The sequence below is a fragment of the Dysosmobacter welbionis genome (assembly GCF_005121165.3).
Classification (GTDB): domain Bacteria; phylum Bacillota; class Clostridia; order Oscillospirales; family Oscillospiraceae; genus Oscillibacter; species Oscillibacter welbionis.
The window spans coordinates 1574875-1799861 of record NZ_CP034413.3 but is presented as its reverse complement, the minus strand read 5'-3'; the positions used below and the strand labels follow the sequence as shown (position 1 = coordinate 1799861).

At 58.0% G+C, this 224987-nt stretch carries 224 protein-coding genes, 12 tRNA genes, 3 rRNA genes and 13 pseudogenes (2 of these 252 only partly in view); 119 read left to right on the top strand and 133 right to left on the bottom strand.

Annotation, left to right across the window (positions count from 1 at the left end):
• From EIO64_RS09800 to EIO64_RS09785, 4 genes are all read left to right on the top strand, one after another.
• A protein-coding gene (locus EIO64_RS09800; RefSeq protein ID WP_021748978.1) for an ABC transporter permease crosses the window boundary here: on the top strand, positions 1–538 show its 3' portion. It extends 473 nt beyond the left edge of the window; the window shows 538 of its 1011 coding nt (coding positions 474–1011); its start codon lies off the left edge, out of view; it ends in the stop codon at positions 536–538.
• A 171-nt stretch (positions 539–709) separates the two neighbouring features.
• A complete protein-coding gene (locus EIO64_RS09795; RefSeq protein ID WP_136891272.1) occupies positions 710–1867 on the top strand; it encodes a DUF4317 domain-containing protein in 1158 nt (385 codons plus the stop codon).
• 16 nt (positions 1868–1883) lie between these two features.
• Entirely contained in the window at positions 1884–2834 is a 951-nt protein-coding gene (locus EIO64_RS09790) for a nucleoside hydrolase (RefSeq protein WP_021748980.1), read from the top strand.
• Positions 2831–3730: a ribokinase gene (locus EIO64_RS09785; protein ID WP_249390643.1), complete on the top strand. Its 900-nt coding sequence runs from the start codon at positions 2831–2833 to the stop codon at positions 3728–3730. Before EIO64_RS09790 ends, EIO64_RS09785 begins: the two co-directional genes overlap by 4 nt.
• A gap of 84 nt (positions 3731–3814) precedes the next feature.
• On the opposite strand, the gene rpoN is transcribed toward EIO64_RS09785, so the two are convergent.
• Genes rpoN through EIO64_RS09770 form a run of 3 tightly spaced genes read right to left on the bottom strand, consistent with a single transcriptional unit; the run spans position 3815 to position 6586 of the window.
• Positions 3815–5146 (bottom strand): RNA polymerase factor sigma-54, encoded by a 1332-nt coding sequence (rpoN, locus tag EIO64_RS09780; protein ID WP_136891270.1) that lies wholly within the window; start codon positions 5144–5146, stop codon positions 3815–3817.
• Between the two features lie 16 nt (positions 5147–5162).
• Positions 5163–5534: an AAA-type ATPase lid domain-containing protein gene (locus tag EIO64_RS09775; protein ID WP_488174989.1), complete on the bottom strand. Its 372-nt coding sequence runs from the start codon at positions 5532–5534 to the stop codon at positions 5163–5165.
• Positions 5423–6586 (bottom strand): sigma-54 interaction domain-containing protein, encoded by a 1164-nt coding sequence (locus EIO64_RS09770; protein ID WP_136891268.1) that lies wholly within the window; start codon positions 6584–6586, stop codon positions 5423–5425. The genes EIO64_RS09775 and EIO64_RS09770 overlap by 112 nt, the downstream gene beginning before the upstream one ends.
• Positions 6587–6993: 407 nt before the next feature.
• Here EIO64_RS09770 and EIO64_RS09765 point away from each other — a divergent pair, with 407 nt between their 5' ends.
• The 7 genes from EIO64_RS09765 (at position 6994) to fabZ (ending at position 15089) form a co-directional block, all read left to right on the top strand.
• Entirely contained in the window at positions 6994–7794 is an 801-nt protein-coding gene (locus EIO64_RS09765; protein ID WP_021748985.1) for an enoyl-CoA hydratase-related protein, read from the top strand.
• Positions 7795–7849: 55 nt separating this feature from the next.
• Positions 7850–9406: an acyl CoA:acetate/3-ketoacid CoA transferase gene (locus EIO64_RS09760; protein ID WP_021748986.1), complete on the top strand. Its 1557-nt coding sequence runs from the start codon at positions 7850–7852 to the stop codon at positions 9404–9406.
• Between the two features lie 240 nt (positions 9407–9646).
• Positions 9647–11125 (top strand): 4-hydroxyphenylacetate 3-hydroxylase family protein, encoded by a 1479-nt coding sequence (locus EIO64_RS09755; RefSeq protein WP_021748987.1) that lies wholly within the window; start codon positions 9647–9649, stop codon positions 11123–11125.
• 263 nt (positions 11126–11388) lie between these two features.
• Positions 11389–12528 (top strand): acyl-CoA dehydrogenase, encoded by a 1140-nt coding sequence (locus EIO64_RS09750; RefSeq protein WP_119311803.1) that lies wholly within the window; start codon positions 11389–11391, stop codon positions 12526–12528.
• Positions 12529–12546: 18 nt separating this feature from the next.
• Positions 12547–13347 (top strand): acryloyl-CoA reductase electron transfer subunit gamma, encoded by an 801-nt coding sequence (gene acrB / locus EIO64_RS09745; protein WP_136891267.1) that lies wholly within the window; start codon positions 12547–12549, stop codon positions 13345–13347.
• An 18-nt stretch (positions 13348–13365) separates the two neighbouring features.
• A complete protein-coding gene (gene acrA / locus EIO64_RS09740) occupies positions 13366–14475 on the top strand; it encodes an acryloyl-CoA reductase electron transfer subunit beta (protein ID WP_119311801.1) in 1110 nt (369 codons plus the stop codon).
• Between the two features lie 182 nt (positions 14476–14657).
• Positions 14658–15089 (top strand): 3-hydroxyacyl-ACP dehydratase FabZ, encoded by a 432-nt coding sequence (fabZ, locus tag EIO64_RS09735; RefSeq protein WP_021748708.1) that lies wholly within the window; start codon positions 14658–14660, stop codon positions 15087–15089.
• A 50-nt stretch (positions 15090–15139) separates the two neighbouring features.
• Here the strand turns inward: fabZ and tsaA are convergent, their stop codons facing one another.
• The 4 genes from tsaA to EIO64_RS09715 all read right to left on the bottom strand — a co-directional run bounded on the left by tsaA (position 15140) and on the right by EIO64_RS09715 (position 17922).
• Positions 15140–15823 (bottom strand): tRNA (N6-threonylcarbamoyladenosine(37)-N6)-methyltransferase TrmO, encoded by a 684-nt coding sequence (tsaA, locus tag EIO64_RS09730; RefSeq protein WP_119311800.1) that lies wholly within the window; start codon positions 15821–15823, stop codon positions 15140–15142.
• A 116-nt stretch (positions 15824–15939) separates the two neighbouring features.
• Entirely contained in the window at positions 15940–16932 is a 993-nt protein-coding gene (locus tag EIO64_RS09725; RefSeq protein WP_136891266.1) for a hypothetical protein, read from the bottom strand.
• Complete coding sequence (locus tag EIO64_RS09720; RefSeq protein ID WP_136891265.1) at positions 16929–17414, bottom strand: hypothetical protein; 486 nt, start codon at positions 17412–17414, stop codon at positions 16929–16931. Before EIO64_RS09720 ends, EIO64_RS09725 begins: the two co-directional genes overlap by 4 nt.
• Positions 17395–17922, bottom strand: a complete 528-nt coding sequence (locus tag EIO64_RS09715; protein ID WP_309452237.1) for an RNA polymerase sigma factor — start codon at positions 17920–17922, stop codon at positions 17395–17397. The genes EIO64_RS09720 and EIO64_RS09715 overlap by 20 nt, the downstream gene beginning before the upstream one ends.
• 245 nt (positions 17923–18167) lie before the next feature.
• Between EIO64_RS09715 and EIO64_RS09710 the strand changes: the two genes are divergently transcribed.
• From EIO64_RS09710 to rd, 6 genes and pseudogenes are all read left to right on the top strand, one after another.
• On the top strand, positions 18168–18605 hold the full coding sequence (locus tag EIO64_RS09710; protein WP_083491002.1) for a DUF3842 family protein: 438 nt from the start codon (positions 18168–18170) through the stop codon (positions 18603–18605).
• Between the two features lie 50 nt (positions 18606–18655).
• A complete protein-coding gene (locus tag EIO64_RS09705; protein ID WP_119311798.1) occupies positions 18656–19987 on the top strand; it encodes a sodium-dependent transporter in 1332 nt (443 codons plus the stop codon).
• A 1-nt stretch (position 19988) separates the two neighbouring features.
• Positions 19989–21014: an XdhC family protein gene (locus EIO64_RS09700; RefSeq protein WP_021748717.1), complete on the top strand. Its 1026-nt coding sequence runs from the start codon at positions 19989–19991 to the stop codon at positions 21012–21014.
• Between the two features lie 97 nt (positions 21015–21111).
• A pseudogene (locus EIO64_RS09695) lies at positions 21112–21617 on the top strand (deoxycytidylate deaminase).
• Between the two features lie 43 nt (positions 21618–21660).
• Positions 21661–23961 (top strand): polysaccharide pyruvyl transferase family protein, encoded by a 2301-nt coding sequence (locus EIO64_RS09690; RefSeq protein ID WP_036629976.1) that lies wholly within the window; start codon positions 21661–21663, stop codon positions 23959–23961.
• Positions 23962–24024: 63 nt separating this feature from the next.
• Positions 24025–24183, top strand: a complete 159-nt coding sequence (gene rd / locus EIO64_RS09685; RefSeq protein ID WP_021748720.1) for a rubredoxin — start codon at positions 24025–24027, stop codon at positions 24181–24183.
• A gap of 53 nt (positions 24184–24236) precedes the next feature.
• Here the strand turns inward: rd and EIO64_RS09680 are convergent, their stop codons facing one another.
• From EIO64_RS09680 to dusB, 5 genes are all read right to left on the bottom strand, one after another.
• Positions 24237–24752, bottom strand: coding sequence for a QueT transporter family protein (locus tag EIO64_RS09680; protein WP_119311797.1), 516 nt, complete (start codon positions 24750–24752; stop codon positions 24237–24239).
• Between the two features lie 249 nt (positions 24753–25001).
• Positions 25002–25589 (bottom strand): hypothetical protein, encoded by a 588-nt coding sequence (locus EIO64_RS09675; protein ID WP_136891264.1) that lies wholly within the window; start codon positions 25587–25589, stop codon positions 25002–25004.
• Complete coding sequence (locus EIO64_RS09670; RefSeq protein ID WP_136891263.1) at positions 25520–25861, bottom strand: anti-sigma factor family protein; 342 nt, start codon at positions 25859–25861, stop codon at positions 25520–25522. The genes EIO64_RS09675 and EIO64_RS09670 overlap by 70 nt, the downstream gene beginning before the upstream one ends.
• 2 nt (positions 25862–25863) lie before the next feature.
• Positions 25864–26475, bottom strand: coding sequence for an RNA polymerase sigma factor (locus tag EIO64_RS09665; protein WP_021748724.1), 612 nt, complete (start codon positions 26473–26475; stop codon positions 25864–25866).
• On the bottom strand, positions 26472–27440 hold the full coding sequence (dusB, locus tag EIO64_RS09660) for a tRNA dihydrouridine synthase DusB (RefSeq protein ID WP_021751918.1): 969 nt from the start codon (positions 27438–27440) through the stop codon (positions 26472–26474). Before dusB ends, EIO64_RS09665 begins: the two co-directional genes overlap by 4 nt.
• A 195-nt stretch (positions 27441–27635) precedes the next feature.
• Here dusB and EIO64_RS09655 point away from each other — a divergent pair, with 195 nt between their 5' ends.
• From EIO64_RS09655 to EIO64_RS09645, 3 genes are all read left to right on the top strand, one after another.
• A complete protein-coding gene (locus EIO64_RS09655) occupies positions 27636–28055 on the top strand; it encodes a hypothetical protein (protein WP_249390883.1) in 420 nt (139 codons plus the stop codon).
• Between the two features lie 101 nt (positions 28056–28156).
• Positions 28157–29671 carry a PP2C family serine/threonine-protein phosphatase gene (locus EIO64_RS09650; RefSeq protein WP_249390882.1) on the top strand — a complete coding sequence of 505 codons (1515 nt, stop codon included), beginning with the start codon at positions 28157–28159 and terminating at the stop codon, positions 29669–29671.
• A 77-nt stretch (positions 29672–29748) separates the two neighbouring features.
• Positions 29749–30021: a hypothetical protein gene (locus EIO64_RS09645; RefSeq protein ID WP_021749096.1), complete on the top strand. Its 273-nt coding sequence runs from the start codon at positions 29749–29751 to the stop codon at positions 30019–30021.
• Between the two features lie 47 nt (positions 30022–30068).
• On the opposite strand, the gene ribF is transcribed toward EIO64_RS09645, so the two are convergent.
• The 13 genes from ribF to EIO64_RS09580 form a co-directional block, all read right to left on the bottom strand.
• Complete coding sequence (gene ribF / locus EIO64_RS09640; protein WP_119311795.1) at positions 30069–30986, bottom strand: riboflavin biosynthesis protein RibF; 918 nt, start codon at positions 30984–30986, stop codon at positions 30069–30071.
• A gap of 3 nt (positions 30987–30989) precedes the next feature.
• Complete coding sequence (gene truB / locus EIO64_RS09635; RefSeq protein ID WP_021749098.1) at positions 30990–31856, bottom strand: tRNA pseudouridine(55) synthase TruB; 867 nt, start codon at positions 31854–31856, stop codon at positions 30990–30992.
• Between the two features lie 35 nt (positions 31857–31891).
• Positions 31892–32848: a DHH family phosphoesterase gene (locus EIO64_RS09630; RefSeq protein ID WP_174233004.1), complete on the bottom strand. Its 957-nt coding sequence runs from the start codon at positions 32846–32848 to the stop codon at positions 31892–31894.
• A 2-nt stretch (positions 32849–32850) separates the two neighbouring features.
• Positions 32851–33240, bottom strand: coding sequence for a 30S ribosome-binding factor RbfA (rbfA, locus tag EIO64_RS09625; RefSeq protein WP_025545418.1), 390 nt, complete (start codon positions 33238–33240; stop codon positions 32851–32853).
• 52 nt (positions 33241–33292) lie between these two features.
• Complete coding sequence (locus EIO64_RS09620; protein ID WP_119311794.1) at positions 33293–33691, bottom strand: hypothetical protein; 399 nt, start codon at positions 33689–33691, stop codon at positions 33293–33295.
• A gap of 292 nt (positions 33692–33983) precedes the next feature.
• On the bottom strand, positions 33984–36398 hold the full coding sequence (gene infB / locus EIO64_RS09615) for a translation initiation factor IF-2 (protein ID WP_333637473.1): 2415 nt from the start codon (positions 36396–36398) through the stop codon (positions 33984–33986).
• Positions 36399–36502: 104 nt separating this feature from the next.
• Positions 36503–37102: a L7Ae/L30e/S12e/Gadd45 family ribosomal protein gene (locus EIO64_RS09610; protein WP_136891262.1), complete on the bottom strand. Its 600-nt coding sequence runs from the start codon at positions 37100–37102 to the stop codon at positions 36503–36505.
• The gene (gene rnpM / locus EIO64_RS09605) at positions 37089–37370 is read right to left on the bottom strand and encodes an RNase P modulator RnpM (RefSeq protein ID WP_021747944.1); all 282 of its coding nucleotides are present in this window, start codon (positions 37368–37370) and stop codon (positions 37089–37091) included. Before rnpM ends, EIO64_RS09610 begins: the two co-directional genes overlap by 14 nt.
• A gap of 30 nt (positions 37371–37400) precedes the next feature.
• Entirely contained in the window at positions 37401–38576 is a 1176-nt protein-coding gene (nusA, locus tag EIO64_RS09600) for a transcription termination factor NusA (RefSeq protein ID WP_025545102.1), read from the bottom strand.
• Positions 38577–38627: 51 nt separating this feature from the next.
• Positions 38628–39089 carry a ribosome maturation factor RimP gene (locus tag EIO64_RS09595; protein ID WP_119311791.1) on the bottom strand — a complete coding sequence of 154 codons (462 nt, stop codon included), beginning with the start codon at positions 39087–39089 and terminating at the stop codon, positions 38628–38630.
• A 222-nt stretch (positions 39090–39311) separates the two neighbouring features.
• Complete coding sequence (locus EIO64_RS09590) at positions 39312–40124, bottom strand: metal ABC transporter permease (RefSeq protein ID WP_119311790.1); 813 nt, start codon at positions 40122–40124, stop codon at positions 39312–39314.
• A complete protein-coding gene (locus tag EIO64_RS09585) occupies positions 40121–40834 on the bottom strand; it encodes a metal ABC transporter ATP-binding protein (protein ID WP_119311789.1) in 714 nt (237 codons plus the stop codon). Before EIO64_RS09585 ends, EIO64_RS09590 begins: the two co-directional genes overlap by 4 nt.
• Positions 40821–41240, bottom strand: a complete 420-nt coding sequence (locus tag EIO64_RS09580) for a Fur family transcriptional regulator (protein WP_119311788.1) — start codon at positions 41238–41240, stop codon at positions 40821–40823. Before EIO64_RS09580 ends, EIO64_RS09585 begins: the two co-directional genes overlap by 14 nt.
• 166 nt (positions 41241–41406) lie before the next feature.
• Between EIO64_RS09580 and EIO64_RS09575 the strand changes: the two genes are divergently transcribed.
• Positions 41407–42324: a nucleotidyltransferase family protein gene (locus EIO64_RS09575; RefSeq protein WP_136891261.1), complete on the top strand. Its 918-nt coding sequence runs from the start codon at positions 41407–41409 to the stop codon at positions 42322–42324.
• Positions 42325–42390: 66 nt separating this feature from the next.
• Complete coding sequence (locus EIO64_RS09570; RefSeq protein ID WP_136891260.1) at positions 42391–42768, top strand: double zinc ribbon domain-containing protein; 378 nt, start codon at positions 42391–42393, stop codon at positions 42766–42768.
• Between the two features lie 54 nt (positions 42769–42822).
• On the opposite strand, the gene EIO64_RS09565 is transcribed toward EIO64_RS09570, so the two are convergent.
• The 13 genes from EIO64_RS09565 to ftsH all read right to left on the bottom strand — a co-directional run bounded on the left by EIO64_RS09565 (position 42823) and on the right by ftsH (position 52800).
• A complete protein-coding gene (locus EIO64_RS09565) occupies positions 42823–43281 on the bottom strand; it encodes a hypothetical protein (RefSeq protein ID WP_136891259.1) in 459 nt (152 codons plus the stop codon).
• A complete protein-coding gene (locus tag EIO64_RS09560; protein WP_158629758.1) occupies positions 43251–43424 on the bottom strand; it encodes a hypothetical protein in 174 nt (57 codons plus the stop codon). Before EIO64_RS09560 ends, EIO64_RS09565 begins: the two co-directional genes overlap by 31 nt.
• The gene (locus tag EIO64_RS09555; RefSeq protein WP_119311786.1) at positions 43421–43840 is read right to left on the bottom strand and encodes a DUF5301 domain-containing protein; all 420 of its coding nucleotides are present in this window, start codon (positions 43838–43840) and stop codon (positions 43421–43423) included. The genes EIO64_RS09560 and EIO64_RS09555 overlap by 4 nt, the downstream gene beginning before the upstream one ends.
• A gap of 11 nt (positions 43841–43851) precedes the next feature.
• The gene (locus EIO64_RS09550) at positions 43852–45387 is read right to left on the bottom strand and encodes a DUF4153 domain-containing protein (RefSeq protein WP_136891258.1); all 1536 of its coding nucleotides are present in this window, start codon (positions 45385–45387) and stop codon (positions 43852–43854) included.
• 53 nt (positions 45388–45440) lie between these two features.
• Positions 45441–45758: a hypothetical protein gene (locus EIO64_RS09545; protein ID WP_025545056.1), complete on the bottom strand. Its 318-nt coding sequence runs from the start codon at positions 45756–45758 to the stop codon at positions 45441–45443.
• Entirely contained in the window at positions 45755–46147 is a 393-nt protein-coding gene (locus EIO64_RS09540) for a hypothetical protein (protein ID WP_119311784.1), read from the bottom strand. Before EIO64_RS09540 ends, EIO64_RS09545 begins: the two co-directional genes overlap by 4 nt.
• A gap of 397 nt (positions 46148–46544) precedes the next feature.
• On the bottom strand, positions 46545–46763 hold the full coding sequence (locus EIO64_RS09535) for a helix-turn-helix domain-containing protein (protein ID WP_021747930.1): 219 nt from the start codon (positions 46761–46763) through the stop codon (positions 46545–46547).
• A gap of 9 nt (positions 46764–46772) precedes the next feature.
• A complete protein-coding gene (locus EIO64_RS09530) occupies positions 46773–47345 on the bottom strand; it encodes a DUF2975 domain-containing protein (RefSeq protein ID WP_136891257.1) in 573 nt (190 codons plus the stop codon).
• Between the two features lie 15 nt (positions 47346–47360).
• Positions 47361–47945 (bottom strand): DUF2975 domain-containing protein, encoded by a 585-nt coding sequence (locus EIO64_RS09525; RefSeq protein WP_136891256.1) that lies wholly within the window; start codon positions 47943–47945, stop codon positions 47361–47363.
• Positions 47946–47959: 14 nt separating this feature from the next.
• Positions 47960–48268: a hypothetical protein gene (locus EIO64_RS09520; RefSeq protein ID WP_119311781.1), complete on the bottom strand. Its 309-nt coding sequence runs from the start codon at positions 48266–48268 to the stop codon at positions 47960–47962.
• Between the two features lie 344 nt (positions 48269–48612).
• Positions 48613–49869, bottom strand: a complete 1257-nt coding sequence (locus EIO64_RS09515; protein WP_119311780.1) for a helix-turn-helix domain-containing protein — start codon at positions 49867–49869, stop codon at positions 48613–48615.
• 121 nt (positions 49870–49990) lie between these two features.
• Positions 49991–50368, bottom strand: a complete 378-nt coding sequence (locus EIO64_RS09510; RefSeq protein WP_249390904.1) for a GNAT family N-acetyltransferase — start codon at positions 50366–50368, stop codon at positions 49991–49993.
• The gene (gene ftsH / locus EIO64_RS09505; protein WP_249390881.1) at positions 50311–52800 is read right to left on the bottom strand and encodes an ATP-dependent zinc metalloprotease FtsH; all 2490 of its coding nucleotides are present in this window, start codon (positions 52798–52800) and stop codon (positions 50311–50313) included. Before ftsH ends, EIO64_RS09510 begins: the two co-directional genes overlap by 58 nt.
• Positions 52801–53095: 295 nt before the next feature.
• On the opposite strand from ftsH, the pseudogene rlmB reads away from it, so the two are divergent.
• A pseudogene (gene rlmB, locus EIO64_RS09500) lies at positions 53096–53865 on the top strand (23S rRNA (guanosine(2251)-2'-O)-methyltransferase RlmB).
• Positions 53866–53900: 35 nt separating this feature from the next.
• On the top strand, positions 53901–56048 hold the full coding sequence (locus EIO64_RS09495) for a hypothetical protein (protein ID WP_021749200.1): 2148 nt from the start codon (positions 53901–53903) through the stop codon (positions 56046–56048).
• A 194-nt stretch (positions 56049–56242) separates the two neighbouring features.
• Here the strand turns inward: EIO64_RS09495 and EIO64_RS09490 are convergent, their stop codons facing one another.
• The 3 genes from EIO64_RS09490 to EIO64_RS09480 all read right to left on the bottom strand — a co-directional run bounded on the left by EIO64_RS09490 (position 56243) and on the right by EIO64_RS09480 (position 58397).
• Complete coding sequence (locus tag EIO64_RS09490; protein WP_021749198.1) at positions 56243–57058, bottom strand: mechanosensitive ion channel family protein; 816 nt, start codon at positions 57056–57058, stop codon at positions 56243–56245.
• 91 nt (positions 57059–57149) lie between these two features.
• Entirely contained in the window at positions 57150–57884 is a 735-nt protein-coding gene (locus EIO64_RS09485) for a hypothetical protein (protein ID WP_021749197.1), read from the bottom strand.
• A gap of 45 nt (positions 57885–57929) precedes the next feature.
• Complete coding sequence (locus EIO64_RS09480) at positions 57930–58397, bottom strand: RNA polymerase sigma factor (protein ID WP_021749196.1); 468 nt, start codon at positions 58395–58397, stop codon at positions 57930–57932.
• A gap of 320 nt (positions 58398–58717) precedes the next feature.
• Here EIO64_RS09480 and EIO64_RS09475 point away from each other — a divergent pair, with 320 nt between their 5' ends.
• The 4 genes from EIO64_RS09475 (at position 58718) to EIO64_RS09460 (ending at position 61872) form a co-directional block, all read left to right on the top strand.
• Positions 58718–59017, top strand: a complete 300-nt coding sequence (locus tag EIO64_RS09475) for a hypothetical protein (RefSeq protein WP_021749194.1) — start codon at positions 58718–58720, stop codon at positions 59015–59017.
• Positions 59018–59110: 93 nt separating this feature from the next.
• Positions 59111–59695 carry a sugar O-acetyltransferase gene (locus EIO64_RS09470; RefSeq protein WP_136891255.1) on the top strand — a complete coding sequence of 195 codons (585 nt, stop codon included), beginning with the start codon at positions 59111–59113 and terminating at the stop codon, positions 59693–59695.
• Between the two features lie 154 nt (positions 59696–59849).
• Positions 59850–60416: an RNA polymerase sigma factor gene (locus tag EIO64_RS09465; RefSeq protein WP_025545476.1), complete on the top strand. Its 567-nt coding sequence runs from the start codon at positions 59850–59852 to the stop codon at positions 60414–60416.
• 1 nt (position 60417) lies between these two features.
• Positions 60418–61872 (top strand): PepSY domain-containing protein, encoded by a 1455-nt coding sequence (locus EIO64_RS09460; protein ID WP_021749190.1) that lies wholly within the window; start codon positions 60418–60420, stop codon positions 61870–61872.
• Between the two features lie 96 nt (positions 61873–61968).
• On the opposite strand, the gene EIO64_RS09455 is transcribed toward EIO64_RS09460, so the two are convergent.
• The 9 genes and pseudogenes from EIO64_RS09455 to EIO64_RS09415 all read right to left on the bottom strand — a co-directional run bounded on the left by EIO64_RS09455 (position 61969) and on the right by EIO64_RS09415 (position 69462).
• Positions 61969–62889, bottom strand: coding sequence for a DUF2238 domain-containing protein (locus EIO64_RS09455; RefSeq protein WP_021750559.1), 921 nt, complete (start codon positions 62887–62889; stop codon positions 61969–61971).
• Positions 62886–63740, bottom strand: a complete 855-nt coding sequence (locus tag EIO64_RS09450; RefSeq protein ID WP_136891254.1) for a glycerophosphodiester phosphodiesterase family protein — start codon at positions 63738–63740, stop codon at positions 62886–62888. Before EIO64_RS09450 ends, EIO64_RS09455 begins: the two co-directional genes overlap by 4 nt.
• 213 nt (positions 63741–63953) lie before the next feature.
• Positions 63954–64706: a DUF3169 family protein gene (locus tag EIO64_RS09445; RefSeq protein ID WP_021750557.1), complete on the bottom strand. Its 753-nt coding sequence runs from the start codon at positions 64704–64706 to the stop codon at positions 63954–63956.
• 75 nt (positions 64707–64781) lie between these two features.
• Positions 64782–64913 carry a helix-turn-helix transcriptional regulator gene (locus tag EIO64_RS19220; RefSeq protein ID WP_429835850.1) on the bottom strand — a complete coding sequence of 44 codons (132 nt, stop codon included), beginning with the start codon at positions 64911–64913 and terminating at the stop codon, positions 64782–64784.
• Positions 64914–65087: 174 nt separating this feature from the next.
• Positions 65088–66275, bottom strand: coding sequence for an AI-2E family transporter (locus EIO64_RS09435; protein WP_021750555.1), 1188 nt, complete (start codon positions 66273–66275; stop codon positions 65088–65090).
• Between the two features lie 37 nt (positions 66276–66312).
• Positions 66313–66684 (bottom strand): DapH/DapD/GlmU-related protein, encoded by a 372-nt coding sequence (locus EIO64_RS09430; protein WP_136891253.1) that lies wholly within the window; start codon positions 66682–66684, stop codon positions 66313–66315.
• A gap of 146 nt (positions 66685–66830) precedes the next feature.
• Positions 66831–68063, bottom strand: a complete 1233-nt coding sequence (locus EIO64_RS09425) for an aminopeptidase (RefSeq protein ID WP_119311956.1) — start codon at positions 68061–68063, stop codon at positions 66831–66833.
• A gap of 106 nt (positions 68064–68169) precedes the next feature.
• Entirely contained in the window at positions 68170–69033 is an 864-nt protein-coding gene (locus EIO64_RS09420) for a YihY/virulence factor BrkB family protein (protein WP_249390880.1), read from the bottom strand.
• Positions 69034–69127: 94 nt separating this feature from the next.
• Positions 69128–69462, bottom strand: a pseudogene (locus tag EIO64_RS09415) (arsenate reductase family protein).
• 50 nt (positions 69463–69512) lie between these two features.
• On the opposite strand from EIO64_RS09415, the pseudogene EIO64_RS09410 reads away from it, so the two are divergent.
• From EIO64_RS09410 to EIO64_RS09390, 5 genes and pseudogenes are all read left to right on the top strand, one after another.
• Positions 69513–70228 (top strand): annotated as a pseudogene (locus EIO64_RS09410) (NAD-dependent protein deacylase).
• Positions 70229–70432: 204 nt separating this feature from the next.
• Positions 70433–71806 (top strand): citrate/2-methylcitrate synthase, encoded by a 1374-nt coding sequence (locus EIO64_RS09405; RefSeq protein WP_119311773.1) that lies wholly within the window; start codon positions 70433–70435, stop codon positions 71804–71806.
• A gap of 149 nt (positions 71807–71955) precedes the next feature.
• Positions 71956–72042: transfer RNA gene (locus EIO64_RS09400), tRNA-Leu, on the top strand.
• A gap of 31 nt (positions 72043–72073) precedes the next feature.
• Positions 72074–72161, top strand: a tRNA-Leu gene (locus tag EIO64_RS09395).
• Positions 72162–72233: 72 nt separating this feature from the next.
• Positions 72234–72321 (top strand) — tRNA-Leu (locus EIO64_RS09390).
• Between the two features lie 344 nt (positions 72322–72665).
• On the opposite strand, the gene EIO64_RS09385 is transcribed toward EIO64_RS09390, so the two are convergent.
• The 4 genes from EIO64_RS09385 to EIO64_RS09370 all read right to left on the bottom strand — a co-directional run bounded on the left by EIO64_RS09385 (position 72666) and on the right by EIO64_RS09370 (position 75341).
• Positions 72666–73505 (bottom strand): DUF5677 domain-containing protein, encoded by an 840-nt coding sequence (locus EIO64_RS09385; RefSeq protein WP_136891252.1) that lies wholly within the window; start codon positions 73503–73505, stop codon positions 72666–72668.
• Between the two features lie 77 nt (positions 73506–73582).
• A complete protein-coding gene (locus EIO64_RS09380) occupies positions 73583–73792 on the bottom strand; it encodes a hypothetical protein (protein WP_119311771.1) in 210 nt (69 codons plus the stop codon).
• 303 nt (positions 73793–74095) lie between these two features.
• Positions 74096–74689, bottom strand: a complete 594-nt coding sequence (locus tag EIO64_RS09375; protein ID WP_136891251.1) for a Swt1 family HEPN domain-containing protein — start codon at positions 74687–74689, stop codon at positions 74096–74098.
• 13 nt (positions 74690–74702) lie between these two features.
• Positions 74703–75341: a DUF5343 domain-containing protein gene (locus tag EIO64_RS09370; protein ID WP_249390879.1), complete on the bottom strand. Its 639-nt coding sequence runs from the start codon at positions 75339–75341 to the stop codon at positions 74703–74705.
• Between the two features lie 303 nt (positions 75342–75644).
• Between EIO64_RS09370 and EIO64_RS09365 the strand changes: the two genes are divergently transcribed.
• A complete protein-coding gene (locus tag EIO64_RS09365; protein WP_136891250.1) occupies positions 75645–75866 on the top strand; it encodes a helix-turn-helix domain-containing protein in 222 nt (73 codons plus the stop codon).
• Positions 75863–76606: a restriction endonuclease subunit M gene (locus EIO64_RS09360; RefSeq protein WP_136891249.1), complete on the top strand. Its 744-nt coding sequence runs from the start codon at positions 75863–75865 to the stop codon at positions 76604–76606. The genes EIO64_RS09365 and EIO64_RS09360 overlap by 4 nt, the downstream gene beginning before the upstream one ends.
• Here the strand turns inward: EIO64_RS09360 and EIO64_RS09355 are convergent.
• From EIO64_RS09355 to EIO64_RS19215, 7 genes and pseudogenes are all read right to left on the bottom strand, one after another.
• Entirely contained in the window at positions 76589–78757 is a 2169-nt protein-coding gene (locus tag EIO64_RS09355) for a TaqI-like C-terminal specificity domain-containing protein (RefSeq protein WP_136891248.1), read from the bottom strand. The genes EIO64_RS09360 and EIO64_RS09355 overlap by 18 nt on opposite strands.
• Before the next feature lie 119 nt (positions 78758–78876).
• On the bottom strand, positions 78877–79173 hold the full coding sequence (locus EIO64_RS09350; protein ID WP_136891247.1) for a hypothetical protein: 297 nt from the start codon (positions 79171–79173) through the stop codon (positions 78877–78879).
• A gap of 172 nt (positions 79174–79345) precedes the next feature.
• A pseudogene (locus EIO64_RS09345) lies at positions 79346–80607 on the bottom strand (plasmid recombination protein).
• A 401-nt stretch (positions 80608–81008) separates the two neighbouring features.
• On the bottom strand, positions 81009–82181 hold the full coding sequence (locus EIO64_RS09340; protein ID WP_136891246.1) for an AAA family ATPase: 1173 nt from the start codon (positions 82179–82181) through the stop codon (positions 81009–81011).
• Positions 82171–82506 (bottom strand): plasmid mobilization protein, encoded by a 336-nt coding sequence (locus EIO64_RS09335; protein ID WP_136891245.1) that lies wholly within the window; start codon positions 82504–82506, stop codon positions 82171–82173. The genes EIO64_RS09340 and EIO64_RS09335 overlap by 11 nt, the downstream gene beginning before the upstream one ends.
• A gap of 2 nt (positions 82507–82508) precedes the next feature.
• Positions 82509–83582, bottom strand: a complete 1074-nt coding sequence (locus tag EIO64_RS09330; protein WP_136891244.1) for a tyrosine-type recombinase/integrase — start codon at positions 83580–83582, stop codon at positions 82509–82511.
• Complete coding sequence (locus EIO64_RS19215; protein WP_429835843.1) at positions 83569–83973, bottom strand: hypothetical protein; 405 nt, start codon at positions 83971–83973, stop codon at positions 83569–83571. Before EIO64_RS19215 ends, EIO64_RS09330 begins: the two co-directional genes overlap by 14 nt.
• A gap of 235 nt (positions 83974–84208) precedes the next feature.
• Here EIO64_RS19215 and EIO64_RS09320 point away from each other — a divergent pair, with 235 nt between their 5' ends.
• Positions 84209–84739: a helix-turn-helix domain-containing protein gene (locus tag EIO64_RS09320; RefSeq protein ID WP_136891243.1), complete on the top strand. Its 531-nt coding sequence runs from the start codon at positions 84209–84211 to the stop codon at positions 84737–84739.
• A 223-nt stretch (positions 84740–84962) separates the two neighbouring features.
• Here EIO64_RS09320 and guaA read toward each other — a convergent pair whose 3' ends face one another.
• From guaA to EIO64_RS09295, 5 genes are all read right to left on the bottom strand, one after another.
• Complete coding sequence (guaA, locus tag EIO64_RS09315; RefSeq protein ID WP_119311770.1) at positions 84963–86504, bottom strand: glutamine-hydrolyzing GMP synthase; 1542 nt, start codon at positions 86502–86504, stop codon at positions 84963–84965.
• Between the two features lie 28 nt (positions 86505–86532).
• Positions 86533–87162, bottom strand: coding sequence for a hypothetical protein (locus EIO64_RS09310; RefSeq protein ID WP_025544726.1), 630 nt, complete (start codon positions 87160–87162; stop codon positions 86533–86535).
• A gap of 113 nt (positions 87163–87275) precedes the next feature.
• Positions 87276–87854 carry a xanthine phosphoribosyltransferase gene (locus EIO64_RS09305; protein ID WP_021750465.1) on the bottom strand — a complete coding sequence of 193 codons (579 nt, stop codon included), beginning with the start codon at positions 87852–87854 and terminating at the stop codon, positions 87276–87278.
• Positions 87855–88052: 198 nt separating this feature from the next.
• The gene (locus EIO64_RS09300; protein WP_119311769.1) at positions 88053–88874 is read right to left on the bottom strand and encodes an Mrp/NBP35 family ATP-binding protein; all 822 of its coding nucleotides are present in this window, start codon (positions 88872–88874) and stop codon (positions 88053–88055) included.
• Between the two features lie 91 nt (positions 88875–88965).
• On the bottom strand, positions 88966–91206 hold the full coding sequence (locus tag EIO64_RS09295) for an ATP-binding protein (RefSeq protein ID WP_249390878.1): 2241 nt from the start codon (positions 91204–91206) through the stop codon (positions 88966–88968).
• 587 nt (positions 91207–91793) lie between these two features.
• On the opposite strand from EIO64_RS09295, the gene EIO64_RS09290 reads away from it, so the two are divergent.
• From EIO64_RS09290 to EIO64_RS09245, 10 genes are all read left to right on the top strand, one after another.
• A 16S ribosomal RNA gene (locus tag EIO64_RS09290) occupies positions 91794–93324 on the top strand.
• Between the two features lie 105 nt (positions 93325–93429).
• Positions 93430–93505, top strand: a tRNA-Ala gene (locus EIO64_RS09285).
• A gap of 31 nt (positions 93506–93536) precedes the next feature.
• Positions 93537–93613: transfer RNA gene (locus EIO64_RS09280), tRNA-Ile, on the top strand.
• Positions 93614–93929: 316 nt separating this feature from the next.
• A 23S ribosomal RNA gene (locus tag EIO64_RS09275) occupies positions 93930–96767 on the top strand.
• 77 nt (positions 96768–96844) lie between these two features.
• Positions 96845–96920 (top strand) — tRNA-Lys (locus EIO64_RS09270).
• Position 96921: 1 nt separating this feature from the next.
• Positions 96922–96996 (top strand) — tRNA-Glu (locus EIO64_RS09265).
• 86 nt (positions 96997–97082) lie between these two features.
• Positions 97083–97198, top strand: a 5S ribosomal RNA gene (gene rrf, locus EIO64_RS09260).
• Together the 16S, 23S and 5S rRNA genes with 7 tRNA genes alongside form the textbook arrangement of a ribosomal RNA operon.
• A gap of 33 nt (positions 97199–97231) precedes the next feature.
• A tRNA-Asn gene (locus EIO64_RS09255) sits at positions 97232–97307 on the top strand.
• A 56-nt stretch (positions 97308–97363) separates the two neighbouring features.
• A tRNA-Ile gene (locus EIO64_RS09250) sits at positions 97364–97440 on the top strand.
• Positions 97441–97479: 39 nt separating this feature from the next.
• A tRNA-Trp gene (locus EIO64_RS09245) sits at positions 97480–97555 on the top strand.
• Between the two features lie 220 nt (positions 97556–97775).
• Here EIO64_RS09245 and EIO64_RS09240 read toward each other — a convergent pair.
• Positions 97776–98990 carry a tyrosine-type recombinase/integrase gene (locus EIO64_RS09240; RefSeq protein WP_119311767.1) on the bottom strand — a complete coding sequence of 405 codons (1215 nt, stop codon included), beginning with the start codon at positions 98988–98990 and terminating at the stop codon, positions 97776–97778.
• Positions 98991–99212: 222 nt separating this feature from the next.
• Here EIO64_RS09240 and EIO64_RS09235 point away from each other — a divergent pair, with 222 nt between their 5' ends.
• The gene (locus EIO64_RS09235) at positions 99213–99428 is read left to right on the top strand and encodes a hypothetical protein (protein ID WP_207754075.1); all 216 of its coding nucleotides are present in this window, start codon (positions 99213–99215) and stop codon (positions 99426–99428) included.
• Here EIO64_RS09235 and EIO64_RS09230 read toward each other — a convergent pair.
• A complete protein-coding gene (locus tag EIO64_RS09230) occupies positions 99400–100329 on the bottom strand; it encodes a LysR family transcriptional regulator (protein ID WP_025544146.1) in 930 nt (309 codons plus the stop codon). The genes EIO64_RS09235 and EIO64_RS09230 overlap by 29 nt on opposite strands.
• Positions 100330–100576: 247 nt before the next feature.
• Between EIO64_RS09230 and EIO64_RS09225 the strand changes: the two genes are divergently transcribed.
• The 6 genes and pseudogenes from EIO64_RS09225 to EIO64_RS09205 all read left to right on the top strand — a co-directional run bounded on the left by EIO64_RS09225 (position 100577) and on the right by EIO64_RS09205 (position 105603).
• Entirely contained in the window at positions 100577–101848 is a 1272-nt protein-coding gene (locus tag EIO64_RS09225) for an SLC13 family permease (protein WP_025544145.1), read from the top strand.
• Positions 101849–101872: 24 nt separating this feature from the next.
• A complete protein-coding gene (locus tag EIO64_RS09220) occupies positions 101873–102916 on the top strand; it encodes a 2-hydroxyacid dehydrogenase (RefSeq protein WP_025544144.1) in 1044 nt (347 codons plus the stop codon).
• Between the two features lie 18 nt (positions 102917–102934).
• Positions 102935–103615: an RraA family protein gene (locus tag EIO64_RS09215; protein WP_119311766.1), complete on the top strand. Its 681-nt coding sequence runs from the start codon at positions 102935–102937 to the stop codon at positions 103613–103615.
• A gap of 174 nt (positions 103616–103789) precedes the next feature.
• Complete coding sequence (locus tag EIO64_RS09210) at positions 103790–104710, top strand: AEC family transporter (RefSeq protein WP_025544141.1); 921 nt, start codon at positions 103790–103792, stop codon at positions 104708–104710.
• Between the two features lie 184 nt (positions 104711–104894).
• A pseudogene (locus EIO64_RS19360) lies at positions 104895–105161 on the top strand (metallophosphoesterase); the annotation flags it as partial.
• Positions 105162–105366: 205 nt separating this feature from the next.
• The gene (locus EIO64_RS09205; protein WP_025544140.1) at positions 105367–105603 is read left to right on the top strand and encodes a hypothetical protein; all 237 of its coding nucleotides are present in this window, start codon (positions 105367–105369) and stop codon (positions 105601–105603) included.
• Positions 105604–105687: 84 nt separating this feature from the next.
• On the opposite strand, the gene EIO64_RS09200 is transcribed toward EIO64_RS09205, so the two are convergent.
• From EIO64_RS09200 to EIO64_RS09160, 9 genes and pseudogenes are all read right to left on the bottom strand, one after another.
• A complete protein-coding gene (locus tag EIO64_RS09200) occupies positions 105688–105996 on the bottom strand; it encodes an SEL1-like repeat protein (protein WP_249390877.1) in 309 nt (102 codons plus the stop codon).
• Between the two features lie 146 nt (positions 105997–106142).
• Positions 106143–106361 (bottom strand): SEL1-like repeat protein, encoded by a 219-nt coding sequence (locus EIO64_RS09195; protein ID WP_249390876.1) that lies wholly within the window; start codon positions 106359–106361, stop codon positions 106143–106145.
• 99 nt (positions 106362–106460) lie between these two features.
• Positions 106461–107221: pseudogene (gene mobP3 / locus EIO64_RS09190) on the bottom strand (MobP3 family relaxase); the annotation flags it as partial.
• 31 nt (positions 107222–107252) lie between these two features.
• Positions 107253–107603, bottom strand: coding sequence for a relaxase MobL (mobL, locus tag EIO64_RS09185; protein WP_249390874.1), 351 nt, complete (start codon positions 107601–107603; stop codon positions 107253–107255).
• Positions 107604–107611: 8 nt separating this feature from the next.
• A complete protein-coding gene (locus tag EIO64_RS09180) occupies positions 107612–107752 on the bottom strand; it encodes a hypothetical protein (protein ID WP_249390873.1) in 141 nt (46 codons plus the stop codon).
• On the bottom strand, positions 107730–108008 hold the full coding sequence (locus EIO64_RS09175) for a hypothetical protein (protein ID WP_249390872.1): 279 nt from the start codon (positions 108006–108008) through the stop codon (positions 107730–107732). The genes EIO64_RS09180 and EIO64_RS09175 overlap by 23 nt, the downstream gene beginning before the upstream one ends.
• 495 nt (positions 108009–108503) lie before the next feature.
• Complete coding sequence (locus EIO64_RS09170; protein WP_249390871.1) at positions 108504–108719, bottom strand: helix-turn-helix domain-containing protein; 216 nt, start codon at positions 108717–108719, stop codon at positions 108504–108506.
• Positions 108716–108925: a helix-turn-helix transcriptional regulator gene (locus EIO64_RS09165; protein ID WP_025544139.1), complete on the bottom strand. Its 210-nt coding sequence runs from the start codon at positions 108923–108925 to the stop codon at positions 108716–108718. The genes EIO64_RS09170 and EIO64_RS09165 overlap by 4 nt, the downstream gene beginning before the upstream one ends.
• 969 nt (positions 108926–109894) lie before the next feature.
• Positions 109895–110278, bottom strand: coding sequence for a hypothetical protein (locus tag EIO64_RS09160; protein ID WP_025544138.1), 384 nt, complete (start codon positions 110276–110278; stop codon positions 109895–109897).
• Between the two features lie 798 nt (positions 110279–111076).
• Between EIO64_RS09160 and EIO64_RS09155 the strand changes: the two genes are divergently transcribed.
• The 5 genes from EIO64_RS09155 (at position 111077) to EIO64_RS09135 (ending at position 116720) form a co-directional block, all read left to right on the top strand.
• Positions 111077–112480 (top strand): sigma-54 interaction domain-containing protein, encoded by a 1404-nt coding sequence (locus EIO64_RS09155; RefSeq protein ID WP_051365554.1) that lies wholly within the window; start codon positions 111077–111079, stop codon positions 112478–112480.
• A 152-nt stretch (positions 112481–112632) separates the two neighbouring features.
• Entirely contained in the window at positions 112633–113568 is a 936-nt protein-coding gene (locus EIO64_RS09150) for a 3-hydroxyacyl-CoA dehydrogenase family protein (RefSeq protein ID WP_158629757.1), read from the top strand.
• 42 nt (positions 113569–113610) lie between these two features.
• On the top strand, positions 113611–114438 hold the full coding sequence (locus EIO64_RS09145) for an N-acyl homoserine lactonase family protein (protein WP_158629756.1): 828 nt from the start codon (positions 113611–113613) through the stop codon (positions 114436–114438).
• 42 nt (positions 114439–114480) lie between these two features.
• On the top strand, positions 114481–116397 hold the full coding sequence (locus tag EIO64_RS09140) for a sodium:solute symporter family transporter (protein ID WP_119311763.1): 1917 nt from the start codon (positions 114481–114483) through the stop codon (positions 116395–116397).
• Between the two features lie 47 nt (positions 116398–116444).
• Positions 116445–116720, top strand: coding sequence for a hypothetical protein (locus EIO64_RS09135; protein ID WP_119311762.1), 276 nt, complete (start codon positions 116445–116447; stop codon positions 116718–116720).
• 263 nt (positions 116721–116983) lie between these two features.
• On the opposite strand, the gene EIO64_RS09130 is transcribed toward EIO64_RS09135, so the two are convergent.
• The 7 genes and pseudogenes from EIO64_RS09130 to EIO64_RS09105 all read right to left on the bottom strand — a co-directional run bounded on the left by EIO64_RS09130 (position 116984) and on the right by EIO64_RS09105 (position 120198).
• Positions 116984–117148, bottom strand: a complete 165-nt coding sequence (locus EIO64_RS09130) for a hypothetical protein (RefSeq protein WP_181446430.1) — start codon at positions 117146–117148, stop codon at positions 116984–116986.
• Between the two features lie 513 nt (positions 117149–117661).
• Entirely contained in the window at positions 117662–117892 is a 231-nt protein-coding gene (locus EIO64_RS09125) for a hypothetical protein (protein ID WP_051365553.1), read from the bottom strand.
• A gap of 93 nt (positions 117893–117985) precedes the next feature.
• A pseudogene (locus EIO64_RS09120) lies at positions 117986–118251 on the bottom strand (helix-turn-helix transcriptional regulator).
• Positions 118252–118544: 293 nt separating this feature from the next.
• Positions 118545–118679, bottom strand: coding sequence for a hypothetical protein (locus EIO64_RS18800; RefSeq protein WP_283251959.1), 135 nt, complete (start codon positions 118677–118679; stop codon positions 118545–118547).
• 201 nt (positions 118680–118880) lie between these two features.
• Entirely contained in the window at positions 118881–119123 is a 243-nt protein-coding gene (locus tag EIO64_RS09115) for a hypothetical protein (protein WP_025544131.1), read from the bottom strand.
• A 16-nt stretch (positions 119124–119139) separates the two neighbouring features.
• Positions 119140–119448, bottom strand: a complete 309-nt coding sequence (locus EIO64_RS09110; protein WP_025544130.1) for a nitroreductase family protein — start codon at positions 119446–119448, stop codon at positions 119140–119142.
• A 423-nt stretch (positions 119449–119871) separates the two neighbouring features.
• On the bottom strand, positions 119872–120198 hold the full coding sequence (locus tag EIO64_RS09105) for an MOFRL family protein (protein ID WP_025544129.1): 327 nt from the start codon (positions 120196–120198) through the stop codon (positions 119872–119874).
• 436 nt (positions 120199–120634) lie between these two features.
• On the opposite strand from EIO64_RS09105, the gene EIO64_RS09100 reads away from it, so the two are divergent.
• From EIO64_RS09100 to EIO64_RS09070, 7 genes are all read left to right on the top strand, one after another.
• Complete coding sequence (locus tag EIO64_RS09100; protein ID WP_119311761.1) at positions 120635–121402, top strand: aspartate/glutamate racemase family protein; 768 nt, start codon at positions 120635–120637, stop codon at positions 121400–121402.
• A gap of 36 nt (positions 121403–121438) precedes the next feature.
• Positions 121439–122455 (top strand): ABC transporter permease, encoded by a 1017-nt coding sequence (locus EIO64_RS09095; protein WP_025544126.1) that lies wholly within the window; start codon positions 121439–121441, stop codon positions 122453–122455.
• Between the two features lie 2 nt (positions 122456–122457).
• A complete protein-coding gene (locus EIO64_RS09090; RefSeq protein WP_025544125.1) occupies positions 122458–123351 on the top strand; it encodes an ABC transporter permease in 894 nt (297 codons plus the stop codon).
• On the top strand, positions 123351–124370 hold the full coding sequence (locus EIO64_RS09085) for an ABC transporter ATP-binding protein (RefSeq protein ID WP_025544123.1): 1020 nt from the start codon (positions 123351–123353) through the stop codon (positions 124368–124370). The genes EIO64_RS09090 and EIO64_RS09085 overlap by 1 nt, the downstream gene beginning before the upstream one ends.
• On the top strand, positions 124360–125325 hold the full coding sequence (locus EIO64_RS09080; protein WP_025544122.1) for an ABC transporter ATP-binding protein: 966 nt from the start codon (positions 124360–124362) through the stop codon (positions 125323–125325). Before EIO64_RS09085 ends, EIO64_RS09080 begins: the two co-directional genes overlap by 11 nt.
• Before the next feature lie 75 nt (positions 125326–125400).
• Entirely contained in the window at positions 125401–127053 is a 1653-nt protein-coding gene (locus EIO64_RS09075) for an ABC transporter substrate-binding protein (RefSeq protein WP_119311759.1), read from the top strand.
• Between the two features lie 47 nt (positions 127054–127100).
• Positions 127101–128249: an S-methyl thiohydantoin desulfurase family protein gene (locus EIO64_RS09070; protein ID WP_025544120.1), complete on the top strand. Its 1149-nt coding sequence runs from the start codon at positions 127101–127103 to the stop codon at positions 128247–128249.
• Between the two features lie 60 nt (positions 128250–128309).
• On the opposite strand, the gene EIO64_RS09065 is transcribed toward EIO64_RS09070, so the two are convergent.
• Together EIO64_RS09065 and EIO64_RS09060 are read right to left on the bottom strand one after the other, a co-directional pair.
• Positions 128310–129215: a PucR family transcriptional regulator gene (locus tag EIO64_RS09065; protein WP_136891240.1), complete on the bottom strand. Its 906-nt coding sequence runs from the start codon at positions 129213–129215 to the stop codon at positions 128310–128312.
• 83 nt (positions 129216–129298) lie between these two features.
• The gene (locus tag EIO64_RS09060) at positions 129299–129964 is read right to left on the bottom strand and encodes a PucR family transcriptional regulator ligand-binding domain-containing protein (protein WP_136891239.1); all 666 of its coding nucleotides are present in this window, start codon (positions 129962–129964) and stop codon (positions 129299–129301) included.
• Positions 129965–130119: 155 nt separating this feature from the next.
• Between EIO64_RS09060 and EIO64_RS09055 the strand changes: the two genes are divergently transcribed.
• The 4 genes from EIO64_RS09055 to gdhA all read left to right on the top strand — a co-directional run bounded on the left by EIO64_RS09055 (position 130120) and on the right by gdhA (position 134730).
• Positions 130120–131214 (top strand): M20/M25/M40 family metallo-hydrolase, encoded by a 1095-nt coding sequence (locus tag EIO64_RS09055; protein WP_119311757.1) that lies wholly within the window; start codon positions 130120–130122, stop codon positions 131212–131214.
• Between the two features lie 10 nt (positions 131215–131224).
• Positions 131225–132064 (top strand): hypothetical protein, encoded by an 840-nt coding sequence (locus EIO64_RS09050; RefSeq protein WP_136891238.1) that lies wholly within the window; start codon positions 131225–131227, stop codon positions 132062–132064.
• The gene (locus EIO64_RS09045; RefSeq protein ID WP_119311756.1) at positions 132027–133262 is read left to right on the top strand and encodes a pyridoxal phosphate-dependent aminotransferase; all 1236 of its coding nucleotides are present in this window, start codon (positions 132027–132029) and stop codon (positions 133260–133262) included. Before EIO64_RS09050 ends, EIO64_RS09045 begins: the two co-directional genes overlap by 38 nt.
• A gap of 118 nt (positions 133263–133380) precedes the next feature.
• The gene (gene gdhA / locus EIO64_RS09040) at positions 133381–134730 is read left to right on the top strand and encodes an NADP-specific glutamate dehydrogenase (RefSeq protein ID WP_119311755.1); all 1350 of its coding nucleotides are present in this window, start codon (positions 133381–133383) and stop codon (positions 134728–134730) included.
• A gap of 861 nt (positions 134731–135591) precedes the next feature.
• Here the strand turns inward: gdhA and EIO64_RS09035 are convergent.
• A complete protein-coding gene (locus EIO64_RS09035) occupies positions 135592–136470 on the bottom strand; it encodes a PfkB family carbohydrate kinase (RefSeq protein ID WP_021749957.1) in 879 nt (292 codons plus the stop codon).
• On the bottom strand, positions 136467–137195 hold the full coding sequence (locus EIO64_RS09030; protein ID WP_119311754.1) for a PHP domain-containing protein: 729 nt from the start codon (positions 137193–137195) through the stop codon (positions 136467–136469). Before EIO64_RS09030 ends, EIO64_RS09035 begins: the two co-directional genes overlap by 4 nt.
• A 404-nt stretch (positions 137196–137599) precedes the next feature.
• Here EIO64_RS09030 and EIO64_RS09025 point away from each other — a divergent pair, with 404 nt between their 5' ends.
• The 6 genes from EIO64_RS09025 (at position 137600) to EIO64_RS09000 (ending at position 144368) form a co-directional block, all read left to right on the top strand.
• Complete coding sequence (locus EIO64_RS09025) at positions 137600–138334, top strand: HAD family hydrolase (protein WP_025545005.1); 735 nt, start codon at positions 137600–137602, stop codon at positions 138332–138334.
• A gap of 240 nt (positions 138335–138574) precedes the next feature.
• Positions 138575–140413: an ABC transporter permease gene (locus tag EIO64_RS09020; protein WP_021749953.1), complete on the top strand. Its 1839-nt coding sequence runs from the start codon at positions 138575–138577 to the stop codon at positions 140411–140413.
• 32 nt (positions 140414–140445) lie between these two features.
• Positions 140446–141567, top strand: a complete 1122-nt coding sequence (locus tag EIO64_RS09015) for an ABC transporter ATP-binding protein (protein WP_119311753.1) — start codon at positions 140446–140448, stop codon at positions 141565–141567.
• A gap of 104 nt (positions 141568–141671) precedes the next feature.
• Positions 141672–142862 carry an ABC transporter substrate-binding protein gene (locus tag EIO64_RS09010; protein WP_119311752.1) on the top strand — a complete coding sequence of 397 codons (1191 nt, stop codon included), beginning with the start codon at positions 141672–141674 and terminating at the stop codon, positions 142860–142862.
• 97 nt (positions 142863–142959) lie between these two features.
• Entirely contained in the window at positions 142960–143592 is a 633-nt protein-coding gene (locus EIO64_RS09005) for a hypothetical protein (RefSeq protein WP_025545008.1), read from the top strand.
• Positions 143592–144368, top strand: a complete 777-nt coding sequence (locus EIO64_RS09000) for an HAD family hydrolase (protein ID WP_021749949.1) — start codon at positions 143592–143594, stop codon at positions 144366–144368. Before EIO64_RS09005 ends, EIO64_RS09000 begins: the two co-directional genes overlap by 1 nt.
• Positions 144369–144474: 106 nt before the next feature.
• Here EIO64_RS09000 and EIO64_RS08995 read toward each other — a convergent pair whose 3' ends face one another.
• The 3 genes and pseudogenes from EIO64_RS08995 to EIO64_RS08985 all read right to left on the bottom strand — a co-directional run bounded on the left by EIO64_RS08995 (position 144475) and on the right by EIO64_RS08985 (position 149599).
• Positions 144475–146208 (bottom strand): ABC transporter ATP-binding protein, encoded by a 1734-nt coding sequence (locus tag EIO64_RS08995; RefSeq protein WP_136891237.1) that lies wholly within the window; start codon positions 146206–146208, stop codon positions 144475–144477.
• A complete protein-coding gene (locus tag EIO64_RS08990) occupies positions 146205–147914 on the bottom strand; it encodes an ABC transporter ATP-binding protein (protein WP_136891236.1) in 1710 nt (569 codons plus the stop codon). The genes EIO64_RS08995 and EIO64_RS08990 overlap by 4 nt, the downstream gene beginning before the upstream one ends.
• 117 nt (positions 147915–148031) lie before the next feature.
• A pseudogene (locus tag EIO64_RS08985) lies at positions 148032–149599 on the bottom strand (sulfatase-like hydrolase/transferase).
• A 343-nt stretch (positions 149600–149942) separates the two neighbouring features.
• On the opposite strand from EIO64_RS08985, the gene EIO64_RS08980 reads away from it, so the two are divergent.
• The 3 genes from EIO64_RS08980 (at position 149943) to EIO64_RS08970 (ending at position 152094) form a co-directional block, all read left to right on the top strand.
• On the top strand, positions 149943–150947 hold the full coding sequence (locus EIO64_RS08980) for a LacI family DNA-binding transcriptional regulator (RefSeq protein WP_025543572.1): 1005 nt from the start codon (positions 149943–149945) through the stop codon (positions 150945–150947).
• 988 nt (positions 150948–151935) lie between these two features.
• Positions 151936–152012: transfer RNA gene (locus EIO64_RS08975), tRNA-Asp, on the top strand.
• A gap of 6 nt (positions 152013–152018) precedes the next feature.
• Positions 152019–152094: transfer RNA gene (locus EIO64_RS08970), tRNA-Thr, on the top strand.
• A gap of 184 nt (positions 152095–152278) precedes the next feature.
• Here EIO64_RS08970 and EIO64_RS19355 read toward each other — a convergent pair.
• The 3 genes and pseudogenes from EIO64_RS19355 to EIO64_RS08950 form a co-directional block, all read right to left on the bottom strand.
• A pseudogene (locus EIO64_RS19355) lies at positions 152279–153433 on the bottom strand (tyrosine-type recombinase/integrase).
• 143 nt (positions 153434–153576) lie between these two features.
• Positions 153577–153933 (bottom strand): IS3 family transposase, encoded by a 357-nt coding sequence (locus tag EIO64_RS08955; protein ID WP_249390868.1) that lies wholly within the window; start codon positions 153931–153933, stop codon positions 153577–153579.
• A gap of 47 nt (positions 153934–153980) precedes the next feature.
• Positions 153981–154382 carry an IS3 family transposase gene (locus EIO64_RS08950; protein WP_249390903.1) on the bottom strand — a complete coding sequence of 134 codons (402 nt, stop codon included), beginning with the start codon at positions 154380–154382 and terminating at the stop codon, positions 153981–153983.
• A gap of 483 nt (positions 154383–154865) precedes the next feature.
• On the opposite strand from EIO64_RS08950, the gene tnpA reads away from it, so the two are divergent.
• From tnpA to EIO64_RS08920, 7 genes and pseudogenes are all read left to right on the top strand, one after another.
• On the top strand, positions 154866–155168 hold the full coding sequence (tnpA, locus tag EIO64_RS19210; protein ID WP_394802918.1) for an IS66 family insertion sequence element accessory protein TnpA: 303 nt from the start codon (positions 154866–154868) through the stop codon (positions 155166–155168).
• A pseudogene (locus EIO64_RS19350) lies at positions 155161–155220 on the top strand (hypothetical protein); the annotation flags it as partial. The gene tnpA and the pseudogene EIO64_RS19350, both read left to right, overlap by 8 nt.
• Before the next feature lie 162 nt (positions 155221–155382).
• Positions 155383–155583 carry a hypothetical protein gene (locus EIO64_RS08935; RefSeq protein WP_021751530.1) on the top strand — a complete coding sequence of 67 codons (201 nt, stop codon included), beginning with the start codon at positions 155383–155385 and terminating at the stop codon, positions 155581–155583.
• Positions 155584–155588: 5 nt separating this feature from the next.
• Entirely contained in the window at positions 155589–156560 is a 972-nt protein-coding gene (gene tnpC / locus EIO64_RS08930; protein ID WP_256264668.1) for an IS66 family transposase, read from the top strand.
• Positions 156500–156751 carry an IS66 family transposase gene (locus EIO64_RS18795; RefSeq protein WP_256264667.1) on the top strand — a complete coding sequence of 84 codons (252 nt, stop codon included), beginning with the start codon at positions 156500–156502 and terminating at the stop codon, positions 156749–156751. Before tnpC ends, EIO64_RS18795 begins: the two co-directional genes overlap by 61 nt.
• A gap of 51 nt (positions 156752–156802) precedes the next feature.
• Entirely contained in the window at positions 156803–156964 is a 162-nt protein-coding gene (locus EIO64_RS08925; protein ID WP_021751533.1) for a transposase domain-containing protein, read from the top strand.
• A 140-nt stretch (positions 156965–157104) separates the two neighbouring features.
• The gene (locus EIO64_RS08920) at positions 157105–157569 is read left to right on the top strand and encodes a sporulation initiation factor Spo0A C-terminal domain-containing protein (protein ID WP_119311745.1); all 465 of its coding nucleotides are present in this window, start codon (positions 157105–157107) and stop codon (positions 157567–157569) included.
• Between the two features lie 419 nt (positions 157570–157988).
• On the opposite strand, the gene EIO64_RS08915 is transcribed toward EIO64_RS08920, so the two are convergent.
• The 5 genes and pseudogenes from EIO64_RS08915 to EIO64_RS08890 all read right to left on the bottom strand — a co-directional run bounded on the left by EIO64_RS08915 (position 157989) and on the right by EIO64_RS08890 (position 160837).
• Positions 157989–158642, bottom strand: coding sequence for a tetratricopeptide repeat protein (locus tag EIO64_RS08915; RefSeq protein WP_249390866.1), 654 nt, complete (start codon positions 158640–158642; stop codon positions 157989–157991).
• A 72-nt stretch (positions 158643–158714) separates the two neighbouring features.
• Complete coding sequence (gene mobL, locus EIO64_RS08910) at positions 158715–158993, bottom strand: relaxase MobL (protein ID WP_249390865.1); 279 nt, start codon at positions 158991–158993, stop codon at positions 158715–158717.
• A pseudogene (mobP3, locus tag EIO64_RS19345) lies at positions 158986–159522 on the bottom strand (MobP3 family relaxase). Before mobP3 (EIO64_RS19345) ends, mobL (EIO64_RS08910) begins: the two are co-directional and overlap by 8 nt.
• A gap of 202 nt (positions 159523–159724) precedes the next feature.
• Positions 159725–160129, bottom strand: a complete 405-nt coding sequence (locus EIO64_RS08895) for a hypothetical protein (protein ID WP_119311744.1) — start codon at positions 160127–160129, stop codon at positions 159725–159727.
• 309 nt (positions 160130–160438) lie between these two features.
• Positions 160439–160837, bottom strand: a complete 399-nt coding sequence (locus tag EIO64_RS08890) for a hypothetical protein (RefSeq protein ID WP_136891234.1) — start codon at positions 160835–160837, stop codon at positions 160439–160441.
• A gap of 647 nt (positions 160838–161484) precedes the next feature.
• Here EIO64_RS08890 and EIO64_RS08885 point away from each other — a divergent pair.
• The 13 genes from EIO64_RS08885 (at position 161485) to EIO64_RS19205 (ending at position 173536) form a co-directional block, all read left to right on the top strand.
• The gene (locus EIO64_RS08885; protein WP_119311743.1) at positions 161485–161928 is read left to right on the top strand and encodes a hypothetical protein; all 444 of its coding nucleotides are present in this window, start codon (positions 161485–161487) and stop codon (positions 161926–161928) included.
• A 3-nt stretch (positions 161929–161931) separates the two neighbouring features.
• Positions 161932–162324, top strand: a complete 393-nt coding sequence (locus EIO64_RS08880) for a DUF6076 domain-containing protein (RefSeq protein ID WP_119311742.1) — start codon at positions 161932–161934, stop codon at positions 162322–162324.
• A gap of 575 nt (positions 162325–162899) precedes the next feature.
• On the top strand, positions 162900–164213 hold the full coding sequence (locus tag EIO64_RS08875) for a sigma-54 interaction domain-containing protein (RefSeq protein WP_136891232.1): 1314 nt from the start codon (positions 162900–162902) through the stop codon (positions 164211–164213).
• 459 nt (positions 164214–164672) lie between these two features.
• The gene (locus tag EIO64_RS08870) at positions 164673–165437 is read left to right on the top strand and encodes an HpcH/HpaI aldolase family protein (protein ID WP_136891231.1); all 765 of its coding nucleotides are present in this window, start codon (positions 164673–164675) and stop codon (positions 165435–165437) included.
• 18 nt (positions 165438–165455) lie between these two features.
• On the top strand, positions 165456–166409 hold the full coding sequence (locus tag EIO64_RS08865) for a hydroxyacid dehydrogenase (protein WP_136891230.1): 954 nt from the start codon (positions 165456–165458) through the stop codon (positions 166407–166409).
• Positions 166410–166444: 35 nt separating this feature from the next.
• Entirely contained in the window at positions 166445–167305 is an 861-nt protein-coding gene (locus tag EIO64_RS08860; protein WP_021752195.1) for a 5-deoxy-glucuronate isomerase, read from the top strand.
• Positions 167306–167326: 21 nt separating this feature from the next.
• Positions 167327–168127: an MBL fold metallo-hydrolase gene (locus EIO64_RS08855; RefSeq protein WP_119311737.1), complete on the top strand. Its 801-nt coding sequence runs from the start codon at positions 167327–167329 to the stop codon at positions 168125–168127.
• The gene (locus tag EIO64_RS08850; protein WP_158629754.1) at positions 168127–169164 is read left to right on the top strand and encodes a zinc-dependent alcohol dehydrogenase; all 1038 of its coding nucleotides are present in this window, start codon (positions 168127–168129) and stop codon (positions 169162–169164) included. Before EIO64_RS08855 ends, EIO64_RS08850 begins: the two co-directional genes overlap by 1 nt.
• Positions 169165–169235: 71 nt before the next feature.
• Positions 169236–170177 carry a creatininase family protein gene (locus tag EIO64_RS08845; RefSeq protein WP_119311735.1) on the top strand — a complete coding sequence of 314 codons (942 nt, stop codon included), beginning with the start codon at positions 169236–169238 and terminating at the stop codon, positions 170175–170177.
• A 45-nt stretch (positions 170178–170222) separates the two neighbouring features.
• Positions 170223–171251, top strand: a complete 1029-nt coding sequence (locus tag EIO64_RS08840) for a TRAP transporter substrate-binding protein (RefSeq protein ID WP_158629753.1) — start codon at positions 170223–170225, stop codon at positions 171249–171251.
• Between the two features lie 103 nt (positions 171252–171354).
• Entirely contained in the window at positions 171355–171855 is a 501-nt protein-coding gene (locus EIO64_RS08835; protein WP_119311733.1) for a TRAP transporter small permease, read from the top strand.
• A complete protein-coding gene (locus tag EIO64_RS08830) occupies positions 171852–173129 on the top strand; it encodes a TRAP transporter large permease (protein WP_119311732.1) in 1278 nt (425 codons plus the stop codon). The genes EIO64_RS08835 and EIO64_RS08830 overlap by 4 nt, the downstream gene beginning before the upstream one ends.
• 290 nt (positions 173130–173419) lie before the next feature.
• Complete coding sequence (locus tag EIO64_RS19205) at positions 173420–173536, top strand: hypothetical protein (RefSeq protein WP_488174988.1); 117 nt, start codon at positions 173420–173422, stop codon at positions 173534–173536.
• Positions 173537–173813: 277 nt separating this feature from the next.
• Here EIO64_RS19205 and EIO64_RS08825 read toward each other — a convergent pair whose 3' ends face one another.
• From EIO64_RS08825 to EIO64_RS08810, 4 genes are all read right to left on the bottom strand, one after another.
• Positions 173814–174263 carry a tyrosine-type recombinase/integrase gene (locus tag EIO64_RS08825; protein ID WP_249390863.1) on the bottom strand — a complete coding sequence of 150 codons (450 nt, stop codon included), beginning with the start codon at positions 174261–174263 and terminating at the stop codon, positions 173814–173816.
• A 349-nt stretch (positions 174264–174612) separates the two neighbouring features.
• Entirely contained in the window at positions 174613–174975 is a 363-nt protein-coding gene (locus EIO64_RS08820) for an N-terminal phage integrase SAM-like domain-containing protein (protein ID WP_249390862.1), read from the bottom strand.
• Between the two features lie 209 nt (positions 174976–175184).
• Entirely contained in the window at positions 175185–175481 is a 297-nt protein-coding gene (locus EIO64_RS08815) for a site-specific integrase (protein WP_145985117.1), read from the bottom strand.
• A 61-nt stretch (positions 175482–175542) separates the two neighbouring features.
• Entirely contained in the window at positions 175543–175836 is a 294-nt protein-coding gene (locus tag EIO64_RS08810) for a hypothetical protein (RefSeq protein ID WP_145985116.1), read from the bottom strand.
• Between EIO64_RS08810 and EIO64_RS08805 the strand changes: the two genes are divergently transcribed.
• The 3 genes from EIO64_RS08805 to EIO64_RS08795 all read left to right on the top strand — a co-directional run bounded on the left by EIO64_RS08805 (position 175835) and on the right by EIO64_RS08795 (position 178075).
• Positions 175835–176269: a hypothetical protein gene (locus tag EIO64_RS08805; RefSeq protein ID WP_145985115.1), complete on the top strand. Its 435-nt coding sequence runs from the start codon at positions 175835–175837 to the stop codon at positions 176267–176269. The genes EIO64_RS08810 and EIO64_RS08805 overlap by 2 nt on opposite strands.
• A 402-nt stretch (positions 176270–176671) precedes the next feature.
• Complete coding sequence (locus EIO64_RS08800; protein WP_119311728.1) at positions 176672–177436, top strand: hypothetical protein; 765 nt, start codon at positions 176672–176674, stop codon at positions 177434–177436.
• Positions 177437–177868: 432 nt separating this feature from the next.
• Positions 177869–178075, top strand: coding sequence for a hypothetical protein (locus tag EIO64_RS08795; protein ID WP_145985114.1), 207 nt, complete (start codon positions 177869–177871; stop codon positions 178073–178075).
• A gap of 494 nt (positions 178076–178569) precedes the next feature.
• Here the strand turns inward: EIO64_RS08795 and EIO64_RS08790 are convergent, their stop codons facing one another.
• From EIO64_RS08790 to EIO64_RS08760, 7 genes are all read right to left on the bottom strand, one after another.
• On the bottom strand, positions 178570–178956 hold the full coding sequence (locus tag EIO64_RS08790; RefSeq protein WP_119311727.1) for a RidA family protein: 387 nt from the start codon (positions 178954–178956) through the stop codon (positions 178570–178572).
• 27 nt (positions 178957–178983) lie between these two features.
• Positions 178984–180276 (bottom strand): TRAP transporter large permease, encoded by a 1293-nt coding sequence (locus EIO64_RS08785; protein WP_119311726.1) that lies wholly within the window; start codon positions 180274–180276, stop codon positions 178984–178986.
• Complete coding sequence (locus EIO64_RS08780) at positions 180273–180812, bottom strand: TRAP transporter small permease (protein ID WP_119311725.1); 540 nt, start codon at positions 180810–180812, stop codon at positions 180273–180275. The genes EIO64_RS08785 and EIO64_RS08780 overlap by 4 nt, the downstream gene beginning before the upstream one ends.
• A gap of 85 nt (positions 180813–180897) precedes the next feature.
• Positions 180898–181968 (bottom strand): TRAP transporter substrate-binding protein DctP, encoded by a 1071-nt coding sequence (gene dctP / locus EIO64_RS08775; RefSeq protein ID WP_119311724.1) that lies wholly within the window; start codon positions 181966–181968, stop codon positions 180898–180900.
• A 41-nt stretch (positions 181969–182009) separates the two neighbouring features.
• Positions 182010–183674, bottom strand: coding sequence for a dihydroxy-acid dehydratase (locus tag EIO64_RS08770; RefSeq protein ID WP_119311723.1), 1665 nt, complete (start codon positions 183672–183674; stop codon positions 182010–182012).
• A 36-nt stretch (positions 183675–183710) separates the two neighbouring features.
• Complete coding sequence (locus EIO64_RS08765) at positions 183711–183977, bottom strand: DUF1904 family protein (RefSeq protein WP_283251961.1); 267 nt, start codon at positions 183975–183977, stop codon at positions 183711–183713.
• An 81-nt stretch (positions 183978–184058) separates the two neighbouring features.
• On the bottom strand, positions 184059–184592 hold the full coding sequence (locus tag EIO64_RS08760) for a nitroreductase family protein (RefSeq protein WP_158629751.1): 534 nt from the start codon (positions 184590–184592) through the stop codon (positions 184059–184061).
• 381 nt (positions 184593–184973) lie between these two features.
• Between EIO64_RS08760 and EIO64_RS08755 the strand changes: the two are divergent.
• Positions 184974–185353, top strand: a pseudogene (locus EIO64_RS08755) (winged helix-turn-helix transcriptional regulator).
• Positions 185354–185472: 119 nt separating this feature from the next.
• Here EIO64_RS08755 and EIO64_RS08750 read toward each other — a convergent pair.
• Both EIO64_RS08750 and EIO64_RS19200 read right to left on the bottom strand, forming a co-directional pair.
• Positions 185473–185676, bottom strand: coding sequence for a hypothetical protein (locus EIO64_RS08750; RefSeq protein ID WP_170180079.1), 204 nt, complete (start codon positions 185674–185676; stop codon positions 185473–185475).
• Complete coding sequence (locus tag EIO64_RS19200) at positions 185610–185807, bottom strand: IS66 family transposase (protein ID WP_369522171.1); 198 nt, start codon at positions 185805–185807, stop codon at positions 185610–185612. The genes EIO64_RS08750 and EIO64_RS19200 overlap by 67 nt, the downstream gene beginning before the upstream one ends.
• 1759 nt (positions 185808–187566) lie before the next feature.
• Between EIO64_RS19200 and EIO64_RS08745 the strand changes: the two genes are divergently transcribed.
• The 7 genes from EIO64_RS08745 to EIO64_RS08715 all read left to right on the top strand — a co-directional run bounded on the left by EIO64_RS08745 (position 187567) and on the right by EIO64_RS08715 (position 196056).
• Positions 187567–188583, top strand: coding sequence for a M20 metallopeptidase family protein (locus EIO64_RS08745; protein ID WP_158629749.1), 1017 nt, complete (start codon positions 187567–187569; stop codon positions 188581–188583).
• 195 nt (positions 188584–188778) lie between these two features.
• Positions 188779–189945 carry an amidohydrolase gene (locus EIO64_RS08740; RefSeq protein ID WP_136891224.1) on the top strand — a complete coding sequence of 389 codons (1167 nt, stop codon included), beginning with the start codon at positions 188779–188781 and terminating at the stop codon, positions 189943–189945.
• A gap of 98 nt (positions 189946–190043) precedes the next feature.
• On the top strand, positions 190044–191261 hold the full coding sequence (locus EIO64_RS08735; protein ID WP_021747960.1) for a hypothetical protein: 1218 nt from the start codon (positions 190044–190046) through the stop codon (positions 191259–191261).
• A gap of 97 nt (positions 191262–191358) precedes the next feature.
• Positions 191359–192645: an L-cysteine desulfidase family protein gene (locus tag EIO64_RS08730; RefSeq protein WP_021747959.1), complete on the top strand. Its 1287-nt coding sequence runs from the start codon at positions 191359–191361 to the stop codon at positions 192643–192645.
• A 10-nt stretch (positions 192646–192655) separates the two neighbouring features.
• Positions 192656–193843: an amidohydrolase gene (locus EIO64_RS08725; protein WP_119311717.1), complete on the top strand. Its 1188-nt coding sequence runs from the start codon at positions 192656–192658 to the stop codon at positions 193841–193843.
• A gap of 268 nt (positions 193844–194111) precedes the next feature.
• The gene (locus EIO64_RS08720) at positions 194112–195506 is read left to right on the top strand and encodes a Na+/H+ antiporter NhaC family protein (RefSeq protein ID WP_021747956.1); all 1395 of its coding nucleotides are present in this window, start codon (positions 194112–194114) and stop codon (positions 195504–195506) included.
• 13 nt (positions 195507–195519) lie between these two features.
• Positions 195520–196056 (top strand): macro domain-containing protein, encoded by a 537-nt coding sequence (locus EIO64_RS08715; RefSeq protein WP_025543626.1) that lies wholly within the window; start codon positions 195520–195522, stop codon positions 196054–196056.
• Between the two features lie 217 nt (positions 196057–196273).
• Here the strand turns inward: EIO64_RS08715 and EIO64_RS08710 are convergent, their stop codons facing one another.
• From EIO64_RS08710 to EIO64_RS08700, 3 genes are all read right to left on the bottom strand, one after another.
• A complete protein-coding gene (locus EIO64_RS08710) occupies positions 196274–196798 on the bottom strand; it encodes a hypothetical protein (protein WP_136891223.1) in 525 nt (174 codons plus the stop codon).
• A 550-nt stretch (positions 196799–197348) separates the two neighbouring features.
• The gene (locus EIO64_RS08705; RefSeq protein ID WP_119311715.1) at positions 197349–198494 is read right to left on the bottom strand and encodes a sensor histidine kinase; all 1146 of its coding nucleotides are present in this window, start codon (positions 198492–198494) and stop codon (positions 197349–197351) included.
• Positions 198491–199171 carry a response regulator transcription factor gene (locus EIO64_RS08700; protein ID WP_021747951.1) on the bottom strand — a complete coding sequence of 227 codons (681 nt, stop codon included), beginning with the start codon at positions 199169–199171 and terminating at the stop codon, positions 198491–198493. Before EIO64_RS08700 ends, EIO64_RS08705 begins: the two co-directional genes overlap by 4 nt.
• Before the next feature lie 147 nt (positions 199172–199318).
• Between EIO64_RS08700 and EIO64_RS08695 the strand changes: the two genes are divergently transcribed.
• From EIO64_RS08695 to EIO64_RS08685, 4 genes are read left to right on the top strand one after another with little or no spacing between them, the layout of a single operon-like run.
• On the top strand, positions 199319–200029 hold the full coding sequence (locus tag EIO64_RS08695; protein WP_119311714.1) for a hypothetical protein: 711 nt from the start codon (positions 199319–199321) through the stop codon (positions 200027–200029).
• A gap of 1 nt (position 200030) precedes the next feature.
• Positions 200031–200162, top strand: coding sequence for a CD1871A family CXXC motif-containing protein (locus EIO64_RS18790; RefSeq protein WP_256264661.1), 132 nt, complete (start codon positions 200031–200033; stop codon positions 200160–200162).
• A complete protein-coding gene (locus EIO64_RS08690; RefSeq protein ID WP_249390861.1) occupies positions 200155–201021 on the top strand; it encodes a 4Fe-4S binding protein in 867 nt (288 codons plus the stop codon). The genes EIO64_RS18790 and EIO64_RS08690 overlap by 8 nt, the downstream gene beginning before the upstream one ends.
• On the top strand, positions 201018–201563 hold the full coding sequence (locus tag EIO64_RS08685) for a TlpA family protein disulfide reductase (RefSeq protein WP_119311713.1): 546 nt from the start codon (positions 201018–201020) through the stop codon (positions 201561–201563). Before EIO64_RS08690 ends, EIO64_RS08685 begins: the two co-directional genes overlap by 4 nt.
• Before the next feature lie 219 nt (positions 201564–201782).
• On the opposite strand, the gene EIO64_RS08680 is transcribed toward EIO64_RS08685, so the two are convergent.
• Positions 201783–202139 carry a sporulation initiation factor Spo0A C-terminal domain-containing protein gene (locus EIO64_RS08680; RefSeq protein ID WP_025543633.1) on the bottom strand — a complete coding sequence of 119 codons (357 nt, stop codon included), beginning with the start codon at positions 202137–202139 and terminating at the stop codon, positions 201783–201785.
• A gap of 134 nt (positions 202140–202273) precedes the next feature.
• Between EIO64_RS08680 and EIO64_RS08675 the strand changes: the two genes are divergently transcribed.
• The gene (locus EIO64_RS08675; protein ID WP_158629748.1) at positions 202274–202618 is read left to right on the top strand and encodes a hypothetical protein; all 345 of its coding nucleotides are present in this window, start codon (positions 202274–202276) and stop codon (positions 202616–202618) included.
• 15 nt (positions 202619–202633) lie between these two features.
• Here the strand turns inward: EIO64_RS08675 and EIO64_RS08670 are convergent, their stop codons facing one another.
• The 3 genes from EIO64_RS08670 to EIO64_RS08660 form a co-directional block, all read right to left on the bottom strand.
• The gene (locus EIO64_RS08670; protein WP_119311711.1) at positions 202634–205603 is read right to left on the bottom strand and encodes an S-layer homology domain-containing protein; all 2970 of its coding nucleotides are present in this window, start codon (positions 205601–205603) and stop codon (positions 202634–202636) included.
• 332 nt (positions 205604–205935) lie between these two features.
• Positions 205936–207207, bottom strand: coding sequence for a tyrosine-type recombinase/integrase (locus EIO64_RS08665; RefSeq protein WP_249390860.1), 1272 nt, complete (start codon positions 207205–207207; stop codon positions 205936–205938).
• A 276-nt stretch (positions 207208–207483) separates the two neighbouring features.
• Entirely contained in the window at positions 207484–207663 is a 180-nt protein-coding gene (locus EIO64_RS08660; protein WP_021750309.1) for a hypothetical protein, read from the bottom strand.
• A gap of 148 nt (positions 207664–207811) precedes the next feature.
• Between EIO64_RS08660 and EIO64_RS08655 the strand changes: the two genes are divergently transcribed.
• Entirely contained in the window at positions 207812–208009 is a 198-nt protein-coding gene (locus EIO64_RS08655) for a ribbon-helix-helix domain-containing protein (protein WP_021750310.1), read from the top strand.
• A 196-nt stretch (positions 208010–208205) separates the two neighbouring features.
• Here EIO64_RS08655 and EIO64_RS08650 read toward each other — a convergent pair whose 3' ends face one another.
• Positions 208206–208382 (bottom strand): hypothetical protein, encoded by a 177-nt coding sequence (locus tag EIO64_RS08650; protein ID WP_181446429.1) that lies wholly within the window; start codon positions 208380–208382, stop codon positions 208206–208208.
• The gene (locus tag EIO64_RS08645; protein ID WP_136891222.1) at positions 208379–209479 is read right to left on the bottom strand and encodes an aldo/keto reductase; all 1101 of its coding nucleotides are present in this window, start codon (positions 209477–209479) and stop codon (positions 208379–208381) included. The genes EIO64_RS08650 and EIO64_RS08645 overlap by 4 nt, the downstream gene beginning before the upstream one ends.
• Positions 209480–209679: 200 nt before the next feature.
• Here EIO64_RS08645 and EIO64_RS08640 point away from each other — a divergent pair, with 200 nt between their 5' ends.
• Together EIO64_RS08640 and EIO64_RS08635 are read left to right on the top strand one after the other, a co-directional pair.
• Positions 209680–210567: a LysR family transcriptional regulator gene (locus EIO64_RS08640; RefSeq protein WP_119311708.1), complete on the top strand. Its 888-nt coding sequence runs from the start codon at positions 209680–209682 to the stop codon at positions 210565–210567.
• 372 nt (positions 210568–210939) lie between these two features.
• Positions 210940–211371: a cupin domain-containing protein gene (locus EIO64_RS08635; RefSeq protein WP_025545232.1), complete on the top strand. Its 432-nt coding sequence runs from the start codon at positions 210940–210942 to the stop codon at positions 211369–211371.
• A gap of 141 nt (positions 211372–211512) precedes the next feature.
• Here the strand turns inward: EIO64_RS08635 and phnE are convergent, their stop codons facing one another.
• The 6 genes from phnE to EIO64_RS08605 all read right to left on the bottom strand — a co-directional run bounded on the left by phnE (position 211513) and on the right by EIO64_RS08605 (position 217052).
• The gene (gene phnE, locus EIO64_RS08630) at positions 211513–213045 is read right to left on the bottom strand and encodes a phosphonate ABC transporter, permease protein PhnE (protein ID WP_119311707.1); all 1533 of its coding nucleotides are present in this window, start codon (positions 213043–213045) and stop codon (positions 211513–211515) included.
• Positions 213042–213788 carry a phosphonate ABC transporter ATP-binding protein gene (locus EIO64_RS08625; protein ID WP_119311706.1) on the bottom strand — a complete coding sequence of 249 codons (747 nt, stop codon included), beginning with the start codon at positions 213786–213788 and terminating at the stop codon, positions 213042–213044. Before EIO64_RS08625 ends, phnE begins: the two co-directional genes overlap by 4 nt.
• 20 nt (positions 213789–213808) lie before the next feature.
• On the bottom strand, positions 213809–214066 hold the full coding sequence (locus EIO64_RS08620) for a substrate-binding domain-containing protein (protein ID WP_249390859.1): 258 nt from the start codon (positions 214064–214066) through the stop codon (positions 213809–213811).
• Positions 214045–214860, bottom strand: coding sequence for a PhnD/SsuA/transferrin family substrate-binding protein (locus tag EIO64_RS08615; protein ID WP_249390858.1), 816 nt, complete (start codon positions 214858–214860; stop codon positions 214045–214047). The genes EIO64_RS08620 and EIO64_RS08615 overlap by 22 nt, the downstream gene beginning before the upstream one ends.
• A 384-nt stretch (positions 214861–215244) precedes the next feature.
• Positions 215245–216108: an EamA family transporter gene (locus EIO64_RS08610; protein ID WP_025545424.1), complete on the bottom strand. Its 864-nt coding sequence runs from the start codon at positions 216106–216108 to the stop codon at positions 215245–215247.
• Positions 216109–216695: 587 nt separating this feature from the next.
• Positions 216696–217052: a response regulator transcription factor gene (locus tag EIO64_RS08605; protein WP_136891221.1), complete on the bottom strand. Its 357-nt coding sequence runs from the start codon at positions 217050–217052 to the stop codon at positions 216696–216698.
• Between the two features lie 165 nt (positions 217053–217217).
• On the opposite strand from EIO64_RS08605, the gene EIO64_RS08600 reads away from it, so the two are divergent.
• A complete protein-coding gene (locus tag EIO64_RS08600; protein ID WP_021750324.1) occupies positions 217218–217940 on the top strand; it encodes a BglII/BstYI family type II restriction endonuclease in 723 nt (240 codons plus the stop codon).
• The gene (locus EIO64_RS08595) at positions 217915–218580 is read left to right on the top strand and encodes an MT-A70 family methyltransferase (protein WP_021750325.1); all 666 of its coding nucleotides are present in this window, start codon (positions 217915–217917) and stop codon (positions 218578–218580) included. Before EIO64_RS08600 ends, EIO64_RS08595 begins: the two co-directional genes overlap by 26 nt.
• A 247-nt stretch (positions 218581–218827) precedes the next feature.
• Here the strand turns inward: EIO64_RS08595 and EIO64_RS08590 are convergent, their stop codons facing one another.
• The 6 genes from EIO64_RS08590 to EIO64_RS08565 all read right to left on the bottom strand — a co-directional run.
• Positions 218828–219883 carry a BMP family protein gene (locus EIO64_RS08590; RefSeq protein WP_021750327.1) on the bottom strand — a complete coding sequence of 352 codons (1056 nt, stop codon included), beginning with the start codon at positions 219881–219883 and terminating at the stop codon, positions 218828–218830.
• A gap of 72 nt (positions 219884–219955) precedes the next feature.
• Positions 219956–220882 (bottom strand): ABC transporter permease, encoded by a 927-nt coding sequence (locus EIO64_RS08585; protein ID WP_021750328.1) that lies wholly within the window; start codon positions 220880–220882, stop codon positions 219956–219958.
• A 1-nt stretch (position 220883) separates the two neighbouring features.
• Positions 220884–221942, bottom strand: coding sequence for an ABC transporter permease (locus EIO64_RS08580; protein ID WP_021750329.1), 1059 nt, complete (start codon positions 221940–221942; stop codon positions 220884–220886).
• Between the two features lie 15 nt (positions 221943–221957).
• Positions 221958–223466 carry an ABC transporter ATP-binding protein gene (locus EIO64_RS08575; protein WP_119311703.1) on the bottom strand — a complete coding sequence of 503 codons (1509 nt, stop codon included), beginning with the start codon at positions 223464–223466 and terminating at the stop codon, positions 221958–221960.
• A gap of 16 nt (positions 223467–223482) precedes the next feature.
• On the bottom strand, positions 223483–224295 hold the full coding sequence (locus EIO64_RS08570; protein ID WP_021750331.1) for a response regulator: 813 nt from the start codon (positions 224293–224295) through the stop codon (positions 223483–223485).
• A 63-nt stretch (positions 224296–224358) separates the two neighbouring features.
• Positions 224359–224987, bottom strand: partial view of a histidine kinase gene (locus EIO64_RS08565; RefSeq protein WP_249390900.1) — the end only. 886 nt of this gene lie beyond the right edge of the window; 629 of the gene's 1515 nt are visible here — the last part of the coding sequence; its start codon lies beyond the right edge, outside the window; it ends in the stop codon at positions 224359–224361.

Genomic DNA, 224987 nt, shown 5'->3' with positions numbered 1-224987 from the left:
GATGTGGATCGGCGGCGGCTCCCTTTTCAAGACCGAGACCTTCCCCGGCATCCCCTTCAGCTTCATCCTGGTGCTGATCGTGTTCGGCATCTTCCACGTGTTCCTGACCCGGTCCGCCCTGGGCCGCCAGATCTACTGCGTGGGCGGCAACCCCGAGGCGGCGCGCCTCTCCGGTATCCCCTCCAAGAACGTGCTGACCTTCGTCTACTCCCTGTCCGGCTTCATGGCCGGCATGGCGGGCGTGGTGTCCGTGGGTCGTCTGGCTTCTGCCAACGGCAATGCCGGCTCCACCTATGATACTGATGCCATCGCGGCCTGCATCATCGGTGGCGCCTCCTTCACCGGCGGCAAGGGCACCATCTGGGGCACCCTGATCGGCGCCCTGCTGATGGCGGTCATCCGCAACGGCCTGAACCTGATGGGCGCCTCCAACGACATTCAGTACATCGTCATCGGCGCCGTCATCATTCTGGCGGTCACCATCGACGTGTTCCGGAACAAGGCTGAGGCCAGGGCCCGGAAGATGGCTGCCCAGTAAGCGGACATCCTTTGGAGCGCATTTGAAACGTGAAACGGCGGGGACTGCGGTTCCCGCCGTTTTTCCTGTCCGCCCCTTTCGGCGTGACAAGACGGCGGAGATGTGCTAAGATAGAGACCCGGCAGGACTGCGGTCCCGCTGGGATCAATTTGAACGAGCGAGGTGTCCCCCATGAACCAAAGAGAGCTGGGTGAGCTGCGCCGCCGGTTCCGGCCGGAGAAGAGCGCCATCAGCCGTGTTTACGGCTGCTATGTGAACAGCAGCCGCGAGATCATCGCCTATATCGACCAGTCCCTAGGCCTCATGCCCCAGGAGGAGGCGGAAAAATACCTGGGCCTGCTGAAAAAGGCCCTGTCCGGCACCCTGGGCCGGAACCTGATTGACATCGTGTTTTCCACCCAGCAGGTGGCGGACAGCGAGGAGCACCGCCTGCTCTCCGCCCTGCGGACGTCCGAGCTGAAGGACGCGGAGGCCCGGGATGCCTTTTACCAGCAGGTCACCGGCTCCCTGGACATGGGGGAGAACAACTATCTGATCCTGCTGGGGGCCGACGCCTATGATGTGCCCCACCGGGGCAAGGACGGCGAGGTGGACCGGGATGCCTGCGAAGAGGTGTTCCGCTACTTCGTCTGCTGCGTCTGCCCGGTGAAGGATGGGACGCCGGAGCTGGGATACTTCCATGGGGAGAACGAGTTCCACATCTCTATGGAGAAGCAGATCGTGGGCCAGCCGGAGCTTGGCTTTTTGTTCCCGGCCTTTGATGACCGGACGGCCAACCTTTACAACGCCCTGTTTTACAGCCGGAAGCCGGACGAGCTCCATCAGGAGTTCATTGACGCAGTGTTCCGCACAGAGCCGCCCATGTCCGCCGCCGAGCAGCGGGAGACCTTTCAGTCCGCCCTGTGCGGCACTCTGGAGGGGGCGTGCAGCATGGAGGTGGTGCAGTCTGTCCACGACTACCTGCGCCAGCGGATCCAGGAACACAAGGAGAGCCGGGACCCGGAGCCGCTGGCTGTCACCGCAGGCGAGGTGAGCGGCGTGCTGCGGAACTGCGGCGTGCCGGAGGAGCGGGTGGAGGCGTTCCAAACCGCCTGCGGCCAGTCCTTTGGCGAGGGGGCGCTGACCCCGGCCAACCTGATCGACGCCAAGCACTTCGCGGTCAAGACCGCCGACGCCACTATCCAGGTGGACCCGGAGCGGAGCTATCTGGTGGAGGCCCGGATCATCGACGGACGGCGCTACCTGCTGGTCCCGGCGGACGAGAGTGTGGAGGTCAACGGTCTGGGGGTCCGGATTGCCGCCGCCAAAGACGGCGGAGAGACTACATAAACAGGGAGGAAGGAATATGCTGAAGCAGATCCTGATCGACGCCGACACCGGCATTGATGATTCCATCGCCATTCTGTTTGCCCTGAAGCGGCCGGACGTCCGGGTGATGGGCGTCACCACCGGCTTCGGCAACACCACAGCCCGGCAGGCGGCGGAAAACAGTCTGCGGCTGATCCGACTGGCCGGTGTGCCTTATGAGGTGCCGGTGGCGGTTGGAGCCACGGAGCCGCTGGCGGGGAACTGGAAGGGGCCGGATCCCCACATCCACGGGCCCAACGGCATCGGCGGGGTGGAGCTGCCGCCTTCGCCCCAGCAGCCGCTGGAGGAACCGGCCTGGGCGTTCATCGCCCGAATGGCCCGGGAGCACCCCGGCGAGCTGACCTTGGTGACGCTGGCCCGAATGACGAATCTGGCAAAGGCTCTGGAGATAGAGCCGGATCTGCCCCGGCTGTTGAAACGGGTGGTGTTCATGGGCGGCACGTTCCACGCGCCGGGAAACGTGTCCCCGGTAGCGGAGGCCAACATCGCAGGGGACCCGGAGGCGGCGGACCGGGTGTTCCAGGCGGGCTTTGACCTGACTATGGTGGGGCTGGATGTGACCCAGAAGGTGCGGCTGACCACGGACCATGTGGCGATCCTGGACAAGTACGCCGCGCCGGAGAACCGGCCCATTGTGGACTATCTGAAGCAGGCACTGCCCTTCTACTTCCGGTTCAACCGACTGCAAAACAACTGTCTGGACCACTGCCCGGTCCACGACCCGCTGGCCATGCTGGCGGCGGTGGATCCCAGTGTGGTGACGGTGCGGACCATCCCCGCCCGGGTGGAGTGCGGCGGCAGCTTCTGCCGGGGCATGGTGGTGGCGGATCTGCGGGAGCATCCCATCGAGGCTCCCGGCGTCTCCATCTGCGTGGATGTGGACAGCCGCCGCGCCCTGGAAGAGCTGCTCACCACCTTTATGGCATGAGGGAGGAGAAGGATATGCGCGTTGTCAACTTCGGGTCCCTGAATATCGACTACGTCTACCGGGTGGACCACTTCGTCCAGCCCGGAGAGACCATGAGCGCCCAGTCCCTGCAGATCCAGTGCGGCGGCAAGGGGCTGAACCAGTCCGTGGCTCTGGCTCGGGCCGGGGTGGAGACCTGGCACGCGGGCCTCATCGGGCCGGAGGGGCATTTTCTGAAGGAGACGCTGGACCGGGCAGGCGTCCACACCCGGTTTGTGGAGGAGTCCGCAGGCAGTACCGGCCACGCCATCATCCAAGTGGACAGCACCGGCCAGAACAGCATCCTGCTCCACGACGGGGCCAACGGCCGCCTGACCCCGGACTTTGTGACGGCGGTGCTGGATCAGTTCTCAGCCGGGGACACGGTGCTGCTGCAGAATGAGACCAGCTGCGTGGAGGAAATCATCCACCAGGCGGCCCGCCGGGGGATGCGGACGGCCATGAATGCGGCTCCCGCCAATGAGAAGCTGGTGGGCCTGCCGCTGGAGGCGCTGTCCTGGCTGTTGGTGAACGAGGTGGAGGGCGCCTTTCTGGCGGGAACGGAGGCGCCGGAGGCGATTCTGGACACGCTGGCGGCGCGGTACCCGGAGACCACTGTGGTGCTGACCTTGGGAGAACAGGGCGCTGCTGCAGCGCGAGGGGGCTGGCGGGCCTGGGGCCCAGCCCGGAAAACGGCGGTGGTGGACACCACTGCGGCGGGAGACACCTTCACCGGCTACTTCCTGCGCCGGGCGCTGGAGGGCGGCACACTGGAAGAGGCACTGTCCCTGGCCGCGGCGGCCAGCGCCCTGGCTGTGTCCCGGCCCGGCGCGGCGGATGCGGTGCCGGGATATGAAGAGGTCCTTCGGATCCTGTAAATCGGAAAAACACGGAAGCCCCGGACGAAACTCCGTCCGGGGCTTCCGTTTCTATCCTGCGGGCCTCTGCGGGCCAGTAGGCCCTCAGTCCCGTTTTCGGGCGGCGGCGGAGCCCAGGCGGAGCTCCGTCCGATACTTGGCCACCGTGCGGCGGGCGATGCGGATGCCCTGCTCCGCCAGCAGCTCCGCCAGCTTCTGGTCACTGAGCGGGCGGCTGTGGTCTTCCTGCCGGATCAGCTCCAGCAGCCGCAGCTTCACCGTCTGCTGGGAGGGACCCTGCTCCCCCAGAGCGCGGCTGAAGAAATAGCGGAGGGGGTACGTCCCCTGCCGGCACTGGAGGTATTTCTCCCGAGTGGCCCGGGAGACGGTGGAGGGATGGAGGTGGAGTCGCTCCGCCAGTGTCACCATGGTCATGGGGACCAGCTCTGTGGTCTGGCCGGCAAAAAAGGCCCGCTGGGTCTCCAGGATCGCCTCCGCGCACTGGCGGAGGGTGCTGCCCCGGCGCTCCAGGCTGTTCAGCAGCCACTTGGCCTGCTGCATCTTTTGCTGGAGATAGGCCCGGGTCTCCGGCTCGTCGGATTCCTTCAGAAGCCGCACATAGTACTGGCTGATGGACACCCGGGGAAGGTAGTAATCGTTCAGGATCACCTGGAGCTTTCCGTCCAGTTCCGCGATGAACAGATCCGGCCGGACATAGAGTGTGGGCTCCGCCGGCTGGAAGGAGCGGCCGGGGCAGGGATCCAGGGCAGAGATCCGCTTTTCCGCCGCCCGGACCTCCTCTGGCGTGGTATGGAGTTCCCGGGCAATGAGGCTGTAATGCTTCTTGCCCAAGTCCGGCAGGAAGCGGCGGACGATCTCCATATCCAGGGGGGAGGGAGCATCCTGCCGGGCCAGTTGCAGCAGCAGGCACTCCGACAGGGACCGGGCGCCCACGCCGGCGGGGTCCAGGCTCTGGAGGGTCTCCAGCGCTTGCTGGGTCAGGGCCTGGGGGATCTTCAGATCTGCCACGCCGTCCAGGTCCTCCTGGCTGAGGCGGCCCTCCTCGTCCACCAGCTCTGCCAGATACCGGGTCAGGGCCAGCAGGGGCTTGGGCAGGCGCCGGCGCTCCAGCTGGTCGCAAAGGAAGGCGGAGAGGCTCTCCGTCTCCCGGTCCGCGGCGCCCCGGTCCGGCATGGCGCCGTGGCCGTCCTCCGGCAGGCCGCCATTGATCCAGTGGACCTTCTGCCGCAGGGCCTCATAGGCTTTGTGGAGGGAGGACAGATCAGTCTGCTCCACCAGAGGGTTTTCTTCGCTGACCTGGTTCAGATAGTCCAGCAGCTCCTGGGAGTTCATCTGCAGAAGCTCCATGGACTGCAGGAGCTGGGGGGTGAGCTTCAGCTCCTGCCGAAGCTCTGTGCTGAGATGGATCAAACTCATGGACCGGAACCTCCTCTCACGCCCGGGCGGTCACGTATTTGGCAATCTTGCGGGCTGCTGTGGCCTGGGAGATGCCCAGCTCCCGGGCCACGGCCACTGTGGTGCCGCACCGCTGGTAGGAATCCCGGATGATTTGGGCCTCGTAGGCGTCCATCCGCTCTGCCAGCGTGCCGCCGGGAAGCAGCTCCGCAGGGGCCGACGCGTCGGCGGTGTACTCCAGCGGCAGGGCAGGAATGTCCAGAATGGGGTCCTGGGCAGTGATTACCAGCCGCTCCATCAGGTTCTCCAGCTGGCGCACGTTGCCGGGCCAATCGTACTGCTCCAGAAAAGCCAGAAAGCGGGGGCTGCAGGTGAGGGACTTGTTGTACTCCCCGCAGAAGCGGGCCAGGAACTGGTGGGCCATGGGGACGATGTCCTCCTTCCGCTGCCGCAGGGGGGGATGTGGATGCGGATGACGTTCAGCCGGTAGAAGAGATCGGACCGGAACAGACCGCGCTGCACCGCCTCCTCCAGATTGCGGTTGGTGGCAACGATCAGCCGGAAGTCCAGCTCGATCTTCTGGGTGCCGGAGAGGCGCTCAATGGTCTTCTCCTGAATCAGCTGCAGGAGCTTGGACTGGATATGGGCGGGCAGCTCACCGATCTCATCCAGGAACAGCGTGCCGTGGTTGGCCAGCTCGATCTTGCCGATCTTGCCGGAGGAGGAGGCCCCGGTGAAGGCGCCCTTCTCATAGCCGAACAGCTCTGACTCAATGAGATTTTCATGGAGCACCGCGCAGTTTACCTCGATAAAGGGCCCGTTTGCACGGTTGCTCATCTTGTGAATGGCCTTGGCGATGGCGCTTTTACCCACGCCGGTCTCTCCGGTGATGAGAATGTTGGCCCGGGTGTTGGCAGTGTTCTGCATCAGCGTCCACAGCCGCTGCATGGGGGCGCTTTTGAACAGCAGATTGGTGGAGGTGGCCCGGGTCCGCAGCTCGGCAATCTCCTGGGAGTAGTGCTGCAGGGAGTCCTGTATCCGGCGGTAGTTCCGTTGGATGGAGTTGATCTGCTCCATGGACACGGTGTTGAAGCAGACGGCGTATTTCAGCTCCCCGTTGGCGTCAAACAGGGGAATGCCCACGGTCATCACGTTTTTGTGGGTGTGGTTGATGGTCTGTGTGGCGCTGATCTTCTTCCGTCGCCGGATGACCTCCGCCGTAATGCAGGGGGTGAAGGTGCCGTCCGCCTCCAGATCAAAGGCGGACTTGCCAACGATGGAGTCATGGGCAAAACCGAAGTTTTTCTCATAGGTCTCGCTGACCCGCAGAATGATGCCGTTGCCGTCCGAGACCATCATGTCGTCCGCCAGGACCAAGTTGTTTTCCGGGCTGAGGATCTCCAGAAGTCCCTCCAGATTGATCCCCTCGTCGTGGAAAGCAGAAAAAGACGGAATCGCCATAGGCGCAGACCTCCTGTGCCGGACTGAATGCCGGTTGCTCTATTCAAAAATGAGTATAGCATATTCAAAAATGAATAGGAAGAGGCGGGAAATATTTTTGGCTCGTGAAATTTCACGAAAATTCGACAGACAGACTGCTGTATTTCACAAACAAACTGCGGAAAATGCTGGAAGACACTGATAAATTTGTTATTCAAAAATGAATAATCCCGTATGGAAACGGCTGACGGCACCGGGAAAAGCAAGCGATTTACCACTTGGATTTTAGCAACCTACACAAAAAAACGAACCGAAAATGAGAGAATTACACCTGGAAAAATGGCATGATTTTTGCTATAACTAAATTGTTGGATGATTACTCTCCAACAGTTTGCTGAGCAAAATATGATTAAGGAGGACATTCCAATATGTATCAGACCATTCGCTATGAAAAGAACGGCAATATCGGGATCGCCACCATCAACCGCCCCGAGGCGCTGAATGCGCTGAACTCCACCGTGATCTCTGAGCTGGAACAGCTCATCAGCGAGGTGGAGAAGGATGCCGAGCTGGGCGCCTTCATCATCACCGGCGAGGGCCGCTCCTTCGTGGCCGGCGCCGACATCGGCGAGCAGAGCACCATGGACGTGGCCGCCGGCCGCAAGTGGGGCCAGCGGGGCAGCGCCCTGTTCCGCCGGATCGAGAAGCTGGAGATCCCCACCATCGCCGCAGTGAACGGCTTCGCTCTGGGCGGCGGCTGTGAGCTGGCCATGTCCTGCGACATCATTCTGGCCGCCGGCCCCAACGCTGAGGGCAAGGGCGGCGCCAAGTTCGGCCAGCCCGAGGTGGGCCTGGGCATCACCCCCGGCTTCTCCGGCACCCAGCGTCTGCCCCGCCGTGTGGGCGTGGCCAAGGCCAAGGAGTTGATCTTCTCCGGCAAGCAGATCGGTGCTGAGGAGGCCAAGCGCATCGGCCTGGTGAATGAGGTCTATGCCGCCGAGGAGCTGCTGAACAAGGCTGTGGAGATGGCCAAGTCCTTCACCGCCAACGCCCCCATCGCTGTGAAGTATTCCAAGGCCTGCATCGACCGCGGGATGCAGATGGACATCGACAACGGCATCGCCCTGGAGAACGAGCTGTTCGCCATGTGCTTTGCCACCGAGGACCAGAAGGAGGGCATGGGCGCCTTCCTGGAGAAGCGCAAGGAGAAGCACTTCCAGAACAAGTGAGCGCAGACCGGCAAGAGGCCGTCCATTTCATTACATATAAAGAGGGAAGTCAGGCATGAAAAAAGTTCGCGTGCTTACCGCCGAGGAGGCGGCGCTGCTGGTGAACGACGGCGATACCATCGCCACCGGCGGCTTTGTCAGCTGCGCCTGCCCTGAGGCGCTGTCCAAGGCATTGGAGAAGCGGTTCCTGGAGACGGGCCATCCCAGAGATCTGACGCTGTTCTTCGCGGCAGGCCAGGGCCACCGGGACGGCACCGGCGGCGACCACTACGGCCACGAGGGCATGGTCAAGCGGGTCATCGGCGGCCACTGGGACCGGGCCCCCAAGCTGGGCGATCTGGCCCTGAGCAACAAGATCGAGGCGTATAACCTGCCCCAGGGCGTCATCTCCCACATGTACCGGGACATCGCGGCCCACAACATCGGCACCATCACCCACGTGGGCCTGTACACCTTTGCCGACCCCCGCAACGGCGGCGGCAAACTCAACGATGTCACCAAGGAGGACCTGGTGAAGGTCGTCGAGATCGAGGGCCAGGAGCGGTTGCTCTACAAGGCGTTCCCCATCAATGTGGTGTTCCTGCGTGCCAGCTACGCCGACGAGTACGGCAACTGCACCGTTCACCGGGAGATCGGCCCCATCGACGTCACCGCCATGGCTCAGGCCTGCAAGAACTCCGGCGGCCGGGTCATCGTCCAGGTGGAAAAAATCGTCCAAGGCGGCAGCCTGGATCCGAAACTGGTGGCAATTCCCGGTATCTATGTGGATTCTATTGTGGTAGGATCCATTGAGGATAACGAGCAGTGCCTGGGAATGCCCTATGACGGCAGCCTGACCGGCGAGTTCCGCATTCCCGTGGACGCCATCCCACCCATCCCGCTGGACGCCAAGAAGATCATCGCCCGCCGGGCCGCCATGGAGCTGCCCCAGGATGCCATTGTGAACCTGGGCACCGGCGCGCCGGAAAAAATTGCCAACGTGGCGGCGGAGGAGGGCATCTCCGACAAGATGACCCTGACTGTGGAGGCCGGCTCCATCGCCGGCGTGCCCATGGGCGGCACCCAGTTCGGCGCCGCAGCCAACTCCATGGCCATCATCCCCCACAACGTCCAGTTTGACTTCTACCAGGGCGGCGGCCTGGATGTGGCCTTCCTGGGCCTGGCGGAGACGGCACCCAACGGCGACCTGAACGTGTCCAAGTTCGGCACCCGTCTGGCTGGCGCCGGCGGCTTCATCGACATTACGCAGAATGCCAAGAAGGTGGTCTATTGCGGCACCTTCACCGCCAAGGGCCTGAAGACTGCCTGCGAGGACGGCAAGCTGGTGATCGTCCAGGAGGGCGCCAAGAAGAAGTTCGTCAACCAGGTGGAGCACATCACCTTCTCCGGCAAGTATGCCGTGCAGGTGAAGCAGCCTGTTCTGTACATCACCGAGCGGGCTGTGTTCGAGCTGCGGCCCGAGGGCGTGACTCTGATCGAGATCGCGCCGGGCATCGACCTCCAGACCCAGGTGCTGGATCAGATGGAGTTCATGCCGAAGATCGCTGAGGACCTGAAGCTTATGGACGAGCGCATCTTCAAAGATGAGCTGATGGGACTGGCGGAAGCCTGAGAATTTCCACCGTCGCAGCAATGCGATTTCCAGCCCTGACCGGGCCGCAAATCGCGCCGCTGCCTCGAAACCGGCGAAGCGCCGCCAGCGGCGGATCAAGCGAGCCGGGTTCCCCCTCTCCCTCACACGGCGAGGGAGCCGCGCCCAGTGGCGCGGGCCATGGAGTTCCGGGCAGGCGAAGCTCACCTGGAACACATTGAAATGTAAAAGACCCCCATTTTTTTGAGGAGGAAAAAAGAAATGGCATTGATGACCGCACAGGAGTATGTAGAGAGCCTGCGCAAACTGAATACCCGGGTGTATATGTTCGGGGAGAAGATTGAGAACTGGGTGGACCACCCCATGATCCGCCCGTCCATCAACTGCGTGGCCATGACCTACGCTCTGGCCCAGGACCCGCAGTATGCCGACCTGATGACGGTGAAGTCCAGCCTGACGGGCCACACCATCAACCGCTTCACCCACCTGCACCAGTCCACGGAGGACCTCATCAACAAGGTGAAGATGCAGCGCCTGCTGGGCCAGAAGACCGCTTCCTGCTTCCAGCGGTGTGTGGGTATGGATGCGTTCAACGCCGTGTTCTCCACCACCTATGAGATCGACGAGAAGTACGGCACCCGCTATCACGAAAACTTCAAGAAGTTCCTGACCTTCGTCCAGGACAACGACCTGACGGTGGACGGCGCCATGACCGACCCCAAGGGCGACCGGTCCAAGGCCCCCAGCCAGCAGGCGGACCCGGACATGTACGTGCATGTGGTGGAGCGCCGCGCTGACGGCATCGTGGTCTGCGGCGCCAAGTGCCACCAGACCGGCTCCATCAACAGCCACTGGCACATCTTCATGCCCACCATCTCCATGGGCGAGGCGGACAAGGACTGGGCGGTGAGCTTCGCCTGCCCGACAGACGCCGAGGGCATGTACATGATCTACGGCCGTCAGAGCTGCGATACCCGGAAGCTGGAGGAGGACGCGTCCATCGACGTGGGCAACGCGAAGTTCGGCGGCCAGGAGGCCCTGGTGGTGCTGGACCACGTGTTCATCCCCAACGAGTACATCTTCCTCAACGGCGAGTATGAGTTCGCCGGCATGATGGTGGAGCGGTTCGCGGGCTACCACCGGCAGAGCTACGGCGGCTGCAAGGTGGGCGTGGGCGACACGCTGATCGGTGCTGCGGCGCTGGCAGCGGAGTACAACGGCGTGGAGAAGGCCAGCGCGGTGAAGGACAAGCTGATCGAGATGATCCACCTGAACGAGACGCTGTACTGCTGCGGCATCGCCTGCTCCTCTCAGGGCTTCCGGACGAAGGCGGGCAACTATCAGATCGACCTGCTGCTGGCCAACGTGTGCAAGCAGAATGTGACTCGGTTCCCCTATGAGATCGTCCGCCTGGCGGAGGACATCGCGGGCGGCCTGGTGGTGACGATGCCGTCCCAGAAGGACTTCCACTCCGACACGGTGGTGGGCCGGAACGGCGAGACCATCGGGGAGATCTGCAACAAGTTCTTCGCCACCCGGGAGGGTGTGAGCACAGAGGACCGTCAGCGGATCCTGCGGTTCATCGAGAACCTGTGCCTGGGCGCGGCCGCCGTTGGCTACCGGACAGAGTCCATGCACGGCGCGGGCTCTCCCCAGGCCCAGCGCATCATGATCGCCCGCCAGGGCAACCTCCAGGCCAAGAAGCAGATGGCCAAGGAGATCGCCGGCATCCAGAACTAAGGTCCCACTGTTGCGGCATTGCGATCCCCGGCCCCTGACGGGCCGCCAAGCGCGCCGCTGCCTCGAAACCGGCTCGCTTGCTCTGCCGCTGGCGGCGCATCGCCGGTTTCCCCCTCACGTTCGCACAGCGAACATGTCGACCCGGCGGGCAGAGGTGTTTTGCCCGAAGTGAATTCGTGCAAAACAGAATTTCATAAGCAAACCTGCCGGAATATTTCATACATCGTTGCGTTTTCCAAATTTGAATATAAGGAGAAGACATCATGGATTTCAATCTCAGCCGTGAGCACCAGCTGGTCCGGAAGATGATGGCGGAATTCACCGAGAATGAAGTGAAGCCCATCGCTGCCGAGACCGACAAGACCAGCCAGTATCCCCGGGAGAACATCGAGAAGCTGTTCAACCTGGGCGTGATGGGCATGTGCGTCCCCAAGGAGTATGGCGGCGCTGGCGCTGACCCCCTGGCCAGTGCCATCTGCATCGAGGAGCTGTCCAAGCAGTGCGCCTCCACCGGCGACATCGTGGCCACCCACAACGGCCTGTGCTGCGATCCCATCATCACCCACGGCACCGAGGCCCAGAAGGCCAAGTACCTGCCCATGCTGACCAAGGGCCACAAGGTCGGCGCCTTCTGCCTGACCGAATCCGACGCCGGTTCCGACGCCGCCAAGGGCCAGACCGAGGCCAAGCTGGACGGCGACCACTATGTCCTCAACGGCTCCAAGATCTTCATCACCAACGGCTACGTGGCCGACGTGTTCGTGGTCTTCGCCATGACCGACAAGTCCAAGGGCACCCGCGGCATCTCCGCCTTCATCGTGGAGAGCAGCTTCCCCGGCTTCTCCGTGGGCAAGCACGAAGAGAAGATGGGCCTGCACGGCTCCCCCACCGCCGAGATCGTGTTCACCGACTGCATCGTTCCCAAGGAGAACCTGCTGGGCCAGGAGGGCAAGGGCTTCAAGATCGCCATGCAGACCCTGGACGGCGGCCGCATCGGCATCGCGGCCCAGGCTCTGGGCATTGCCGAGGGCGCCATGGAAGAGGCCATGGCCTACACCAAGGGCCGTGTCCAGTTCGGCAAGCCCATCAGCAAGTTCCAGAACACCCAGTTCACCTTCGCCGACATGGCGATGCGCTCCGAGGCGGGCCGCCTGCTGACCTATCAGGCCGCCGTGCTGAAGGGCGAGGGCAAGCGCTTCACCAAGGAGGCGGCCATGGCCAAGCTGTTCTGCTCTGAGCACGCCATGCTGACCACCACCAAGGCGCTGCAGATGTTCGGCGGCTACGGCTACACCAAGGACTATCCCCTGGAGCGCATGATGCGCGACGCCAAGATCACCGAGATCTATGAGGGCACCAGCGAAATCCAGCGTGTGGTCATCTCCGGCAATATCGGCCTGTAAGAGGAGGAAGAACGAATTATGAAGATCATTGTTTGCGTCAAGCAGGTCCCCGATACCTCCGGCAAGGTGGCGGTGAACCCGGATGGCACCCTGAACCGTGCCTCCATGCAGACCATCACCAACCCCGATGACATGAACGCCGTGGAGGCTGCCCTGAAGCTGAAGGATGCCACCGGCTGCAAGGTCATGGTCGTCACCATGGGTCCGCCCCCGGCAGCCGGCATGCTGCGGGAGCTGATGGCCATGGGCGCTGACGAGGGTGTCCTGGTATCCGCCCGCGAGTTCGGCGGCTCCGATACATACGCCACCTCCCAGATCCTGGCCGCCGCCATCTCCACCATCGGTGTGGAGGAGGACGACATCGTCATGTGCGGCCGGCAGGCCATCGACGGCGACACCGCCCAGGTGGGCCCCCAGATCGCTGAGAAGCTGCACCTGCCCCAGGTGACCTACGCCGCCGACATCACCAAGGACGGCAACACCATCACCGTCAAGCGGATGCTGGAGGACGGCTACATGACCATCAAGGTCAAGACTCCCTGCCTGCTTACCTGCATCAAGGAGCTGAACGAGCCCCGCTATATGAGCATCGACGGCATCTATGCCACCTACAACAAGCCGCTGGAGACCTTTGACTATGAGAAGCTGAAGGATCATCCCCTGATCGACGCCACCACCATCGGCCTGAAGGGCTCTCCCACCAACATCTTCAAGAGCTTCACCCCGCCCCAGAAGGGCGCCGGCAAGATGCTGGAGGGTGCCGGCAAAGAGACCTGCGAGGAGCTGGCTTCCATTCTGGCCGCCAAGCACATCATCTGAGAAGGGAGTATTTGAACAATGTCCAATTTCAATAGCGCTGATATCGCTGCTTTCAAGGATGTGTGGGTCTTCTGCGAGCAGCGCGAGGGCAAACTGATGCCCACCGACTTTGAGCTGATCTCCAAGGGCCGCGACCTGGCCGACGAGCTGGGCGTGAACCTGTGCGGCCTGCTGCTGGGCGGCGAGGGCATCGAGTCCGCTGCCAAGGAGCTGGGCGGCTACGGCGCCGACAAGGTGCTGGTGTGCGAGAGCCCCCTGCTGGCCGTCTACAACACCGATGCCTATGCCAAGGTCATCTGCGACGTGATCGAGGATCTGAAGCCCGAGGCGTTCCTGATCGGCGCCACCAACATCGGCCGTGACCTGGGGCCCCGCTGCGCGGCCCGTCTGCATACCGGCCTGTGCGCCGACTGCACCCACCTGGACGTGGATGTGGCGAACTACATCCAGTTCCTGCGTGAGTCCAGCACCCTGGACGTGGACAGCCAGAAGTGGGATATGGAGGACCGGAACCTGAAGATGACCCGTCCGGCCTTCGGCGGCCACCTGATGGCCACCATCATCTGCCCGCGGTTCCGTCCCTGCATGGCGACGGTGCGCCCCGGCGTGATGAAGAAGAACGTCTTCGACCAGGCCAAGGCGGATGCGTGCGAGATCGTGAAGCCCAGCTTCCAGCTGAGCGAGAGCGACCTGAACACCGAGGTTGTGGAGGTCGTGAAGGCCGCCAAGAAGCTGGTGGACCTGATCGGCGCGGACTACATCGTGTCTGTGGGCCGCGGCATCAGCAAGGATGTCGAGGGCGGTATCAAGCTGGCTGAGGAGCTGGCGGACGTCCTGGGCGGCGTCGTGGGCGGCTCCCGTGCCACCATCGACTCCGGCTGGCTGTCTGCCGACCATCAGGTGGGCCAGACCGGCAAGACGGTGCATCCGAAGGTGTACATCGCCCTGGGCATCTCCGGCGCCATCCAGCACAAGGCCGGTATGCAGGACTCCGAGTGCATCATCGCGGTGAACAAGAACGACACTGCGCCCATCTTCGAGATTGCCGACTACGGCATCTGCGGCGACCTGTTCAAGGTCACCCCCATGCTGATCGAGGCCATCAAGGCCGCCAAGGCTGCGAAGTAAGGCACCCCATCTGGAAAATGAGAGAGCCGCCCGGGAGGGCGGCTCTCTTTTGTGATCCGGAGCGCAAATTATCTCTTGCATTTTGCCCTGTCGGCAGTACAATAAAAAGAGGCAGAGCCGTGCCGCTGTCCCGGCGCGGCTTATATACGGAGCGTTTTGCGCGAAAGAGAGGAACCACTATCATGAAGCTTTCCAAAGAAGAGATCAAGGCCATCATCCCCCACCGGGACCCCATGCTGCTGGTGGATACCGTGGAGGAGATGGAGGCAGGCGACCACATCGTGACCACATTTTTTGTGGACCCGGCCCGCGAGATTTTCAAGGGCCACTTCCCCGGTGAGCCGGTGCTGCCCGGCGTGTACTCTGTGGAATGCATGGCCCAGACGGCGGATATCCTGCTGCTGTCCGCGGAGCGGTATGCGGGGAAGATCCCCCTGTTCTTGGGGATCAATAATGTGCGGTTTCTGAAGAAGATCCTGCCGGGAGATACCATCGAGATCCACGCCAAGATGGCTTCCGAGCGGGTGGAGAAGGCCATTGCCACCTGCTCCGCCGAGGTCTACAACCACGGCGAGCTGGCGGTGACCGGCGACGTGACGCTGGCCATGCGCTGAGTGCCCGGAAAAGACGGGCGCCCCGGGAAATATCCCGGGGTGCCTTGCGTTCATTTGATGTCCACGACCTGCAGGCGGTCTCCATCCACGGTGAATCTCACCTCCTGCCCGGCGAAGAGGAAGCCGTACACCCGGTCCGGGTCCTGCTGATACCGGGGACGGGGATCCAAGGCCAACACATCCCGCAGGGCCTCCCGCCGGTCCGGAGGCAGTTGGTCCAGCAGGGCGGGTGGGATTTCCACCTCCAGCGTGGGACGCGCCGGCTCGCTGGCAAAGCCGCCGGTGGCCTCCGGGTGGCAGTCCCCGTAAGGGAGGTAAGGCTTGATGTCCAGGATGGGGGTGCCGTCTACCAGGTCTGCGCCACGGACATGGAGCACCGGGCCCAAGGCGTCCGTGTACGCGATGTGGTCCAGCCGCACGGAGGAGAGGCCGATGGGATTGGGCCGGAAGGGGGAGCGGCTGGCAAAGACTCCCACCCGCTGATTGCCTCCCAGCCGGGGCGGCCGGACTGTGGGGGACCATTCCGGCCGCTGGGACTGGTGAAAGGCCCAGATCAGCCAGATGTGGGAGAATCCCTCCAGCCCCCGCAGGGCGTCAGGATTGCGGTAGGGCTCCTCGAACACCACGGCGGCCTCCAACGCGTCCACCAGACCGCTCTGACGAGGGACGCCGAACTTGGAGCCGAAGTCGCTGCGGATGCGGGCGATGGGGCGCATTTCAAACGAATCAGACATGAGGATTCTTCCTTTCTGCGGCAGGTATTTTCTCCATTATACCGGATTTTCCCGGGAAAACCAAGAAGAAAGGGTAAGGCCCCGGTGCAATGCACCGGGGCCTTCGCAGACCCGTATCAGTAGTGGATGACGGCCTCCGGGTGGTACACCAGGCACCAGGCGATGCCGAAGAACACCAGCGCTGCGGTGACCAGGACGAAGCAAAGCACCATGCCCACCCAGTCGTAGCGGATTTTCCCGCCGGAGCGGCTGGCCAGCAGCACCTCCACGCCCAGACAGACCAAGATCAGGGGCGAGAGCTGCAGGGCCAGGGTCAGATCCAGGGAGGGGAAGAACATGCTCACCAGCATCAGCGCACCGCAGATCACCAGCACGGCGCCGAAGGTGAAGGTGCCCACCCGGCGATCCCGGGCCGGACGGGATTCCGGCGTCTGCTCAGGGCTGTTCATCACGGTGGGCCTCCTCTCCCTCCGGGGCGTTTCCCGCAGCGGAGCGGTCTGATGCAACGTCTTCCGCCCTGGCCTCCGCCGGATCGGCGGCGCAAGCCCCGGCCGCGCTGGAGGCAGGCGGCGCAAAGGGGGGATCTCGTCGTCAATGGGCGTCTTGTCCTTGGGGCCCCGGATAAACCACAGGCCCAGCAGGATCACTAGCACGGTGATGACCAGGCGGGGCAGGCCATAGCGCAGCAGTCCGTATAGCCACTCCCCGAACCAACCGAAGAAGAGACCGCCCAGCTGGCTCAACAGTATGTCGTAGAGCATATAGACGCCAACTACCACCAGCGCCCAGCCGATGAGACTGTGACGCTTGCGCAGCAGCTCTCCCAGCCGTTTGCTGTCCATATCGGACAGGCCGAAGAGGAAGGCGTCCTCCGGCGCGGTGCCGGCGGCCAGCTGGCTCCGGAGCGCATAGCTGTCGAAAAAGGCATACAGCCAGATCACCGGCAGAAACAGCGCCAGTGCCCCCAGAAAGAAATAGGTGGAGGCAAAAAGGATCAGGCAGAAGGCCAGCAGCAGGGACAGGCCCCGCTTCATATAGCCCTGATACATCTGTCCGCAGCCGGAGAGGCAGGAAGAGATGAAGAGCAGGAATCCATTTCGATGGGTCATGGGTGTGTACCTCCTTGTGTCAGATCATTCCGCGGCGAGACGCCGAAATTGTCAAATAGGCCGGAGAAGCCGGAGAGGGCCTCCTCCCACGCCTGTGGCCAGGCGTCGGTCCACTTTGTCAGGGCAGTGCCCGCCCGCTCCAGAAGCGAGGGCGCAGTGGAATGCACCCGTCCGGACAGGTTTCCGCTGCCCCACAGCAGCGTCAGGGCCAGGGTCACTGCCGCCGCGGCCGTGGCGTACCGGCTGACGCCAAGCTGGACGGCCCGCTGCCGGATCCGGCGCCGCAGGCTCTCCCGGCAGGAGCGGGCGGGGGTCAGCATCGGTCCCTCAGACAGCAGCTCTGTGTACCGCTGGAGGCACTGGTCGCAGTAGGCCAGATGTTCCGCCAGCTCCAGGCGGTCCAGCTCCTCCAGGCAGTCCCCCCGGACAAGGGCGGTCAGGGCCGCGTCCGTCAAATGCCCGTCAGGGCGAAAGCATGTCATCGTTCCCACTCCTTTCCAATGCCTCCCGAAGCATCCGCTTGCCCCGGGACAGCTGTGTATGGATGGTCTTTACCGGCCGGCCCAGCGCCAGGGCCGCCTCCTCCGGTGTCTTTTCCTCCAGCAGGCACAGCCGGCACACCGGCTGGTAGGGCTGGCGCATATGGAGGATCAGGTCCCGGATTTCAGCTGCAGCCGACCTGCGCAGGACCGTCTCCTCCGCAGGGGGAGACAGCCCCGGCGGGATATTGTCCTCTCCCGGCAGCAGGGTGTGGCGCTGATAGGCGCTCTGTAAGTAGTCCTTGGCCTTGTTGGTGGCCACGCGGCACAGCCACTGCCGCTCATAGCCGGGAGGGATGGCGTCCCGGTGGAGGTAGGCGGACAGGAAGGTCTCCTGGGTCAGGTCCTCGGCCGCGGCGGCGTCCCGCACCAGCTGGAAGCAGACCGTGTAGACCAGCCGCTCATACTGGACTACCAGCTGGGAAAAGGACGCGTTTGTCAGTTTGTTCACGCCGTGCCGCCACCTCCTTTTGTCGTCCGACATCTATCATACGGGACTGCGGGCCGGATTTCTTCAATATCTCCAAAAATTTTTTGACACGGTGGTGCGCCTCCCATTGTAGCTGCCATGCGGGAAAAATACAAGGGTGGGCGCAGGCGCTCTGCAAGGCGCGATGGACGCTGCGGAAGAAGTTGACAAGCGGGGGCGGAATGGGTATGCTGAAAGGGAGATCTGAAAATGGAGGAATGGAGAGAATGATGCGTGGGGAACTGCTGGTGGCCGTGGTGGACGGCCAGGGCGGCGGCATGGGCCGGGGCCTGGTGGAGGCTGTGAAGAAAAAGTGGCCCAGTCTCCATGTGCGGGCGCTGGGGACCAACTCTCTGGCCACCGCCGCTATGCTGCGGGCGGGGGCGGATGACGGCGCCACCGGCGAGAACGCCGTGGCGTTCAACGCCCGGCGGGCGGATATCCTGCTGGGGCCCATCGGTGTGCTGACGCCCAACGGCTTGCTGGGGGAGGTCTCTCCCCGGATGGCGGAGGCCATTGGCGGCAGCGAGGCGGTGAAGATTCTGCTGCCCTCTCAGCGATGCAGCATCCGGCTGGCCGTGGGGGAATCCCAGCCGCTCCAATTCTATCTGGACCAGGCAGTGCGCCTGCTGGGTGAGGAGCTGCAAAAGCGGGGCGCCGGCTGACGCGCGCCGCGGCGGGCCGCCGCAGTTTTGAGAGAAGAGAGGAAAAAATCATGGAACAGACAAGACGGGACAGCTTCCGGTCCCGCTGGGGATTCAAGCTGGCCTGCATCGGCTCCGCGGTGGGGATGGGGAACATCTGGCTGTTTCCATCCCGGATGTCCGCCTACGGCGGGGCCACCTTCCTGATCCCCTATGTGATCTTTGTGGTGCTGATTGCCTCCACCGGCGTCATCGGCGAGATGGCCTTCGGCCGGGCCGCATCCGGCGGACCCGTGGCGGCCTTCGGCACGGCGGCAGAGAGGCGCACAGGCCGGCGGGGCTGGGGCGAGGCTCTGGGCCTCATCCCGGTGGCGGGCTCTCTGGCCATGGCCATCGGCTATTCCGTGGTGGTTGGTTGGATTTTGAAGTACGCCGTGGCGTCCTTTACGGGCGCTGCGCTGGAGAACCAAGGGGTGGAGGCATTCACCGCCTATTTCGACACCGCGGCGTCCTCCTGGGGCAACACCGGCTGGCAGGTGGCCGCTATGGCGGGCACGCTGCTCATCATGGCCCTTGGCATCGGCGGCGGCATCGAGCGGGCCAACAAGGTGATGATGCCCCTGTTCTTCTGCCTGTTCGTGGGGCTGGCCATCTACATTGCCACCTTGCCCGGCGCGGCGGACGGCTACCGCTACATCTTTGTCCTGAAGCCGGAGGGACTGCTGGACCCCATGGTATGGGTCTACGCTCTGGGACAGGCGTTCTTCTCTCTGTCGGTGGCAGGGAACGGCACCCTGATCTACGGGTCCTACCTCTCCAAAGAGGCGGACGTGCCGGAGTCTGCCCGGACAGTGGCGTTCTTTGACAGCATGGCCGCGATCCTCAGCGCCCTGGTCATTATCCCGGCCATGGCCACGGCGGGGGAGACCCTGACCCAGAGCGGCCCTGGCCTCATGTTCATCTACCTGCCCAACCTGTTCCGGGAGATGCCGGGAGGCCGGATCCTCATGGCGGTGTTCTTTGTGGCGGCGTTGTTCGCCGGGGTGACGTCCCTGGTGAACTTGTTCGAGGCTCCCACCGCCACCCTGCAGGAGAAGCTGCACCTCAGCCGGGGGACTGCTGTGGCGGTGATCGGCGTCGTGGGCCTGGCCGTGGGGCTGTGCATCCAGGGCATCGTCTCCGGCTGGATGGATGTCTGCTCCATCTACGCCTGTCCCATCGGCGCGCTGCTGGCGGGGGTGTTCTTCTACTGGGTGCTGAAAAAGGAGGACTGCTTGGTTCAGGTGAATCTGGCCCGGCGGCGCCCTCTGGGCCGCTGGTTTTACCCGACGGCAAAATATCTGTACTGCGGCGTGACGGTACTGGTCCTGATCCTGGGCGCTGTGAACGGAGGAATCGGCTGATATGCGGGAATTTTTCAGAGAGATCGTCCACGCTCTGGAGGAGGGGCGTCCGGTGGAGCTGGTGAGCATCGCCGCCTCCGACGGCTCCACCCCCCGAGGGGCCGGGGCCATGATGGCGGTGTTCCCCGGCGGCGGGATCACCGGAACCATCGGCGGCGGAAACGTGGAGTTCGAGTGCCAGCGCCTGGCGGCGGAGCTGCTGGAGCGGGGGGGCGACGCCCTGCGGCAGTTCCGCTTTACCCTGGGAGACGCCGCCAGCCTGGGCATGGTCTGCGGCGGGGGAGTGACGGTGCAGTTCCAGTACCTCCCCGCGGGAGAACAGAGGATCATCGCCGTTTTGCGGGATCTGATCGAGGCGGACGGCGGAAACCGGGACACCTGGCTCCTGCGGCGGATCGAGGGGGAGCAGGTGACGGCCATGGGCCTGGCAGACCGGACCGGGCCCCGTCATCTGGATATCCTGCCGGAGGAGCTGGAGCTCCTGTGCGGGAATCAGGCGGTCTTTGCCCGGAAGTGGCTGTCCATCCCGGTGGTGAAGGCCGGGCGGACCTATCTCTTCGGCGGCGGACATGTGTCTCAGGCCCTGGTGCCGGTGCTGGCTTCCCTGGGCTTCCGCCCCGTGGTGTACGACGACCGGCCGGAGTTCGCGGACCCGGCGCTGTTCCCCAAAGCAGAGAAGACCCTCTGCGGGGACTTCGCCCGGCTGTCCGAACAGGTGACGGTGACGCCGGAGGACTATGTGGTGGTGATGACCCGGGGCCATCAGGCGGACTACGAGGTGCTGACTCAGGTGCTGCGCAGCGGCGCCAAATACCTGGGCTGCATTGGCTCCAAGAGGAAGCTGGCCCTGTGCCGGGAGCGGCTGCTGGCGGCGGGGTTCACAGACGAGGAGTACGCCCGCCTTCACGCTCCCATCGGTTTGGCCATCGGCGCCCAGACGCCGGAGGAGATTGCCGTGTCCGTGGCCGCAGAGATGATCGCCGTGCGGGCGGGGCTGGAGAACGGGCTCCGGCGCCCCCTGGGGTGACTTCCAACAGAAATCCCTTCCAGAGTGGGGAGAGTTCTTGCAAACTGCGGCGGCATCATGATACAATAGAGGAACTCGATAGAAAGAGGTGTCGCCCATGGACCGGATCAGCAAAGCCAACTACTACCTGGATATCGCCCAGACCGTTCTGGAGCGGGCCACCTGCCTGCGCCGGGTCTATGGGGCCATCATCGTGAAAAACGACGAGATCATCTCCACCGGCTACAACGGTGCGCCCCGGGGCGGGCCAACTGCGTGGATCTGGGCTACTGCTCCCGAGAGGCCATGCAGGTTCCCCGGGGAGAGCGGTATGAGCTGTGCCGCAGCGTCCATGCAGAGGCGAACGCCATCATCTCCGCCTCCCGGCGGGACATGGTGGGCGGCACGCTGTACCTAGTGGGCCGGGACGCCCGGACCGGGGAACTGCTGGGAGATGCCACCTCCTGCTCCATGTGCCGGAGGCTGGTCATCAACGCCGGGCTGAAAGAGGTGGTGATCCGCCGGACCGCCACGGCGTTCGACGTGGTGGATGTGGCGGACTGGGTGGCGGAGGACGACCTTCTGGCATCCCGGGACGCCGACGCCATTCTGGACAGGCAGTGACCCGCCCGGCGGGATATCCGGACTGCGGAAAGGAAGACACTTGGTGAAAACAGGACTGCTGACCTTTTACCATATCCATCACTACGGCGCCATGCTGCAGGCTTACGCCACGGAGCGGGCGGTGGCGTCCCTGGGGAGCGAATGCGAGATCATCGACTACTACGTGAACCAGGACAATACCCTGTTCCAGCGGCCCACTGGCCTGGGAAGCGCCGCCCATGACGCCCACACCGCCCTGCACTATGGCCCGCTGAAGGCCCGATACGAGCGGTTTGAGGCATTTTCCCGGGAGAATCTGAACATTTCCGGCCGCCGCTACCAGAGCCTGGAGGAGCTGCGGCAGGCGGAGCTGCCCTACGATGTGCTGCTCTCCGGCAGTGACCAGATTTGGAACCCGAAGATCTTCCCCGACGGCCGGTTCGACCCGGTGTTCTTCGGGGCCTTCTCCCACAAGCGGAAGATCGCCTATGCCCCATCCTTCGGCATCCCCCGCATCCCGGACGGCATGGAGGAGGAGCTGCGGACCTATCTGGAGTCCTTCTCCCACTTGTCCGTCCGGGAGCGGCAGGGGCAGGGCATTGTCCGGGACATCACCGGGAAGGACGTGCCGGTGGTGCTGGATCCCACGCTGCTGCTGGAGAGAACGGATTGGGCGGCCGCAGCCAGGGACGGAGGCGCGGGCCGGGGCTATATCCTCTGCTATTGCATCAGCCGCCCCGACGCCCTGGCACCCTATATCCGCCGCCTGGCGGAGGAGACGGGGCTGCCGGTGGTGCAGCTGTGCGGCGTACGCCAGAAGGTCCACCCCAAGGCCCGCTGCATTCTCAGCGCCGGTCCGGCGGAGTTTCTGGGTCTGTTCCGGGATGCCGCCTATGTGTGCACCAACTCCTTCCACGGAACGGTGTTCTCCGTCCAGTTCCAAAAGCCCTTCTTTACGGCGGTGGCACCGGCAGAGATGGCTGCGCCGGAGAGTTCCCGGACCTTCAGCCTGTTGAGCCGCCTGGGACTGGGGGAGCGGATCATCGGCAAGGGAGATACCGCGGACCTGACGGCGCCCATCGACTGGGCGGCGGTGGGGGAGCGGCTCGGCCGGGAGCGGAAGTTGTCCCTGGACTATCTGCGCTGCGCCCTGGAGGACCGGCCCCATACACCGGAGGAGGCGCCTGTCAAGGCAGAGGAACGGCCCTTGCCCCATTTGGCGGACCACACCCACTGCACCGGCTGCACGGCCTGCGCCAGCGGCTGTCCCAAGGACGCCATCACCATGGAGCGGGACCGGGAGGGCTTTGCCTATCCGGTGATCGACGGAGCGGCCTGTGTGCGGTGCGGGCACTGCACGGCGGTGTGCCCCGTCCTGCGGGAGCGGCCTCAGAGCTCCATGCCCGCTGTATTCGCGGCCTGGAATAGAAACGATGAGATCCGAAGAGACTCCACCTCGGGCGGCGTGTTCACCCTGCTGGCGGAGTATATCCTGGAAAGCGGCGGCGTGGTCTTTGGCGCCGCCTTTGACGGCAGCCAGCATCTGCGGCACACCGCCTGCTTCCGCAAGGAGGAGCTGTGGCGCCTGCGGGGCGCCAAGTACGTCCAGAGCGATCTGGAGGGCGTCTTTCGGGAGGTGCGGCGCTGGTTGGACCAGCGACCAGTGCTGTTTTCCGGCACACCCTGCCAGGTGGACGGGCTGTACCGCTATCTGGGCGGACGGCCGGAGAATCTGACCACCTGCGACCTGGTGTGCCACGGCGTGCCCTCTCCCGGCGTGTGGGAGGACATGGCCCGGAGCCTGGAGGCGCGCCGGCAGCAGCCGCTGCAGGCGGTCCGTTTCCGCAACAAGGTCGCCGGATGGAAGGACAGCCATTTTACCGCGGTCTACGGCGACGGCACCGTGGATACCGCGCCGCTGTTCCGCACGGAATACGGCCGGGCCTTCGGCCGGGCGCTGTTCCTGCGGCCCAGCTGCTACCGCTGTCCCTACGCCTCCATGACCCGGGTGGGCGATCTGACACTGGGGGATTTCTGGGGCCTGCGGCCGGATGAGCTGCCGGACCAGCAGGAGAAGGGGATCAGCCTGCTGTTGGTGAACACCCCCCACGGCAGCCACATTTTTGACCAGCTCCCGCTGGCCAAGCAGCCCTTCCCGCCGGAACGGGCCATTGCCGGAAATCCCCGGCTGGCATCTCCCATTCCCCTGCCGCCGGAGCGGACGGCATTCTTTGCCGCCTACGCCCTGGAGCCCTTCGACCAGGTGCGCCGGGAGTTCTGCCGCCTGCCGCCGCTGCCAGTACGGGCCGCCGGCCGGCTGCTGTCGCCGGAGGTCAAGGCGGCCATCCGGAAGAAGCTGAAGTAAGCACTGTCTCCACCGGAATCCAGGCGTGTATCGCCCGTTTATAACAGAAGGAGGATCTTTCAAATGAAACAGTACGAATGCGATCTCTGCGGCTATGTGTATGACGAGGCCGCCGGCGATCCGGACAACGGCATCGCCCCCGGCACCAAGTGGGAGGACCTGCCCGCCGACTGGGTGTGCCCCCTGTGCGGCGCCGGAAAGGACGAGTTCACCGCTAAGTGAAAAGAAGTCCCGCGTCCAACGGACGCGGGACTTCTTTTTTGCGCAGAGTGGCATCAGATGCGGGAAGAGGCTATCCGGCCCTTCAGTGCGGGGACTCTGGGCAGGACCCGCAGCAGCAGGGAGCCCAGAATGAAGCAAGCGGCGGCCTCGCCGATCCCCACGGTCAGGGAGTTGAAGGCGAACGCGGGCCAGAAGGCGGCACCCTCCTGGGTGGAAAACCAGGCGATCTCCGCACCTACCAGCACCATATTGCAGATCACCGGCGGCAGGGGCGCCAGCGCCCTGTGATGGAGCTTCGATGTCCAGAGCGCAGCCAGCAGGGTGGCCGCCGTACCCACGATCCAGTCCAGAGGAATGGGAGAACCCAGGAGGTTGGCCAGGAAACAGCCGACGGTAAGACCGGGGATGGCCTCCGGGAACAGGAAGGGCAGGACCGTCATGGCCTCCGCCACCCGGAACTGGATGCCGCCATACTGGGGAATGGGCAGCAGCAGCGTCAGGGCGGCGTAAATGGCGGCGATGATACCGGCAGCGGCCATCTGCTGTGTGGTGAATCTGGGTTTGGACATAAAAGAAAGACCTCCTTGAATGATGTCGGAGGCCTTTGATACGAAAACGCAGCAAAACGCCCGTGGTAAGGTACGGGCAACCTCCATTTTTTTGTTTAGAGAACGGCGATTGACGAAGACCGCCGAACGAACGCCCAGTGTCGGACGCTTGGACAGGGAGATGGCACCTGTCGAAATAATATTATATCACAAGCTTTCAAAAAAGGGAAGAGGGACGCCGCAAAAAATTTCGGCGTCCCTTCTGCTTTTTTAACCGGGAATCACGTGGACCAGAATGGTTCCGTCGGCCTCCGCCTCCTCTGCGGTGGCGGCGCCTGCAATGGCCAGCCCCTGCTGTTCCAGCTGCTGCAGCAGAGCGGTATATTCGGCGGCGGTCAATTCGTAGACCAGAGTCCCGTCCGATTCAGAGATGAGCGTATAGCTGTCCAGCAGGCTTCCGGCCTCCTCCGCCGTCAGCGTCAGGCCGGGGGATTGGATCGCGAAGGTGGCCGGGGCCGTCTCCGGCACATCGGCAGAACTCCCTTCCCGGGGCAAAATGCTGCTTTTGGAATCGGAGGCGGGAGCAAGCTGGTCCTGTGTGCCGGGCGCAACGGTATCCGCCTCCGGCGCGATTGCCTCAGACACAGTGGAATCCGGGACGTCTGCCGTGTCCTCGTCGGACTGGGTTGCATAGGCCGTGGCGGCGGTGTCCTCCTCAACGCTGTCCACGTTGGGCACAGCGGCCTCTGCTGGGGCCGCAATCTCTGCATGGGATTCCGGATGGTCCGTCACAGCGGTGCCGCCGGGGCGGGGCAGGCCGGAGACGGCCAGCACCACGACGGCACAGCAGGCGGCCAAGGGGAGCAGCGTCTTTGCCCACCGGGGTCTCCGGCGCTTCCGGGGGCGGCGTCCGCCCGGATGGCAGCCATCACGCCTGCGGCGAAGCCATCCGGCACAGGGGTATCCTCTGCCTCGGGAAACGCGTCCCGTATGGCCAGCGCGGCCTGGACATAGGCCCGGCAGCCGTCACAGGTATGCAGATGCTCCCGCACCCGGGCGGTTTCCTCCGGGGAAAGCTCTCCGTCGATATAGGGGTCCAGCAGGGCCGAAAACTCCTTGCAGTATGTCATTGTCAGCCCTCCTTTTCTGTTCCTTTAGACGCCGGCAGCGGAGAAAAGTTCCCGCTTTTCAGCAAAAAATTCCGCAGCTGTTTCCGGGCCCGGCTGATCCGGGATTTCACGGTGCCCACATCCAGAGAGAGGGAGTCCGCGATTTCATCATAGCGCAGCTGGTGAATCTCTCGGAGGATCAGCACCTCCCGGTGCTCCGGCGAGAGGGCGGAGAGGCCCCGCTCAATCTCTTCCCGCAGCTCCTGCCGCTCCGCCGCGTCCTGGGGAGAGGGCGCCGGATCGGGCACGTCCAGATTCAGCTCCTCGTCATCCAGGGAGGGGCCGGCCGAGGCCCGGCGGCGGCCATCACGCCGCAGCAAGTCCACGCAGGCGTTGGACACCAGCCGGTACAGCCAGGTGGAGAAGCTGGCCTCTCCCCGGAAGAATGCCAGCCCCTGCCAGGCGGCGAGAAATGCCTCTTGGGCGGCCTCGGCGGCATCCTCGGGATTCCCGCACATCCGCAGCGTCAGGGCGAACACCCGTTTCTCATACAGATGGACCAGCGCCTCGAAGGCGTCCATATCCCCGTCCCGGGCGGCGGAGACCAGCTGCTGTTCCCGCGATTGCTCGTTCATCTCAAATCCCTTTTGATTCCTTTCGTCACCCGATACACGTCTTCCAGCGTGTTCATCTGCACGATCTGTTCCTTGTAGTAGCCGGAGTGGGACACGCCCTTCAGATACCAGCAGTAGTGGCGGCGGGCCTCCAGCACGGCTACCCGCTCGCCCTTGGACGCGGCGGCCAGCTCAAACTGCCGTACCGCTGTGTCGCACCGCTCCGCAAGCGGCGGCAGGGGCGGGATGGGCTTGCCCTCCAGCGCGGCTTTGGCCTGCTGGAACAGCCAGGGGTTGCCGAAGCACCCGCGACCGATCATGGCCATGTCCGCTTTGGTGTGCTGGAGAATGCGGACCGCGTCCTCCGGCTTCCAGATATCGCCGTTGGCGATCACCGGGATGGACACAGCCTCCTTCACCGCCCGAATGCAGGTCCAGTCCGCCTGACCGCTGTACACCTGGGCCCGGGTCCGGCCGTGGACCGCCACGGCGGAGGCCCCTGCCTGCTCCAGGATTCGGGCGAACTCCACGCAGTTGCAGCTGCCCATGTCCCAGCCCCGGCGGAACTTGGCGGTCACCGGCACAGAGACGGCTTTCACCACTGCCTCCATGATGCGTCCGGCCTTTTCCGGGTCCTTCATCAGGGCGGCCCCGTCGCCGTTGTTGACGATCTTGCCCATGGGGCAGCCCATGTTCAGGTCCACCACATCCGCCCCGGAATGCTCCAGGGCGATCTGGGCTGCCTCTGCCATGCAGATCGGGTCACTGCCGAAGATCTGCACTGCCGCAGGGTGCTCCCCGGGAAACTGCTGGAGCAGGGACAGGGTCTTCTTGTCGTGGTAGCACAGGGCCTTGGAGGAGATGAGCTCCGTGATGGTATATCCCGCCCCCAATTCCGCGCAGATCTGGCGGAAGGCGACGTCCGTGACCCCGGCCATGGGGGCCAGGGCCAGGGAGGAGTTGATGGTAAGCGTGCCGATGTTCAAGGCGGGCCGTCCTTTCCAATGAAAACATGATAGTTTATCATACCATATCCGGCCGTAAAAGTCCACTATGGGCATCCAGCCCGGAAATGGCGCGGCTTTCTTTTCCCGACGGGATTTTTTCCACACAGCCTGTAAAATAGTGGAAAAAACCAAAGAGGCCGTGGACTTCACGGCGGAATACAGGAGGGACAAGCTGTGGGGCACAGGGACATGATATGGAGCCGGCACCAGCCGGCACAGCTGCTGGCCTGGGGCATCCGATTTTTTTTGGCGGCGGCGCTGACCGCCACCCAGACGCCGGGGGATTACGCGCCCTTTGCCCTGGGGTGCGTGGCGGCCTGTGGGCCAGGGGCAGGAGGGATCGCCGCCCTGCTGGGCGCTGGCGTGGGGGCGGTGCTGTTTCTGGACTTTTCCGGTGCGCTGCCCTTTTTGGCCGCTGCGATTTTGATCTTTACCACCGCGGCGGCCTTTCAGGGGCTGAAGCTGCTGGAGGGACCGCTGTTTCACCCTCTGGCAGGGGCGGGACTGTTTCTGGCGGTGAGCGGCATCTACGTGCTCCAGTCCTTGTCCCCCTGCGAAACCTGGCGCCCTGCCTTGCGGCAACGGCCCTGGTAGGCATCTCCGCATGGTATTATCAGCCCCTGCTGCAGGCCGGAGGGGAGCGGCCGGAGCCAGATAGTCTGCTGTTTCTGGCAGGCTCCATTCTGCTGGCGCTGGTGGACGTAGAACTGGCCGGTGTCTCCGTGGGGCGTTCACTGTTGTGTCTGCTGCTGGCCTACACCGCCTATCAGCGGGGGGCCATGACCGGGGTAGCCGCCGGACTGGGGGCGGGCCTGGCGGCGGACTTCTGTTCCGGCCGGGGCGGCGTCCTCTTCGGGGCGGCCTATGGTCTGGCGGGCCTTCTGGCTGGGAGCCGCAGTAGCGGAAGGCGGATCTGGGCGGCGCTGGCATTCTGGGGAGCGGCGGCTCTGGCCGCCCTGCCGGCGGGCCTCTCCACGCCCCTGCTGCCGGAGGCCGCGGTGGGAGCGGTCCTGTTTTTGATGCTGCCGGGCCGAGCCTTCGGCGGCAAGCGGGTGATGCGGGGAGAGACACCGGAGTTTCCCGCCGCGCTGGAGGGGATGCGCGCCCAGCTGACCCGGATGGCCGCCGCTCTGCGGGCCCTGTACGACAGCATGGGCAGGGCGGCCCCGGTGTCCACGGAGGAGAACCCGGCGGTGGTCTTTGACCGGGCGGCAGAAAAGGTGTGCCGGGGCTGCGCCCTGTGCGAGCTCTGTTGGCAGAAGGAGTACACCGGCACCTTCAACGCCCTGAACGACGCCACGCCCTTCCTGCTGGAGCGGGGGCGCGCGCTGGCCAAGGACTTTCCCAGCTACTTCGCGGACCGGTGCATCCACCTGCCGGACTTTCTCACCGCCGTCAATGGGGAGCTCTCTGCATTCCTGCTGCGGCGGCAGTACCGGCGGCAGCTGGAGGAGACCCGCCGCAGCGCCAGGGGCCAGTACGCCCAGCTCAGTGAACTGCTGACCGCCACCGCTGCCGGTTTGGGGGAGGTCCGTGCCACAGCAGGGGAGGCGGATCTCTGCCGCATTGGCGCGGCCCTGCGGCCCAAGGAGGGGGAGACGGTCTGTGGGGATACGGTGGTCTCCTTCCGCACGGAGGGGGGCCTCCTGTGCCTGCTGCTGGCGGACGGCATGGGCAGCGGAGAGGCAGCCCGGCGGGAGTCCGCCCTCACCTGCCGTCTGTTGGAGCAGTTTTTGCAGGCGGGCATCGAGCCGGAGGCGGCCATGAAGACCCTGAACGCAGCCATGGCCCTGCGGGGCGCGGAGACCGGAAGCTTCACCACCATTGATCTCATCACCTGCAGACCGGAGACGGGGGAGGCGGCCTTCTTCAAATACGGCGCGGCCCCCAGCTATGTGAAGAAGGGGGGCACTGTCCGGCGGATCACCGGCGGGACCCTGCCGGCGGGTCTGCGGGGCGGGGCGGCGGCTCCGGATGTGACCCGTGCCACGCTGGAGCCGGGAAGCTTTGTAGTAATGGTCAGCGACGGGGTGGCAGACCCGGGCCGGGACGAATGGCTTCAAAACCTGCTGGCCGGCTGGGATGGAGAGGATCCGCAGACCCTGGCGGGACTGATCCTCAGCGAGAGCGTCCGGCGGGAGAATCTTCAGGACGACTGCGGGGTTCAGGTGCTGTATCTCAGCCGGGAGAGCGGTGTGAAAAAGGTGTGAGAGGCGGTATAAATTTTCCCGCGCTGAGACAAAATGGAACCATCTAAATTCTGTGAGAGGCAGGAGGCGTAAAGCGGATGGTGAAAGGCATTTCCAGACGGGTCGTGGTGGTGGATTCCCCGGACCAGCGTTTTTTTGAGCAGGCGATCTTCATCGTGCGGAACGATGCGGCCGGCGAGGGCGTCACCGCCCGGGAGCTGGTGGAGGAGGCCCGCCGGGTGGCGCGAAACTATGCCGGCGGAGACCATGGGCGGTTCAGCCGGATCTGGCGGGATCTTTCCCCGGCGGTCTACACCCTGATGGGCGCTGCCGGGATCGGCTTGGTGTGGCTGACGGTGTGGCTGATCTGAAAACAGCGCGGAGTCCGATTCCGGACTCCGCGCTGTTTCATGGAGGATCAAAGGGCAGGGAAGGTGGGGACCCCGTCTGCGAAATAGGTCCGGGTGGCGTCTGCATCCGACTGGATCTGGGCCCGCAGGGCGTCCAGGGAGTCGAAGCGCACCTCCTGGCGCAGATGCTCATAAAACTCCAGCCGCAGCTGTTTACCGTACAGGTCCCCCTGGAAGTCCAGGAGACAGGCCTCCACTGTGATGTCCGAGCCGTTTTGAACCGTGGGGCGGGTGCCCACGTTGGTGACAGCGGCGTAGCAGGAGCCGTCCTCCAGTGTGGCCCGGGTGGCGTATACTCCGTGGCTCGGCACCAGCACATGAGGCGGAATGACGAGGTTGGCAGTGGGGAACAGTTGGGAGGAGCCGATGCCCCGGCCGTGGCGGACTGTGCCTGTCAGGGTGTGGGGGTGGCCCAGGAAGCGGTTGGCCCGGCTGATCTGCCCCAGCTCCACCAACCGGCGGATGTAGGTGGAGCTGACGGTGATGCCTGCTACCTCCACCTTGGGGATGATGTCACAGCCCAGGCCCAGCTGGGCGCACTTCTGCGCCAGCAGCTCCGGTGTGCCCTGGTTCCTGTGGCCGAAGTGGTGATCGTGTCCCGCCACCAGATGGACCGCGTGGTAGCGGCCCACCAGGATCCGGACAATAAAGTCATCCCAGGGCGTGGTCATCATCTCGCGGTCAAAGGGGACCATCAGCACGTCCTGAATGCGGTACAGCCGCCGCACCAGGTCCCGCCGGTCCTCCGGGGAGTTGATGAGGGGACAGGGGACGCCGGTGACCACCTCCTTCGGCGGGCGGTCAAAGGTGAATACCGCGGGGGTACAGCCCCGCAGGGCGGCCTCCTCAGCGGCCCGGCGCAGCAGGGCGCCGTGCCCCAGGTGGACTCCGTCAAAAAAGCCCAGGGCAATGACTCGTTCTTTCATGGTTTACGCTCCAAAGAAATTCTTGATGGACGTCAGCGTTCCGCCCGCAGCCCGGGACAGGCACAGGAACTGCCGGTCCCGGCTGTATACGCGGTAGATGCCGTCCGGTGTGCCCGGCAGGGGGATGGGATTGCCGCAGCGGACCCGTTTCTCCAGCAGGCCGGATGTCAGAGGCAGGGCCGGGTACTCTGCGAAGAGGCTGTCCGTAGGCAGCAGGAGCGCTGTACCCTGTGCCTGGACTGCCTCCAGCGTCACTGCCTGGTCCAACCTGAAGCCGGCCGCCATGGTGCGGCGGAGGGCGTACAGCGTCCCGCCGCAGCCCAGCTGTCGGCCGATGTCATGGCAGAGGGTGCGGATGTAGGTGCCCTTGGAGCAGCGGCAGCGGAGCAGGTAGTCCGTTGCGCTCTCCTGGGCCAGTAGCTCCAGCTCGTAGATGGTGATGCGGCGGGGCTTCCGTTCCACGACCTGTCCCTTCCGGGCCAGGTCGTAGAGTTTCTGCCCGCCTACCTTGACAGCGGAGTACATAGGGGGGATCTGGTCCTGCTCTCCCAGAAAGCGGGGCAGCAGCGCTTCCAGTGCTGCCCGATCCGCCGTGACGGGACGGGTCTCCAGCGTGGTGCCGGTGACGTCCTGGGTGTCCGTCACCTGGCCGAGCCGCAGACCGGCTACATATTCCTTCTGGCCGTTCTCTGCGAACTCCACCCCGCGGGTGGCCTGCCCCACAAAGACCGGCAGCACCCCGGTGGCCATGGGGTCCAGCGTTCCGCCGTGTCCCACCCGCTTTTCGTGGAAGATGCCCCGCACCTTGGCGCAGACGTCCATGCTGGTCCAACCGGCGGGCTTGTCGATAATCAGGATACCACTGGGCATAAAAACCTCCTCAAGGGCAGCAGAACGCGGCCCGCTCAGCGCTGATAGTCCGGCGCCACCTGCGCCACGGCAGCCAGGATTCGCTCCCTGGCCTCAGCCCAGGGGGCCTCCACCGTGCAGCCTGCGGCGGCCGCGTGGCCGCCGCCGCCCAGCAGCCGGCAGGCCTCCGTGGCATTAATCCGGGGACCGGTCCGCAGGGACATCTTCCACACATCGGGCCGCAGCTCCCGCATGGTGATGGCGCAGTCCACGCCCTCAATCTGGGGACCCAGAGCGGAGAGGTCCTCCGCATCCGTTTCCGAGGCGCCGATCCGCGCCATCAGGGAGAGGGGCACGGACAGCACCGCCACCCGGTCTCGGTCGTAAAACGTACAGTCGTTGAGGATGGCGGCCTCCAGCTGCATCCGCCTGCGGCTCTTGGTGCGGAAGAACACCTTGTTGACGGTCTGATAGTCGATGCCGGTCCGCAGCAGCGCGGCCGCCACCGCATGGGTCTGGGCAGTGGTATTGGCGTAGGCAAAGCAGCCTGTGTCCGTGGAGACGGCCACATACAGCGGAAGGGCCATCTCCGGCGTGATGGGGCCCAGATCGGACAGAATGTCGTAGATTAGCTCTCCGCACGCGGCGGCTTCCGGCCGGACGATATTCTCTCGGCCAAAGGACTCAAAAGAGGGATGGTGGTCAATGGCCAGATCCACCCGTTCCGCGTATGGTCTGGCGTTCTCCGGGAACAGGCCCACCGTGGCGATGTCCGTGGACACCACCTTGTCCGGTGTGAAGCCTTCCGGCGCCTCGTAAGGGCGGAAATAGGGGGCGGTGGTGTCTGTCAGCTCCGGATTGGGCAGCAGAAACGCCGCCTTGCCCAGAGACCGCAGTCCTGCGCACAGGGCTGCGGCACAGCCCACCGTGTCCCCATCCGGGCGGACATGGGTGAGGATCAGAATATTGTCAAAGGTCCGCAGCAGCGCCGCGGTCTGGGGGACCGTCAGCATGCTCATTCCTCCGTTTCGCCGGCGTCCGGGTCGTCCCGGGCTTCATCCTGCCGCTCCACCTGGCGCAGGATCTCCAGGATGTGGGCGCCGTGCTGGATGGAGTCGTCGGCGATGAACTGCAGCTCCGGCGTGTATCGCAGCTGCAGGGCCCGTCCCAGCTCCCGCCGCAGGAAGCCGCCGGCGGATTTCAGGCCCTTCAGCACGTCTTTCTCCTGGTCCTTGTCCAGAACACTGATATAGACCCGGGCGTATCGCAGGTCGCTGGTGGTGTCCACCCGGGTGATGGATACCATACCCACCTGGGAGACACGGGGGTCCTTCAGACGGCGGAGCTGGTCCGCCAGCTCCCGCTGGATCTCCTCGTTGATCCGGCCGATTCGATTGCTTGGCATAGAGAGATACCTCCTTATGGGAGTTCATTGGAATTGCGCTTGGTTGGAGCGCTTATATGGTCAGGGTAATGCAGGTCTGCTCCCGCTCCTCCATCTGCACCAGGGCGTCGGCGTCCAGATCTGCCAGCGGGCCCGTCAGGCGAAAGGCCCGGACCCGGATATCGCTCACCCACAGGTTCCACAGCTCCACCTGTTCACCGGGAATGCAGCTCTGCCGCAGATAGTCCCGCAGCAGGGCGGCGTCCTGCTCCGTAGCACGCAGGTCCAGCTCATAGCGATGGGGTTTCATGGACAGCTCCAGGTTGTCCACCGCAGGGCGGTAGTAGACATGGGGCTGAACAGAAAATCCTTCCTCCTCATACCGCACGCCGCGGTGGAAATAGACCCGGCGGGTCTGGGCGGCATACAGCGGAAGGGGATGATCGGCGCAAAGCAGGATCACGCGGCTCATAGGCGCTCCTTCTGAAAAAGCAGGGCGGGCGTTTACGCCCGCCCTGCCGGCTATTGCAAGTATGGTTGATGATTGCGATCTGATGAGGCAGGCCCATTACCGGGGAAGCTGTTCATGGTAAACACCTCGATGATACCGCACGCCCCATGAAATGGGTTTCACAGGAACTCTGAATCAGACATCCTCGGCGGGCAGAGCCAACCGCGGCACGCTTGGGCGCACTGCCGTGCGGGGCCGCTCTGCGACCCGAAAGGGCGGCGGAGAGGCGGTATACAGCGTCAGGCCCAGCACATTACCGCGGAATCTCCTCCATGGTAAACGCCTCGATGATATCGCCCTCTTTGATGTCGTTGAACTTCTCCACGGTCAGGCCGCACTCGTAGTTCTCAGCGACCTCCCGGGCGTCGTCCTTGAACCGCTTCAGGGAGGCCAGAGAGCCCTCGTGGATCACGATGCCGTCCCGGACCACCCGGACGGAGCAGCTACGGACGATCTTGCCGTCCTGGACGTAGCAGCCGGCCACGGTGCCCACGCTGGAGACCTTGTAGGTCTGGCGGACCTCCGCGTGGCCCAGCACCACTTCCCGGTACTTGGGGGCCAGCATGCCCTTCATGGCCGCCTCGATCTCATCGATGCAGTCATAGATGACGCGATACATCCGCATATCCACGTTCTGGCGCACCGCGCCGTCCCGGGCGGCGGCGTCCGGCCGGACGTTGAAGCCCACGATGATGGCGCCGGAGGAGGCAGCCAGCATCACGTCGGACTCGTTGATGGCGCCCACGCCACCGTGAATGACACGGACGGTCACTTCGTCGTTGGACAGCTTTTCCAGAGAGGCCTTCACCGCCTCCACACTGCCCTGGACGTCGGCCTTGACGATCAGGGCCAGCTCCTTGCGTTCGCCGGCCTGGATCTGGTCAAACAGGTTCTCCAGAGAGACCTTCTGCACCGGTGCGGCGGCCTTGGCCTTCTCCTCGGCCTTGCGCTGCTCCACCAGCTCCCGGGCCATGCGCTCGTCGGCCACGGCGAAGAAGGGGCTGCCGGCAGAGGGCGCTTCGGAGAGGCCCGCGATCTCTACGGGTACGGAGGGGCCGGCCTGGGTGAGACGGGCGCCCTTGTAGTCCATCATGGTCCGGACACGGCCCACGGCGGTGCCGGCGATGATGATGTCGCCCTGCTTCAGTGTGCCGTTCTGCACCAGCAGAGTGGCCACGGGGCCCCGGCCCTTGTCCAGCCGGGCCTCGATGACGGTGCCCTTGGCAGACCGGTTGGGGTTGGCCTTCAGCTCCGCCATCTCAGCGGTGAGGGTCACCATTTCCAGCAGGTTTTCGATGCCGATCTTCTGCTTGGCGGAGATCCTACAGCAGATGGTGTCGCCGCCCCAGTCCTCTGGTACCAGGCCGTACTCCGTCAGCTGCTGAAGCACCCGGTCCGGGTTGGCGTTCTCCCTGTCGATCTTGTTGATGGCCACGATGATGGGGATACCTGCGGCCTTGGCATGGTTGATGGACTCCACGGTCTGGGGCATGATGCCGTCGTCCGCTGCCACCACCAGAATGGCAATGTCCGTAATCATGGCGCCGCGGGCCCGCATGGAGGTGAATGCCTCATGGCCCGGCGTGTCCAGGAAGGTGATGGGCTTGCCGTTCACCTGCACCTGATAGGCGCCGATGTGCTGGGTGATGCCGCCGGCCTCTCCGGCCGCCACAGAGGTGTGGCGGATGGTATCCAGCAGGGAGGTCTTGCCGTGGTCCACGTGACCCATGACCACCACCACGGGAGCCCGGGGCACCAGATCCTCCGCCTTGTCCTCGTGGTCGTCAATCAGCCGCTCCTCGATGGTGACGACAACCTCCTTCTCCACCTTGCAGCCCATCTCCTCGGCGATGATGGCGGCGGTGTCGAAGTCAATGATCTGGCTGAGGGAGGCCATAATGCCGTTCTTCATCAGGCACTTGACCACCTCTGCGCCGGTTTTCTTCATGCGGCTGGCCAGTTCGCCCACGGAGATCTCATCGGGGATCATGACCTTCACAGGGGCCTTCTTGGCGATCTCCAGCTGGAGCCTGCGCATCCGCTCTGCCTCGTCCTGCTTGCGCTTGTTGGAGAAGGTCATGCCGCCCCGGCGCTGGTTGTTGGTGCGGATCTTCTCCTTGCCGCTGCGCTGCTGCCGCTGCATCCGAGCGCCCCGCTCGCCGCCCAGATCCTCCAGCCGCTCATCATACTTGGCCAGATTCACGTCGCCGCCCTTGCGGGTGTCCACGATCTTCCGCTGGGGCACCCGGGACACCGGCTGCTGCGCCGCAGGCTTGGAGGCGGCGTTCTGCTGCTGGGGCTGCTGCCGGCCACCCTGGCTGCTCTGCGCGCTCTGGGCAGGCACAGACTGCCTGACCTGCTGGCCCTGGGCGGGCGCGGCGGCCTTGCCGGCGGGCTCTGGCTTTTTGGTGGCTGGTTCCTTCGCAGGCTCCTCCTTGTAGGTGTCGGCGAAGATCACCTGGATGCTGGAGACCGGATTGTGCTGCGTCAGGTATTCAAAGATCAGAGAGAGCTCCTGATCTGTCAGCGCCTGCATGTGGTTTTTGGGAGTCTCGGCGTATTTCGTCAGGATCTCCGTGATGGTCTTGGTGGGAAGGCCGAAATCCTTCGCCACCTCATGGACTCTGTATTTCTCAATACCCAATAGAAACACCTCGTTCTGCTCCAACCCGAGGGCTGGGAAATTTTTTCAAATAGCTGCCGCGGACACATGCCGCGGCGGCGCGGTCCGTCAGCCTTCCTTTTTCTTGCGGAAGGAGCCTTTGCCCTTTTTCACCGGGCGGCTGTTGGCGTATGGCCGCGCCTGTGCCTTCGGCTTGGGGCGAGCGTCCCTGGGGGACGGGATCGGTATGGCTTTGCGCCGCGGGGACGGTTCCCGTCTGGCGCACGCTCCGGTGGCATTTCCGCCGGAGGTTTGGCCGCCTTTGGTGCAGGCGGCGCCTTTCGGCGGCGCTTGCCCTGGCGGAGATTCTTCTCATGGGCCGCCTGCTCCGCCCGGCGCTCCGCGGCCCGGCGGGCCTTTACATCCATCCGGTCCGCCGCGTCGGCGTACTGCTCCGGATCCAGCTCCGCCAGCCGGTGCAGCAGGGCGGCGGCCAGTCCCACGTCCGTCACCGCGGCGATGGCCACGGCCGTCCGGCCCAGGGCCCGGCCCAGTTCCGCCTTGGTGAAGGGGAGCTGGAGCCACAGGCAGTCACCGGCCTGGGCGAAGTGCTCGCACCGGCGGCGGGTGCCCTCCGCCGCGTCGGCGGCCAGCAGCAGCACCCGGGCGTCCCGGGCGCGGGCCACGGCCTCTACCGGCTCCTCGCCCACGGCCAACCGGCCGCCCCGCAGGCTGAGACCCAGCAGGGACAGAATGTTAAGCCGGTCCATCCGCACCTCGCAGTTCTGCCTCCATGGCGTCGTAGACCTCCGGCGGGATGGCGGTGTCAAAGGCCCGTTCCAGGGCCCGGGTTTTCCGGGCCTTCTGCAGGCAGGCCACGTCGTGGCACACATAGGCGCCCCGCCCGGGCTTCTTGCCGCCGAAGTCCAGGGACACGGTGCCGTCCGGGGCCTTGACCACCCGCAGCAAGGCCTTCTTATCCTTCATTTCCCGGCAGCCCACGCACTGCCGCTGGGGAATCTTCTTCACTTTCGGCATCTCATAGGCCGCCTTTCTGATAAACTGATCTTACTCCGCGTCCACGGGCTCCACAGCGGACGCTTCCGCCGTGTCCGCGGCCTCCGGGGCGCCCCCGGCAGGGGGCTCTTCCTCGTCGTGATAGCTCTCCGGCTTGATGTCGATTTTGTAGCCGGTGAGGCGGGCCGCCAGGCGGGCGTTCTGTCCCTCCTTGCCAATGGCCAGGGACAACTGGTCATCCGGCACGATGACGCGGCAGGCCTTGCCCTCGTCCGCCATCCACACATCCACCACGTCGGCAGGCGCCAGGGCGGCGGCGATAAACTGGGCCGGGTCTTCGCTGTACTTGACGATGTCGATCTTCTCGCCCCGCAGCTCCTCCACAATGCTGCCCACACGCTGGCCCTTGGGGCCCACGCAGGCGCCGATGGGGTCCACGTTCTCGTCGTTGGACCACACGGCCATCTTGGTGCGGCTGCCGGCTTCACGGGCGATGGATTTCACCTCCACGGTGCCGTCATAAATCTCGGGGACCTCCAGTTCGAACAGGCGCTTCACCAGGCCCGGATGGGTCCGGGAGATCAGCACCTGGGGCCCGCGGGTGGACCGGCGAACCTCCACCACATAGACCTTCACATGCATGCCTTCGGTCAGATCCTCGCCGGGGACCTGCTCACCGGCCATCAGCAGCGCCTCGGTAGAGTCGGTGCCGGTGCCGATCCGCAGGGACACATTGCCGTTGCGGGGATCCACACGGGTGACTACGCCGGTGAGGATCTCATGCTGCTTGGAGTTGAACTCATCATACACCTGGCCCCGCTCGGCCTCCCGCAGGCCCTGGATGATGACCTGCTTGCCGTTGCCTGCTGCGATGCGGCCGAACTCCACCGTGTCCACAGGGATGTTCACGATGTCGCCCACCTCGTACTTGGCGGAGAGCCTCTTGGCCTCCTCAATGGGCATCTCGTTGGCGGGGTCCACGTAGTCCTCTTCCTCCACCACGTTTTTCTGGACGAACATCTTCAGGTTCTGGTGTGCCTCGTCCACATCCACGATGACGTTCTCCACATCCGCGTGGTCCCGCTTGTAGGCGGTGGTGAGGGCCTGGACAATCTTCTCCATCATGAAGGACTGGGGGATGCCCCGCTCCTTCTCCAGCAGAGCCAGTGCCGCGAAGATTTCCGCGGGATTGAAGCCTACGGGCTCCTTCTGCTTTTTGCCTTTCATGTTGCTGATTCTCCTTGTTGATAAAATACGTCTTGTCGGGACGGTGATTGGTTAAAATTCCACCCGCAGGCGGATAAGGGCAGTCTCCTTCTTGGGGAAGACCAGATCCTGGCTGCCCACGGTGACGGTGACATCGCCGGTGGCCTCGTCATAGCCCTTCAGATAGCCGGCAAACTCCTTCCGGCCCTCCCGGGCCCGGTACAGCTTCACCAGCACGGGGCTGCCCAGAAACTGCTGAAAATCGGAGGGCCGCTTCAGCGCCCGCTCGGCACCGGCGGAGCCCACCTCCAGGGTGTAGCTGCCCTCGATGGGGTCGGCCTTGTCCAGCAGGTCGCTGACCTTCCGGGAGATCTCCTCACAATCCAGAATGTCCACGCCGCCCTCTTTGTCCAGCAGAATGCGCAGATACCAGGTGCCGGCCTCCTTGACGTACTCCACGTCCCAGAGGGTGCAGCCCTGTTCCGCGATAGCGGGAGCGGCCAGTTCCGCGGTCAGTTCAGTGATCTTTTTCATGGGAGGACTCCCTTCTTTTGGAAGTTTAAGCAGAGTTTGCCTGACCGAAAAAGGTCAAGAAAAAGAGCGGACCCCGCAGCCCACTCCACATACCTTACTCTTCTAACATACGCATCATAGCACAGATACTGGAAAAGCGCAAGCCTTTTCTGCCAGATTCTTTTCTAATATTGTATAAAAAAATCCGCCGGATATACGGCACAGCCGCAGATCCGGCGGTTTTCAGCGCCTGCGCAGCCAGCCGGCAGCACAGGAGAGCAGAAACAGCGCGAGATTTGCCGCCACCACAGAGGCTCCCACCGGCGTGGACAGCGTCCAGGAGGCCATGAGTCCCGCGCAGAAGCAGCACACCGACGTAACGGCGGCACATACCACCACGCCCCGGAAGCTCTTGAACAGCCGCATGGCCGTCAGCGCCGGGAAGATCACCAGGGAGGAGATCAGCATGGCACCCATCATCCGCATCCCCAGCACGATGGTCAGGGCGGTGAGAATGGCCAGCAGGGTGTTGTACCAGTCCACCCGCAGCCCCGTGGCCCGGGAGAAGCTCTCATCGAACGTCACGGCGAAGAGCTTGTGGTAGAACAGCACGAACAGGGCCAGCACCGCAAGGGACAGTACCGCAGACAGGGCCACATCCGCCCACGTCATGGCCAGGACGCTGCCGAACATGTAGTTGTCCACATCCGTGGTCATGCCGCTGGTGCGGGAGATGACGATGATGCCGACGGCCAGGGCCGACGCACTCATGACGGCGATGGCCGCGTCGCTGTTCCAGCGGGGATTGGTGGCCAGCCGCAGCAGGAAGAACGCCGCGAGGATCACCACGGGGATGGAGAAGTAGAGGGGAGTGAACCCCAGGGCCACGGCGATGGCCAGGGCGCCGAAGGAGACGTGGCTGAGGCCATCGCCGATCATGGAGTACCGCTTCAGTACCAGGGGGACTCCCAGCAGCGCGGCGCAGAGGCTTACCAGCGTCCCGGCGATCAGGGCCCGCTGCATAAAGGGATAGGTCAGCATCAAGGTCAGGCTCATTCCTCCACCTCCCGAAACCGCCGCCCCTGGGGGGAGGCCAGATAGTCTTTGACTGTGCCTAAAAAGTAGCTGCTGTGGCCGATGTGCAGCACCGTCCGGGCGCTGCGCAGGGCGGCCCTCAGATCGTGGGTCACCATCACCACCGCCATGCCCTCCTTCCGGTTCAGGTAGGAGAGGGTCTTGTACAGATCCTGGGCCGCGGCGGGGTCCAGGCCGGTAATGGGCTCGTCCAGGATCAGCAGGCTGCGGGCGGCACACAGGGCCCGGGCCAGCAGCACCCGCTGCTGCTGGCCGCCGGAGAGATCCCGGTAGCTCTGGTCCTTCAGCTCCAGAATCCCCAGCTTGCCCATGTTCATCAATGCCGCGGACTTCTGGGCGGCGGTGTAGAAGAACCGCAGCCCCTTCTGGTTCAGGCAGCCCGAGAGGACCACTTCATACACCGTGGCCGGGAAGTCCCGCTGGGCCCGGGTCTGCTGGGGCAGATAGCCCACGGCTCCCTGCCGCAGTTCCGGCGCCCGGAGAATCTCCCCGGACTGGGGGGAGAGGAGCCCCAGCAGGCCCCGCAGCAACGTGGACTTGCCGGAGCCGTTGTCCCCCACGATGCACAGGTAGTCCCCCGCCCGGATGGTGAGATCCAGGTGGGCCAGGACGCTCTGACCCTCATACCCCAGGGACGCGTCCCGGCAGACGATCAGCTCATTGGGCTCCATGGTGGTCCTCCTCTCCGGCGCAGACGTCGCACACCCCGGAAAACAGCGTCCCCCGGGGATCGATGCGGAAGTGGTGCTCCCGCTCCAGGTGGTCGTACAGGTTCTGCAGGCGGGTACAGTCCACATGGCGGATGCGGCCGCAGCGCTCACACTTCAGAAGAAAGCAATCCCGGTGGCCTTGGGACTGGCGGCCGCAGTACTGGTACAGGGCGCCCTCCTCGGTGTTGACCTTGTGGACCGCCCCGGCGGCCTCCAGCTTTTCCAGCTGGCGGTAGATGGTGGCCAGGCCCACCGGGCAGCCCTCCCGACGCAGGTCCTCCGCCAGTTCGGCGGCGGTGCAGGCGGTCTCGCCCCGGGCCTCCAGGCAGCGGAGCACCGCCTGGTGCTGTTTGGTGCTGTATGGCATCCAATGCCTCCTTTAATCTGAAAATGATTATCGTTTTCATATTATAGACCGCAGAGGAAAAAAGTCAAGAGCAGTTGCAAAAATCCGGCAAATAGGGTATGGTAAAAGAACAGCGTATGGTTGCGCAACAAGGCGCAAATTCACAAAAACTTTAGGAGAGAAGCAAATGAAAGTCTCACTGGTCATCATGGCGGCGGGCCTTGGGTCCCGCTACGGCGGCAGCAAGCAGGTGGACGGCATCGGGCCCCACAACGAGATCCTGATGGAGTACTCCATCTACGACGCCCTCCGGGCGGGGTTCAGCAAGGTGGTGTTCATCATCAAGCCGGAGATGGAGGAGATGATGCGCCGCCTGTGCGGGGATTATCTGGCGAGGAAGACCGCACTGGACGGCACGCCGGTGGAGGTGGCCTATGTCTTTCAGGACTTTACCTCCGTGCCGGACTTCTACCGGATTCCGCCGGAGCGGACCAAGCCCTTCGGCACGGTCCATGCCCTGCTGTGCGCGGCGGATGTGGTGCACGAGCCCTTCTGCGTCATCAATGCCGACGACTATTACGGCATTGACGCCTACCGCACCATCTATGACGAGCTGGTGAAGCTGCCTGAGACGGGAAAGGCCACCATGGTGGGGTATCTGCTGAAGAATACCGCCAGCCTCCACGGCACGGTGTCCCGCGGCGTGTGCGCGGTGGAGGACGGAAAGCTCCGCTCCGTCCGGGAGGCACTGAAGATCCAGCTGTATCCCGACGGCACGCTGCGGGATCTGGCGGAGGGCACGGACCTGTCCCCGGAGACGGTGGTGTCCATGAACTTCTGGGGGTTTGCCCCCAGCATCTTCCCCGCCCTGCGGGAGTACTTTGAAAACTTCCTCCGCACGGAGGCCGGGGAAAATATCAAGGCCGAGTGCCTGCTGCCGGTGATGGTGGGGGATCAGCTGCAAAAGGGCGCGCTGGAGGTGTCCGTCCTTCACTCCGCGGACAAGTGGTTCGGCATGACCTACCATGAGGACCGGGAGATCGTGGCGGAGGAGCTCCGCAAGCTCCATGCCAGGGGAGATTATCCGGAGAGCCTGCGGATGTGAGCATGCGGAGGTGCGGGAGATGAATCCGAACACGCCGGTGGGTTGCCCCCAGTGCGGGGGGGGCAGATGGACCTCTGGCAGGCGGGCAGGCGCCTGGCTCTGACGGGCCTTTTTGCCTCCGTCACCGACTGGATTGAGGTGGATATATACAGCTGCCCCGCCTGTGGAAGACTGGCCTTTTTCCGCACCAACTTTCTCCCTCAGCCGAAAAAACATGTGCCGGTGGAGCCGGAACCAACAGACGTGGACACCGCCGCCTTCTACGTTCCCGGTACGGGGGAGCTGGTCAAATGCCCGGTCTGCGGCAAGGAGCATCCCCGTGACGATGCCTTTTGCCCCCTGTGCGGGACCCGGCGGGATCAGCCCTGCCCCTGGTGCGGAAAATGGTTTCCGGCAGCACAGCCGGTCTGTCCCTGGTGCGGCCACGGCCGAGATGAGGAATAAGCGAAACCGCCAAGCGGCGGCCATGGAAACCCATGGCCGCCGCTGTTTTTCTGCTCAAAAAAAGCACTCCACCACATACAGCCGGGTACCTGCGCTGTTTACCAGCAGGTACAGCCGGTTGCGTTCATCCGTTGGGTGCGCCGCCGTGAAGCCGCGGCAGTCCGAAAAATCGGGCCGCTGGTCCGCCGGAACGGCCAGCAGATCCAGGATTTCGGTCACTGGCACTTCTGCGGACCTGACCGGCGTAGCTTCCTCTGTCAGGGTTTCCTCCAGCCCGCTGTCGTCCGCGTATGCCAGGACGTGATACCGCTCCCCGTCCCCGCTAAAGCTGGCGCCGCTGTCGGTCTCATACAGACAGCCCTCGCTGGCGGGGAGCTCCAGCTCCCAGTTGAGCTGAACGGTTCTGACATAATCGCCGCTGCCCCAGAAGATCATCAGGACCGACAGAACCAGCAGGACCGGCAGTGCCAGCAGCCCGCCCATCAGCTTCCACATGGACTCACCTTCTGCCATGCAACTGAGACCTCCACCGTGGACGGCACGGTGTTTTCCATCCGGTCATAGGCGGCCTTGTAGCCGATCAGATAGAACACCCCGGCGATCAACATGCCGCAGAGCAGCAGGCACACGATCCAACCGGCCGACGGCCTGTTCACTGTGGATTCCTCCCCTCCGGCGCGGCGTCAGCCGCCAGAACTGTCCAGAGTGCCTCGTCCCCCTGGTAGATGCCCGTATAGGGCTGCTCCAAACAGCAGATGCCGTCCGCTTCGTAGACGTACAGAACGCTCCAGTCCGGCGTCTCGCCGGTGCCCAGCTCCACCTTTACCGCACCGGTTTGGTCCGGCGCGTCCTGCACGCTCTCCATGCCGGTGGAGACAGCCTCTGCCGCCTGTTGGAGAAATTCTCCGATCCAGTCCCGGTCCGTGTGGAGCGTCACCGCATCTCCTGCCGTTACCCGGATGGCAGTGACCTCCGCCGCCTCCGGGAGGACGATCCGGCCCGCCCTGCCGCAGGCTGTTACGGCCAGCGCAAGCCCCAGGCACCAGGCGGCCAGCCGCAGATAGCGCTTCATGCCCGGACCCCTTACGCGTCGCCCCGGCTGGCCAGCCAGGCCGAGAGGCTCCAGGTCCGCCAGTCGGCGCAGTCTGTCCGGGCCTCCTGCCGCCGCTGTTTCAATAAGATGGACAGGCGGGCCGTACCGATGGCGTCCCAGTCCCCATACGCTGTGCAGACCATGTCTCCGTCCAGCCGCTCCAGCTGGGACAGGGTGTCATAGGAGAGGTCATAGAGCAGGTACTCCGCGTCCAGCACCCCGCTCTCCCCGGAGAGGTAGCGGTCCACCTGATCCTTTGCCACCAGGTAGTCCACCGGCACGCAGTTGATGACCAGCCACCCCGCCAGGGCCAGGGGAAACACCACCCGACAGAACCGGAAGTCTGGCCGCCACACCTTCCAGGCCGCAGCCAGCAGAAAGGCCGCCATCATCCCCATGCCCCAGTAGGTCATGCAGCGCTTGAAGGACAGGCCGTACACATCCACATACAGCGTCATCCGCCAGGCGGCAGAGAGGAGCAGGAGCAGGCTCTCCGCTGTCAGCAGGGCGGAGAGGAGCCGGACTGCCCGCCAAGCGCCGCCCTCCCGGCGGGACCACTGGACCGCAGCCAGCAGAAGCGTCAGGTTCACCACTGTCACCCCCACCATCTGGAAGAAACCGCTCCGGGCCCACTCGGCATAGGAAAGGCCCTTTTGGGCCAGGTACTCAGCTCCGCCGAAGAGTCCGGCGGATTGGACGCCCAGGAACAGCAGGTACAGCGCCGCCACCGCCGCCAGCACGATGGCGAAGCCCAGGCCGTCTACCCCGCCGCGGGCTGCGGCTCCGGTCCGTTTCAGGGGTGTGGGGCGGCGGAGACTGTACAGCAGACCGAAGAGGAAGGGGGTCATGACGCTGGCCAGCAGGGCCTTCCAGACCGCGTCCGTGAAGTGGAGGGAGACAAAGGCCCGCAGGTCCGCCGTGGCGGCGGCGAACAGCGCGTCGGCGGAGGCCAGAACGGGCACCAGGACCGCCAGCAGAGCCAGGGCGCCGGCCGCTCCCAGCAGCAGGGGCAGGACCCGCCGGGCGGCGCCGTCCTTTTTCTGAGGCCAGGCGGTGGCCAATGCTGCCCCCAGATGGCCGAAGAGGCCCCACAGCAGCAAACAGAGCCGCTCCCACAGCATGGAGGGACGCCACCAGGGCAGAAATTGTCCGCCGGAGAGGCCGATGGCGTGGACGGGCAGCAGGGCCAGCAGGGCCAGCAGATTCCACGCCCGGAAATACCAGTTGGACCCCAGGGCCAGCGTGGCGGCCAGGGCCAGATTCACCGCCAGCAGAACGCGGCTCTCCCAGGTGTTCAGCAGGGGGCGGCCCAGATAGAGCCCCAGCAGGCCGTACCAGACGCAGACGGAGGCGGTCAGTCCCGCGGTGGGGCCGCTCCAAAGCAGCGTGTTCACCAGCAGAAGACAGAAGCAGAAGGCCAGCGGCAGAAGCAGTCGCTCTCGGGAGGAGATCACATAAATTTTCACCGCATTTTGCGTAAGCTTCGCCGGCCCTCCCGCCGGCAGGGCTTTTTCATGTTCATTCATAATGGGTTCTCCTTTTTTGGGGCTGTCTCCACAGCAGGGACAGTCAATGCACGTTACGTTCGGTCTCTGGCGGCAAAGTGGTGGCTCACCACGGCCATGGTTTCAAAGATCAGCGTTATCACAAACAGGATCCGGCCGGCGATAGCTGCGCCGGAGGCCTGGACCAGGGCCGTTTCCAAATCACCCGCCACGGTCTCCAGCTGCACGGCGAAGAGCTGGGCCAGCAGGGCCAGGGCGCAGGCCATCCCGCCGCCGGCCAGCTTCCAGCCGGAGCGGTCCCTCTCAGGACGGAGAAAGGACCACACCGCCAGCACCCAGCCGGTAAAGCCCGTCAGCAGGCTGACCGCATTGCAGAATGGGGCATCAATCATGCGTCCACCTCCTTGCGGAAACCGGAGTTGTCCGGGGAACTGTCTTGCCTGGGCGGGACACACACCAGGGGCAGCAGAAGCAGGTAGAGGAAGAGTGGATACAGCCAGGTACGGCTGCCCAGCGTCGCCAGCAGGCCCGGCGCCGGGCCGGTCTCCACAGCGTCAAAGGTGAGATTGGTGAACTGGAACGAGAGCCGCAGCGCCGCAATATGCAGCAGCAGGACCAGCGAGGCGCTGCCCAGGCAGAAGAGCTTCACCCGCTGCCGCTCCCGCAGATTGAAGAGCAGGAAGAGCAGGTGAAAGGCCATCAGCAGGAACGTAAACCCCAAAACATAGTCAAAGGGGTTGCACAGCCTGCCGAACTCGGTAAACAGCGAAAGCTGAAACATCGCGAGAAACCTCCAACAGTAAAGATTCCAAAAGCGCAGCCTTTATCGCGTCAGCATCAGAAGGAGTATCCGAAACGGCGTTATGAGATACCGCAACGGCCCCGGCGGCCTTCCGGGGCAGATCGGCAGACTGACCGCCGCCGGATACAATCCGCAGAAGATGTCCCGCAGTACACTGGGTCCCATCTTCCGCGATCTGCCCGGCTCCAGAGGCGGATCCCCAGAGATACCAGGGGCAGAAGGACACAGGGATCCACCCCAGCAGGAGGACCAATACCACTCCCGGCCAGGCGGCGCTGAAGAACGTGGGCGGGAAGAGCTGCGCCGCCAGCAGGGAAAATGCGGGGACGGCAGATGCAGGCCCGCTCCTGGCGGGGCGGAGCCGTGCGCCTGGCGGTCATGGTTCCGCCTCTTCGTCCGGCACGAACTCCAGAATGTCTCCCGGCTGGCAGTCCAGGGCGGCGCAGATGGCCTCCAGCGTGGAGAAACGGACGGCCTTGGCCTTGTTGTTTTTCAGAATGGACAGGTTGGCCAGGGTGATATCCACTTTCTCCGACAGTTGGGAGAGGGACATTTTCCGCTTGGCCATCATCACGTCCAGGTTGACTACAATCATGCCGTCACCTCAAATCGTCAGGTCGTTTTCCGCCTTCATCTCCGCTGCCCGGTGAAACAGCCCGGCCATCACCAGGCACAGAAGGCCCGCCATGGTGAAGAGGGGGATGAACAAAGCGGTGTAGGACAGCAATGCGGCGGCGCCATCCCGGCAGAGGGTGAAGGCGGTCCGCCCCAGGGCGCCGGCGGCGATCACAAAGCAGCCTGCGGCGGCCCGCTGGAGGTAGACGGCGTTCTTCGGGGAGAACGGCGTGCCGTCCGCCACAGAGGCCAGCAGACGGATGCCCTGGACCAGGATCACTGCGCCGCAGATGCCCGCCAAAAGCAGGAATAGAGCCAGGACCGCGGTCTCCGGGGACTTCCAAGACTCTTTCAAAATAATTTCCAGCAAATTTCCCACCCCGTCGTCAAAGTCGTAGGCGAAAACAGCCAGGAGGTGGTCGAAGCGCATGGACGCCGGATTCTGAAAGCGGAAGTAGGCCAGGGCCGGTGTCAGGGGAAGCAGCAGAATGTCGCAAAAGATGAGGAAACCGCAGAGAAAAATCAACACATCCGCGATTTTTTGGACAGCAGTACGAACCATGGCGTGGGCCTCCTCCTAAATGGTCAGGTCGTTTTCCACTTTCATCTCCGTCGCCTGGCGGAACAGGGCGGACATCACCAGGCACAGCAGGCCGAACATGGTGAAGATCGGCACAAAGAGCGCGTTGTAGGTGGCCAGGGGGCGGAGGGACTGGTAAAACCACAGCCCCCAGATCGTCCGGAGCAATGCCGCTCCCGCGATGCAGAAGGAACATACAGCCGCCCGTCGGAGGCTGACGGCATTCTGCGTGGAAAACGGCGCACCCTGGAGGATGGTGCCCAGCACCCGGAGCCCCTGGAGGAGAATCAGCGCGGTGCAGATGCCGCAGATCACCAAGAACAGGGCGATTAGGGCGTTGGCGCCCTCGCCCCATATCCAGACCCAGGAGAGAAAAATCGCGGATACGCCTGCGGCGGTCACATCGTCCGCCTCCGGGTGGAACAGGTCATGCAGAAAGGTGCCGGCGCCGCCGAAGAGGTTTTCCGCGTTGACCATGACGGAGGCGGGAACCAGCAGCAGAGCCAGGACGTTGAGCAGTAGGGCGAAGATCAGCAGTACCCGGAGCACCCGGGCGAGTATTTGCACAGTACTGTTGGACATGGTCGCTTTCCTCCTTATGCGTGAGAATGGGCCCGGCTGGCCGGACGGGGACGCAGCAGGCACAAGGCCCAGATGCCGCAGAACTGCAGGAGAAGCGCCAGCAGGATCTGGAGCGCGGAACCCTCTGTCCAGAGCCACACCCAGCACCAGGCACAGAAAATCAGGAACCGAAGCAGCCCCTTCCAGAAGGGCACATAGTTCTCCACCGCGCCTGTCAGCTCCGGCAGCCATTCGCTGCCTGTCAGCACCAGACTGGGAACGCAGAACAGGGCCGCCAGAAGCAGCAGCGCCAGCAGAACACGCCAGAGACGGCTGGACGGCATAGGAATTCCCCCCTTTTTCCGTATCGTACCACGTGTAGTTATTGTTTGTCAATTATTTTTTATTGTTTTTCGATAAAAATGAAAAAGCAATAATCGGGCAGGGACAGCAGAAAAACGGCGCCGGGGCGGTCCTTTCGGACCGCCCCGGCGTCTGTATGATATAGAGAAAGGAGAGGGAAAATGATGTGTGTCACAAGCTTCCTGCTTGTTGTGCTCATCATACTGCCCCCAGCCGGGAAAGTCAACAGCCTGGGGGAAAGCTTCATACTTTGTTTACAGACTGGTCAAAAACGGATGATTTCATTCACAAAATGTTCAAAATCCGGAAACAATTTGCGCGGCGGTCATCCGCCGTACTGCCAGTGGGCGGGATCGGGATCTGTCTCACTGCTGTCTGGCCAAGTCAGCGCATCTCCGCTCTCATCGAGAATGTAGGGCACATCCTGGGAGACCGTGACCCGTCCATAGATATCCGTCACCACGGCAGCCACCTGTACCGTATCCGCAGGCGTGAGGGAGAGGCGCAGCTCCGGCAGCTGGTAAAAATCAAATTCTTCAAAGCCGTGGAAGCTGTCAGGCTTTTCACAGGGCTCTGCCCAGGCTGCCAGTTTCTGATTTTTGAACAGGCCCACCCGGATATTTGCCACGGCCGCGGTGAGAGACGCATCAGCCGGTGTCACCTCACGGATATAAACATAGCGCTCGTGGCTGGACGCATTCAGGACCAGCGTGCTGTCCTCCAGATCCATCCACATGAGATCGCTGTTGACCTCCACTTGCGGCAGAGAGGCGCTGTACAGCCCCTCAAACTGGTCCAACAGCTGGGTCTGGCGGGTGCCGTCCGGCGGGACCAGCAGCGCCGAGAGGGTGATATGGTCCGTCAAGGGGATGGAGAGTGTGGCGGAGAACCGTTGGTTGGGGCCCTCTTCTCCCACACTGCCCAGCCGGTCGCTGGCAGTCTCGCCGTTTTCCGCCAGGAACTCCACAGCCATTCCCTCCACATAGGTCTTGGGGACAGCATAGGCGGAGAAGGTGACGGTGTTGGCGGCAAGGTCCACGGCTTCCAGCTCCACACCGCAGTCCGCCACCAGGCTGTTCTGGGCCTTCAAGATCTCCTCCACCCGGTTGGAGAGGGAGCCGATCTGGCCGTACACACTGGACTCCACCCGGTAGAGGCTGTTCTGCAGATTTACATACTGGCCGTTCATTCGGTCCAGACGGTCGAAGAGGTGGAACAGCACCAGGCACAGCGCCGCTGCCGCCAACACCCAAGGCCAGCGGCGGCGCTTCCGGGGCGACGGCTGGGCGGCAATGTAGCGGCCTGCGATCTCCTCCACCATCTTCAGCTGGGCCTCTGTCAGCCCGCCGCCTGTTTCAGCAGGAGCGGCATCCGCCTCCGGCGGTTCCTCCACGCCCAGCAGCCATCCCACAGAGACGCCGAACAGGCGGCTGAGGGCGATCAGCTTGTCGACCTCCGGCAGGGCGGAGTCTGCCTCCCATTTGTAGATGGACTGGCGGGAGACGCCCAGCTTGCTCCCCAGAGCCTCCTGGGACAGCCCCAGCTCCTTCCGCTTCTGCGCGATGCGCTGCCCAATGGTCACATCCCTCGCCTCCTTTCGCCGTCAGACTAGCAGACAGCCTGCCCCCAGGCCACCAACTGGGGAGTGGAAATCTGTCAACCCACGGTTAGCAGAGGAGAAAAGCCCTTGCGTCTCAATGGATTCAGAGGGCCTTTTCGTAGCAGTTGAGATTCTCCCGCACAAAGCCCATGAAGAAGAACTCCGCCGTTCCGGCGTAGCGGTAGCCCAGGGAGGGGTACAGGCGGTTGGCGGGCAGGTTCCCCTCCCAGGTGTCCAGCCGGATGACGGTACGGCCCTGGCGGCGAGCCTCCGCCTCACAGAAGGCCACCATCTGTCGGGCATATCCCCGGCCGGAGCAGGAGGGACGGATGCACAGGGTATGGATCACCCCTACCTCCTCCGCAGCGGCGGGGATGGTCCAAGGGATGGCGCCGTACTCCGGCAGCTGGACGCTGTTCAGGTTCACCACGCCCCAGAGGACGCCGTTCTCCTCGCCCACGTAGAAGGTGCCGGCCTCCAGGGCCTGGCGGGCGGTGTCGATGGTGGGGTATTTGCCCCGCTGCCAGTTGGTATAGACGGGGCCCTGTGCCTCTCGGTCCAGGATCTCCTCATAGATATCTGCGGCCTGAGACAGGTCCGCGGGGTGGCGAGTCGGATCATGGCGATTCTCCTTTTTGATGTAGTGGCGATGGGAAAAGCGAGGCGCGCTGGGGTCAGCGCGCCTCGCGGGGATGATCGGGGATCACGGGGTGTCCTTGGGCGGCTCAGACGGAGTGGAACCGCTCTCCTGGGGGCGTCTCCGCCGGAAGGGGAGGGATCGGACACCGGGTTCTCCGGCTGTCCCTCCTGGGCGGGCTCCTCGGGGGATTCGATCTTCTGGGAGATCATGTGCACCTTCTTGGCAGGGGCCTCAATGGTCTCGGGAGAGGAGGGGCGGAACGCCTTGTCCTCTGCGCGGGTGGAGGCGTAGGGGTTCTCCACCAGCTCCGGGTCCCGGCCCTCGATGATAGCCACCATCTCTGCGCCGGTGATGGTCTCCTTCTCCAGCAGGTAGGCCACGACCTTGTCCATGTCCTCCCGGCTGGCCTTGATGACCTCCACGGCCTGCTGGTAGCACTGGTCCAGGATGTCCTTCACCGCCTGGTCCATCCGGGCGGCGGTATCCTGGGCGCAGTCCATGCCGTAGCCGCCGTCCAGGTATTGGTTCCGGCGGGAGGCCAGCGCCATCATGCCGAACTCGTCGCTCATGCCGAACATGGCCACCATGTTCCGGGCCACGTTGGTGGCGTCCTGAATATCCTGGCTGGCGCCGTTGGTCATGGTGTTCATCACCACTTCCTCGGCCGCCCGGCCGCCCATGGAGACCATGATCTTGGCCATCAGCTCGTCGCGGGTGCGCAGTTCGGTCTTGTCCTCCTCTGGCATCAGCAGGGTGTAGCCCAGAGAGCCCTGGGTGTGGGGGACGATGGTGATCTTCTGCACCGGCTCGGTGTTTTTCTGCTTGTAGGCCACCATGGCGTGACCGACCTCGTGGTAGGCCACCAGCTTTTTCTCAAACTCGGTGAGGACGCTGCCCTTCTTCTCCGTGCCGGCAATGACCAGCTCGAAGGCGGCCAGAAGATCCTCCTGGGTCACCAGCTTGCGGCCCTTCCGCACGGCCCGCAGGGCCGCTTCGTTCACCAGATTGGCAAGGTCCGCGCCCACGCAGCCCGCAGTGGCCAGGGCCACCTTTTTCAGATTCACGTCCTCCGCCAGCTTGATGTTGCGGGTGTGGACCTGCAGCGTGGCAATGCGTCCCGCCAGGTTGGGCCGGTCGATGGTGATGCGCCGGTCAAACCGGCCGGGCCGCAGCAGCGCCTGGTCCAGCACCTCAGGCCGGTTGGTGGCGGCCAGCAGAATGATGCCCTTGGTGGGGTCAAAGCCGTCCATCTCCGCCAGCAGCTGGTTCAATGTCTGCTCCCGCTCGTCGTTGCCGCCCATGCGGTTGTCCCGGGATTTGCCGATGGTGTCGATCTCGTCGATGAACACGATGCAGGGGGCCACCTTGGCCGCCTCCTTAAAGAGGTCCCGGACGCGGCTGGCGCCCACGCCCACGAACATCTCCACGAAGTCGGAGCCGGAGATGGAGAAAAACGGGACGTTGGCTTCGCCGGCCACAGCCTTGGCCAGCAGCGTCTTGCCGGTGCCCGGAGGGCCGACCAGCAGCGCGCCCTTGGGGAGCTTCGCGCCGATCTCCGTGTACTTCTGGGGGTTGTGCAGGAAGTCGATGATCTCTGTCAGGGACTCCTTGGCCTCGTCCTGGCCGGCCACATCCTTGAAGGTGACGCCGGTGGACTTCTCCATATACACCTTGGCGTTGGCCTTGCCCACGCCGCCGATGCCGCCCATTCCTCCCATGCCGCCCTTTTTCGCCATCCAACGCATGACCAGGGAGAACATCAGGAAGATCAGCACAAAGGGCAACACGTAGCTCACCAGCATGGCCAGCACCGGGTTCACCGGGGCCTGATACTCCTTGTCGACGCCCTCCACCCCATACTCGTTCAGGAAATCAATGACGGCGTCATTGGACTGGATCCGGACAGTGAACAGCTCCAGGTGGGCAGTCTGCTCCTGCCCGGCGGCGTCCATATAAGTGTAGCCGTCCTCCGTCTTGGTGTAGACGGTGCCGTCCTCAGCGGTGTAGGAATACCCCTCCTCAGGGGTTATCAGGAGGATATCCTCCGCGTTGTCGAATTCCACCCGGGCCACCTGGCCGCTCTCCACCATCTCCTGGAACTCTCCGTATTCCACGTTGATGGAGGAGGCCTGGCGGCCAGTGCTGCCGATGACGCTGCTGGCATAGCTGAAGATGATCGTCAGCAGAAGGGCCCAGCCCACCAGAGAGGCCACGCCCCGCCAGTTGCCGCCGGGCTTGTTGTTTTTGTTGTTCTTATTGTCGTTTGGGTTCATGTATGGAACTCCTTTCAGGGGAAAACCTGTCAATACCCGGAGGATAAACGGGACCGCCCCGGTCCCGCCTGTGCCGGAGACGGGGGTGCGGTCCGCTGCCCGGGGGCGTCCAGCCCTGTTTTCAGACAGTGCCGAAGCCTTAAAATGATTTATAAAGTATATCACAGAAGCCGCAGGCCTACAAGGACAAGGAACCGGTTTTCTATAAATTTTCTGTGAATTCCACTTTCCAGACTCCCGCCCCTATGCTATACTACCTCTTGAATGCGAAAATACTCAGATTGAGGGAGAAGTTATGGAAGAACGGAGAAAGCAGGACCTGACTGCCGAGGCCGACGGCATCATCGAGGGGCGCAACGCCGTCATTGAGGCCCTGCGGGCAGGGGAGACGATTGACAAAATTTACCTCCAGAAGGGAGAGACGGACAAGACCCTGGGACATATTGCCTCCAAAGCCCGGGCGGCGGGCGTGGTGGTGGTGGAGGCGGACCGGCGGAAGCTGGACGCCATGAGCCGCACCCATGCCCACCAGGGCGTCATCGCCCTGGCAGCGGTCCGGGAGTACGTCAGTGTGGAGAGCATCCTTCAGGCCGCCCGGGACAAGGGCGAGCCCCCCTGCTGGTGGTGTGCGACGAGATCTCCGACCCCCACAACCTGGGGGCCATCATCCGGACCGCTGAGTGCGCCGGGGCTCACGGCGTGGTGATCCCCAAGCGCCGCAGCGCGGGCCTCACCGCCGTGGTGGCCAAGACCTCCGCCGGAGCGGTGGCCCACGTGCCGGTGGCCCGGGTGCCCAACATCCCCGCTCTGCTGAAGGATCTGAAAAAACAGGGGGTGTGGGTCTTCGGCACGGCGGCGGACGGCACCACGGCCCTGTACGACGCGGATCTGAAGGGACCCGCCGCCATCGTCATCGGCAGCGAGGGGGACGGCATGACCCGTCTGGCCGCCGAGAACTGCGACTTTTTGGTGAGTATCCCCATGCGGGGGAAGCTGAATTCCCTGAATGCCTCTGCCGCCGCGGCGATCCTGCTGTATGAGGCGGTGCGCCAGCGGATGGCCTGAAGGGCCGGGGACACAGCGGAGAGGAAAGGGGCAGCATGGCTTCCAAAGACGAGAGAGAGTTTGATAGCGGTCTGACCGGGGGCACGGATGTCCCGGCGTTGGAGGAGGACTTCTCCCTGGAGGAGATCCTGGCGGAATACGGCGCAGGCCGGGAGCAGCGGCTTATGGAGGCCGTGGAGCAGGAGGCCCGCCGGGAGACGGAGCCGGCCGCCCCTCCGGCGGAGGGCGGCGCGAAGAAGCCGCCTCTGCAAACGGAGGCGCGGCCGCGTCCCGCCCCCCAGGTGACGGAAAAAACAGCTCCGCCCCAAAAGCCGCCCGCCCAGCCGGAGGACCTGCTGGAGGAGCTGCGGCAGGATCTGCCGCCCTCTCCCCACCCCATCACGCTGGAGGATGTGGTGGGCAGCACCGTGGACGCGGTGATGGAAGAGGAGGCTCAGGAGCCCCTGCTGCGGCCCCGGCGGGGCCTGTTCTCCCGGAAGCGCCTGATGGAGACGGAGGAGCTCTACGCCCCGCCGGAACCGGAGGAGGCGCCGGAGGAGATCCCGGAGATCGACACCATCGGTCCGGAGCCGGAGCTGGCTGAGGCGGCGGCGGACTACCGGGCGGAGGCCAAGCGGCGCAAGCACCCTATCCTGGCAGCGGTACTGATCTCGCTGCTGCCGGTGATCCCTATGGGGATCGAGGCCTACGGCTATGAGATCCGCTACTGGACCGGCGACGCAGCCGTCCAGAGCGGTGTGCTGCTGGCGTGCCTTGCGGCGGTGGCCGTCCTGGCCCGGCAGGTATTCGCCAAGGCGTTCGGCTCGCTGCTGCAGAAGCGATGCACCAGCGAGCTGCTGGCGGTGGTCTCCGCCGTGGTGATGGCGGCGGACTGTGTGGCCCGGCTGGTGCTGCCGGAGCGGAGCGCCGTCCCCTGCTATGCCCCGGTGGGGTGCCTCGCCCTGGTGTTTGCCATGTGGGGCGGAGCCCGGGAGAGCCGGGGACTGTGGGACACCTTCCGCATGGCCGCCACGGATGACGAGCCGCCTTATCTGGTGACGGAGACGGAGAAGGGGGCCTGCAAGCAGGCGGGTTCCGTCCCCGGCTTCTACACCACCGCCCTGCGGGAGAATACCGCCGCCGTGTGGCAGAACGCGCTGATGCCGGTGGTGCTGATGGCCTCCATCGTGTTTGCCGGGCTCAGCTCCCTGGGCCAGGAACGGGGGGACGACTTTTTGCTGAACTGGTCTGCCATCCTGGGGGCAGGCACCACCTTTGCCCTGCCTCTGTGCTGGGGGATGCCATTCTCCCGGCTGGCCCGGCACTTTCACAAGGCGGGGTGCGCCGTGGCGGGCTGGTGCGGTGCGGAGAAGATCAGCCGCAGGCGGGCCATGATCCTGACGGACGGAGACCTGTTCCCGCCGGGTACGATCCAGCTCAACGGCGTAAAGGTGTTCGGGGAGGACCTGTCCCGGGTTTCCTCCTATGCCGCCTCTATGGCCCGGGCGGCGGACTGCGGCCTTCAGCGGTTGTTTGACGGCCTGCTCCGCAGCGAGGGCGGCCATTATGAGAAAGTGGACGATTTCAGCTTTTATGAGGAGGGCGGCTACTCCGCCACCATCCGGGGGGAGTCGGTATTGCTGGGCACGGCCTCCTTCATGCGGAAGATGGAGGTGCGCCTGCCCGGCGGCATCAACCTGCGGACCGGCATCTTCCTGGCCATGGACCGGCAGCTGGCGGCAGTGTTTGCCGTGAAGTACCAGCCCTCGGAGAACGTGGATTTCGCCCTGCGGATGATGCGCCGCAGCCGCATCACGCCGATCCTGGCGTCCCGGGATCCCAACATCACCCCGGCCCTGCTGAAGCGGAAGTTTCACAAGGGCGTGAAGGTGGAGTTCCCCAGTCTGACGGACCGGGTGGCTTTCAGTGAGGCGGAGCTGGACCGGGGGATGCCCCGGGCCCTGCTGTTTCGGGAAGGACTGCTGCCCTATGCGGAAGCGGTGGTAGGCAGCCGCCGCCTGTGCAAGGCTGTGCGCCGGGCCACGGCGCTGTCCGTGCTGGGCAGCGTGGCCGGGACGCTGCTGTCCTTTTATATGGTGTTCCAAGGCGCCTATAATCTGCTGACGCCTCTGGCCCTGCTGGTGTTCCTGCTGCTGTGGGCGCTGCCGGTGTTGCTGCTGGCGGACTGGGCGGGCAGGTATTGAGCGCCGGCCATCTCGTTCGCAGCGGGATAAGATGGCGCTGCGGGCGGAAGTCAACCGCATGAGCGGGGAGACCCACCACATCCGTGTCCCATGCAGGGCATTCCGCGGCATTTACCCCAAAAGACGGCGCCCGGTCCGGGATTTCCCGGACCGGGCGTCGCTGTATACAGAGGCGCCTGGAGCGCCTCCCGCGGTCAGCTTTGGTTTTCTATGATGTGGACATTCAGGTGGTTGTAGGTCATCTCCACGCCGTACTCCCGGAAGGCGTCCCGCAGGTGCTCCCCCAGAGCCAGATACGCGCCCCACCAGTTCTCCGGCGTAGCCCAGCAGTAGACGGTGTACTCGATAGAGCTCTCCTTGTATGCGGTGAGGTAGACGGTGGGAGCCGGGTCCTCCAGCAGGTTTTCCGTCTGCTCCAGAGCGCGCCGGCAGGCGGCCTTCACCGTCTCCGTGGGGGCGTCGTAGGAGGCGGTCACCCGCTGCACCACCCGCCGCCGCCCCAATACGGTGTAGTTGGTCATCTGGGAGGAGGCCAGCTCCTTGTTGGGGAGCATCACCAAATGCCCATCCGGGGTCACCAGCTTGGTGTGGTTCAGACTGATCTCATGGACCGTGCCGGCCACGCCGCCGACCTCTACATAGTCCCCGATGGAGAAGGGGTGGGCAGAGAGGATCACCAGCCCGCCGGCCACATTGCCCAGGATGTCCTCCGCCGCTAGGGTGACGCCCAGGGACCCCACGGACAGCAGCGCCACCAGGGAGGTCATGGGAATGTTCAGGCTCTCCGCCACGATCAGCACCGTGACGATATAGAGGATCAGCTTCACCCCGGCCAGCAGGTATTTCTGGATGCGCTCGTCCAGCTTCGTCCTAGCCAGCAGCCGCCGCAGCAGCTTGCCCAGCAGGTGGACGGCCACCAGGCAGATCAGCAGCGTGGCAGCGGCGGAGAGGACCGCCCGGAAGGAGAACTTGGCCAGCGTGTCTGTGAACAGGGAAGTGAGGTCCGGCATGCGCGGCGCCCCCTTTGTATCAGGATAGCAAAAGCATACCGGAAAGCAGCGGAAAAGTCAACGCCGCCGGGGCGCGGCTCCCGGACCCGCTTCAGTCTTTTTCATCTGCAGAAAGGGCGATTTGGCAGCGGGGCAGGATTGCATGCTCAAATGTATACAGTGTCTCCGCCGCAATGGTGCGCACAACGGCTGCCAGTACCTGGTCGATTTCGGCGGTATATATCCGCGTCAGCCCGTCCGGCAGCGGGGCGGCAATCTGCAGGGAATTTGCCGCTCCCCGGCGTAACATAGCCGCCTTTTCGTCCATGCCGGGCTGGACATGGGCGCCGCCCTCCTGGTTTGCCAGCAGACACACTACGCCCTTACGGTTCAAAAAGTGCTGCCGGTCAATCAGGAGAATGTCAATCCCATTCCACCAGGTCTTGAATGCCCGTTTGGCATATCGCTTTCCGGGTTCCAGAGACAGGGGCTGCACCGTCAGAACCGGAGGGACTTCTGGCTGGTGAATCATCTGGTACTGAATGAGCGGGGAGCGGACAAAATCGGTCCTCCCTTTATTGGGCAGCTCGCCCCGCACGGTGCTCAGACTGAGAAAATCCGGACAGCTGAATGCAAAACGCTTTGTAATTTGGGCCAGCAGGGAATCAGAATATTTTGTCTGGTGGAGCAAAAGCCGGAGCTTGGTCGCAATCTGCGCACCGTAAGACCAGTCTCCTGCATCGTAATGGAGGCATTCCTGCCTTAAAAATTTTAACTGGACGAGCAGATCGCTGAGCAATTCTGTCGGCGTCCGATCAACTTGATACGCTTTTTTATCGTTGTGCATATTTGGTGCACTCCTTTCGGCATGAATAGTTGGGATTCCTGCACTTTAAAACTCTACTTTCTCCGTGCAATAGCGCAGGAAGCGCGTCCGGACCACATTGCACGCGGCTTCATATCGCGTTTTTACCTCACGCTGTGTCAGATTTAATTCCTGCGCAATGGCCCGCAGCGACAGCTTTTCCAAAATCCGAGCCTCCAGAATCCGCTGGCTTGTTTCAGAGATGTCGGAGATGGCTTTCCAGAGACAATAGTACCGCTCTAGACGAATCAGGATCCACAGGGGATCCCAATCCCGCATCCGTCCGGTGGAGACTTCATAGAGCTGCCGGCGATACCGTAGGCCGGTCAACACCTGCCGACAGCGGGTGCGGGTAATGTTTTTGCTGTACCCGCCTACCCAGCCGGAGAACTGGCTGAGCCCCTGATATCGGTCCAGCTGTTCATAACAGAGGGCAAACGCCTCATCGGCAATCTCACAGTAATCATCAGGTCCCAGCACGCGGCAAAAATCCATCCCGTACGCGCACTGGTATACAATTTCATAGGCACTCTCATAAAGCGCCTTCCAAAGTTCGGGATCGCCGCTTTTCAGAAATTCCTGAACCTGTTGATAGTCTTGCTCCCGCCGACTGGTTCGATAGGGCTGATATTTCCAAATTTTTTATATTTCATCAAATTCACCTCCTTTCTGCCTCTCACAGTGGCGGCTTTAGGCGATCCTGTCAAGAAAAAATTTCGCCCGCCATGCAATAAAAGCCGTTGTCTGCGCGTTATCAGGGCAGAAGACACAAACAGGAACCATGAATCCGAAACAACAAGCAGGAGGAGCTTTTTATGAAAAACATGTCTGTGAAGAAGATCGTCGCCATGATCGTGGGTGCAGCTGCGGTACTGGCCGTCGCGGCCGTGGCCGCTGTGCTGGCGCTGCGGGTGGACAGTGCGGAGGCTCAACAGATCGCGCTGGATACCGTCGGCGGCGGGGAGATCGTCTCACAGGAGGTCAGTAGTGAGGGCCTTTGGAATGAGTACAGCTACGAAATCATCAACGGGGACACGTGGTACGACATCGAAATCAGCGGCTTCGGCTCCGTCACAGAGCTGGAGAGCGTCAGCAGCCAGTATCCCCGGGGCTGAACCGACGGCGGCTCTTGCACCCGGAGGGCGCCTTCTGTATAATGGCAGAGTGAACTGCGGCCCTGGGGCCGCCTGTACAGGAGGAATCACCCTATGACGGAAAAGGAGAAGATGCTGCGGGGAATGCTGTACGCACCCGCCCGTGATGAGACCCTGCTGGCGGAGCTGGCTGCCTGCAAGGCTCAGTGCCAGCAGTTCAATCAGCGGGCCTATCAGGCGGAGGGCATCGAATCCGCCCAGATGCTGCTGCGCCGGCTGCTGGGCGCCGCTGGGGAAGGACTGCGGATTGAGCCGCCCTTCTGGTGCGACTACGGCTGGAATATCAGTGTGGGCCGGAACTTCTACATGAACCACGGCGGCGTCATTCTGGACGCCGGCGGCGTGACCTTTGGAGACAACGTGCTGGTCGGCCCCCAGTGTGGATTCTACACCTCCGGCCACCCCTTGGACGCGGCAAAGCGGGCCCAGGGGCTGGAGTACGCCTATCCCATCCGTGTGGGCAGCGGCGTCTGGATCGGCGGCGGCGTCCGCGTGATGCCCGGCGTCTCCATCGGAGACGGGGCGGTCATCGCCTCCGGCAGCGTGGTGACGAAGGACATCCCTGCCGGAGTCCTGGCTGCGGGCGTCCCCTGCCGCCCCATCCGCCCCATCACGGCGGCGGACCGGATGCTGCCCTGATCCGGCGGAGCAGCTGCCCTTCCGGAAAATTTCGGCCCGGGGTTGGAAACCTCTGCAGGATGTGCTATCATGGGGGCGCGGCCGGTGATGCTTCGGCCGCAGTGCAATCAAACGCGCCGCCGGCGCGTTGTCTGTGTGAACAGGAGGAAGCCCCATGATATTCTGCATGACCGTGGCAGAGCCGGACCCAGACGCGGATGCCGCCCTGGAGGACTGTATCGCCCGCATCGCCGGGGGAGACAAGGACGCTCTGGCGGATTTGTACAGCCGCACCCGTCCTGCCGTCTACGGCTTTGCCCTGTCAATCGTCAAAAACGCCCACGACGCAGAGGATATTCTCCACGACGCCTGTTTGCAGGTGTGGAACGCTGCCGGCGGATACCGCAGGCAGGGCAAGCCTATGGCCTGGGTGCTGACCATCACCCGGAATCTGGCCATCAGCCGCCTGCGGGAGCACGGGCGGACGGAACCCCTGGTTCAGGAGGACTGGCAGGACCGTCTGGCGGACAATCCCGCCGTGACCCATGAGGACCGGATGATGCTGGAGGCCGTGCTCTCCGCCCTGAGTGACGAAGAGCGGCAGATCGTCACCCTCCACGCGCTGACAGGCCTGCGGCACCGGGAGATCGCCGCTCTGCTGGGCCTGCCGCTCCCCACGGTTCTCTCCAAATACAGCCGGGCTTTGAAAAAGCTCCAACTCGCATGGAAGGAGGCAGACTGACTTGGACGAACGTGAACTGGAACAGCGCCTGCGGACCGCCGTGGAGCACGCCGCTCCTGATCCGCTGGACCGCATCCTGGCCGCCTGCGGCCCGCAAGCGGGAACTGTCCTCCCTTTTGAGGCTCCGAAAAAGAAGCGCCGCTGGGCGCCCCTGGCAGTGGCTGCCGCCCTGGTGGTCATGTGCTGTGGTGCTTTCGGCATCAGCAGCTGGCGGGGAGCCAACGCCGTGGACTCCGTGGTGATGCTGGATGTGAACCCCAGCCTGTCCATGACCGTCAGCTCCAAGGAGCGGGTGCTCTCCGTCACCCCCTTCAACCAGGACGCAGAGGTTATCCTGGGCGACATGGATCTGACCGGCACGGACCTGGACGTGGCAGTGAACGCCCTCATCGGCTCCATGCTCCAAAACGGTTATCTCAGCGATATCCAGAACGCCATCCTGGTGTCCGTGGAGAACCAGGACGCCGCAAAATCCGCCCAGCTCCAGCAGCACCTGACGGATACCATCAACAGCGTCTTCCAGGGCGGTTCCCTGGAGGGGGCTGTCCTCAGCCAGACAGTGACGGAGAGCGCGGATCTGAATGCTCTGGCCCAGCAGTACGGCATCTCCGTAGGCAAGGCATCCCTGATCCAGGAGGTGATCGCTCAGGACAGCACACTGACCTTTGCGTCCCTGGCACCCCTGTCGGTGAATGAGATCGCCTTGATCGCCGAGTCCCGGCATCTGACCACCCAGGCCGTCACCCAGACGGGCACCGCCAGCACAAAGGCCTATATCACGGCAGAGGAGGCCCAAAATGCCGCCCTGGCTCATGCGGGCATCGCCGAGAGCAGCGTGGCCCAGCTGGAGATCGAGTTCGACAGCGAGGACGGCCTGATGGTCTACGAGGTGGAGTTCTATGCCGGCGGCACAGAGTATGATTACGACATCAATGCCCGCACCGGTGAGGTGGTGAATTTCTCCCGGGAGGGCGGCATCTCCGGCGGAACAACCGGCAGCTCCGGCTCCTACATCGGCGAGGCGGCCGCCACTGCCGCCGCCCTGACCCACGCAGGCGTCAGCGAAGCGGACACCATCTATCTCCGCTGCTGGGTGGAGCACGACGACGGGCGGGCGGAGTGCTACGAGGTGGAGTTCCTGGCGGGCACCACGGAGTATCAGTATGAGATCGACCTCTATACCGGTGCCGTGCTGAAAAGCGAGCGGGAGAGCCACAGTGTCCCAGCATCCGGCAGCTCCGGCCCCCACATTGGCGAGGCGGCTGCAAAATCCGCTGCCTTGACCCACGCCGGCGTCAGTGAGAGCGACGCCTCCCGCATCCAGGTGGAGTTGGACCGGGATGACGGCCGGACCTTGTATGAGGTGGAGTTCCATGTGGGCCGGACGGAGTACAGCTATGAGATCGACGCCTCCTCCGGCGCAATTGTCAAGGCAGAGCAGGAGCTGGACGACTGAACCCTGTCACATCAAAAAGCAGCGGCCGGCATCTGCCGGCCGCTGCTGCGAAAAACCACCGGCTTCGGCCGGTGGTTTTCTGTCTGTGTGGGGCGCTCAGGCACCCTCCGGTTCTCCCGGCGCCGGGGGGCCATCCGGAGTGGGGGCGTCCGCGTCCTTTTGATCCGCCTCTTCCAGCGCCTGCTGGAGATAGTCCTGCTCCGCGGTCTTTTTGCTGGGGACAAAGCCCTGGGCGGCGCTCTTCCGGCGGCCCTTGCTGCGGGCGAAGAAGAAGCCGGAGAGGGAGAACACAACGGCACCGATGAAATTCACAAATAGGTCCTTCATGGTGTCGATGATGCCAATATCCAGGTAGCCGCCCAGTCCCAGGCTCTCTCCGTTGATGACCACGTCCTGGATATCCGGAATCGTCACCACCTTGTTGGAGAGCGTGGGATCCAGGGAGACGGAGTGGATGGCGTGGATGACCGTGTCCTTCTGCATGTCCGTGCCCAGGAAGAAGTCCATGCCGAATTCAAAGAACTCCCACAGGACCCCGATAGTCATGGAGAAGCAGAAGGCCACCAGGGCCAGGAACGCCGGGGACAGATGGAAGGTGATCCGGTCATCGTCGTTCAGCAGCATCACCATGGAGAAGCCTACCGCCGCGGCCAGGAAGCCGTTGATGGTGTGGAGCATGGTGTCCCATCCGGGGATCACGACATAAAAGGCGTTGACCTCACCCAGAATTTCTGCCGCAAAGATGAAGCAGAAAATGGTGATCTCCAGGGGCGGCGGCAGCTCGATCCGCAGCTTCACCTGGATCCAGCTGGGCACGTAGAGCAGCAGAAGCGTGAGAATGCAGAAGAAGGCGCCCTCGTAGTTGGCCAGCATGATCTGCCGCACCAGCACCACCAGCACCAGAATCCGCAGGATGGAAAAGACGATGAAGGAGCTTTTGTGTTCCCGCAGCTCCCGCGCCATGGCCTCCTGAAATGCCTTTTTATACTGCTTCTTTTCTTTCTTTGTCGACTTCAATGGGTTACCTCCTTCGGTCGGTCCGGTTCTTCAAAAATCGGCAGGGCGCCCTCTTGCTCGGCAAGGGCCACATCGGCCCGGGAGCGGAGGGTCCAGTAGGCCATCCGCATCCCAAATTTGCGGCACAGCCGCACTGCCGGCTTTTCCCGGTCTCCGAACCGGTAGGCCACAAAATCCGGCCGGGTGAATGCATTGTAGAAGAGATTCGTCAGCGCCAAGCGGTTCCAGGGACCCTGGCCGGATGGATGGCGGTGGAAATTCTGGGACAGCTGGCCCCGCAGCACCGACGGCCGGTGGCGGCGCAGCCACCGCAGCGGCCGGGGGTCAAAGCTCTCCACACAGTAGTCTATGGAGAAGCGGTCCAGGCAATCCACCGTATCCCGGGCCAGCGCCGCGGCGCCGTGCCGGTCGGTCTTCAGCTCCACCACCAGCGGCGCCCGTCCGGCAAACAGGGGGAGCACCTCCTCCAGAAGAGGGATGTGTTCCTCTGAGCCTGCCAGCCGGAGAGCGGCAAGCTCCTCCGCGGTTTTTTCCGCCACCCGGCCGGGAACGCCGCACATCCGCTCCAAATCCCCGTCGTGGATCACCACCAGGCGTCCATCCCGGGTCAGATGGACATCCAGTTCGGCGCCGTATCCGGCCTCCGCCGCCCGGCGGAAGGCCGCCAGGGAGTTCTCCGGCACGCCGGGGCCGTGGAGGCCCCGGTGGGCGTACCGAAAGCCCTCCAGCTTTTCCCAGCCAGGACCATCCCGCCGGCCGTGGAGCAGGAACCAGACCAGCAGGTATCCAAGCCCGGCCAGGGCAGCTGCCGCAGCAGCGGCTGCCGCTAAAATCAGCAGCAATTCGACCATAAACACCTCCGCCAAATCCGGGCATCGGGGAGCGGACCGCCCCGGGATGGACCGCAGATTCCTTCAAACAAAATAAAGAATACCACAAAGCCGGCCCGCTGACAAGCGGGCCGGCTTTGTGAAATGCCCGGCGGCATCAGATTTGCGCCTTCTTTTTCTCCAACAGGCAGAGCACGCAGGCTGCCAAAACGGCGCCCAGCAGCGCGATGTCCATTACGCGTCCCCCGTTCTCTTGCTGAGTCGGATGCACTCAAGGGCATAGACTGTTTGCATCGCGCCCCACACCGCCAGCACCGCCGCGATGGGCAGCAGGCCGAAGTCAAACACAAAGTTCAGGATCAGCAGGGCCACCCACAGGAAGATGCAGACCTTGGTCCCCACCATATAGGCCCGGTAGCAGGCCTGGCCGATCTGGGCCCGCTCCGCCTCGTCGCAGCTGTCCATCCAGGTCTTCTGGAATTTCATGTCGTAAACGCTGCCCCGTTTCTCCGGATTGATCCGGCGCTCCAGGTCCACGATCTTCTGCTGGAGCACCACCAGCACCGCCACAGATGCCAGAAAGAGGATCAGGTCCGGCAGAAAGCGGTCGTAGATGATGGAGGCGGCGAAGAAGAAAAAGTCCAGGATTATCACCAGCCCCGTCAGCAGCAGAGCCCAGCTCAGCTGCTGCTCCGCCGCGTCCATGGCGTCCTCGTCCTCCCCATCCCAGGCGGCAAAGCGCCGTTTGGCGGCGGCATAGAGGTACCAGCCCGCCCCCAGCAGCACCACGGCGCTGCCGACGATGCCCCAGGGCGCACACACCGCCAGCACCCGGTCCAGGGCCTGCCGCACCGTCTCCGCCACGCCAGCGGCCCCAGCCACACCGGTGAAAAAGCCCAGCACGCCGCCCAGCAGCCCGAACAGCAGAATTGTCAGCAGGTATTTGGGCAGCGCCCTGCGGTTGTCCCGCCTCACGTTATCGCTCATGGCATTCATCCTCCTGATAGGTAAAAATGTCCTCCACGGTTACACCGCAGATCCTGGCAAGCTTCAGCGCCAGCGTCACCGAGGGGGAGTAGTCCCCCGTTCGATCTGGCTGATGGTCTGGCGGGAAACACCCGCCAGGGCGCCCATCTCCTGCTGGTTGACCCCCAGCCGGGCCCGGTGCTCCTTCAGCCGGTTGTACAGCGGCATCCGCTCATCCCCTTTCCCGACAATGATCCAAGTCAAAATGACAATTATTCTTGTCAAATATAGCATAGCACTGACAAGGATTCTTGTCAATAAAAATTGAATCTGCGCACAAAAACCGGCCGCCCAATTTGGACGGCCGGTTTTTGAACAGATGTAGGGCGGCGGAAAGAACGCTCACTGCCGGGAGGGTGGGGGAGGCGGGTCCCGCCATTTCTCCGGTGGGACTGCCTTGCTCACCAGCCGGTTTTTCACATAGCTGCGGAACAGGGCGTAGATCACGGAGCACAGCGGGATGAAGAACAGCATCCCTGTGATCCCCATGAGCTTGCCGCCCAGAGTGACGGCGGCCAGCACCCAGATGGAGGGCAGCCCCACGGAGGAACCCACCACATGGGGGTAGATCAGGTTTCCCTCGATCTGCTGGAGCACCAGGAACAGCACGATGAACCACAGCGCCTTCCAGGGATCGTCGATGGCGATGAGCAGTGCGCCCACAGCGCAGCCGATAAAAGCCCCCACAATGGGGATCAGGGCGGTCAGGGCGATCAGGACGCCCACCAGCAGGGCGTAGGGCATCCGGAAGATGGTCATGGCCGCGACGAACAGCGTGCCCAGAATGCAGGCCTCCAGGCACTGGCCGGAGAGGAAGCTGGAGAAGGTCCGCCCGGACAGCCGCAGGACGTCCAGCGTCCGGTCGGCCTGCCGCAGGGGCAGCAGGCCGTAAATCACCTGGCGGCCCTGGCGGCCCAGCTTCTCCTTCTGCAGCAGGACATAGAAGGAGAAGATCAGGCTGATGACAAAGGTGCTGACACCGCTGACCACACCGCCGATGAACCCACCGGAGGAGACAATCCCGGCCCCAATTGCCTTGGCGATCTCCAGAGCCTTGGCAGAAAGCTCCTGCCATTGGATCTCCTCCTGCAGCTTCATCAGCTGCTCCTCCAGTAGAGGCCACAGGTCCTGCAGGTTCTCCGCCAGGGCGGTGAGCTGGTGCTCCAGTCGCTGGAAGGCGGCAGGAATCTCCCGAATGATGGACATGACTGCATCTGCGATGCCCGGGCCGATCACCAGGCCAGCCAGGGCCAGCACACCGATCACCGCGACCAGGGTCAGCACCAGGGCCAGGGGGCGGCGGAGCTTTGCGCCCTTCCGGTTTCTGGGGAACAGGTGCCGCTCGATGGCCCGCATGGGCACATTCAGGATAAAGGCCAGGGCGCCGCCCAGCAGAAACGGCGCCAAAATCCCAAGCAGCCAGCCCAGCGCCGCCAGGACTGCATCCAGGCGCTGCAGTGCGCAGTAAAACGCCACACCGCCGCAGACCACCAGCAGAAGTCCTTTGATCTTCTGTTTGTTCCATTCCATGAACGGTAAACTCTCTTTCCGGCCCGGAGGGCCTGTCTCAACGGGCTTCCTGCTCCTTCCGATACTGGGCGGCAGCTTCCAGATACTCCTCCATGGCCGCCCGGTTGCCTTCGATCTCCTCCGGCTTCAGGGGCCGCACCACCTTGGCGGGGCTGCCCAGGATCATGGACCCGTCCGGGGCGTCCATTTTTCCGGTGACCAGGGCCCCGGCACCCACGATACAGTCGCTGCCGATCTTCGCGCCGTTGAGGACAATGGCCCCCATGCCGATCAGGGTGTTGTCCCCCACTGTGCAGCCGTGGACGATGGCCCCGTGGCCGATGGTGCAGCCCCTGCCCACCACCGTCTCCTCGTGGAGGATGGCCTCGTCCTGAATATTGGTGTCCGTTCCCACGGTGATGGGGCCCATGTCCCCCGCAGGACCGCACCGTACCAGATGCTGACGCCCTTTGCCAGCCGCACGTCTCCGGTGACGGAGGCGCCCTCCGCAATCAGCACGTTCTCGTCAGTCTTTCTCAGCTCGTATGTCATGGTCTCTCCTCTTTCTCTCTGATTTCAGATCTCCGGGGCGAAGTTGCCGTCCACGAACACTGGGATTTCCTTTCCGTCGTGGGTAATACCCAGGATGTTCAGGTCCGGCGTGCCCACCATGAAGTCCACGTGGGTGATGGAGTCGTTGAGGCCCCGGGCCTTCAGCTCGTCCTTGCTCATGGCCTGGCCGTCCTTGAGGCAGGGATAGGCCTCGCCGAAGGCGATGTGGCAGGCCGCATTCTCGTCGAACAGGGTGTTGTAGAACAGGATCTTCTGGTTGGAGATAGGGCTGTCATAGGGCACCAGGGCCACCTCGCCGAAGTAGCTGGCCCCTTCATCCACAGTGACGGCGGCCTTGAGGGCCTCCTCCCCCTGTTCCGCGTGAACCTCCACGATCTTCCCGTCCTTCACCACAAAGTGGAACTTGTCAATGATGGTGCCGTTGTGGGACAGGGGCAGGGCGGAGTAGACCACGCCGTTGACGCCGGTCTTCAGGGGAGAGGTGAAGACCTCCTCCGTGGGGATATTGGCGATATAGGTGCGGCCAGACAGAGTCACGTCGTTACCCGCCTCCCAGATGTGGTCCTCCGGCAGTTCCACAGTCAGGTCCGTGCCCAGGGAGTTGGTGTAGTGGAGGGACTTGAAGTTCAGCTGGTTCAGCTTCTCCACCCGATGGGCCAGGGTCTCGATATGCCGGTGCCACTTGTCTACGCACCTGCCGTCGCCGGTAATGCGCACTGCCTGGAAGATGGCCTCCCACAGTTTGTCCATTGCCTCGCTCTCCGCAAGATCCGGGAACACCTTCTTCGCCCAGCTGGGGATGGGGATGGAGGCGATGCACCAGGGGAAGCCGCCGCACATCTGGAGACGGTCGAAGTCCTTCAAGGCCCTCCCGCTGGCCTGCTGGGCCCGGACGATCCGGCTGTGGTCCACGCCCTTGAGGTTCTCCGGATCGCTGGCGGAGATGGCCAGGTACGCCGCCCCCTCCAGGGCGTAGTCGTTGTAGAAGTGCCGCCGCCACAGGGGCACGGTGTCGAACACCTCGTCAGCCGCATGGAGGTACTTCATCCGGCCCAGTTCATCGTCGCCCCAGTTCATCACCACCTCCCGGCAACCGGCCTGATAGGCCTCCGCCGCACAGAGACGGGCGAAAAAGGCGCACTCCACAGGCGAGGAGATCACCAGCGGCTGCCCCCTCTGGATATTCAGGCCCACCCGCACCAGCAGCTGGGCGTATTCCGTCAGTTTTTCTTTCATGGATTCCATTTGATTCCATCCTTTCCAAGGGTTTCCTCACCCAGAGAATATTGTAGAGCATCTCTCCCGTAAAGTAAAGCGGGGGCCGCCGGGATTCAAAAATCGTTTACGATTCCCCCGCCCGGTCCTTTCGCAGGGAGATCAGCGTGGCGTTCAGCTCCGCCCCCATGATGAGGGTCACGGCGGTCATATACAGCCAGATCAAAAGGGCGATGGCCGTGCCGATGGAGCCGTACAGCAGGGAGTAGTCGGCAAAGTTCTCCACGTATGTGGAGTACAGCCAGTTCAGCGCCAGCCAGGCCCCCAGGGCCGCCATAGTGCCGGGCCAGATGTTCCGCCAGGGCTGGCGGCCGTCCTGAGACAGTGCGTACAGGAAGAACAGGGCGAAATACCCTGCCACCGCCGCCACCGGGAACCGCAGCTTCGCCCACAGCACCGCCCAGAACCGGGGCAGGCCGAAGCTGTCCACGGCGTAGAGCAGCAGCCGGTCTCCCACGGACATCAGCGTCAGGGTCAGGGCGATGGTGGCGATCAGCACCGCCGTGTACAGCAGCGTTTTCACCAGCTGGGGCAGCGCGCCCCGGGGCGGGCCCAGGTGATAGGCGATCCGCACGGAGCGCATCAGCGTGTTGGTGGCCCGCATGGGGAAGTACAGGGAGAAGAACAGGCCGAACAGCAGCAGCTTCACACTGGGGTTCCGGCCCACATAGGTGAGGTACACCCCGATGAAGGACACGATCTCCCGGGGCAGGAACTCCTGCACCGCGGCCAGAATGGCATCCACGTCCAGCTGCAGCAGGCCCAGCAGGGAGCTGACAAAGATCAGCAGGGGAAAGATCATGAACAGCAGGTAAAACGCCAGAGCCGCTCCCTGCATCCCCACATTGTGGCGCAGATACCGCTGCACCAGCAGATAGATGCCCCGCAGAAAGCGGTTTTGGGGCAGCTCCATCCAGGCTCGCCTTTGCACGCAGGCCACCTCCTCTCCGTGTGCATCCATAGTATGCACAGAATACCACCGATCTGTTCCGCAGCGGTGCAGAATTCTGTCGGGCGGCAGAGACTCACTCCCAAGTCTGCCAGATTTCCGGATGGTAGCCCACCGTGGCCTCCCTTCCATTGCGGACGATGGGGGTCACGAACAGCTCCGGGTGTTCCAGCAGCTTCTCCTCCCGGGCGTCCGGGGTGATATAGGCCATGTACAGGTCCTCATAGGCCCGGCATTTCGTGTTCACCAGGGCGTCAAAGCCCACTTTCTGCTTGACGGACTGGTACTCCCGGGGGATAATCCCTTTGAGGGCAGGTCGATATACTGGTACTTAATGCGGCGCTCCTTGAACCAGCGCTCCGCCTTCTTGGAGTCGAAGGACTTAGAGGAACCGAAGATCTGAATGTTCATGCCTGTGCTCCTGTCTCAATAAAATTGGAAATTGGAATGGAGGGTCCGGTATGACGGACAGTATTAAACGGCTGAAGGAACTGGTGGGCAGCTCCGACAACATCGTGTTTTTCGGGGGGCCGGCGTTTCCACAGAGTCCGGCATCCCGGACTTCCGCAGCACTGGCGGCCTATATCACCAAGAATGGAAATATCCGCCTGAAGTGATTTTAAGCCATACATTTTACGAAAGCAACCCCGAAGAATTTTTCCGCTTCTACCGGGCCAAGCTGCTGGCCCCGGACGCCAAGCCCAACGCCGCCCATAAAAAGCTGGCGGAGTGGGAGGCGGAGGGCCGGTTGAAAGCCGTCATCACCCAGAACATCGACGGGCTCCACCAGGCCGCCGGCAGCCGGAACGTGCTGGAGCTCCACGGCAGCGTCCACCGGAACCACTGCCAGCGGTGCGGGAAATTTTACGGTCTGGAGCATATCCTCCGCACGGAGGGCGTGCCCCGGTGCAGCTGCGGCGGCATCATCAAGCCGGATGTGGTGCTCTATGAGGAGGGGCTGGATCAGGGGACGCTGGAGGCAGCCGTCCGCGCCCTGGCGGAGGCGGATATGCTGATGATCGGCGGCACCTCCCTGAACGTCTATCCCGCCGCGGGGCTGATTCGATACTATCAGGGGCACAGGCTGGTGCTCCTCAACAAGTCGCCGGTGGCCCGGGATCTGGCCGCGGATCTGGTGATTACTGACCCCATCGGCGAGACCCTGGCCCAGCTGTGAGGCGCTTCGGCGCCGGAGTTCTTCAGGCAGCCCTCCGAGGGCTGCCTGTTGCTTTTTGAATTTGCAAGTTCGAAAAAAGAAAAATTCAAAAGTTTTCTTATTTTTTCAAAAATATTTTTTAAAACGGTTGAAAATGCAATTTTTTAATGATACTATTGCAAATAGTACAACGGCTGCATGCCGCCGAAAGGAGCGCGCACCCCTATGGTCTGGAAAGAGAACCGTGAGAACGCCTATTGTGAGATCACCCCCGCCATTCTCGCGCTGAAGGAACAGTGGGAGAAGAAAAACTACATCGACCCCAAGCTCTATAAGGAGTATAACGTCAAGCGCGGCCTGCGGGACGAGGACGGCCGCGGCGTGCTCACCGGCCTGACCCGGGTGGGCGAGATCCAGTCTTACAGCGTCACGGAGGGGGAGCACATCATCCCCCAGGACGGTATGCTTTACTACCGGGGCATCGATTGCCGGGAGCTGGTGAAGGGCTCCGAGGGGCGCCGCTTCGCCTTTGAAGAGACGGCCTATCTGCTGCTCTTCGGCGAACTGCCCACCGCCGCCCAACTGGAGGCATTCTGCCAGCAGCTGGCCTCCTACCGGACGCTGCCCACCAATTTCTTCCGGGACGTGATTATGAAGGCGCCGCCCCGGGATCTGATGAACACCATGCAGCGGGGCATCCTGACGCTGTTCTGCTATGATGACAAGCCCAACGACATCGGGCTGGAGAATGTGCTGCGCCAGTGCCTGCAGCTGATGAGCAATATGCCCGTGCTGGCCATCTACGCCTATCAGGCCTGGCGGTTCAGTCAGGGGGAGAGCCTGTTTATCCACGTGCCCAAGCCGGAGCTGTCCACCGCGGAGAACTTCCTGCGGATGCTGCGGGAGGACTGCAGCTACACCGATCTGGAGGCCCGGACCCTGGACGTGGCCCTGATCCTCCACGCGGACAACGGCGGCGGCAACAACTCCACCTTCACCAACCATGTGGTCACCTCCTCCGGAACAGATACCTATTCTGCCATCGCCGCGTCCATGGCCTCGTTGAAGGGTCCCCGCCACGGCGGCGCCAACAGCAAGGTGATGGCCATGATGGACGACGTGAAGGAGCACGTGCGGGACTGGAATGACGAGGGCTGCGTGGCGGACTATCTCACCAGGATCCTGAACAAGGATGCCTTCGACCGCAGCGGCCTGATCTACGGCCTGGGCCACGCGGTCTATACCAAGACCGACCCCCGGTGCGAGGTGTTCCGGGCCTACGTGAATCACCTGGCGGCGGAAAAGGGCCGGGAGGACGAGCTGGCCCTGTACGCCAATGTGGAGAAGATCGGCAAGCAGCTGCTGATGGAGCGGCAGCACAAGTCTGTGCTCTCCACCAACATCGACTTTTACAGCGGATTTGTCTATGAGATGCTGGGCCTGCCCAAGGAGCTGTATACGCCCCTGTTCGCCGTGGCCCGTATCGCCGGCTGGAGTGCCCACCGGATGGAGGAGCTCTCCGTGGGAGGCAAGCTGATCCGCCCCCGGTATGAGTGTGTGGAGGAGCACCGTCCCTATACGTCCATGGACCGGCGCTGAACAGGTCAGGCGGCCGGGACCGTCTTCGGCGGTCCCGGCCGAATTCCTGGTCCATGGAAATTTTTTCGACTGATCGGGGAAAAACAGTTGACATTTGGATCTCGACTGGCTATAATAATCAAGCAGTCTTTTTTAGGGGACGAACATTTGCGGCTGTGCTGGAACTGGTAGACAGGCCAGCTTGAGGTGCTGGTGTCCGAATCGACGTGTGGGTTCAAATCCCGTCAGCCGCACCATACGGTGTCTCTGAAAAGATAACCGCTCTATGCGCGAGTGGTGGAATTGGCAGACTCGCTAGATTCAGGTTCTAGTGTCCATTACGGACGTGCGGGTTCAAGTCCCGCCTCGCGCACCACGTTCCACCGGAGGGCTCCCTTCCGGTGGAACACCCCAACGGGGAGATACAGGGAGCAAAGTTCATATCGACGCGCGAGTGGTGGAATTGGCAGACTCGCTAGATTCAGGTTCTAGTGTCCATTACGGACGTGCGGGTTCAAGTCCCGCCTCGCGCACCAAAGAGAAAGGGCTTCCTATCCGGAAGTCCTTTCTCTTTGGGCTCCGGCAGCCGAAGGCGGCCCCCGCCCTTCGGTGATTCAAATGCTCGGCGGAAGTGAATTCCGCCTGCGCCGAGGTTTTATCTACGGCAAAGCGCCCGTGCGGCGCAAATGCGCCGCCGGCCAGAAGGCCGGTGGGGTGGGTCTCCTATACCTTTTCGAGATTTTAAAATATCGATTTTGACCGTCCCTTCTCGAAAGAGAGACATCTGCGGAAAGTAGATGTCTCTCTTTTTGAATTTTGGATGCTTTTGGCAGGGCACCATCAGCGCCGCGGCAACCTGTACAGCCGCCTCGTAAGCCCGTCATGCGTTTTTGTCCCAGCTGGTGGTTCCCCAAAGAGCAGCCAGGTCCCGTTCGAGCTTCTGCATCTCCGCCTCCAGCTCCTCAGAGACAGGGTACAGGCGGATCGCCCTGAAGATATAAGACATCATCACAGTGAGCAGATGATAGGTGGAGTCGTAAAATGTGAAGGGATGCATTTTGGAGCGGATATCCTGCCCGTGGACAAACGCGCAGGCCCATTGATACGTCTGATAGAGCTCCGTTTCCTGCAGGTATTCACAAACATGGGAGAAGTAGATCCGGCCTTTGCCCGGGATCACGGAAACCAGCCACTCGTTTTCGTTGCCCTTTTTGAACCGCCGGATTGTTTCCTCCGGCTCTCGGTTCCATGCGCTGCAAAGTGCATACACAGTTTTGAGTTTTGCCTGCCGCAGCGCCCCATCCTGGCCGGGGAGGCTGCGGATCATCCCGCAGAGAAACCAGTCTTCCAAAAGGCGGGCGCTCTTTTCCTGCTTCAGCACTTTCCCGTAGACACAGCACTCCATCAGAGTCCGCGTCATCGCCGCTGTGGAAAACAGATTCCCGCCCACAAACATGTTGAAGAGCTCGTTGATCAGCTCGCGCATGTGAAGACGCCACTGGAGCAGATAGTTTTGCGGGTCATAGGGCTCTGGGGGCAGCAGCGCATACTCTGCGTCCAGCTCTTGGTAGCGCTTCAAAAAATCCGAGACCTGTTTGAGATAGGCGTATACAGTCGCCTCGGACTGATATTCGGTGTGGCTGAAATTCTCCACATACGGGGCGTCTAGGCTGTGGTCCTTCTCATTTCTGGCGTGGGAAATTTCCAGCCGTTCGGGCACATCATTCCGCTGTGGGTTCTTGTTCCTGTCAGAAATCAGTGGGAAATGAACTTCCGTAAGAAACGGAAGCAGAAATCTCAATCCGAATCCCTTTTGGAGCTCCGCATATCCGCGTCAAACCTGCCCTGCGCATTGCGGTGTCCGTCAATGTCAAGGTACAGGGTTCTCGGCTTTCCCGGCTCCTTCTTTTCCGCGGCGTATACCAAGGACACAAGATCCTTTGCCGCCTTCTCAAAATTTTCCCACCGCATAACACGGTGGTATAGCGCGACGCCTGCCTGATCCATGTGATCCCTCCTGTTCCGATTTTAAGAATCACAAGCTCCAGGGCCCAAGCGCAGGCCCTGGAGCTTGTGACCGTCATTCCCACTCGCCAAGCGGAAACGCGCTCTAAACTTTTTTGTATAGACCGTTTGCTTCCATTTGGCTTTATTTGATACCAATTATCCCAATCCTATGGGGTATCCGACTTTCTGCTATCAAAAAGCTATCAGGGGATGCTATCAATAGAAGAAATCAGCAATCAAGAATTATCTAAAGAATATTCTGCCAGATCATAATATATGCAATAATTACACGCTGCACAGTAGTTAGGCATTGATTTGATGCAACCAATCTATTATATTCATCCCTACTCTAGCAACATCTAATTCGTCCAATACTCCGCTATGCATTATCACGTTTCGTGATTTTTCGATTGTCTCAAATGTAGTACGTATCCACTCTTGAGCATTAGAAAAACCAAAGTATGGTTCAAAATAAGGCCAATTCCCCTGCGAACACATTATCTTAGGTAAATCACCAAATTCCAAATATGACATCATCATATCACCACGATTTATATGCCATTTGACTTTGGTTTCAGAATCTTTTCTACTTTGCGCTTTCTCTCTAATACCGTTTTGTACACCTTTTGCCCACCAATCGTCGCCATATGCCCCAGCAAGTGTTGAGAAAACAAATTCTCGTGTTGCGTTTTCAAATGCTGTTATGGTCGCAAAAACGGTTATCATTGTTTTTGATTGCTCGACATATTTGCTGTCGATTTCATCGAAATGAAGTTCTTTTGCCAATGACTCAGAAAAGAAAGCTTCTTCTGCGGTATACTTTTTGTGACCGGCTTTGTCAAGGGCTTCTTCTGCCAGTATTCCTCGAAAAGCAAATGAATATAAATCCGTCTCCATGTGCCGATATCTCCTACTTTAACGGTAAGTGTTTGGTTAAACTTGCAAATAGAGCATCATAAACTGCCTGATCGCGTGTTGCAGGCAAATGAATGTGGATATCGTAATTCAAATCAATTCTGTGTCCTTCGTGAGGATGGGCAACCTTTGAAGTTAATCCGTTATCAGAGCTTTGCACAGGATCAGCATTTTGAGATTGAGTCGGTGTAGGTGAGCTTTGCGTTTCAGCCCAATCTGCATATCCGCATAAATTTATAAATGTGCTTGCCATATGTCCGATAGTTGCATTTTCTTTAGAACCATTAGTCAAGGTCTTGAATTTTCCTTCGACCTCTGCTTTCGTCATTTTGTTAGCAGACGTGTTAAGGGCAAACAAATCGGCGTATGCTTCTTTTATTCCCTCAGCAACCATTTGTTTTGAAAAGCTTTGATCCAAAAATTTGAAGTATCTTTCTGTTGGGGTTCCACTATCATCCAAAAAGCCAATTGCCTTTAATACGTTTACAAATTGTCTGTCATTTGAACTGGTAAAGCCTAAATCAGCCATGAACTTTGTTGTAAATTTGTCTGGGGCTTTTGCTGTCAGCATTGTATCAAAATACTGAGGAATTTTTGTGAAACTCCCTGTCATATAACTTGTCGGTAACGCCATAGTAATCCCTCCATAGATTATTTGAAATTTGTACTTTTTCTCCTTTAATCAGGTGTACATGTCATACATGAGCAGTTTCAAAACTAACTCCTTTGGCCACGCAAACCAACTCATAAGGTGCAGATATATGTTGCTAATATCGTCGGTAATATACGAAGAGAAGCCAAACGATACGACATGGTTTATGCTGTCACAACAACGATGCGTGATAAATGTCCTTCCAGATGTGGTGTGTCTCGCGACTCATTGTATGTAGACTTATTGTATTCGATATTGTAGCATATATCATGGAGGTTTACAAGTATGGATATAGTCAAGGTTTTTGGATCAAATGTTAAGCGGTATCGCCAGCAGACCGGGTTATCTCAGGAGGCATTTGCAGAAAAGTGCGGTATGCACAGAACATACATTAGTGCTATTGAATGCTTTCGCAGGAGCATTTCGTTAGAAAATATTCAGAGAATTGCAGATGCACTTGGCGTAGAACCATATAAACTATTTCTTATATCGGAGGAGGACGCATGAAGCAGTTAAGAGAGAAAATTGAAGAATTGCTATGCAATTCAAAATGTACGAAAGAGGAAATTTCTTCTATAATGCGTGAAAAAGCATTATATCCATTCAGTAGAGAGAGCCGAATTCTAGCATATCTGATGTCTCTTGGTGAAATTACATATGACGAATATGCTAAGCTCGACGAAGACTACTGCAATAGGAATCAGTTCCTCGAACTGTTTGATATGGCTCCCCGCACATATGGTCAAACATGGGGAGAAGAATACATTAGAAAATTGTTCCCGCAGTTCATCAAAGCTACGAAAGAAAACCTTGCCGACGTATACCCTGATTTTGACGGCGAATTTGATCTTTGGCTGGATGGTATTAGGATTGAGGTTAAAGCGTGTCGAGCAAATAGTACAAAAAGTAGTGGAAGTTTAGCCAGCCGAGCCTATTTACACACCGAGGCGCATGATACGGGGTTCAAATATCACTATCAGCAGTTAAAACCGTCTTGTTGCGATGTATTCATTTGGATTGGTACTTGTCGGGATACGTTGCTTTATTGGGTTTTGAGTAGTGACGAACTTCTCAAAACAGGGAAACTAGGCTCGCAACATAGAAATGAACATACAGGAACGGCAGATAATCCAGTGTTTGAAGGGCAAGTGTTCATGACAGAAGATGAGTTGCTCCCGTTCTTTGTAAAAGAAGAAAACATACTTGATGCGGTTTATGCTAAGGGCAAGTCAAAAATCGATAAATAGATTTTTACCAGCCAAAGCCGCTGTTATGATTTTTCTGTCTTGTACTGTTAAATGGTACAGACCCATGATCATGTCATCTAACTCGCTATATAGACCGCTAATGTTTTCGAAAGAGTTCATTATGCGGTCTACTTTTTTTATAATACTGTCCTGTTCTTCTGCTGAAACAATGGGTATTGGTACCTGTTCTATGTGTGAACGGAGTAATTTGACAGAGTTGAATTTCTTTGAAATAAAAAAGGCTACAACGCTTGAATTAAGTATTGCAAGAACATACTTTATTGCAAGTCCATCAATTTCGGGGATAACAATATTACAACTGTTCAAAGAAAGTGTTTGCTTATTGTCATAAGTGAATACAGGTACTTCACTGATAAAGCGATAAAGTAGCTTTTCTTTTGCACGGTAGATTTCTATAGGAGCTACTTGCTGAAAAGATTCTGGCTCAAACCGGATGTAATTTCCAGACGGACACACTTTATATCTTTGAATATCGCTCCCCTTCAGAACCAACTCATTATCACTTTGTTTTTCTGTAGATATATATTCCTTATTATTACCCGTGACAATCCCAAGCGCAAATTTCGCATTTTCTTTCAAAAAAGCCGCATTTTCAATCCCACTAATCGTACTTAAGCAACGATTTTCTTCATCAGAAACATTGAATGAGAGGGTTCCGTCAGAGAAAGTGCGATGCTTTGAAATGACAAAAGTAGTATTGCCGGTTGAAACTTCACAGCCAAGGACTGTCTTAGCTGCGTCGGGCATAATTCCGAGAATTATAGAGGGACATTGTACGCCGGAAAACACATTTCCTAAATAGGCAACAAATTTGAATGAACAGGTGTCGAGAATTAGTCTTCGTACCGCTTCATGTGCAGTTACGCTTAGAATAGCCTCAGGCAAAACAAACGCCATCACACCATTGTAAGTGAGCATAGTTAGCGCTTTTTCTACAAACAAGTCATACGACTCTAGACTTTTACCGGTTGCAGTTTGAAAAAGCTTGCGATATGTGATTACATCAGCTTCAGAAAATTCACTCCCCCACGGCGGATTTCCGAGCACAACATCAAATTTCTGCGTAAAGGTCATCAAATATGTGTTACCGATAATGAATCTGGAATAAAGATCGGTAACGGTCATTTGGGGCGTCATAAGTGCAACATTGATTCTGGTGATATAAATGCTTATGGGGTCGATATCTTGACCATAAAGATTTGAGTAGTCCATTCCCATCATACCAAGTCTCAGCAAAAAATTACCGGTACCACAACAAGGATCACAGATCGTTCGCGCGTTCAAATTAACATCATTTTTGTATAGTCTTTCAATCAACTCATTTACAACCTTTTCGGGAGTATAATAGGCACCCCTGCTTTTTCGCCGGGCAATATCCTGTAAGGAAATATATACAAAGCCTAACGAGTCTTCCCCGCTCACAAAAAGAATTTCTTTTGTCAATGCGGGCTGTAATCTTTCAAATAATGCAGAATCTATGTTGTAGGATCCTAGCAAATCTTCAATTAGAATATGGAAATCGTCAAAGTGTTTTTGCGTCAAAAAACGCATTAGAAGGTTGTTATCTGAATACTGCTTATTTCGGCTTTGATAATAAAGCTGAACGGCAAAATTTGCAAGTACTGCAACCATATCCCTTTCATCTTCAATGATATTTAGTTCCAATAGTTCAGAAACTAACCTCTTATTATTTTCAGTATGAATATAGTCTTTGTAGAGGATTTTTCCTGTGGAGGACTTTTTGTTTCTGCGGCTCTTAAGCTTCTTATTTTTGGGATTTTTAAGTTCTGCCGAAAATCTTTCAATATATCCTCGGCTGAAAAACTGGTTATCAATGTCAGGGACAATCTTACCCAAGCGAATCCAGTTTTTTGCAGTTGCTTTTGATATAGACAATTCCTTACATACATCATCAACAGTAAAAATGTCGTGAACGACACCAATCTGGTCAGCTTTGTTACAACTTATATGTTTTCTTCGACCGTCGATAGGCTTGGAAGCAGTATCAGGTATTAGCCATACTCCGCTAACCATATTTGCACCGTCAATACGTCCTTGTTCACACAAAACTTGAACTCGTCTCTTTGATATGTTGAATTTTGAAGCCGCATCATTAACTGAAATATACATAGATTCCTCCAGTTATTTCGTAATTTAATGATCATATTATACTCACAAAAACGAATAGTGTCAATATTAATGATGATTTCATAGGAGTACAAATATTAAATGCGTCTGGAGTCTACAATTCATAATTGTGGTCTTCCTTTCAGTCCATTCTTCTTGGCAAGCTCGCTTGCTGCGTGACGGCGCTCATCTGAATACGGAGCGGTCAATCGGACAGCGAAGCGCCTGCGGTCAATCTCAAAGGTCAGACCGCCCTGTTCGTCATCGTCGGTCTGCCTGCACAGATTGGGATATGCCGCCGCATATTGTGTCAGCCGCTTTTTGAGCGCGGTATTGTGCGTCTGGATTTCAACGGTTTTGCTGGCTTCGTCAAAATAGATGCAGGTCGTTTTCTGCCGTTTGGTCAGTCCGGTTTTCATATTGCCTCCATTTCTGCCTGCCCCGCGAAAACAGGTGCATTTTCAAGATTTTTTGTCAGCTCTACACCTGCAAAAAGCGGTTGATTTTTGAATAGGGAGCGCCCAAATGATACGCTGCTCGATTCGGACGCTCCCATTTGATAAAATCGGTTTTTCTCCGCTCAACACGGCATCAGCGGGCATCGTCCCGCATTGCCGTTTTTTCTCTGCGTGGACGGAAGAAATGCCAGAGGTTATTGCGCTGGATCACGTTCTCATAGCGTTGCACTTTTCCGCGAAGTTCTGCGTTTTCGCGTTCCAGATCCGATGTGCGGAGCTTGCTGCGAACAGATTTGTACTCGGAAAGCTCCTGTTTCAAACCGGCGATCTCTGCCTTGAGTTTTGCAATCAGCCTGTTTGCCGCATCCAAAGCCTTTTGCAACTTGGATTCCTTTTTCTCTGACGCAGCGTATTTCTTTGCTGCCTTTGCCAGCGATTCGTAGTCAGAACGCTCCAATATTACCTTAGAGGACAGCGGGACGGACTTCGCCTCAATCTTTTCGATAGCTGCCACATTGACCTGCTGATTCTGAATTTTCTCAATCTGTCTGCCGAGCGTCGCCGCCTGCTGTTCCTGCTGGCGGTTCTGCTCTGTGAGTTCTGCCAGCCGCGCCTGCTCCTGCTGCACCTTGAACTGCGTCACCGTCAGGTGTTCCTCGGAGCTGCCGCGTTCGCCGCGCTCCACATCGTCGTACCCGGCGTCGCGCATATACCGGAAGAAATCGTCCTGCAAAACGCTGTAGGATTTTTGAGAACAGGCTTGCCCTTGGCGCTCAGAATCGGCGTGCCGTTCTCGTCCAGCGCGGGCTTGGAAGCCCACTTCTTACTCATGCTGACCTGCTGGATTATCTCCTTGACCGTGCCGCGAAGCGACTCATCCTTGCAGCGCTTCGACCACAGGATTTGCTTTTCTACGACGGGAAGATAGACCACATGAAGGTGGTAGTGATACACGTCTTGTCCCAGCGCGTCGGACATGGCGCGGTTGCGCTCGTCAGCGTGCATGACCGCCGATAGGATGTATTGCTCGCCGCCCACAATTCTGATTGCAGCTTTGTAGGCATCGGCGTAAAATTGTTTTGCAAAGTCATAGCCGCCGTGGTTGAAAAAGTAGGCGGAGTTGACGTCGAAGATCAGCTCTCCGAATTTCTCAGCATCCGCTTTCAGACCGCGTGTTGAGATCACGCCGTCAGAGCGCATCTGCTCGAACATCTCCTTATACCCGGCGGTTGGCGTTTTGAAATGGACGTTGTATGGCGTCCGTTCAGGAACGATGTCCTGATTGACATACGACGATTTTTCGCGCTCATTATGCGCCTGTGCGTTGTCGATGTCTGTATCTTTCATTCTTGCGTTTCTTGCGCTGGTACGGTGGATACCGTCGCCTCTTGCCATAGGCAGTTTACCTCCTGATTTCAGATTGTGCAGGACGGGTAGCTTTCGGGGAGGCACTTCTGCGGAAGTGTAATAACCCACTATGATACTTTCATCCTGCGGCTGCAAAGTATCGTGGGCTCTCCGAGGGGGTATGCGGCTTCTGCGGAAGTCTCTGCCGGTTTTGCGGTTTGCAGTGTGGATACAAACCGCAAAAACCGGCGTGGTCAGCAGCTTATTTGCAGACAACCTCTGCTCATAATCTCCTGCCCACATCCATCTCAAACTCTGCGGATTTTTCGATGGGGACGGGGGCGCGGAAGGTCGTGCTGCCGGCTTCCCTCCGCGACGGTCGCAACGATTGCGACGGTTGTTTTACGGTATCATTTTCACCGTCGCAACCGTCGCAGCCGTCGCGCGGCTTATTTGCTTTCAGCATCATAGGTCAGCGTGATACGTCGCCCTTCGTGCCGAACCTTGTTCTCATAGCGGACGTGGTATTCATCCAACAGTCTGCCAGACTTCACATTCAGATACTTGCTCAGCGCATTTGCCGCCATGCCGACATGGACGGCATCGGCAAGCGCAGAGGGCGATCCTGTCCAGATTGGATGTTCTGCGGATAGTAGTCCAGCGACAGCATCCAGAACATGATCGGGCGGCTCTTTGTGCAGCTCGTTTTCTACCTTTTCAAGATTCCAGATCTGCGTGTCGGCATCCTTTTTCAGATAGAGAATCTGATCCTGCTGGTCGCGCCCCACGACGTCGATGGTTGCCTCCAATGCCGTGCGCTTTTTCTTCTGCATGAGAAGCGACCCGTCCGCGCAGCCGAGCAACCCTGTCGTACCGGAGATCATTTCGAAGCTGTCACCGGCAGGCTGCTTGCGAGTGTGGTGGACGGTCAAAACGCAGATGCAGTGCTTGTCGGCAAACTGCTTGAGCCGACCGATGATCTCATAATCGCTGGCGTAGCTGTACGCCTCGCCGCCGACTTCCCGGATTTTCTGCATGGTGTCAATGATAATGAGTTTGGTATCGTGATGCTCGCGCACAAAATTCTCAAGCTGTTCGTCCAGTCCGTTTCCGATCTTGCCCGCCGCAGTTGCAAAGTGCAGCCGGTCGGTGTCGTTGACGCCGTACATCATAAACATTCGACTCTGAATGCGCTGAAAGTCATCTTCTAATGCGAGGTACAGCACCGTGCCGGGATGGACTTCGCAGCCCCATAGAGCTTCGCCCGTGCTGACATGATAGGCGATCTGCGCCACCAGAAATGATTTGCCGATCTTTGGCGCACCTGCGAGGATGTACGCACCCGCATAGAGCAAGCCGTCGATGATCGGCGGTCTGCTCTGATATGCGGTCTGGTACAGTTCGGTCATGGAGATTGTGTGCAGGTAATGCGGGTCGGTTAACCGCTGAATCCTGCGATAGATTTCGTCAAGACTTTCCGCACTGCTTTGAAAATCACCGTTGATTTCTTCTTCAAAAGCGGATATACTGTTCTCAGTTGAATTGTGAAGCGGCTGCCCATCATCTGCGCCAACAGATGTGTCCGGGGCGGTCGTTTTCTTTTTGCAGATTTCATTTTCCATAGGCATTTTCCTCTTTCATGCCGTCCATGATGGCGGCGATCATTTCGATCACATCCAGCAGCTCGTCATTTACGCTGCCGCCCGTCTTAATACGCCGCAGCTCATCCAGCACGGCGGCAAGCTGGTCGCGCAGTGCTTTGTAAACCCTCGGATTGCCCTGCACCACTACATCCTTGCAGGTCAAACGGCGTGTGATGTAGTCCTGCTTGGTCAGCCCGGAGAGCTTGACGAAGGTTTCGATTTGTTGGTCTTCCTCCGGTGATACCCGGAAGGCAACAGTCTTGTTGCGCCAGCGGTTGTGGTTATCCCGGTTTTTCAGTGACATTTTTAATTACTCCTTTCGACGTTCAATTTATCTGCCATTTCCTTCTGTACGGTTGGGAAAAGGTGCGCGTACCGATAGGTGATCTCCACGCTTTCGTGCCCCACGCGATTGCCGATGGCAACGGCAGAATAGCCCATGTTGATAAGTAAAGAAACATGGCTGTGTCTCAAATCGTGGATTCTGATGATCTTGACACCAGACGCCTTGCACCCGAACTCCATGCCGCGCTTCAAGGCATATTTGGACAGCGGAAAAATACGGCTGTCCGGTTCCAGTCCATAAAGTTCCTTGAAGTAGTCCTGTATCTCATCACAGAGAAAGTCAGGCATCTGGATCACGCGGTTGCTTTTCTTCGTTTTCGGCGTGGTGATAACGTCCTTGCCCTGTAAGCGCTGATAGGATTTATTGATGCGGAGCGTTTTCTTCTCGAAATCAAAGTCCGCAGGCGTCAGTGCCAGCAGCTCGCCCTCGCGGATGCCACACCAGTACAGGATTTCAAAAGCGTAGTACAGCATAGGCTTGTCCATCATGGCGTCGATGAATTTTAGGTATTCTTCTTTCGTCCAGAACAGCATTTCCTTCGGCTGCTCGCTGCCCATATTTCCGGCCTTTGCAGCGGGATTGATCTGTAAGCCGTAATACTTGATGGCGTGGTTGAAAATACAGCTCAGTTGGGTATGGACGTTCTTGAGATAGTCCGGGGAATAGCTTTCGCCGCTTGACTTGGTGTGCTGCCGTATCTCGTTCTGCCAGTCGATCACATCACGGGCGGTGATTTCCGAGAGCTTGCGCTTTTTAAAATACGGCAGAATCTTTGTGCGGATGATATGCTCCTTGCTGAGCCATGTGTTGAGCTTCAGCTTGGGCTTGACGTCCTTTTCATAGAGCGCCACAAAGCTTTCGAAGCTCATATTGATGTCAGCCTGCTTCTGCATCAGAAACTCGCGTTCCCATGCCTGCGCCTCTTTTTTCGTGGCAAAGCCGCGCTTCAATTTCTGCTGGCGCTCACCGCGCCAGTCGGTATAGCGAAACTGCACATACCATGAGCCGTTCTTCTTGTCCTTAAACGCTGCCATTCGATTCCCTTCTTTCCTTCGGTTCTCTCGTTCCGTAGAACTTCTCATGGAAGAACTTGCGGTCAATCCTGCCTGCAATGGTGATGCAGCCGGTCTTTCGCAGCTCTTTGTTCAACTCACGAATGAGCTTATACGCATACGGAACCGATACGCCAAGCTCTTCCGCAACTTCATTTACTCTCATAAAAATTTCTCCTGCCATAGGCAAAATACCTTCCTTTCCTGATTTGTGGTTGATTTCTTCTGCCGTTCTATCCGCAGGACTCTGACAGGCAACCCTTTTCGGCGCTGTGCCGTTTTCTTTTCTCCTTGGCACGCTCGTCTCATCGCGTGCTTCCCCGGAGAAAGTATCCCTTGGACGGTCATTCAGTTTGGCTCTTTTGGATTTCACCCCCCTCTCACCTTACAACGGACATTTTTTCTGCATTTGTTGACTATCCTAATTGTAAAATTTCTATGAATTAAGCTAATATGCTTAGCTTACAGCCATTGTACTATACATATTGGTTTAAGTCAAGCCGGTTTGCAGGAAAATATTAAATAAATTTGCTTAGATTTTTCTTGACGAAATTAAACATATCTGCTATACTCTTTATCAAAGATAACCGACACAGGAGATGGCTATTATGGCGATTGGTGAACGCATCCACTTTTTCCGCACGATGCGGGGCATGACGCAGAAATACCTTGGCATGGCGCTGGGTTTCCCGGAGAAATCCGCAGATGTCCGCCTTGCGCAGTACGAGAATGGTTCCAGAACGCCTAAAGCGGACGTGACCGCTGCGCTGGCACAGGTGCTTGACGTTTCGCCCAAGGCACTGGACGTACCGGACATTGACTCCTATACAGGACTGATGCACACGCTGTTCACGCTGGAAGACCGTTACGGGCTTGAGGTCTGCGAGTGTGAGGATGAGGTGCATCTGCGCGTTCATATCCACAAAGGACGCGACGCAGCGGAGCTTCACAGGATGCTTTCCGCATGGGGCGCGCTTGCTGCCAAGCTGAAAGCGGGGGAGATTACCAAAGAAGAATACGACCGCTGGCGCTACCGCTACCCTGAGCTTGACACCTCCGGTCAGTGGCACAAGATTATGCCGTCGCAGGAGCTGAGTGATCTGCTCCTTGCTGATCTCAAGGAACATAACGAAGAATAACAAAAGGCTCTGCCGACCTTCTTTTACAGAAAGTCAGCAGAGCCTTTTTCGCTCTCAATATAGGATTGGATGCGACAGCAAACCTGCAAACCATTCGCTCGCCACAATAAGAACAAACAAAATGGCTTTGGTATCTGCTATCATTTTGCTATCAAACAGGAAATGAGATTTTCAAAAAGTGAGTGTTTTCAAGGCTTTTCAGCCCATCATATTCACTTTTTTCTCATTCCCACTCGATCGTAGCGGGCGGCTTGGACGTGATATCGTACACAATCCGGTTGATATGGGGCACTTCGTTGACAATCCGCACGCTGATCCGGTCCAGCACCTCGTAGGGAATACGGGTCCAGTCGGCGGTCATGAAGTCTGTGGTGGTGACAGAGCGGAGAGCCAGAGTGTAGTCATAGGTCCGGCCGTCACCCATAACGCCCACGGAACGCATGTTGGTGAGCACCGCGAAATACTGGTTCATGGTGCCCTCCAGATGGGCCTTAGCGATCTCGTCCCGGAAAATGAAGTCTGCCAGGCGCAGAGTGTCCAGTTTGTCCTTCGTCACCTCGCCGATGACCCGGATGGCAAGGCCCGGGCCCGGGAAAGGCTGGCGCATGACCAGATACTCCGGCAGGCCCAGCTCCCGACCAAGCTGACGGACCTCGTCCTTGAAGAGCATCCGCAGGGGTTCGATGATCTCCTTGAAGTCCACATAGTCCGGCAGGCCGCCCACGTTGTGGTGGCTCTTGATGACGGCGGCGTCGCCGGTGCCGGACTCGATCACATCGGGATAGATGGTGCCCTGGACCAGGTAATCCACCTGGCCGATCTTTTTGGCCTCCGCCTCAAAGACACGGATGAATTCCTCCCCGATGATCTTCCGCTTGCGCTCCGGCTCGCTGACGCCGGAGAGTTTGGAGAGGAACAGCTCCTCCGCGTTGGCCCGGACGAAGTTGATATCCCACTTTTTGAAGGCCTCCTCCACCTCGTCGCCCTCGTTCAGGCGCATGAGGCCGTGGTCCACAAACACGCAGGTCAGCTGGCTGCCTACGGCCTCGGCTACCAGGGCTGCCGCCACGGAGGAGTCCACGCCGCCGGACAGGGCCAGCAGCACCTTGCCGTCCCCCACCTTCTCCCGGATCTGGCGGATGGCAGTCTCCTTGTAGTCGCCCATGGTCCAGTCGCCCGCTGCGCCGCAGACCTCATACAGGAAGTTGCGGATCATGTCGGTGCCATGCTCCGTATGATTGACCTCCGGGTGGTACTGGACGCCGTAGAAGCCGCGGCTCTCATCGCAGATGGCCACATTGGGGCAGGCGTCGGAGTGGGCCACCAGAGCGAAGCCCTCCGGCACCTTCTCCATGTAGTCCCCGTGACTCATCCAGGTGATGCCCTGGGCGGGAAGGCCCTTGAAGAGCTTGCAGGCCGAATCGAAATACGTCTCGGTCTTGCCGTACTCCCGGGCGGAGTCGTCCTGGGCCTCGGTAACCCGGCCGCCCAGGTTATGGGCCATCAGCTGACAGCCGTAGCAGATGCCCAGGATGGGCACGCCCCAGGTGAAAATGGCCGGGTCCACCTGGGGGGATTTGGGATCATACACGCTGTTGGGGCCACCGGTAAAGATGATGCCGATGGGATTCATGGCGCGGATGTCCGCCAGCGGGGTGGTGTAGGGCTTTACCTCGCAGTAGACGCCGCACTCCCGGACCCGGCGGGCAATGAGCTGATTGTACTGTCCGCCGAAGTCCAGCACGATGACAGTCTGGTGAGACAAGGGAATTCCTCCTTTGTGTAAATTCGGTTTATGAGATCTCTGCGCCGCCCCACTCCACCAGGGTGAAGCCGGTACGCACCGGGGCGGCCAGTGTCTGGGGCGGAAGCTCCACGGAGCGGTCCAGCGGCTTCCAGGCCATGAAGACCCGCAGCACCGTGTCCGGCGCCGGGTCTGCCGTGAGCCGGGCATGGTCCGTGTAGGAACTTGTCTGGAAGGCGATCAGATTATAGGCGTTCCCCTCCATGTGGGGCAGCCAGTAGACAATAAACTCGTTGGCCTCCCGGCGGTTCAGACCCAGAGTGGCCAGGGTGTCCTCCAAAAAGGCGGCGGTGTCCCTGCCTGGTACGCAGAAGCCCTGGGAGAAGTCATATTCCGTCCGGCTGACGCCCTCCCAGTAGAGGTAATTGTAGGTCTGACCGACCGCGTCCGTCAGCGTCCCGTCGGGGCTGGCGGTGACCATCCAGGAATTTCCATTCATGACGGGATAAACACAGGTCAGTTCCCCGTCATAGTCCAGGGTAACGGTGACATCGGTCTCCGCCTCCGGATAGAGGTAGATGACCGGCTTTGCGTCGGCTCCGCCTCCCGGCGGCGTACAGCTGGGGAGCAGCGCTAGGGCCAGGGTCAGCAGTACCAGAAACAGTGGGGGCCGTTTCATGGAAAAGTCCTCCTTTTTCTGATGCGCCGGAAGATAGGGAACGATCGTTCCGCTATCCTATCAGACGGAAAAAAGAGACGAATCTTACAGAGTGCCGCGGAAAATGCAGAGGATCAGTCCTCGCCCCGGAAGACGATGTTGCCGGGCTCGGCGGACTCGATGATGGCCAGGGACTTCAGGTTCACACCCGCGGCCCGCAGCCGGTCGCCGCCGCCCTGGAATCCCTTTTCTACCGCGCAGCCGATGCCCACCAGCGTGGCACCGGCGGCGTTGACGATGTCGCACAGGCCCCGCATGGCTTCGCCGTTGGCCATGAAGTCGTCGATAATCAGGACCTTGTCGTCGGCGGAGAGCCACTCCTTGGAAACCAGCAGCGTCACCTTTTTCTTATAGGTGTAGGAGAAGATGTCGCTCTGGTACAGGCCGCCCTCGATGTTGTCGCTCTTGGCCTTCTTGGCGAAGATCATGGGCTTGTGGAAGTGGTGGGCCACGATGGCGGACAGGGCGATGCCGCTGGCCTCGGCGGTGAGGATCATGGTGACCTCGTCCATATTGAAGTGTTTGCCGAACTCCTCTGCGATATGGTCCATCAGCTCCGTGTCGATGCGGTGGTTCAGAAAACCATCCACCTTGATGATGTTGCCGGGCAGCACCTTGCCCTCTTTCACGATGCGGTCTTTCAGTTCCTGCATGGGTGATTCCCCCTCGATCTGTCTGTATTTTGCATGGTTTTATGCCAAATTTGATCTTTTTCTATTATCTCGAATCCTGCCGGATTTTGCAACTGTTTTTGCCCACAAAAAGAAGGTGCTTCCTCCGGTGGATTTGCATAGGACGGACAAAACGCGGCAAACGCCGCGCCGTGGAAGGACACGGCGCGGCGTTGGGCATTATTTCCCCTCCAGCTTGTCGGCGGCAGCCTCCAGCCAGCTGCCCTGGAAGGACTCGATGTCTCCGGCGTCGGTAAGGGCGGCCAGGGCCGGGTCGATGGGCATCTCCGCCAGCACGGGAAGATGGTGGCGCTCCGCAGCTTCGGCAGTTTTGCCCTGGCCGAAGAGATGGATCTGCTTCCCGCAGTCCGGGCAGGTGACATAGCTCATGTTCTCCACCAGGCCCACGATGGGGACCTCCATCATCTCTGCCATCTTCACGGCCTTCTCCACCACCATGCTCACCAGCTCCTGGGGAGAGGCCACGATCACAATGCCGTCCAGGGGAATGGACTGGAACACACTGAGGGACACATCGCCGGTTCCCGGCGGCATATCCACGAACAGGTAGTCGCAGTTCCACAGCACGTCGGTCCAGAACTGCTGGACCACGCCGGAGATGACCGGGCCCCGCCAGATGACCGGGTCCGTCTCGTTGGGCAGCAGCAGGTTGGTGCTCATCACCTGAATGCCGGTTTTGGACACCATGGGATACAGGCCCGCCTCGCTGCCTGTGGCCTGGCCGTGGATGCCGAAGGCCTTGGGGATGGAGGGACCGGTGACGTCGGCATCCAGAATGCCGACCTGATGGCCCCGGCGGCGCATGGTGACCGCCAGCTGGCTGGTGACCATGGACTTTCCGACGCCGCCCTTGCCGGACACGATGCCGAACACCTTACCGATGTGGGCTTCGGGATGGTGCTCCTTCAGCAGGGACTGGGGTTCCTGCCGCTCGCTGCAGCTCTCGCCGCAGGTGGAGCAGTCGTGGGTGCATTCGCTCATAGTATGGATATCTCCTTTTTTCGCTTTCGCGTAATTGATAAACACAGGCTCCCGGCCCCGCCGCTGCGGGGAACGGGGAGTATTCCATATCTTATACCTCTACCGCCGCATCCGTCAACCGCTGGACGAAAACTTCCCTGTCTCCGGCAAAAAATTCCCCCTCCCGGCTGTGGCAGGTGAAGAGCAGGATCTGCCGGTTCCCGGCGGCCTCTTTCAAAAACTGCAGGGCCGCAGCGCAGCGGCTGTCGTCAAAATTGGCCAGGGCGTCGTCCAGCACGATGGGCACCTGCTTCTCCGGCGGCAGCACCAGCTCACAGATGGCCAGGCGCACCGCCAGATACAGCTGGTCCAGCGCGCCGGCGGAGAGCAGGGCGGCATCCCGGAACACCGGGTCTCCCACAGGCTCTGCCGAGAGGCGGAAGCTCCGGTCCAGCACCACACCGGCATAGTGGTTGTCGGTCAGTCGGGAAAAGATCTCCGCTGCCCGGCGGCCCAGAGCGGGAGAGAAGCGGTTCTGCAGGGCGGTGTTGGCCCCCTCCAGTGCCTCCATAGCCAGCCGGAGAGCGCTGTACTCCGTTTCCAGCCGCTCCTTTCGGGCAGCCAGGTCCTCGGCAGAAGCCCGCAGCACCGCGGGATCGCCCGCGGCGTGGAGCTGGCCGTCCAGACGGTCCGCGGAGGAGCGGGCCTCCGCCAGTGCGGCGCGGACCCGGTCCAGCTCCGTGGAGATGGCCTCCCGGCTCCGGACGGGAGCGGGGACATCCGCCTCCGGCGTGCCGGGAGCGGGCGCCTGCTGGACCTGAAGCTCATAGCGCATCCGTGCCTCCCGGGCGGCGGTCTCCGCCTCCGCCAGCTCCTTCCGCCGGACGGCACAGGCCCGGAGCAGCTGGTCCGCCGTGGGGATGTCGAAGGCGTCGGGAGCGAAGCGCCGGACCTCCAGCAGGATGCCCTGTTCGTTGGAGGAGAGACTACTATATAAGGTGTCCGCTGCGGCGGACTTGGCGTTGACACTGGCCTGGGCGGCGTCCCGGGCCTCGCACAGCTTGGCGTAATCCTCAGCCAGCTGGCGGATGGCATCCAGGTCCGCGGTGCCGAAGCGCTTCAACCGGAGTTCTGCCCAGCCGGCCTGAAACGCCCGCTTTTTCAAAAAGAGAGCGAGGGCGCACACGCAGGAGAATCCGGCTAGCATGGTGAGAAGCGCAAGCAGCTTGCTGTGGCTGCCTGTGAGAAAAAGTACCGCATAGGTCACGACGAAACACAGTGGGACACCAATTAAAAAAGTCAGCACGCCGGGGACCGGATTCCATTTGACAGGCTCGTTCTCAGTTCCTGCGGCCTCTCGCCGGGCGCTCTCCGGACTCTGCCCGGCAAAGGGACTCTCATTCACAGCGGCCTCCGCCCGCAGCAATGCCTTCATGGCCTCGTCCCGCTCCGACCGGGCCTTGTCCACGGCTCTCCGGGTGGTCTCCAGATTGACGATGGCGCCGCGGAGCCGGGCGATGGTCTCGTTCTCCGGGATTTGGTCCTGCTGAAGCCGCTCCTGCACCTGCGCGGCGCGGACCTCTGCCTGTTCCGCCGCCGATGCGGCACCGGAGAGGGCCTGGCGGCGCTGGGCGGCCTCCCAGCGGTTGCAGTCCGTCAGTTCCGCCTGTAGGATCTCCGCCCGACGGGACAGAGCTTCGACCTCGGAGCGGGCCTGCACCAGCTGCCGGGCCAGAGAGTTGCTCTCCGACAGCTGACGGTCCAGTTCGGCCAGCTCCGTCTCCAGAGCGGGGAGCTGCCCGGTCCTGTTATGGCGGCGACGATTCAGCTGCTTTTTCAGGGCATCCGCAGCCTCTGTATAGGAGGTGCCCTCCTCTCCGGAGGAGATCAAGGCCGCGATGCGCCGTTCCAGCTCGGCGTCCTGGCTGATGGGCAGGTTATTCTGCCGGATAAAGGCGCTGCGCTCAAAGACCTCCCGGCTGATGCCCAGCAGGGTCTCGCCGCAGGCGGCACCGGTCAGGCCCGGCACAGGCTCGTTGGTACCGGCGTATACGGCACTGAATTCCCCCATGGGGCTGGTCTGCCGCCGGGTGGCGCGGGTCAGAGTCAACTCCCCCAGTTCCGTGCCGCAGTCCATCCGGCCGGACATGGCCGCGCCTGACCAGGGAGCAAAGCGGTTTTTATCCGCGATAAAACCAGCGCGGTCCCGCTCCCGGCTGTTGACACCATATAAAATAGAGAGCAGAAAGGCGCACCAGGTGGACTTTCCAGTCTCGTTGGGGGCTTCGATGATATTCAGACCGTCCCCCAGCTCCAAAGACCGGCCCTGGAGTTTGCCGAAGGTGGCGGTCATGCGATGAATCCGCAGATCAATCCCTCCTACTATGTATACATTTTATTTCCATGGACATTATACCACTGTCGCCTCCGTTTGCACAGCTTATTTTCCCAACCTGCGCAAGGGGAAAGGGGACGAAAGCCGGAGAAATCGCCACAGCAATCAGAAAAATAAAAAAACCTCGAAAAAGGTATTGACAAAAGGGGAAGGATTTGGTATTCTAACAAAGCTGTCGGCGCGGTGATGAGCCGGGCCGGGAAGAAATGAAAAAAGTTCTTGACAGCAAGGCTGAGATGTGGTAACCTAAACAGGTTGCTGCTGATACGAGATGGATCGGATGTCAAAAAACTTCTGAAAAAAGTTCTTGACAAACGAAATGAAATCGAGTATAATAGCAATGTTCCGCCGGGAACGGCGTGCACCTTGTAAATTAAACAACGTAACGAAAAGGAAGCACCAGAAGGCGAGCTCATTTAGGTGAGTTTGCCAAAGGACAAAGTCATCTCACTGGGTTGAGTCAATTACCGGTGAGATGGAGAAATGAAGCTATGACAAATAGCTCTATGAAGGTTTGAACGGACTACGGTTCGTTTAGATACCATTTTATAGAGAGTTTGATCCTGGCTCAGGACGAACGCTGGCGGCGTGCTTAACACATGCAAGTCGAACGGAGCACCCTTGACTGAGGTTTCGGCCAAATGATAGGAATGCTTAGTGGCGGACTGGTGAGTAACGCGTGAGGAACCTGCCTTCCAGAGGGGGACAACAGTTGGAAACGACTGCTAATACCGCATGACGCATGACCGGGGCATCCCGGGCATGTCAAAGATTTTATCGCTGGAAGATGGCCTCGCGTCTGATTAGCTAGATGGTGGGGTAACGGCCCACCATGGCGACGATCAGTAGCCGGACTGAGAGGTTGACCGGCCACATTGGGACTGAGATACGGCCCAGACTCCTACGGGAGGCAGCAGTGGGGAATATTGGGCAATGGACGCAAGTCTGACCCAGCAACGCCGCGTGAAGGAAGAAGGCTTTCGGGTTGTAAACTTCTTTTGTCAGGGAAGAGTAGAAGACGGTACCTGACGAATAAGCCACGGCTAACTACGTGCCAGCAGCCGCGGTAATACGTAGGTGGCAAGCGTTGTCCGGATTTACTGGGTGTAAAGGGCGTGCAGCCGGGCCGGCAAGTCAGATGTGAAATCTGGAGGCTTAACCTCCAAACTGCATTTGAAACTGTAGGTCTTGAGTACCGGAGAGGTTATCGGAATTCCTTGTGTAGCGGTGAAATGCGTAGATATAAGGAAGAACACCAGTGGCGAAGGCGGATAACTGGACGGCAACTGACGGTGAGGCGCGAAAGCGTGGGGAGCAAACAGGATTAGATACCCTGGTAGTCCACGCTGTAAACGATGGATACTAGGTGTGCGGGGACTGACCCCCTGCGTGCCGCAGTTAACACAATAAGTATCCCACCTGGGGAGTACGATCGCAAGGTTGAAACTCAAAGGAATTGACGGGGGCCCGCACAAGCGGTGGATTATGTGGTTTAATTCGAAGCAACGCGAAGAACCTTACCAGGGCTTGACATCCTACTAACGAAGTAGAGATACATTAGGTGCCCTTCGGGGAAAGTAGAGACAGGTGGTGCATGGTTGTCGTCAGCTCGTGTCGTGAGATGTTGGGTTAAGTCCCGCAACGAGCGCAACCCCTATTGTTAGTTGCTACGCAAGAGCACTCTAGCGAGACTGCCGTTGACAAAACGGAGGAAGGTGGGGACGACGTCAAATCATCATGCCCCTTATGTCCTGGGCTACACACGTAATACAATGGCGGTCAACAGAGGGAGGCAAAGCCGCGAGGCAGAGCAAACCCCCAAAAGCCGTCCCAGTTCGGATCGCAGGCTGCAACCCGCCTGCGTGAAGTCGGAATCGCTAGTAATCGCGGATCAGCATGCCGCGGTGAATACGTTCCCGGGCCTTGTACACACCGCCCGTCACACCATGAGAGTCGGGAACACCCGAAGTCCGTAGCCTAACCGCAAGGAGGGCGCGGCCGAAGGTGGGTTCGATAATTGGGGTGAAGTCGTAACAAGGTAGCCGTATCGGAAGGTGCGGCTGGATCACCTCCTTTCTAAGGAGACCTGGGCAGAGCAAGCTCTGCCTGGAATTCCTGGTCAGCTGGAGCGGAAAAAGAGTTACGTTGTTTAATTTAGAGGGCGTACGCCGGGAGATAGAAGGGGATATAGCTCAGCTGGGAGAGCGCCTGCCTTGCAAGCAGGAGGTCGCCGGTTCGAACCCGACTATCTCCACCAAGAGAATAAAGCGTCACCTCGTCCAAGACGAGGGCCCGTAGCTCAGCTGGCTAGAGCGTACGACTGATAATCGTAAGGTCGGTGGTTCGAGCCCACTCGGGCCCACCAGGCGATTTGCCTTTGGATTTGAAGACCTGATCGAAAGATCGGATCTTCAAATCTGACTGCAAAAGCGGTTGGAAGCTGTGCCGGAGACAAGCGAAAGCTTGCGGACGGCGATCTGCACCTTGAAAACTGAACAATGTGACAAAAGCAAGTAAGGCAACAGAGAGGTTTCTCTGTGGAGACACAGAGGAAACAAATTGATTGTGGAACAGCATCCGAAAGGATGCAGGGTGACATACAATTTCGATCTTTGTAAAGCCTGCATAATTCTCAAAGAGAACCAAGAATTCTCTGACAAGTCGCTGTGAGAACGGCGATAGGTCAAGCTGGAAAGAGCGCAAGGGGAATGCCTTGGCATCAGGAGCCGAAGAAGGACGTGACAAGCTGCGAAAAGCCTCGGGGAGGAGCAAATATCCATTGATCCGGGGATATCCGAATGGGGCAACCCGGCTGGACAATATCCAGTCATCCTGCGTTGAACAAAATAGGCGTAGGAAGGGAACCGCCTGAACTGAAACATCTAAGTAGGGCGAGGAAGAGACATCAACCGAGATTCCGCAAGTAGTGGCGAGCGAACGCGGAAGAGGCCAAACCGAGGGATTTATTCCTCGGGGTTGCGGACAGTCATTTAGCGGAAGTTATCTAGGAGAAGGGTCTGGGAAGGCCCGCCATAGAGGGTGAGAGCCCCGTATCCGAAAGAGAAGGCCGTGCGACTGAATCCAGAGTACCGCGGGACACGTGAAACCCCGTGGGAAACAGGGGGGACCACCCTCCAAGCCTAAATACTACCTGATGACCGATAGAGGAGCAGTACCGTGAGGGAAAGGTGAAAAGGACCCCGGGAGGGGAGTGAAAGAGAACCTGAAACCTTGTGCTTACAAGCTGTCAAAGCACGTTAACGTGTGATGGCGTACTTTTTGTAGAACGGTCCGGCGAGTTATAGTAACGAGCGAGCTTAAGGCATTCAGTGCCGGAGGCGAAGCGAGAGCGAGTCTGAATAGGGCGTAAAGTTCGTTGCCATAGACCCGAAACCGGGTGACCTACCCATGAGCAGGTTGAAGTGGGGGTGAAACCCCATGGAGGACCGAACCGACCCCCGTTGCAATGGTGGCGGATGACTTGTGGGTAGCGGTGAAATTCCAATCGAACTCGGAGATAGCTGGTTCTCCCCGAAATAGCTTTAGGGCTAGCGTTATGTTAGATTACCGGAGGTAAAGCACTGAATGGTAGCGGGGCCGATAAGGTTACCAACGCCTATCAAACTAAGAATGCCGGCTAATTGATGCATAGCAGTCAGACAGTGTGAGATAAGTTTCATTGTCAAAAGGGAAACAGCCCAGACCTACAGCTAAGGTCCCGAATAGATGCTAAGTGGAAAACGATGTGGAGTTGCGAAAACAACCAGGATGTTGGCTTAGAAGCAGCCACTCATTAAAAGAGTGCGTAATAGCTCACTGGTCGAGTGACTCTGCGCGGAAAATGTAACGGGGCTAAGCATCTAACCGAAGCTTAGGATTGTCGTAAGACAGTGGTAGGGGAGCGTTCCATGTGGGGTGAAGTCGCAGCGGAAGCAGCGGTGGACTGCATGGAAGTGAGAATGCCGGAATGAGTAGCGAGAATTATGTGGGAATCATAATGGCCGAAAATCTAAGGTTTCTTGGGGAAGGTTCGTCCGCCCAAGGTAAGCCGGGAGCTAAGGCGAGGCCGAAAGGCGTAGTCGATGCACATACGGTAGAAATTCCGTAGCCACCGAACTTTAAGTCAGAGGGACACTTTTGGATAGCGGAACCCGGGCGTTGGTTGACCCGGGCGAAAGGGAGCGAAAATATAGTAGCGAAGTCCGCGATGCTGAGAGGCGAGAAAAGCTCTGATGGATACTAAGGTGCCCGTACCGCAAACCGACACAGGTAGATGAGGAGAGAATCCTAAGGCCAACGGGAGAAGGGTTGTTAAGGAACTCGGCAAGTTGACCCCGTAACTTCGGAATAAGGGGAGCCTCGCAAGAGGCCGCAGTGAAAAGGCCCAAGCAACTGTTTACCAAAAACACAGGTCTATGCTAAATCGAAAGATGACGTATATGGGCTGACGCCTGCCCGGTGCCGGAAGGTTAAGAGGAGATGTCAGCGCAAGCGAAGCATTGAATTGAAGCCCCGGTAAACGGCGGCCGTAACTATAACGGTCCTAAGGTAGCGAAATTCCTTGTCAGGTAAGTTCTGACCCGCACGAAAGGCGTAATGATTTGGGCACTGTCTCAACAGCCCGCCCGGCGAAATTGTAGTACTGGTGAAGATACCAGTTACCCGCAACTAGACGGAAAGACCCCATGGAGCTTTACTGCAGCTTAATACTGGAATTCGGTAACCCATGTACAGGATAGGTGGGAGGCTTGGAAGCAGGGGCGTCAGCTCTTGTGGAGCCGCCGGTGGGATACCACTCTTGGATTGCTGAATTTCTAACCTGCGGCCGTGAATCCGGTCGGGGGACACTGTTAGGCGGGCAGTTTGACTGGGGCGGTCGCCTCCTAAAGAGTAACGGAGGCGCTCAAAGGTTGGCTCAGCACGGACGGAAATCGTGCAGTGAGTGTAAACGTAGAAGCCAGCCTAACTGCGAGACCGACGGGTCGAGCAGTAACGAAAGTTGGAGTTAGTGATCCGGTGGTATGTGAGTGGAAATGCCATCGCTCAACGGATAAAAGCTACCCTGGGGATAACAGGCTGATCTCCCCAAGCGTCCACAGCGACGGGGAGGTTTGGCACCTCGATGTCGGCTCGTCACATCCTGGGGCTGAATTCGGTCCCAAGGGTTCGGCTGTTCGCCGATTAAAGTGGCACGCGAGCTGGGTTCAGAACGTCGTGAGACAGTTCGGTCCCTATCTGTTGCGGGCGGAAGAGATTTGAAGGGAGCTGTCCTTAGTACGAGAGGACCGGGATGGACGTACCTCTGGTGCACCAGTTGTCCTGCCAAGGGCATAGCTGGGTAGCTAAGTACGGACGAGATAAACGCTGAAAGCATCTAAGCGTGAAACTCCCCCTAAGATGAGATCTCTCACCTCGAAAGAGGGTAAGGGCCCAGGAAGACTACCTGGTAGATAGGCCGGAGGTGGAAGTGCAGTAATGTATGGAGCTGACCGGTACTAATAGCCCGAGGGCTTGACCTACGAGAAAGCAGGCGAGCCTGAAAGCAGCGTCACATTGTTCGGTTTTGAGGGTGCAGGGAAGCATGCTCAAGGGATTTGCACCTTTAGCTCAGTTGGTAGAGCAACTGACTCTTAATCAGTGGGTCCCCGGTTCGAGTCCGTGAAGGTGCACCATGGCCCGTTGGTCAAGTGGTTAAGACAGCGGCCTCTCACGCCGTTAACATCGGTTCGAATCCGGTACGGGTCACCAGACTTTTCAAGGGCGAAAGTTCTTGACAAGGGAAGCGAAATACAATATAATACAGTTTGTTCTTCGGCAAGACCGGATGACATAGAGTTGGTGCTGATTAGGGCGAGGGTCCACCCGTTCCCATTCCGAACACGGCAGTTAAGCTCGTTCCTGCTGACAATACTTGGCTGGTGACGGCCCGGGAAGATAGGTAGCGCCAACACAGGCTCTTGTTTTTAACAAGGGCCTGCCACATTCCTCCATAGCTCAGTCGGTAGAGCACGCGGCTGTTAACCGCGGTGTCGTTGGTTCGAGTCCAACTGGGGGAGCCAAGTATTGCCGCCACTCGGCGTGGCGGCAATACTTCTCTTGAAGGAAATGCCGATACGGGCCTTTAGCTCAGTTGGTTAGAGCAGCTGGCTCATAACCGGCCGGTCCCGGGTTCGAATCCCTGAAGGCCCACCAGAATGGTTGATCGCCTGACGGGAGTGCCGCAAGCGAGATAGGGGTATAGCTCAGCTGGTAGAGCAGCGGTCTCCAAAACCGCGTGCCGAGGGTTCGAATCCTTCTGCCCCTGCCATTGTTTATTCCGAAAACCCCGATTTATCGGGGTTTTTTGTTACTTTTTCGAGGGAATGATTTTCGGGAGACCGCGGGTGACGCTCAAATGATGCCCTGAATGTGGTATCTGGCGTCATCCGTTTTTACTGTTTCCGTCTGCTACAGCATCATTTTAGCATCAAAGTTTTGCGCCCTGGCCAGTTGGTTTCTGGTCAGGGGCGCGTTTTTTGGAGGGTGCTTTAGAGATCGAATCCTGCCGTGATTCCTGCCAGCCGGGAGGTATCCTTTTTCACGTAGTAGAGTTCTGTGATCTCTGAGGTGGAGTGGCCGAGGAGGTCGGCCACCTGCCGGGGAGAGAGCGCGCGGATGGTTCCATTCGGCTGTTTGACTCCGTTGACCAGATTGGTGGCGAAGGTGTGTCGGAGGGCATGGAGTCCCCGCTGCTCCAGTCCAGCCGCCTCCAGAATGCGGTAGTATCGTTTCCGGAAGTTTACCGGCCGGGTATAACCTCCGTGTTCATCCGAGATGAGAGGGCTGTCCTCTCCGAAGTATCGCTCCGCTCTCAGAGTCAGGATGGCGTCCACTGCCGCCTGATTGAGGGGCACATCCCGTTTGCTGGAGGTGCTCTTCAGCTTGCCGATCTTCACCTCCCGGCCGCTGGTGGATTCGGTGCCTTCCCGCCTGAAAACCTCTTTCACGCCCCGCTGGAGGTGGATGACGCGGTTCTCCAGATCGATGTCGCTGTTCAGCAGTCCGAGGGCTTCGCCTGTGCGGAGTCCGGTGTTCAGCATCAGCGTATAGGCGGCCGCCTGCTGATAGATGGGCGTCCCGTTTTCCCAGGTCCTGACAGCCTCCGCCTTGAACTTTGTGATCTCCTCCGGGGTGAAGATGGTCACAGTTTCGAAGGTTGGCAGATCCTCCTTGCCCTGGCTAGCCATGAAGTTTGACTTCTTGATCATGGGAGCCGCAGCCATTGGGTTCTTCGGGATGTACTCCTGTTGAGTCAGGTAGCGGAAGTAGTCGGTAAGGATGTTGTAGACCTTCTTGACTGTGGTGTAGGCGTAGCCCTCATTCATCCAGTGATTCAGCAGGGCTTTGATATCTGCCGAGGTGATGTCACCCACCACCTTGCCGCCGAGGATCGGGTAGATCTGATACTTGGCGGTGCACTCCAGCCGGTCGTAGGTGCCGCGCTCCACAGAGGGAAATTTGAATACCCGGAGCCACTTGCCCATGCTTTCCTCAAACTTTGCCTTGGACTCATCTGAGGCCGTGAGCTGGCGGTCGAAGTCGGCAAGGTAGGCAGTGATTTTATCTTTGACCTCTTGTTTGCTGGTCCCGCAGAAGGATTTGCGTTTCTTTGAACTCTGCTCATCCGAGTACCAGACCACGCCGTTCCAGCGGCCGTCTGATCGTTTGAAGATGTTTCCGCTTTCCAATAGTTTTCGCTGCATATTACGGCCGCCTTTTCTCAGCAACACACAATACCGCAACTGCGGAAGAATAGCCACCCTGAATGAGGACTATTATCAGAAAGTTTCTATTTGGGAAGCCCGTATATTGTTTACTTCCCCGCAAAATTTGAAAAGGGGGGAGTACCACTGTTGTATCCGCAGACATCCTATTGTTTACTGCACAGTAAATTCTGAGTTATTTGTGGGGCCAAAATACCTTGCGTGTTTTTTGTCAAAACTCTAATGTATATACTACCTTTTATCCGTTATCCTTCGGCCTTTAGCCACAAAGTGGGTTTGGGGCTCTCCCTGCAAAAAGAGCGTTTGGCAGCCGCTGGCATGCTGAACGCTCTTTTTGCCCCGTATGAGCAGGTGAAATTTTTCCGTATGCAGCCGTTTTCAACACCGCTTATTCTCGTCGGAGCTGCTGTTTCATGACATCAATGAACAGCTGGGAAAGACGCGTCAGATAGGTGTCCTTCCGATACACGGCCGCTAAATCCCATACCAGATCCGGGGAATCCACTGCAAAATAAGTCACTGCGCCAGGGTGCTGGCAGACTTTCGCACCCTCTTCTGGCACAAAAGCGCAGGCAATGCCCTGAGCGGTCAAATTAATAGCTGTGGTCAGATTGGCTGTCTCCATAAGGAGATCTGGCTCAATATGACTCTTCCCAAGAGCGTGTTTAACCTCGTGGGTCAAATTCTGTCCGGGTTTCGTCAGGATCAGGGGAATATGGGTTACCAGCTCCAGCGAGGCAACAGGATAGCCTCCAAGGGTCGGGCAGTCTGCAAGTAAGTTCTGCACATAAGGGTGTTGTGTGGGGGCGGCGATTAGAATCCGTTCTTCGCAAACGACCTCCGATACCAGTTTGCTGTAATCCAGCGTGCGGGGTAGATTCATCACTGCAAGGTCGATTTTATCGTTCATCAATGCGCTTTCCAGTTGGACGGAGCGCCCCTCAGTCAGTTCGATGTGAATGTCCGGATACTGCCGGTGAAAGCTGGGGAATACATCCGGCAGCAGGCAAGCGCCCCGCCACAGCGCCACTCCTAATCGGAGGCGTCCGCTGGTTTGGTTTTTGATGTCCTGAAATTCCCGGCGGATATTTTCATCCAGCTTCATCATCTGCAGGACGTATTGATAATAGCGTTCACCGGTATAGGTCAGCCGGAGCGGCGAGGCGCTGCGATCAAACAGTTCTACGCCCAGATTCGCCTCCAGCCTTTTCAGATACTGACTGAGCGAAGGCTGGGAGACATACAGGTGCTCAGCTGCTTTTGTTAGGCTCCCCTCATCTACGATGGCTACGAAATACTCATAGTTATGCAAGACCATATATGATCCGATCCTCCTCAACTAGTATAATGTTGACATTATAATCTTTATATTACCTTTTGCCTTTGACAAAAGCAAGTATAGACGTTAAAATGATGACAGAAAAGCAAAAAATGCGCATATTTTGCTACAATCTTGCCTATGTAAAGAAAATTTAGGACCAAGGGTCTGATAAGAAAAACCAATATGGATTTTGCACTTTCGCAAAATCACCGTACATGAATGGAGAAAAGAAAGGAGAACTCCTATGAGCCCTGCAGTGATTACGCTATTGGTCCTGCTGGTTATGGTTGTGTTTTTTGTGACGGAGAAGCTCCCCGCGGCCCTGGTGGCTATGCTGGGTGGCAGTGTTTTGGTGTTGTGTGGGATCATTGACCCGGCGGAATTGTTCAGCGCCTTTTCCGGCAGCACCATCGTCCTGGTGGCGGCAATGATGGTGGTTGGTTCCGCCCTCTTCCACACAGGCATCGCCGCCAAGATGGCGGATGTTCTGGTCAAATTCACAGGTACATCGGAAAACGGCATCATGATCGCCTTTATGCTGGTGGCTACAATTATCTCCGCGGTGTGCAGCGGCGTAGCCGTAGTCGCTATGCTGCTTCCCATCGTCATCAGCGTCAGCCAGCGGGCAGGTGTCTCCGTCTCCCGGCAGCTGATTCCCATGTCCTTCGCCGCAAGCTTTGGTTGCAACCTGACACTGATGGGCGCGGCCAGCAATGTAGTGGTCAACGGAGCCCTGGAGGATCTGGGCGTTCCCACTATGACCTTCTTCGAACTGGGCAAAGTGGGCATTCCGGTCTCCATTGCTGGCATTGTGTTCTTCCTGACCATCGGAAAGCGGTTCCTGACCCCTGGCGACACCTCTGACAGAGAATATCTGGCGGAATATACCGGCAGCAATAAGGCTGTGGAATTCAACGCCGTAAAGGCCGGGCTGTGCCTGGTGATCTTGGCAGTGCTCCTGGTGGCTATGGCCATCGACAGTGATTCCTTCCCTATGTATCTGGTGGCGGCCTTCGCGGCCTTTGTTCTGGTGCTGACCGGCTGTATCAGCCAGTCCGATGCCTATAAATCCATCGATCTATCCACTCTATTTATCGTGGCCGGCATGAGCGCTGTCTCCACAGGCATGAGCAAAAGCGGTGCCGGCGCCCTGATCGCCGATACAGCGGTAAACCTGCTGGGCGAACATCCCAACAAGTTGCTGGTGCTGTTTATCATTCTGGTTCTGGTAACTCTGCTGACCAATGCCATGATGAACACCTCCTGTGCCATGCTGGTCACCCCGTTGTTCATTCCCATCGTGCAGGCATTTGGCATGAACACCACCGCCGTGGCCATCGCCATCTGTGTGGCAGCATCCGCTCCGTTCCTGACCCCGGTGGGCAGCGGCACCAACACCCTGATCGTCCGTCCGGGCAACCTGAAGTTCATGGACTTCTTCCGCCCCGGCCTGGGGCTGACGGTGGTCATTCTCATCGTATCCATGATCTTCATTCCCATTTTCTGGCCTCTGTAAGCGACTTTTGAAGGAGGCAAATTTATGAGAGCAATTGTCGTTGACAAAGATTACGGCAGCGTCACACCCCAAGAACTGGACCGTGTGGCGGCAGCCTATCAGGCGGCCGGGATCCAGATGGAGCTGCTGGAGTACCAGGTGGAAGCGACTCGTCAGAAGGAGCCCACAGAAGAGGAGATCATCGCGGGCTGCCAAGGAGCCCAGGTGCTCCTGGCCACCGGCAACCCGCCCATCACCCGCAAGGTGATGGAGACCCTGCCGGAGGTGAAGTTCGTCCAGCGGTTTGGCGCCGGCGTCAACAGCATCGACCTGGCGGCCGCCGCAGAGCTGGGCGTGATCGTTTTGAACCTGCCTGGCTTCTGCGCCAAGGAGCTGGCTGACGTGGCCACCGCCATGATCATGGGGCTGATCCGCAACACCGCCTACTATGACCGGGAGGTGCGCAAGGGCAACTGGCCCAAATGTCAGTACCTGCTGCCCCCTGATGTGCGGGAGTTGACTCTGGGGCTCTACGGCTTCGGCCTGGCAGGCCGCCATCTCCACGATATCTTCCACAATGGGTTCGGCACAAAGGTCATCAGCTGCGATCCGTACATCAGCGATGCCGTCAAAGCTCAGTACCCGGATGTAGAGTTCGTGTCCTTTGAGGAGCTGATCACCCGCAGCGACATCATCTCCATCCATGTCGTGCTGACCCCGGAAACCACCCACGTGTTCAACAAAGAAGTCTTCAAAAAGATGAAGAATACCGCCATGATCATCAACACCAGCCGAGGCCCCGTCATCGACAACGACGATATGGTCTGGGCCCTGCAAAATGGCGAGATCCTGTACGCCGGCCTGGACACCGTGGAGCGGGAGCCTCTGCCGGAAAATGACCCGCTGAAGACGCTGGACAACGTCATCGTCAACCCCCACTGCGGCAGCTATGGCGTGGGCAGCAAGAAGACCCAGATCCAGATGGTCTGCGATCTGGTCCCCACCGCCGTGACTACAGGTAAAGTAGCCGCCCGCTGCGTGGCGGACCGAGACGTACTGAATAAAGAGACTGGCTTTACATTTATCTGAGATCGGAGGAATGAGATCATGTCTATCGGATGCAAGATCGTAAAGGATTTTCAGCGGCCCGCCCCGGAGCTGGTGACCCGGTTCAAAGATATGCCGGTGGCCAACATCGATGACAACATGGGCCGCATCGCCGCAGTGGACGCGGCCATCGAGCCCATTGGATACAAAGGACAGCTGCTGGGCACGGCCTTCACCGTCCGGGTCCCTCAGGGCGATAACCTGATGTTTCACGCTGCCATGGATTTGGCAAAGCCCGGTGATGTCATCGTCATTGATGCCGGCGGCTTCACAGACCGGGCCATTTTCGGCGAGCTGATGGCCACCTACTGCAAGGCCCGCGGGATCAAGGGCATCGTCTGCGACGGTGCCATCCGGGACCGGGGCGGTCTGGCGGCTATGGAGGACTTCCACGTCTACGCCCGGTCCGCCACCCCCAACGGCCCCTATAAGAACGGCCCCGGCGAGATCAACGTCCCCGTGGTGATTGGTGGAAAACTCGTCCGTCCCGGCGACATCGTAGTGGGCGATGACGACGGTGTGTTGTTCATTGATCCCGCCATCGCCGCAGAGCTGGCGGATGCCACCGAGGCGGTTGAGAAGAAAGAAGCCGACATCATGGCCCATATTCTGGGGGACGGCACCTACATCCGTCCCTGGGTAGATGAAAAGCTGAAGGAAATCAGCTGCGAAATCCTGTAAGCACGGTACCGCATTCCAAATTTGCTACCATCGGACACACACGATCCTTTTTTCGTGCAGGGTCCGGCCCCAGGGCCGGACCCTGCGCCCTATTTCGGATAAAAATGGTATGGCCTATCGGAATATATTGTAGAATTTTTATTGGAATAAGCTTTGCGGAGAAGAGGGAGCGAGATGGATTTTTTCTGGGAGATGTTATCCCTGCAGGAGACGCTGTTTCTGCTGATCCTGTTGGGTGTGCTGGTGAAAAAATTGAAGATCATCCGCGAAAACGGGCGGAAAACCCTTTCAGATCTTCTGATTTATGCGATTCTCCCCTGTAATATCGTAGCGTCCTTTATGGGTGGGATCACACTGCCCGATGGCTTTGTGCACAACTGCATTCTGGCTGTCTGTATCTCCATCGGGATTCAGGTACTGTCGATTTACGGAAGCAAGCTGCTGTTCCGCCGGTATCCGGCAAACCAGAAAAGTGTGCTGTCCTATGGCATGATCTGTTCCAATTCCAGCTTTGTAGGGCTGCCGATTGCCCATCTGATGTTCGGGGATCTGGGTGTCATCTATACTTCCGTATTTCAAATTCCCCTTCGCTTTACCATGTGGACAGCGGGTCTTTCCCTATTTACGGATGTCAGTAAAAAAGATGCCTTCCGAAAATTGGTGCGGCATCCCTGCATCATCGCGGTATTTGTGGGCCTGATTTTGATGGTAGCTCCGATCTCACTTCCAAATTTCTTAGAAGAAGCTATTGACATAACCAGCGGCTGCACAGTGCCGCTTTCCATGATCGTGATCGGTACAATTCTCGCGGATGCGCCAATCCGATCTCTATTCTCCAAATCCGTGCTATGGTACACCTGTTTACGGTTGGTGTTCTTTCCCGTGCTGATCTGGCTGGTGCTAAAGCCGTTCCCGCTGGATTCAACGCTGGTCAATGTCTGCATTCTGATAACGGGGATGCCCGCAGGCAGCACGACTTCCATTTTGGCAGACAAATACGGCGGTGATGCCATATTTGCATCGCAGATCATCTTTGCCTCCACGCTCTGCTCGATTCTGACAATCCCCTTGTTGACCTTCCTGATGGGCGTGTGACAGTGTGCATATTCTAGCTTCCCTTTCTCAGCAACGGACAATCCCACAATCGCAGAAGAATAGCCACCCTGAATTAGGACTATTATCAGAAAGTTTCTATTTGGGAAACGCGTATATCGCATACTACCCTGCAAAATTTGAAGGGGGGACACCGCCGTTGTATCCGCAGACATTCTATGGTAAAATGCGGGTATCACTTTTCAGGCAGGAGGTGCGGCCGGTAATCTGCTGTATATCGGACATCCACGGCGAGTTGGATAAGCTTGAACAGATGCTGGAGCTGATCCGATTCTCTGGTGAGGACCATCTATACATTCTGGGAGGCGTTATCGTCCGGGGGACTTTGGGTGGGGACATTTTTTGGAGGATCATAGCCGCGACGAATATGACCATGCTTCTGGGCAACCACAAGCAGATGTGCCTGAGGACCCTGGAACCCAATAACGAGTTCGGCGCCCGGGACCTCTGGCGGATGAACGGCGGGTTCGTCTGCTTACCGGGAGCTGATCTATCACCGGACGCACCAAGAGCGGAATGGGATCCTGTGTTTCCTCGCCGGCCTGCCGGGCTATCTGGACCTGACAGTGGGTGGGCAGAGGTTTCATCTGGTACACGGGTATCCGGGAGAGGGGCACGAAACCCGCATCTGGGGCCGGGTGGAGCCAGACAACAGAAGCCCCTTTCCGGACACCATCTGCATTGTCGGCCACACGCCCACGGTGTTCCTTACGGATGGGCACGACGAGGACTTTTCAATCTGGCATGGAGACGGCATCCTCGACATCGACTGCGGCTGTGGCAGCATGAAGGCGGCACACCGACGCCTGGCCTGCCTGCGGCTGGACGATATGGCCGAGTTCTATGTGGGCGGAGTGGGAGAAGGCACCTCTTGATCTGCCGGGCCTCCCGTATTTGCGGGAGGCCTTTTTCCTTTCTCGTGCAGCTCACCATCCCTTCATCGTCATTTCATCCTGATGCTACTCATCCTCATGGTCATCCGGCTTGTGGCCCAGAGCGATACGCCTCGCCTGGAGTTTCTGCCGGCGCTTCCGGTCGATGCGCAGACCAGTGCTGGATCGAGGCAGGGAGCAGTCCTCAAAGCTCCGGCTCATGTGGTAGAGCAGGCGGGTAACTGCCAGCATGACAGAGGGCGGTCGAATATCATCGTGCCGCTCCAGAAAGAACTGGGCGTACTGATTTCCCTCAGCGGACCTGCCGAACCACACTATTGCCTGGACCTGATCCGGCTGAACACTCTGCCCAGTCAGATACAACTTTCCCAGCATATACTGGGCATACTGGTTTCCCGCCTCCGCTGACTAGGTGAGGCGCTCTGTGACTCTGACTGCATCTTTTGACACAACCTCGCCGCTGAGATACTTCTTGCCCAGCCGGTAGGCGGCAAAGTGGTTCCCGTTCCCAGCTGCTTCTTTCAAGCAGCGGATGCCCCCGTCCGAATCACAGACTTCAAGATCGTCAGAGAAAGCAGTTTGTCCAGAGCGTACTGTGCCTCCGGCAATCCCTGCTTTGCCGCCTGGGTGAGCCAGTATTTCGCGCTCTGGCTGTCCGGGATCAGTAGAAGGCCATCCCGGTAGAGTAGACCCATCAGGTACTGCGCATGGAGATCACTCTGTTCCGCCAGCCGTTCCAATTCCTCTGCCGCATCGTTCTGATCTTTCAGAGGAAAGGGCGCGTCCCGGATGATTTGCCGTAGTTCCCAGCAGGCAGAGGACTCGCTCTGCACCTGTTCCGACTCATCGCACTCAGCCAAGTCATCATTCTCGAAGGTGATCTCCTCCAGCCGAATGCGTTCCGCCTCCTGAATGACGGCGTTCTTGATCTGCCAGAACTCCTTCTCCTGGGACAGCTTTTCTTCTCTCTGGGCTTGTCGTGGTAGCAGCTTTCCACCTCACCCTGGAGCCTGCACCACTGGTCATAGCACGCACGAACTACCTGCAGTTCCTCCAGCTTGTCCACCACCTCATCCACGGTTTTCTTCACCGGCTTGGAGAGATAGCCGTAGGACTTCTTTCCCTTAACCGTTTCCAGTTGTTCAGCCAACTGCGCCATCTTCTGCTCGATCTCAGGGCGAGTACAGATAGTCCGAGCCATCTCCTGGGGGAGTTTTCGGATGGTCTGCCGAGCTTCCCGCACCACTTCATCCTGCGACTGAGATTTCTGCTCGTAGGTGTGGAGCATCTCCTGACGGAAGATCTGGTTGGTGAGCGTGGACTTGATCTTGCGGATGCCCTCTCTGGTGAGATAGGCCTCACCGGGTACCGCCGACCACGCCATCATGTGTACGTGGGGGTGCTTCACCTCATCATGGAAAGCGGCGTACCATCGGAAGTGATTCGGCGGAATGTTCATGGCGGCGATGTCGTTGTGGTTTGTCCGGAGCAGATTCATCCACACTTTAGCATTGTCGCAGTCCAGCCGTGTTGCATCCTTCCGTTTCAGGGAGAGGATGTGCGTCCATACCTTTCCAGTGTAGTGGTCCAGTTCTTCCATGGCCTTTGCCAAGTCCACGCCGTCCTCATCACTAAACAGACCATGCCCCCAGCCGCTCCGCCCTGGGACGAGTGGCGATGTACTTCATGTAGCCCTCTGTTTTCTGTAGTGCTGACCAGTTTTCCTCCAGCGCCCTAGTGATGAGCGAGGAGGCATTGGCCTTGGTAGGCTTGGTTTCGTAGCCGGAGAATTCATTCAGCTCTTTGACATTCGGAAAATATTTCACCAGTTTCGTGATGAACTGCTCCTGCTTTCTGGTTGGCGGACGGTCATCTGGGAGCAGCTCCACCCGCTCCCTGGTCCCGATGTAGTGGAGGTATCCACTGACGGAATGATCCTCGCCACACTTCAGGTAGGGGCTTTTCACGATCAATCCTGCCACTCATCGTCCTACTCCCAGAACTCCCGCGCCCGCTGTTCCAACGAGACGCGGCCATTGGCCTTCTTCACATTGATGACGCTCTGCGCACGGCAACGGCGGAGATCCTCCTCGCTGAACTGGTAGATGTCAGCGAGGATGCCAGCCACCATGTCCTGCTCCACTGCCTGTTTGAAGGCAGGGAAGACAGGCGATCTTCCAGCTGTCCCAGCGTCCATCCAGGCAGGACTTGACGGAGGCGGGGAGGAATAGACCAGCATTATTGGCGCTGAGATAGTCAAGATAGAAATCTACGGCATTCTCGATGAAGGCGGTGAGGCTGCGGCCCCCGTCCTCCTGATACCGGCGTTCCGGAATTGCTTTTTTCTCCAGCGTCAGGTACAGGGAAAACTTCTCTTTTCTGCTCAAAAGCGGCTCTTTTCCAGGGCGTGCTCCCTGTTTTTTGTTGTGACAGTAGGTGTTCTGGGATAGTGACCGCAAACGTGATTCCCGCTGGCTGTTTTGACCCCACTTTCGGTCATCCGGAAAATTCCTGTAACTGCCCGCACTGCGGGCAGATGTGACTGGCTGGAGGCACCATCGGTGACCCCGACGTTTATCCTGTTCCTTTTTTCGTCCCTCGTAAAACCCCCAAAACGGGCCAAATCCGTCCGAAGCCACTGGGAGGGGCAAGAGCTCACGCAAACGGGGCACACAGCGGCTCACAGGCGGTCACGCTGGAGTCTCCAGCTCCTGGAAGGACTTGGCGACCCGTTGCCGCTCTGCAGCCAATTCTACCCTCTCCAGCTGTCAGGCGTAGGATTCGGCGATCACATCCTGAATTGGCCGGAGGGTGAACAGAAAATTTCCGCTGTGCCGACCACTGGCTTTGGTGGTGACCTCGGTAGGCTCGGTGGAGATAAGCTACCGCTCCTCCAGTCGGCGGATGCACTTGCGCACCGTGTTCTCACTCATGCCTACCGCATGGCCAATCGTTTTGATGCTGTGCCAGCACTGATGTGTCTTTCGATTTTTGCACCGTTTCAGGAAACTGCAGACCGCCAGTTCTCCATAGTCCAGTCCCAGCTGAAACAACTCGTTGGGCAGAAAGAAAACGTCTCGGTAATTTCTATACTTCATGTTCCACCTCCTGTGTGATCGCTCACCCACTGTATGAACTGCTCCTTGGGCACCACCATCCGGTTCCCGACGCGCATCACCGGGAAGCCCGGGTCGTGCAGCAACTCGTAACCGCTAGATGGTGACACGCCCAGAACCTTTGCCACTGTTTTTGCATTGAGAAACAGAGGCAGATCATCATAGCTTTTGTAATGGGACTCTTTCATACGCACCTCCTGCCAGTAGATCTCGATCCAATGTTTGTGCTTTCAGTCTATCAGCTGACCCGGCAGCCTTTTTGCCGGGTCTCGAAATTTTTTCAATCAGCATCCCTTTTCGAAGCCTCACAGACAACATTTGGATGGATCAAACGCAGGAACTCATCCACGGAGTGGGTCTCTCTGGCATCCTTCACTTCTGGTATATTTGTCCCGGCTCTTTTTGAAATTTTCATTCTAGCTGTAGTGCTTTTTCGCGGGAAGCAGGACTCATTTTAGTAACTTCCAGGAAAAGCAAATTGGATGAGGATAGAGTTCATCACTTTCAAATCCTCACCATCCAGATCCATTCGGACTCTTAGCAAAGGCGATATTTGAGCTGCCGACAGTTGCGTTTGAGCTGGGTGGTGCCAATCTGAGACGCGAATTCCTCCATAGAGACCAAAGGAAGTCTCGATGGGATATGTACAGGATAACATGACCAGGGCGCTTCGAATCGTCCGCTCACAAACTCCAAATCGATTTGCCAGTTGTTTCGTTGTACCAAACCGTGCGCCGCATAAGTAGCCCCATATCGCTTGTCTCTGTTCCGAGGGTCCCAATGATCTCACTCCCACTTATCGCTCCTTACTTCCGAGGATACAGCGAGACCCGGCAAGGTAACTGCCGGGCCTCCGAAAATCCTGTAGGAGCTTATTCGTTTTCTGCATTTCTAACAATCTTGAAATCAAAATTTAGACAAAATATTCTTGATAGCCTACACCGTAACTTTCAGTACGTTTAGTTCACGGAGCTAAAGGCAGAATACCGGCCAGTCGAAGAAGGTGCCGTCATTCTGCTTGATCAGCGTATCGCAAGTGGGCTTGCAACCAATGCTTTTTCTTTGTATCGCATATCAAAATCTGATAAGTGGCAGAAATAAGGACAGACAGTTTTGAAAAGGCGGGAGCATCGCTCCCGCCTTCTTGCAGAGGCACCTCACGCCTCCACAATCCCCATCTGCCCGCCCAGATCGATCACTTCTTGGGCATAGTCCTCCGGCTTTGTGTACACCATACGCTGGTGCAGCAGGAGATTTGGCTGATTGTTCCGCCACGCCTCCGCTTGGTTCAGATTGTCGATTCCGGCGACAGAGCCGACCTTGTAGCCATTGGGCAGGGTCAACATGAAATTCGTGTTGAACAGGCTGCCGTATTGATCCAGCGCCTCCGTGCCCTTGATGCCAAACAGCTTTTCCGTGAAGGTATAGTTGTCGAAGCCGATCCCTGTCAGCGCGTTGTGGCTCCCGTAGTAGACATCTAGGCGGAAGTCCGGGAAGCGGTAGTTGTGTCCGGTCCACCGGGAAAATGTATGCCAGCTCAATGCCTATGGTGCGGGAGAGTTCCGCCGCATACAGGCTGTCCACAGAGATCGGGGGGTGGAATTTGTCCACAAACTCCTTGATGTTCAGGTAGTGGTCCGGGTGCGCGTGATTCAGGAAGATGTAGTCGCAGGCATCAAAGTTGTCAATCGAGAGAGGAGCTTTAGCTTCAAGCATCGAGCGAAGTGAGCCGCTGGCATGAGACTTCCAATAATAGAAAGCTACTATTAGAACGATGATTACCCGTTTACAGGCTGTAAGGCAAGTGATGCAAGCAAAATAAATTTCAGTGCGCCTTGAGACGCTTGCCGGTAATAGGCCTTCATAGGGCCTACTCAAGCCATCGGCTTAGCCGGTGACTATGACTGTAAAAGGAAACCTCCGACTGTGCCGATGTTATACTTAGCAAAGAATCAATGAAAACGGTGGAGAGAAGGGGGAAGAATTTTAGAAATGAATATAGGAACACCCTATGGTTATCTGATTAGCGGCAGGCCGTTCCTGAGAATACGGCAGAAACGGATGGCTAAGTATTTTGAAAAGCCAGAGAGATTATATGATAGATAGCCATGTTGCCACAGCGTAAGCAGTACCAGTGCAGCAATTTTTACTTTCCAGCTTTTTATTTTTGGGAGAATTTTTTAGGTACTGTAACAATTTTACATAATTGTAAGTATTTATTTACAGTGTTTACAACTTGTGTTAAAATTGGCTTACAATAATTCTTCCAAAACAGAACCGGGGAGCTGTGTGAATTTTCGTTAAAATAACGGAAATCGAAAGGAGGAGAAATTCCCTTGATGGTCCAGAGTCTACATGAAATTTCAACAAAAGCATTGATGCAAAGAATTGCCGATGAACTGGAGGGACTCATTGTCGCGGATGCAGAGGGACGGTATGCCTATGTCAACCAGCGATGGTCATCACTTACCGGGTATACATTTGAGCAGGTAAAGGGCCGATATGTCCGGGATGTTGTTCGGCTTTCCCGCGTGGATGAGGTATTAAAGACTCAAAAATTTGTGTCTGGGGATGCGATTCTCCTGAACAGTCAAACTGGGGAGGAGGTACCGGTCTATTGCTCCTACACACCGCTGTTTCACGAAAACAAGTTGGAGGGTTGTCTCGTCTATATGATTCGAAAGAATGAGGATGTTTCCATGGCGGTTCCCTCTCATGTCGTTTCACTGCTGGAAGAACTGAATCGCCAGATGCAACTGCTTCAGTCCTTTCAGCAAAATACCGTAGATCCCTTGGATCGGATTGTCGGAAACAGCCCGGAGATTCTGAAAATGAAGCACGAAATTGTCTGTGCAGCGCGGTCCTCTTCCACGGTTTTGATTGATGGAGAAACTGGCAGCGGCAAGGAGCTGGTAGCGCATGCCATTCATGAACTCAGTCCCAGATGTAAGAATCGCCTGATCAAAGTGAACTGTGCAGCGATCCCCGCTGAACTTCTGGAATCAGAATTCTTTGGTTATGTGGAGGGAGCCTTTACGGGGGCCAGCAGGGGAGGCAGGATTGGAAAATTTGAGATGGCAAATGGCGGCAGCCTCTTTTTGGACGAGATTAATCAGATGCCGCTTGCCCTGCAGCCGAAACTCCTCCGGGTATTGCAGGAGCGGGAGATTGAGCGTGTGGGATCTTCTGCCACAATCCCCATTGACACGCGGATTATTTCATCGACAAACACGCCTCTTGAAAAGCTTGTGATGGAAGAAAAATTTCGCAGTGATCTCTATTTCCGACTGAATGTGGTATGCATTCATGTTCCGCCATTGAGAGAGCGAAGCGAGGATATTCCTTTGCTGATCGATTGGCTGATGAAGCAGTTGAATTTCCGGCTGAACCTCCAAATCCCGGGAATCTCTCAGGAAGCCGTTCAGCGTCTGATGGAATATGACTGGCCGGGAAATGTCCGTGAACTGCAGAATGTTTTAGAACGGGCCATGAATCTTGCCTGGTTTGAGACGCTGGAGTGGAAGTATTTTTCGGACTATTTTAAACATCACGCATATGAAACAAAAACATTAAACTCTGCCGCGCCGCCGCGCTTGCTGCGCCAACGGACGGATGAGCTGGAAAAGGATATCCTGATGCAAGTTTTACAGGAGTTTCACGGTAATAAGACCTTGGTAGCACAAAATTTGGGAATTTCCCGCACAATCCTGTATAAAAAACTTCATAAGTATCAACTTCTTTAAAGACTCAGCAAACAGGGGAGTTGTACAGTTTTACAACACACTATGCCAAGAATGGAGAATTTTTGTATTTTCCATTCTTGGCATAGTTTTTGCTTAGGTAGTAAGGCGTCAAGGCCCTGACAATGCTGTTTCAAAACGAGAGGAGGCGTTCTATGGGGAAAAAAATTGCAATTTATGGGGCAGGAACGATCGGCGCGTGCCAAGCGACGCTGACATCTGGCAATGGATATTCCACCGTTGTAATTGGACATTCAGAGGAGGGACTATCCCGCTGCAGAAACACCATGCTGCAAAACTGGAATGACCTTATAGCCCAGAAATTGGCGACTGCGGCCAATCGGCGTGCTGCGATGGACCTGGTGACGATCACCAATGATGTCTCAGCCCTTAGAGACTGTGACATTGTTTTTGAAGCGGTTTCAGAAGATGTGAACATTAAGCAGCGTGTGTATAGCATCATTACCGAGGTCTGCGGCAGAGATATCATTGTGGTATCCACAACATCTTCCATTGATGCTGCAATCCTGGCAGAAAAAATTGAAAATCCCGCAAGATTCCTGATTGCGCATCCATTCCAACCCGTCCACATGCTTCCCCTGGTGGAAGTTGTCCGGCATACAGAGACATCAGAGGAAACTCTGAATCAGGTCTGTACGCTGCTGAAGGACCTGAATCGACAAGTGGTCATGCTGAATCGCAGTGTCCCAGGATTTTTAGTAAATCGTTTTGCCCAGGCATTGTTCCGCGAGTCGATTTATTTGATTGAGCAGGGGATCACCACTGCGGCGGACATTGATCGGGCAATTAAGTATGCAGTTGGAATGCGGTACGCTTCTATAGGGCTTTTGGAATATTACGATGCGGTTGGCTTTGAGTTGGAAAGGGCCATTGCACTGAATGTGTATCCAGATCTCTGCGACACAAAAAGTATCCAAAAGACCACTCTGGTGGGGATTGCCTCCGGGCGCACGGGGCAAAAGGCGGGCCAAGGACTCTATGATTGGTCTGAAAAGGACGAGGATGACTTCCGATACCGGAAGCAGGCTCCCTATTTTGAGGGCGTCCGGCAATGGCATATGCCGGAGTGAATGAAACACCGGCTCACATTTGGAGTAGAAAGGATGGAAAATATGGCGAACAACAACTGGAAAATCACCTGCCTGCACTATGGTACGCTGTCCTGCTATAAGTCCTTATTTGATGGTGGGCTTGACCAAACGAGATATCCCTTTGTCTATAGTGGGTATCTCCTGCAAAAGGATGGTAGAAATATTCTTGTGGATACTGGTGTTCATCAGGACAACATTGTCGATGGCAAAGCTTGGGCGGACAGTCCGGCGGAGGGCGGCAATCAATTTGTTTTGGATGCGCTGAAAGGAGAAGGTCTGACACCCGACGATATTGAGATTGTCATGTATACCCACCTCCACAACGATCATGCAGGCGGCATGCTGCTGTTTCCCAATTCACAGCACCTGTTTCAGAGGGATGAGTATTACAATATGCTTCACCCCCTGCCCACACAGAAGATTCGAAGAGATTATGACCCGCGCACGCCAGGCGACCTTGCACAGATCAAGAATGTACGCATGATTGATGGCGATTTTGACATGGGAAACGGAATCCGCCTGTTCAAGGTTCCCGGTCACTCCCTAGGCGGTATGGCCATTCAGGTCCAGACTGCAGAGGGCAAGTATGTGATTACCGGCGATATGCCCCATATTGCCCAGTCTCTCTTCCCGCAGATGGATAAGATGGAGGTCATTGGCGGCGAAATTGTGGATATCACACCTGCACCTGAGAACTGGGGACCCTTTATCCTCAACAGCGTTATCTATGACCACTATGCCTGCTATGACAGCTTCAACAAGATTATGATGCTGGCGGAGCGGGAAGAGCCTAAGTGGTTCCTCACTGGACACGACATGTGGTGCGTCAACAAGAAATACTTTGGATAATGCCAATGCTGGTGAAATGTTCATACGTAAGGAGGTATCTGTATGACTTCACAAATGTGGATGATCCTAATTACTGTGGTCTACGTATGCGCAATGATGCTACTGAGCTGGATCATCGGAAAAAAGACCACCAAGGATGAGACGGAATTCATGGTTGGCGGCCGGGAGTTTACGGCCTTCATGACAGCCATCGGCAACGGTTCCATTCTGATCTCTGGCGGTTATCTGCCCTCCATTATCATGTACGGCTATATGTTCGGTATGGGCGGCATGTGGTTCTACTTGGGCTGGGGCACAGGAGCTCTGGTGGCTTGGCTGTGCTGGGCCGGCTTCTGGCGGACATCCGGCGCCCTGACGCCCACCGAGTGGTTTGAATACCGCTACGGAAAGGGCGGCCGCATGGCCATCACCATTGTAATCCTTTTTGCCTCCCTAGCCATTCTGGGCTGGCAGTATGTGGGATGCGGCGAGACCATCGGCGGTGCGCTGGGCATTGACCCCAAAATCGCGATGCTGTTGGTAGGTGTGGTGGTCACGGCCTACGTGGTATTCGGCGGCATCTGGGCGGCTACCGCCACAGATGTGATTCAGTTCTCCTGGGTATTCATTATCCAGTTCATCATCCTGCCGACCTTTTTGATCGCGAAGTACGGGTTGCCTGATGCAGTGGCGCTACCAGATGCTTTCCTCTCCCTTCCTTTCGGTACGCTCCCTGTCATCAAATTTGTGGCACCGTCTGTCATCACCTTCCTGATGATGCACCAGTCTCTGCTGAACCAGTCTCCGTATTGGGCCCGGGCGGCGGGTACTCGCAGTCTAAAGAACTGCAAGCGCGGCTGGATGTGGACTGTGATCATCGCCTACTTTACCGGTGTTGTCGGAGCTTTTATCGGCTGCTATGCCCGGCAGCTTCTGCCGGGACTGACGGATTCCAGTCAGGCGTTCGGAGCCTTGATGAATATTTTGCCGATTCCTTTGGCGGCCTGTATTATGGCCGGCCTGATGGCGGCCACCATGTCCACCTGCGACATCTACCTGGTATCTGGCGTGAATCAGCTAGTCCGTGATGTGGCGCAGTATTTCCTGAAAATTCGTGATACCAAAAAGCTCCTGCAGTGGGCGAAGTGGGGCACCATCATCTATGGAATGGCCTCGGTATTCTTCGCCATCTTCTGGAGCGGCGGGCTGAGCTATCTCTTCGCTTTCGGCACAGGAGTGGGTGCCCCATTGTTTGTCTACTATCTGGACTCCTGGCTATTGCGGGTAGGCAACCAGAAGGGAGCGATTGCCTCTGTTGCCGTGTCTATGGCCATTGTACTGTACTGGGATATCCTAACCACCAACTCCCAGCAGATGAACAGCCTCTGGCTGATTTTCCCGGCCTCTTTCCTCACGCTGGTGATTGTAAGCTTTCTGACCAAGAAGGATACCGTTGTTCCTGTGGATGAAAAGACGGGACCCAATGAAGCCCAGATGGAGATTCTGAAAACCATCAAGCGTGGATATTCAAATGCCGGCGCTATTATCACCAGTATGACGCGCTTCTGCAATGAGCATCAGCTACAGGCTGGCCATATCCACAATGCGCTGGATTCTCTGGAGAAGAGCGGCTATGTCAAGCGAAAGGGACAGCGGCTGATTGCCCAGCTATATTTTTCCCTGACGGAAAAAGGCGATGCCGCGGCCTGTGCCAATATGAGTGAAACAGAGTTGAAGACCATTGCCGTATATGGAGTGGACAGTCAGGCAATCCAGTTCATGCATTGGATCGAAAAGGACGATGCCACGATGAGCGAGATCTCTGGAAAGCATTCCATCTACATGATGGAACTGAGTGCCATTTCTGAACATCTCTCCGATCTGGGACTGGTGAGAGTCTTCGGCCAAGGACGATTGAAAGCCGGACTGACGGATGCTGGGCGGCAACTGTTGCGGAAGACTGCCGCACAGCATTCATAAGCAACAGGAAATCTCTTTTCCAAGAAAATGCTGAAGGAGGGAAAAAGGTGAATGCTTATGTCGCTAGAAAGCTGGCAGAATTCGCCGCCTCAATTTTGATTCTTGTTCCCTGCGTCCTGTTGCTGGCATGGGAAACTGCTCTGCCCAATGCAACATTTCTATGGGCGGTGTTGCTGGCCTGCAGCGGAGTTTTTCTGGCGGCACTTATCCATGCGGACCGCTGTCAGGAACAGCGGTCTTGGAGACGTGTAGTGAGCCGTTGCGGTGGCTTTGTGATCATGTTCCTGTTCATTCTCTATAAAGTTATAACCCTGTTGTTTTAAGAAAATAGAGTGAAGAAACTGGCATAAGAGAGAGTCCCACACACAAAATGGTAAATGTCAAATACAGGAGGATATAAAGGAGTGTGGGTGTGGCTTTAGCCACGCCCACACTCCTTTATTGCCCCTTATATTTGACATTTACCCCAATTCCAAGACCATCAACAGTTTTTCGTAGACATCCCGGTTGGAAGTTCTGAAGTACAGCATCCTCCACGGGATGCCTGACACAATCTGAGGCAGACAGCACCGTTTCAAACTCACTTTTACTCAGGTGCCTTGTTGATACTCTCCGTGCGGCGTGGCTGGAGATCATCTTCGTTGAATTGATAGGCATCCGCCAGAATGCCGGCTACCATATCCTGCTCCACTGCCTGCTTGTACAGCAGAGAGGACATCCGATTCTCCAACTGTCCCAGTCGGCCGTCCACATAGGATTTGATGGAGGCCGGGAGAAAGAGTCCTGCGTTGTTGGCGCTGAAGCAGTCCAGATAGAAGTCGACGGCTCGTTCGATGAAGGCGGTGAGACTGCGGCTTCAATCCTCCCGGTACCGCCGCTCTAAGATGGCCTTCTTCTCCGGAGAGAGGTAGAAGGCGAATTTCTCTTTTCTGCCCATAAACTGCTCCTTTCTGGGGCTTGACCTCTGTTTTTTTGTTGTGACAGTAGGTGTTCCGGGTTCGTGACCGCAGAGGTGACAGCACAGGTCGGATTTTGATCCCACTTTTGATACACCGCAAAACCCTCGCAACTGCCCGCACTGCGGGCAGTTGTGACCGGCCGGAGGTGCTACCGGCGACCCCGGCCTTTATCCTGCACGATTCCCCCCTCGGTCCACCTGCCCATTTAGGCGTTAATCAATAACGGGAGCTGCGGCACACAGTCCCCACACGGAATGCCTGTACCCTGCCCACGCTGTCACCTCCGCACACAGCGGCCCAGGCGGTCACATGCCGGCCTGGGCCGCTGCTGCCTTCTGACGCATTACTGTGATTTCCAGCCGCGCCAACTGACGGTCATAGTACGCATTTACCACCTCCTGGGTGGGACGGAGGGTGTGGTGCAGATTCCTATTGCGCTTCTGACCGGCCCTGGTCATAATCTCTGTCGGTTCTGTGAAGAGGAGCTCCTGTTCCTCCAGTTGGCGGATGTACTTGCGCACTGTGTTTTCACTCATACCCACAGATCTCCCAATCGTTGGGCCAGCACTGATGCGTCTTACGGTCCTCGCACCGTTTGAGGTAACTATACACTGCCAGTTCACCGGCATTCAGACCCAGCAGGAAGATCTCGTCGGGCAGAGAGAAGTAGGTTCCACTTCCGTACCTGATTTTCCACCTCCCGTATGCTCATCCCCCAGCGGGTGAACTGCTCCTTGGGTACGACCATCCTGCTGCCGATCTTTAGTACCGGGAAGCCCGGCTCGTGCATGAGCTCGTAGCAGCTGGATTGTGACACACCAAGAAGTTTTGCCACTGTTGCCGTGTTCAGAAACAGCGGCAGATCCTCATAGCGTTTGCAGTCCGATTCTTTCACGATGCCTCCCCCGCATTTGAGAAATACACAACCTCTCATCATGTACAAGCAACAAAACAGGGAGTTGAGCGGAGACAAGAAGAAAATTCAGAGAATTACACAGATTCAAGCATCTTGATTCAGTGCTTTTGCCAATCAGATACTTCCTCTGACAGCGATATGCGTAATCCAGCAAGTGGGCAAAAGAAAATGAAGCGATGACGGACAACGCAAGAATCTGAGAGAATGAATATGAAACCGAGGAAAAGAAACGGCCGGATTGATTGATCCAACTCCTAATCCAGCTGGCCTTTTCATTGCTGATGCGGCGCAGTTTCTGCGTTGGTGCTGTTGGAGATTTCACAAGTGTCGATTATTTCCTCCCGCCGGGCATATGTCAAGGCGATGCCTTCATCACGTTGCTGGCGGGAATCCAGCTCAGTTTTCACAGGCTTTTATATGGAGAAATCGCCAAGGCACCAGGAAGGAGAATCTTGGTGCCCCGGCGATTTATAGGAAATAAGATAGGTAGCAGTAAATTATCTAAGCACTGTGTAGGACAAATGGATAGACTACCAGTCCGGACACAAAAGCAACATATAAAAATTCCGCTGAGGTATTTTCACCAATTTTCCAATGAACACACTCCGTCAAATCCGGATAAACCTGCTCCGATATTCAGCCCCTTCTGCAATATGGCCGATTCCGATGATGCAAGGAAGCTGGTATCCTGATGGACAGCCCAGCACTTCCAAAATCTTCCTCGGCTGTTCCTCTGTGGGAATTCGCATGGAGCGGCCAAGGCTCTCGTCTGTGGTAGCTAGGAAGACGTTTTCGATGACGCACCAGATCTCGACAAAGTCCATCAGTTTTCTGGGCCCGACCTCCATCATGATCTGTGCTTCCCGCTTATACAGCGGCAGAAGGACACATCCAGCTTCCGCACATACTTTTTTGCTTGGGGAAAGCGATCTGAATCATCTCCTGCACTGGATTTTCAGGAGGAGTGTCCTTACAGGGCAGAGGGTCAATGTAGTCGGTGACTTTTCGCTTTGCCATCTCCGACGTGACCGCAATAAGATTCCACTTGCGTTTGTGGTCAAAAGAGGGAGCCGTGATTCCGGCCCGAATAATCCACTTAATCTGTTCCGCTGTTACCGGTGTACCAGTAAACTGAAATGTTGTGCGTCTCTTTTGAATATCTTCTTTAAATTCCATAGGTGTGACCATTCCTTTCCGCTACGCTCCAAGGCACCAAAATGGATGAAACATAGGTGCCTCTCATACAGCAAGTTGAAATTTGTTAAAATAGGCTTGAGGAAGCAGGTGTACTACAGAGCACGTGGAGGTGAGTAGGCTCAACCTCGTGTTGGACTAAATAGGTATGTGCTGGACGCTCTTTCAAGCACCAATAATTAGGGCTTAACACCCTGTAACCTTATCTTTGGAGAGACGGACTGCTTCAATCTTTCAGCGGGCGTTCAGTCCCTGCTTGTTCTCCTCAGGTTTTATTTCGAGAGGATATGCTATGCCTTTCCTCCTGTTTTTACCACGCCTGTTCCCGCTTCCGATCCCGCTCCAGAAAGCCTTCGGCACCGATACTTGCTGCCCACGATACGTAATCACAACAGAGTCGCTTGTTCATGTCCTTTCAGCTTGTTGAATCAGGAGCACCAAAACATCATTTACATTGGTCCCTATGGGACCCGTTCGAATCAACCCATCTACTTGTTTCAAAGCATGATAGGCGCTGTTATTAGCTAGTATCTGGTGAATGGAGAGGCCAGCCTTTTCCAGTCGGCTCCACGTGAACCTATCTACAATTCCGCCGACCGCATCAGTGGACCCATCGGTTCCATCAGAAGCAACGGAAAAAATTAAGACATTGTCCAGTCCTGCAATTCCTTCTGCAGCGGCCAATGCCAGCTCCTGATTTCTCCCGCCAGAACCGTGTTCAGTGAGTTGCACGACCGTCTCTCCATCAGCGAGGAATGCCAGGGAATTTCCACAATGGGAATGGGCCTTTGCAATAGACGCCAACGCAGTTGTTCCGGCGGCTTCATAGCGGTGTTCTACCGCCTGTCCCTATCGTCTGGCCGATGAGATACAGCAGGGGCTCCAGACGCTCCACTTAAAGTTGGGCAAATTACTGTTAAAAATCTACCCTCAGCTTCTTAAGGAAGATGTCAAGGAAAGACCATAGATGCTTACAACAGAGATTCCCTGATCCCTTCTGCTGTTCTGGACATCTAGATATATGTGAGATTTGCATAAGGGCTGTGTGTTATGATGAAAATAATGCCCAAGAAAAATGTATATTTCTACACAAAATCCAATCGTATAATTTTCAACATAAATAACACGGCAGTAGACCAAAATTAGATGATGCGAAAAGGAGGTATCTATGAGAAAGATCAGAATCCTCAACATTGTTCCGGACATTTATACAGAGGGGATCGCAGTCTCTGTAAAGGACCGTCAGGCGCTGGCCGCCGCGCTGAAGGAGGAAACCGGGGGACTGGTGGAGCTTGAGAGCAGGATCGTTGAGGGTGGAAGTGAGTCTATTGAATGCTTTTACGATTCGGCTCTGGCTGCGCCTTACATATTAAAGCTGGTGCAGCAGGGGGAAAAAGATGGCTTCGACGCCATTGTCCTGGATTGCTTTCTGGATCCCGCACTCTCTGAATGCCGGGAATTGGTCCGAATTCCGGTGATGGGGGCATGCCAGTCCAGCTGTTCACTGGCCGCCAGAATGGCCGGGCGCTTTTCTGTGATCGGGATTCTGGATAATGCCGACCGCTGTATTCGTGAAAATATCCGGTGTTATTGCTTTGAACGGCAGTTGGCATCCATTCCGGTCATTCACATGCCAGTGGTGGAACTTCACAACAGTGAGGAGGCTCTCGTGGACAAGGCTGCGGCGGCTGCCAACCAAGCGGTACGGCAGGATGGCGCCCGGGCGGTGATTTTTGGCTGTACCTGCATGAGCACGGCGGTGGATGGCGTGAAGAGAAAACTGCAGGAACACGGGATCGATATTCCGGTCATTGAGCCATTCAGAGCGGCTCTTTACGACGCACTTTCTTGTGCGTTGATGGGCGTTTCCCAGAGCAAATACGCCTATTGGCCGGTGGAAGAAAAGACACGAAAAGTCGATTGGGAACTGACGTGATCCAAATGGCTCTGCAATAGGAAAGGGGTTGGAAAAGTGCTTCGCTATATACTGAAAAGACTCTTGCAGGGAGTATTTGTTCTGATAGGAGTTTCAATTGTCATTTTCTGTCTTTCCCGCATTATTCCGGGAGATCCGGCACGGTTGGCTTTGGGGCAGCACGCGACCCAGGAGGCAGTCGATAACCTGTCAAAACAGATGTATTTAGATAAGCCACTGCCGGTGCAGTATATCCTGTGGTTTCGGGATGTGCTTCATGGCGATTTCGGTATTTCCCTGTCCACCCGCCGCTCTGTTACAGAGGACATGAAGCAGCTGCTTCCGGCGACCTTTGAACTGATTTTCTGGTCCGCCCTGTTCATGGTGGGCGGTTCCCTGATTTTGGGACGGGCGGCGGCCCGGCACCGAGATGGCATTCTGGACAGTATCATCCGTGTGTTCTCCTATATCGGAATCGCGGTGCCGTCCTTCGTGGTGGCAATTGTGCTGCTGGTCATATTCGGAAATCTATGGCAGGTAATCCCAACGCTTGGGCGATTGAGTACCGGGGTGGCACCGCCGGACACCATCACGGGCTTCTATGTGCTGGATGCCCTGGTGCAGGGACAATTTTCCACGGCGTGGGACGCGTTCCTCCATTTGCTGTTGCCCGCGTTTGCCCTTTCTCTGGGCGGTATGTTCCAGGATGCACGGCTGATGCGTTCCGCGCTGACGGACAATATGGGAAAGGAGTACATGTGCGTTTCCCGCAGTTATGGCCTGCCGGAAAAAGTCCTGATGAATCGATATCTGTTCAAGCCCTCCAGCACGTCAGTGATCACAGTTATGGGCATGGACATTGCATCTATGGTGGGCAACGCATTCATGGTGGAACAGGTATTCAACTGGCCGGGATTTTCCAAATACGGGGCAAACGCGATGATTACCAAGGACTTGAACTCTGTCTGTGCAGTGGTGCTTGTAATCGGAGCGACGTTCTTGGTGGTCAATCTGATCGTGGACGTGATCAATGCTATGGTGGACCCGAGGATCCGACTGGGAGGTGACCTGTAAAGATGGATGCAGCCAAAAAGAAAAAAGGCTTTCTGAAGCCATCCACCCGGGAGAATTTCTGTATTTACTGGTATAACTTCCGCAGCAACAAATTGTCCATGGTGGGATTGGCCATTGTGGTGATCTCCCTGATTTTCGCAATTTTTGCCCCGTATGTGGCGCCGTTTCCGGAACATGCCGGCGCCTATGTGGATCTGGCCAATGCCGGCGTGGCACCTAACGCCACGTTTTGGTTCGGGACGGATGTGACGGGGCGGGACATCCTCTCCCGCGTGATTTTCGGATTCCGCGGCGCCCTGAAAATGGCAGTGGTGGTACTGGCGATCTCTGTTCCCGTGGGGACGTTTCTGGGTCTTCTGGCGGGATATTATCACCACACCTGGGTGGACACCGTCATCATGCGCATGACGGATATTTTCCTGGCGTTGCCGTCACTGGTGCTGGCCATGACCATAGCCTCCCTCATGGAGCCGAACATGACGAATACCATGATTGCGGTGACCCTTTCCTGGTGGCCATGGTATACAAGACTGGTCTATAGTATGGCGACCGGATATAGCAAGGAGTACTTTATCAAGAATGCCGAACTTGTCGGCGCGAGCAGGGCGCATATTCTCTTCAAGGAACTGCTGCCCAACTGCTTGTCCCCGGTTTTGACAAAGATGGCGCTGGACGTTGGCTGGGTTATTCTGCTGGGCGCATCCCTGAGTTTTATCGGCCTGGGCGAACAGCCCCCCACGCCGTCCTTCGGCACGATGATCTCCGAAGGGTCGACTTACATGCCGGACTATTGGTGGATGACGGCATTCCCCGCCCTTGCCATTGTGTTTGTCATCCTTGGCTTTAACTTCTTGGGCGACGGAATTCGGGATATGCTGGACAGGGGGAAACAGTGATGGATGAAAAATTGCTGGATATTCAGGATCTCTCTGTATGGTACAAGACATATCGGGGCTTTGCCGAAGTGGTGGATCACATCAATCTGTACGTGGGTAAGGGCGAAAAAATCGGCCTTGTGGGCGAGTCCGGCTGCGGAAAGACCACAACGATGAAAATGGTCATGCGGACACTGGACGAACGGGGTATCAAGGTGGGAGAGGGGTCTAAGCTCCTGTTTGGCGGTGAGGATATCCTGGCCATGGATGCGAAGGCGCTTTTGGATCTACGGCGCCGCAAGATCTCCATGATCTCCCAGTCGCCCATGGCGGCATTGAACCCTGTATTCACGATCGGCCAGCAGATGATGGATGTGCTGAAATACTCCGGGCAGTTTGATAAGCATGACAAAAAGGGAATGCTGGACGCGGCCCGGAAGGCGATTGACAGCGTGATGATTCCGGACCCGGACCGCATTCTGAACTCGTACCCGCACCAGTTATCAGGCGGTATGCGGCAGAGAATCTGCATTGCCACATCGCTTCTGACGCCCCGTCAGCTGCTGATCGCGGATGAGCCCGGTACCGCGCTGGACGTCACGGTTCAGGGGCAGATCCACAAGCTTCTGCGCAGGCTGGTGGAGGAGGAAAAGCGCTCTTTGATCATGATCACCCACTCGCTGGGCGTGGTCCGAGAGCTGGTGGACCGTATTTACGTCATGTACGCGGGAAACATCGTGGAGAACTGCGATACCGCTGAGCTTTTCAAAAATCCGCTGCATCCGTATACCCAAGGCTTGCTGGCATGTGTGCCGCGGCTTACCGGCGGCGGAATTTCAGCCGGCATTTACGGCTACATTCCAAGTTATGTAAATCCACCAAAGGGGTGCCGGTTCTTCAACCGCTGCCCTCATTGCACAGAACGCTGCAAGCAGGAAAAACCGGGCACATACATGGCTGCAGAAAATCATGCGGTGTCCTGCTTCCTCTATGAGGACAAGGGACCTGCCAAGGAGAGGGGAGACGGCCATGTCGAATGAGTTATTGACATTAAAGAACCTGAAGCAGTACTTTCCTGTGGGAAAAGACCGGTTTGTGCGGGCAGTGGATGGCGTGGACCTGACCATCAACCATGGGGATGTCATGGGCCTTGTGGGTGAGTCCGGCTCCGGAAAGAGCACGATTGCCTATACCGTTATGGGCATGTACGGGATGACGGGCGGCGAGATCGACTTTGAGGGCGAGGTTTTCACAAAGGAGACCAAGCGGAAGAGGAGCATGAAATTCCGCCGCGAGGCGCAGATCGTCTTTCAGGATCCCGGCTCTTCCCTAAACCCCTATCAGGATGTGCGCAGCATTCTGAGTCTGCCGCTGAAGGTACATAAGGTAGTTCCCAAGAACGAGATTGACGATAAGATCCTTGAGATTCTGGAGATGGTAGAACTTCCCGCCGACTTCATGTACAAGTCGCCTAACTCCATCGGTGGCGGTGAGAAGCAGCTGGTCTCCATAGCCCGGGCACTGTGCTGCAATCCCAAGTTCATCATTCTGGATGAGCCAACCTCTTCTCTGGATGTCTCCATCCAGGCCAAGATCATCAACATGCTCATCAAGCTGAAGAAGGAGCAGAACCTCACCTATATGTTCATCACCCACGACATGGGCGTAATGCGGAACGTCTCCAACCGGGTGGCGATCATGTATCTGGGCAAGATTTGCGAAATCGCCCCCACCGAGACATTCTATCGAAATCCGCTGCACCCCTATACACAGATGCTGCTGTCCTCGATCCCGGTAGTTTCGGAGGAGGACGAGACCATCAAACCAAAGGCAGTGGAGTGCGTGGGGGAAATTCCGTCCCCGGTCAATGTGCCGACGGGCTGCAGTTTTCACACCCGCTGCCCCTACAAATGCGAGCGGTGCACAAAAGAAGACCCGGTGATGCGGGAGGTGGAGCCAGGGCATACGGTCCGCTGTCATTTGATAGATAAATAGGGCATTCTCTCTGTACACGCTTTTCGGCTGCCGCCGGAGGTGTAAATTATACGACTGTAATAAAGGAGGAAGATTATGAAACGAATTCTTGCATTGGTCCTGGCCCTTTTGAGCTGCGTCGGCCTGCTGTCCGGGTGCGGCGGAGACACTGCGGGCGACCCGGCAGACGCTCAGACGGGAGACGGCACCCGCCCCAGCATCATCCGCTTCTCTGCGGACAGTACGCCCAAGATTGATCCGGCGGTGATTACGGACTTGGTCGGCAGCGTATGTGTTGAAAATCTGTATGATAATCTCACCTATCCAGATGAAACGCCGAACCTGGCCACCGATTGGGAGGCCAGCCCGGATGGATTGGAGTATACCTTCCATCTGAAGGAGGGCGTGAAGTTCCACAGCGGAAACGACCTGACAGCTTCCGATGTCGTGTTTTCCTTTAACCGCTTCAAAACGATTGGACAGGGATTTGCGTACCTCTTCGACACCGTGGAGGAATGCGTGGCGGACGATGATTACACAGTGAGATTTGTTCTCGCCGAGCCTCTGGGTTCTTTTATGGGCATCATCTGGCACCTGTACATTTTGGACGAAGAGACGGTCATGGCCAATATTGTGGATGACGGCACCTACGGCGAATATGGCGACTATGCCATGGCCTGGCTGCTGGACAACGACGCTGGCTCTGGTCCCTACACAGCTACAGAGATGGTGCATTCTGATTATTTCCTAGCAAGCCGCTTCCCTGACTGGCATATGGGCTGGGAGGGCCGCGAAAATGCCCCCGAGCAGTTTCAGGCTATTTATCTGACTGAGCCCAGTACCCAGCAGACTATGATGGCCAATCAGGAGCTGGAAATTTCTTCTCCGTGGTTTGCTCCGGAAAACTATGAGGCGTTGGATGAGATTGAGGGGGTTGAACTGGCATTTACCACATGGGCCTGCACCCAGTATATCTTCTTTAATACGCAGGCCGCCCCCACAGACGATCTGAACTACCGCAAGGCGTTGTCCTGCCTGCTGGACTATGAGAGTTTCCTCGGCCCTGTATTCTACGGCGCAGAGCGTAGCGTCGGACCGGTCTCCTCCGCAATCAACGGCCATAACGACAGCTGTACGACTTATAACTATGATATTGAGCAGGCGAAGGAATACTTGGCCCAGTCGAGGTATGCGGACACATATCAGGACATTGAACTGGAGTGTTTCCTCCTGGATTCGGCTCCAGCTCTGGAAAAAATGATGCTGTCCCTGCAGGCCAACTGCGCGCAAGTCGGCATCACTATGAATATCCGGAAGGGTCCCTGGCTGACCTATCAGGAGCAGATTTCCAACCCGGATAGTGCGCCGAATGTATCTACCTGCAACATCACGCCCTCTGTCAATGACGCCGCTTCTGTGATGCGCACTCTATTTGGCAGCGCAACCCAGGGAACGTTTGAGAATCCCACCTGGGTTTCCACGCCGGAGCTGGATGAACGGTTGGACACTGCTGTCACCATTCTGGATACAGATGAGAGAAATGCCGCTGCCATGGAACTGCAGGACTATGTGATGGCAGAGCTGTGTGCGTCGGCACCAGTCGCCGATATGGCGAATCCCTATGCGTATCAGTCCACATACATTGATTGGCCTGTTGCGGACTATTACAATGAAACCGGTGAACTGAAGTATTATGCGCTGGGCATGGATATGTACATGCCAGACATCAGCATTTATACAGATCGGTAATCCTACGCAACAGTTATATGATAAGTTAGAAAGTGAGGAGCGCTTTTATGGTTGCGTTTGAGTTAAAGACAAAGCAGGATATTCAGGATTTTGCCACTGGCTGCTGCTTCTTCGGCTGCGGTGGCGGCGGTGACCCTGAGGCCGGCATCGTAGCCCTGACAGAGGTGTTGGAGAAGGGGAAGCCCCTCCAGGTAACCAGCTTTGACGATCTGAAGGATGATGACACCTATGCGTCTGTTTTTCTGATGGGCTCTATCGCCCCCAAAACAGATGAGATCATTGCCAAGCAAAAGCGCAACGGCGTGCCCGTTGATCCGCCCTATTCTCCCCAGGAGATGCTTTCCAAGTCCCTGGATGTCCTGGAGGAATACACCGGGAAGAAGATCAGCGCATTGTTTGCCATTGAGCTGGGCGGCGGAAACAGCTGCATGCCCATGTCCGTTGGATTCGACAAGGGCCTGACGTATATCGACGCGGACGCCGCGGGGCGTGCCTATCCGCAGATGACCCAGGCGCTGCCGCTTGTTATGGATAAGCCCTGTCTGCCGGTGGCCATCGTCAACGGCTATGGCGACACCAATATCTTGACGCGCTGTGTGAACAGCCAGATGATCGAGCGCAACGGCAAGATGCTGGCTGACTCCGGCTTCGGTATGGTAGCCCACGCGTGCTACATCATGTCCGGTAAGGAAGTCAAGGACGCGCTGGTCCCCGGCACGCTCAGCCAGTGCTTCAAGATTGGCAAGACCATTCGGGAGGCCAACGAGGTAGGGAAGGACCCCGTGGCCGCGGCAGCGGAAGCCGCCGGCGGTTATGTTCTGGCAAAAACGAAGATGGTCAAAAAAGAGGGAAAGACCATCGACGGCCTGTACTATGGCACGCTGGAGCTGGAAGGTGTGGACGAGTTTGCTGGCAATACCTATAAGCTGTGGTTCGAGAATGAGTATCATGTGATGTGGAAGAACGGCAAGCCATGGATTACCAGCCCTGATATCGTTCAATGCGTGGATACAAAGACCTGCCATCCGTTGACCAACACGGTAATTGAAGTTGGCGACTTTGTCAGCATCGTAGGCGTGCCCGCCCGGGAGCAATACAATTCAGGAAAGCCATTCTCCGTTATGAACCCCCGCTACTATGATTTTGAGTTTGACCATGTTCCGATGGCGGAAGTCCTGCGCCAAGAAAACGCCTGAGTATCTGCCGTGAAGAAGATTCCCGGTTGTCGAATGAGTTGCATCGACAACCGGGAATCTTTAAATATCGCCGGAATCAGAGGAACCCTTCCGCACGTATAAGCCCTCTAAAATAAACGCGAATTCAAACTGGCGGCGCAATGGCAACTGAAAAGGATCCTCCTTATACAGAGATACAATTTTTTGCTTGCGCTGAAGAACGGTGTTTTTATGAAAAAACAACTGTTCGGCAACCAGATTGTAATTCATGTCGCAGCGCAAAAGTGCGCGGAAGGTCTCTTCCAAGGCACCGTTTCGGGTTTGATCATATTGCCGGACAGGGGCTAAAAGACGGTCAATCAACTGCGGGACCAGTCCAGGGTCGGCCTGATAAGTCTGAAGCAGCATCATATAGGCGGGAAACTCCTCGCTGTCCACACAGGTAGAGGGCGCAAAACCAGAGGTTGCAATTTGCAGCGCCAGTCTTGCGGTTTCGTAGCTGGTTTGGATATCCCGCACACTTTTACAGCGATATCCAATTCCGGCGGAAACCTCAATATTTTTGCGCTTAAGGACCCGCTGGAGAGAACGGGCTACCTGCAAAATCGTTTGCTTGGGCGTCTGAATATGGAGGATTACGACCTTATCACTCAGTACACAGCAGATACTCCTGTCCCCTAAAGCGCTGAGTTCGCTTTGCACCAACTCATAAAAGTCACATTTTAAAGAAGCGATTTTCTCCTCGCTGTATTGTTTGATCAACTGCTTGAAATTGCAGATATCCAGCACAATACATCCCTCTACCTGGGAGATGTCGCAGTGAATCGCTGTGCTGCGGCGAAAGATATCCTCTTCAGATAGATGGATGGTCAACAGATCCCGTATAAAATCTGTGCGCAGTTTTTCTTGCTGCTGGCTGATGCTGATCTGGCTTAGACTGGAAATGCTCAAGGCATTGCAGATCTGGGCAATCGCAATTTTATCCAAATCAGAAAACCTGCACCCTACAATTACCAAAGTGCCAAAATAGAATGCCTTATTATAGATTGGGCGCAGATAGAGCTGCTCATCTATCCCGGGCAGGAAATGGTCTGGCTGGAATGGTGGAGCAAAAACTCTGAGAAATGATTTTTGATATACCGTTCAACCATCTGGATTCGCGCTCTGGAAAAGCCGGAGATGTAGATGGGCTCGGCATTTTGATCAAAGTACATCACGCGCTTTTCCAGCATATGTTCCAGAGACATGACCAGCGAGGAGTTGTTCCTGCTCTCCATCAGCAGTTCCGTCACATATTCATAGATGTCAATGGCGTCTCGCAGCTTTTGATTATCAAGCCCCAAAAGCGCATCGGATACAGCACGGATAATCTCTTTGTAGCCTACCAGAGAAAACATCACAATCAAAGGAAAATCCAGTTCGTTGCACACATCAATGAGCTCCTGAGAGACGTCCTTTAAAACTGTTCCCACATAACAGAGGACAAGCCCGGCAGCTCCGCTCTTGTTCAGGCGTCGGATGGCTTCCACCTGCCGCTCAGGATGGTCGACCAGGGCATACATTGAGGAAATTTCCAAAGAGGCACCTCGAACCAGCTCTGAGGAAAACCATTCTGTGATATCCACCTCCATCACGCTGACGTGCTCAACTTTACGGGTAACACCGTTTTCCCCTGCGATTACCTTGCCGGTGGCAAAGGGCTTCAGCTTTAATACATCGGCGACGGTAAGAGCCATTTCACATCCCCTCCTGAGCTGTTATACATCTGCGGGTGTTCGGGTGACTACTAGCAGAAAGGTTTCGTGGACAATTTAACATATTATAGCATGTTACGATCAGTTTGCCAATGACAAAGAGACGCATTTTGCGGAATGAATGAGAGGATGTTAGTATGAACAAAGAACGTTTGCTGCAACGCTTTCTCCAATATGTTACCTGTGCCAGCGAGACCTATCAAGAGCGAGAATTTTGCATCATGATGGAGGAAGAATTGACTTCTCTTGGACTCCATTGGGAACGACAGGAGATTGGGGAAATGTTCGGCTCCAACGGGTGGAATCTCCATGCGATTCTACCAGGTACAGGCGCTCCTCTGCTTCTTTGCGCCCATATGGACACTGTGGCCCCGGGCTATGGGATTTCTCCTATTTTGAGAGATGGGGTCATATACAGCGATGGAACCACAATTCTAGGCAGTGATGATAAAGCCGGTATTGCTGCAGCTATGGAGGCTGTCCAGACGATTGTTGAGAAAGGCTTGCCGCATCGGCCGATCGAATTTCTGCTGACTATCTGTGAGGAAAACGGCATTCTCGGCTCCAAATACGCTGACTACAGCAAAATTATCAGCAAAGAGGCCATTGTTTTAGACAATGAGGATGTGGGGCACTTGGTGAACCAGGCGGCTGCATATATGAAGATTCACTTTTCTATCCAAGGAAAGAGCGCACATGCGGGCGTTTCTCCTGAAAAAGGCATCCATGCTCTGAAAGCTGTGGCAGAGTGTATTTCCGGCATCGAATGCGGCCGTGTGTCGGAAATTAGCGTTGTCAACGTGGCCAATTTGCTCTGCCCCGGGCAAACCAACATCGTCCCAGAGAAAGCGGATTTTGATGTGGAGGTTCGCTCCTACGAGGAGGAGGAGCTCCAGTCGATTGTACAGAATATTTGCGGCCACGTGGAAAAGGTTTGTCAGGCCTGGGGCGCAAAATTCTGCAAAACCGAGAACCGGGTCTCTAATGCGTTTTGTATTCCGGTTACCGCACCCATTATTGAAAAGACCTGTGAGGCCATGCGCAGTATTGGCATCACACCGGTCATTGAACAGACGCTCGGCGGCAGCGACATCACATGGCTGGTTGAAAATGGTCTGGCTGCTATCAATATCGGGGTAGGTATGCAGGAAGTTCACGGGTGCAAGGAACATATCCTGTTTGAAGACATGATTTCGACAACAGAAGTTTTGCTGAGGGTTTTGACAACATGAGGTAAAAAATTTGAAACGTGTTCAGATTTTTTTGAGTGTGAATGCCGCAAAGTGGCTGATTGCCGAGGCAATTTCCAGGCGGCCGGAAGTTCAGACCGCACTGGAAAATGGAACATTAATTTTGAAGGGCGGAACCACAACCTCCTGTCTCAGCGCCATTCTGACGGGATCGCACCTGAGGCTGTGCGGCCGGGTAACATGCCGCGGGGCTGTGGCCAATTTGAAAGAGAGCTCCAATCCACATACGGTACTTCTCAGCCGGCAGGGCATACGGTCCCTGGATGGCTTGGAGAGAGATGCCTTTTTGAAGTTTGGACCGGAATGTGTATTGGTTACTGGAGCGAATTTAATTGATTGCAGCGGCGGAGCGGCTCTTCTTGCGGGGAGTCCCGGGGGCGGTAGCTATGGCGCGGCGCTTAGTGCCATTGAGACCGAAGGAATCCGGGTCCTCATAGCAGCAGGGACAGAAAAACTAACGTCCGGAAATATCTCATCAGCAGTAGCGTTGTCTCAAAGAAAACATGTCTCAGCCTCCCATGGGATGGCCTGCGGACTGCTTCCATTAGCTGGAGAAGTGATTACGGAGTTGGATGCCATCTCTATGCTGGCGCCTGTGAAATCAGTCCTGATTGGAAAAGGCGGCATTCAAGGAGCGGAAGGCGGTTCTCTCATTCAAGTATGGGGGGCGGACAGAGATGTAGACGCCATTTGGACGCTGGCGGGACAGTGCTCTACCCGCCCGCTGGGTGGATGTGAGGAGAGCCTTCTGGAATGTCGTCCTGGTGCGTCGGGCTGTCGGGAGCATCTCTCCTGTGTATACCGAGGACAACATGCGCATGGATATGCCTAGACCGAATAATGGAACTCGAAAGGACAGAAAGGAAAATATAGATATGTCAATAGTTTCGAAGAAAAGCAAGCAGATTCCTGGCTCTCTAATTCGAGAAATGTTCGCTATGCAAGCAGGAATGAAGGATGTCATCAGCTTCGCGTTGGGGGAACCGGACTTTACGGCCCCGCAGCATGTCGTTGATGCGACGGTAGCCTCCTTTCGGCGCGGGGAAACCCACTATACGCCCAATACCGGCATTCCTGCTTTGCGGAAGGCCGTGGCTGCGACTTATCAGGCGCGGGGGCTGGATTATCAGCCGAGTGAGATCCTGATTGGGGCCGGCGCAATCAGTCTGCTGAATCTTGCCTGCACCGCCATGTTGGATATCGGAGATGAGGTGTTGCTGCCAGACCCCGGGTGGGCCAATTACAAAGGCCTGATGATGCAGGTAGGTGCCGTCCCCATTCCTGTGAAAGTCAAGGAAGAAAACGGATTCATGTACGAGATTGACGACCTGCGGAATGCGATTACGCCAAAGACCAAAGTTATCTTGATCAATTCGCCTTCCAATCCAACCGGCGGTGTAGCCAGCGCGGAAAACCTGCGCCAAATTTCGGATCTGGCAAAAGAGCGAAACCTGTATGTTCTTACAGACGAGATTTATCGCGAACTGATTTGGGATGGGGAGCCTTATACCAGTATTGCCAGTTTTCCGGGGATGAAAGAGCGTACAGTAGTGGTAGACGGCTTTTCTAAGAAATATGCTATGACAGGCTTTCGTTTAGCTTGGAGCGCTGCGCCTTTAGAAGTCACGACTGTTATGACAAAGCTTCTGGAAAACGTACTTTCTTCTGTGAATGAAGGCGTTCAGTGGGGCGGGGTGGCGGCGCTTACAGGAAACCAGGACTGCGTGGAAGAAATGAAGTGCCAGTATCGCCGTCGCCGGGAGCTGATTGTCAAGGGACTCAATAATATTGAAAAGATTAGCTGTCTGTGGCCAAAGGGCGCATTCTATGCATTTGCCAATATTTCCGGGACTGGACTGAAATCCCAGGAGTTTGCGATGCGGCTGCTGCAGGAGCAACATGTGGTTGTCGTGCCCGGCACAGGCTTTGGCCAAGGCGGCGAGGGATTTATCCGCCTGTCTTACGCCACCAGCGAGAAAAGCATCCAGGAGGGGTTGCGGCGAATGGAGGCTTTTGTAAAGGGCCTTTGAGCCCACAGAAGCTTGGGGAAATATACGCCTTACATTTTCGAAAGGAAGGATTGTCCGTTTTCCTAATTCGCAAGGTTGAGAACTGTTCTTGATAAAATAAAGGAGGATTAAAACAGCCATGAACACATATCTCACCAGCGTGATCGAGAACGTGAAGAAGAAGCACGGCAACGAGCCGGAATTCGTGCAGACGGTGGAGGAGGTGTTCTCCTCTCTGGAGCCGGTGATCGAGAAGCACCCGGAGTATGAGAAGGTGGACCTGCTGAACCGGATGGTGGAGCCGGAGCGGATGTTCACCTTCCGGGTCTCCTGGGAGGACGATCAGGGTCAGTGGCACACGAACATCGGCTACCGGTGCCAGTTCAACGGCGCGCTGGGGCCCTACAAGGGCGGCCTGCGGTTCCAGGCCAACGTATATCCCGGCATCATCAAATTCCTGGGCTTTGAGCAGATCTTCAAGAACTCTCTGACGGGTCTGCCCATCGGCGGCGGCAAGGGCGGCGCGGACTTCGACCCGGCGGGGAAGTCGGACGCGGAGATCATGCGGTTCTGCCAGGCGTACATGCAGGCGCTGTACCGGTACATCGGGCCGGACGTGGACGTGCCTGCCGGGGACATGGGCGTGGGCGGCCGGGAGATCGGGTATCTCTTCGGCGAGTACCGGCGGCTGAAGGGGGCCTGGGAGAACGGTGTGCTGACGGGCAAGGGGTTCTCTTACGGCGGCAGCCTGATCCGGCCGGAGGCCACGGGCTACGGCGCGGTATACTATCTCCAGAACGTGCTGGAGCACGAGGGGGAGCGGATCGCGGGCAAGACCATCGCCTGCGCGGGCTTCGGCAACGTGACCTGGGGCATCTGCAGGAAGGCAACGCAGCTGGGGGCCAAGGTGGTGACATTGTCCGGCCCGGACGGATATATCTATGATCCGGACGGCGTAGCCACGGAGGAGAAGATTGCGTATCTGGTGGAGATGCGCTCCAGCGGCCGCAACCGGGTACAGGACTACGCGGAGAAGTTCGGCGTGGAGTTCTTCCCCGGTGAGAAGCCTTGGGGGGTGAAGGCGGATGTGGTGATGCCCTCGGCCATGCAGAACGACGTGCACATGGAGCAGGCGAAGCAGATCGCGGCCAACGGCGTGAAGTACTACATTGAGGTGGCGAACATGCCCACCACCAACGACGCGCTGCGGTTCTTGATGGAGCAGCCCGGGATGATCGTGGCGCCCAGCAAGGCGGTGAACGCAGGCGGCGTGGCCACCAGCGCACTGGAGATGGCGCAGAACAGCGAGCGGCTGGTGTGGACGGCGGAAGAGGTGGACGCGCAGCTGCACCGGATCATGAACACCATCTACCAGATGAGCGTGGAGGCTGCGGAGGAGTACGGCCTGGGCTACAACCTGGTGGCGGGCGCCAACATCGCCGGCTTCAAGCGGGTGGCTGAGGCCATGATGGAGCAGGGCGTCTTTTGAGGCGAGGCCTCTCACGGATCCTCAGCCGCATAGCCTGAATACAAACCACCCAGAACAGGCAGATGCGGCCGCTCCCCTCTCGCGAGGTTTGAGAACTGCAGTTTCACGCAATGTCTGCCAAAAGCCAAAGGGCGCCGGGGTGCCACCCGACGCCCTTTGATTTTGCGCCCTTTAATATGCGGCTCCATAAATGCGCGGCTGCATATTGATTTCCCCGACCCATGAAAGTCTTGTTTCTGTCTGCTACAGCATCATTTTAGCTTTAAAATTTTGCTCCCCTGGCCAGTTGCCTGCTGGCCAGGGGAGTTCTTTTTTCGCATACCTCAGAGATCGAATCCTGTCGTGATCCCTGTCAAGCGGAGGCGTCCTTTTTCACATAGTAGAGCTCCGTAATCTCCGAGGCGGATTGTCTAAGGAGGACGGCCACCTGCCGGGGGGAAAGGGAGCCGAGCGTCCCATCCGGTTGTTTGATGCTGTTAACCAGATTGGCGGCGAAGCAGAGTATGGAGCCCCCGCTGCTTCAGCTCAGCCGCCTTCAGGATGCGGTAGTACCGTTCGGGTATAGCCTTCGTGCTCGTCAGCGATGATCGACGCGTCTTCTACGAAGTACCACTCCGCTCTCAGATCCAGGATGGCGTCCACCGAGGCCTCGTTGAGAGGCACATCCCGCATTCTGGTAGATGCGTGTCCTGTTTCCCCAGGTGCGGAGAGCCTCGGCTTTGAACTTCATGGTATCATCTGGGGTGAAGATAGTCACATTTGCAGAAGTTGGTTGCTCCTTCTTCGGAGCAGAGCTGAAAAGACGGCTGCCGGGTTGGCAGCCGTCTTGGTGATTTCGGGAGATGGATACGGAAATGGCGCTCAGTAGAATTCCTTCAGATAGGCATCTACATCCGCCCGGGTGCCGGTGAAGGGGCCGGGGGTCTCCATCTTCAGGGACACTAAGGCGGTGGCGAAGCGGAGGGCGGTGGGGATGTCAGCAGTCAGCCGCTCATTGATGTAGCCGGCAAAGGTGGTGTCGCCCCGCCCGGTCCGGCCGGAGAGGTTTCTGGCCCGGATGGGGCATGTGTAGATCTCCCGACCATCGTAGACCAGCACCTCCGTGTTATGGGTGATGAGAATCTCCTTGGCGCCCCACTGGTAAAGCTGTCTGGCGGCCTCAGCCCGGTCGGTGAGACCTGTCAGAATCTCCGCCTCCGCCGCGTCGGTCTTGAGAAATCGGACATACGGCAGCAGCTCCTTTTTCTCTGCCCAGTCGTGATAGACCATGCCGCCGTTCTCCACCCAGCGCAGCATGGTTTGCACGTCGATGGCCACCATGGCGTGCCGGGCGGCAAAGGGGATCATCTCGTTGGGAATGTCGCCCGCTGCCAGGCCCGCCAGATGCCAGATCGCCGCATCGATATCCGGCACCTCCTCGGTGCGGTATGGTTCGATGACGCTGTCCACGGTGGAGGTGCGCCGCTCCCGGTCCGGGGTGTGGTAGACGTTTTTTGTGACAAAGGAGGTCCTGCTGTGCAGGGGATAGACGGTCACATTTGGGGCTGGGGCGAAGGCGGCGGCCAGGTCCACCTGGGCCGTGTCCGCCTTGGGGAGCACCGCGGTCTTGTGGCCGGTGTTGGCGGCGGCGAAGCCGGAGTAGTACACGGCGCCGCCCACGGCATGGACGGTGGTGCCGTCATAGTCCACATTGGTGTCCTGTGCCACCTCGCCGATGATCAGAGAGTCAAACTGGCTCATTTCTGTTTCTCCTTCCGCATTTCCTCATCCGTGTCCACAAAGGACTGGAACTCCGGGCTCCAGAGGTGGAAACGGTGCTGCCCAATCAAGGTCTTGTAGGCAAAGGAGTCGGCGGGCCTCTCTGGCAGGATCACGCCGGCCCGGGCCTCGTCCCCACTCTGATGGGTGTCGGATCCCGCCAGGCGGTAGTATTCTGGATGGCGGCGGGCCAGCTCTAGAGCCCGGTCATTGTAGTTGTCGTGCCGGGGATTGCCGTTGATGATCTCCGTACCGTGAATCGCGTCCTCAAACACCGTAGTGTTGCCGTCCCGATAGGGGTGGGCGTGGATAATAAGCACCTGGTCATGGAATTTCTGGAAGAACTCCCGGGCGCTCATGCAGCAAACGTAGGGGTTGGATCGCAGCCACGCCTCATCAATGCCGTACACCAGGTAGTCGTTGTCATTTTCGGGAAATCGCAGTTCCGCGCCGAGCAGCACTTGGAAGCCCACCTCGTCGCCCCGCTGTTTGGAGGCGCGGTAGCCGGAGAGATAGTGGTCTATGACCTTATTCCAATCGTGGTCTGTGTCAATCCGGGAGAGGTACTCCGGGTGGAGATGGTCCGTCACAACCAGTCCGGAGAAGCCATGGCGCACATAGCGGTCCACCACCTCCGCCGCCGGCAGGTGGCCGCACTTGCTGGTTTCCGCCGTGTGAGTGTGGGGGTCAAACAGGTATCCGTCCATAAAATGCCTTCTTTCCATGATTCAGACTGTCACGCTCAAACTGCGGGAGGGGGGCAGCGCCTTGGAACAGGGCAGACAAAAGCCGGTTTTTCCACCAAAAAGTCCTCGAAAATGCAAACGTTTTCGATTCTGCGACGCAACTCCGCCCGCAAGAAAGAGAAGTACACTTCTGCATTGAAATATATAGAGTTTTGTCAGAAAAGTCAATATAAAACTGCGATTTCTGGACTTTTGGTCAAAATGGCAAAAACAGGGGAGTGTCTTTGGCGGTTCCTCCCCTTGACAGAGAAAAGTAATCTACCATAGAATAAAGACAGAAAATCGAAAACGTTTGCATTCGGTGCATAAGACGAGTGGGCAGCGGATCCAGAGAGCATCTGCCTGTCTGCGGATAAGGAGGAAGGATGAACGAAAAAAGGTACAGGGCCGTCCTGTTCGACTTGGGCGGCACCCTTCGGATTGCGCTGGAGGATGAGCCCTATATGCGCCATGCCCGCAGGAAGATGACGGAGCTGGCGGGGGCACCGCTGCAGGTGGAGGACTTCTATCAGTTGGTAGAAGACCGCTACGAGTCCTATCGCCGCTGGGCCCTGGGAGAGAACAAGGAGGCTGGCGACCGGGAGCTCTGGTGCCGGTGGCTGCTGCCGGACTATGACCAGAAGCGCATTGCCCAGGTCTGCCATGAGCTGTCCTTTGAGTACCGCCAGTCCAAAGGCCGGCGTGTGGTGGTGGACGGCGGGGCAGAAGTGATCCGAACCTTGCACGAGCGGGGATACAAGCTGGGCATTGTGTCCAACCTGATTGGCGAGCACGAGGTGCCCGACTGGCTGGAGGAGGATCGGCTGGCCCCGTATTTTGGCAGTGTGGTGCTCTCCTCCGTGTGCCATCTGCGCAAGCCTGGCGCGGAGATTTACCACATTGCAGCCCGGGAACTGGGGGTGGATCTGGCAGACTGCGTCTCCGTGGCGGACAACATCAAGCGAGATATTCCAGGGGCCAAGGCTGCGGGAATCGGCTGCAACATCATCTTCCGGTCTCCGGAGAAGAAGCATCCTGTGGAGTTCACGGAGGAGACGCGGCCGGATGCAGTGATCGATACGTTCCCGGAATTGCTGGAGTTGCTGCCGCCGCTGAAGTGAACGCATCATTTTTTTCAAATCCCGGAAAACGTTTGTGTGAGCCGTTCGGATTTGAATTTTGCAAGACAACGAAATAACCAAAATTAGAATAATTTTATTGGATACTTTATTAAATATGCGGTATAGTTCTTGACAAAAGTATGAACGAATGTTAAATTTGAAATCGCATAGAAACGAAAACGTTTGCGATATTTAACACAAACAACAAGAGGAACTGAGGAGAGAGGGTGCAAGAGGAAGATGAAACCGCAAGAGCAAACGTATTCAAAAAGCCGGCGGCTGAAGAATCAGATCAAGGCAGTGGTGACAAATCCCTACAACATCATCGTACTGATCGCCGTCGTTCTGCTGGTCTATCTGATCGTCCTGCCGCTGCTGGACATGATCGCCACCACCTTTGAGCTGGCCCAGCGGGACATCCGGGCTGTGGGCGGCGGCAAGGCCGGCGACTTTACCCTGTACTACTGGCAGCGGCTGCTGGCCAGTGAGCTGTCCTGGACCATGCTGATCAAGCCGTTGATCAACTCCCTGGTCATCGGCGTCTGCGTGTCCGTGTGCGCCATCCTGCTGGGTTCCATTCTGGCCTGGCTGATGGTCCGGTCGGATCTGCCCTTCAAGAAGTTTTTCTCCCTGGCGGTGATTATCCCCTACATGATCCCCTCCTGGTGCAAATCCCAGGCGTGGCTGTCCATGTTCAAGACAGCGAGGTTGGGCGGCGCGCCCGGCTTCATGGCCTCCCTGGGGCTGGATGTGCCGGAGTGGCTGGCCTATGGCCCTGTCGCCATCATCATCGTGCTGACCCTTCATTATTACGCCTATACATACCTGCTGGTATCCTCAGCACTGAACTCCATCAACTCCGAGCTGGAGGAGATGGGTGAGATCCAGGGCGCGGGCAAGGCCATGATCCTGCGGAAGATCACTCTGCCTTTGGTGCTGCCGGCCATCCTGTCGGCCGTGATCCTGACTTTCTCCAAGGCCATCGGCACCTTCGGAACCATCAACTATCTGGGCTCTCCGGTGCAGTACTACACCCTGTCCAGCCAGCTGTACATGAATATCAACTCCCGGGATACGCAGACCGGATTTGCCATGGCGATCCTGATGATTATTATTGCCTCCATCGCCGTGTTCGTCAACCAGAAGCTGATCGGCTCCCGCAAGTCCTACGCCACCATCGGCGGCAAGGGCGGCCGATCCACCCTGATCGGCCTTGGGAAGGTAGGCAGGCCGGTTATCACTGCGGCGCTGTTCGTGTTCTTCGCAGTGGGCATCATCATGCCAATCGTCATCTTGGTCATGGAGAGCTTCATGCTCAAGGAAGGTATCTACTCCCTGGACAACTTTACCCTCCACTACTGGATTGGCGAATCCAATCCCCAGATTATGGAGGGGCTGCCGGGCATCTTCAAGAATGACGAGTTCATCAACTCCCTGTTCAACTCCCTGCGCCTGACTCTCGTGAACGGCGTGTTCGGCACCATCTTCGGCCAGCTGCTTGGCTACATCACCGCCAAGGGCCGCGGCAGGCTCCACGGCAAGCTGGTGGAACAGCTGGTGTTCATCCCCTATCTGATCCCGTCCGTGGCGTTCGGCGGCATCTATCTGTCCATGTTCTCCCAGCCCCAGCAGATCTTCGGCGTGACCCTGGTGCCCGCCCTGTACGGCACCTTCGCTCTGCTGACGCTGGTGTCCGTGGTGAAGCATCTGCCCTTCGCGGCGCGGGCCGGCACCTCCAACATGCTGCAGATCAGCGGTGAGCTGGAAGAGGCGGCCACCATCGAGGGCGCCGGATTCTTCCGCCGGTTCGTGAAGATTGTGTTCCCCCTGTCCAAAGGCGGCTTCATCTCCGGCTTCATGCTGATCTTCGTTTCCATCATGAAGGAGCTGGATCTGATCATCCTGATCATGACCCCCACCACCTCCACGCTGCCGTACCTGGCGTTCCGGTACCAGAACGGCAACTCGCCGCAGGCATCTGACTGCGTGGCGATTGTGATGTTCTCTATTGTGTTCCTGGTGTATGCGATAGCGAATCTCTCCGGCAAGGCGGACCTGGCCAAGAGCATGGCCGGCTGACGCGGACAGAGAACTGAGAGGAGACGACGAACATGAGCAAGATTGAATTAAAACATATCGATAAATTCTATGGCAAGAACCACGTTCTGAAAGATCTGAACCTGACCATCGAGGACGGCGACTTCATGACGCTGCTGGGCCCCTCCGGCTGCGGCAAGACCACAACGCTGCGGGTGGTGTCCGGCCTGGAAAAGCCCCAGAACGGCTTCATCTACATGGACGGCAAGGAGATCGTCAACGCGGCGGAGGCGTACTACGCGCCCCCGTCCCAGCGGAACCTGAACCTGGTGTTCCAGTCCTACGCGCTGTGGCCCCACATGACTGTCTTTGAGAACGTGTCCTTCGGCCTGAAGATCAAAAAGATCCCCTCCGCGGAGATCGAAAAAATGGTTGCCAGCGCCCTGGAACGGATGCAGATCGGCCAGTACGCCAAGCGGTATCCCACCGAGCTCTCCGGCGGCCAGCAGCAGCGTGTGGCCATCGCCCGCGCCATCGTGTCAGAGCCCCGGCTGCTCCTGCTTGACGAGCCCCTGTCCAACCTGGACGCCAAGCTCCGCGTGGATATGCGGTCCGAGCTGAAGCGCCTGCACCACGACACCGGCAGCACCATCATCTACGTCACCCACGACCAGGTGGAGGCGCTGACCATGTCCACCAAGATCGCCCTGTTCCGTGAGGGCGAGCTGGTCCAGGTGGATAAGCCTCTGGAGCTGTACGACAACCCCTGCGATCTCTATACGGCGGACTTCATCGGCAACCCCAGCATCAACTTCGTGGAGGCCTCGGGCACCGCCGGCGCGTCCGGGCTGTCGGTTGACGGTGTCATGGGCCGCCTGGAGTTCTCCCGGGAGGACATGACGCCTGAAGCGCCCGCCTCCGGCGACCTGAAGCTGGTTCTGGGCATCCGCCCGGAGCAGATCACCATTTCCCGTGAGAAGACCGACGCCGCGCAGGTGGAGGCCCGTGTATACGCCGGAATGCCCGCCGGTTCCGAGACCCTGGTCTCCGTCCGGGTCGGTGAGAAGCTGATTACTGTAAAGGAGCTGGGCTCCACCCATTACGCCGGCGATGAGACGGTCTATCTCTCCTACCCGCCCAAGAAGGTCAATGTGTTCGACGCCTCTACCAAACGCCTGATCAAGTACTCCCGCTAATGCGCGTTTCCATCATCCGAGCGATCCCGGAGTATCCTGCGGCGTCAGCCGTTGCGATAAAAGAGAGCGATTTGAGGAAGAATGATTAAAGGAGGAAAAGAACCATGTTGAAGCACAAGAAACTATTGAGCGCCCTGTTGGCTGCTGTCATGCTGTTTACTGTGACCGGCTGCGGCGGCACGGATGATGAGGCGGAGGATGCCGGCGCCACCTCCTGGGAGGAAACCGCCAACATCACCGCCACGGACGAGACGGATGAGGAGCTCTATGAGCAGGCCATCGCCGAGGGCGGCGAGGTCACCCTGTACTCCATCTCCTCCCGCTGCACCAAGGTGGCGGAGGCCTTCATGGACAAGTACCCCGAAATCACCTGCACGCCCTTTGATATCTCTACCAACGACCTGCTGGACAAGGTCACCCGTGAGCACGAGGCCGGCCAGTATGTGGCGGATGTGGTCCATATCAAGGACGAGGACGGCTCCCTGTACAATGAGTATGTGCAAAACAAGATTTTTTACATATATCAGCCTGCCGACATCCTCGCCCATATTGATCCCAGCCTGACAGAGACGCAAACCCCTCTGTACATTGAGCTGACCCAGCTGTTCTACAATGCTGAGGCTTATCCTGACGGTTCCCCTGTCACCAACATCTGGCAGGTGACCGAGCCCCAATGGAAGGGCAAGATCCTGATGCAGGATCCCCTGAACAATGTGGGCTGGGGCTCCTGGATTACCGGCTTCTGCGTGGGTGATACCCCGGATCAGCTGGCTGCCGCCTATGAGGAACTGTATGGCGAGGAGCTGGTGCTCTCTGAGGGCTGCGCCAACGCCGGCTACGAGTTCCTGAAGCGCCTGCGTGAGAATGAGCCGATCTTCACCTCCGCTTCTGACGAGGTTGCCGAGGCTGTCGGCACCCCCGGCCAGTCCGATCCCCCCATTGGTTTCTGCGCCTCCTCCAAGCTGCGCAAGAACGAGGATAACGGCTGGGTCCTGGCTCCCGTGAACCTGTATCCCACCACCGGCATACCCGCCATCAACACCCTGTACGTGGTGGAAGGCTGTGAGCATCCCGCTGCCGCCAAACTGCTGATCCGCTTCATGATGGGCGGCATTGATGGCGATACCAGCGGCTACGAGCCCTTCAACACCCTGGGCGGCTGGCCTGTCCGGGACGACATTGAACCCGCTGAGGGCTCTGTCCCCTATGAGGAGATGAACGTTTCCCCGTTCGATCCCAATTCCATCTACACGGAGTTCATGACCGTCCGTGACTTCTGGCAGATGCTCGGATAACAGCACTTCGGCGATCCTGGCTGCTTCACACGGCCGGCGGACGGGAATCCGTCCGCCGGCTCTCCATTCCGGCCCTCTCAGATAAGGAGATATGCGCATGAATCTATTCATTGACAAGAATCACCGGCGGAAGAGCCCCATTGCCATTGCAGGCTTTTTCGCCACCCTGCTGGACCTCTGCATCTACGGGGTTCTGTATACCCTGCTGGCAGAGCCGCTGTACCGGCAGCTTACGCTGCCCAGCACTGCAGCCACCAACGCCGTGCACACGCTGATCATCGCATTGGCGGGGACGGCAATCGGCAGCCTGCTGTTCCTTCTGCGGGACAAGCGGGTGGCGCTGTTCGGGTTTGTGGGGCTGGCGGTGGTTCTGGTGATGTTCTACTTCGCAGCCTGGATGCTGGATACAGACCAGCGGGCAACCATGGTGCAGCTGATTACCCTGTATGGTGTGGCACCGGCCCTGATCGGAAACGCGGTGGCTTGGCCGGTCTATCTCAAGCTGAGAAAGACCCATCCTCTGCCTGTGCAGAAGACTCTGCAGGAGGAGATGCGGGAGGCGGCCGGGACCAAGGCTGATGCCGCCCCCAAAGCGCATCCTGCTGCCCCGGCTGCTGAAGAGCGGCCCCGGCGGTCTCCCCAGGAGGATGCCATGCTGTTGTTTGAGGACGGAGAGGATGCCGGCTGCCACCGCCGGCGGAATACACACGGAAAGGATGAGGATTCCTGATGCTGACAACCGTTTTATTTGATATGGGCGGAACTCTGGAGGATATTTGGTACAACGAGGACACCCAGCGGGCGACCTGCCGCAGGCTGCTGGAGGTCCTGCGGGCCAACGGCCTGGAGCCCGGCTGCCCGGACGATGTGTTCTGGAAGCGGATCACGGACGGCGTAAAGGCCTATAAGCAGTGGAGCGAGGGGAATATGCTGGAGAAAAAGCCGGAGGAGATTTGGCCGGACTGGTATCTTCGGGACTTTGCCTTTGACCGGGAAAAGCTGCTGCCCATCACCGAGGAGCTGGCCAACCTGTGGGAGGTCACCTTCTACCACCGGGAGCTCCGCGACGGCGCGGCAGAGATGCTGCAGGCCCTGAAGAGCCGGGGCTACCACCTGGGCGTTATCTCCAACAACGCCTCGCTGTACAATGTGTTCCGCGTGCTGGAGGACTACGGCATCCGCGGCTTTATGGAGGATGTAACGGTCTCCAGCGTCACCGGTTATCGCAAACCCCATCCGGAGATCTTCCGGATCGCCCTGCGGCAAATGCAGGCAAAGCCGGAAATGTGCGTCTATGTGGGCGACACGGTCTCCAGGGACATCATCGGCCCCAAGCAGGTGGGCTTTGCCAAGGCCGTGCAGATCCGTTCCTTCCTGTCGGAGCAGAAGGATGTGCACGTGGCCGCGGATGCGGCACAGCCGGACAAGGTTATCGGAACACTGATGGACCTGGTGACTTGGCTGGACCAGATCAATCCAGAGCTGGCCCCCGCCCCCGGCGCATAACCACTCATTTAATTTGCTCACTTTACTTTTTTCTCTTTCTTGCGGAGAGGCGCCCCGGCTGAATGGCCGGGGCGCCTCTCCGTGTTGTCATGAAATCCGGGGGCTGTCAGGAGAACTGGGCATCGTATAGGACCCGATAGATGCCGCCGGCATCCAGCAGCTGCTGGTGAGTGCCCTGCTCGGCGATCCGGCCGTCCTGCAGTACCAGGATGCGGTCCGCCGTGCGCACTGTGGCCAGACGGTGGGCGATGAGGAAACAGGTGCGCCCCCTCCGCAGCCGCTCCAGGGCGGCGCTGATCTGCTCCTCGGTCTCCGGGTCCACGTCCGAGGTGGCCTCGTCCAAGATCACGATGTCCGCATTGGAGAGGAAGCAGCGGGCAAGGGCCAGCAGCTGCCGCTGGCCCTTGGAGAGGCCGGCGCCGCTGTCAGTGAGTGCGGTATCATATCCATCCGGCAGGGAGGAGAGAAAGGAATGGATACAGGCTGCCTTGGCGGCGGCCTCGATCTGGGCGCGGGTAGCGCCCGGCACGCCGTAGGCGATGTTTTCCGCGATGGTGCCGCCGCACAGCCAGCCGTCCTGCAAGACGATGGCCAAGCGACGCCGGAGGCCGTCCCGGGTGTACTGCTGGAGGGGCAGTCCGTCAATGGTGATCGTGCCGCTCTGGGGTGTATAGAATCGCAGCAGGAGGGAGACCAGGGTGGTCTTGCCGGCCCCGGTGGGCCCCACCACGGCCACCATGCTGCCGGCGGGGATGTCCGCGCTGAAGTCCCGCAGCACCGGGTGGGCGGGGTCATAGCCGAAGTCCACATGGCGGAAGGAGATGGCGCCGGAGAGCTTGCATGGCTCCCGGGCGCCCGGCAAGTCGCCATCCTCTGCCGGCTGGTCCAGCAGATCCAGAACCCGCTCCGCCGCGGCCACGGAGGCCTGCAGGTCGCTGAGGAGTTCCGCCGTCTCCCGGATAGGACCGGAGAATTTGCGGGAGTACAGCACAAAGGAGGACAGCGCCCCCAGGGACAGTCCGCCGCCTAAGTACAGCAGGGCACCAAAGACACTGACCGCCGCCAGGGAGAGGTTGTTGATGAAGTTGACGGAGGGCCCCAGGGCCGTGCTGGCGCAGTCGGCCTTGTAGTACGTCTCGGAGGCGGCGTCGTTTTTCTCGGCGAACTGCCGAAGATCTGCCGCCTCGACGCCGTAGACCCGAATGGCCCGCTGGCAGCTGACCCGCTCCTCCGCAAAGCTATTCAAGGCCCCCAGCTCCTGGGAGCGGCGGCGGAACAGGGGATGGATATGCTTCATCTGGAGCCGCGTCAGCAGGACGGAGAGCGGCACGGTCAGGAAAAACACGCCGGAGAGCAGGGGGGAGAGCATCAGCAGCATCACAAAGGAGCCAATGACCGTCAGCAGGCTGGTGCCGATCTGGAGCAGATCAGTGGACAGGGCGGCGTTGACCGTGTCCACATCATAGCAGACCCGGCTGATCAGATCCCCCGCCGGGTGGGTGTCAAAATACCGGACCGGTAGCTGAGTGATTTGCTGAAAAGCTGCCTTCCGCAATGTGTAGGATACGGTCTGCCCCACCCGCACCAGGGCGGCGGAGGCGCCGTAGCTGCAAACAGCGGACAGGACAGCGGCTCCGAGACCTGCGGCACAGTACCGCAGCACCGCGGTCAGGTCCGCAGCCCCCGGCCCAGTCCCGATGGCCTCCACCGCCCAGCCCGCCACGAGAGGCACCAGCAGCGCCAGCAGACCGGACAGAGCGGCCAGCGCCGCAGCCCCTGCTAGGGACGGCGCCTGGGGCCGCAGGAACCGGCCCATCCGGCGAAACAGATGTCGTTTCATCCGACATCACCTCCCATCTGGAGCTTGGCCATGCGCTGATAGCGCCGGCAGGAGGCCATCAGCGCGTCATGGCAGCCCTGGGCGTCGATGCGGCCGTTTTCCAGGACCAGAATGCAGTCCGCTTCACGCACGGCGGACACCCGCTCGGAGATTATCACCAGGGTAGTGCAGGGGAAATCCCGCCGCAGCGCCTGCCGCAGCGCGGCGGCTGTGGAGTAATCCAGGGCGCTGTCGGCATTGTCCAGTATCAGGATCTCCGGCCGGTCCGCCAGGGCCCGGGCGATCAGCAGCCGCTGGCGCTGGCCGCCGGAGAGGTTGGCGCCGCCCAGGTCCAGCGGGGTGTCCAGACCCTGAGGCAGCTGGGAGATAAAGGGCCACGCCTGGGCCGTCCGGGCGGCGGCTCCCACCGCTGGCCGTGGGAGATTTCGCAGGAAGGAGATGTTTTCATAGACGGTGCCGCGGATCAGGTCGTCGCTTTGAAAGACCACGCCGAAGCGGCTCTGGAGTGCCCGGCGATCCTGGGCTTTTACATCCATGCCGCCCACCCAGACCACGCCCCGGTCTGCGTCATACAGCCGCAGCAGCAGGGCGGTCAGTGTGCTCTTGCCGCTGCCGGTGGGCCCCAGGATTCCCAGCATCCCGCCTTGGCGCAGGAGGAAGGACGCCTCCTCCACATCCGGCTTGGCACCCTGATAGGAGAATGTGACGCGGTCCATGCCCAGAAAACCGCCGCCAGCAGGCAGGGGAGCTGTTTGCCGCTGCTGCTCCGGGGCCAGCAGGACCTCCTGGATCCGGCGGGCGGATGCGGCGCCCTTGCTGACCTTCACGAACACCTTGGAAAGCCCCAGTGTGGCGCTTTGGATCAGAGTGAAGTAGGTCATAAAGGCGACGATCTGCCCCGGGGGCATCAGTCCCGCGTTGACCCGCAGGGCCCCCACCAGGACTACCAGGATGAGCCCGGCGTTCAGCAGCAGATCGGTTATGGGGTTTGCCAGCGCCATGACCTGCCCGGCCTGCGCCTCTGCCTGCCGCTGGGCCTGGTTGGCTGTGTCAAAGCGATCCCGCTCCCTGACCTGACAGGCGAGGGCCTTTACCACCCGCACCCCGGCGGCGTTCTCCCGTAGGATGCGCACCACCGTGTCCACAGCCGCCTGAGCTCTGGTGTAGTGGGGGATCCCCCGCCGGGTCACCAGCGTAATGGTGAGAAAGGTGAGAAGGCTCACCGCCAGCTGCACCAGCGCCAGAGAGGGCTCCAGCAGAAAGGTCAGTATCAATCCGCCCAACACCAGCATGGGGGCCCGGATGCCGCCCCGCTGGACCTTGTCAAACATCTGGTGGACATTGTAGGTGTCATTGGTGAGGCGGGACACCAGGGAGGAGGGTGAGAATTGGTCTGCCTGGGTGCAGGAGAGTCCCTGGATCCGGCGGTAGAGATCCTGGCGCAGTACCCGGGTCATCTCCATGGAGACCCAGGCGGCCATCCGGTTGGCGGTAATATTGCAGCCCACCGCCCCAAGAGCCAGCAGCGACATCCAGCCGCCGGTCCGCCAGATGGCGGCAGTGTCGCCGGCGGGCACCAGCTCGTCGATGACTTCTGCCAGCAGGAGGGGGAGGATCAGCTCCAGGACCGCTGCGGTGAATTTGATGGCGGCACCGGCGGCGACCCGCCCGGCATGGGGGCGCAGATAGCCCAACACGGTTTTCATAGCGCACCTCTTTTCCAATGTGCAGACAATCTCGCAGCACGCCCTTGGCGGCTGTATCACAAATACAGGGCCCGCGCGGAATGAGGAGCGCATCCCGCGCGGGCCGAGCGTCGGCGCTCATGAATACCAGGCGCCCAGGCCGTCTGTCAGGGCATCGTATGCCCGCTTTACCTTGTCGTAATTCTTGTCCCGGTCCAGGACCACGCCCCGGCCAACGCCGTCCACGATCCGCCCCAGCCCGATCTGGTCCAGGCGGCTGTCCAGCTCCGCCAGCAGCGCGGGGCGGAGCCGGGTTCGGTGGAGCGGCCGTCGAAGATGATGTGGAAGTAGACCTCCTCCAGGCCCTGCTTCTTGGCCATCTCACAGATGGCCAGGGGATAGTCGATGCACCCGTGGGAGGACTTATGGGTGAGGTAGGCCAGCAGATGCAGGGAGGCATGGTTCCGTCTGGCATGCTCGATGGCCTCCAGAAAGACCGGATTGCGGGCGAAGGAGCCGTCCTGCACCGCCGCGTCCAGCCGCACGTCGTCCTGCATGACGCACCGGCCGGCCCCCAGATTGGAGTGTCCGGCCTCGGAGTTGCCGGCCTTGCCGGCCCCCAGGCCCACAAATTCACGGGAGGCCTGCAGGCGGCACCAGGAGCGATTTTCCAAAAGGGCGTCCCAGTAGGGGGTGTGGGCCAGGTGGATGGCGTCGCCCTCATCGCCGGCGCCCAGGCCCCAGCCGTCGCAGATGATGAGGAGCATCCTCCGCCCCCGGCTCCAGGCGTGTCCCTCCGCCAGGGAGCGGCCGGTCATCTCCAGGGGCTGAGGAAGGCCCATGACGTCTAATATTGTGGGAGCCACGTCGCAGAGGGCACCGTCCCGCAGGGAGATGGGGTCCTCCTGACGGGAGTCTATCAGAATAAAGGGCACCAGATTGGTGGTGTGGGAGCCGTCCGGCTTCCCGGCAACGGTGTACAGCTTTTCGATATTGCCGTGGTCCGCAGTGATGGCCACCACGTAGTCCTGGGCCAGGGCAGCATCCACCACCTGCTCCAGGGCCCGGCTGACGTAACCGCAGGCATCCAGCTTGGCGGCGGTGTTCTGGGTGTGGCCGATGACATCACCGTTGGCGAAGTTGGTGACGATGAAGTCGTATTTCCCCAGGGCGCCCGCCACAGTCCGGGCCACCTCCGGCAGGGAGAGCTCCGGCTTCTGGTCAAAGTCGATGCCTTTGGGAGAGGGGACGCACACATCCTCTTCACCGGGGAAGGAGGTGTTTTCCCCGCCGTTGAAGAAAAAGGTCACATGGGCGAACTTCTCGGACTCCGCGCAGTGGAACTGGGTTTTTCCGGCCTCGGAGAGGACCTGGGCCAAAGGTTTTACCACGTGTTCCGGCGCAAAGGCGACGGGCAGATGCTTGAACTTGTCGTGATACAGTGTCAGGATAGCGAAGTACAGATCCTTCAGCTTCCGGCGCTCCACGGCCCGGAAGTCGTCCGCCGTGAACAGTTCCGTCAGCTCGATCTCCCGCTCACCCCGGCGGCAGCAGAACACCACCGCGTCGTGATCCCGGATGCGGCCGACGGGAACGCCGCGCTCAGTCAGCACCATGGGCTCCAGATGATAGTCGTCCTGCCCTGCGGCATAGGCATGCCGGACGGCCTCTGCCAGCTGGGCACCGCCGTGATTGGATACAGACATCAAAAGACCTCCCCTATGTTTCAGGCCGCCATTCACAGTGGGCAGGAGAGCTTCTGTAAACGGACAGCTGAAGAATGTAAACGTTTGCGGTTTTCTTGATTTTATTTTAGGATATCCGTCTGTCATTTGTCAAGTCGGCGCCCGCCAAAGAATCTTCGGCAGATTTGGAGAAATCACTATAATGATAATTTTTTCGGAGATATTGACAAGTTTGATATAATTCTATATGCTGTTCAATAAGAAAAGTGAAATTGACGATTTGTTTGATTTTAACGGCGTCAAAATGAAAACGTTTACGCAATGGAACCGGCTCAGGCATGGACCGATGGAAAGGACAGAGATCATGAAGAACGTGACACTGAAGGATGTGGCCAAGGCCGCCGGTGTCTCTTATGCAACGGTATCCCGGGCTCTGTCGGGGAGTAACCAGATCGGAAAGAGCACGCGGGAGCGGATTGTCCGCCTGTGCGACGAGATGGGGTACACGGGGAACTACGTGGCCCGCTCCATGGTGATGAAAAAGACGTATCTGCTGGGACTGGTGGTGCCGGCCATTGAAAATGAGTTCATGTCCCAGCTGGCCTATTATGTGGAGATGAGCGCCCGGGCCAGGGGCTACAACATTATGCTGTGCAACTCAGAGCCGGATTTGAAACAGGAGGAGATGGTGGTCAAACTGCTGCTGGGCCGCCGGGTGGACGGGATTTTGATCGTCCCCCAGTCCCCGGCCACCTATGAGAAGATCGCCCCGCTGCTGGAGCAGATCCCTGCGGTGTTTCTCAGCGAGAATCTGCGGGATCAGCCCCAGAGCTACGTATCTGTGGACAACAGCCGAGGCGCCTATCTGGGGGTGGAGTATCTCTACGGACTGGGACACCGGGAGATCCTGTACTTCGGTTGCCGGAACTCCACTACCCATCAGCTCCGGGCGGAGGGCTATCTGCGGGCCTGCCGGCAATTCGGGCTGGAACCCAGGCTCCATCACAGCGACTTTGCCCGGTCCTCCATCGAGAATGGATATCAGATGGTCAAGGAGCTGTTTGCAAAGCCCATCGACTATACAGCGATCTTTGCCTCTACGGACTCCAACGCACTGGGCATCCTGAAGGCGGCTGACGAGCTCCATATCCGCATCCCGGGGGATCTGTCCCTCATCGGATTTGACAACATCCCCTCCACTGCGCTGCCGCGCATCGACCTTACCACCATTGAGCAGCCGAAAAAGGAAATGGCCGTCCAGGCGGTGGATATGCTGCTGGACAAGATCGAAAAGGGGACCCAGGGTTATGTGCACCAGATTTTGATGCCCAGCCTGGTCCAGCGGGGGACCTGCCGTTCTCTGACATGATGGCAGAGCGTTTTTTCAATTTGAAGAGTGACAGAAAAAACACCGTTCCTGGCGGTGTTTTCTCTTGCGGCCGAGGTGCGGGTGAAAAGAAAATGGACTGCAGCAACTCCAGAGCTTCACAATAATATCTAGCAGGATATCCGCGCTGGTGGCATCCCTCTTGTCCAAAGCGTGATTCATATGGCTGTAGCTCTCCCGGTATTTCAGAATTTTCCAGACCAGCCCAGGAGAAGTGCTCTGCAATGGACTGGTGGAACTGGATATTCAGCGTGTTTTTCAGCTTCTTGACCCAGGTGGCCTCTTTGTAGACGCTGGCCTTGGTTCACCATACTTTCCATGCAGATCAGCAGGCTATCGGCCATCTCCGGAAGGAGGCATCCATCGAGGGCGCCAGTATGGCTCTTTCTCATAGGTTTGAAGTTCCCCGAGGAAAGGGCTTTCCATTGTTTTATGCGCCTTGGTTTTTGAGGGGCGGCTTTTTCCATGTCTGTGCGCTACGGTCATCCTTGGCGCTGGAAATTTCAGAGATTTGGTCTGGTTAGTGTAAAATTTTTGTTGGCAAAAGAAAAAGGGAAACGGCGAAAACACAGCTTCCCTTGGGACTCCAAAATCAGTAGAATTGTGAAGCGACAAAACACACCTGCTGCAAAGGTGCCTCAAGGCAGCTGTCTGTCTGCTGGATAATGGAGACATTAAAAAAATGTCTCAAAAATCAAAAAAAGGATTGACAAAAGCTGCGGCGTAAAGTATAATCCTTATTGTTCTGTGCGGCGGATGCGTTGTCCCAAAGGATGACAGCATCAAGAAAACGTCAGAATTGTGAAGAGCGAACTGCTATGGATTGGTAAGTGTTTGGGGCAGTAGAGGAACGTTGCTCTTTGTAGCCATCCCAAAACCGCATGCCGAGGGTTCGAATTCTTCTGCTCCTGCCATTGGAATCTTTAGAAGGCAGGATGTATTTGCTTATAATAGGACGAGCCTACAAAATGGCCCGGTAGTTCAGTTGGTTAGAACGCTAGCCTGTCACGCTAGAGGTCGACGGTTCGAGCCCGTTCCGGGTCGCCATTTTATGCTGCTGTAGCTCAGTAGGTAGAGCGCATCCTTGGTAAGGATGAGGTCGGCGGTTCGAATCCGCCCAGCAGCTCCAACAAATACCTGAAATCTTCGGATTTCAGGTGTTTTTTTGTTGCGAATGTGGACTTTTTCGTGTGGGTCAAAATGTGGGGCAGCGGGTTGACCCACACCGTGACCCACACGCGGAAAGGAAATAACGGACACAAGAGTGCCGGACGGGAAGATTTGCCTTCCCGTCCGGCATTTTTCTCTCTGTCTTACATGACCTGTTCCATGAAGCTGCCCATGGTCTGGGTTGCCTCATCCTGCTTTTGCCTTGTTGCGTGGGTGTAGGTGCGGAGGGTGAAACCGGCGTCAAAGTGCCCTAGCATGGAGGACACTGTTTTCACGTCCACGCCATTCTGGAGAGCTGTGGTGGCGAAGGTGTGCCGGAGATCGTGGAATCTGAGATGTTCCAATCCGGCGTCCTTCAGGATCTTTTTGTGGAGGTTTACCACGCTGTCCGGGTGATACATCTCTCCGGCTAATGGAGAGGGGAACATGTATGGATTATCCGGATGGTGGTCATGCTCCTGGAGCAGCAGGTCCACCGCTGCCTGTGGGATAGACACCAGACGTACTGAGTTTTCGGTTTTGGGCCTTGTGAGCTCCAGACTTCCATCCGGGTTTCGGACATACTGTCTGCTTACCGAGATAGTTTTGCTTTGGACATCCAGGTCGTCCCACCGCAGGGCCACCAGTTCTCCCTTCCGCAATCCGCTGACCAGTTCCAGATAAAACATAGAGAGCAGATCTCGCCGCTGTGCGGCTTCCAAAATAGCCCCCCATCTGCTCTGGAGATAAGACTTTCATGTCCAGTTTTCGGGGCTTTGGGACGATGCAGTTCTCGCAGGGGTTTCGGGGAATGAGCCGTTCTTTTACTGCCCGGTCCAGAGCGGCGTGGAGCATCAGGTGGACGCTGCGGACCGTGGTGGTGCTGAGCCCTTTGCTCTGGTTCTTTCCAACATGGATTCTACCGTTTTCTAATAACTCCTTGTAGAGCTTCTGCAGATGCCGGGTGGTCATCTTCTTCAATTTGATATTCCCGATGCGGGGACGGTGTAGGTATCGATGATGAGCTGGTAGCGGTTGGCGGTGGCTGTGCGGACGTTGGGCTTGGCATAGAGTTCATACCACATTTTCAGCCAGGTGGCTACTGTGTGTTCATCGGCTTCTCTGCTGACGTCCAGCCCCTGACACTCCGCCATGGCTGTTTTCGGTTTTTCCCGAACCTCCGCCTGCGTCTTACCCAACACATTTTTGTTGATGCGTTTGCCGGTCTTTGGATCGTACCCGGCAGTGTATCGTCCCTCCCAGCGGCCGTTCTTGCGTTTGCGGATGTTCCCCTCGCCGTTGGCTCGTTTCTTTGACATATCGATCGCCTCCTATCAGCAACACAACATACTGCAACTTCTATAAAATAGCCACGCTATTTGATCGGAGTTATCAAAGACTTTACAATTTCCTTTTTTCAAAAGTTGAACTGCACCCAAAATATTGGACAACTACGACTGACTCAAGCAGCGCCAAGGGTTTTACATCTATGAACGGCTGGAGGCAGACCGCCCGGGCTCAATTTGATTCTTCGGTTGTTGTAGTATTCAAGATAGGAGACCAGTTCTGTTTTAAACTGCTCTATGGATGCAAACTTTTGCAGATAAAGCAGCTCCGATTTGAGGAGCCCAAAGAAATTTTCCACGACAGCATTATCCAGGCAATTCCCCTTTCGGCTCATGCTTTGCCGAATGTCCTTGCCTTTCAGCATGTCCCGATACTTTCTATGCTGGTAATGCCAGCCTTGGTCCGAGTGAAGAATCAGATTTGTCCCATCCGGAATTTTATGAAACGCTTTCTCCAGCATGGAGGTCACCATCTTTAGGTCCGGACGATCTGAAATCGTGTAGCTTACAATGTCCCGGCTTACAGATCAAGCAGGATGGATAAGTAGAGTTTTTGCCCGAAAAGATGAAATTCTGTGACGTCTGTTACCATTTTTTCGTTTGGCTGTTCTGCCTCAAAGTTTCTCTCCAACAGATTTGGCGCAATTTGTCCCATCTCGCCCTTGTAAGAACGATATTTCTTCATCCGAACTCGGCACACCAACCCAAGCTCCTTCATCAGTCTGGAGACTACCTTGTGATTACAATGAATCTTCCTGTTTTCCAGCTCCGCTGTGATTCGCCTGTAACCGTATCTGCCCCGGTGTTCTTTAAAAATTGCTTGGATTTCTCTTTTTACGGATGCGCACTTGTTCCCCTTCTTCATCCGCTTTATCTCATCATAAAATGTGGGCCTTGACAGGTGAGCAACGGACAGCAGCATCTTCAAAGGGATTTCTGGCCTCAGTTCTTGAATCACCCGCGCTTTTTGCGCTGGCGCTGCTCGTCTTCCAAAACCGAGGCCCGCAATTTTTTAGGTATCGATTTTCTGCCTCTAATCGCTGTACTTGAGCCAGCAACTCTTTCTCACGGTCCTGGCTTACCCGTTTCAGAGGACGGCCCGATCCGCTGTGCCCTCGTCGTTCAACAGAGAAACCTTCCGGCCCTTCCGCCAAGTAAATCCACTCCCATATCTGAAGCAGTGTATGAGACTCAATCCCAAACCGCCGGCCTGCTTCACTGTGGTTCAGGCCTTCCGCCCGCATGATTTCGATTACCTTTACTTTGAATTCCGCACTGTATCTTCGATTTGGCGTAAGCGTCAAAGCTGGGGGCGGATTAAAAAGTTGAAGAGGATATGAGATACTAATTCTCGAGAAGTCTAAAGACTTCTCGAGAATTCTCATTTTAGAAGGTGGCGGGGAAGATGGGCGCGTGTGAATTGAAACGGCAGGCAAAGCTGGAACAATGGAAGACACAGGTCATAGACTGCCGCAGCAGCGGCATGAGCGTAAGGGGATGGTGTGCGGAACACAATATTTCGGCAAAGACGTACTACCGCCGGGAAAAGGAAATCCTTTCATCGGCAGCCACAGAACTTGTGCCCGCAGTTTCAGCACCGCAGCCACCGGCAGCCTTTGTAGAGCTCTCGCCGTTGCCTGAGCGGCAGACAGCGGGACCGCATCAAGGGCCTCTATTGGGAGCGGGATGGATTTATCCTGTTGTATAAGCGGTTGGAACAGGGTGCATACCAATGGCCGCGAACGGAAAACGAGGTACGGCAATTGACGCCGCAGCAATACCGCTGGCTGATGGAGGGGCTGAAGGTGGAGCAGCTAAAGGCCCACCGTCCGGTGGACGGCCTGCGTATCATTTAGGCGGTAGAATAGCTGAAAACCCTGGAAATACTGGACTTTCCAGTTCAAATATAGTATAATTTACCCATGAAAAATGAAAGAAATCATGGGACAAGCACCCCGGAGATGGTAACCATTTCACGGGCGGAATATGCGTCTCTGAAAGCGGAAAGAGACGAGCTGAACCAGAAATTGGACTGGCTTCTGGAGCAAGTGCGCCTGAACAGGAAGAAACTCTACGGAGTGTCCTCGGAGCGGCTGGAAGAAGAACTGATAGGCCCCAGTTGAGCCTCATGTTTGACGAGACGGAAGCCTGGTTGTCCAGGCGGAGAGCCAAAGAGACGGAGGTGGCCGCCCATACCCGGCGTTCTTCCAGGCCGGAGGAGGTCCTGCCGGACAATGTACCGGTTGAGGTGGTGGAACACCGGATTCCAGAGAAGGAACCAGACTGCCCTGTGTGCGGCACAGCCAAGATGGAGATTGGAAGGGACGTCCGGCGCACATTGGTGATGATCCCGGCCCAGGTGATGATCCGGGAAAACATTTATTTCACCTACGCCTGCCCCAAATGCAAGGAGGAAGGGACAGAGACGCCGATCCGCAAGGCGGAAAGGCTCCCTGCCCTGACTCCCGGCAGCTATGCCTCGGCGGAGGCGGTCGCCCATATCATGGTGCAGAAATTTGTGATGTACGCACCGTTGTACCGGCAGGAACAGGAGTGGAACCGGGCAGGCGTGCAGTTGAGCCGGCAGACCATGAGCAACTGGGTGCTGCGGGTGGCGGAGGACTGGCTGAAACCGGTATATGAGGAACTGCACAGGCGGCTCCTCCAACGACAGGTGCTCCACGCGGATGAAACCACGCTGCAGGTGCTGAAACTGGAGGGCCGGGCAGCCCGGAGCAAGTGCTATATGTGGCTGTACCGCACCAGTGGGGACGCGAAGTCCCCCGTTGTGCTGTATGAGTACCGGCCTACCCGGAAGGCGGAGAACGCGGCTGCCTTTCTGGAGAGTTTCTCCGGGTGGCTCCATGCAGATGGCTACTCCGGTTACCACCGGTTGCCTAAAAACATCCGGGTGGTTGGTTGCTGGGCGTACCTGCGGCGAAAATTCGATGAGGCGGTGGATGCCCTGCCGAAGGACCAACGCGCAGGTTGTGCGGCACCGGAGGGGCTGGATAATGCCTCTTCGGGATTGAGCAGGAATTGGCAGGGCTGCCGCCGGAAGAACGGTGTGAACAGCGTCTGGCCCGGTCCAAGCCGGTGATGGACGCTTTATTGACATGGGCTGAAACGAAGAGCGCCGCTGTGCCGAAGTCCGCGCTGGGCAAGGCACTGTACTATCTGCGGGAACAGTGGCCATACCTGATCCGGTTTCTGGGGGATGGGCAGCTGGAGATCTTCAATAACCGTGCGGAACGCAGTGTGAAACCCTTTGTAATGAGCCGGAAGAACTAGCTGTTTGCAAATACGGAAGGCGGGGCTCAGAGCAGTGCAATTGTTTATAGCATGATTGAGACTGCCAAGGAGAATCCTCTCTCCCCATACCAGTATCTGACCTGGCTTCTGAGAGATGCTCCGAAACTCGCGGCAGAGGAAAAGAATTTGGCAGAGAAATTATTGCCGGAGAACGCCCCGCAAAGCAGTTGGGATATCCCTGTGAAAATATGACTGTACGCTAAAGAGTCTGCTGATACGCAGGCTCTTTTTCCTTTTAGGTTTCTGAATTTTCTGGTGTCTCTTTTTGTCTCAAAACGGCGAATTTGCGAACTACAGATTTAACGTCAAATTTTTTACCGGAGGTATTTTCTATGGAGGACACACAAGACCTGATTTTTGAAATTGAAGGAAACGTCGGTTCGGTAGGTAGCAGCGATCTGCTGGGTGTTGTCTCTCTGGTCATGACCGGTGGGACAGAAGCCTTGCATCTGGGTAAGACATCGGATTCTTTCGAGCAACAGACTGGAAAGAAAGCAAAAACTGTATCCAGGTCCTTAGCACGTACAACAACTAACATTTGGGAGACTGGAAACAAAAAGATCCTGCGGCAAGTCTATAGCAACCATCTTCCGGTTGAACGTCCTACACCCAAAAATTTCATTATACGGCTTGCGGAATATTTAAAGCGCCAGACCATACGTAAGCAAGACACCCCTTTGAATGGTCTTGAGCGTAATGAAACTATCCCCAAAGAACCAAATGTTCACCAAATGTTCTTTACAAATATTTTTTCCACGAGATACATCCATCCCGCACTTCCTCCTATGGCATTCTAGTACAAGGTCATTTTCCAGATGGCTGGGCCACAATTTCTGTGGTTTCTCCCCCTATCCCACGGCAAAAACGCTGTGGCCTTGCTCGTTAAAAAAGATTCTCGTCTCCAACTTCCCCCTGAGCACCTTTTGGATGTGGTACATGATTTTCTTTCGCAAGAAGTGATCCTCTCTTAATCCTGCGAATCCTATTCAGCAAAAAGGCGGCCATGCGGCCGCCCTTTTGTTGATGCTTCCCGCTGTTTTACGCTTACGATTTGGCACTCCTTTTGGCATATTTACCCCCCTTTTTTTATTTTATCACTTTTGTCTATCTCTGGGGGTGCAGTTCAATGGTATCACATTTTGATACCATCCTCCGGTCCTATCAATATCCTGTCATACCTCCCATGCCGCCTTGTGTTAGCTCGAGATCTTCATGGTCACCCGGCTTGTGGCCCATGACGATCTTCTTCGCCCTGATCTTTCGGAGCAGCTTTCGGTCCACACCATGTCCCGCCGGTGCGGCAGGCGGCACGGAGTTGTCCTGGAATATCTGCCCCAGGTGGTGAAGCAGCTTGGTGGCGGCCAGAAGCATATGAGGACTGTGTGTCATTGAAGTGCGCCAGGAAGAACTGGGCGTACTTGTTTCCCTGTTCCGCCATCGCAGAGAACCAGTCCCAGGATTGATCCGGGTCCCGCGGAACCTCCCGTCCGTCGAGATACAGCCTGCCCAGAGCATACTGGGCGAACTGGTTGCCCTGTTCGGCGGAGGCGGTGAGGTGGTCCACCGCCCCGGGTACATCCTTTGAGACCGCTTTTCCTTCGAAGTACAGCTTTCCCAGCCAGCAGTCGGCGTAGGAATTGTCCTGTGCCGCCGCTTTTTCATACCGAGACACCGCCTCATCCATTCGCTTTTGACTTTGCAGCAGTTTACCAAGGGCGTACTGGGAGAAGTCATGACCAGCTTCAGCGGCACGGCGGAACCACAGCTCCGCCTGTTCGTCATCCGGAAGCACGCCCATGCTGTCCCGCCAGCACTTGTTCAGCAGATGAGCCGCTACGGTGAAGCCGGCATTCCAGAGCTGCTCCAGCATCCGCACCTGTACTGCTTTTTCTTTCTCTGTATTTTCATACTCTGACAGGATTTCCTTGGCAGCCTGGTATGCCTAAGACATCTGCCGGCGGGAGTTCCAGATGTTGTACACCGCCTCCTGATCCTCATCCACTTCGTCTTTCATGGTCGTATCTTCGAAGGTAAAGGCACCTAAGCGCAATTCCTCTGCTTCCCGGATGACCATATTCTTGATGGCTTTGAACTCCTTTTGCTGTGAGAATGGTTTGTGCTCTCTCGGCGCGTCCTTGTAGTAGCGCTCTAGTTCATCCCGAAGTTCGTTCCATTGTCCATAGCACTCCGCCACCTCTGGGAGCCTGGCCAGTTCATCCACGATGGGCGTCTGCTTGGGCTTTTACCGGCTTTCTCAGGTAGCCGTAGACTTTCTTGCCCTTGTAGTTTTCCAGCATTCCGGCCAGCGTTTCCATTTGCGTTTCGATGACCGGACTGTGGCACAGACCTGTTTCCATCCTCCGAATGAGCCGCCCCATGGCCTCTATCGCGGTGTCCCGCACCTGCTGATAGGATAGATCTTTTTGCTGGTAGAGGGACAGCATCTCGTCATGGAAGATCTCATTGGACAGCTTCGAACGCATCTGCTCGATGCCTTTTTCCGTGAGATAGCCTTGCTTGGGGGCTGACGATTAGGCCATCATGTGGATGTGCGGATGGTGCTTTTCGTCATGAAAGGCGGCCCGCCAGCGGAAATTTTGCGGAGAGATTTTCATGGCCTGGGCCAGTTCTGTCTGATGAGCCAACAACAGCTTCCGCCAGCTCTCCGCGGAGTCATACCCCAGCCGGACGGCATCCTCCCGCTTCAGGGAGTAGATGAGGGTCCACACCGGGCCGGTATGCCCATTGATCTCATCCGTAGTTTTCTCCAGGTCGGCGGGACTATCGGCGGAGAACAGTCCGTGGGACCGGGGGGGCGCTCCGCTATATACTCCAGGTAGCCGCCGGGCTTCAACTCCTCCGCACCCTCCCGGGTGGCGATGTATTCAGCGTAGTGTCCGCCGCCGCTTCCCGACTTGATATAGCCCGACTTCTGAATCAGTCCCTCCATTCCTACACCCCTTTCTGGTAGGCGAGGGCGTCATCCATGTCGATCTCACCGTTGGTTTCTCTGACCTCCTTCACGCACCGGACCCGTGTCTTACGCAGTGTGTCCAGAGCCACGTCCATCCCGGCGGCCACCAGATTTCCCATGAGGGCCTCCTCCACCGCCAGCTTGAACAGCAGGTGTCCCATCCGTTTGCCCAGGGCCCCCAGCTTGCCCTCCAGCACATCGGCCAGAACCCGGGGCAGGTAATCGCCGGCCCGCTCCGAATTCAGGTAGCCGGAGTAGAACTGAATCGCCTTTTCGATATACTCATTTTTGGTGGAGCAGTTGTCTTTCTGGTAGTGGGACTCCACCTGATCCCACACGGCATCGTCCATCCAGACGGTGTGCCGGTGTCTGTTTTCACCCATTGTCAAATACCTCCCAAATCCGTGATAGCGTCAGCGAATGTCCCGCAATGGCGGGGATATTCGTCTGCTTCTCTGGAAACAGCGTCAATCGTAGTTTGGGCGTTCCGGAAAAGCGTCAGCCCATGTCCCCGAAAACCACCCGCACTGCGGGCGGAAGTGACTGCCTGGGCGCCATAAAAGCGCCAGGGCTTTCTCCTGTTTTTTCGTCCTCCGCAGAGCCTCAAAATCGGCCCAAATCCGTCCAAAATCCCCGGGAGGAGCTGGGATCTTACTGGGGCCCAAACCGCTCTACAAAGGGCTTTGCTGGGCTCACGGGCTTTCCCTTGCTATCCTTTGTTTTGCTGATACACTTCCTCCACAACATCTCCTGTGGTGGATTTCCTGCTTGCACGATGCCCTGCGGTGGAAAGCGCAGGCAGCGGCAGGATGTAGTAGTGGTTGTTGCTCTGCCGCCAACTTCCGTCGCGGCGCATCAGCTTGTTGGTTGCCGCCTTGCGGATGAATCCGCGATCCACTAATTGCCTGACTGCGTCCCTCGCAACGTTTTCCGAACAGCTGCAGTGCGATGGTCTTGATGCTGGGCCAGCAAAGTTCTTTCTGCCCGGCGCAGCAGACCAGATAGCTGTATACCGCCAGCGGGATCGGTTTCAGGTCATAGCAGAAGATGGCATTGCTTATTTGATAGAATCGTTCACCGAGAATCGGCATAGAGTACCTCCGTGTTCTTTTCGAAATTCAGAGAACAAAATCTTGCGTTCCGGAAGCCTCTCTGTTAGACTGTCTGCAGATGGAATCTGCGTTTTTCGGAACGCGGCGTGCCGGCGGACTGTTGCAGCAGTTTCGGCGGCTTTCCTTTTGCTGCGGACCTTGTACGCTGATCACACGCACCTCCTTTACAAAAATTCGTGGGCCGCACGCCGTACCGGTTCCTACTCTGCGGCCTTGTTTGTCACGCACGGCGTTTCCTTTCGCCTTAGTGGGCGCGCCTGTTGCTTGACAGCAGAGTTCTGGCGGCACTCTTTCCGGCAAGTATCGGCTTTGGTGGTGGGTATGCAGTTATCGAGGTACAATCGCGGCCAGATAGAATTCTTGATTTTTCTAACTGTCTAATCCAGACTTGGTTTTAAAGGCATTATTCTATTGCTCGCCTAACCCGGGCGTAACAAACCACACTCTTTGCGTCAAGACCAATTAATGAACAGTTTGTAAATTAGTCTGGGGTGGGGCACATTGCTTTGATGAGGTACACATTCAAAACCTATATCGCCCATGAGCAGGAGCACTATCTTTACAGCGAGTAGACACTTGGCGAAGCGGTCACGTTTTCTGAGACAGTCCCGTTCCCGGAAAGCTTGATGTCGCTGCTCTATATGGACCTGGACCCCATAGACGCCATTATTCAAAAGTTGAATGACGAGTTCTGGAAACTGGCAGCAACGAAAGAAGAGCAACATCACCAGAACGCGCTTGCGCTGCTGGATGACTTGGCTTCGCGCCACATCTATTTTCAGCAGTTTCGGCTGGATATGAATTGCCGTCTTACCCATGCCAAGCTATTCAATAGCTATACAGAGGACGTGCTGCCCCGGGCGTATCTGTATCATCTGCCGGAGAAGCTTCGGCAGATGCAAGCTCAGATCCTGGAGCTGATCCAACATGTATTGGATACGGATCAGGAGTCCGAGGAAACGGTACCGCAGAAAATGGTCTCCTACTACAAGGCAGCAGGAGACCGTGCCTTTCGGTTCTGTGTGCAGCCGGTTGGCTTTGAGCTCATCGACGATGAAGTGTTTGCATAGGTTTTGGAGCCGGAGGTGGTCTATGACCTCATTGACTACCACCTCCGGGAGTGCATCAAGCGGGAAGTGAAGATGCGGGTGTGCAAAAACTGCGGGAGATACTTTGCCCTGACGGGCCGTACCAACACCGAATATTGTAGCCGGCCTTTTGACGAGAAAGGCCGCACCTGCCGGGAAGTGGGCGCCATTGCCCTGTGGACGAAACGGAAGAGCAGGGATGCCTTGTTTCAGGACTATCGCAGAGAATACAAGAATCGCTTTGCTCGCATGAAGGCGGGAAAGCTGGAGCCGGAGGAGCTCTACGCGTGGGACGAACGTGCCAGAGAGAAAAAAGCGGAGTGCGAAGCGGGGAGGCTGTCCCCGGAAGACTACGCTGCCTGGCTGCGGGAATCATGATAAAGAAGGAAAAATTAAGCGGCGCAGACTGTATGCAGTCTACGCCGTTTAGTTTTAGGTATGAACCAATTTTTTTACAGAAGATGGGGTATAAACGCACTTCAAGTCAAGGCATACGGCCCGACGTGGAAATGCTCGGAGCCGATACAGCCATAGAAGCCAAAAGCATTCATGACGGAGTTTTGCAGAATTTTTACGATTCCATTTTTTGTGCTTCCCCTTGCCCTTCCTTTTGTTGGAGAAGTTTTCCTTGTCACGATTCGTTGTGTTAAATACTTTTTGCTCGTTATGAGGATGTTGCTCCATGAAGACAATTCTTTTCTCCTGAAAAACATGAAATGTGAGATATAAAGGCAAGCACTTTACAGAGAACCCCGCATTTGATAAAATAGCAATAAATATATCATGGAAATTTTGCGGAATTGGGCATTTTTGCCATATTATAATGATTTGTCGGTAGAACCGATGCAGCTGCGAGTATATAAAAGGAGATACGCCGTGATTGATAGCAATGCCTTGATTGAAATGATGGAATCCTCTTTGATGGTGTTTGGATTACCGATGGAGAAGGCAAAGTGCTCTTTGCAAATTCAGCCAATGCCTCGCTCCTGGGGGTCAGCAAAGCGGAACTGGAGGGCAGAACGACGCAACAGCTTCTGGATGAAAAGATTTTTTCCAATTCTGTCATTCTGGAGGTTATCCGGCAAAAAAAGCAGATTTCAAAAATCAGCTACAATTATCACACGCGGCTGACGGTTCTGGCTACGGCCACACCCATTTTCGATGATGTCGGAAATGTCAAATATGTATTTAACAATGTCCGGGATATCACAGCCCTCAATGAACTCCAGAACAGTCTGAAGAGCAAGGATACGATTATCCAGCAGCAGTCCCGCCAACTGGAGAGCATGCGGATCCGCCTGGGTGAGGGGACCATTATTGCAAACAGCAAGGCGTTCAACGAAGTTATTACATTGGCACAGCGGGTGGCCGCATTTGATGGAGCCACCGTACTGATTCTGGGTGAATCCGGAACGGGAAAGGAAATTATTTCTGAACTGATTGTAAACAACAGCCCCCGGAAAGACTGGCCGTATCTGCAGGTAAACTGTGGGGCCATTCCAGAAAATCTCATAGAGTCTGAGCTGTTTGGCTATGAGAAGGGGGCATTTACCGGGGCGGACAACAAGGGACACAAGGGCCTGTTTGAGGCCGCCAACGGAGGGACGGTCTTTTTGGACGAGATCGGCGATCTGCCCCTGCATATGCAGGTAAAGCTTCTGCGTGTCTTACAGCAAAAAAAAGTGACCCGTGTGGGCGGGACAGAACCCATTGCCTTGGATGTAAGAGTGATTGCGGCGACAAATCGCAATCTGGAACAGATGGTCAGAGAGGGAACGTTCCGGGAGGATCTATATTACCGACTGAATGTGGTTTCAATTTTCATTCCGCCGCTGCGGGAGCGCCGGGAGGATATCATTCCGCTGATTAACCATTTCCTCATGGTGGAAAACCAGAAATACCACACCAATAAATCTATCTATTCAGACACGATCGATGCGTTTGAAGGATATTGCTGGCCGGGAAATGTCCGGGAGTTGGAAAATCTGCTGGAAAATTTGGTGATTACCACTCCGGGCGACATTATTCGGCGGGAGAACTTGCCACTGAAGCTTCGGCGGCCTCAGCAAGTATCTGCGGAGGAAGAAGAGGAAACGGTTTCATTGAAAAGCGTAGTAGAACGGGCGGAATATGCGGCAATTGAACGCGCCATCGAAAAATACGGATCCATTCGCAAGGCCGCTGCAGCGCTGGATGTCAATCCGTCCACTATTACCCGGAAAATGCAGCTTTATAAGGACATGTCTTCCAGAAAACAAAATAAGTAAATGGTTCGAAAGAGAGATGACGGGGAGAGGGAAACCTTTCTCCGTCATCTCGTATGCAAAATAGCAACGCTGATGCAATTTTGCGCACATGAAGAGTGCGGTTGTCTGTAATATGCATTGTTTTTGCACGAATATATGCGGCATTTATAGCCAATATGCACAATTTCGTCCCAGACTTTTGTGTGAACCTCACGAAAAAATTCGTTTTCGGCAGAATTATCACTTTGGCATAAATATTGCTTAATAACAGGGCGGACAGCAACCGCAGGAGGCGGGAGAAACTTAGACAAGGTGGCTGACAGAAAACGGATGCACTGCTGCGCGACAGCAATGTCCCTATTCAGCAGAATCTTTTTCTGGTGAAGGCGGCGGCTTTTCTAGAGTAAGACACCGAACGCGCTGCCCCGAAATCCGGCCTCGCCCCGGAACCTGTAATTTACACAAAAGGAAGTCATACAAATGCGCAAGAATATGCTCAAGGAGAAGATTCGCAATGGCGAGAGTGCCATCGGCACCTTTGTGAAGCTGACGGACCCTGCGGTTCCGGAGCTGCTGGCCCTGGCGGGGTTCGACTTCTTCGTACTGGATACAGAGCATGTGGCGGTGGACCGGGAACAGCTGAGCAACATCGTCCGGGCAGCGGACGCGGCCGGCATCACGCCCATTGTGCGGGTTCGGGAGAACCAGCAGGTGGAGATCCTGCAGAATCTGGACCTGGGATATGCGGGCGTGCAGGTGCCCAATGTGGATACCCCGGAGCAGGCCCGGAACCTGGTGTCCTATGTGAAGTATACCCCCCTGGGCGTGCGGGGCCTGTCCCCCAGCGTGCGGGCTTGTGACTACGGCACCTGCGGCGTGCAGGAGTATATCGACACCGCCAATGCCAACACGATGATCGTCTCCCACTGTGAGAGCAAGACCTGTGTGGAGAATCTGGACGAGGTCCTGAAGGTGGACGGCATCGATGTCATCTTCATCGGACCCATGGACCTGTCCCAGTCCTACGGTGTACCCGGCAAGACCACGGACCCAGAGGTGAAGGCAGCCATCGACACCATCACCGCCAAGACGCTGGCAGCCGGCAAGGCAGTGGGCACCACGGCGGCTTCCGCCGAGGCGGCCAAGGCGCTGATGGCCAAGGGCGTGCAGTATATTCTGCTCTCCTCTGACGAAGGGATCATCGTCAAGTGGGGCAAGGAGACCATCAGCCGGATCCGCGGCTGAGAAGGAGCGTACATAAACATGGAAAAGGTATTTCTGACCGAGCATATCCACCCGGATGCGGTGGCGTATCTCCGGGAGAATTTCGAGGTCGTGCAGGGCACTTCCACGGAGAGCGGCGAGATCATCCGGCAGGCGCAGGGCTGCTCCGCGATCCTGATCCGCTCGGCGAAGATCACGGCGGAGATCATGGACGCCATCCCGACGTTGAAGGTAGTCGCCAAGCACGGCATGGGCGTGGACAATATCGCGGTGGATCACGCCACGGAAAAGGGGATCCTGGTGGTCAACGCCCCCTTCTCCAACCTGAACGCCGTGGCGGAGCATATCGTGATGCTGCTGCTGGCACTGTCCAAGCGGACGGTGCAGATGGATCAGCTGACCCGGGCCGGCCAGTTCAAAGAGCGCAACACCTACAAGACCATCGAGCTGAAGGGCGCCACGGTGGGCATCATCGGCATGGGCAAGATCTCCCGGCTGGTGGTGAAGAAGCTCTCCGGCTTTGAGATGAACATTCTGGCCACGGATCCCTATGTGAAGCAGGCGGATGTCGAGGGACTGGGGATCACCATGGCGACGCCGGAGGAGCTGTATGCAAAGTCCGATTTCGTCATCGTCCACACCTCTCTGTTCCCCTCTACCTTCCATCTGGTGGGTGCGGAGCAGTTCAAGGCTATGAAGAACACCGCCTTCATCATCAACGCCGCCCGGGGTGCCGTGATCGACGAGGCCGCCATGATCGAGGCCCTGAAGTCCGGCGAGATCGCCGGGGCCGGCCTGGATGTGTTTGAGCAGGAGCCGCCTGCTGATGACAATCCGCTCTTCTCCATGGAGAATGTGATCGTCTCTCCCCACAATGCGGCACTCAGCAACGGGGCGCTTCGGGCTATGGCTATGGACAGCGCCCAGGGGATCACTGAGTATCTCGCCGGCAAACCGGTCACCTATCCCGTCAACAAGGAAGTATTGAAATAATTGCATTCAAATCAAGGAAAAAGGAGTGGACGCAAATGTCTTACACAACTGTATACCGCTTTCAGGACCTGAACGGCTATGAGAGCGTGATCTCCAAGGCCAACTCGGATATGACCTATGAGGGATTCGGCCGAATCCTTCTCAACCCCGGCCAGACGCTGGAGTACAAGGTCACCGGTGAGGAGCAGGCCATCGTGCTGCAGCAGGGCGACATGACCTGCTGGGTGGAGTATGAGGGCGTGACCGTTGTGGACGGCGCCAAGGGCCAGCGCGGCAATGTCTATGACGATCTGCCCACCGCCCTGTATGTGCCGCCCAAAGCCACAGTGAAGCTGTACAGCGAGAAGGGCATGGAGGCGAGAGTTTTCACCGCCTATTGTGAGGAGGGCAATGCCCCCTATTTCTGCCCGCCTGAAAATATCGAGGAGGGAGAACCCGGCGAGTACATCTACAAGCGGAAGTACCGCTTCATCTTCGGCCAGCCCGGCAAGCACAACGACCACATCACCAAGCTGCTGATCGTGGGCGAGACCGTGTCCGTGCCCGGCGGCTGGATCGGATTCCCGGCGCACCGGCACGACTACGAGCGCCCCGGCAAGGAGTGCGTGTTGGATGAGATCTTCTCCTTCCAGATGACCTCCACCGAGGATGGCCCTGGCCGCGGCGGCGTCATGCAGCACGGCTATGATCTGACGGACGAGAACAAGAAGATCTGGGACGAGGTCAATGTGATCGAGGAGAACAACACCGCCGTGGCGCTGCCCACCGGCTACCACACCACGGTGGCACTGCCCGGCACCCGTGCGTATCTGCTGTGGGGCCTGGCTGGCGATACGAAGAAGTACAAGGTCCAGTTTGACGAGCGGTATTCCTGGCTTGAGGGCTGCTTATATTGAGGAACTGAGAAAGGTAGTAGGATGAATCTCGCAGAGGAAATTCGGGGAACACAAGTTCCTCCAGATCATCTGGGAATTTGCTGGCTTGGCCAGGCCGGATTTCTCCTGAAGGCTCCCGACGGAACAAGCATGGTGCTCGATCCCTATCTGACGGAGTGCGGCGAGCGGATTCGAGGATTCAAACGACTCTCACCCATGCTGATCGCGCCGGAAGAGCTGGCGGTAGATTATTATGTGACCAGCCATCTGCATTTTGATCACTTCGATTATGATGCGATTCCAATTGTGGCACAGTGCACAAAAAGGACCTTGTTTTTCGGGCCTGCCAGCTGTCAGGAGAAGTTCATTGAACTGGGCATACAGGCCCACCGCTGCCATCGTCTGGACAGAGGAGAATGCTATCAGGATGAAAAGATCCTGATTCGGGCAGTGATGGCGGATCACGGTACCATGGCGCCGGATGCTATCGGGCTCTTGGTGGCGTTTGCAGGTCATCGGCTCTATTTTTCCGGAGACACGGCGTTTCACTCGGAGTTGTTTCAGGAGATCAGGATCTTTGAGCCGGATATTGCGGTGCTGTCTGTCAATGGTGCATTTGGCAACATGAACGCTGAGGAAGGAGCGGCGGCGGCGGAATTGACTGGCGCGAGATATGCAGTGCCCTGCCACTTCTGGACCTTTATGGAGCACGGCGGGCTTCCCGGTCAGTTTTGTGAGCAGCTGCTCCTAAAAGGGACTTGCCAGCCGCTCTGCTTCCGGCAGGGGGAGATTCGAACGATGCAATGTCATACAAATCGGGAAAGAAAGAAGGAGACCGCCTGATGAAAGCCATTCGGTTCATGGATCCGGGAGTAATCGAGTATTCCGAGATCCCGCAGCCTGAGATTCGGGATGACGAAGTCTTGGCACAGATCGCTTATGCCGGGTTCTGTGCTACGGATATTGAACTGCTAACAGGAGAGATGATCCATATCAAAAACGGCAACACCAAGTACCCCATCATTCCCGGCCATGAGTGGAGCGGCACGGTGGTGGCTGTGGGCAAGAATGTCCGGGATTTTAAAGCGGGAGACCAGGTCACCTCCGATGTGAGCTTGGGATGCGGCGAGTGCGAAAACTGCCGGCAGGGCCATTATAATCTGTGCCCCAACCGGGAGGTCGTAGGATCTTACCGCAACCGCCAGGGTGTGTTTGCCCAGTATGTGGCGATACCGCAACGGCATCTGTATCATATCCCCGAAGGGCTGAGCTTGGAGGAGGCCGCTCTGGCAGAGCCTGCCGCAACCGCCATGTACGCGGTCACCAAGGCGCAGATTCCCGCCGGCGCCCAGGTGCTGGTGATCGGAGATGGTCCCATTGGCCAGCTGGCGGCACAGCTTGCCAATATTGCGGGTGCCAGTCGGGTCATCATGGCAGGCAGCTGGGATGAGAAGCTGGCTATCGCCCGGGAGTGCGGCATCCATGAGACCATCAACTATCACAATGAGGATGTGATACAGCGGGCAAGGGAACTGACTGAGGGCGGTCCTGAGATCGTGATCGAGACATCGGGCAGCAACGTCGCACTGAATATGGCGGTGCAGGCCCTGAAGCCCACCGGACGGATCGTAGCTGTCAGCTGGTACAATGGAGCTAATGTGGATGTTGCCATGAACACGCTGATCGTAAAAGATGCGGCGCTCATCGGCTCTCTGGCCAGCCCCAACTCCTTTACGCCGGTGCTGCGCTACATGGTAGAGGGGAAGCTGAAGGTAAAACCGCTCATTACCCATATCAAGCGTCTGGAAGACTTCCAGAACGTGATCGAGATGATTCGGGCAAAGAAGGAAATGCGTATCAAGATTTTGTTCCAGCCGTAACTGTAAATCCTGCTGAGTTTCAGCTGATTTAAAAAACCATCTATATTTTTTTAAGAAAGGAAACGATTATCATGGCAGAACTGAAGAAGCAGACTGAATTCAAGCTGTACAAAAGAGATTCCGTGTTCTTTGATCAGAACACCGCTCCCGTGAACATCGCCTATGCCAAGGAAGTCAACGACGTAGCGATCCTGCCCCTGGGCGCCATTGAGCAGCACGGCCCGCACTGCCCCAACGGCCTGGACAGCTTCAACGCCATCTGCCTGGCCAAGAAGGTGGCGGAGAAGTCCGGCGCCACCGTGCTCCCCTGCCCCATGTACGGCGGTCATCCCTACATGCACATGGGTATGCCTGCTACCATCGCGCTGAACTATGAGACCAACATGGCGCTGATTCACGACATCATCGCCGGTGCCTCCAATGTAGGCTATAACAAGTTCATCCTGCTGGTTGCCCATGGCCAGGACAGCTCCTTCATTCCGGCTGTTCACAAGCTGGGCATGGAAGGCTACTTCACGGTCGCCTCTACCTGGTATGACTTCCTGGGCGACAACAAAGCCGTTCTGTCCGATTATATGTGGCACGCCGACGAGGCGGAGACCTCCATGGCGCTGTCCCTGTACGGCGACTTGGTCCACATGGACCTGGCCATCGACGGCGGCGGCACGACGCTGGTGGACGGCAAGTGGAAGAAAGCGCCCGGCGAGACTTCTCATCCTTTCCAGTTTTATCATTTCGACGGCACTTTTGCTCTGATGGAGAAGGACGATCTGGACTACGGCGTGATCGGCAATCCCACCAAGGCCAGCAAGGAAAAGGGCGATGCACTGGTGGAGAAGGTCGTGGAAGGTTACAGCGCCTTCATCAAAGACCTGCTGGAAAGACATCCTGTTGGAATCAATCCTCTGGGCTTCCGGAATCCCTTGGGCTTCAACGGCTTCAACGGCGGAGCTTATCCCACATTCGACAAGGATCACGACGAGAAGGGCCGGCCTATCTACTACAACAAGTGATATAACACATAACAGGTTTCACATAACGGTTTAATGGAGGAGCATATGAAAAAGAAACTGACTTGTCTGTTGCTGGCTATGGCCATGGTGTTCTCCCTGACTGCCTGCGGAAGCGGCGGAGATAGCTCCGGCGGTGAAAGCGCAGAGGGACAAACTTATGAGTGGACGGCGTCCAGCGGACTTGCGGTGGGAAGTTCCTGGGATCTTGGCCTTCTGAAATTTGCTGAACTGCTCAACGAGCGCAGTAACGGCGCCATCACCTTGACGGTCCACTCGGGTGCTACGCTGGGATCCGCCAAGGAGACGCTGGAAGGTGTGCAGATGGGCTCCATTGATTTTATCGTAGAGAGTTCTGCGTCCCTGTCCAACTTTACGGATGCCATGTCCGTGTTTGACCTGCCCTATCTGTTCCCCGATGCTGCCACCGCACGGAAAGCTCTCAGCGGTGAGGCTGCTCAGGGGCAGCTGGACGCCCTGGAGTCCATCGGGATGAAGGGCATCAACTATTGGGAGAACGGCATTTATGCCATCGGCGCGGTGAAGCCAGTCAAGAATCTGGCGGATCTGAAGGGAATGCGTGTCCGGTCCATCGACAGCCCCCTGCAGGCGGATGTGTACAGCGCACTGGGCGCTATGCCCGTGGTTCTGGCTTGGGGTGATATCTATACCTCCATCCAGACCGGCGTAGCGGATGCAGTCAGTTCCACTGCGGTTACCAACATGTATACCCAGAACTTCTATGAGGTTGCTCCCTATATCACACTGAGCAACCACGGTTATTCTCCCGCTCCTCTGATTTGCAGCAAATCTCTCTGGGATTCCCTGTCGGAGGATATCCAGCAGCTGGTTATGGAGTGTGCAGAGGAAGCCCGTGAGTACCACTATCAGATCTGTGATGAGCAGTTGGCGGAGTACATGGCGGAGATGGAGGCCAATGGCGCGGAGTTCATCGAGATTGATCAGACCGAGTGGGAAGCTGCGGTGCAGCCTGTGTATGAGAAGTACGTGGGAGAGGGCGGCATCGATCCTGTTCTGGTAGAGGCAATCCAGACGGATGTCGAGGCTGTGGAATAAGACACAAAAAACTTGAGAACAGAGGCGGAGCGGTTGCCGCCGCTCCGCCTCATTTCGGGAGAAAGGAGCGTATCGCCGGAAAACGAGCGATACATAGTTTGCCATGTTGAAAAAACTTGATCAGGCTTTCAGCAAAGTGGAAGGCTTCCTGAGTGTTGTCCTTTTTCTGGCGATGGTTGCCATCGTTTGCTGGAGCGTTATTTGCCGCTATGCCTTGAAGATCCCTTTTCTGCAGAGTGAGGAGTTGGCCCGGTACCTCATGATTTATATCGTTTATATTGGCACCAGTATTGGTGTAAAAAGTAAGAGCCACATCGGTGTGGAAGTATTCGTGGATATGCTTCCGGAAAAGATCTATAAAAAGGTCCGGATCTTTACGGAGATCCTATGCATGCTGATGTTTGTGCTGCTGTTTGTGCTTTCGCTGCAGATGTTTAATCATCTGATCATGACCAAGCAGATGACCACAACCACGCAGATTCCCACTGCGGTCGTGTTCTTCTGCCTTCCTATGGGGTTCTTTATGGGAATCATTCACTATCTTTACAGCATTGAAACCATGATTAAGGATATTATGCATCGGAAGGAGGAGATTGAAGCATGATTACTGCAACGCTTTTCCTGGTTTTTGCCGTCATTACGATTCTGGGTATGCCTATCGCGCTGGCGCTGGTGGGCGGCGGTATGGCGGCCATCGTTGCCGGGGACTTGATGCCGCTGTTCACCTCCGTGCAGAAGATGTTCTCCTCCGTCGATAGTTTTACACTGGCGGCCATTCCGTTTTTTATGTTGGCTGGCGCACTGATGAGCAGTGGTGGCATTTCACGCCGACTTATCGATTTTGCCAATGCTGCAGTTGGTTGGATGCCCGGCGGCCTCGGCGTCGTGACGATTTTCTCATGTATGCTGTTTGGCTGTTTGTGCGGCTCCCCCACAGCAACGGTGGCGGCCATCGGCGCAGTGATGGTGCCTGCGCTGGAACAGGGAGGCTATAGCCGCAAATTCGCCCTGTCCACTATTGCTGCAGCCGGTATGTTGGGCACGATTATTCCGCCCAGCACCGTGATGATCACATACTGCTCCGCAACGGGTGTATCGGTGGGCAGTATGTTCATGGCAGGAATTGTTCCCGGCATCACGCTGGGTGCACTGATGATTGCCTTTGCGATTTTCTACGGCGTAAAAAATCGGATCCCTAGAACCAAGTTTAATATCAGAAAATTTTTGTCTGCGTCTTATCATGCCATTGGTGCCATCTTCATGCCCATTATCATCTTGGGCGGCATCTACACCGGTATTTTTACACCTACTGAGTCCGCAGCCGTTGCTTGCGCGTATGGCCTGATCGTAGGCTGCTTCATCTATCGGGAAATCAACTTCAAGGGCTTGGTGGAAACAGTAAAGTCTGCGGCTGCCTCCTCTGGTATGATCATGTTCATCGTTGCCTGTGCTGGCGTATTCGGCCTGCTGATGACCCGTGAGCAGATTCCCGCCCATGCGGCGGAGTTCATCATGAGCATCTGTTCTAACAAGGTGGTGTTCTTGCTGCTGGTGAACGTGTTGCTGCTGATCGTGGGTTGTTTCATGGATACCACGCCTGCCATCCTGATTATTGCTCCTATCCTGTTCCCGGCGCTCTCTGCCTACAATATTGATCCTGTCCATTTTGGCATCATTATGCTGCTGAATATGTGCATTGGCATGATCACCCCGCCGCTGGGGATCAATCTCTATGTGGCGGCGACTCTGCGGCAGGCGAAGGTGGGTGAGCTGGTCAACCGGCATCTGCTGAAGTACATGATTTGCTGCCTGGTGAATCTGCTGCTTATTACCTATATTCCCCAAATTTGCCTCTGGCTTCCCAGCTTTATGGAATAATGAGTTGTACAAACGGAGGAACAGACTATGAGTATAATTAAAAAAAGCCCATCAAAGTATGTCCATAGTACAGGTATGCTACAGCAATTGGATCAATATTTGCAGGGAATGGGAAAGATCCTGCTCATACTGATCAGTGAGTCCTGGCCCCGGCGGATCGGGCCTGTGTTGGAATAATTTTTTGCCGGTACGGATTATATCGTTCGGTATGAGATTTTTCAGGGAGAATGCTCTCAGTCCCAAATTGACCGCCTAGTAGAAAGGGTAAGGTCCAGGCCGCTACAGTGGTTATGGGAATCGGCGGAGAAAGAATTCAGGATATGACCAAGGGTATCGCGTATTATGCGGGATTACCGGCGATCATCATTTCTACGGTGGCTTCGACAGATCCCCCTGTAGCTCATTGAGCGTGATTTACCGAGATAACGGTGAATTTGATCGGTATCTGTTTCTGGACCGTTGCCCGGATGGTGCTGGTAGATACACTTGTGATTGCAAAAGCGCCTGCCAAGTTGCTGGTGGCAGGAAAGGGAAACGGCATGGCAACCTATTTTGAAGCGCGTATCTGCCGGGCCTCTGGCAGCAATAACCAGAAAAAATTAGGACTCCGGCGGAACAACCGCCGGAGCCCTGTGCATTTCATCCCGCCATTGCCTGTGCCTTCCCTGTGGCGATCTCTTGCTCTCATCTCCTGGATGAGGGCGGCCAGCTTTTGTTCATATTCCTCCTCGGTAGGGGCGTAGACATTGCGGGCGATGCGCTTTCCATTGACGATGGGGGAGTAGCTTTGCCGATCCCCCGGTCTTTTTTGGCTACGGCAGTCCTTTGCATCTCGTCCGTGACATGAGCGTAGATGTTCAGCGTGGTGCTGCTGGACACATGGCCGATGATCGTGGAAAGGGCCTTCATATCCATGCTGTGCTCCAGGGAGGCAGTGGCGAAGGTATGCCGCAGATCGTGGAACCGAAGTCTCTTGCAGTCAGCTCGTTTTAGTACGGTAGACAGCCGTTTTTGTATAGTGACTGGGTCCGTGGGGGAATCCTCCTTGACTGGTGAAGGAAACATCCACCGGGAAGTGCAGGAGTTTCGATAGGTTATGAGTACATTCAGGACCGGCGGAGGGAGGAGCACCATATGTTGCCTTGCTTTGGTTTTGGGTGGGGAGACTACCAACTCACCACGTACCCGGTGGACCTATTATCCCACTTGGAGTGCCCCGGTTTTAAGATTCAGGTCATTCCACTGAAGGGCGCAGATCTCACCCCGGCGCAGGCCTGTGGACAGTTCCGGCAGGAGCAGTTCATAGCAGCCCCTCTCTGGCCTGGATCAGTAACCGCTGGATTTCCTCCGGTATCAGGACCTTCATTTCTCTGGGCTTGGCAGAGGGAAGCTTGCAACCAGCCGCAGGATTTCGGAAGATCAGGTTTTCCTCCATAGCTTTGTCCAGAGCAGCGTGGAAAGTCGTGTGGATGCTGCGAACGGCCTAATCTGACAGCCCTTTGCCGTAGAACTCAACTCGGATCAGCCTGCCGTCCTTTTTAAGGGACACATAGAATTCCTGAATGTCTGTGGTGTTCAACTTGTCCGGTTGGATTTGTCCTAACTTTAGGATGATATGCTGATAGATCCGCCGCTCATAAGACATTTGCGTGTTTGGGAGGAGATTTGGCTTTTTATATTCTTGATAGCAGAGATCCAGCCAGTCCGCCAGCAAGATTTCGGGTTTAGGTTGGTCTAGTGTAGGTTCTTTCAGCGCATCCCAGAGCTGTGCCAGCTTTGCTGCGCACTCCAACTTGGTTTTTGCAAGGATATTTTTCAGTTGATGATAAGCAGTGGCGGGATTCATAGGTGTTTCTGGTTTGGGTGGGTTGGGAAAGAACCATACGGAGTAGGAACATTTTTTCGGATTCGTAACAACTCTGCGGTGCTGTCAGGCAGGACGATTTTTTTGGTTTCGGCGTAGGTCTTGGTATCTCCGGTCATTAGTTGCCAGCCCTTTTCTTTGTGGATGGTTCGGTTGACACTCAGTGTTCCTTTTCTGAAATCGAAGTCAGACTACATCAGTCCGCAGATCTCACCCAGCCGCAGGCTGGTGGTTAGCTCCGTGTAGAAGAAGGCTTTCCGGACAGCATCCTGTTTCACCGCTGTCAGAAAAGCATCCAGTTGCTCCTCGTTCAGGATGGTCATGGACTTGTGAGCCACCTTGAGCGGCGCCACATGGTCAGCAGGATTGTGGGGCAGCAGCCGTTGGTCTACCACAGACTTCAGCGCATGGTGCGGTGGTGTGGATGCCGTGGACCGTGGTGTTGGATAACCCACGGCTCTGGCCGGGGCGGGGATGGATTCTGCCACGCTGTTTTAAGGTGTCATAGAGCGTCCGCAGGTCTGTCGGTGTAATTTGTGTGAACTTCTTCTAGCCCAAGTACAGTTTGACGTGGTGCTCCATGTCACTGCGGTAGTGTTCCGGCGTGCTGGACTGGAGGACGGATGTTATCTGCTCCAGCCAACGGTCCAGCCACTCCGAGAGGGGCATTCTGCACTCCTCCGTCAGATCCACGCCTTGATAGGCGGTGATGTCCTGCCGGAGCTTTGCGGTCAGTTCTTTTTGGGTGTCGGCGTAGGTGTAGCGGAAGATGAGGTCGCCGTTTTCCTTGCGACCCACCACGATGCGGCCCTCCCAGCGGCCGTTCTCCCGCTTGCGGACCATGCTGTTTCCGGACGGCCTGCGTTTTGCCATTGTAGGTTTCACCTCCGAGGGTTTTATCTTTGATTTGCATCACAGGACTTACGTGGCCTACCAAACAGGTGGGAACCTGCCGCCCACTGGAACAGAATCGCCCCGGTATCGGCGGCAGATGACGGCGATGCTGACAGGCCCATTGAAGTGCGCGCGAAAGCGGGCACGACCGGTATGGAAAAGCGTGAGACAAAAGGCTGTTATGCTCTTGCTTGTGTTTTCGTTGAGCTTGGGGAGCTTGATGGCGGTCAGCCAAACGGTGCGGGCCGCGGTGGTGCGCCGGGTTGTGGAGTGGTATGAGACACATATCACGTACAGACATTCGGGAGAACAGATTGCCGGAGATATGCCTTGGTATGAAATTACGGACTTACTGGAGGGATATGGTGAAATTGAGAGTTAACGAGAAGAATTTCCAAACTATGTTTGCAACACCTATCGAAATAAAGAACTCAAAAAAACGATATACTTGGACTACGTGTATATGCAGGAGGGGGCCACGAGTGATTTTGCCATGGAAAGCGCAGAAATTATTCCGGTCACAGTGAATGGCCTGGATGGACAACTGTTTTTGGAAGAGAATTGGAAAAAACAGCAAAGCACAGTTACATGTATTGACATAAGTAGCAACCTCTAATTCTGTGTGGACGCACATCTTGATTAAGAGGATATTTTGCACATAACTGAGAGCGTTTCTTTGGCGAAAACAGAAAAAATATAAGAGATGTAAAGAAAGAACCTCCTTCTGCATTTGCATAATAGAAGTTTAAGATGCTCGCTATATAAAACAGACAATGGAGGTTTCATGATAAAAAAGTACGGATCATTTGTTGCGGGCATGGCGGCGATGCTTCTGGTGGCTTCCCTTGTGGGCAGCGTGTTTGCAGCTTCCAGCCGGGTGGAATACAACCAGGCCGGGATATCTCTGTTCGGTGAGGATAAGGTCCTTGCCGGTGAAACTTGCAAAGCGCCCAATGGGCAGGGGGTACCATCGGTCATTATCTATGTGGATGTTGCCGAGGACAAGACCAATTATCTCTCCATCCGCCAGATCTCCAAACTGCTCGGCATTGAAGTGCGCCGGGACAGTCAGAAAAACCGGGTCAATCTTGGCGCGGCCCCTGCGGATTATGTGGTCGTAGGTGGAAAGAGGGGCGATGGGAGTATCCCTGCTAACGCAACAACGCCCGTACTTGGAGGCGTCCACGGCCCGTTTACGGAGATCGATCCAGTCAAGGCCGCCGGCAAGTCTTTGAGCGGCATAATTCAGGACAACACCAAGCTCCAGACCACCTGCTGCTATTCGCTGGAATCCAACTTCTACCCCAAAGATGGGAACTACATTGCGCTGACTGTGACCAACAACGGCTCCGCGATGCAGACCGCGACTGCGGGCAGGACGCTCACGCTGGGCGGATTTGAAAGTGGACATTGGCGCGGGCGAAACGCTGGCCAGAACCTTTTATATCGCCGACAGTGCGGAGGAATTGGAGAGTACACTGGCCTTCGGCATCTATGCCAAGGGAGTTTCCAGTCTCAGCGATATTACAGTTTCTCTGAAACAGTATAAGTAAGTCCGAGACCAATAAGACGAACAGCGATATTTCAACGGAAGATCGTGTTACTTGCGTTGTCTGGCATGATGTTGTCGAGCGTTTCACTTACCAGTAACGATGGCAGGACTGCTTTATTATAGTGCTCACACAAATGACCACTGCAATCAACCTATGGCAAATATGCAGAACGTACTGAGCTACTATATCCCCGTTTGGGATTCGTATACAAGGGCGTGGACTCCACAGTGATTATGACAGACATTTTGGGGCGCGGTAGACACCATCGCACCCCAATAGTTGAGAAAGAAGCAACTATCTGATCCGCTTGCAATATTTTTCTGGAAGGGACAGTTCTATCAACAAGCTGTGAAGACTTCCGGTCGTATGATAGCAGGAAGACTCTGATATGATGAAGGAAAAACAATGGAGCGGTTTGCGGAATTTCTGTGCCGCGACGAGCGGGAATCGGGGACCATCGAGACGTACCTGCGTTCCCTGCGGGGATTTGCCGAGTGGGCGGCGGGCTGGAAGACTACCAAGGAACTGTTGTCCGCCTGGAAGAGGGGCTGTCCGGCCTGGAATACCGGCTGGAGTCGGTGAACGCCATGCTGGCGGCGATCCGGGCCTCGGCAGGGACCGCCTGGCACTGCTGATAGAGACAATCTGCGCTACTGGCATCCGGGGCAACGAGGTGCGGTATATCACGGTGGAGGCTGCCGGGACAGGCGTGGCACAGATCGCCATGAAGGGCTAGGCTGGACAATCTTACTGCCGCAAAAGCTCTGCCGCAGGCTACTGAAAATACGCCAAAATGAAAAAGATCGTCTCCGGTGAGATCTTTCTCACCAGAGACGGAAAGCGCCTGTCCTGGAAATGTATCTGGTAGAGATGAAAAAGCTGTGCGGCCTTGCGGGCGTGGCGGGGAGCAAGGTGTTCCCCCATAACTATTGACGCGTTGCTCCTGTCTCGCGCATAGCCAGAGTTCCCTTCTCAAATTTCTGGATATGCGCGCATTTTCTCTTGACGTACGAACACCCCCTGTATAGGTTTATTCTCCTACACAGGGGGCATTTTCTCTATTGTCCACTTTTACTGGCCCAGTTCATATCATTCGCCCGACGGGGCGCTTTTATGAGGTTCCCGTAAATTACTCCACTACTGCGAACATAGCTATCTCAAAGAGATAGCAGTCTGCTACCGGGGGTGCCACTACGGTATACCGGGCGGGGCCTACCTTGGCGTCGCCGAAATACTTGAAATACACCTGGTTCATGCCGGCAAAGTCCTCTTGCTTCTGGAGGAAGCATCGGCACATGAGCACCTTATCCAAATCAGAGCCAGCAGCTCGGAGAATTCGACGGGCATTTTCAATAGCCAGCTCTACTTGAGCCTCAATACCTTTGGGGATGTTGCCTTGGATGTCCTCCCCCACCTGCCCGGAAACGAAGAGGACATTGCCGAAGCGAACAGCTTGGGAGATGCCATTTCGGGAAATGGCCACCTCAACGGTTTCGATTTTCGTAATCTTTTCCATAGAAATTCCTCCGTAATTTTTCTCGGCTCAGAACCCAAATATGTTGGGCAGCCACAGGGAGAAACCGGGAACATAGGTGACGACTAGTAGCGTTGGCAACCACGCAAAGAGAATCAGCAGTAGCGTGGGCTTCATGGAGTGGCTGGCGTCGGTGCCCACCACCCGAGCACCCAGATACAGCATGGGGGCACAGGGCGGCGTCACATTACCCATACCAAGATTCACGCCCAGAATGGCTGCGAAGTGGATAGGGCTCACGCCGATTTCCTTGGCAATGGGAACCAGAATGGGGGTGGAGAGCAGCAGGGCGGAGCCGTCATCCATCAGCATACCCATGATAATCATGAACACATTCATCATCAGCAGAATGACATTTTTGTTGGTGGTAAAGAGATAGATCATATCTACCAGGGCGCCGGGAAGATCCTCATAGATGAAGTACCGGCTCAGCATGCTCACAAAGAACAGCATCACCATAATGACACCAGTAGTGGTGCCGGTTTCCTTAAGAATTTCCGGCGCGTCACTCCACTTCATGCCCCGGTAGATGTAAATGGCCACGGGAATGCAATACAGGGTTGAGACGCAGGCTGCCTCGGTGGGGGTCATGACGCCACCGTAAATACCGCCTAGGATAATCACCGGTAGCAACAGGGCCGGCGTGGCGTGCCAAGTCTTTTTCAGACCGGGGGCGGAGTAGATGGGCACCCAGTTCTCCAGGGGCTGCACGCCCTCTCGCTGGGCTAGGATCATACCCACCACGCCCAGCAAGGTGGCAAGACAGACACCGGGGATCACAGTACTCAGGAAACAGGCCAGCACGGATTCTCCGGAAACCCAAGCGTACATAATCATCAGGGAACTGGGGGGGATCAGCAGGCCAAGCGGGGCAGAGGAAGAAATCAGGGCTGCGGAGAGTCCTTTGCTGTAGCCGGCCATCTTCAGCTTGGGAGCCATAATGGAGCCGATACAGCTGCAGGTGGCAGCGGCAGAACCGCAGATGGCGCCGAAGATGGCGGAGGCATAGGACACCGCCAGCATCAGTCCGCCCCGGAAGCGCCCCACCAGCATTTCTACCACGGACACCAGCTCATCGCCAACCTTGCCTTTTTCAATGAAGCCGCCGGCCATGATGAAGGTGGGAATGGCCAGTAGTACCATGGTGTTGATGCCGTTGAAGCCCACCGGCAAAGTGGTGGCAAAGGTGCCACCCAGCATGGTATACATGTAAATCGTACCTGCGCCAAAGGCAAAGGGAATGGAGACGCCCAATAACAGAGAACCCATCAGGATGGCAATGGCAATTCCAACATGAATCATGCCTGCTGTTCCTCCTTCTTCAGCGTACCAACGTTGACGAGCTCCGTCAGTAACCAGTAAATGTGATAGAGTAGCATCAGGGCAAAACCCACCAACATCACAGCATGGGAGAGCACTAGGGGGATGGAGAGCACCACAGTATAGGGCATGACGGACATATCCTTGAGAATGTAATCTATAGACCACTTGATGCAAACACCGATGACGCCACACTCAATGATTCGGGCCAGCAGGTGGCACCAGGCCACCACAGTCTTATTTTTCACAACGGTGCTGACCATGTCGGCCTTAATCTGGGAATCCTCCCGGCTGCCCTGGGCTGCGCCGATAAAGTATTGCCAGAAAATAACAAGGAGAATAATCTCGTCCAGCCCCAGAACGTTCATGGTCAGGACATAGCGCAGGAACACAGTGGCGATGGTCAGAACAAAGACAATAATACCGGTGAATACCAGAACCCACTTCTGAATCGCATCAAAGAAATGGAACAGGCCGCAGTTACCCAAATATCTGGTGAAAGCGTCCAGCTTTTCCATATGCGTTTTCTCCTTTCTTTCACCAGGCTGATTCCACGCCGGAGCGCAGAATCAGCCTGATGGTCCATATCCTAGGGAGTCTTATTTACTTTGCGCAGGCCTTCAGGTCGGCATAGATGGCATCCATGGCCTCCTTGCCCAGAATCTCTTCTTGGGCAGGCCAGACTTCTTCACGAACATGCTGGGCAATGGCACTGCGGTCAGCATCGCTGAGTTCCAGAACCTCAATGCCAGCTTCCTTCAGCATAGCGAAACCATCAGCCTCAGTCTGCTCGGCGGAGTCGAAGATTTCCTTACAGACCTGGGTGGCAGCGTCCTGCACCACCTTTTGCTGATCTGCAGTAAGCTTGCCCCAGGAGGTGGAACTCATGGCCAGGTGCACGAACTCGGCACCGAAGTTATAGGGGATGAAATAGTTAACAACGTCACGCAGGTTGGTGTACACGCCCAGGGAGGTCTGGCCCACGGAGCCGTTGACGATACCGGTCTGGATGGAGCTGTAAGTATCAGACCAGGTCATGGCCACGGTGTTGTAGCCCATAGCGGTCATGCCGGCCTTAGCCACGGCGGAGTTCCACACACGGATGGGTTCTTTTTTCTGATCCCAAGTGTTATAGGACTCGGGCATGTTCTTGCAGGACACGCCAGTCAGGCCCTCGCAGTAGACGCCCAATAGCTTGATTCCGATGTCGCTGAAGCCCTTGTCAACTAGGGAATACACTTGGGAGCCGGGAGAGAAGATGTATTCCATCTCATCGAAGTTGGAGGCGATAAAGGGAAGACTCTGCACCTCAAAGACCGGGTTGTAGGTGGAGTCGATAAACTCCAAGGACAGGTCGATGGAGCCGTCCATCAAGCCCTGAACGATGACGTCCTGAGCTCCCAAGGAGTTGGCAAAATACATCTTCACGGTGACGGCACCGTTGGTGCCCTGCTCAATGAGGTCAGCGAAGCGCAGGGCGGTCTGGGAGGCAATGTGCTCCTCAGGCTGGGCGGTGGACATCTTCAGGACGATGGAATCAGCAGCGGTATCGCCGCTGGTGCTATCGCCGTCACCTGCAGAGGCTTCGGCCTTGCTACTGCCGCAGGCTGCCAGACCCAGCACCATAACGGCGCTCAGAACCATGCACAGGAGCTCTTTCCATGTTTTGTTCATGTTCGTTTCCTCCAATTATAATGTGTGTGGTAGTGGAGAGATCAGCGGAGCACGGCACCTTTTGAAATGGAGATGCATCCCTTCTGATAAATACCCAGATAACCCGTGAAGTGGGGGTACTCTTCGCCGGTGAGCTCGGAGATGCGCTGCTGGATTTCCTCATCGGTGAGCTCCACGTTCATGGTTCTGGCGTGGATATCATATTCAATGATGTCACCGTTGCGTACGGCGGCCAGGGGGCTGTTAAGGGCTGCTTCAGGCGCGGCGAACTGAAAGCTGGCACCGGAAGCGGCACCGGAGAGGCAGCCGTCAGTAATCACAGCCACCTTGGTATAAAGGTCGCTACCCTTGAGTTGGGAGGTGAACCAGTAGGCGGAGTCATAGGAAGCTTTGGGACCCAAGTAGCGGATGATGACAATCTCGCCAGCCTTGATCTCGTGGTTGAGGAGGGCGTTGTTGGCATCGTCCATGTTGTTGAAGACATGGGCGGGACCCCGGAGCTTCATCAGGCACTCCGGTACGGCGGACTGCTTGATATAGGTGCCATCGGGAACTAGGTTGCCCCGCATCAGGGCCAGACCGCCTTGATTGTCCAGAGGATTGGACAGGGGGTGGATGATGGAGGGGGCCAGAATCTCGTGGCCGGAAATATTTTCGCCGATGGTCTTTTCATTTACCGACATGCAGTTGGTATCCAGGTGCTTCCGTAGCTCGTGGAGAATGGCCTGGGTGCCGCCGGCCTTGGCATACTGATCCATATTGTAGGGGCCGTTGGGACGGACGCCCACCAGCAGGGGAATTTCGAAGCTGGCGGCGGCATAGATGTCGCTGAAGTTCATCTCAATGCCGGACTCGGTGGCCACAGCGGGAACGTGGATGATGGTATTGCCGGAGCCGCCGATGGCCATGCAGGTCTTGATGGCGTTGGTGATGGACTCCTTGGTGATGATCTGTCGGGCAGTGATCTTCTTGGCATAGAGCTTCATGACCTGCTTGCCGGCGGCCTTGGCCAACTCCTGCATTTCCTGGCTTCTGCCGGGGGTGCTGGAGTTGCCGGGCATAGACATGCCGATGACCTCGGTGATAATGGCCATAGTGTTGCCGGTGCCCATCATGCAGCAGGCGCCGCCTCCAGGAACAGACACGTCCACCAGTTCGTCAAAGTCGGCTTGAGTGATTTTGCCGTCCCGCAGGCGGGTCTTGTTGGGGCCTATGTCGATGAAGTCCACATTCTCGCCCCGGTAGTTACCAGGCTTCATGTAGCCGCCAGTAACAATCACCGTGGGCAGGTTCAGACGGCCGGCGGCCATCAATAAGGCGGGTAGCACCTTGTCGCAGGTGCCAATCATTACCAGTGCGTCCATCCGGTGATAGCTGACCATCAGGTCAATATCATTGACCAACAGGTCGCGGCTGGGTAGGGTGTACTTCTGATTTTCCAGCATACTATCGCAGAGGTTGGTGCCATTGAATTCCACCGGCAGGCCACCGGCCTCACGGACGCCCTCCGCCACGGCCTTGGCGATAGCACCCTGGTGGATGTGCCCGGGGTTCATGGGGTTGAGGGTATTGAACACGGCAACCCGGGGCTTTTTTAGCTCCTCATAGGAAAAGCCACAGCCATGGAGAAGGGCCAAGGTCTCGGCTTTGTCCAGAGAGAACACATCGTACTGGGTCTGGAGTCCTGCACACTCATTGCTGCTCATGGATCAATCCTCCTGTAAATATAATATAGAATGAGGCTATTTGGCACCGTAGGTCAAATCGAAATAATTCTCCCGCAGGGTATCAATGATCTGAATAATCACCCGGTTGATGCCAACCCGGGACAATTCTTCGGAGAAGATACTGGAAATCTTCTGCATCAGTTCCACAGGTCGCTTGAACCAGTAGATCTCCACCATGGGGCAGCGCTCCTTGTCTGCCTCTGCCGCAAAGTATACAGAGGGTACATATTCAAAAGAAATCCACTCCACGGGGCACGCCAGCGCCTCTGCCACGGCAGGGATCAGCCGGGGGCAACCGTGCGTACCACCTCCTCGCTGATCCCGCTGATAACAATCTTCGGCATGATCCTGATCCTCCTTTCCTTAGTCTACATAATTTACGACATCCCCTCGCTTTGGCGTGGGCTGTTCGCTAATATCATCGGAATATCCCAGGCACAAGAAGCACACTGTGTCATAGTCCTTGGGAATTCCGCACATCTCCTTGCACCCGGCGCCCTCCGGGGTATTAGTGTACAGGTTGGGTACATCCAGATACCGGGAGGCCAGTCCTAGGGACTTGGCGGCCAGGGCCATGTTCTCATTGGCGGCGGAGCAGTCTTGCTTTGCAAAGTTATTGTCCCGGGCCGAGGAGATGACAATCAGAACCGGCGCACCGTACAGGGAATGGTAGCCTTCTTCATCCCCTAAGCGGTGATTGGTTTCTGCGTCGATCTCCTCCAGCAGGGTTTTGTTGGTTATCACAGAAAAATGCCACGCCTGCCGGTTGAAGGCGTTGGGGGCCGCAATACCGGCTGCCACGATGGCCTCCAGTAGCTCCCGGGGCACAGGATTCGACTTGTATTGCTTTACGCCTTTGCGACTTAGGATTGTATTGAGAACTTCATTGGTCACCATAAAACCTCTCCTTTGTATGTATTTGCCATGGCTTTTCTTTGACACCATCATAACAGGTTCTTAGTGAAAAGTAAGACCGCACTTTTTGCCAATCTAGTTACTTTTTGGTTAGTATATTACTTAATTTTGGCCGAAGCACTGCTGTTTTTTGTGGATTTTGGCTAATTTTATTGGCGCGCTTTATGACCCGTTGCCGTAGCCGCTTCCAAAATCTAACGCAAAACTTTGTCACTTCCTACGAAAACGTCAGGAAAAACCTGGAACTCTGCCAGCCTCCTCGCCGGTTTACAGAAATACCCTATTTTTCGAGGACTTGATTTTTTGAAAACTTCCATTATACTGGTTTCAAACTGACATCAGGCAGAAGGAGGTCTTTGGTATATGGCCAGAGATAAAATCACCAATCACCGGGAGGCAGTGAACATCGTCACCTGCCCCGTCATGCGTTCATTGCTTGTACTGGGAGGCAAGTGGAAGCTGTTGCTTCTCTATCTGCTGGCCTTTGAGTCTAAAGGCGGCCATCTACGCTACAGTGATTTTGTAGATTTGATTCCCAACATCTCCGCCAAGGTGCTCTCCTCGGAGCTCAAGGAGTTGGAGGCAGACGGGCTGATTATCCGTACCATGTATCACGAGATCCCGCCCGAGTGGAATACACCTTGTCGGAAACCGGCGCAGAGCTGGCTACCCCGGTAGTGCGAGCCATCCACACTTTCGGCGAACAGTATAAGGACGCCATGCGCAATCCCCCGCTGAACTGATTGCCTCATCATACGAGAGTCCCGCCCTCCGGCCCAGTACCGGAGGGGCGGGACTTTTGTAACCATTAAAGATAACGGTGCTTGGAATTGCCTTGCCAATATAAGCAGGGTAATTTTCGTTATGGAAGCATTTTGGATTCCGAAGAGGCCTTGGCGGGAGCCAGATTCTCAGCCTGGATTTTGGCCCAGTACCAGCGCACTTTTCTGAAACCAAAGTAGATACCGGTACAAATCAAGGCCGTTTTCCTTTGCTGGCTCAATGAAACTGTGGAACTGCGCTGGTCTGCGTACCAGCGGGCGTATTCGTATTGATAAATAGCCAATTCTTCCTGCTCATTATGAACGACTTTATGTTATGCTCGGCGCGGTTGGCACTCACTTCTAGTTGCTCGTATTCCAGATACCGGATCAGGTACGGCCACTGCTTCAGCAGATAATGGATAACTCCTCTCATTGCAGATTTCGGTGCTGCTTCCACCTGCATCTCATTTGTCTATGACTACAGTGCGTCTAAAACCGGGTTTGTCTGCTCCAACCGCTTTTTACTCCGTTCCTCTGGTGTCAGTTCCGCCAACACTTGATCTAACTTGAAAAGCCGAGTACAACATCACTTATGATGGCTGTAGGAGAAATTTTATAGTATTCAGCACTTGTCAAATTTCATTTTGGCGTGCGCCCAGTAGCCCTCTAAGACCAGCGCGGACATGGGTGGCGTAGGATATCACCCAATTTATGGGATGCAGCAAATATCACCCGTTGCTCCAATTACACCCATCTGAGGGATTACAGAAAATCCGTTTTCCTCCACCGCTTTATTCAGTGCTGCATGAAGGGCGGTTTGAATGCCCCGGACAGTCTGGGACAGACCTTCGCCGCAGAGTTCTGCCCGCAGTGGTCTGCCGCTTTTTTGAGGTTTGCATAAATCCTGAGACAGCAGAACCATTCCCGCTTGTCAATAGTCAAGATGAACGGGACCCGCCCGCCGCTGACAAGTACGAATGCTTCTGCTCGTGCGGCAGTCAAGAGGGCAAAAGCAGGGAGTGCTTTTACCCTCGATAATTCTGATTTTTCTTTACATTTGCTTGTGTGGTTTTATATCGCCGCAAGGAATTTGGGCACCACAGCACCGAAAATCAGTGTGTTTTCCAGTGTCCTAAAAGGCAAAAAATTCAGTATTCTCAAGGCTTTTCACGGTGCAACGGCTTTTTGCGGGGCGAATGCAAATACTATTTCTTATAATATCACGTTCGTGAACTTAAGAGTGAGAGCTTATCTTCCTTCTCGCCATTCCAAGCCATTCTCAGAAAGGAAACTAATATCGTCCAGAAAGGCGAATTGCAGGACAAAGGAGTTGTTGCAAAAATGTAACAAGCACGCTCTACGGAGCGATGGATAGAAAGACCAAAACGAGGGAAGCCCGCTTTTACAACCTGGACCATCGCTGCGGGCCGCCCACATCCGCATTTGGGCCACCAGTGAACTGAAAGAGTAATGAACCAAGAACTTTGCCTTGGGTGATGAACGCCTCAGGCAGGGTAGGACTACTTTCAGCATCGGCTCCTTTAAAACCGCTGGAGCGGAGGTAATTCCATTCGGACCAGTGAGCGCCGTATCTGGCAGCAGATCATTGACATCTGTGCCGGGCGCCACCGTACGGGACTTCTATACCGTGGTATAAAATAAGTTCTGCGGGCTTTTACGCCGTCACAGGGCGCGGTGGGGCAGAGATCATTTGCACCAATGCAGACCGCAGCAAGACCAATGGGCCTGACCGCCTGGAAACGTGCGCTGGATGGACGTACGATGAGCGGATATTGCAACTACATTCTGCATTGAGTATCTGATCGGGCGTCAGAGCACCTTCGCCATGTGGAAATTTGCCGCCTGTGTCAGTGCGCTTCTGGCTTTCCGCCGATAGGATACAAGACCCGGAAAAGGGTCTCCGACTCTAACAAGGAAGTGCTCAAAATGCTGGAGTCAGGAAAAGTCAGGAGAAAAATATTGACTTGATATACTTTGTGGTTTAGGATTATTATAGATAAAGTATAGTTAAAGCAACATCGTATTGTCGGAAACAGGGATCCCTGTTTCTATGTTTGCTTCGCAAACATAGAAACCATGCTGAACAAACAATGGCTTCCGGAAGCCATGCAGGAAGGAGGAAATTTGAGACGAGTACGATAAAAGAAAGAGCGGAGGAATATTTCCCGGAGATGGTAGAGATTCGCAGGGATATTCACCGCCATCCTGAGATTGGAAGAAACGAGGTAAGGACATCGGCCCTGATTCGAAAGAAGCTGGAGGAATACGGGGTTGATGCAATCGAACGGCCTGTACCAACCGCCGTTGTAGCGTTGATCCATGGAGCCAGAGGCCCGGGCCGCTGCGTGGCACTGCGCTGCGATATCGACGCATTGCCCGTGCAGGAGGAAACCGGACTGCCGTATACCAGTGAGAATCCGGGGATTATGCACGCCTGCGGCCACGATATGCATGCATCCATGATGCTGGGCGCGGCCAAGATCCTGTGCGGAATGAGAGAGCGTTTTGCGGGCTGTGTCAAGCTGATATTCCAACATAGCGAAGATACATTACCTGGCGGCGCCAAGGAGCTTGTGGAAAAAGGCGTGCTGGAAAACCCCCATGTGGACGCGATCTATGGAATGCATGTGCTGCCGGACGCCCACCGGGCAGGACAGGTTGGGTTCCACATCGGGCCCATAACAACTTCCGTGGACCTGTTCGACTTCACCGTCTCCGGCAGAGGGGGACATGGCTCTCAGCCGCAGAATACAACGGACCCCGTGCTGGCTGCCGCCCAGATGATCGTGATGATGCAGCAGATCGTCGCCCGCCGGGTGGACCCTATGGAGATGGCAGTATTCTCCCTGGGGAGCATCCATGGCGGCGACGCGCCCAATGTGATCCCGGCGGAGGTCAAGTTTGGCGGCGTGACCAGAGCGTATTCGGAAAGTGTGCGAAGCGTGATTAAGGAACAGGTCCAGGCAATTGCAAAAGGTATCGAGGCCGCCTCCGGAAATACAGTACATATTCACTATGCCGACGGATATCCCAGCGCTTTCAATGACAAAGAGCTGATGGATCTTGCCGCTGACGCGGTCCGAAAGGAATTGGGTGAGGACGCGGTGGTCCCATGCCCGATCCAATGCCTTTCAGTGAGGATTTCAGCTTCTATGGAAAGCTGGGTGGTATCCCCAGCGCCTATCTGATGCTTTATGCAGGACACGAGGGAGAGCTGGCGCCCCTGCACAATCCCAAGTGTGCGGTTCGGGAGGATGTTATGCCGGCAGGCATCAGGACCTTGGTTTCTATTGCTCTGGAATTCCTGAAGTAATCAGATTTGGAAAGTTCAAAATGATTTAACCATTTAAAGCGAAAAAATTCGCGAGAAAAGGAGAATTGTTATGAATGTGCAAGAGGTCGCCGCCCAATACGGAGAGTATCTGATCGAAAAGCGCCGCTATTTCCATCAGCATCCTGAAGTCAGCACCAAGGAATATCACACCAGCAAGGCAATCAAAGAGGCGCTGGACGAGATAGGCGTTTCCTGGCGGCCCTGTGGGCTGGAGACGGGTGTGCTGGTCACCATTCAAGGCGCAAAGCCCGGCAAGACCATTTTGCTTCGCGGAGATATGGATGCCTTGACGGTTCAGGAAACCACCGGGGCGCCTTATGCGAGCAAAAACGAGGGCATTATGCATGCCTGCGGCCATGACTGCCATATTGCGATGCTCCTGACCGCCACCCGCATCCTTCATGACATGAAAGAAGAACTGTGCGGCACGGTAAAACTGGCTTTCCAGCCTGCGGAGGAGGTAGCTCTGGGTGCCAAGTCCATGGTTGAGCAGGGCGCTTTGGACGGCGTGGACGCATGTTTTGCCATTCATGTGTGGACAGATGTGAAGTCCGGCATGGTTTCTCTGGAAGCCGGCCCCCGGATGGCGTCGGCAGACGAATTCCATATCACTGTGAAGGGAAAGGGGTGCCACGGCGCACAGCCGGAGCGGGGTGTGGACGCAGCTGTTGTAACGGCTGCCATCATCAATAACCTGCAGTCCGTCATCAGCCGGGAGATCTCGCCTATGGACCCGGCGGTCGTTACCGTAGGGACGATCCAGGCGGGCACCCGTTGGAATGTAGTGGCGGAGAACAGCTATATGACAGGAACCACCCGCTGCTTCAGCAATGAGGTGTGGGAAACCTTTGAGGAACGGATGGAAAGAGTTATCAAAGGCACAGCCGAGGCTTACCGCGCTGAGGCAGAGCTGGAGTACCTGCGCATCGTGCCGCCCACTGTCAATGATGAGGCGGTGGTTTCCATCGCCCAAAAATCCGCGGTTGCTGTCCTGGGTGAGAATTGCCTCGCATCCAATCCGGCTACCACCGGCGGCGAAGACTTCTCCTACTTCATGCAGAGGGTGCCGGGAGCAATCGCACTGCTGGGAACCGGAAACGAGGCCTGCGGAGCCGTTTGGCCAAACCATTCCGGCAATTTCTGCGTGGATGAGGCACAGCTTTTGAAGGGCGCCATGCTCTATGCGCAGGTGGCAATGGATTTCAACGCACAGTAATTGGTCAGACTCATATTGGGTGGGAGAATGCAAAACCATGAAAGGAGGCAGTTCTGCCGCCGAAATATGTGCTGAATAAGTAAAGAGGGGGAAAAGACATGTATAACTTTGCACTAGCGTTTGTGCTCTGCGCTGCAGTGTACATCATTGGCGAGGTCGTTTCCACGGCAACAAAAGCATGGATTCCATCGGTATTCGTAACTGCCGCTATCATTCTGGTGGGCTACTGGACAGTCCTTCCCACTACGCTGATCAGCGACGCCGTACTGATTCCCTTTGGCAGCACAATCGGTATCTATCTGCTGATTACGCACATGGGCACCGTGATCAGCATCAAGCAGCTGCTGGAGCAGTGGAAGACCATTGTGGTCTGCCTTGCGGGACTTGCGGGTATGTGCGTCCTGGCACTGTTCGTCTGCCCCCTGCTCATGGACCGCAGCTTTGTTGTCGCGGGACTGCCTCCTCTCACCGGAGGCATCGTGGCTGCAACGACGATGATGGAGGCGGCCAATGCTGCCGGCCTCAAGGAAGCGGCTGTGTTTGCTATCGCCATGTACTGCGTCCAGGGGTTCGCGGGGTATCCGCTTACGGCGGTCTGCCTCCAGCTGGAGGGCAAAAAGCTCCTGAAAGAATACCGGAACGGCGGTGTGTCGGTTGCCGGCGTTTCAAATGCGGTAGATGCAGTCAACGGAAAGCTGGAAACCACCGAGAGTCCGCGCAAGAAACTGCTGCCCCCCACGCCTGCCAAGTGGAATTCTGTTGTGGTGATGCTGGGCAAGCTGGGATTCGTGGCCTGGCTGGCCACACAGCTGGGAAGAGTTGTCATCCCCGGCCTGAACATGACGATCAGCGGCGCTGTGTATGCACTGGTTCTGGGCATTATTTTCACCAGCATTGGTTTTCTGGATGAGAACGCACTGAATAAAAGCAATTCCTATGGCATTGTCATGTTCGCTCTGATGATGTATATCTTTGACGGCCTGAAGGATTGCACGCCCCAGATGCTGGGCAGCATCATCGGGCCGATGGTCATTCTGATTGTTGTCGGTGTTGCTGGCATGGCGGTATTGTGCTTCGTCAGCGCAAAAATACTGAAGATCCCGTTCCTGCTGGCCTTTGCCACCGCATTGACTGCCCTGTATGGGTTCCCGCCCAATGCAATTATCACTGAAAACACCTGCAACGCTCTGGCGGCGACCCCGGAGGAAAAGGAATATCTGATGAGCAAGATGTTCCCGCCCATGATTGTCGGCGGCTTTACCACTGTGACGATCACGTCCGTTATCATTGCAAGCGTATTTGCCAAAATGTTCTGATTGTAAAGGCCATATCATCTACAAAAGCGGGACACGAAGTGTTCCGCTTTTGTAGAATCAAATGTTGGTTGGGATCATAGAATAGGAGCGTATCGCTATGAATCGGAAACTGATTTGTCAAATATTGAATCATGAGATGATGCTGGCCACCGGCTGCACAGAGCCTGCCGCGATTGCGCTGACAGCCGCCATTGCCCGAGAGCAGTTGGATGGAGAGCTGGAGCATATCAAGGTCAGGGCCAGCGCGAATATCATCAAGAACGCGATGTCTGCGGGGATACCCGGAACGAACTATACTGGAATAAATTATGCAGCTGCTTTGGGTGCTGTGTGCGGGGCGGTGGACCGCCAGCTCCGGGTTGTGGATGACGCCCGCCCGGAAGACATTGAAAGAGCGGCCCATCTTGTGGAAAATGGATATGTGGACGTGAGAAGGGCGTTTGATCCGGACAAGCTGTATGTGGAAGTTGAACTGGTGAATAAAGAACACCAGTCCCGCGCCATTATTAAGGGAGCGCATACCAATGTGATCCTTGTGGAGCGGGACCACCAGAGGGTGGGCTGTGAGCTGCCCGGGCAGACGATGGAAACGGATATCACGCCGGAGCAGATCAGCAGGACGCTGAATATCCGGACGATCTATGAATTTGTGGAGACGATGGATCGCCGACAGGATGATTTACACATGATCCAAGAGGCCATCGAAGTCAATGGGCATATCGCGCAGCTGGGCGCAGCGGGTGATTACGGACTGAATATCGGCCATGGTATCCGGAACAATCAGGAAGCGGGGCTGATGGGGCACGATGTTGTCATGGATGCCGTAGCCATGACTGCCAGCGGGGTGGACGCCAGAATGGCGGGAGCCAATGCCCCGGTCATCACAAATTCCGGATCCGGCAATCAGGGCATTACCGCAACAGTTCCCATCTTGTCTGCCGCGAAGAGTCTTGGTATTGATGAAGAGAGAACGTTTCGCGCCGTCACGCTGAGCAACCTGATGGCGATTCATATCCACGCGGATTTCGGACCGCTCTCCGGGCTCTGCGGGGCGACCATTGCCGCTGCCGCCGCAGCCTGCGGCTTGGTGTATCTACAAGGAGGCACGCTGGAGCAGATCGGATTTGCTGTAAACAATATGTTTGGGAATGTGAGCGGAATGCTCTGTGACGGTGCCAAGGCAGACTGCGCCTTGAAGATCAGCACCTGTGTCTTTGCCGCCTTCCAATGTGCCGCTATGGCCCTTCGGAGTGAAAGCGTGAAAGCGACAGATGGAATTGTAGAAACAGACCCGGAAGAAACGATCAGAAATTTCGTGCGGCTTGGGAATGAGGGTTCCTCTAAATGTGATGATTTGATTTTGGAGATGCTTCTTCAGAAATAGGAGGACTGTTATGAACTATAAAGAACTGGCTGAACAGGCATTGGATTACATTGTGGAACAGCGCAGATGGTGCCACCAGAACCCGGAACTGAGCCTCGAGGAAGTCCAGACCACAGAGCATATTGCGGCAGAGCTTCAGAAAATGGGCTATACCGAGATCCAACGCTTCCCGGACCATACCGGATTATGTGCGATGCTGCGGGGGGGAAAGGCCGAAAAGGCGTGCAGAACTGTGGCTCTCCGGGCGGATATTGATGCCTTGCCGGTAGAGGAAAAGACAGGCCTGCCCTTTGCAAGCCGAAATAAGGGCGTCATGCATGCCTGCGGCCATGACTGCCATATCTCCATGCTTCTCGGTGCGGCAAAGATGCTGATGGAGACGAAAGACGAATTGCAAGGCAACGTCAAACTGATTTTCCAGGCTGCGGAGGAGACCTGCCACGGTGCGGAATACTATGTTGAAGCGGGTATCCTTGATGGCGTGGATGCCATTATGGGCCAGCACGTGTGGGCGACACTGGAGGAGCCATACATCAATGTGCAGGCGGGGCCCCGCATGGCCAGTGTGGATAACTTTGTAATCAAGGTAGATGGCGTTTCCGCCCATGGGACACAGCCGCATCTGGGTGTGGACGCACTTTTGGCTGCCGCAGCGATTGTCAGCAATATCCAGTCATTTGTCTCCAGAACGAACGACCCCTTAAACCCGCTGGTAGTAAATATCGGAGAGATGCACGCCGGACAGCGGTATAATATTATTGCAAACCATGCGGAACTGTTTGGAACCACCCGGACTTATAACGCAGAATTCCGTATGAAGATTGAAGCGGGGCTGCGGCGGATTGCTGAAAACACAGCCAAGGCTTTTGGCGCGACTGCCACGGTTGAATATGATTACTATGCAAACTCTCTTTATAACGATGATGAAGAGTTGAATAAAATCGCCCATGACGCAGCTGTGAAACTCTATGGGGAAGCGTGTTTGAAAGAACTTCCCCAGATGATGGGCAGTGAGGATTTTGCTTTCTTTGCCGATAAGATTCCAGCGGTGTTCGGTTTTCTTGGAACGAGAAATGAGGAACTCGGTATGACGGTGGGGAACCACAACGACCGCTATACAGTCCATGAGCCGGTGCTGCAGAGGGGGGCCGCACTGTATGCGCAGTTTGCGGCAGACTATCTGGAGCGTGGCAAATAAACTGGCAGCTGATGAATTGCGCAGGGGACATTCCGGACTCAGAAAATGCCCGGAAAGGAATATCCGCTGTACAGTAGAGGCCGGCATTCCATCGACTGGAATGCCGGCCTATCATTTTGTCATTTCAATCAAATGGTGTTCTTAATATATTCCTTATCCCAGAGCCGGGAAACTAACACTATCTTCATCGGAAGTGCTCTATTATGACTTTAGCGGGCACCAGAAGCACTCCAATAAATGCGACTGTGGTAGAAACGAGGTTGTACTCATGGAATATGGAATATGGACACTGATCCCCGTCCTGTTCGTCATTGCCTTTGCGCTGAAAACAAAGCGGACTCTGGAACCGTTGATCTTTGGAACTCTGCTGACCTATGTGATTACCAGCGCTGCACGGATCCCGTCCGAGGGAGTGTATGCACTGTCTCACATCGCCACCGACTGGATGGATGCTTTTTTCCGCGTGGCGACAGATTATTCGCACCAATGGGTCTTTTTGGTGTGCGCGTTGTTCGGCAGCCTCATTACGCTGTTGGGAGAATCCCATGGAACACTGGGATTTACAAGGGCGCTTGGAAAGCTCTGCCGGGGGCCAAGGTCCACCATGATGGTCACCTGGATCATGGGGATTCTTATTTTTGTGGATGACTATTTGAATATCATGACACTGAGCACCTGCATGAAAAAACTGACCGACCAACGCCGTGTGCCCCGGGAGGCCCTGTCTTACATCATCGATTCCACCGGCGCGCCGGTGTGTGCCATTCTGCCGTTCTCTACCTGGGCAATCTTCTTTTCCGGGCTATTTTTCACGCAGCCGGGGATTGCGGAGCTGGGCTATGGAACGGCGATAGAGACATTCTATCACGTGATCCCCTTTGCCTTTTACGCCATCGCAGCGGTTATCATCGTGCCGCTGTTTATCGTTGGCGTTGTTCCCAAGCTGGGGCGGATGCGGACCGCTTACCGCCGCCTTCAGGAGACCGGCAAGGTCTATTCGCCGGAGAGCGCACCGCTCAACGAGGAGGATGAGTCGGAATTTCAGACACAGGGCAGCCTCATGGACTTTATCCTGCCGGTGGGCGTGTTGATTATCTTGGCAATCATTTCCGGAGAGCTGTTTCTGGCCGTGGTTGCTGCGATTGCAGTGTGCTTTGTACTCTATATTCCCAGAGGCAAAATGAGCTTTTCCAGGTTCTGTGATCTGGCGATGCACGGCTTTTGCAACATGATTCCCACGGTGGCCATCATCTTCTTTGCGTTTGTCATGCAGGAGGCAATGACCGATATCGGGATTGCCGATTACATCATTACCCTGGTGCAGCCCCATGTCAATGCCGTGATCTTCCCTCTGGTGACATTTCTGGTGGTGGCGATCCTGAATTTCAGTACAGGCAGCGTGTGGGGGATTCCGGCCATCGTTGCGCCAATCCTGCTGCCGCTGGCGGAGAGCATCGGCACAAATCTGCTCCTGGTCATGGGGGCGATTGTCTCGGGCGCCACGCTCGGCAGCCATGCCTGCTTCTATTCCGATGCCACGGTATTGACATCCAGCTGCTGTAAGATCGAGAACATGGATCATGCGTTGTCTCAGATTCCGTATGCGCTGTGTGCCAGCGGAATTTCCGCTTTGGGGTATCTGGTATGCGGTGCTCTGCTGTAAAGGAGGAAGACCTATGCCGTATCATCTTTGGATGGGAAATATCGTAAATATTGCCACGGATGCCATTGTAAATGCTGCAAACACAGAACTGAAGCGTACGCCGGGGATCTGTGAGGCAATTTTCGCCGCAGCGGATAGTGCAAAGCTGGAGGAGGCTTGCCGACGTCATGGCCATTGTCCTATCGGACATTCTGTGATGACGCCGTCCTTTGGGCTGCCGGCCCGCTATATTATTCACGTGGCCGGACCTGGCTGGTTTGGAGGCGCGGAGCGAGAGCGGTTACTGCTGGCAGACTGCTACCGCCGCGCCATGACAAGGGCAGTGACCAGCGGATGCAAAAGCATTGCGTTTCCACTTATTTTTTCGGGAGAATATCACATCCCACGAGAAGAAGCAATCTATATTGCCGGCCAAGCGATTACGGACTTTATACGCCGGAGTCCTGCCTTGGATGTGGTTCTGGTCCTTTACAAGCCGGGAATCTATCTGATGGCCAAACGGATTTTGGGATGGGACGATACACACAGTTATGAAACGAGCGCCAAATGATTCTGGCGCTCGTTTTCCTGCTGGTGGGAGCGCCCCAATTCTATCTTCCGATCATGACGCCATTATTCACGGTTTGGTAGTATTACGCGTGATACGATAACGGGACAAGGTATTGATTCTATGACGAGTTGTGGGAGGGTGAGTACATAGGGGACGGACAAACAATGAATGCGCGAATTTCCCACACGATCCGGAAGCGGAGGATCCTCCGGGGAGGCTAAAAATCCTTTTTGGCTATGCGGCCGGCGTGAGCAAAACGTATGCCCTGTCGTAAGCGGCGCATCAGGCGCAGAAAGAGGGCGCTGATCTGGTGGTGGGCTATGTGGAGCCCCGCATGTAAGACCGGATACATTGTCCCTGCTGAACGGACGGGAGGTCTTGCTGAATAAGAAAAACGAATACCGCGGCATTCAACTCCGGGAGGGTTGATATTGACCAGATTCCAACTGTCCTGGTGGATGAAGCGGCGCACAACAACACCCAGGGGTGCCGGCATACCAAGCATCGGGATGTGGAGAGGCTTCTTCGGGTGGGAAAAGTCTGTCGGAAACGCCAGACCAAACAGGTCCTGCAAAATTTCTTTACCACAGGGAATATAAAGCAACTGCGCTGCAATCTGCACTTGGCGGAGCAGCAGGGGGCGCAGATTTCCATGGTGTACGGGACGGCTCCTGCGGTGCAGATCGCGGAATACGCAAGGGTCAGCGGCATGGCAAAGATCGTCATGGGCCGCATCAATCATAAGTCAGGAGCCCATCACGGGGAAAACAGCCCGGCAGACCAACTGACGGATCTGGAGGTATACATCCTTTCGAACTGTCAGCATTTATTAAGGGGCCGATTGGAGAATTGCGTGTGCCGGAAGCACATTTTTCCTGGAGAGATGCGGGCGTCATGCGGGCTTCGCTGCTGCTATCCGCAGGAAACTTGATGTGCGAAGCCCAAAACAGATGCGCACTGTCCGCTGAGAAGCAAAAAGCACCTGAAATCTTTAGATTTCAGGTGCTTTCCTGCTGTAAGTGGCGCACAGATTACAGGGCTGTATGGAGAGGCAACGGGAATTGCGTTTGCAGAGACGCTGATATCTTCAAACGTTGTACGCAGACTGCCCCGCCACGTGTCGGTGGCAGGCTTCCGGACGGCGGTTCCCTCCGCAGAGCGTCTTCCGCCCAAAAGCTGAGCCCCAGGGGGCGGCGCACGGAAAGGCAGCTTGCCCACAGCCAGGGGCATGAAAATAACTGCCGCGAGGCGTTTCCGCCGATCCCGTCTGACAAAAGACGTCAGTTTGGATCTCAATCCGGCGGAGGATCCTGTTCGCATGGCAGCTTCAGGACGAATCGGCTTCCCGCTCCCCGGGATTTTTCCACATAAACAGCGCCGCCGTGGAACTCCGCGATGGCCCGCACCAGTGCCAGTCCAAGTCCGGCACCGCCCAGCTGTCGGGAGCGGGAATCATCCACCCGGAAAAAGGGCTCGAAAATCCGCTGGCGGAGCGATTCCGGGATGCCGGGTCCCTGGTCGGCAACCACGATTTGGAACCATTCCCCATCCCGGTGGCCCGCGATGTGTACAACGCTGCCGGCCGGGCTGTACTTGACGGCATTTTCCACCAGATTGCATACCGCCTGCCGGAGCAGCTCTGCATTTCCGGCCAGGGTACAGGGCGCGGCATCCACCAAAATGGTGATGCTCCGCGCTTCCGCCTGGGGGGCGGCCTGGTCCGCGGCGCTCCGGATCAGCTGGCCGGAGGAGAGCCGCTCTCCGCGGGATGCCCGCTCCAGATTGGTCAGCTCCAAGAGTTCGCTCACCATGGCGGACAAGCGGTCCACCTCCCCCTCGACGATCTGGAGCAGCTCCAGTGTGGCCTGGGGGCGGAAGTCCTGCTTTTTGCGGAACAGGCCGATTCGGGTCTTTAGGACTGCCAGCGGTGTGCGGAATTCATGGGCCGCGTTGCGGGAGAAGTTCCTCTGCATGACGAAGACCTGGTTCAGCCGCTGGGACATCTGATTGAACGCCAGGGCCACTGCGGCCGCCTCATCCCCGCTGTCGGGGATCTCAACGGGCTGCGCCAGATCCGCAGCCGTCCGCTCCCGGATCCGGCAAGTGAGTGTGTCCAACGGAGCAAGGGCTTTTCCAACCAGCCGGTATATGAGGAACAGGCCCAACGCCAGGATGGCAACCATGGCCAGCAGGCTCTGCATGTGGAACGCCCCCTGAGCCTGCTGGATCGTATCGCTGATATGCAGTTCCGCCATGGGCAGGCTGACACTGTCTTCCAGCTCTGCGCGCTGCGCCGGAAGAAGCGGCACCGCCTGAATGGCGTCGGCCATCCGGATGGCCGAAAAATTGTTAGTCACAGTGAGCAGGAGGCAGCAGAGCGTCAGCAGGGCTGCGCAGAGCAGAGTGACCCGCAGGCGCAGGGACATCGGTTTCCTCATGCCGTCTCCTCTCCGGCCAGGCGATAGCCCCGACCTACCTTGGTCTGGATCGGATCATGGCCCAGCCGCTTCCGCAGTTTTTTCCGGAGCGAGGAGATGTGCATCCGCACGGCGTTGCTGAAGGGGTTGGCATCCGCCTCCCAGATATGCTCCATCAGCTCCTCCTGGCTGATCCAGCATCCCCGGTGAAGCATCAGATGCTCCAGGATGGCAAATTCCCGGGGCGTCAGGGGAAGGGGTTCCCCACGGCCGGAGACCTCCCGGGTCACGGTGTTTAGGGTCAGCGCGCCCACCTGTACAAGGGACTCCCGCTGACGAAATTCCCGGCGCAGCAGCGTCCGCACCCGGGCCTCCAATTCCTCCAGGGCGAACGGCTTGGTCAGGTAATCGTCCGCGCCCAGATCCAGCCCTGCCACCTTGTCTGAGAGCTGTGACCGGGCGGAAAGAATCAGCACCCGCAGCTCCGGCTGTTCCGTCCGGATGTGCCGGAGCAGCTCCAGCCCATCCATGCCTGGCAGGTTCAGATCCAGGACCACCAGATCATAGGGTTCCACAAACAGCCGCTCACAGGCCGCCGGACCATCGTAGCAGCAATCCACCGTGTATTTTTCCAGTCTCAGATCCTCCGCGATCCCGTCGCACAGGAGACGCTCATCCTCCACCACCAAAATCCGCATCCCACTCACCGCCCTTTTCCATGTGCGGCTATTATAGCACATCCAGATAAAATTTCCATCAAGACCGCCTTGACAGGAAATTTACGTTTTCCATGCTACAATGCCTCCTGTCCAAAATCCGCCGCAGGTGCGGCAAGGAGGTTTTTTATGAAGCGATGCAAGAACAAACGGAAGCTGGCCGTGCTGGGTCTGGCCGCTGCCATGGCCCTGTCCCTGGCGGCCTGCGGAGAGAAGCGGCCCAGTCAGGAGGATGTGGAACAATCCATCGAGGCTGGTACGCTTACCATCGAGGACGCCCTGGATAAGGGCTGGGTCGATCAGGCGTGGGTGGATGCCTATTATGAGGAGAACAGCGTTCCCGCCGCCAGCAAAACAGAGAGCAACATGGTGGGCGACTTTGCCACGACCACCCTGTCCGGAGAGGCGTTTACCCGGGAACAGCTTGGGGATGTGGTGTTCTTTGCCTTCCTGGATCCGGAAGCGGAGGGGACGCAGGTCTTCTATAACGCACTGGCGGAGGGATATGGGGGCGTTGCGGAGAATGGGGCGGAAATCCTGGTTTGCACCAAAAGCGGAACCGGCAGCGAGATGTTTGCCGATGCACCCTTCCCCGTCATCCTCTACAACGACTCTCTGGCAGCAGCTGTGGGCAGCAACAGAAGCATGGTGGAGGACGGGGAGATGCCAAACGTCGCCTCCTGGTATGTGAACGGAACATTCCTCTCTGCATGGTATTCCGCCGTGGACGCAGAGGAGCTGCCTGCGTCCGCGGCCGCCTTTGTGGAGATGAGCCGGAACGCCGCGTTCCAGTCTGGGACGGCGGCAGAGGGCGGCGCCGCTATGGCGGCTATGGGCTGATATGAGAAAGATCACGATCTGTTGTCTGGCAGCCGCCCTGCTGATGATTGGACTGGGGCTGTGGCGCGGGGAAGCGGACATGGTCCTGCACAAGGGCGTCAACCTGTGTTTGGAGTGTGTGGGCATTGGCTGAAAACAAGCATCGCTGGAAGATCCAGCTGGGGGCCGCGCTGGCTTCCAACCCCTTTTTGATGAACTTCCTGCATGGAAGGATCTCCAGGACCGGCCTGAAGGCCGTCTGCGTCCCCGGGCTGAATTGCTACTCCTGTCCGGCCGCGGCAGCTTCGTGCCCCATCGGGGCGCTTCAGGCGGTGATCGGCTCCTCCAAGTTCCAGTTTGCATGGTATGTGGTGGGATTCCTCATTTTCGCAGGCGCGCTGCTGGGGCGGGTGGTGTGCGGCTTTCTGTGCCCGTTCGGATGGTTCCAGGAGCTGCTTCACAAAATCCCTGCAAAAAAGTTCAGCACCAGGCGGGTCCGCATCTTGACCTATCTGAAATACGGGATTCTGGCGCTCTTCGTCATTGTCCTGCCTATGACGGTGGTCAACGAGGTGGGAATGGGCGACCCGTTCTTCTGCAAGTATATCTGCCCCGCCGGCATCCTGGAGGGCGGCATCCCGCTGGCGCTGGCCGATGCGGGCATCCGGGCCGGCCTGGGCGGACTATTTACCTGGAAGAGCTGCATCCTGCTGGGGACAGCTCTGCTGGCGGTGTTTTTCTACCGGCCTTTCTGCAAGTGGCTGTGCCCGCTGGGGGCCTTTTACGGGCTGTGCAACAGAATTTCCATCTGCCGCCTGCAGGTGGACTCGGGCCGGTGCACCGCCTGCGGGGCGTGCAGTCGTGCGTGCAGGATGGATGTGGATGTGTTCAGGACGCCCAACCATGCTGAGTGCATCCGCTGCGGGGACTGTGCGGCTGCCTGCCCCCATGGGGCCATCACCAGGGTATTTTCGATCAAAAGAATACAAGAGAAGAAGGAGACTGCCACATGAAACGTGTTCTGATCCTATTGCTGTCGGCGGTACTGATGACCGCCGCATTGACCGGCTGCAGCTCCGGTGAAGAGGACGCCCTGGTGTCCAAGACACCTTTCCCGGAATTTTCCGAGGTGGACATTGCGGGCGATGAGATCTCCAGCGACATTTTCGCCGACTATGACGCCACCATCGTCAATTTCTGGAACAATGGCTGCGGTTCCTGCATCGCCGAGATGCCTGAACTGGAGGAGCTGTATCAGGATTTCAAAGAGCGAAACATCAACCTCATCGGTGTGGGTACCGACTCCGGCGAGAGCCGGGAGCAGCTGGACACGGCCCGGGAGATTTTGAAGGAAAAGGGCGTGACCTATCACAATATCTCTCCGGATCCGGAGGGCGATTTCTACAAGGACTTCGTTGCGGATATTTCCACCTATCCCACTACATATATCGTGGACAGCGAGGGAAACATCGTGGGTGCGGATATCGTGGGCAATGTGAAGAAGCAGCTGGACACCGTGGAGACCCGGCTGGCGCTGATCACCGGCCAGAAATAGAGTGAGAGACTGACAGGCGGCCGCCCCGCGGAATAGGGCGGCCGCCTGTGCCGGATTCGTTGGCCGGGGAGAGGGGAGCGGGCGATTTGGCGGCTGCTCCGGCAGGCCGCCAGTAAAGAGCGGGAATCCCACCTTATCAGCAGATGCGGGAATCCCTGCCGCACGGGGGCCGCAGATGGGCCGTCGGTACCAAATCCCGGAACAGACAGGCGAGGGGCATCAGATCAGCACACGGCGGTTGGGGTCACTCAAAACTTCCCGCTGGATGTAGGAGGCAATGATATCAATAAACTGGGAGGCGCGGGGCGGAGCCGTCAGCGTAAATCCCGCCATTTTGACCAGAAGCGGTCGGTTTGTATGCCACGCGCAGAGAACGACAGTCCGGATGTTCCGCTCCACGTTGGAGGGATGGCACCGGGTCTGCAGGGCCACGACTTCATAGATCTCTTCGGTGACATTGAGCAGGCGGGATTCGTCTTCCAGGACCAGAGCAATGGCGCGGACCGTCTGCGGGTAACCGCGGTAATTGCGCGTAATGCCAAAGGGGCGCAGCGTTTCCCGGATGATCGTGTCCATGGAGAGCACCTCCTCGAAATTTGCGATGAGAAGATTGTACGACGAAAAACAGCAAAGCCTGAAAAAACGACATCTCTCAGAAAATTCGACATCTTCCATTGCGTGGGGAAGCTGCGCAGCCTGTCTTCCAGAATTTGGAACCCCCCTTTCAATCTATCATAATATATTTTTTTACTTTTGTCTTGAATCTGGCTGTATTTTACAAAAAAATGAGCGCCGGAAGACCGGCACCCATGGGGAAGAGGGAAAAGTTATCTGAGCAGACAGGATCTCCTTCAACTCCTGGAGAGACCTTTTTGAAAGCTGCGGGCCAATACGCGGGGCTGGAGGACGATGGATTTTTCATCAACCACGAGGCACCGGCCAGTCAGGGGGGAACGATGCCGACGTTGTTCAGCACTACTGGCCTGGATGTGATGGAAACAGGGAAAGCCCCCGCTCTTACGAGCGGGGGCTTTCTTGCGCAACAAGTTACTTGAAAGAAACTATTTGCCTTACGGCTGGGCAGTGTAGACGAAGCGGACAGTGTTGGAAGTGAACTCATCCACAACTCTGCCGTCTTCATTTTCGATGGTGATAATTACATAGTAATTACCACTTTCCTGGATCGCGATTTGTCCCAGGTTGTTCCAATCATTAACCTCATAGGCAGTCTCGTTTACATGCTCCTTGGAGCCGACTTCCGCATCGCCCTCGGTGCTGTTGGCCTTCATCAGAGTCACAGTAACAGGATAGTTAGCGGGAATCTTTCCGGTGCCGACCAGGTCAACAGTAACGATATTGCTGTTGCAGACGAAATTCTCCACACCGGTCAGGTCCAGCTCGCCGCTTTCCTGCTCACCGTCATCTTTGGCAACGCCGCCCACGTCGGTGACGCAGATGAAGGTGATCTCGCCGTCCTTCACGTACAGATCGATCTCCACAGTGCCCTTGGTCTCCAGATCCTCGTCTCTCACGGCATCCAGAGCGGCCTCCAGACGGGAGATGCTGTTGATCTCGCGGTCATACACGGAGTCGTTCCGGTCGGAGTTGCTGCGGCCATCGATGATGGTGGCGTTGGCGATGCTGACATCGTCGAACTTGACGTTATCGATGGAGCCGCTCAGAGCGTTGCGATAGATCTGGTCCGTGTTGTCCAGCGCCAGATCCTCTACGACGATGCCGTCGGAATCCTCATCGATAGAAGAAGCGGTCTTGTCATAGTCCTTCAGCGTGTAGACGCCGTCCTCGTCGATGCTGTCCACCTCATAGAAGCCATGGGCACTCAGCTTTTCATCGATGGTGATGTCCTCGCTGGTGTTGTCCTCCATGGACCAGAACTCGCGGACGTACTTGTCGGTGCCCACCTTGTCGGTGCTGCTGCCGGCGGCGTACAGGATGTCGGCGGAGCCAACGGAAGCGTCGGAGCCGAGCAGGATCACATACAGGGCGTCACGGTTCTCATCCTGGTCAGCAATCACGATCACACGGCTTCCGTTGCTCGGTGTACCCTTCATGCCGCCCATGGCATAGACGGTGTCGATATCATCGGCATAATCATCCACGCCGAGGTACTGAGTGTTCTCGTCCACATAGAAGGTCTTGCCGCTACCGCCGCCGACGATGGTGGTGGAGAACTTGGTGTCGTCCATAGCCAGAGCATCCTTCAAATTGGTGTTCAGCTCACCACTATCACTGAAGCCATAGACGGTATAGTCTCTGTCCCCGTCCCAAGCAGTGGCAATGTCATCATCAAAGGTATACAGGCCATTGACAACAGTAAACTCATCTGTCTTTTCATCATTAATGAAAGCCTTCAGTGCATTGTCCGCATCAGTTTCATCCAGCTCGATGTCAGAGGCAGAACCATCCGCCAGGGACACGGCCTGGGCGTACCAGGTAAACTTGTTGGCATTGTAACGGCTCTCCTCGCAGTAAACGCCGGTCACATAGTACACGTCGTTCAGGTCCGCACCAGCGGCACCCTCCACACCGATGACATAGCCGTCGGCGGTCAGGTAGATGGTGTACTCCTTGTCGAAGTCGAAGTTGCTGGTGATGCCGTCCACGAAACCAGCGGTGCCGTTCTCGTTGCGGGCAAACTCATACTTGGTGCCGTCCATGGTGACGGTCTCGTCCTCACGGAAAGCGGTGACTTCGCCGGTGACAGCCTCGGCCTCGTAAGAAGCCAGGACTTCATCGCCGAACTTGCCGTCGCGGAAGGCCACGGCCAGAACAGTGCCCTCGTCATAGGAGGAGGCATAGCCCCGCAGGGTCTTCTCGGCATCGTCGTACTTGTCGTAGTAGTCGTTGCTGTTGTCGCCGTCCAGATCGGTGAGGGTCAGGACCTCGGAGGCGCCGTTGCGGCTCTCAGCGGTGCTGACGTCGGTATCGACCTTGTCGATCTTGGCAACAGTGTAGCGGGAAACCACAACGGTCTCCACATCGCCGTTGTCATTCTCGTAAGCCTCGACGATATCGCCCACGGCAACCAGCTCAGAGGACTTCACCTCATTGTCATCGCCGTTCAGGAAGTACTTGGCATCCTTGGCTTCGGAGCTGCTGTAATTCATGTAGCTGGAGCTGGTGACCACCTGGCCGACGTCCATATCGTCGTCCTCCACCACATAAGTGGCGTCAGCCTCGTTGGCATAGGTGCCCACATCGTCGCCATCATAGACCCACTTGCTGGAGGGATGGCCGAAGATGTCGGTGGCATCCTCCTTCTCCAGGTCCTTGAAATACTTCTCGCCGAACTGCATCAGGCCGTCGCCGTTGCGCTCGCCATCGATGTTGCCGTCGGTGTTGGTATTGTTTTCCACGTCCTTGCGGGTGGAAGTGGTGTTGATGGTGATGTCGCCCACAACGATGGTGTCCTTCTTGTCATACTCGACCATGGTGGCCTGCAGCATGTTGAAGGCGTACAGGGCGGCCTCCTGACGGGTCACAGCCTGGGAGCCCACGAACTCGTCGTTGCCGTCGTCCAGACCGATGCCGCTGGCCTGCTTGATGACGCTGACCTGCCAGTTGGCGCCGGTGTAGCCCTCGATGGAGCTGTCATAGCCCAGAGCGCCCAGCAGCATCTTCATGAACGCGTTGCCGCTCAGGGTGCCGGTGGGACGGAAGGTGCCGTCAGCATAGCCGCTGATGATACCCTGCTGAGAGCAGTAGGTGATGTAGCCCGCGAAGGTGTTGGTCACGGGAACATCCTTAAAGGGAGCGGTGCCTGCGCTGAGCGCGGAGGCGGTGGTGGGGCCCAGGATCAGGTTGCAGATGATCTTGGCGGCCGCGCCACGGGTCAGGACATCATCGGGACGGAAGTCGCCGTCGGAATAACCGTCGACAACACCCAGGGCAGAGATCACATCCACAGCTTCTTTGTAGGTGATCTCGCTGTCGTCCGTGAAGTCCTTGGCGCCGGCGCTGACGGTGACCAGAGACATGGTCATCACCAGAGCAAGCACCAGAGAAAGGAACTTCTTCATTGGGATTTCTCCTCCTTCAAAAAATTTGCGGTCCGCCGGAAGACCCCAGGCGGGTCTGGGATTCGTGTGGGGGCTAGCCAACCAACTTGTGTCGGCCTACACCAACCGCAGAGCCGGATGCGGGGCGCTTCCGCCGTTCGCAAGGCCAATTTACGGGAAAAAACTGCCGGTGTCCAGCGTTTCGCAAACCTTTTAATCCAATTGAAAAACGGCGCACAAATCGCATGGACAGCCATGTCACGCCATCATAACACGGACGCGATTTCTGCTCCGGCCGCGGCGCGGGCCAAAAAAGAGAGCGGCCCCTGAGGGCCGCTCTCCTTTTGCGCCGTTCACAGCAGAACCTCCTCACGAATGGGAAGGGCGTACCGCTGCCCGGCCTGCACCAGGCGCCCGTCCTCCACCATGTGCTTGAGGATCAGGGCACACTGTCTGTCGCCGACGTGCAGGAGCGCCGCCAGATCCTGCCGGTAGGCCGGACCGGACTGCTCCAGAAATGTACGGATGACGTCATACTGCTCCTCCGGCGGCACCACCTGGCCGGCGGGGTAGTATTTGCCGCCGACCCGCACCAGCTTTCCCCGCTCAGCCAGCTGCCGGAGACGCTCGTAGGCCGCCACCTTGGACAGGCCGAGCAGCGACATGGCCTCCGACCGGGAGATGGTGCCTTTTTCGGCGGCGTAGGCCAGCAGCCGGGCGTCCTCGTTCTCCCGGCGCTCCTCCCGGCAGAGATCTCCCAGGCTGATGTGCTCCATCCCGCCCCGGATCAGGGCGGTCCGCACCATCTTGGACAGCCGGGGCTGGTCCAAGGGCCGCCGGGAGTTGGGCGTCAGCAGCACGTGCGGGTCCTCACCCGGCCGCCGGCGTCCCGCCGCCGCCCGCAGCAGGCGCCGCAGGGTGACGCCCAGGGCCAGGTCCCGGTCCGGCAGCCGCACCAGACCCCGGTCCAGATCCACCTGGTCCCAGGTCAGGGCTGTCATCTCCCGGACCTGCATCCCCAGCTTCCAACCCATCCAAAGGGCAAGCCCCACCGGGGAGCTGCCCTCCGCCTGGAGCAGCTTCCACATCAAAAAACCGTCCACCTCCTGCCGAGGGAGGGAGTCCTTCTGCCGTCCCTCCGGCAGATAGTCGGAGAAAACGGCATACAGAGTGGGGACGGCGATGCCGCTGATCCGGGCCACATAGGGCCAGTCGTGGGATTCCAGATGGCGGATGATGAAGTCGTGCCGCAGATCCATCAGGCTGATGCCGCCCAGCCCCGCCCGGTCCAGAGTTTTTCTGGCCAGGCGGGAAATGGACTCCGGCGGCATCTGCTGCCTGCGGCGGTCCGAGACCACCACGAAGGGAGTAGGCGGGTCGGGGCGCTCCGCCTGCCGGCGCAGGCAGTCCTCGGTCTCCGTCTCCAGCGGGATGGTCCGGTCCGGCAGCCGGAGCTGATGGGCAGAAAAGTCCACATCGTTCCAAGTGAGGCGCTGGATCTCCTCCCGGGTCAGCCCCTGCCGCCAGGCCAGGCGGAGGATCAGCCCCGCCGCCGTCTGCGTCTGCTCCGCCAGAAGCTGGGCCATGGCCCGGGCATCCGGCCGTCTCATGGTTACTTTGCTCACGTTCCGTCTCCTCCCGGTCAGGGGGAGCGATGAACGGCGGGTTACGACCGTATGACATACGGACTGAACCCTGCACCGCTTTGGACGCTCCCGGTCAGGAACGCCCAGAATTGTTCTGCTGTCTCCATGGGATGGCGGGTGCGGGCAGCTGCCCACGGGTGCCCGCACCGGGCGTACCTGCCGCCTCTGACTTTCACCGTGTTTCTGTCTGTTTCTGTCTGCCGCCGTTTGCCGGGAGAGCCGAAGGAGCTTCGATGGGGCCCGGCACCCCACCCGTCACACGGGCTGGCTATTCTTGCCGGACTGCTTCTCCCACGCCGCAAGGCCCCGGATGATTAGGTCCCGGAACATCGCGTCCCGGGGGACGCCGGGGTAGCTGCTCTGCTTTACCGCGGTCAGTTCCGCCGCCAGCTCCGGCGTCACGGAGATGGTAAACCGTTTTTGATCTCTGTTCATGTACGCAGCTCCTTTCCATATAGTGGTTAAGTGAATTGGTGAACCTATTAAAGTTATTATAGTGGTTCACTGAACCGAAGTCAAGGGGGCTGCGGCTCTCTTTACACCGGTGGTTCACTCGTGTATAATAGGGCCAGAGGTGATAAGGATGGCAACAGACAGACCGCGTTACACGGTATCCGTGGACAATGAGCTGTTTCAGCAGATCGAGGATTTCCGCTTTGAGCGCCGGTTCCAGACCCGTTCGGAGGCGACCGTGGAATTGATCCGGCTGGGACTGGAATCCCTGAAAAAGGAACAGCAGACCCCGCGGGAGAAGCCGGCGGACGAGGCACGTGACGACTGACCGTCCGCCGGCGGCTCCGGCCGCGGGGACACCCGTGAAAACGGGAGCGCGCACCCCCGCCCTATCCTATCGGAGATAACTGAAACAGTTCTGATTCCGGCGCACCTCCGGGGGAGGCGGGAATCAACGAAAAAAAGACGGCTGCCGGGTTGGCAGCCGTCTTGGTGATTTTGGGAGATGGATACGTGAAGGGCACTCAGTAGAATTCCTTCAGACAGGCCTCCGCATCCGTCCAGGTGCCGGTGAAGGGGACGGGCGTCTCCATCTTCAGGGGCACCAGGGCGGTGGCGGAGCGGAGGACGGTGGGGATGTCAGCAGTCAGCCACTCATTGATGTAGCCGGCAAAGGTGCAAGGAACGGCCAGGGCCCTCACGCCTGCCGGAAGTAGGATGCGATCTCCCGCATCCGCGCCGACTGGGATACATGGAAGGGGCACCGGCGGTCACAGTGGCCGCAGCTGATGCAGGCATCCGCACCCAGAGACAGGCTCCGGTAGTGCTCTGCCGCCAAGGCATCCCCCGCACGGGCCAAGTCATAATACTTGTTGATGAGGCCCACGTCCAGGCCGGCGGGGCAGGGCTGGCAGTGGTTGCAGTAGACGCAGGCGCCCTCCGCGTCTCTGGGGGTGAGGGAGCTGATGACGGAGTAGTCCCGCTCCGCCTCCCCAGCCCGCAGAAAGCCCAGGACCCGTTCCAGATCCGCCCGGTCTCGGACACCGGGCAGCACCGTCAGGACGCCGGGCTTGTCCAGGGCGTACTGGATGCATTGATATTCCGTCAGGGCCTGACCGAAGGGAGAGGTACGAGCATCCAGCAGCTGTCCGCCGGCAAAGGCCTTCATCACGGAGATGCCCACGCCCTCCGCCTCGCACCGGCGGTAAAGGGCCATCCGCTCCGTGGCGCTGCCGTTGGCATACTCGCCGTGCTGATAGTCGTAGCTGGGGTTGATGCTGAACATCATCATGTCCGCCAGGCCGGTGTCCAGCACCTCCCGGGCCAGGGCCGGCGTATGGGTGGAGAGGCCGATGTGGCGGACGACGCCCTGGGCTTTCAGCGCCTCCAGAAACTGAAGAACGCCGTTGTCCACATACCGGCGCCAGTCGCCGGACTCGTCCATACAGTGGATGAAGCCGTAGTCGATGTAGTCCGTCCGCAGCTGCTCCAGCTGCCACGCTACCGACCGCTTGACGGTCTCCAGATCCGTGGTCCAGCTGTAAGGTTTACCGGCGGCGTAATTGGCGCCGAAGTGGACCTGGTAGAGCACCTGCCTGCGCACACCCGCAAGGGCGGCGCCGAAGATGGGGAAGCAGGCGGAGTCGGCAGTGGCCAGGTCGAAGTAGTTGATCCCCTGCTCCAGGGCCATCTCCAGCGTGGCGGCACCCTCTTTCGCCCCGGCGGCGGGGAGGCCGCTGGTGCCCACGCCCAGGACGCTGATCCGGTCCCCGGTGCGGCGGTTGACACGGTATTCCATAGGTCGAAACCATCCTTTCCTGTTGCAGCTCTGCGGCAGCCGGAGTCCGGACGCCGCGCCTCACATGACCCTATTATACCGCCTGAAATGAGAAATAGCGAATACATGTTTTCTATGCTGAGACATACATTTCACACATATCACACTTGCGGCCCCACTGCGGCCATGATATGGTAGGGGAGAAGAGGAGGTGCGGCCCGGTGGAATTTCGGACGCTGAAGTATTTTTTGACTGTGGCCCGGGAGGAGAACATCACCCGGGCGGCGGCGCTGCTCCATCTGACGCAGCCCACCCTGTCCCGCCAGCTGATGCAGCTGGAGGAGGAGCTGGGAGTCAAGCTGTTCCGCCGCAGCCAGCACCACATCGTTCTGACGGAGGCCGGGATGCTGCTGCGCCGCCGGGCTCAGGAGATCGTAGAGCTGGCGGAGAAGACGGCCCGGGAGCTCCGACCGGCGGAGGAGGTCACAGGCCGGATCTCCATCGGAAGCGGCGACCTGCGGAGCATGACGTATCTGGCAAAGCTCCTGGCTGCCTTTCACCGCCAGCATCCCCGGGTCCAGTATGAGATTTACAGCGGAGACTCCGACGGGATCAAGGAGCGGATCGAGCAGGGACTCCTGGACATGGGACTTCTGCTGGAGCCGGTGGACACCAGCCGCTACCAGATCCTCCGGCTGCCCGTCCGGGAATCCTGGGGCGTCCTGGTGCCGGAGGATTCGCCCCTGGCCCGGCGGGAGGCGGTGACGCCCGGGGACCTGGCGGACAGCCCCCTGATCCTGACCACCCGGGAGCTGATGCGCCGGGAAATGATCCGCTGGTTCGGCCCTTACGCAGACCGGATCCAGGTGGCGGCCAGCGGCAACCTGCCTTACAACCAGACCCAGCTGGCCCGGGAGGGGCTGGGGATCTATCTGGTGATCCGGCTGGATTGCGCCTATGACGGGCTGCGGTTCGTACCCCTCTCTCCGCCGCTGGAGTCGGGCACGGTTCTGGCCTGGAAGAAGACCGAGGTCCTTTCTGCCACCGCTGCTGCCCTGCTGCGATTTGCCGAGAAATACGTCGGCGGAATATCAGACCATCCGGTATAGGCATTGGACAAGGCGAAGTTCCAGATTTAGAATGGAGGCGTCCCTGCGGGGACGTCTCCACTTTCTGCCCTGAGGTGCGGGCGATGACGATCCAGGAGGCCAGCGAGTGCGATCAGATCTCCATGGAGGTCCTGAGGTCGGGCAGGCCGCGACCCGGAGCGGCTGAACCTGATCCTGACGCTTCGGGACATCGGCTTCACCGGAGAGGAGACGGGGGGCTATATGCGGCTGCGGCTACTGGTGGAGATACGGGCCGCCGCGCTGGCGGATATTCACACCCGTGAGCGGCAGGAGACACGCTGGCGGCAGAACATCCACACCGGGGCGGCGGTCTGCCCCGCATTCATAAGAAAGCATTGGGAGGTATGTTGCATGAAGATCATGGACAAGGCTGCATTTGAGGAACAGAACGTGTTTGGCCTGGGCGCGCCCAACGACGCTTTTGCCCGGTACTTTGCCGGCCGGTCCTATCTCAATCCCCTGACCCGCCCGGAGGACGGGCTGTTTCTGGCCAACGTCACCTTCGAGCCCGGGTGCCGGAACAACTGGCATATCCACCACGCCTCCGAGGGCGGCGGGCAGCTGCTGATCTGCACCGCCGGCGAGGGTTGGTACCAGGAGGAGGGCAAAGAGGCGGTCAGCCTGGAGCCCGGCAGAGTCATCGTCATCCCGGCGGAGGTCAAGCACTGGCACGGCGCCAAGCGGGACAGCTGGTTCAGCCACATCGCCGTCGAGATGCCCGGTGAGGCCTGCTCCAACGAGTGGTGCGAGCCGGTGAGCGACGCGGAATACGAAGCACTCTGAGCGGCCCCCGGCCGGGGAATCGCAAGGCACGGACAGTCCAAAGACTGTCCGTGTCTTGCTTTGCAGCAGCTCCGCCGGAATCCTTCCCGCCGGGGCGGAACGGGGGGCTGCACCGGATCCGGCTGCTGGCGGGCATCGGCCTCAGGCGTCCCTGCGGCGGCAGAAAGCGGAGACCAGATCCACCAGCCAGGACAAGGCGATCATGCCCAGCGCCAGAGTGCTGACATCATGCCAGGCGTATTGGTTCAGGGCCAGGATCAGCGGCGCGCCGATTCCGCCCGCACCGGCCAGGCCAAGGGCGGAGGCCTCGCGGATATTGACGTCAAACCGATAGAGCCAGGCGGAGAAGAACTGAGGCACCAGCTGCGGCAGAGCCGCGTGGCGGACGCAGGACAGCTTCGGCGTCCCCATGGCCTCCAGAGCGTGATACGCCCGAAAATCCAAGGTGTCGATGGCCTCTGTGAAGCGCTTGCAGAGAAGTCCCACGCTGCACACTGCCAGGGTCAGCACTCCGGTAAAGGAGCCGGGGCCGCAGACGCGGATGAAGATCAGTCCATAGATCAGGAAGGGAACGGACCGGATGGCGGTCACCAGTGTCCGGAACAGCCAGGCGGCGGGGGCCGGGAAAAAGCGGCTGCTGCCGAGAAACGCCAGAGGAACGGAAAAGACGGCGCCGACGCAGGTCCCCACCAGCGCGATGGCGACGGTCTCCAGCAGGAGATAGGCAAGTCCGCTGCTGTCCAGGCGGAAAAACAGCTCCCAGTTCGGATGCAGGAGGCCGGTGAAGAGCGTCTTCACCATCTGCATGCTTGTGCGGGACAGGTCGGGCGGCGGAAGCGTGACCGTGCAGAACAATACCAGCGCGGCCGCCGCGCCCGCCAGCAGCCGGCGCCCCTGCCGGCCCAGGGTCCGCTCCTGCTGCACCAGACGGGTGAGCCATGTGCTGAGATGCTCCATGAGATAGACCACGGCGAAGAGGAGCAGCAGGATCGTCCCCACCTTGTCGTACTCCCGCCAGGAGACCTTTTCATTGAGCAGCAGGCCGATTCCGCCTGCGCCCACATAGCCCAGGATGGCGCTGTGCCGCACATTGCCCTCCAGCAGATAGAGGGCGTTGGTGAGATAGGCCGGCAGGATCTCCGGTAAGGTGGAGCGGAAGAACGCCTGGGCTGAGGCGGCGCCCATAGCCCGCAGGGCCAGATAGGGACCCTGGGGCGCGCTCTCGATGTCCTCATAGGTCAGGCGGGTCATGATGGCAAAGGTGTAGACCGTGATGGCGGCCGTTCCGGCAAAGGAGCCGATGCCCAGAAAGAATGTGGCCAGCAGGGCCAGGATCAGGGCCGGGAAGGAGCGGAGCACCTGGATGCAGAAGCGGACCGCCTTCTTGACCGGGCCGGGTCCCGGCAGGGCGGCGGCGCAGGCCATGGCGGCCGGGATGGACAGCACCGCGCCCAGAAACGTCCCGGTAATGGACATCTGGATCGTGGCCCACAGCAGGGGCAGGACCTTCCCGAGGAATCCCCAGTCCGGCGGAAACATCTTTGCGGCGATGTCCGTCAGGTGGTCGCGCCGGCTCCACATCAGGGACAGGTCGCATCCGGTGAACCAGGCGGCTCCCAGGAACAGCAGCACAAAAGCGGCCGCAGCGAGGCAGCGGATACGTCTTTGTTTCATACGGCCGCCGCCTCGCCGTAAATATCCCGCAGGACGGCCTCCGTCACATCCCCGGGGGCGCCGTCAAAGACAACGCGTCCCCGGTTCATGCCGACGATATGGGTGGAGAACTCCAGGGACAGGTCCAGATTGTGGCTGTTCATCAGGATGCTGACACCGCGTTGGCGCTGAATGTCCCGGAGCAGGCACAGGATTTGCCGCCCGGTGACGGGGTCCAGGGACGCCACCGGCTCGTCCGCCAGCAGGATGGAGGGGTTCCGCATCAGGGCGCGGGCGATGGCCACCCGCTGCTTCTGCCCGCCGGAGAGGTTTTTCACCGGCTCCTCCAGCTTGTCCGCCAGCCCGACCTCTCGCAGGATCGCGGCGGCCTGTTCGGACCGCTCCCGTCCGAACGCCCCCAGCAGGGAGGCGGCCAGGGACATGTCCGGCAGGCAGGCGTTCAGCACGTTCTGGATGGCGGACAGGTTCTCCACCAGGCAGAAATCCTGATAGATGGTGCCGATCCCCTGCTGGAGCGCCCGCTTTTCCCGGCCTCGGGCGGCTTCAAAGTGCGTCCCGCCATAGAGGACTTCACCGCCGCTGCACAGCTCCGTTCCATTCAGGATGCGGAACAGGGTGGTTTTCCCGGCGCCGGACGGGCCGATGACCGAGAGAAACTCGCCGTCGCCCAGGGTGAAGCTGACATCCCGCAGCACCTCGCCGGAACGCTGAAATTGTTTGCGGATATGGATCGCCTGCAGCATGAAATCCCTCCTGAAGATGGTCACGCTTCCATAGATTTCAAAAGCGCCTGGGCCGCCCGCTCTCCGTCATAGTCGGAGTCGCTACCCCAGTCGTAGCCCACCTGGCTGAATACGCCGAAGATCTCCTGGCCCTCCTCGGTCTGGGCCAGCTCGATGAAGGACTCGCCCACTGCCTGCCGGAAGGCTTCGTCCGCCATGGTGTCAGAGGTCTTGCTGTACGCGATCATGTCGTTGTAGATGCCGTCCGTCACACCGATCACGCCGGTCTGCTCCACCATGGGGCTGTGCCGCCGAAATCGGATTCCCAGATGGGGGCGTTCTTGATGCGGATGTGGCCGTAGGACACCATCACATCCACCTGACCGGCAGCCAGCCGGGCCACGGAGGTGGTGTGGGAGTCGCACTCCACCACATTGTCCAGATCGCTGATCCCCTTACCGTAGTGCTCCTGCAGCCACAGGGAGGGATAGATGTACCCGGAGGCGGAGGTGGGATTCAGCACCGCCCAGGTGGCGCTGTTCAGGTCGTCCCAGGTCAGCTCCTCCCCGGCGTTGACCTTGGAGAGCAGCTCCTGGCCCTTCTCGCTGGGACCGGCCAGCAGGATACAGCGGTAGTAAGTGCTCATGTCCTCTGTGTTCTCCTCGATGGTGCCGTCGTTCCAGTCGGCGGGGTTCTCAGAGTCCTTGTTGATGGCATAGCGCAGGGCGGTCAGCAGCACATCGCAGTCGTCGGAGAAGAGCACATAGTTGCCGCCGGAGATGAAGCCCAGGTCCGCGCTGCCCGCGCTGAGGGCCTCGCCCACGGCGGTGTAGCTGGTGCCCACGGTCATGTCGATCTCGCCCACGTCGTAGCCCTTTTCCAGCAGCTTTGCCTTCAGCAGCTCCTCCAGCGGCTCCGTGGACTCGGAGATGAGGTCGGCGTCCGCATAGGGAGAAAATGCGATTTTCAGAGAGTCCACCTGCTGTACATCGGTGTCGGACGGAGCCTCCGCCGTCTCCCCGGTGCCGCAGCCGGCCAGGAGTCCGGCGCACAGCGCCAGGCTCAACAAAAGTGCGGAAATCTTCTTTTTCATGGGAATCCCTCCAGTTTAATTTTCTGCGCAAAACAAAACGGGCACGCGCCTCATCAGCACATACCCGTTCAGACCTTCACGCAGATGCTGATGCCCCCGCTTCCGCCTGGGAAGCCGGGTGCGGTCGGCCCTTACTGGGACCCTCTCAGCCTGGAACACAGGCTCCCTCGCAATCTGGTTCTTGTCATCTATGTGAGCGTGGCGCCAGGGAGCTCCCCCTTTCGCCGCATTCCTTAAACCTCGGCCAGTATAGCACGCTGTACAGAAAAAAACAAGAGTGGAAATTTTCCCCCGGCCGCCAGCTGGCGGCCCGCCGAAAGGAACACCTGTCCGGCATCGGGTGGGCGCGAAGAGAACCCCGCTGGAGGGGGATGGCTCCGGCGGTCAGAACAGCATGGCCAGCGTCCCGGCCACAATGAGGGCAAGACCTGCGGCGGAGCGAGATGTGAGCCTCTCCCGAAACACCAGCCGGGAAAAGGCCACTGTGACCAAAATGCTCAACTTGTCGATGGGCACCACCACGCTGGCGGGGCCGCTCTGAAGCGCCCGGTAATAGCACAGCCAGGAGGCCCCGGTGGCCACGCCGGACAGGCAGATGAACGCCAACTCCCGCCGGGGCACCTGCCGCACCGCACCGGCCTTGCCTGTCACCAGCACCATGAGCCAGGCCATCACCAACACCACACCGGTGCGGATGGCGGTGCCCAGGTTGGACTCCACGCCCTGAATGCCGGCTTTGCCCAGGATCGCGGTGAGACTGGCAAACACCGCCGAGCCGAAGGCGTAGAGCATCCAGCTCCCGCACTGGGGTGCACAGCCGGCGGCGGGGGACCTTTTCTCCAGCATCAGGAAGGTGCCTGTGCCGATCAGCACCACCCCGATCCCCTGAGGCAGGCCGATGGGCTCCCCCAGCAGAAAAAAGGCCAGCAGGATGGTGAGCACGGTGCTGGATTTGTCGATGGGCACCACCTTGTTGATGTCACCCAGCTGGAGGGCCTTGAAGTAGCACAGCCAGGAGGCTCCGGTAGCCAGGCCGGACAGCAACAGAAAGAGGAGCGTTGTGGGGCCGATGTTCCGGATCTCCCCCTGGGAGCCCACGACAAACACCATGGTCCACGCAAAAACCAGCACCACAAGGGTGCGGATGGCGGTGGCCACGGTGGAGTCGGTCTTCCGGATGCCGCACTTGGCCAGAATGGCCGTCACACCGGCGAAAAGCGCGGATCCAGCCGCGAAGAGAATCCACATACGCATTCCTCTTTTCTGATGACTGCCCCTTGGACAGTGCGCCCTCGATGCCGCCCCCTGCGGAGACGCCGTGCCCCCGGATGGCACATCCGTGCTTCACGCCGTTCCGGCGGTGGTGCAGGCAGCCAGGGCGGAGCTCCCTCCGGCGCGTTGCGCCGCCGCCGGACAAGAGCAGGCGGCCGCCCTCCGGTAGGCTCCGGCAGTCGACACGGTCCTGATCGTTTGCACCGTTTTCAAAAATATCGGGGGAGGGCCGGACGGGGGGCGGCGGAGGCTGCCGTACCTGCTGTGATCTCCAGCCCTGCACACTGCGGTGCGCCGGGAAGCTGGACGTTTGCCCGTAAAAGCCCTGACAGGGCGGGGGCCGCGGCCGGAGAAAGGAGCGGCCGCGGCCCGGCGGCCACCAGCGATCTCAGTATGGATATTATACCACAATATTTGCCGCCCGCGCATCCATTTTCAATCAAGTGTGCGGACTCTGCACCGGGGAGCCATCCGGGTGCCTCTTGCGCTGCGGCAGCGGAGAGGCGGGACTTCCGGCTATGGCCTTTGCGAATTGACGCAGGGGACGTGACGGGACGGCGGGTTCAGTGTGTCTGCCGCTGCCACAGAACTTCCGCCTGTGCCCGTAGCGGGAAGGTGCGGTTGGGGCAGGACAGCAGCTCGTACAGGATGTTGAATTCCCGGATGGTCACGGGGATCTCCGCTCCAGCAAGAGAGGCCGTCAGCGCGTCGGCATACAGAAGAAGTCCGTCCACGGACAGCTTCCGGCTGGCCTCAATATTGGCCCGGCGCAGCAGTGCCCGCACCCGCATGAGCAGCCCGCTGAAGTCGCCGGGCTTCACCATATAGTCGTCAATGCCTGGGTCGTACCCCTTCTGAAAACTCTCTGGGGAAATGTACCATCCTGCCACAGCACCCAACTGGCTGCGCTCTGTTAACATGTGTCCTCTTTCCGAAATTTTTGCTGCCCGGCGGGGGCTGCGGGACCCGGATTGGTGAAACGTAAAAAAGAGGCACCCCCTGAAAATTATGGCGCATTCAAAAAATGGTGGTGAAAACGGGAGGAAAAGATGTTATAATATCTAAAACACAGGAGGACAGCCGCCTTGGACTTGAGAGAGTATATTGCGCCCGACCTTTTAGAGAAGTTTGAATTTTACAGCTATAATCACGCGCTTGAGATTATCACACAGGCATTTCCGGCGGAGTGGAGCGAGATTGTGGACTGCCTGCGTCAGCTGCGCATCACTACGGACGATCTTCGGGAGTCCGGCGGAAACGAGACCAAGATCCCCAAAAAGTTTGATGATGTGCTGTATCCCCGCGGATGGCGCGAGATCCGCATTTCCGGCGACCTCCACATCAAGTTCTATCCGCGGCAGGCCGAACAGCGGGGACGCTTTTCCCAGGAGCCGTTTGAGGAAAAGGTCATACCCGGGTATATCGACGGACATAATATCGACTTTCTGAAAAACCGGATCGCCTTCGATCTGGAGTGGAACAGCAAAGATCAGACGTTCGACCGGGACCTGCTGGCCATGCGGACGTATTATGACTGCGACCTTGTCAGTGCAGGGATCATCATTACGCGCTCTGCCGAGCTGAACGACATCTTCAAAACCATTTACGACTATGACGGAAAGACCCGCCAGTGGAAACCCATTCTGCGGAAGTACGGGGCCAGCACCACCTGGATGGGGAAATTGACCTATCGCTTGGATTCCCGCAGGAACGGCGGATGCCCCATTCTGGCAGTAGGCATCAGGAAACCGTGCATCACAGATTGGGAGGAAGGGTACATCGATGAGCACAATCCAGGAAACATCTGAAAATCTGCTGCGTTTCTGCGGCGATCAAAAATACGCCACCATATATGCCGACCCTCCCTGGAGGTTCCAGAATCGGACCGGGAAGGTAGCGCCTGAGCACAAGCGGCTGAATCGCTACGAGACCATGGAGCTGGAAGACATCATGGCGCTGCCGGTGGCACAGGTGGCGGCGGAGAAGAGCCATCTGTATCTGTGGGTACCCAATGCCCTGCTTCCCGACGGCCTTGCGGTCATGAAGGCCTGGGGATTCGAGTACAAGGGCAATATCATCTGGGAGAAGGTTCGCAAGGACGGAGAACCGGACGGCCGGGGTGTGGGGTTCTACTTCCGGAATGTGACGGAAATTCTGCTCTTTGGTGTCAGGGGCGGCGGGAACAGGACGCTGCCCCCGGCCAGGTCCCAGGTGAACCTGCTGCGGGCACAGAAGCGGGAGCACTCCAGAAAACCGGACGAATTCATCCCCCTGATCGAGCGATGCTCTCCAGGGCCGTTTCTTGAGCTGTTTGCCCGCGGGGACCGGGAGGGCTGGGCCATGTGGGGCAATCAGGCCACAGCGGAATATGAACCCACATGGAATACCTATAAAAACCACACGAAAAAACCGGAAGACTGCCGGGAGGAGAGAGCTTCCCGCTCCTGATGACCCGAAGAACAGGGCGGACCGCGCCGTTCCTGTGGGGCAGAATATCGGAAAAACGGCCGTGCGATTTTTGATCGCACGGCCGTTTTGCGTCTGCGGGCCAGGGAGGAGGGGAGCGGCTGCCCGCCATCCAATGCCCGGCACTGCAGGCCCCGTTCTACCGTTGGGCAGAAGTTTCCCGGGCAGGGGGGAAAGCGGCTCCATCCAGGCATCTGGATGGAGCCGCAGTGGTTTGCGGGTATAAATCTTACTGCATAAAGCTGCCGTCCACCATCTGGTCCAGGTAGCCCTGATACTTCTCCTGAACATCGGCGGGCACCAGGTCGCTGAGGGCACCCGCGGACAAGGCACCGTTCTGCAGGGTGCCGTAGATGACCTCGCCGCCGAAGGAGCCATCCTCCACAGCCTCCATGCACAGGCCCACAAGGGAGGCATTGTCCGTCACCTGGCTGCCGATGATGCACTCGTTCTGGCCCAACAGATCGGAGGGCTGGGCGATGTCATAGATGCTCACGGAGCCGCTGGCGGCATTGGCTTCGTCAATGGCCTGCCGTGCGCCGGAGTCCACAGCGGAGGCGTCGCCAAAGAACACATCAGCGCCCTGGTCGATCATGGCCTTGGCAAACTCAATGCCCTTGTCGGCGGCGGAAAAGTCGCCGGAGTAGACCACATCCAGAGTGGAGACGGTTTTGCCCTCCTGCTGTCCCACATAGGCGGCGGCTTCCTTGAATCCGTTATACTTGCCCAGGGTGGTATCCAGTTCCATGGCGCCAATGAAGGCCACCGTGCCGCTCTTGGTCATAAGACCGGCCAGGGCACCGGCGATCCAGCCCACCTGCTGGGCATTGGGCAGCAGGGAGGTCACATTGCCGTTGACGGCTTTGGCGGGAGTGTCCTCGCCGCCGTTCAGCAGGGCGAAGGCCACATCGGGGAACTCCTCCGCCGCCTGAAGGACGGCGTCGGTGTACTGGTTGCCAGGGGCGTAGATCAGGTCATAGCCCAGGTCACAATAGGAGATGATGGTGTCATAGTAGGCAGACTGGGCGATGCTGTCGGAGACCTCCGTGGCCCAGCCGCGCTCTGCGGCGGCATCCACCATGGCGTTGTAGCAGGACATGCCCCACCCGCCGTCGGAGATGCTGGAGTCGCAGATCATGGCCACCCGGTAGCTGCTGTCGCCGGAGTCTTCGCCGGTTTCTCCGCTGGACGTGTCAGTGCCGGAGGTGTCGGTACCGGAGCCGCCGCACGCCGCCAGCGACAGGCACATGACCAGGGTGAGAAGCAGAGCCAATAATTTTTTCATGTTCTTTCCTCCCAATTCTTCATAAATGTGGATGCCTTCTATTGATAACAGCCGCGTGGGCGGCGATTATCCTCAGCGCTCCTCCTTGAGATAGGGCTTGCCGGAGCTCTTGGGGCCGGCCTTCTTCATGCCGATGCCGGCCAATACCACCACGGTGGCGATGTAGGGGATCATCTGGAAGAACTGATAGGGCACGCCGAAGCTGCCCACCTGCAGCCGGATCTGCAGCGCGTCGCAGAAGCCGAAGAACAGGCACGCCAGCAGCACGCCGGCACCGCTCCACCGGCCGAAGATCACCGCCGCCAGGGCGATGAAGCCCCGGCCCGCCACGTTGCCGTCCACGTAGGTGTTGGCGTAGCAGGTGGTGAGATAGGCACCGCCGATGCCGGCCAGGGCGCCGCAGATGACGCAGGCGGCGTACTTCACGCCAATGACGTTGATGCCCAGAGTTGCCGCCGCCTTGGGATACTCGCCCACGGCCTTGTAGTTCAGGCCGGACTTGGTACGGTTGAAGTAGATAACCGTGAAGATCACCAGGCCGTAAGCCAGGTACACCATGGGCGTCTGGTCCAGCAGGAGGCGGACCAGGAAGTTGTCGGAGGTGATGCCCAGGGAGGAGGACAGCGTGTTCATCAGACCCACCTGCACCAGCTCGGACCCGGCGCCGAAGTAGACCCGGTAGATGAAGGCCGCCAGGGCCGGGGCGAAGATGTTGATGGCCATACCGTAGACGATCTGCTCCGCGCAGAGGGTGACGGTAGCGTAGGCGAAGATCATGTTCACCAGAATGCCCACCGCCGCGCCAGCCAGCACGCCCAGCATGGGGCTGCCGGTGATGAGGCTTACCAGAAAGCCCACCAGAGAGCCGATAGAGGCCAGGCCCTCCAGTCCGATGTGGACCAGGCCCGCCCGCTGGGAGTACAGCTCCGCCAGCGCCAGAAAGATCAGGGGCGTGGCCATGCGGACGCTGGAGAGGATGATGTTCATGACAAATTCCATATCAGGCCGCCTCCTTCCGTCTCTCCGTCAGCCTTCCCAGGAACGCCTTGAATCCGGGCAGCTTCACCATGGCCAGACCCGCCACGGTGAACACGATCACCAGGGCCTGGATGATGTCGGATACGCTGGTGGGCACGCCGGTGGCCGCCTGCATGGTGGTAGAGCCCACCCGCAGAGCTGCGAAGAAGATGGCCACCACAATGGTCGCCAGAGGATGCAGCTGACCGATCAGGGCCATGGCCACGCCGTCGAATCCGTAGCCGTTGCCGAAGCCGTTGATGAGCCGGAACTGGGTCCCCAGCAGCTCGGCGCTACCGCCCAGGCCGGCGATGGCGCCGGAGACGATAAAGCTCATCAGGATGTACTTCTTCACCGCGAAGCCGTTGAACTCCGCCGCCGTCATGTTCAGGCCCACGGCCCGCAGCTGGAAGCCCTTGGAGGTGTAGAACAGGAAATAGTACACCAGCAGTCCCACCGCCAGGGCGATGACGAAGGCGGAGGTGACCCGCAGGCCGAAGAGGCGGCTGAGCTGAGTGGCCTCCGGCACGGCCTGCGTCTGCGGAACGCTGCCGTCCCGCAGCCAGTCGGTATATACCACGCCCATGAACAGCGTGGCCACATAGTTCAGCATGATGGTGATAATCATTTCATTCTGGCCACGGTAGACCTTCAGCAGGCCGGAAATCAGGGACCAGAGGCCGCCAGCCACGGCGCCGCCCACCAGACACAGGAGAATGGCGGGCAGTCCTTCGATCCCGCTCTGGGTGGCAATGTAGCAGCAGACGATGGAGCCCATCAGGAACTGGCCCTCACCACCCAGGTTGAACACGCCGCAGCGGTATGCAAAGCAGGCGCACAGGCTGGTGAAGATCAGCGGCGTGGAGCGGGCCAGGGTGGTGCCTACGTTCCGCAGGCTGCCGAAGGCACCGATCCAAAGGGACTCCAGCGCCACAAAGGGATTGGCACCCAGCACGGCCATGATGATGCACCCGATGACGAAGGCCAGCAGGATGGAGATGATGGGTACCAGGAAACTGACGAGTTTTCCGCTGTTTTTCATGCGTTCTCCCCCTCCTTATTTCCCGGCCATGGCCAGGCTGATCTCCTCAATGGGAGGATTTTTGCCGGAGAACACGCCCATGATCTGCCCCTCGAACATCACCACAATGCGGTCGGAAACCTCCAGGATTTCGTCGAAGTCCGCGGAGATCAGCAATACGCCGCAGCCCTTGTCCCGGGCCTCGATCATGGTGTCGTGGACGAAGCGGGTAGCGCCGATATCCAGGCCCCGGGTGGGGTGGACGGCCACCAGCAGGTCCGGGCTGCCCTCCAGCTCCCGGGCCAGGATCACCTTCTGCTGGTTGCCGCCGGAGAGGTTCCGCGTCTCCTGCTCCACAGAGGTGCAGCGGATGTCGTACTTCTCCTGCATCTTCAGGGCGTAGTCCCGGATGGCCTTTTTCTTCAGAAAGTAGCCCTTGGCACTGGAGAACTCCGGAGAGTCCGTGGCCTTGAGCACGATATTGTCCTTCACGGACATATTGCCGATGAGGCCCATCTTGTTCCGGTCCTCCGGGATGTGGGATACATTTTCCAGAATAAAGCCGTTGGGGGTGAACTGAGCCACCTTGGAGCCCTTCATGTCCACCTCACCGCCGTCCGGCGTCAGCACGCCGGTGACCACCTGGGCCAGCTGGCTCTGGCCGTTGCCGTCCACGCCGGCAATGCCCACGATCTCGCCCCGGCCCACGGTCAGGGAGACGCCGCTGAGCCCTGCGTGCTTGGATTCTTTGTGGTAGTCCACGCTCCGCATCTGGATGACGGGATCGCCCGGCTCCTCCACCTTGCCGTAGTGGGAGGGGGCCAGCTCCCGGCCGATCATCAGGTTGGCCAGCTCCTGGCCGTCGGTCTCGGAGCGATCCAGGGTGGTGATGACCTCGCCGGTGCGCAGAATGGTGATACGGTCGGAGATCTGCAGCACCTCCCGCATCTTGTGGCTGATGAAGATGACGCTTTTGCCCTCCTCCGTCAGCTTATGGATGATCTGGAACAGTCCCTCTACCTCGATGTCTGTCAGGGCGGCGGTGGGCTCGTCCAGAATCAGCAGCTCCGCGCCCCGATACAGGGTTTTCAGGATTTCCACCCGCTGCTGGGCGCCCACGGCAATCTCCGTGATGGGCCGGTCCAGCTCCACGTCCAGACCATAGCGCTCCGCCAGATCCAGGATTTCCTTCTTCCGGGCCTCCTTGTCGATGAAAATGCCCTTGGTGTTCCGGTCCCCCAGGATGATGTTCTCGAACACCGTCATGGCCTCCACCAGCATGAAGTGCTGATGCACCATACCGATGCCCAGCTTCACCGCCTGGGCGGGAGAGTCGATGCGGACCTCCTTCCCATTCAGGAAGATCTTTCCCTCTGTGGGCTGGTACAGCCCGATGAGGACGTTCATCAGCGTGCTCTTTCCCGCGCCGTTCTCCCCTAACAGGGTATGTACCTCGCCCTTGCGGACGGACAGGTTGATGTCCCTGTTGGCGTAGAAATCGCCGAAGCGTTTGCTGACGTGCTCCATTCTCAGTAACTCATCCAAAGTTTCAGCCCCCTCCTTACATGCGGTGCTTCCCCATGCGGGCAAGCATCAGCTCCTTTTTCTCCTGCAGCGTGCAGACCATGGGCTCCGCCCAGGAATACTGCTGCATGAACACCCCCTGAAACTGGCAGATGGCGTCCTCATCGCCGCTCATGAATGCCTGAAAATCCGAGTCCGCCAGGTCCATCCGCACCCGCAGGCTCCCCCGGCTGCGCAGGAACATCTCCTCCGCGCCATAGTCCCGCAGGGTGTCTGCCAGCTCCTTGATGGTGCGGCGGTAGCCGGTGCCGTCGGCGTTCTCTCCCCATAGGTTTTCCACGATCTCGTGAATGGACACCGGCCGCCCGTCCCGATACACGCACAGGGCCATCAGCTCCTTGGCCTTGCCGGAGCGGAAGTGCACCGGCTCGCCGTCCACCAGCATGTCGAAGGCCCCGAAGGTGTGGAAATGGATGCGCTTGCACTGGCGGCGGCGCAGCAGCTTGGCCCGCTCCATCACATCGGCGATGTCCTCCCGGTCAAAGGGCTTGAAGATGATGTAGTCCGCCTTCATCTTCAGCGCCTCCACCGCAAACTTCGGGTGGGCCGTGGCGAAGACGATGATGATGTCGCTCCGCAGCCGCCGCAGGGCCTGGGCCAGATGGATGCCGTCCATCCCCGGCATGTCGATGTCCAGCAGGGCAAAATCCACCACATGGCCGGCGGCGTACTCAATGGCCGCGTTGGGATCGGTGAATTTCCCCACAATTTCAAAATCAGGCATGTCCGCACATTTCAACTCGAAGAGCTGCAGATCCAGCAGCATGTCGTCCACCAGAATGGTTTTCAATCGCGGTCACCCCTGTCTCATGTTTCTATTGTACCAGATGGAGCGTACGGAAACCGTACGCTTTCAGGTCGATTTTGAAAGATTTTCCATGTTTTTCCCCCGCTTTCCATAAGTCAGGACAGCCTGTGTGCCCATGCCCACTGTGCTGGTGATCCGCAGCTCGCTGCCGGGGAAGCGGGCTATGCGCCGCCGCACATTCTCCAGCCCGATGGAGCCCTTCTCTCGGACAGCTTCCAGGCCGAAGCCCACGCCGTCGTCCGTCACCGTGACCTGCCAGTGGTCCGGCAGCTCTTCCAGCTTCAAAGAGACGGTTCCGCCGCCCACCTTGGGCTTGATGCCGTGGAGGATGGCATTCTCCACAATGGGTTGGATGGTCAGCAGGGGGATGGGAAAGTCCACGTCGGGAATCTCGTAGACCATGTGCAGCCGGTCCCCCAGCTGCTGCTGGTTGATATCCGCATAGGCCCGGACCGCCCGGATCTCCTCCCGGAAGGAGCCGATCCCGCCGTCGGCAGTGACGGAGTCCAGTGTGAACCGCAGGTAGCGGGCGAAGTCTCCGGCCATTTTGTAGGCCGCCTCCGGCTTCAGGACGATCAGGGCCTGCAGAGCGTTGAGGGTGTGGTAAAAGAAGTGGGAGCGGATCTGGTTCAGCAGCATATTGCCCTGTTCCCGCTCCAGCTGCTCCTGCAGCT

Coding starts and splice junctions, on each gene's coding strand:
- EIO64_RS08735 (WP_021747960.1), top strand. CDS start 190,044: ATGTATAACTTTGCACTAGCGTTTGTGCTCTGCGCTGCAGTGTACATC.
- EIO64_RS09430 (WP_136891253.1), bottom strand. CDS start 66,684: ATGGGCCCCATCACCGTGGGAACGGACACCAATATTCAGGACGAGGCC.
- EIO64_RS09595 (WP_119311791.1), bottom strand. CDS start 39,089: ATGAAAAAGATCACTGAACTGACCGCGGAACTGGCCGCTCCCGCTATC.
- EIO64_RS08995 (WP_136891237.1), bottom strand. CDS start 146,208: ATGAAACGACATCTGTTTCGCCGGATGGGCCGGTTCCTGCGGCCCCAG.
- EIO64_RS09680 (WP_119311797.1), bottom strand. CDS start 24,752: ATGTCCAAACCCAGATTCACCACACAGCAGATGGCCGCTGCCGGTATC.
- EIO64_RS09405 (WP_119311773.1), top strand. CDS start 70,433: ATGGTCTGGAAAGAGAACCGTGAGAACGCCTATTGTGAGATCACCCCC.
- EIO64_RS09645 (WP_021749096.1), top strand. CDS start 29,749: ATGGTGAAAGGCATTTCCAGACGGGTCGTGGTGGTGGATTCCCCGGAC.
- EIO64_RS19220 (WP_429835850.1), bottom strand. CDS start 64,913: ATGCCGCTGTACAACCGGCTGAAGGAGCACCGGGCCCGGCTGGGGGTC.
- EIO64_RS08725 (WP_119311717.1), top strand. CDS start 192,656: ATGAACTATAAAGAACTGGCTGAACAGGCATTGGATTACATTGTGGAA.
- EIO64_RS08895 (WP_119311744.1), bottom strand. CDS start 160,129: ATGGGTGAAAACAGACACCGGCACACCGTCTGGATGGACGATGCCGTG.
- EIO64_RS08810 (WP_145985116.1), bottom strand. CDS start 175,836: ATGGTCCGCAAGCGGGAGAACGGCCGCTGGGAGGGCCGCATCGTGGTG.
- EIO64_RS08620 (WP_249390859.1), bottom strand. CDS start 214,066: ATGGTGGAGCAGACCGGCGTGATCGGTGTGACGGACGGCATCTACAAC.
- EIO64_RS09055 (WP_119311757.1), top strand. CDS start 130,120: ATGAACAAAGAACGTTTGCTGCAACGCTTTCTCCAATATGTTACCTGT.
- EIO64_RS09225 (WP_025544145.1), top strand. CDS start 100,577: ATGAGCCCTGCAGTGATTACGCTATTGGTCCTGCTGGTTATGGTTGTG.
- tsaA (WP_119311800.1), bottom strand. CDS start 15,823: ATGTCTGATTCGTTTGAAATGCGCCCCATCGCCCGCATCCGCAGCGAC.
- gdhA (WP_119311755.1), top strand. CDS start 133,381: ATGAACACATATCTCACCAGCGTGATCGAGAACGTGAAGAAGAAGCAC.
- EIO64_RS09150 (WP_158629757.1), top strand. CDS start 112,633: ATGGGGAAAAAAATTGCAATTTATGGGGCAGGAACGATCGGCGCGTGC.
- EIO64_RS09540 (WP_119311784.1), bottom strand. CDS start 46,147: ATGTTTCAGCTTTCGCTGTTTACCGAGTTCGGCAGGCTGTGCAACCCC.
- EIO64_RS09000 (WP_021749949.1), top strand. CDS start 143,592: ATGCTGACAACCGTTTTATTTGATATGGGCGGAACTCTGGAGGATATT.
- EIO64_RS09230 (WP_025544146.1), bottom strand. CDS start 100,329: ATGGTCTTGCATAACTATGAGTATTTCGTAGCCATCGTAGATGAGGGG.
- EIO64_RS09015 (WP_119311753.1), top strand. CDS start 140,446: ATGAGCAAGATTGAATTAAAACATATCGATAAATTCTATGGCAAGAAC.
- EIO64_RS09030 (WP_119311754.1), bottom strand. CDS start 137,195: ATGGACGGATACCTGTTTGACCCCCACACTCACACGGCGGAAACCAGC.
- EIO64_RS09140 (WP_119311763.1), top strand. CDS start 114,481: ATGACTTCACAAATGTGGATGATCCTAATTACTGTGGTCTACGTATGC.
- EIO64_RS09010 (WP_119311752.1), top strand. CDS start 141,672: ATGTTGAAGCACAAGAAACTATTGAGCGCCCTGTTGGCTGCTGTCATG.
- EIO64_RS09355 (WP_136891248.1), bottom strand. CDS start 78,757: ATGTATATTTCAGTTAATGATGCGGCTTCAAAATTCAACATATCAAAG.
- EIO64_RS09025 (WP_025545005.1), top strand. CDS start 137,600: ATGAACGAAAAAAGGTACAGGGCCGTCCTGTTCGACTTGGGCGGCACC.
- EIO64_RS08840 (WP_158629753.1), top strand. CDS start 170,223: ATGAAAAAGAAACTGACTTGTCTGTTGCTGGCTATGGCCATGGTGTTC.
- EIO64_RS09530 (WP_136891257.1), bottom strand. CDS start 47,345: ATGGTTCGTACTGCTGTCCAAAAAATCGCGGATGTGTTGATTTTTCTC.
- EIO64_RS09350 (WP_136891247.1), bottom strand. CDS start 79,173: ATGAAAACCGGACTGACCAAACGGCAGAAAACGACCTGCATCTATTTT.
- EIO64_RS09755 (WP_021748987.1), top strand. CDS start 9,647: ATGGCATTGATGACCGCACAGGAGTATGTAGAGAGCCTGCGCAAACTG.
- EIO64_RS09115 (WP_025544131.1), bottom strand. CDS start 119,123: ATGATGGAGGTCGGGCCCAGAAAACTGATGGACTTTGTCGAGATCTGG.
- EIO64_RS09485 (WP_021749197.1), bottom strand. CDS start 57,884: ATGCACAACGATAAAAAAGCGTATCAAGTTGATCGGACGCCGACAGAA.
- EIO64_RS08605 (WP_136891221.1), bottom strand. CDS start 217,052: ATGTTAACAGAGCGCAGCCAGTTGGGTGCTGTGGCAGGATGGTACATT.
- EIO64_RS09335 (WP_136891245.1), bottom strand. CDS start 82,506: ATGTCACTGAAAAACCGGGATAACCACAACCGCTGGCGCAACAAGACT.
- EIO64_RS09425 (WP_119311956.1), bottom strand. CDS start 68,063: ATGAAAGAAAAACTGACGGAATACGCCCAGCTGCTGGTGCGGGTGGGC.
- EIO64_RS09085 (WP_025544123.1), top strand. CDS start 123,351: ATGGATGAAAAATTGCTGGATATTCAGGATCTCTCTGTATGGTACAAG.
- EIO64_RS08805 (WP_145985115.1), top strand. CDS start 175,835: ATGCTGTTTCCGGACGGCCTGCGTTTTGCCATTGTAGGTTTCACCTCC.
- EIO64_RS09090 (WP_025544125.1), top strand. CDS start 122,458: ATGGATGCAGCCAAAAAGAAAAAAGGCTTTCTGAAGCCATCCACCCGG.
- EIO64_RS08935 (WP_021751530.1), top strand. CDS start 155,383: ATGAAAAATGAAAGAAATCATGGGACAAGCACCCCGGAGATGGTAACC.
- EIO64_RS09320 (WP_136891243.1), top strand. CDS start 84,209: ATGGCGATTGGTGAACGCATCCACTTTTTCCGCACGATGCGGGGCATG.
- EIO64_RS08870 (WP_136891231.1), top strand. CDS start 164,673: ATGCGCAAGAATATGCTCAAGGAGAAGATTCGCAATGGCGAGAGTGCC.
- EIO64_RS09710 (WP_083491002.1), top strand. CDS start 18,168: ATGATGCGTGGGGAACTGCTGGTGGCCGTGGTGGACGGCCAGGGCGGC.
- EIO64_RS08625 (WP_119311706.1), bottom strand. CDS start 213,788: ATGCTGCAGGCGATCCATATCCGCAAACAATTTCAGCGTTCCGGCGAG.
- EIO64_RS09750 (WP_119311803.1), top strand. CDS start 11,389: ATGGATTTCAATCTCAGCCGTGAGCACCAGCTGGTCCGGAAGATGATG.
- EIO64_RS08950 (WP_249390903.1), bottom strand. CDS start 154,382: ATGCTGCTGTCCGTTGCTCACCTGTCAAGGCCCACATTTTATGATGAG.
- EIO64_RS09145 (WP_158629756.1), top strand. CDS start 113,611: ATGGCGAACAACAACTGGAAAATCACCTGCCTGCACTATGGTACGCTG.
- rd (WP_021748720.1), top strand. CDS start 24,025: ATGAAACAGTACGAATGCGATCTCTGCGGCTATGTGTATGACGAGGCC.
- ftsH (WP_249390881.1), bottom strand. CDS start 52,800: ATGAACCCAAACGACAATAAGAACAACAAAAACAACAAGCCCGGCGGC.
- EIO64_RS09075 (WP_119311759.1), top strand. CDS start 125,401: ATGAAACGAATTCTTGCATTGGTCCTGGCCCTTTTGAGCTGCGTCGGC.
- EIO64_RS08825 (WP_249390863.1), bottom strand. CDS start 174,263: ATGGTGCTCCTCCCTCCGCCGGTCCTGAATGTACTCATAACCTATCGA.
- EIO64_RS09545 (WP_025545056.1), bottom strand. CDS start 45,758: ATGATTGATGCCCCATTCTGCAATGCGGTCAGCCTGCTGACGGGCTTT.
- EIO64_RS09465 (WP_025545476.1), top strand. CDS start 59,850: ATGATATTCTGCATGACCGTGGCAGAGCCGGACCCAGACGCGGATGCC.
- EIO64_RS08660 (WP_021750309.1), bottom strand. CDS start 207,663: ATGAACAGAGATCAAAAACGGTTTACCATCTCCGTGACGCCGGAGCTG.
- EIO64_RS09445 (WP_021750557.1), bottom strand. CDS start 64,706: ATGAGCGATAACGTGAGGCGGGACAACCGCAGGGCGCTGCCCAAATAC.
- EIO64_RS08715 (WP_025543626.1), top strand. CDS start 195,520: ATGCCGTATCATCTTTGGATGGGAAATATCGTAAATATTGCCACGGAT.
- EIO64_RS08820 (WP_249390862.1), bottom strand. CDS start 174,975: ATGAATCCCGCCACTGCTTATCATCAACTGAAAAATATCCTTGCAAAA.
- EIO64_RS09535 (WP_021747930.1), bottom strand. CDS start 46,763: ATGATTGTAGTCAACCTGGACGTGATGATGGCCAAGCGGAAAATGTCC.
- EIO64_RS08670 (WP_119311711.1), bottom strand. CDS start 205,603: ATGAAGAAGTTCCTTTCTCTGGTGCTTGCTCTGGTGATGACCATGTCT.
- EIO64_RS09435 (WP_021750555.1), bottom strand. CDS start 66,275: ATGGAATGGAACAAACAGAAGATCAAAGGACTTCTGCTGGTGGTCTGC.
- EIO64_RS09620 (WP_119311794.1), bottom strand. CDS start 33,691: ATGAGCCGCGTGATCCTGCTTTGCGCCGATCATCCCCTTCCGCTGTAT.
- EIO64_RS09665 (WP_021748724.1), bottom strand. CDS start 26,475: ATGAACGAGCAATCGCGGGAACAGCAGCTGGTCTCCGCCGCCCGGGAC.
- EIO64_RS09760 (WP_021748986.1), top strand. CDS start 7,850: ATGAAAAAAGTTCGCGTGCTTACCGCCGAGGAGGCGGCGCTGCTGGTG.
- EIO64_RS08860 (WP_021752195.1), top strand. CDS start 166,445: ATGTCTTACACAACTGTATACCGCTTTCAGGACCTGAACGGCTATGAG.
- EIO64_RS08730 (WP_021747959.1), top strand. CDS start 191,359: ATGAATCGGAAACTGATTTGTCAAATATTGAATCATGAGATGATGCTG.
- EIO64_RS09240 (WP_119311767.1), bottom strand. CDS start 98,990: ATGCAGCGAAAACTATTGGAAAGCGGAAACATCTTCAAACGATCAGAC.
- EIO64_RS09565 (WP_136891259.1), bottom strand. CDS start 43,281: ATGGCAGAAGGTGAGTCCATGTGGAAGCTGATGGGCGGGCTGCTGGCA.
- EIO64_RS08695 (WP_119311714.1), top strand. CDS start 199,319: ATGAAGCGATGCAAGAACAAACGGAAGCTGGCCGTGCTGGGTCTGGCC.
- EIO64_RS08745 (WP_158629749.1), top strand. CDS start 187,567: ATGGTAGAGATTCGCAGGGATATTCACCGCCATCCTGAGATTGGAAGA.
- EIO64_RS09310 (WP_025544726.1), bottom strand. CDS start 87,162: ATGAAACGGCCCCCACTGTTTCTGGTACTGCTGACCCTGGCCCTAGCG.
- EIO64_RS09005 (WP_025545008.1), top strand. CDS start 142,960: ATGAATCTATTCATTGACAAGAATCACCGGCGGAAGAGCCCCATTGCC.
- EIO64_RS09155 (WP_051365554.1), top strand. CDS start 111,077: ATGGTCCAGAGTCTACATGAAATTTCAACAAAAGCATTGATGCAAAGA.
- EIO64_RS08800 (WP_119311728.1), top strand. CDS start 176,672: ATGATAAAAAAGTACGGATCATTTGTTGCGGGCATGGCGGCGATGCTT.
- EIO64_RS09555 (WP_119311786.1), bottom strand. CDS start 43,840: ATGAAGCGCTATCTGCGGCTGGCCGCCTGGTGCCTGGGGCTTGCGCTG.
- EIO64_RS19200 (WP_369522171.1), bottom strand. CDS start 185,807: ATGAGAGGAGTTATCCATTATCTGCTGAAGCAGTGGCCGTACCTGATC.
- EIO64_RS09330 (WP_136891244.1), bottom strand. CDS start 83,582: ATGGCAGCGTTTAAGGACAAGAAGAACGGCTCATGGTATGTGCAGTTT.
- EIO64_RS08635 (WP_025545232.1), top strand. CDS start 210,940: ATGAAGATCATGGACAAGGCTGCATTTGAGGAACAGAACGTGTTTGGC.
- EIO64_RS08580 (WP_021750329.1), bottom strand. CDS start 221,942: ATGAAAAACAGCGGAAAACTCGTCAGTTTCCTGGTACCCATCATCTCC.
- EIO64_RS09450 (WP_136891254.1), bottom strand. CDS start 63,740: ATGGTCGAATTGCTGCTGATTTTAGCGGCAGCCGCTGCTGCGGCAGCT.
- EIO64_RS08590 (WP_021750327.1), bottom strand. CDS start 219,883: ATGAAAAAATTATTGGCTCTGCTTCTCACCCTGGTCATGTGCCTGTCG.
- acrA (WP_119311801.1), top strand. CDS start 13,366: ATGTCCAATTTCAATAGCGCTGATATCGCTGCTTTCAAGGATGTGTGG.
- EIO64_RS09490 (WP_021749198.1), bottom strand. CDS start 57,058: ATGCCGGACCTCACTTCCCTGTTCACAGACACGCTGGCCAAGTTCTCC.
- EIO64_RS19205 (WP_488174988.1), top strand. CDS start 173,420: ATGGGAATCGGCGGAGAAAGAATTCAGGATATGACCAAGGGTATCGCG.
- EIO64_RS09585 (WP_119311789.1), bottom strand. CDS start 40,834: ATGGAGCCCAATGAGCTGATCGTCTGCCGGGACGCGTCCCTGGGGTAT.
- EIO64_RS08990 (WP_136891236.1), bottom strand. CDS start 147,914: ATGAAAACCGTGTTGGGCTATCTGCGCCCCCATGCCGGGCGGGTCGCC.
- EIO64_RS09525 (WP_136891256.1), bottom strand. CDS start 47,945: ATGTCCAACAGTACTGTGCAAATACTCGCCCGGGTGCTCCGGGTACTG.
- EIO64_RS09580 (WP_119311788.1), bottom strand. CDS start 41,240: ATGCCATACAGCACCAAACAGCACCAGGCGGTGCTCCGCTGCCTGGAG.
- EIO64_RS09370 (WP_249390879.1), bottom strand. CDS start 75,341: ATGGCGTTACCGACAAGTTATATGACAGGGAGTTTCACAAAAATTCCT.
- EIO64_RS09700 (WP_021748717.1), top strand. CDS start 19,989: ATGCGGGAATTTTTCAGAGAGATCGTCCACGCTCTGGAGGAGGGGCGT.
- EIO64_RS09765 (WP_021748985.1), top strand. CDS start 6,994: ATGTATCAGACCATTCGCTATGAAAAGAACGGCAATATCGGGATCGCC.
- EIO64_RS09060 (WP_136891239.1), bottom strand. CDS start 129,964: ATGGCTCTTACCGTCGCCGATGTATTAAAGCTGAAGCCCTTTGCCACC.
- EIO64_RS08645 (WP_136891222.1), bottom strand. CDS start 209,479: ATGGAATACCGTGTCAACCGCCGCACCGGGGACCGGATCAGCGTCCTG.
- EIO64_RS09670 (WP_136891263.1), bottom strand. CDS start 25,861: ATGACATACTGCAAGGAGTTTTCGGCCCTGCTGGACCCCTATATCGAC.
- EIO64_RS09725 (WP_136891266.1), bottom strand. CDS start 16,932: ATGACCCATCGAAATGGATTCCTGCTCTTCATCTCTTCCTGCCTCTCC.
- EIO64_RS08835 (WP_119311733.1), top strand. CDS start 171,355: ATGTTGAAAAAACTTGATCAGGCTTTCAGCAAAGTGGAAGGCTTCCTG.
- truB (WP_021749098.1), bottom strand. CDS start 31,856: ATGCCCAGTGGTATCCTGATTATCGACAAGCCCGCCGGTTGGACCAGC.
- EIO64_RS09795 (WP_136891272.1), top strand. CDS start 710: ATGAACCAAAGAGAGCTGGGTGAGCTGCGCCGCCGGTTCCGGCCGGAG.
- EIO64_RS08845 (WP_119311735.1), top strand. CDS start 169,236: ATGGCAGAACTGAAGAAGCAGACTGAATTCAAGCTGTACAAAAGAGAT.
- fabZ (WP_021748708.1), top strand. CDS start 14,658: ATGAAGCTTTCCAAAGAAGAGATCAAGGCCATCATCCCCCACCGGGAC.
- EIO64_RS08710 (WP_136891223.1), bottom strand. CDS start 196,798: ATGATTGATGCGGCCCATGACGATCTTTGCCATGCCGCTGACCCTTGC.
- EIO64_RS09475 (WP_021749194.1), top strand. CDS start 58,718: ATGAAAAACATGTCTGTGAAGAAGATCGTCGCCATGATCGTGGGTGCA.
- EIO64_RS08780 (WP_119311725.1), bottom strand. CDS start 180,812: ATGGAAAAGCTGGACGCTTTCACCAGATATTTGGGTAACTGCGGCCTG.
- EIO64_RS09100 (WP_119311761.1), top strand. CDS start 120,635: ATGAGAAAGATCAGAATCCTCAACATTGTTCCGGACATTTATACAGAG.
- EIO64_RS08920 (WP_119311745.1), top strand. CDS start 157,105: ATGGAGGACACACAAGACCTGATTTTTGAAATTGAAGGAAACGTCGGT.
- EIO64_RS08790 (WP_119311727.1), bottom strand. CDS start 178,956: ATGGAAAAGATTACGAAAATCGAAACCGTTGAGGTGGCCATTTCCCGA.
- EIO64_RS09520 (WP_119311781.1), bottom strand. CDS start 48,268: ATGCCGTCCAGCCGTCTCTGGCGTGTTCTGCTGGCGCTGCTGCTTCTG.
- EIO64_RS08615 (WP_249390858.1), bottom strand. CDS start 214,860: ATGAAAAAGAAGATTTCCGCACTTTTGTTGAGCCTGGCGCTGTGCGCC.
- acrB (WP_136891267.1), top strand. CDS start 12,547: ATGAAGATCATTGTTTGCGTCAAGCAGGTCCCCGATACCTCCGGCAAG.
- EIO64_RS08685 (WP_119311713.1), top strand. CDS start 201,018: ATGAAACGTGTTCTGATCCTATTGCTGTCGGCGGTACTGATGACCGCC.
- EIO64_RS09630 (WP_174233004.1), bottom strand. CDS start 32,848: ATGCTGACGGTCCCCCAGACCGCGGCGCTGCTGCGGACCTTTGACAAT.
- EIO64_RS09215 (WP_119311766.1), top strand. CDS start 102,935: ATGTCTATCGGATGCAAGATCGTAAAGGATTTTCAGCGGCCCGCCCCG.
- EIO64_RS09365 (WP_136891250.1), top strand. CDS start 75,645: ATGGATATAGTCAAGGTTTTTGGATCAAATGTTAAGCGGTATCGCCAG.
- EIO64_RS08720 (WP_021747956.1), top strand. CDS start 194,112: ATGGAATATGGAATATGGACACTGATCCCCGTCCTGTTCGTCATTGCC.
- EIO64_RS09610 (WP_136891262.1), bottom strand. CDS start 37,102: ATGGACCGGCTTAACATTCTGTCCCTGCTGGGTCTCAGCCTGCGGGGC.
- EIO64_RS09220 (WP_025544144.1), top strand. CDS start 101,873: ATGAGAGCAATTGTCGTTGACAAAGATTACGGCAGCGTCACACCCCAA.
- EIO64_RS08785 (WP_119311726.1), bottom strand. CDS start 180,276: ATGATTCATGTTGGAATTGCCATTGCCATCCTGATGGGTTCTCTGTTA.
- EIO64_RS09550 (WP_136891258.1), bottom strand. CDS start 45,387: ATGAATGAACATGAAAAAGCCCTGCCGGCGGGAGGGCCGGCGAAGCTT.
- EIO64_RS09375 (WP_136891251.1), bottom strand. CDS start 74,689: ATGGAGACGGATTTATATTCATTTGCTTTTCGAGGAATACTGGCAGAA.
- dctP (WP_119311724.1), bottom strand. CDS start 181,968: ATGAACAAAACATGGAAAGAGCTCCTGTGCATGGTTCTGAGCGCCGTT.
- rpoN (WP_136891270.1), bottom strand. CDS start 5,146: ATGAGTTTGATCCATCTCAGCACAGAGCTTCGGCAGGAGCTGAAGCTC.
- rnpM (WP_021747944.1), bottom strand. CDS start 37,370: ATGCCGAAAGTGAAGAAGATTCCCCAGCGGCAGTGCGTGGGCTGCCGG.
- EIO64_RS08850 (WP_158629754.1), top strand. CDS start 168,127: ATGAAAGCCATTCGGTTCATGGATCCGGGAGTAATCGAGTATTCCGAG.
- EIO64_RS09470 (WP_136891255.1), top strand. CDS start 59,111: ATGACGGAAAAGGAGAAGATGCTGCGGGGAATGCTGTACGCACCCGCC.
- EIO64_RS08595 (WP_021750325.1), top strand. CDS start 217,915: ATGAGCACAATCCAGGAAACATCTGAAAATCTGCTGCGTTTCTGCGGC.
- EIO64_RS18790 (WP_256264661.1), top strand. CDS start 200,031: ATGAGAAAGATCACGATCTGTTGTCTGGCAGCCGCCCTGCTGATGATT.
- tnpC (WP_256264668.1), top strand. CDS start 155,589: ATGTTTGACGAGACGGAAGCCTGGTTGTCCAGGCGGAGAGCCAAAGAG.
- EIO64_RS09570 (WP_136891260.1), top strand. CDS start 42,391: ATGGACCTCTGGCAGGCGGGCAGGCGCCTGGCTCTGACGGGCCTTTTT.
- EIO64_RS09180 (WP_249390873.1), bottom strand. CDS start 107,752: ATGGTGGCTGGCATCCTCGCTGACATCTACCAGTTCAGCGAGGAGGAT.
- EIO64_RS09705 (WP_119311798.1), top strand. CDS start 18,656: ATGGAACAGACAAGACGGGACAGCTTCCGGTCCCGCTGGGGATTCAAG.
- EIO64_RS09170 (WP_249390871.1), bottom strand. CDS start 108,719: ATGAAGTATAGAAATTACCGAGACGTTTTCTTTCTGCCCAACGAGTTG.
- EIO64_RS09165 (WP_025544139.1), bottom strand. CDS start 108,925: ATGAAAGAGTCCCATTACAAAAGCTATGATGATCTGCCTCTGTTTCTC.
- EIO64_RS09110 (WP_025544130.1), bottom strand. CDS start 119,448: ATGGAATTTAAAGAAGATATTCAAAAGAGACGCACAACATTTCAGTTT.
- EIO64_RS09080 (WP_025544122.1), top strand. CDS start 124,360: ATGTCGAATGAGTTATTGACATTAAAGAACCTGAAGCAGTACTTTCCT.
- EIO64_RS09575 (WP_136891261.1), top strand. CDS start 41,407: ATGAAAGTCTCACTGGTCATCATGGCGGCGGGCCTTGGGTCCCGCTAC.
- EIO64_RS08700 (WP_021747951.1), bottom strand. CDS start 199,171: ATGCGGATTTTGGTGGTGGAGGATGAGCGTCTCCTGTGCGACGGGATC.
- EIO64_RS08830 (WP_119311732.1), top strand. CDS start 171,852: ATGATTACTGCAACGCTTTTCCTGGTTTTTGCCGTCATTACGATTCTG.
- EIO64_RS09070 (WP_025544120.1), top strand. CDS start 127,101: ATGGTTGCGTTTGAGTTAAAGACAAAGCAGGATATTCAGGATTTTGCC.
- EIO64_RS08885 (WP_119311743.1), top strand. CDS start 161,485: ATGTCGCTGCTCTATATGGACCTGGACCCCATAGACGCCATTATTCAA.
- rbfA (WP_025545418.1), bottom strand. CDS start 33,240: ATGCCAAGCAATCGAATCGGCCGGATCAACGAGGAGATCCAGCGGGAG.
- EIO64_RS09785 (WP_249390643.1), top strand. CDS start 2,831: ATGAGGGAGGAGAAGGATATGCGCGTTGTCAACTTCGGGTCCCTGAAT.
- EIO64_RS09295 (WP_249390878.1), bottom strand. CDS start 91,206: ATGACCGCCACCTTCGGCAAACTCCAGGGCCGGTCTTTGGAGCTGGGG.
- EIO64_RS08740 (WP_136891224.1), top strand. CDS start 188,779: ATGAATGTGCAAGAGGTCGCCGCCCAATACGGAGAGTATCTGATCGAA.
- EIO64_RS09035 (WP_021749957.1), bottom strand. CDS start 136,470: ATGAGCCAGTTTGACTCTCTGATCATCGGCGAGGTGGCACAGGACACC.
- phnE (WP_119311707.1), bottom strand. CDS start 213,045: ATGAAACAAAGACGTATCCGCTGCCTCGCTGCGGCCGCTTTTGTGCTG.
- EIO64_RS08655 (WP_021750310.1), top strand. CDS start 207,812: ATGGCAACAGACAGACCGCGTTACACGGTATCCGTGGACAATGAGCTG.
- EIO64_RS09480 (WP_021749196.1), bottom strand. CDS start 58,397: ATGGATTTTTGCCGCGTGCTGGGACCTGATGATTACTGTGAGATTGCC.
- EIO64_RS08915 (WP_249390866.1), bottom strand. CDS start 158,642: ATGCTGGAGCAGCTCTGGAATGCCGGCTTCACCGTAGCGGCTCATCTG.
- EIO64_RS09770 (WP_136891268.1), bottom strand. CDS start 6,586: ATGGCGATTCCGTCTTTTTCTGCTTTCCACGACGAGGGGATCAATCTG.
- EIO64_RS09340 (WP_136891246.1), bottom strand. CDS start 82,181: ATGGAAAATGAAATCTGCAAAAAGAAAACGACCGCCCCGGACACATCT.
- EIO64_RS08925 (WP_021751533.1), top strand. CDS start 156,803: ATGATTGAGACTGCCAAGGAGAATCCTCTCTCCCCATACCAGTATCTG.
- EIO64_RS08585 (WP_021750328.1), bottom strand. CDS start 220,882: ATGGAATTTGTCATGAACATCATCCTCTCCAGCGTCCGCATGGCCACG.
- EIO64_RS08680 (WP_025543633.1), bottom strand. CDS start 202,139: ATGGACACGATCATCCGGGAAACGCTGCGCCCCTTTGGCATTACGCGC.
- EIO64_RS09125 (WP_051365553.1), bottom strand. CDS start 117,892: ATGAGTGAAAACACAGTGCGCAAGTACATCCGCCAACTGGAGGAACAG.
- EIO64_RS09360 (WP_136891249.1), top strand. CDS start 75,863: ATGAAGCAGTTAAGAGAGAAAATTGAAGAATTGCTATGCAATTCAAAA.
- EIO64_RS08770 (WP_119311723.1), bottom strand. CDS start 183,674: ATGAGCAGCAATGAGTGTGCAGGACTCCAGACCCAGTACGATGTGTTC.
- EIO64_RS08865 (WP_136891230.1), top strand. CDS start 165,456: ATGGAAAAGGTATTTCTGACCGAGCATATCCACCCGGATGCGGTGGCG.
- EIO64_RS09495 (WP_021749200.1), top strand. CDS start 53,901: ATGGCTTCCAAAGACGAGAGAGAGTTTGATAGCGGTCTGACCGGGGGC.
- EIO64_RS09380 (WP_119311771.1), bottom strand. CDS start 73,792: ATGGATCAGGCAGGCGTCGCGCTATACCACCGTGTTATGCGGTGGGAA.
- EIO64_RS09020 (WP_021749953.1), top strand. CDS start 138,575: ATGAAACCGCAAGAGCAAACGTATTCAAAAAGCCGGCGGCTGAAGAAT.
- EIO64_RS09200 (WP_249390877.1), bottom strand. CDS start 105,996: ATGCTGGGAAAGTTGTATCTGACTGGGCAGAGTGTTCAGCCGGATCAG.
- EIO64_RS08760 (WP_158629751.1), bottom strand. CDS start 184,592: ATGGTGACCAATGAAGTTCTCAATACAATCCTAAGTCGCAAAGGCGTA.
- EIO64_RS09590 (WP_119311790.1), bottom strand. CDS start 40,124: ATGAGCCTGACCTTGATGCTGACCTATCCCTTTATGCAGCGGGCCCTG.
- EIO64_RS08705 (WP_119311715.1), bottom strand. CDS start 198,494: ATGAGGAAACCGATGTCCCTGCGCCTGCGGGTCACTCTGCTCTGCGCA.
- EIO64_RS08980 (WP_025543572.1), top strand. CDS start 149,943: ATGAAGAACGTGACACTGAAGGATGTGGCCAAGGCCGCCGGTGTCTCT.
- EIO64_RS09300 (WP_119311769.1), bottom strand. CDS start 88,874: ATGAGCGAATGCACCCACGACTGCTCCACCTGCGGCGAGAGCTGCAGC.
- EIO64_RS08890 (WP_136891234.1), bottom strand. CDS start 160,837: ATGCCGATTCTCGGTGAACGATTCTATCAAATAAGCAATGCCATCTTC.
- EIO64_RS09720 (WP_136891265.1), bottom strand. CDS start 17,414: ATGACATGCTTTCGCCCTGACGGGCATTTGACGGACGCGGCCCTGACC.
- EIO64_RS09305 (WP_021750465.1), bottom strand. CDS start 87,854: ATGCAGGAACTGAAAGACCGCATCGTGAAAGAGGGCAAGGTGCTGCCC.
- EIO64_RS08955 (WP_249390868.1), bottom strand. CDS start 153,933: ATGGTGACCTCCATGCTGGAGAAAGCGTTTCATAAAATTCCGGATGGG.
- EIO64_RS08610 (WP_025545424.1), bottom strand. CDS start 216,108: ATGTGGATTCTCTTCGCGGCTGGATCCGCGCTTTTCGCCGGTGTGACG.
- tnpA (WP_394802918.1), top strand. CDS start 154,866: ATGGGCGCGTGTGAATTGAAACGGCAGGCAAAGCTGGAACAATGGAAG.
- EIO64_RS09210 (WP_025544141.1), top strand. CDS start 103,790: ATGGATTTTTTCTGGGAGATGTTATCCCTGCAGGAGACGCTGTTTCTG.
- ribF (WP_119311795.1), bottom strand. CDS start 30,986: ATGAAAGAACGAGTCATTGCCCTGGGCTTTTTTGACGGAGTCCACCTG.
- EIO64_RS08855 (WP_119311737.1), top strand. CDS start 167,327: ATGAATCTCGCAGAGGAAATTCGGGGAACACAAGTTCCTCCAGATCAT.
- nusA (WP_025545102.1), bottom strand. CDS start 38,576: ATGAAAGGCAAAAAGCAGAAGGAGCCCGTAGGCTTCAATCCCGCGGAA.
- EIO64_RS09790 (WP_021748980.1), top strand. CDS start 1,884: ATGCTGAAGCAGATCCTGATCGACGCCGACACCGGCATTGATGATTCC.